197 protein-coding genes, 4 tRNA genes, 2 rRNA genes and 1 other RNA gene (2 of these 204 running past the window's edge) are annotated in these 230,686 nt (G+C 59.3%); 103 read left to right on the top strand and 101 right to left on the bottom strand.

Annotation, left to right across the window (positions count from 1 at the left end; all coding sequences use genetic code 11):
* On the bottom strand, positions 1-1,509 hold the 5' portion of the coding sequence (gene leuS / locus ACWHXD_RS27520) for a leucine--tRNA ligase (RefSeq protein ID WP_138761865.1). The gene continues 1,098 nt to the left of window position 1, outside the view; only the first 1,509 of its 2,607 coding nucleotides appear in the window; its start codon is at positions 1,507-1,509; its stop codon lies off the left edge, out of view.
* A 261-nt stretch (positions 1,510-1,770) separates the two neighbouring features.
* On the opposite strand from leuS, the gene ACWHXD_RS27515 reads away from it, so the two are divergent.
* Positions 1,771-2,076: a hypothetical protein gene (locus tag ACWHXD_RS27515; protein ID WP_138761866.1), complete on the top strand. Its 306-nt coding sequence runs from the start codon at positions 1,771-1,773 to the stop codon at positions 2,074-2,076.
* Between the two features lie 97 nt (positions 2,077-2,173).
* The gene (locus ACWHXD_RS27510; protein ID WP_138761867.1) at positions 2,174-2,935 is read left to right on the top strand and encodes a YdcF family protein; all 762 of its coding nucleotides are present in this window, start codon (positions 2,174-2,176) and stop codon (positions 2,933-2,935) included.
* Positions 2,936-3,574: 639 nt separating this feature from the next.
* On the opposite strand, the gene lnt is transcribed toward ACWHXD_RS27510, so the two are convergent.
* The 5 genes from lnt to miaB all read right to left on the bottom strand — a co-directional run bounded on the left by lnt (position 3,575) and on the right by miaB (position 9,058).
* Positions 3,575-5,098: an apolipoprotein N-acyltransferase gene (lnt, locus tag ACWHXD_RS27505; RefSeq protein WP_057711034.1), complete on the bottom strand. Its 1,524-nt coding sequence runs from the start codon at positions 5,096-5,098 to the stop codon at positions 3,575-3,577.
* A gap of 8 nt (positions 5,099-5,106) precedes the next feature.
* Positions 5,107-5,946 (bottom strand): CorC family transporter, encoded by an 840-nt coding sequence (locus ACWHXD_RS27500; RefSeq protein ID WP_003194444.1) that lies wholly within the window; start codon positions 5,944-5,946, stop codon positions 5,107-5,109.
* Between the two features lie 42 nt (positions 5,947-5,988).
* A complete protein-coding gene (gene ybeY / locus ACWHXD_RS27495) occupies positions 5,989-6,447 on the bottom strand; it encodes an rRNA maturation RNase YbeY (protein ID WP_044268940.1) in 459 nt (152 codons plus the stop codon).
* Positions 6,440-7,444, bottom strand: coding sequence for a PhoH family protein (locus tag ACWHXD_RS27490; RefSeq protein ID WP_003194440.1), 1,005 nt, complete (start codon positions 7,442-7,444; stop codon positions 6,440-6,442). Before ACWHXD_RS27490 ends, ybeY begins: the two co-directional genes overlap by 8 nt.
* A 285-nt stretch (positions 7,445-7,729) precedes the next feature.
* Entirely contained in the window at positions 7,730-9,058 is a 1,329-nt protein-coding gene (gene miaB / locus ACWHXD_RS27485; protein ID WP_003194438.1) for a tRNA (N6-isopentenyl adenosine(37)-C2)-methylthiotransferase MiaB, read from the bottom strand.
* Between the two features lie 130 nt (positions 9,059-9,188).
* On the opposite strand from miaB, the gene ACWHXD_RS27480 reads away from it, so the two are divergent.
* On the top strand, positions 9,189-9,515 hold the full coding sequence (locus ACWHXD_RS27480) for a DUF1820 family protein (protein WP_003215457.1): 327 nt from the start codon (positions 9,189-9,191) through the stop codon (positions 9,513-9,515).
* A gap of 127 nt (positions 9,516-9,642) precedes the next feature.
* Here ACWHXD_RS27480 and ACWHXD_RS27475 read toward each other — a convergent pair whose 3' ends face one another.
* From ACWHXD_RS27475 to ACWHXD_RS27460, 4 genes are all read right to left on the bottom strand, one after another.
* Positions 9,643-10,197: a tetratricopeptide repeat protein gene (locus tag ACWHXD_RS27475; protein ID WP_003194434.1), complete on the bottom strand. Its 555-nt coding sequence runs from the start codon at positions 10,195-10,197 to the stop codon at positions 9,643-9,645.
* 226 nt (positions 10,198-10,423) lie between these two features.
* Entirely contained in the window at positions 10,424-11,707 is a 1,284-nt protein-coding gene (gene hemL / locus ACWHXD_RS27470; protein ID WP_098950283.1) for a glutamate-1-semialdehyde 2,1-aminomutase, read from the bottom strand.
* An 11-nt stretch (positions 11,708-11,718) separates the two neighbouring features.
* Entirely contained in the window at positions 11,719-12,348 is a 630-nt protein-coding gene (gene thiE / locus ACWHXD_RS27465) for a thiamine phosphate synthase (RefSeq protein WP_138761868.1), read from the bottom strand.
* 30 nt (positions 12,349-12,378) lie between these two features.
* Complete coding sequence (locus tag ACWHXD_RS27460; protein WP_032895177.1) at positions 12,379-13,176, bottom strand: hydroxymethylpyrimidine/phosphomethylpyrimidine kinase; 798 nt, start codon at positions 13,174-13,176, stop codon at positions 12,379-12,381.
* 275 nt (positions 13,177-13,451) lie between these two features.
* Between ACWHXD_RS27460 and ACWHXD_RS27455 the strand changes: the two genes are divergently transcribed.
* From ACWHXD_RS27455 to ACWHXD_RS27440, 4 genes are all read left to right on the top strand, one after another.
* Complete coding sequence (locus ACWHXD_RS27455) at positions 13,452-15,851, top strand: hybrid sensor histidine kinase/response regulator (RefSeq protein WP_138761869.1); 2,400 nt, start codon at positions 13,452-13,454, stop codon at positions 15,849-15,851.
* A gap of 195 nt (positions 15,852-16,046) precedes the next feature.
* The gene (locus ACWHXD_RS27450; RefSeq protein ID WP_138761870.1) at positions 16,047-17,699 is read left to right on the top strand and encodes an acyl-CoA dehydrogenase family protein; all 1,653 of its coding nucleotides are present in this window, start codon (positions 16,047-16,049) and stop codon (positions 17,697-17,699) included.
* 184 nt (positions 17,700-17,883) lie between these two features.
* Positions 17,884-19,356 carry an AMP nucleosidase gene (gene amn / locus ACWHXD_RS27445; protein WP_153475217.1) on the top strand — a complete coding sequence of 491 codons (1,473 nt, stop codon included), beginning with the start codon at positions 17,884-17,886 and terminating at the stop codon, positions 19,354-19,356.
* 71 nt (positions 19,357-19,427) lie between these two features.
* Positions 19,428-20,063: a pseudouridine synthase gene (locus tag ACWHXD_RS27440; protein ID WP_032895181.1), complete on the top strand. Its 636-nt coding sequence runs from the start codon at positions 19,428-19,430 to the stop codon at positions 20,061-20,063.
* Here ACWHXD_RS27440 and ACWHXD_RS27435 read toward each other — a convergent pair.
* Both ACWHXD_RS27435 and ACWHXD_RS27430 read right to left on the bottom strand, forming a co-directional pair.
* On the bottom strand, positions 20,058-20,267 hold the full coding sequence (locus ACWHXD_RS27435) for a DUF2788 domain-containing protein (protein WP_016773053.1): 210 nt from the start codon (positions 20,265-20,267) through the stop codon (positions 20,058-20,060). The two genes, ACWHXD_RS27440 and ACWHXD_RS27435, sit on opposite strands and share 6 nt — an antisense overlap.
* 227 nt (positions 20,268-20,494) lie before the next feature.
* Positions 20,495-20,974 (bottom strand): Lrp/AsnC family transcriptional regulator, encoded by a 480-nt coding sequence (locus ACWHXD_RS27430; protein WP_003194418.1) that lies wholly within the window; start codon positions 20,972-20,974, stop codon positions 20,495-20,497.
* A gap of 427 nt (positions 20,975-21,401) precedes the next feature.
* Between ACWHXD_RS27430 and ACWHXD_RS27425 the strand changes: the two genes are divergently transcribed.
* A complete protein-coding gene (locus ACWHXD_RS27425) occupies positions 21,402-22,283 on the top strand; it encodes a DUF6515 family protein (protein ID WP_138761871.1) in 882 nt (293 codons plus the stop codon).
* Here ACWHXD_RS27425 and ACWHXD_RS27420 read toward each other — a convergent pair.
* Together ACWHXD_RS27420 and pmcY are read right to left on the bottom strand one after the other, a co-directional pair.
* A complete protein-coding gene (locus tag ACWHXD_RS27420; RefSeq protein WP_138761872.1) occupies positions 22,280-23,173 on the bottom strand; it encodes a cation diffusion facilitator family transporter in 894 nt (297 codons plus the stop codon). The genes ACWHXD_RS27425 and ACWHXD_RS27420 overlap by 4 nt on opposite strands.
* A gap of 9 nt (positions 23,174-23,182) precedes the next feature.
* Positions 23,183-23,602, bottom strand: coding sequence for a periplasmic Zn2+ metallochaperone PmcY (gene pmcY / locus ACWHXD_RS27415; protein WP_003194410.1), 420 nt, complete (start codon positions 23,600-23,602; stop codon positions 23,183-23,185).
* A gap of 222 nt (positions 23,603-23,824) precedes the next feature.
* On the opposite strand from pmcY, the gene hrpB reads away from it, so the two are divergent.
* Positions 23,825-26,335 (top strand): ATP-dependent helicase HrpB, encoded by a 2,511-nt coding sequence (gene hrpB, locus ACWHXD_RS27410; RefSeq protein ID WP_138761873.1) that lies wholly within the window; start codon positions 23,825-23,827, stop codon positions 26,333-26,335.
* Between the two features lie 84 nt (positions 26,336-26,419).
* Here the strand turns inward: hrpB and ACWHXD_RS27405 are convergent, their stop codons facing one another.
* From ACWHXD_RS27405 to ACWHXD_RS27390, 4 genes are all read right to left on the bottom strand, one after another.
* A complete protein-coding gene (locus tag ACWHXD_RS27405; protein WP_138761874.1) occupies positions 26,420-27,376 on the bottom strand; it encodes a TauD/TfdA family dioxygenase in 957 nt (318 codons plus the stop codon).
* 31 nt (positions 27,377-27,407) lie between these two features.
* A complete protein-coding gene (locus ACWHXD_RS27400; protein WP_005791677.1) occupies positions 27,408-28,145 on the bottom strand; it encodes a TSUP family transporter in 738 nt (245 codons plus the stop codon).
* Between the two features lie 296 nt (positions 28,146-28,441).
* On the bottom strand, positions 28,442-30,898 hold the full coding sequence (locus tag ACWHXD_RS27395) for a membrane-bound PQQ-dependent dehydrogenase, glucose/quinate/shikimate family (RefSeq protein ID WP_032895188.1): 2,457 nt from the start codon (positions 30,896-30,898) through the stop codon (positions 28,442-28,444).
* A gap of 386 nt (positions 30,899-31,284) precedes the next feature.
* A complete protein-coding gene (locus ACWHXD_RS27390) occupies positions 31,285-32,187 on the bottom strand; it encodes a GntR family transcriptional regulator (protein ID WP_032895190.1) in 903 nt (300 codons plus the stop codon).
* Positions 32,188-32,377: 190 nt separating this feature from the next.
* On the opposite strand from ACWHXD_RS27390, the gene ACWHXD_RS27385 reads away from it, so the two are divergent.
* Positions 32,378-33,133 (top strand): hydroxypyruvate isomerase family protein, encoded by a 756-nt coding sequence (locus ACWHXD_RS27385; protein ID WP_032895192.1) that lies wholly within the window; start codon positions 32,378-32,380, stop codon positions 33,131-33,133.
* A 3-nt stretch (positions 33,134-33,136) separates the two neighbouring features.
* On the opposite strand, the gene ACWHXD_RS27380 is transcribed toward ACWHXD_RS27385, so the two are convergent.
* A complete protein-coding gene (locus ACWHXD_RS27380) occupies positions 33,137-34,225 on the bottom strand; it encodes an endonuclease/exonuclease/phosphatase family protein (RefSeq protein ID WP_098950292.1) in 1,089 nt (362 codons plus the stop codon).
* A gap of 41 nt (positions 34,226-34,266) precedes the next feature.
* Positions 34,267-34,926 carry a DUF7847 domain-containing protein gene (locus tag ACWHXD_RS27375; protein WP_003194402.1) on the bottom strand — a complete coding sequence of 220 codons (660 nt, stop codon included), beginning with the start codon at positions 34,924-34,926 and terminating at the stop codon, positions 34,267-34,269.
* A 180-nt stretch (positions 34,927-35,106) separates the two neighbouring features.
* Here ACWHXD_RS27375 and ACWHXD_RS27370 point away from each other — a divergent pair, with 180 nt between their 5' ends.
* The 3 genes from ACWHXD_RS27370 to ACWHXD_RS27360 all read left to right on the top strand — a co-directional run bounded on the left by ACWHXD_RS27370 (position 35,107) and on the right by ACWHXD_RS27360 (position 37,062).
* Positions 35,107-35,829 (top strand): DUF2076 domain-containing protein, encoded by a 723-nt coding sequence (locus ACWHXD_RS27370; RefSeq protein ID WP_138761877.1) that lies wholly within the window; start codon positions 35,107-35,109, stop codon positions 35,827-35,829.
* Between the two features lie 119 nt (positions 35,830-35,948).
* Positions 35,949-36,425 (top strand): LabA-like NYN domain-containing protein, encoded by a 477-nt coding sequence (locus ACWHXD_RS27365; protein WP_003194396.1) that lies wholly within the window; start codon positions 35,949-35,951, stop codon positions 36,423-36,425.
* A 25-nt stretch (positions 36,426-36,450) separates the two neighbouring features.
* Positions 36,451-37,062 carry a 3'-5' exonuclease gene (locus ACWHXD_RS27360; protein WP_138761878.1) on the top strand — a complete coding sequence of 204 codons (612 nt, stop codon included), beginning with the start codon at positions 36,451-36,453 and terminating at the stop codon, positions 37,060-37,062.
* A gap of 307 nt (positions 37,063-37,369) precedes the next feature.
* Here ACWHXD_RS27360 and ACWHXD_RS27355 read toward each other — a convergent pair whose 3' ends face one another.
* Positions 37,370-37,678: a DUF6124 family protein gene (locus ACWHXD_RS27355; RefSeq protein ID WP_032895196.1), complete on the bottom strand. Its 309-nt coding sequence runs from the start codon at positions 37,676-37,678 to the stop codon at positions 37,370-37,372.
* 216 nt (positions 37,679-37,894) lie between these two features.
* On the opposite strand from ACWHXD_RS27355, the gene ACWHXD_RS27350 reads away from it, so the two are divergent.
* Complete coding sequence (locus ACWHXD_RS27350) at positions 37,895-38,158, top strand: acyl carrier protein (protein WP_138761879.1); 264 nt, start codon at positions 37,895-37,897, stop codon at positions 38,156-38,158.
* Between the two features lie 116 nt (positions 38,159-38,274).
* Here the strand turns inward: ACWHXD_RS27350 and ACWHXD_RS27345 are convergent, their stop codons facing one another.
* Positions 38,275-38,736, bottom strand: a complete 462-nt coding sequence (locus tag ACWHXD_RS27345; protein WP_014720049.1) for an Lrp/AsnC family transcriptional regulator — start codon at positions 38,734-38,736, stop codon at positions 38,275-38,277.
* A gap of 160 nt (positions 38,737-38,896) precedes the next feature.
* Between ACWHXD_RS27345 and yedA the strand changes: the two genes are divergently transcribed.
* Together yedA and rhlE1 are read left to right on the top strand one after the other, a co-directional pair.
* Positions 38,897-39,793 (top strand): drug/metabolite exporter YedA, encoded by an 897-nt coding sequence (gene yedA / locus ACWHXD_RS27340; protein ID WP_138761880.1) that lies wholly within the window; start codon positions 38,897-38,899, stop codon positions 39,791-39,793.
* Between the two features lie 48 nt (positions 39,794-39,841).
* Positions 39,842-41,176: an RNA helicase RhlE1 gene (gene rhlE1, locus ACWHXD_RS27335; RefSeq protein WP_056791984.1), complete on the top strand. Its 1,335-nt coding sequence runs from the start codon at positions 39,842-39,844 to the stop codon at positions 41,174-41,176.
* Between the two features lie 121 nt (positions 41,177-41,297).
* On the opposite strand, the gene ACWHXD_RS27330 is transcribed toward rhlE1, so the two are convergent.
* Positions 41,298-42,524 (bottom strand): TIGR03862 family flavoprotein, encoded by a 1,227-nt coding sequence (locus ACWHXD_RS27330; protein WP_138761881.1) that lies wholly within the window; start codon positions 42,522-42,524, stop codon positions 41,298-41,300.
* 171 nt (positions 42,525-42,695) lie between these two features.
* Positions 42,696-43,616 (bottom strand): histone deacetylase family protein, encoded by a 921-nt coding sequence (locus tag ACWHXD_RS27325; RefSeq protein WP_138761882.1) that lies wholly within the window; start codon positions 43,614-43,616, stop codon positions 42,696-42,698.
* Positions 43,617-43,693: 77 nt separating this feature from the next.
* Between ACWHXD_RS27325 and ACWHXD_RS27320 the strand changes: the two genes are divergently transcribed.
* The 3 genes from ACWHXD_RS27320 (at position 43,694) to ACWHXD_RS27310 (ending at position 45,876) form a co-directional block, all read left to right on the top strand.
* A complete protein-coding gene (locus ACWHXD_RS27320; RefSeq protein WP_014720044.1) occupies positions 43,694-44,263 on the top strand; it encodes a GNAT family N-acetyltransferase in 570 nt (189 codons plus the stop codon).
* Between the two features lie 159 nt (positions 44,264-44,422).
* Positions 44,423-45,292: an acyl-CoA thioesterase II gene (gene tesB, locus ACWHXD_RS27315; protein WP_032895201.1), complete on the top strand. Its 870-nt coding sequence runs from the start codon at positions 44,423-44,425 to the stop codon at positions 45,290-45,292.
* A complete protein-coding gene (locus ACWHXD_RS27310) occupies positions 45,289-45,876 on the top strand; it encodes an HAD family hydrolase (RefSeq protein ID WP_138761883.1) in 588 nt (195 codons plus the stop codon). Before tesB ends, ACWHXD_RS27310 begins: the two co-directional genes overlap by 4 nt.
* A gap of 135 nt (positions 45,877-46,011) precedes the next feature.
* Here the strand turns inward: ACWHXD_RS27310 and ACWHXD_RS27305 are convergent, their stop codons facing one another.
* The 3 genes from ACWHXD_RS27305 to ACWHXD_RS27295 are packed head-to-tail and all read right to left on the bottom strand — an operon-like array spanning position 46,012 to position 48,333.
* Positions 46,012-46,986, bottom strand: coding sequence for an alpha/beta hydrolase (locus ACWHXD_RS27305; protein ID WP_138761884.1), 975 nt, complete (start codon positions 46,984-46,986; stop codon positions 46,012-46,014).
* Complete coding sequence (ypfJ, locus tag ACWHXD_RS27300) at positions 46,987-47,874, bottom strand: KPN_02809 family neutral zinc metallopeptidase (protein WP_138761885.1); 888 nt, start codon at positions 47,872-47,874, stop codon at positions 46,987-46,989.
* A gap of 45 nt (positions 47,875-47,919) precedes the next feature.
* A complete protein-coding gene (locus ACWHXD_RS27295; RefSeq protein WP_032895205.1) occupies positions 47,920-48,333 on the bottom strand; it encodes a lipoprotein in 414 nt (137 codons plus the stop codon).
* Between the two features lie 199 nt (positions 48,334-48,532).
* Here ACWHXD_RS27295 and ACWHXD_RS27290 point away from each other — a divergent pair, with 199 nt between their 5' ends.
* Positions 48,533-49,411 (top strand): DMT family transporter, encoded by an 879-nt coding sequence (locus tag ACWHXD_RS27290; protein ID WP_003194370.1) that lies wholly within the window; start codon positions 48,533-48,535, stop codon positions 49,409-49,411.
* On the opposite strand, the gene ACWHXD_RS27285 is transcribed toward ACWHXD_RS27290, so the two are convergent.
* Positions 49,412-50,746: an MFS transporter gene (locus ACWHXD_RS27285; protein ID WP_003194368.1), complete on the bottom strand. Its 1,335-nt coding sequence runs from the start codon at positions 50,744-50,746 to the stop codon at positions 49,412-49,414.
* 226 nt (positions 50,747-50,972) lie between these two features.
* Between ACWHXD_RS27285 and quiC the strand changes: the two genes are divergently transcribed.
* Together quiC and ACWHXD_RS27275 are read left to right on the top strand one after the other, a co-directional pair.
* Positions 50,973-52,874, top strand: a complete 1,902-nt coding sequence (quiC, locus tag ACWHXD_RS27280) for a 3-dehydroshikimate dehydratase QuiC (protein ID WP_138761886.1) — start codon at positions 50,973-50,975, stop codon at positions 52,872-52,874.
* A gap of 77 nt (positions 52,875-52,951) precedes the next feature.
* Positions 52,952-53,617 (top strand): TetR/AcrR family transcriptional regulator, encoded by a 666-nt coding sequence (locus ACWHXD_RS27275; protein WP_014720036.1) that lies wholly within the window; start codon positions 52,952-52,954, stop codon positions 53,615-53,617.
* A gap of 179 nt (positions 53,618-53,796) precedes the next feature.
* Here ACWHXD_RS27275 and ACWHXD_RS27270 read toward each other — a convergent pair whose 3' ends face one another.
* Positions 53,797-54,645, bottom strand: a complete 849-nt coding sequence (locus ACWHXD_RS27270) for a shikimate dehydrogenase (RefSeq protein WP_138761888.1) — start codon at positions 54,643-54,645, stop codon at positions 53,797-53,799.
* Entirely contained in the window at positions 54,645-55,091 is a 447-nt protein-coding gene (gene aroQ, locus ACWHXD_RS27265) for a type II 3-dehydroquinate dehydratase (RefSeq protein ID WP_138761889.1), read from the bottom strand. Before aroQ ends, ACWHXD_RS27270 begins: the two co-directional genes overlap by 1 nt.
* A gap of 206 nt (positions 55,092-55,297) precedes the next feature.
* Here aroQ and ACWHXD_RS27260 point away from each other — a divergent pair, with 206 nt between their 5' ends.
* The 9 genes from ACWHXD_RS27260 to ACWHXD_RS27220 all read left to right on the top strand — a co-directional run bounded on the left by ACWHXD_RS27260 (position 55,298) and on the right by ACWHXD_RS27220 (position 66,025).
* Positions 55,298-55,819: an RNA polymerase sigma factor gene (locus tag ACWHXD_RS27260; RefSeq protein WP_138761890.1), complete on the top strand. Its 522-nt coding sequence runs from the start codon at positions 55,298-55,300 to the stop codon at positions 55,817-55,819.
* A gap of 63 nt (positions 55,820-55,882) precedes the next feature.
* Entirely contained in the window at positions 55,883-56,881 is a 999-nt protein-coding gene (locus ACWHXD_RS27255; protein ID WP_138761891.1) for a FecR family protein, read from the top strand.
* 200 nt (positions 56,882-57,081) lie between these two features.
* Positions 57,082-59,736 (top strand): TonB-dependent receptor, encoded by a 2,655-nt coding sequence (locus ACWHXD_RS27250; protein ID WP_138761892.1) that lies wholly within the window; start codon positions 57,082-57,084, stop codon positions 59,734-59,736.
* Between the two features lie 81 nt (positions 59,737-59,817).
* Positions 59,818-60,438 (top strand): heme acquisition protein HasA, encoded by a 621-nt coding sequence (locus ACWHXD_RS27245; protein WP_032895212.1) that lies wholly within the window; start codon positions 59,818-59,820, stop codon positions 60,436-60,438.
* Positions 60,439-60,608: 170 nt separating this feature from the next.
* The gene (locus ACWHXD_RS27240) at positions 60,609-62,357 is read left to right on the top strand and encodes a type I secretion system permease/ATPase (protein WP_138761893.1); all 1,749 of its coding nucleotides are present in this window, start codon (positions 60,609-60,611) and stop codon (positions 62,355-62,357) included.
* Positions 62,354-63,676, top strand: a complete 1,323-nt coding sequence (locus ACWHXD_RS27235; RefSeq protein ID WP_032895216.1) for an HlyD family type I secretion periplasmic adaptor subunit — start codon at positions 62,354-62,356, stop codon at positions 63,674-63,676. The genes ACWHXD_RS27240 and ACWHXD_RS27235 overlap by 4 nt, the downstream gene beginning before the upstream one ends.
* On the top strand, positions 63,673-65,001 hold the full coding sequence (locus ACWHXD_RS27230; RefSeq protein WP_138761894.1) for a TolC family outer membrane protein: 1,329 nt from the start codon (positions 63,673-63,675) through the stop codon (positions 64,999-65,001). The genes ACWHXD_RS27235 and ACWHXD_RS27230 overlap by 4 nt, the downstream gene beginning before the upstream one ends.
* A 134-nt stretch (positions 65,002-65,135) precedes the next feature.
* Positions 65,136-65,564, top strand: a complete 429-nt coding sequence (locus tag ACWHXD_RS27225) for a DUF4160 domain-containing protein (protein ID WP_032895219.1) — start codon at positions 65,136-65,138, stop codon at positions 65,562-65,564.
* Positions 65,561-66,025: a DUF2442 domain-containing protein gene (locus ACWHXD_RS27220; protein WP_138761895.1), complete on the top strand. Its 465-nt coding sequence runs from the start codon at positions 65,561-65,563 to the stop codon at positions 66,023-66,025. Before ACWHXD_RS27225 ends, ACWHXD_RS27220 begins: the two co-directional genes overlap by 4 nt.
* Positions 66,026-66,139: 114 nt before the next feature.
* Here ACWHXD_RS27220 and trmA read toward each other — a convergent pair whose 3' ends face one another.
* Both trmA and ACWHXD_RS27210 read right to left on the bottom strand, forming a co-directional pair.
* Positions 66,140-67,219, bottom strand: a complete 1,080-nt coding sequence (gene trmA / locus ACWHXD_RS27215; protein WP_138761896.1) for a tRNA (uridine(54)-C5)-methyltransferase TrmA — start codon at positions 67,217-67,219, stop codon at positions 66,140-66,142.
* Positions 67,216-68,511 carry an NCS2 family permease gene (locus ACWHXD_RS27210; RefSeq protein WP_003194342.1) on the bottom strand — a complete coding sequence of 432 codons (1,296 nt, stop codon included), beginning with the start codon at positions 68,509-68,511 and terminating at the stop codon, positions 67,216-67,218. The genes trmA and ACWHXD_RS27210 overlap by 4 nt, the downstream gene beginning before the upstream one ends.
* Positions 68,512-68,699: 188 nt before the next feature.
* Here ACWHXD_RS27210 and ACWHXD_RS27205 point away from each other — a divergent pair, with 188 nt between their 5' ends.
* The 4 genes from ACWHXD_RS27205 to ACWHXD_RS27190 all read left to right on the top strand — a co-directional run bounded on the left by ACWHXD_RS27205 (position 68,700) and on the right by ACWHXD_RS27190 (position 72,933).
* Entirely contained in the window at positions 68,700-69,146 is a 447-nt protein-coding gene (locus ACWHXD_RS27205) for a DUF4879 domain-containing protein (protein WP_138761897.1), read from the top strand.
* A gap of 96 nt (positions 69,147-69,242) precedes the next feature.
* On the top strand, positions 69,243-69,767 hold the full coding sequence (locus ACWHXD_RS27200) for a (2Fe-2S)-binding protein (RefSeq protein WP_138761898.1): 525 nt from the start codon (positions 69,243-69,245) through the stop codon (positions 69,765-69,767).
* The gene (locus ACWHXD_RS27195) at positions 69,764-70,753 is read left to right on the top strand and encodes an FAD binding domain-containing protein (RefSeq protein ID WP_020301733.1); all 990 of its coding nucleotides are present in this window, start codon (positions 69,764-69,766) and stop codon (positions 70,751-70,753) included. The genes ACWHXD_RS27200 and ACWHXD_RS27195 overlap by 4 nt, the downstream gene beginning before the upstream one ends.
* Positions 70,750-72,933: a xanthine dehydrogenase family protein molybdopterin-binding subunit gene (locus ACWHXD_RS27190; protein ID WP_138761899.1), complete on the top strand. Its 2,184-nt coding sequence runs from the start codon at positions 70,750-70,752 to the stop codon at positions 72,931-72,933. Before ACWHXD_RS27195 ends, ACWHXD_RS27190 begins: the two co-directional genes overlap by 4 nt.
* A gap of 127 nt (positions 72,934-73,060) precedes the next feature.
* On the opposite strand, the gene ACWHXD_RS27185 is transcribed toward ACWHXD_RS27190, so the two are convergent.
* Positions 73,061-74,299 (bottom strand): MFS transporter, encoded by a 1,239-nt coding sequence (locus tag ACWHXD_RS27185; RefSeq protein WP_056792022.1) that lies wholly within the window; start codon positions 74,297-74,299, stop codon positions 73,061-73,063.
* Between the two features lie 316 nt (positions 74,300-74,615).
* Between ACWHXD_RS27185 and ACWHXD_RS27180 the strand changes: the two genes are divergently transcribed.
* From ACWHXD_RS27180 to ACWHXD_RS27170, 3 genes are read left to right on the top strand one after another with little or no spacing between them, the layout of a single operon-like run.
* Positions 74,616-76,055 carry a cytochrome ubiquinol oxidase subunit I gene (locus ACWHXD_RS27180; protein ID WP_032895227.1) on the top strand — a complete coding sequence of 480 codons (1,440 nt, stop codon included), beginning with the start codon at positions 74,616-74,618 and terminating at the stop codon, positions 76,053-76,055.
* A 1-nt stretch (position 76,056) separates the two neighbouring features.
* On the top strand, positions 76,057-77,064 hold the full coding sequence (cydB, locus tag ACWHXD_RS27175) for a cytochrome d ubiquinol oxidase subunit II (protein ID WP_014720024.1): 1,008 nt from the start codon (positions 76,057-76,059) through the stop codon (positions 77,062-77,064).
* A gap of 12 nt (positions 77,065-77,076) precedes the next feature.
* Entirely contained in the window at positions 77,077-77,241 is a 165-nt protein-coding gene (locus ACWHXD_RS27170; RefSeq protein ID WP_003194328.1) for a DUF2474 domain-containing protein, read from the top strand.
* A gap of 144 nt (positions 77,242-77,385) precedes the next feature.
* Here the strand turns inward: ACWHXD_RS27170 and ACWHXD_RS27165 are convergent, their stop codons facing one another.
* Positions 77,386-78,510, bottom strand: a complete 1,125-nt coding sequence (locus ACWHXD_RS27165) for a methyltransferase (protein WP_138761900.1) — start codon at positions 78,508-78,510, stop codon at positions 77,386-77,388.
* A gap of 140 nt (positions 78,511-78,650) precedes the next feature.
* Positions 78,651-79,361 (bottom strand): helix-turn-helix transcriptional regulator, encoded by a 711-nt coding sequence (locus ACWHXD_RS27160; RefSeq protein ID WP_032895231.1) that lies wholly within the window; start codon positions 79,359-79,361, stop codon positions 78,651-78,653.
* 446 nt (positions 79,362-79,807) lie between these two features.
* Here ACWHXD_RS27160 and ACWHXD_RS27155 point away from each other — a divergent pair, with 446 nt between their 5' ends.
* Positions 79,808-80,584, top strand: coding sequence for a ferredoxin--NADP reductase (locus ACWHXD_RS27155; RefSeq protein ID WP_138761901.1), 777 nt, complete (start codon positions 79,808-79,810; stop codon positions 80,582-80,584).
* A 41-nt stretch (positions 80,585-80,625) separates the two neighbouring features.
* On the opposite strand, the gene mscL is transcribed toward ACWHXD_RS27155, so the two are convergent.
* Positions 80,626-81,042, bottom strand: a complete 417-nt coding sequence (gene mscL, locus ACWHXD_RS27150; RefSeq protein ID WP_019818024.1) for a large-conductance mechanosensitive channel protein MscL — start codon at positions 81,040-81,042, stop codon at positions 80,626-80,628.
* A gap of 288 nt (positions 81,043-81,330) precedes the next feature.
* Between mscL and katB the strand changes: the two genes are divergently transcribed.
* From katB to radA, 3 genes are read left to right on the top strand one after another with little or no spacing between them, the layout of a single operon-like run.
* Positions 81,331-82,872 carry a catalase KatB gene (gene katB, locus ACWHXD_RS27145; protein ID WP_138761902.1) on the top strand — a complete coding sequence of 514 codons (1,542 nt, stop codon included), beginning with the start codon at positions 81,331-81,333 and terminating at the stop codon, positions 82,870-82,872.
* 57 nt (positions 82,873-82,929) lie between these two features.
* Positions 82,930-83,469 carry an ankyrin repeat domain-containing protein gene (locus ACWHXD_RS27140; RefSeq protein ID WP_138761903.1) on the top strand — a complete coding sequence of 180 codons (540 nt, stop codon included), beginning with the start codon at positions 82,930-82,932 and terminating at the stop codon, positions 83,467-83,469.
* Between the two features lie 35 nt (positions 83,470-83,504).
* A complete protein-coding gene (radA, locus tag ACWHXD_RS27135) occupies positions 83,505-84,872 on the top strand; it encodes a DNA repair protein RadA (protein WP_003194313.1) in 1,368 nt (455 codons plus the stop codon).
* Between the two features lie 125 nt (positions 84,873-84,997).
* Here the strand turns inward: radA and ACWHXD_RS27130 are convergent, their stop codons facing one another.
* Positions 84,998-85,366 carry a PilZ domain-containing protein gene (locus ACWHXD_RS27130; RefSeq protein ID WP_094774581.1) on the bottom strand — a complete coding sequence of 123 codons (369 nt, stop codon included), beginning with the start codon at positions 85,364-85,366 and terminating at the stop codon, positions 84,998-85,000.
* A 174-nt stretch (positions 85,367-85,540) separates the two neighbouring features.
* Between ACWHXD_RS27130 and ACWHXD_RS27125 the strand changes: the two genes are divergently transcribed.
* From ACWHXD_RS27125 to yjiA, 3 genes are all read left to right on the top strand, one after another.
* Positions 85,541-87,607 carry a carbon starvation CstA family protein gene (locus tag ACWHXD_RS27125; RefSeq protein ID WP_003194310.1) on the top strand — a complete coding sequence of 689 codons (2,067 nt, stop codon included), beginning with the start codon at positions 85,541-85,543 and terminating at the stop codon, positions 87,605-87,607.
* Positions 87,608-87,622: 15 nt separating this feature from the next.
* Entirely contained in the window at positions 87,623-87,820 is a 198-nt protein-coding gene (locus ACWHXD_RS27120) for a YbdD/YjiX family protein (RefSeq protein ID WP_003194308.1), read from the top strand.
* 156 nt (positions 87,821-87,976) lie between these two features.
* Positions 87,977-88,936, top strand: a complete 960-nt coding sequence (yjiA, locus tag ACWHXD_RS27115; RefSeq protein ID WP_098952608.1) for a GTPase — start codon at positions 87,977-87,979, stop codon at positions 88,934-88,936.
* A 126-nt stretch (positions 88,937-89,062) separates the two neighbouring features.
* Here yjiA and glyA read toward each other — a convergent pair whose 3' ends face one another.
* Together glyA and ACWHXD_RS27105 are read right to left on the bottom strand one after the other, a co-directional pair.
* A complete protein-coding gene (gene glyA, locus ACWHXD_RS27110; RefSeq protein WP_003194304.1) occupies positions 89,063-90,316 on the bottom strand; it encodes a serine hydroxymethyltransferase in 1,254 nt (417 codons plus the stop codon).
* Between the two features lie 258 nt (positions 90,317-90,574).
* Complete coding sequence (locus ACWHXD_RS27105) at positions 90,575-94,426, bottom strand: sensor domain-containing protein (RefSeq protein ID WP_138761904.1); 3,852 nt, start codon at positions 94,424-94,426, stop codon at positions 90,575-90,577.
* A 285-nt stretch (positions 94,427-94,711) separates the two neighbouring features.
* Between ACWHXD_RS27105 and ettA the strand changes: the two genes are divergently transcribed.
* The gene (gene ettA / locus ACWHXD_RS27100) at positions 94,712-96,376 is read left to right on the top strand and encodes an energy-dependent translational throttle protein EttA (RefSeq protein WP_014720011.1); all 1,665 of its coding nucleotides are present in this window, start codon (positions 94,712-94,714) and stop codon (positions 96,374-96,376) included.
* A gap of 66 nt (positions 96,377-96,442) precedes the next feature.
* Here the strand turns inward: ettA and ACWHXD_RS27095 are convergent, their stop codons facing one another.
* Complete coding sequence (locus tag ACWHXD_RS27095) at positions 96,443-97,372, bottom strand: LysR family transcriptional regulator (protein ID WP_499084875.1); 930 nt, start codon at positions 97,370-97,372, stop codon at positions 96,443-96,445.
* A gap of 95 nt (positions 97,373-97,467) precedes the next feature.
* Between ACWHXD_RS27095 and ACWHXD_RS27090 the strand changes: the two genes are divergently transcribed.
* Both ACWHXD_RS27090 and gdhA read left to right on the top strand, forming a co-directional pair.
* Positions 97,468-98,625, top strand: a complete 1,158-nt coding sequence (locus ACWHXD_RS27090) for an MFS transporter (RefSeq protein ID WP_138761906.1) — start codon at positions 97,468-97,470, stop codon at positions 98,623-98,625.
* A 214-nt stretch (positions 98,626-98,839) separates the two neighbouring features.
* Positions 98,840-100,177 carry an NADP-specific glutamate dehydrogenase gene (gene gdhA, locus ACWHXD_RS27085; protein WP_138761907.1) on the top strand — a complete coding sequence of 446 codons (1,338 nt, stop codon included), beginning with the start codon at positions 98,840-98,842 and terminating at the stop codon, positions 100,175-100,177.
* Here gdhA and ACWHXD_RS27080 read toward each other — a convergent pair.
* The 6 genes from ACWHXD_RS27080 to ACWHXD_RS27055 all read right to left on the bottom strand — a co-directional run bounded on the left by ACWHXD_RS27080 (position 100,174) and on the right by ACWHXD_RS27055 (position 105,525).
* Positions 100,174-100,671 carry a GreA/GreB family elongation factor gene (locus ACWHXD_RS27080; RefSeq protein ID WP_138761908.1) on the bottom strand — a complete coding sequence of 166 codons (498 nt, stop codon included), beginning with the start codon at positions 100,669-100,671 and terminating at the stop codon, positions 100,174-100,176. The two genes, gdhA and ACWHXD_RS27080, sit on opposite strands and share 4 nt — an antisense overlap.
* Positions 100,672-100,766: 95 nt before the next feature.
* Positions 100,767-101,123: a hypothetical protein gene (locus ACWHXD_RS27075; RefSeq protein WP_032895244.1), complete on the bottom strand. Its 357-nt coding sequence runs from the start codon at positions 101,121-101,123 to the stop codon at positions 100,767-100,769.
* Positions 101,124-101,321: 198 nt separating this feature from the next.
* Positions 101,322-102,407, bottom strand: a complete 1,086-nt coding sequence (locus ACWHXD_RS27070) for a type I restriction endonuclease (RefSeq protein WP_138761909.1) — start codon at positions 102,405-102,407, stop codon at positions 101,322-101,324.
* A gap of 210 nt (positions 102,408-102,617) precedes the next feature.
* Positions 102,618-102,917 (bottom strand): chorismate mutase, encoded by a 300-nt coding sequence (locus ACWHXD_RS27065; RefSeq protein ID WP_138761910.1) that lies wholly within the window; start codon positions 102,915-102,917, stop codon positions 102,618-102,620.
* Positions 102,918-103,092: 175 nt separating this feature from the next.
* The gene (locus tag ACWHXD_RS27060; protein WP_138761911.1) at positions 103,093-104,946 is read right to left on the bottom strand and encodes an Lnb N-terminal periplasmic domain-containing protein; all 1,854 of its coding nucleotides are present in this window, start codon (positions 104,944-104,946) and stop codon (positions 103,093-103,095) included.
* A gap of 90 nt (positions 104,947-105,036) precedes the next feature.
* A complete protein-coding gene (locus ACWHXD_RS27055; protein ID WP_010206666.1) occupies positions 105,037-105,525 on the bottom strand; it encodes a DUF3015 domain-containing protein in 489 nt (162 codons plus the stop codon).
* 263 nt (positions 105,526-105,788) lie between these two features.
* On the opposite strand from ACWHXD_RS27055, the gene ACWHXD_RS27050 reads away from it, so the two are divergent.
* Both ACWHXD_RS27050 and ACWHXD_RS27045 read left to right on the top strand, forming a co-directional pair.
* Complete coding sequence (locus ACWHXD_RS27050) at positions 105,789-108,227, top strand: Lon protease family protein (protein WP_014719999.1); 2,439 nt, start codon at positions 105,789-105,791, stop codon at positions 108,225-108,227.
* Between the two features lie 400 nt (positions 108,228-108,627).
* Positions 108,628-108,945, top strand: coding sequence for a PA4575 family protein (locus tag ACWHXD_RS27045; RefSeq protein WP_003194269.1), 318 nt, complete (start codon positions 108,628-108,630; stop codon positions 108,943-108,945).
* A 59-nt stretch (positions 108,946-109,004) separates the two neighbouring features.
* Here ACWHXD_RS27045 and ACWHXD_RS27040 read toward each other — a convergent pair whose 3' ends face one another.
* On the bottom strand, positions 109,005-110,828 hold the full coding sequence (locus ACWHXD_RS27040) for a hypothetical protein (protein WP_138761912.1): 1,824 nt from the start codon (positions 110,826-110,828) through the stop codon (positions 109,005-109,007).
* A gap of 162 nt (positions 110,829-110,990) precedes the next feature.
* On the opposite strand from ACWHXD_RS27040, the gene ACWHXD_RS27035 reads away from it, so the two are divergent.
* Positions 110,991-111,479, top strand: a complete 489-nt coding sequence (locus ACWHXD_RS27035; RefSeq protein ID WP_098950318.1) for a TIGR00645 family protein — start codon at positions 110,991-110,993, stop codon at positions 111,477-111,479.
* Between the two features lie 15 nt (positions 111,480-111,494).
* Here the strand turns inward: ACWHXD_RS27035 and ACWHXD_RS27030 are convergent, their stop codons facing one another.
* The 5 genes from ACWHXD_RS27030 to ACWHXD_RS27010 form a co-directional block, all read right to left on the bottom strand.
* The gene (locus ACWHXD_RS27030) at positions 111,495-112,928 is read right to left on the bottom strand and encodes an ArnT family glycosyltransferase (protein ID WP_138761913.1); all 1,434 of its coding nucleotides are present in this window, start codon (positions 112,926-112,928) and stop codon (positions 111,495-111,497) included.
* 116 nt (positions 112,929-113,044) lie between these two features.
* Positions 113,045-114,070 (bottom strand): hypothetical protein, encoded by a 1,026-nt coding sequence (locus tag ACWHXD_RS27025; RefSeq protein ID WP_032895247.1) that lies wholly within the window; start codon positions 114,068-114,070, stop codon positions 113,045-113,047.
* A 467-nt stretch (positions 114,071-114,537) separates the two neighbouring features.
* Positions 114,538-115,071: a hypothetical protein gene (locus ACWHXD_RS27020; RefSeq protein ID WP_138761914.1), complete on the bottom strand. Its 534-nt coding sequence runs from the start codon at positions 115,069-115,071 to the stop codon at positions 114,538-114,540.
* A 128-nt stretch (positions 115,072-115,199) separates the two neighbouring features.
* Positions 115,200-115,451: a DUF6124 family protein gene (locus tag ACWHXD_RS27015; protein WP_047711817.1), complete on the bottom strand. Its 252-nt coding sequence runs from the start codon at positions 115,449-115,451 to the stop codon at positions 115,200-115,202.
* 658 nt (positions 115,452-116,109) lie between these two features.
* Positions 116,110-116,628 carry a cysteine hydrolase family protein gene (locus ACWHXD_RS27010; RefSeq protein ID WP_138761970.1) on the bottom strand — a complete coding sequence of 173 codons (519 nt, stop codon included), beginning with the start codon at positions 116,626-116,628 and terminating at the stop codon, positions 116,110-116,112.
* A gap of 313 nt (positions 116,629-116,941) precedes the next feature.
* On the opposite strand from ACWHXD_RS27010, the gene ACWHXD_RS27005 reads away from it, so the two are divergent.
* Together ACWHXD_RS27005 and ACWHXD_RS27000 are read left to right on the top strand one after the other, a co-directional pair.
* Positions 116,942-117,865 (top strand): phytanoyl-CoA dioxygenase family protein, encoded by a 924-nt coding sequence (locus ACWHXD_RS27005; RefSeq protein ID WP_138761915.1) that lies wholly within the window; start codon positions 116,942-116,944, stop codon positions 117,863-117,865.
* Positions 117,866-117,923: 58 nt separating this feature from the next.
* Positions 117,924-118,859: a DMT family transporter gene (locus ACWHXD_RS27000; RefSeq protein ID WP_192901632.1), complete on the top strand. Its 936-nt coding sequence runs from the start codon at positions 117,924-117,926 to the stop codon at positions 118,857-118,859.
* A 288-nt stretch (positions 118,860-119,147) separates the two neighbouring features.
* On the opposite strand, the gene ACWHXD_RS26995 is transcribed toward ACWHXD_RS27000, so the two are convergent.
* The 8 genes from ACWHXD_RS26995 to ACWHXD_RS26960 all read right to left on the bottom strand — a co-directional run bounded on the left by ACWHXD_RS26995 (position 119,148) and on the right by ACWHXD_RS26960 (position 128,131).
* The gene (locus ACWHXD_RS26995; RefSeq protein WP_060765964.1) at positions 119,148-119,441 is read right to left on the bottom strand and encodes a methyl-accepting chemotaxis protein; all 294 of its coding nucleotides are present in this window, start codon (positions 119,439-119,441) and stop codon (positions 119,148-119,150) included.
* 153 nt (positions 119,442-119,594) lie between these two features.
* A complete protein-coding gene (nadC, locus tag ACWHXD_RS26990) occupies positions 119,595-120,443 on the bottom strand; it encodes a carboxylating nicotinate-nucleotide diphosphorylase (RefSeq protein WP_060765963.1) in 849 nt (282 codons plus the stop codon).
* Positions 120,444-120,537: 94 nt separating this feature from the next.
* Positions 120,538-121,824, bottom strand: coding sequence for an OprD family porin (locus ACWHXD_RS26985; RefSeq protein ID WP_225570502.1), 1,287 nt, complete (start codon positions 121,822-121,824; stop codon positions 120,538-120,540).
* 285 nt (positions 121,825-122,109) lie between these two features.
* The gene (locus tag ACWHXD_RS26980) at positions 122,110-123,102 is read right to left on the bottom strand and encodes an ABC transporter substrate-binding protein (RefSeq protein WP_060765961.1); all 993 of its coding nucleotides are present in this window, start codon (positions 123,100-123,102) and stop codon (positions 122,110-122,112) included.
* Positions 123,099-124,325, bottom strand: a complete 1,227-nt coding sequence (locus tag ACWHXD_RS26975; RefSeq protein ID WP_060765960.1) for a Gfo/Idh/MocA family protein — start codon at positions 124,323-124,325, stop codon at positions 123,099-123,101. The genes ACWHXD_RS26980 and ACWHXD_RS26975 overlap by 4 nt, the downstream gene beginning before the upstream one ends.
* Positions 124,325-125,644: a Rieske 2Fe-2S domain-containing protein gene (locus ACWHXD_RS26970; RefSeq protein ID WP_060765959.1), complete on the bottom strand. Its 1,320-nt coding sequence runs from the start codon at positions 125,642-125,644 to the stop codon at positions 124,325-124,327. The genes ACWHXD_RS26975 and ACWHXD_RS26970 overlap by 1 nt, the downstream gene beginning before the upstream one ends.
* Positions 125,645-125,690: 46 nt before the next feature.
* The gene (locus tag ACWHXD_RS26965; RefSeq protein WP_060765958.1) at positions 125,691-126,665 is read right to left on the bottom strand and encodes a PDR/VanB family oxidoreductase; all 975 of its coding nucleotides are present in this window, start codon (positions 126,663-126,665) and stop codon (positions 125,691-125,693) included.
* A gap of 110 nt (positions 126,666-126,775) precedes the next feature.
* Positions 126,776-128,131, bottom strand: coding sequence for an MFS transporter (locus ACWHXD_RS26960; protein ID WP_060765957.1), 1,356 nt, complete (start codon positions 128,129-128,131; stop codon positions 126,776-126,778).
* Between the two features lie 210 nt (positions 128,132-128,341).
* Here ACWHXD_RS26960 and ACWHXD_RS26955 point away from each other — a divergent pair, with 210 nt between their 5' ends.
* Positions 128,342-128,929 carry a MarR family winged helix-turn-helix transcriptional regulator gene (locus ACWHXD_RS26955; RefSeq protein WP_225570504.1) on the top strand — a complete coding sequence of 196 codons (588 nt, stop codon included), beginning with the start codon at positions 128,342-128,344 and terminating at the stop codon, positions 128,927-128,929.
* A 189-nt stretch (positions 128,930-129,118) separates the two neighbouring features.
* Here ACWHXD_RS26955 and ACWHXD_RS26950 read toward each other — a convergent pair whose 3' ends face one another.
* Positions 129,119-130,030, bottom strand: coding sequence for a LysR family transcriptional regulator (locus ACWHXD_RS26950; protein ID WP_225570505.1), 912 nt, complete (start codon positions 130,028-130,030; stop codon positions 129,119-129,121).
* 127 nt (positions 130,031-130,157) lie between these two features.
* Between ACWHXD_RS26950 and ACWHXD_RS26945 the strand changes: the two genes are divergently transcribed.
* Both ACWHXD_RS26945 and ACWHXD_RS26940 read left to right on the top strand, forming a co-directional pair.
* Positions 130,158-131,234, top strand: a complete 1,077-nt coding sequence (locus ACWHXD_RS26945) for an AbrB family transcriptional regulator (RefSeq protein WP_225570506.1) — start codon at positions 130,158-130,160, stop codon at positions 131,232-131,234.
* Between the two features lie 120 nt (positions 131,235-131,354).
* Positions 131,355-131,876 (top strand): DMT family transporter, encoded by a 522-nt coding sequence (locus ACWHXD_RS26940; protein WP_134326122.1) that lies wholly within the window; start codon positions 131,355-131,357, stop codon positions 131,874-131,876.
* A gap of 628 nt (positions 131,877-132,504) precedes the next feature.
* Here the strand turns inward: ACWHXD_RS26940 and ACWHXD_RS26935 are convergent.
* On the bottom strand, positions 132,505-133,455 hold the full coding sequence (locus ACWHXD_RS26935; RefSeq protein ID WP_225570507.1) for a LysR family transcriptional regulator: 951 nt from the start codon (positions 133,453-133,455) through the stop codon (positions 132,505-132,507).
* 238 nt (positions 133,456-133,693) lie between these two features.
* Here ACWHXD_RS26935 and ACWHXD_RS26930 point away from each other — a divergent pair, with 238 nt between their 5' ends.
* Positions 133,694-134,119 (top strand): ester cyclase, encoded by a 426-nt coding sequence (locus tag ACWHXD_RS26930; RefSeq protein WP_225570508.1) that lies wholly within the window; start codon positions 133,694-133,696, stop codon positions 134,117-134,119.
* Between the two features lie 61 nt (positions 134,120-134,180).
* Here ACWHXD_RS26930 and ACWHXD_RS26925 read toward each other — a convergent pair whose 3' ends face one another.
* The 18 genes from ACWHXD_RS26925 to ACWHXD_RS26840 form a co-directional block, all read right to left on the bottom strand.
* Entirely contained in the window at positions 134,181-134,444 is a 264-nt protein-coding gene (locus ACWHXD_RS26925) for a hypothetical protein (protein WP_225570509.1), read from the bottom strand.
* A gap of 18 nt (positions 134,445-134,462) precedes the next feature.
* Positions 134,463-134,759, bottom strand: coding sequence for a hypothetical protein (locus ACWHXD_RS26920; RefSeq protein WP_225570510.1), 297 nt, complete (start codon positions 134,757-134,759; stop codon positions 134,463-134,465).
* On the bottom strand, positions 134,756-135,736 hold the full coding sequence (locus ACWHXD_RS26915) for an integrase domain-containing protein (protein WP_225570560.1): 981 nt from the start codon (positions 135,734-135,736) through the stop codon (positions 134,756-134,758). Before ACWHXD_RS26915 ends, ACWHXD_RS26920 begins: the two co-directional genes overlap by 4 nt.
* The gene (locus ACWHXD_RS26910; protein WP_225570511.1) at positions 135,714-136,073 is read right to left on the bottom strand and encodes a hypothetical protein; all 360 of its coding nucleotides are present in this window, start codon (positions 136,071-136,073) and stop codon (positions 135,714-135,716) included. Before ACWHXD_RS26910 ends, ACWHXD_RS26915 begins: the two co-directional genes overlap by 23 nt.
* The gene (locus tag ACWHXD_RS26905) at positions 136,057-137,457 is read right to left on the bottom strand and encodes a YfjI family protein (protein WP_225570512.1); all 1,401 of its coding nucleotides are present in this window, start codon (positions 137,455-137,457) and stop codon (positions 136,057-136,059) included. Before ACWHXD_RS26905 ends, ACWHXD_RS26910 begins: the two co-directional genes overlap by 17 nt.
* Positions 137,458-137,709: 252 nt before the next feature.
* On the bottom strand, positions 137,710-138,450 hold the full coding sequence (istB, locus tag ACWHXD_RS26900; RefSeq protein WP_064491510.1) for an IS21-like element helper ATPase IstB: 741 nt from the start codon (positions 138,448-138,450) through the stop codon (positions 137,710-137,712).
* Positions 138,447-139,967, bottom strand: coding sequence for an IS21 family transposase (gene istA / locus ACWHXD_RS26895; protein ID WP_081273177.1), 1,521 nt, complete (start codon positions 139,965-139,967; stop codon positions 138,447-138,449). Before istA ends, istB begins: the two co-directional genes overlap by 4 nt.
* A 986-nt stretch (positions 139,968-140,953) precedes the next feature.
* Entirely contained in the window at positions 140,954-144,055 is a 3,102-nt protein-coding gene (locus ACWHXD_RS26890; RefSeq protein WP_225570513.1) for a type I restriction endonuclease subunit R, read from the bottom strand.
* Positions 144,052-144,186: a hypothetical protein gene (locus ACWHXD_RS26885; protein ID WP_499084862.1), complete on the bottom strand. Its 135-nt coding sequence runs from the start codon at positions 144,184-144,186 to the stop codon at positions 144,052-144,054. The genes ACWHXD_RS26890 and ACWHXD_RS26885 overlap by 4 nt, the downstream gene beginning before the upstream one ends.
* Positions 144,186-145,361 (bottom strand): AAA family ATPase, encoded by a 1,176-nt coding sequence (locus ACWHXD_RS26880; protein WP_225570514.1) that lies wholly within the window; start codon positions 145,359-145,361, stop codon positions 144,186-144,188. The genes ACWHXD_RS26885 and ACWHXD_RS26880 overlap by 1 nt, the downstream gene beginning before the upstream one ends.
* Position 145,362: 1 nt before the next feature.
* Positions 145,363-146,583: a restriction endonuclease subunit S gene (locus ACWHXD_RS26875; protein WP_225570515.1), complete on the bottom strand. Its 1,221-nt coding sequence runs from the start codon at positions 146,581-146,583 to the stop codon at positions 145,363-145,365.
* Entirely contained in the window at positions 146,580-148,157 is a 1,578-nt protein-coding gene (locus ACWHXD_RS26870) for a type I restriction-modification system subunit M (RefSeq protein WP_225570516.1), read from the bottom strand. Before ACWHXD_RS26870 ends, ACWHXD_RS26875 begins: the two co-directional genes overlap by 4 nt.
* A gap of 306 nt (positions 148,158-148,463) precedes the next feature.
* Entirely contained in the window at positions 148,464-148,670 is a 207-nt protein-coding gene (locus ACWHXD_RS26865; protein WP_225570517.1) for a helix-turn-helix domain-containing protein, read from the bottom strand.
* A gap of 606 nt (positions 148,671-149,276) precedes the next feature.
* Positions 149,277-150,533: an integrase domain-containing protein gene (locus ACWHXD_RS26860; protein ID WP_225570518.1), complete on the bottom strand. Its 1,257-nt coding sequence runs from the start codon at positions 150,531-150,533 to the stop codon at positions 149,277-149,279.
* A gap of 187 nt (positions 150,534-150,720) precedes the next feature.
* Positions 150,721-151,117, bottom strand: a transfer-messenger RNA (tmRNA) gene (gene ssrA / locus ACWHXD_RS26855).
* 94 nt (positions 151,118-151,211) lie between these two features.
* Positions 151,212-151,490 (bottom strand): PA2433 domain-containing protein, encoded by a 279-nt coding sequence (locus ACWHXD_RS26850; RefSeq protein WP_057711113.1) that lies wholly within the window; start codon positions 151,488-151,490, stop codon positions 151,212-151,214.
* A gap of 136 nt (positions 151,491-151,626) precedes the next feature.
* On the bottom strand, positions 151,627-154,437 hold the full coding sequence (locus ACWHXD_RS26845; RefSeq protein ID WP_138761952.1) for an FAD-binding and (Fe-S)-binding domain-containing protein: 2,811 nt from the start codon (positions 154,435-154,437) through the stop codon (positions 151,627-151,629).
* A 70-nt stretch (positions 154,438-154,507) separates the two neighbouring features.
* The gene (locus ACWHXD_RS26840) at positions 154,508-156,202 is read right to left on the bottom strand and encodes a lactate permease LctP family transporter (protein ID WP_078803828.1); all 1,695 of its coding nucleotides are present in this window, start codon (positions 156,200-156,202) and stop codon (positions 154,508-154,510) included.
* Between the two features lie 252 nt (positions 156,203-156,454).
* Between ACWHXD_RS26840 and ACWHXD_RS26835 the strand changes: the two genes are divergently transcribed.
* Complete coding sequence (locus tag ACWHXD_RS26835; protein ID WP_014719963.1) at positions 156,455-157,222, top strand: FCD domain-containing protein; 768 nt, start codon at positions 156,455-156,457, stop codon at positions 157,220-157,222.
* A gap of 27 nt (positions 157,223-157,249) precedes the next feature.
* On the opposite strand, the gene smpB is transcribed toward ACWHXD_RS26835, so the two are convergent.
* Positions 157,250-157,732: an SsrA-binding protein SmpB gene (gene smpB, locus ACWHXD_RS26830; protein WP_003176160.1), complete on the bottom strand. Its 483-nt coding sequence runs from the start codon at positions 157,730-157,732 to the stop codon at positions 157,250-157,252.
* Positions 157,733-157,899: 167 nt separating this feature from the next.
* On the opposite strand from smpB, the gene ACWHXD_RS26825 reads away from it, so the two are divergent.
* Together ACWHXD_RS26825 and ACWHXD_RS26820 are read left to right on the top strand one after the other, a co-directional pair.
* Positions 157,900-158,334 carry a type II toxin-antitoxin system RatA family toxin gene (locus tag ACWHXD_RS26825; protein ID WP_003194226.1) on the top strand — a complete coding sequence of 145 codons (435 nt, stop codon included), beginning with the start codon at positions 157,900-157,902 and terminating at the stop codon, positions 158,332-158,334.
* On the top strand, positions 158,327-158,629 hold the full coding sequence (locus ACWHXD_RS26820; RefSeq protein WP_138761953.1) for an RnfH family protein: 303 nt from the start codon (positions 158,327-158,329) through the stop codon (positions 158,627-158,629). Before ACWHXD_RS26825 ends, ACWHXD_RS26820 begins: the two co-directional genes overlap by 8 nt.
* 426 nt (positions 158,630-159,055) lie before the next feature.
* On the opposite strand, the gene ACWHXD_RS26815 is transcribed toward ACWHXD_RS26820, so the two are convergent.
* Entirely contained in the window at positions 159,056-159,583 is a 528-nt protein-coding gene (locus tag ACWHXD_RS26815) for an outer membrane protein assembly factor BamE (RefSeq protein WP_032895265.1), read from the bottom strand.
* Between the two features lie 98 nt (positions 159,584-159,681).
* Here ACWHXD_RS26815 and fur point away from each other — a divergent pair, with 98 nt between their 5' ends.
* Positions 159,682-160,086: a ferric iron uptake transcriptional regulator gene (gene fur, locus ACWHXD_RS26810; protein ID WP_003194220.1), complete on the top strand. Its 405-nt coding sequence runs from the start codon at positions 159,682-159,684 to the stop codon at positions 160,084-160,086.
* An 85-nt stretch (positions 160,087-160,171) separates the two neighbouring features.
* Here the strand turns inward: fur and recN are convergent, their stop codons facing one another.
* Positions 160,172-161,845, bottom strand: coding sequence for a DNA repair protein RecN (gene recN, locus ACWHXD_RS26805; protein ID WP_138761954.1), 1,674 nt, complete (start codon positions 161,843-161,845; stop codon positions 160,172-160,174).
* Positions 161,846-162,099: 254 nt separating this feature from the next.
* Here recN and grpE point away from each other — a divergent pair, with 254 nt between their 5' ends.
* From grpE to ACWHXD_RS26765, 8 genes are all read left to right on the top strand, one after another.
* Complete coding sequence (gene grpE / locus ACWHXD_RS26800) at positions 162,100-162,660, top strand: nucleotide exchange factor GrpE (RefSeq protein ID WP_003194215.1); 561 nt, start codon at positions 162,100-162,102, stop codon at positions 162,658-162,660.
* Positions 162,661-162,762: 102 nt separating this feature from the next.
* Positions 162,763-164,685 carry a molecular chaperone DnaK gene (dnaK, locus tag ACWHXD_RS26795; RefSeq protein WP_003194213.1) on the top strand — a complete coding sequence of 641 codons (1,923 nt, stop codon included), beginning with the start codon at positions 162,763-162,765 and terminating at the stop codon, positions 164,683-164,685.
* A 317-nt stretch (positions 164,686-165,002) separates the two neighbouring features.
* The gene (dnaJ, locus tag ACWHXD_RS26790) at positions 165,003-166,127 is read left to right on the top strand and encodes a molecular chaperone DnaJ (RefSeq protein ID WP_032895267.1); all 1,125 of its coding nucleotides are present in this window, start codon (positions 165,003-165,005) and stop codon (positions 166,125-166,127) included.
* A 10-nt stretch (positions 166,128-166,137) separates the two neighbouring features.
* Entirely contained in the window at positions 166,138-166,944 is an 807-nt protein-coding gene (gene dapB, locus ACWHXD_RS26785; protein WP_032895268.1) for a 4-hydroxy-tetrahydrodipicolinate reductase, read from the top strand.
* Between the two features lie 259 nt (positions 166,945-167,203).
* On the top strand, positions 167,204-168,340 hold the full coding sequence (gene carA / locus ACWHXD_RS26780) for a glutamine-hydrolyzing carbamoyl-phosphate synthase small subunit (RefSeq protein ID WP_032895270.1): 1,137 nt from the start codon (positions 167,204-167,206) through the stop codon (positions 168,338-168,340).
* A gap of 105 nt (positions 168,341-168,445) precedes the next feature.
* Entirely contained in the window at positions 168,446-171,667 is a 3,222-nt protein-coding gene (gene carB, locus ACWHXD_RS26775; protein WP_003194205.1) for a carbamoyl-phosphate synthase large subunit, read from the top strand.
* Positions 171,664-172,140, top strand: a complete 477-nt coding sequence (gene greA, locus ACWHXD_RS26770; RefSeq protein WP_003194203.1) for a transcription elongation factor GreA — start codon at positions 171,664-171,666, stop codon at positions 172,138-172,140. Before carB ends, greA begins: the two co-directional genes overlap by 4 nt.
* Before the next feature lie 28 nt (positions 172,141-172,168).
* Positions 172,169-172,573, top strand: a complete 405-nt coding sequence (locus ACWHXD_RS26765) for an MFS transporter (protein WP_138761955.1) — start codon at positions 172,169-172,171, stop codon at positions 172,571-172,573.
* 9 nt (positions 172,574-172,582) lie between these two features.
* Here the strand turns inward: ACWHXD_RS26765 and ACWHXD_RS26760 are convergent, their stop codons facing one another.
* Complete coding sequence (locus ACWHXD_RS26760; protein ID WP_003176146.1) at positions 172,583-172,891, bottom strand: YhbY family RNA-binding protein; 309 nt, start codon at positions 172,889-172,891, stop codon at positions 172,583-172,585.
* A gap of 107 nt (positions 172,892-172,998) precedes the next feature.
* Between ACWHXD_RS26760 and rlmE the strand changes: the two genes are divergently transcribed.
* From rlmE to ACWHXD_RS26680, 16 genes are all read left to right on the top strand, one after another.
* The gene (gene rlmE / locus ACWHXD_RS26755; RefSeq protein ID WP_003194199.1) at positions 172,999-173,649 is read left to right on the top strand and encodes a 23S rRNA (uridine(2552)-2'-O)-methyltransferase RlmE; all 651 of its coding nucleotides are present in this window, start codon (positions 172,999-173,001) and stop codon (positions 173,647-173,649) included.
* Between the two features lie 200 nt (positions 173,650-173,849).
* Positions 173,850-175,760, top strand: coding sequence for an ATP-dependent zinc metalloprotease FtsH (gene ftsH, locus ACWHXD_RS26750; RefSeq protein ID WP_032895273.1), 1,911 nt, complete (start codon positions 173,850-173,852; stop codon positions 175,758-175,760).
* Between the two features lie 8 nt (positions 175,761-175,768).
* Complete coding sequence (gene folP, locus ACWHXD_RS26745; RefSeq protein WP_032895274.1) at positions 175,769-176,620, top strand: dihydropteroate synthase; 852 nt, start codon at positions 175,769-175,771, stop codon at positions 176,618-176,620.
* 16 nt (positions 176,621-176,636) lie between these two features.
* Positions 176,637-177,974 carry a phosphoglucosamine mutase gene (gene glmM, locus ACWHXD_RS26740; protein WP_003194195.1) on the top strand — a complete coding sequence of 446 codons (1,338 nt, stop codon included), beginning with the start codon at positions 176,637-176,639 and terminating at the stop codon, positions 177,972-177,974.
* A 66-nt stretch (positions 177,975-178,040) separates the two neighbouring features.
* Positions 178,041-178,796, top strand: coding sequence for a triose-phosphate isomerase (gene tpiA / locus ACWHXD_RS26735; RefSeq protein ID WP_003194193.1), 756 nt, complete (start codon positions 178,041-178,043; stop codon positions 178,794-178,796).
* 4 nt (positions 178,797-178,800) lie between these two features.
* On the top strand, positions 178,801-179,184 hold the full coding sequence (secG, locus tag ACWHXD_RS26730; RefSeq protein WP_003194191.1) for a preprotein translocase subunit SecG: 384 nt from the start codon (positions 178,801-178,803) through the stop codon (positions 179,182-179,184).
* Between the two features lie 22 nt (positions 179,185-179,206).
* A tRNA-Leu gene (locus ACWHXD_RS26725) sits at positions 179,207-179,292 on the top strand.
* Between the two features lie 96 nt (positions 179,293-179,388).
* Positions 179,389-179,465: transfer RNA gene (locus ACWHXD_RS26720), tRNA-Met, on the top strand.
* 140 nt (positions 179,466-179,605) lie between these two features.
* Positions 179,606-180,064, top strand: a complete 459-nt coding sequence (gene rimP, locus ACWHXD_RS26715) for a ribosome maturation factor RimP (protein WP_032897769.1) — start codon at positions 179,606-179,608, stop codon at positions 180,062-180,064.
* 47 nt (positions 180,065-180,111) lie between these two features.
* Entirely contained in the window at positions 180,112-181,593 is a 1,482-nt protein-coding gene (gene nusA / locus ACWHXD_RS26710) for a transcription termination factor NusA (RefSeq protein ID WP_003194187.1), read from the top strand.
* Positions 181,594-181,620: 27 nt separating this feature from the next.
* Positions 181,621-184,137, top strand: a complete 2,517-nt coding sequence (infB, locus tag ACWHXD_RS26705) for a translation initiation factor IF-2 (protein ID WP_003194185.1) — start codon at positions 181,621-181,623, stop codon at positions 184,135-184,137.
* A 159-nt stretch (positions 184,138-184,296) separates the two neighbouring features.
* A complete protein-coding gene (gene rbfA / locus ACWHXD_RS26700; RefSeq protein WP_003176137.1) occupies positions 184,297-184,692 on the top strand; it encodes a 30S ribosome-binding factor RbfA in 396 nt (131 codons plus the stop codon).
* 3 nt (positions 184,693-184,695) lie between these two features.
* Positions 184,696-185,613 (top strand): tRNA pseudouridine(55) synthase TruB, encoded by a 918-nt coding sequence (truB, locus tag ACWHXD_RS26695; RefSeq protein WP_014719950.1) that lies wholly within the window; start codon positions 184,696-184,698, stop codon positions 185,611-185,613.
* Between the two features lie 115 nt (positions 185,614-185,728).
* Positions 185,729-185,998, top strand: a complete 270-nt coding sequence (gene rpsO / locus ACWHXD_RS26690; RefSeq protein ID WP_003177875.1) for a 30S ribosomal protein S15 — start codon at positions 185,729-185,731, stop codon at positions 185,996-185,998.
* Between the two features lie 196 nt (positions 185,999-186,194).
* The gene (gene pnp, locus ACWHXD_RS26685; protein WP_003194180.1) at positions 186,195-188,300 is read left to right on the top strand and encodes a polyribonucleotide nucleotidyltransferase; all 2,106 of its coding nucleotides are present in this window, start codon (positions 186,195-186,197) and stop codon (positions 188,298-188,300) included.
* A 295-nt stretch (positions 188,301-188,595) separates the two neighbouring features.
* A complete protein-coding gene (locus ACWHXD_RS26680) occupies positions 188,596-189,216 on the top strand; it encodes a BON domain-containing protein (protein ID WP_032895276.1) in 621 nt (206 codons plus the stop codon).
* Positions 189,217-190,091: 875 nt separating this feature from the next.
* Here the strand turns inward: ACWHXD_RS26680 and ACWHXD_RS26675 are convergent.
* From ACWHXD_RS26675 to dksA, 13 genes are all read right to left on the bottom strand, one after another.
* A complete protein-coding gene (locus tag ACWHXD_RS26675) occupies positions 190,092-193,013 on the bottom strand; it encodes a DUF748 domain-containing protein (protein ID WP_138761957.1) in 2,922 nt (973 codons plus the stop codon).
* A gap of 88 nt (positions 193,014-193,101) precedes the next feature.
* Positions 193,102-194,118 carry a class I SAM-dependent rRNA methyltransferase gene (locus ACWHXD_RS26670; protein WP_089042459.1) on the bottom strand — a complete coding sequence of 339 codons (1,017 nt, stop codon included), beginning with the start codon at positions 194,116-194,118 and terminating at the stop codon, positions 193,102-193,104.
* Positions 194,119-194,210: 92 nt separating this feature from the next.
* Positions 194,211-196,148, bottom strand: a complete 1,938-nt coding sequence (gene acs, locus ACWHXD_RS26665) for an acetate--CoA ligase (RefSeq protein WP_499084854.1) — start codon at positions 196,146-196,148, stop codon at positions 194,211-194,213.
* A 105-nt stretch (positions 196,149-196,253) separates the two neighbouring features.
* Positions 196,254-197,918, bottom strand: coding sequence for a glucose-6-phosphate isomerase (gene pgi, locus ACWHXD_RS26660; RefSeq protein WP_056785050.1), 1,665 nt, complete (start codon positions 197,916-197,918; stop codon positions 196,254-196,256).
* Between the two features lie 224 nt (positions 197,919-198,142).
* Positions 198,143-198,994: a pantoate--beta-alanine ligase gene (gene panC, locus ACWHXD_RS26655; RefSeq protein WP_032895282.1), complete on the bottom strand. Its 852-nt coding sequence runs from the start codon at positions 198,992-198,994 to the stop codon at positions 198,143-198,145.
* Positions 198,991-199,791, bottom strand: coding sequence for a 3-methyl-2-oxobutanoate hydroxymethyltransferase (panB, locus tag ACWHXD_RS26650; protein ID WP_032895284.1), 801 nt, complete (start codon positions 199,789-199,791; stop codon positions 198,991-198,993). The genes panC and panB overlap by 4 nt, the downstream gene beginning before the upstream one ends.
* Positions 199,792-200,155: 364 nt before the next feature.
* Positions 200,156-200,641: a 2-amino-4-hydroxy-6-hydroxymethyldihydropteridine diphosphokinase gene (folK, locus tag ACWHXD_RS26645; RefSeq protein ID WP_138761959.1), complete on the bottom strand. Its 486-nt coding sequence runs from the start codon at positions 200,639-200,641 to the stop codon at positions 200,156-200,158.
* Positions 200,642-200,643: 2 nt separating this feature from the next.
* Positions 200,644-202,047, bottom strand: a complete 1,404-nt coding sequence (locus tag ACWHXD_RS26640; RefSeq protein ID WP_098950355.1) for a polynucleotide adenylyltransferase PcnB — start codon at positions 202,045-202,047, stop codon at positions 200,644-200,646.
* Between the two features lie 696 nt (positions 202,048-202,743).
* Positions 202,744-204,180: a sigma-54-dependent transcriptional regulator gene (locus ACWHXD_RS26635; protein WP_003194155.1), complete on the bottom strand. Its 1,437-nt coding sequence runs from the start codon at positions 204,178-204,180 to the stop codon at positions 202,744-202,746.
* Between the two features lie 22 nt (positions 204,181-204,202).
* On the bottom strand, positions 204,203-207,157 hold the full coding sequence (locus tag ACWHXD_RS26630) for a sensor histidine kinase (protein ID WP_499084851.1): 2,955 nt from the start codon (positions 207,155-207,157) through the stop codon (positions 204,203-204,205).
* A complete protein-coding gene (locus tag ACWHXD_RS26625) occupies positions 207,141-207,317 on the bottom strand; it encodes a hypothetical protein (protein WP_003176118.1) in 177 nt (58 codons plus the stop codon). Before ACWHXD_RS26625 ends, ACWHXD_RS26630 begins: the two co-directional genes overlap by 17 nt.
* Positions 207,318-207,379: 62 nt before the next feature.
* A complete protein-coding gene (gluQRS, locus tag ACWHXD_RS26620; RefSeq protein ID WP_138761960.1) occupies positions 207,380-208,267 on the bottom strand; it encodes a tRNA glutamyl-Q(34) synthetase GluQRS in 888 nt (295 codons plus the stop codon).
* An 83-nt stretch (positions 208,268-208,350) separates the two neighbouring features.
* Entirely contained in the window at positions 208,351-208,794 is a 444-nt protein-coding gene (gene dksA, locus ACWHXD_RS26615; RefSeq protein WP_003194150.1) for an RNA polymerase-binding protein DksA, read from the bottom strand.
* 320 nt (positions 208,795-209,114) lie between these two features.
* Between dksA and ACWHXD_RS26610 the strand changes: the two genes are divergently transcribed.
* Positions 209,115-210,287, top strand: a complete 1,173-nt coding sequence (locus ACWHXD_RS26610; RefSeq protein ID WP_138761961.1) for a pyridoxal phosphate-dependent aminotransferase — start codon at positions 209,115-209,117, stop codon at positions 210,285-210,287.
* Complete coding sequence (sfsA, locus tag ACWHXD_RS26605; RefSeq protein WP_138761962.1) at positions 210,287-211,000, top strand: DNA/RNA nuclease SfsA; 714 nt, start codon at positions 210,287-210,289, stop codon at positions 210,998-211,000. The genes ACWHXD_RS26610 and sfsA overlap by 1 nt, the downstream gene beginning before the upstream one ends.
* Here sfsA and ACWHXD_RS26600 read toward each other — a convergent pair.
* Entirely contained in the window at positions 210,997-211,314 is a 318-nt protein-coding gene (locus ACWHXD_RS26600; RefSeq protein ID WP_138761963.1) for a Rieske (2Fe-2S) protein, read from the bottom strand. The genes sfsA and ACWHXD_RS26600 overlap by 4 nt on opposite strands.
* 156 nt (positions 211,315-211,470) lie before the next feature.
* Here ACWHXD_RS26600 and ACWHXD_RS26595 point away from each other — a divergent pair, with 156 nt between their 5' ends.
* From ACWHXD_RS26595 to ACWHXD_RS26585, 3 genes are read left to right on the top strand one after another with little or no spacing between them, the layout of a single operon-like run.
* Positions 211,471-212,349 carry a heme/hemin ABC transporter substrate-binding protein gene (locus ACWHXD_RS26595; protein ID WP_138761964.1) on the top strand — a complete coding sequence of 293 codons (879 nt, stop codon included), beginning with the start codon at positions 211,471-211,473 and terminating at the stop codon, positions 212,347-212,349.
* A complete protein-coding gene (locus tag ACWHXD_RS26590) occupies positions 212,346-213,383 on the top strand; it encodes a FecCD family ABC transporter permease (RefSeq protein ID WP_138761965.1) in 1,038 nt (345 codons plus the stop codon). Before ACWHXD_RS26595 ends, ACWHXD_RS26590 begins: the two co-directional genes overlap by 4 nt.
* Positions 213,383-214,150 carry a heme ABC transporter ATP-binding protein gene (locus tag ACWHXD_RS26585; RefSeq protein WP_057711130.1) on the top strand — a complete coding sequence of 256 codons (768 nt, stop codon included), beginning with the start codon at positions 213,383-213,385 and terminating at the stop codon, positions 214,148-214,150. Before ACWHXD_RS26590 ends, ACWHXD_RS26585 begins: the two co-directional genes overlap by 1 nt.
* Positions 214,151-214,394: 244 nt before the next feature.
* Here the strand turns inward: ACWHXD_RS26585 and ACWHXD_RS26580 are convergent, their stop codons facing one another.
* From ACWHXD_RS26580 to ACWHXD_RS26570, 3 genes are all read right to left on the bottom strand, one after another.
* Positions 214,395-214,667, bottom strand: a complete 273-nt coding sequence (locus ACWHXD_RS26580; RefSeq protein WP_044268551.1) for a TfoX/Sxy family protein — start codon at positions 214,665-214,667, stop codon at positions 214,395-214,397.
* Positions 214,668-214,870: 203 nt separating this feature from the next.
* The gene (locus tag ACWHXD_RS26575; RefSeq protein ID WP_138761966.1) at positions 214,871-215,215 is read right to left on the bottom strand and encodes a pentapeptide repeat-containing protein; all 345 of its coding nucleotides are present in this window, start codon (positions 215,213-215,215) and stop codon (positions 214,871-214,873) included.
* Between the two features lie 92 nt (positions 215,216-215,307).
* Positions 215,308-216,864 (bottom strand): bifunctional aminoglycoside phosphotransferase/ATP-binding protein, encoded by a 1,557-nt coding sequence (locus tag ACWHXD_RS26570; protein WP_138761967.1) that lies wholly within the window; start codon positions 216,862-216,864, stop codon positions 215,308-215,310.
* Positions 216,865-216,982: 118 nt separating this feature from the next.
* Between ACWHXD_RS26570 and mrcB the strand changes: the two genes are divergently transcribed.
* The 13 genes from mrcB to ACWHXD_RS26505 all read left to right on the top strand — a co-directional run.
* Positions 216,983-219,307, top strand: coding sequence for a penicillin-binding protein 1B (mrcB, locus tag ACWHXD_RS26565; RefSeq protein WP_032895297.1), 2,325 nt, complete (start codon positions 216,983-216,985; stop codon positions 219,305-219,307).
* 16 nt (positions 219,308-219,323) lie between these two features.
* Positions 219,324-220,058 carry a tetratricopeptide repeat protein gene (locus ACWHXD_RS26560; protein ID WP_069558114.1) on the top strand — a complete coding sequence of 245 codons (735 nt, stop codon included), beginning with the start codon at positions 219,324-219,326 and terminating at the stop codon, positions 220,056-220,058.
* Positions 220,058-220,387, top strand: a complete 330-nt coding sequence (locus tag ACWHXD_RS26555) for a YqcC family protein (RefSeq protein WP_138761968.1) — start codon at positions 220,058-220,060, stop codon at positions 220,385-220,387. The genes ACWHXD_RS26560 and ACWHXD_RS26555 overlap by 1 nt, the downstream gene beginning before the upstream one ends.
* A 432-nt stretch (positions 220,388-220,819) precedes the next feature.
* Positions 220,820-222,544: an acetolactate synthase 3 large subunit gene (locus ACWHXD_RS26550; protein WP_003194133.1), complete on the top strand. Its 1,725-nt coding sequence runs from the start codon at positions 220,820-220,822 to the stop codon at positions 222,542-222,544.
* Positions 222,545-222,546: 2 nt separating this feature from the next.
* Entirely contained in the window at positions 222,547-223,038 is a 492-nt protein-coding gene (gene ilvN, locus ACWHXD_RS26545) for an acetolactate synthase small subunit (RefSeq protein WP_003176102.1), read from the top strand.
* 46 nt (positions 223,039-223,084) lie between these two features.
* Positions 223,085-224,101 carry a ketol-acid reductoisomerase gene (gene ilvC / locus ACWHXD_RS26540; RefSeq protein ID WP_003194132.1) on the top strand — a complete coding sequence of 339 codons (1,017 nt, stop codon included), beginning with the start codon at positions 223,085-223,087 and terminating at the stop codon, positions 224,099-224,101.
* Positions 224,102-224,245: 144 nt separating this feature from the next.
* Positions 224,246-225,103, top strand: a complete 858-nt coding sequence (gene pssA / locus ACWHXD_RS26535; protein WP_032895300.1) for a CDP-diacylglycerol--serine O-phosphatidyltransferase — start codon at positions 224,246-224,248, stop codon at positions 225,101-225,103.
* Positions 225,104-225,166: 63 nt separating this feature from the next.
* A complete protein-coding gene (msrP, locus tag ACWHXD_RS26530) occupies positions 225,167-226,180 on the top strand; it encodes a protein-methionine-sulfoxide reductase catalytic subunit MsrP (protein WP_032895301.1) in 1,014 nt (337 codons plus the stop codon).
* Positions 226,180-226,800, top strand: coding sequence for a protein-methionine-sulfoxide reductase heme-binding subunit MsrQ (msrQ, locus tag ACWHXD_RS26525; RefSeq protein ID WP_056785095.1), 621 nt, complete (start codon positions 226,180-226,182; stop codon positions 226,798-226,800). Before msrP ends, msrQ begins: the two co-directional genes overlap by 1 nt.
* 488 nt (positions 226,801-227,288) lie before the next feature.
* A 16S ribosomal RNA gene (locus ACWHXD_RS26520) occupies positions 227,289-228,825 on the top strand.
* Positions 228,826-228,906: 81 nt separating this feature from the next.
* Positions 228,907-228,983 (top strand) — tRNA-Ile (locus tag ACWHXD_RS26515).
* Positions 228,984-229,013: 30 nt separating this feature from the next.
* Positions 229,014-229,089 (top strand) — tRNA-Ala (locus tag ACWHXD_RS26510).
* Positions 229,090-229,336: 247 nt separating this feature from the next.
* Positions 229,337-230,686: ribosomal RNA gene (locus ACWHXD_RS26505) — 23S ribosomal RNA — on the top strand (it continues 1,542 nt past the right edge of the window).
* The 16S and 23S rRNA genes sit together here with 2 tRNA genes alongside, the layout of an rRNA operon.

Raw genomic sequence — 230,686 nt, 5'->3', positions numbered from 1 at the left:
GGACTCCACGAAGGTGTCCATGGTGTCGGTTTCACGCTTGGCCGGTGCGCCGCATTTAGGGCAACTGCACTCGTAGAACTCAGGCATGCGTGCCAACGGCGAGCCAGCGCCATCCGGCACTACGTCTTCTGGCAGCACGACCGGCAGTTGGTCTTCTGGCACCGGCACGTCACCACAGGTTTGGCAGTGGATGATCGGGATCGGGCAGCCCCAGTAGCGCTGGCGGCTGATGCCCCAGTCGCGCAGGCGGAACTGGGTGCGCGAGGCGCCGAGGTTTTTCTTGATCAGGGCCACTTCCATGGCGTCGAACGCGCCCTGGAAATCCAGGCCGTCGAATTCGCCGGAGTTGATCAGCGTGCCGTGCTCGCCGTAGGCGTCTTGCCACGGAGCGGAGTTGGTGTCACCCGAGCTGGTGCGCACGACCGACTTGATCGGCAGGTTGTACTTGGTGGCGAATTCAAAATCGCGCTCGTCGTGGGCCGGCACCGCCATGACGGCGCCATCGCCGTAGTGCATCAATACGTAGTTGGCGACCCAAACCGGCAGTTTCTCGCCGGTCAGCGGGTGCTCGACGAACAGGCCGGTTGGCAGGCCCTTTTTCTCCTGGGTGGCGACGTCGGCTTCGGCCACGCTGCCGCCTTTGCATTCGGCGATGAACGCCTGCAGCTCAGGGTTGTTCTGTGCGGCCTGGGTGGCCAGCGGGTGTTCGGCGGCCACGGCGACGTAGGTCGCGCCCATCAGGGTATCGGGGCGGGTGGTGAACACCTTGAGTGCGCCCGCTTCGCCGATGGAGTCGACGTTGTACGGGAACTGCACTTCCATGCCCTTGGATTTGCCGATCCAGTTGCGCTGCATGGTCTTGACCTGTTCAGGCCAGCCGGGCAGATCGTCGAGGCTCGACAACAGTTCATCCGCGTAGGCGGTGATCTTGAAGTAGTACATCGGGATTTCGCGCTTTTCGATCAGCGCGCCGGAACGCCAGCCGCGACCGTCGATGACCTGTTCGTTGGCCAGTACGGTCTGGTCGATCGGGTCCCAGTTCACGGTGCCGCTTTTTTTGTAGATCACGCCTTTTTCGAACAGGCGAGTGAACAGCCATTGTTCCCAGCGGTAGTAATCGGGCTTGCAGGTGGTGACCTCGCGGGACCAGTCCACCGCCAGGCCCAGGCTGCGCAGCTGTGTCTTCATGTAGGCGATGTTTTCGTAGGTCCACTTGGCGGGCGCCACGTTGTTTTTCATCGCGGCGTTTTCTGCCGGCATGCCGAAGGCGTCCCAACCCATGGGTTGCAACACGTTCTTGCCGAGCATGCGCTGGTAGCGCGAAATCACGTCGCCGATGGTGTAGTTGCGCACGTGCCCCATGTGTAGCTTGCCGCTGGGGTAAGGGAACATCGATAGGCAGTAGTACGTCTCCTTGCCTGGCTGTTCACTGACTTCAAAGGACTTTTGCTCGTCCCAGAAGGTTTGGGCGGCATTTTCTATTTCACGGGGCTGATATTGTTCGTGCATGGCTACTTTTGAACTGGATAGGGGTGGCCTAATCCTCTTCGGTGCACTGTCCGGGTTGTTCGACACCAAGAAGCGGCGCGTCCGTGCCCAAACCCTGCGGGAAGTGGAGTTACAGGAAGCGCCGTAGCATACATGACCCCACTCTATCGAGGGAAACCCTGATTGCGCGGCAAGGGCCGTCTGTCGCGGCACCGGGCAGGCGCAGCAACGGGGGCTACGCTGTTTAGTGGGGAGCAAGTATTTCTTCAATGAGGTGAGGGGATGGTTGAATCGCAGCGAACTTTAACGAAACCGCAGTTGTATGAGGGATTGATCGACCGTTTGGGTCGGGCATTGGATGCTGCAAGAACCGCAGGCCGATTGCGTGATGAGCGGCCTCTGGAGCTGGAGTTGCGAGGCTTGAGCCAGGCGGAACTTGAATTGATCAAGAACTACCTGGCGTTGAATCACCACCGCGCCTCCCATGGGCAGGCATCCCCGCCGGCTCATTCGGCCAAGGTCATCTGGCTCAAAGACCTGGCGACCGGCCGCAGGCCAGAGAACTTGCGGTCTGTGCGGTGCAAGTGAGCCCCGCGTTATCCGTTAGCGTTATTAAAATGTTGTCGGTAAGGATTGTTGCAAAACCCCGTTGCATCTAGGCTTCGGGCATCTTTGGAGATGCCCGATGCCTTTTCGTTATTTCATTAAACAACTGTTGTTACCGCCCGGTATTTTTCTGCTGTTGTTGGCGTGTGCCTGGTGGTTTCGCCGCAGCCGTCCGCGCCTGGCGGGCTTGTGTTTTGCCCTGGGGCTTGGCGGGATGTGGTTGATCAGCCTGCCCGTGATGGTGCAGTGGGGCGCCCGTGCCCTGGAGACAGAGCCGCCTTTGGCCCGGGAAGACTGGGCCACATTGGCCCAGCGTGCCGACGCGATTGTGGTGCTGGGCTCGGGGCGCGAGCGTGGGGACAGTGCGTGGGGCAGCGACCAGCCCACCGGTATTGGCCTGGAACGTGAGCGTTTTGCCGCGCGACTGGCCAAGGCATCCGGTTTGCCGGTGCTGACCAGCGGCGGCTTGCACTACGGCACGCCGCCCAGTGAGGCCGAGTTGATGGCGGTGTCGATGCAGGATGATTTCGGCGTTAGCGTGCGCTGGAAAGAAGAGCGCAGCCGCACCACCTGGGAAAACGCCCAGATGAGCGCCGAGATTTTGTTGCCGCAAGGCATCAAGCGGGTGGTGGTGGTGACCCAGGCCTGGCATATGCCGCGTTCGGTGTGGAGCTTTGAGAAAGCCGGCTTCACCGTGGTGCCGGGGCCGGTGGGCTTTTTGGGCGTGGACCATGGCCGGCCGCTGGGTGGCTGGATGCCGGACGTCAAGGCGGTGTGGCAAAGCGGGCAGTTGATCAATGAGGCGGTGGGGCAGGTGGGGTATCGGTTGTTCTACCGATAGGTGCAACACAGGAGATCAATTGGGGGAGCTGGCTTGCCTGCGATGGCGGTGGGTCATTGAACACTCAGGGCACTGATATACCGCTATCGCAGCATAGGTATCTACACAACTTCAATACGACACTGACCCTGTGGCGAGGGAGCTTGCTCCCGTGACGGCCTGGCAGCCAGCGCTGTTCTAACTGACGCGCCGCTGTCCAAATGTGGGAGCTGGCTTGCCTGCGAAGACGGCCTGACAGTCAACACAGTTGGACCGTGTACATATCCATTGCTGCGGTAACGGCCACTTAGGGTTCCGCTCTGACAGCGGGTCACTTTTGGAAAAGAGCCCCAAAAGTAACCAAAAGGGCTCTTGCCCCACCACTCGGCACCTCGCTTAGGCTCGGTGTGCCCGTAATCCGCCAGTGATTTGGGGGGCCGCCGCCACGCGCCATCCATGGCGCGGGGCGGCTAAACCGGCATCCCTGCCGGTTTACCCCCCAAATCCCTGTCGAATTACGGCCAGCGTGGTTTAACGGGGCGCCTGAGATCAAAAGCAGATCAAGATCAAGAGCGACTCGCTTCGCATCGTGGTTACCGTTGAGCGTTACAGTGTTGTGTAGGTATCTATTGCCATCGCAGGCAAGCCAGCTCCCACAGGTCAGAGTGTTTTGGACATTCGTGCAGCCAGCAGAGCCCAGCCAAACAATGCCAGGCACACAATGATCAACGGCCACGAGCGCCATTGCAGGTATGGCGTGAGGTTATGCATCGGCACCACCTCCCCATAGAGAATGCCACGCTCGAACTGCGGGATCTGCGCGGTGATCTGCCCAAACGGGTTGATCAGCCCGGTCACGCCGTTGTTGGTGGCGCGGATCATCCAGCGGCCAGCCTCCAATGCACGCATTTGCGCCATTTGCAGGTGCTGCAGCGGGCCGATGGAGCGGCCGAACCAGGTGTCGTTGCTGATGGTCAGCAGCAGGTCGCTCTGGGCCGACAGGCCGGCGGCGAATTCGGGGTATACCACTTCATAGCAAATGAACGGCGCAATCTGATAACCCTTGGCCTGCAGCATGGCCTGGTCAGAAGGGCCGCGGGCGAAGTCCGACATGGGTAGGTCGAAGAAGGCGATCAACCCGCGCAACATGTCCTGCAAAGGCACGTACTCGCCAAACGGCACCAGTTTTTGCTTGAGGTAGGTGCCGTCGCCTTCACCGACCACGGTGATGCCGTTGAAGTAGCGCTTCTGGTGGTGCACTTCCTGGCGAATCGGTACCCCGGTGATCAACGCGGTGTCCCGGTCGGCCGCAAACTTGCCCATCATGCCCAGGTAGCCCTCCACGGACTCCTTGAGCACCGGCACGGCGGTTTCCGGCCAGACCAGCAGGTCGACACGCTTGGAGCTCAGGCTCATGTCGCGGTACAGCGCCAACTGTGCATTGAGCTGGTCCGGGTCCCACTTCATGCTTTGCTCGACGTTGCCTTGGATCGCGGCCACGCTCAGCGGTGCGCCAGACGGCGATGTCCAGGCGTGATGCTTGAGCGCCAGGCCAATGGCCCAGGGCGCAACCAGCAATAACAGGCCTGCGCCGATGAAGGCATTGCGCTTGCTGGCCAGCAGGCGCGGCAGGTTGCACAGCAATGCGGCGGTGAGTGCCAGCGCGAAGGAAATCAGCCACATCCCACCCAATGGCGCGAGGCCGGTCAATGGCCCATCGAGTTGACTGTAACCGGAGTACAACCACGGGAAGCCGGTGAGGAACCAGCCCCGAAAGGCTTCCTGGCCGACCCACAGCGCGGCAAACGTCAATGCGTCCGCCAGTGGTGCTTCGTTACGGCGCAACCAGCGCGCCCATAGCCAGGCGGGCAGGGCGAAGAACCAGGCGATGGCGGCGGTGAACAGCAGCATCAGGAACCCCGCCAGCAGCACTGAAGCGCCGCCGAAGTGGTGGATGCTGTAGTAGATCCAGCTGGTGCCGGCACCAAACAGGCCGAAGCCGAAACACCAGCCACGGCCCAGGGCCTGGCGGGGCGAGAGTTCCCGCAGGCCGATATAGAACAGGCCGACCGCTACCAGCGCCAACGGCCAGATATCGAACGGTGCCAGCGCCAGGGTTGTGATGGCGCCGGCCACCACGGCCAGCAAGTTACCGGGCCAGCCGGGTGAGGTGAGACGGCGCATGTCAGTCCTTAGCGGGCGATGGGTGTCAAACGGATCAGATGGATACGACGGCTATCAGCATTGAGGATGCGGAAGCGATACGCACCGATCTCGGTGGTTTCATTACGCTTGGGCAGATGCCCGAACGCACTCATCACCAGGCCGCCGACGGTGTCGAACTCATCGTCCGAGAACTCACTGTCGAAGAACTCGTTGAAGTTCTCGATCGGCGTCAGCGCCTTGATCAGGAAATCACCGCTGGGCAGCGGCTTGATGTAGCTGTCTTCTTCGACGTCGTGCTCGTCTTCGATGTCGCCGACGATCTGCTCCAGCACGTCCTCGATGGTGACCAGGCCGGCCACGCCGCCGTATTCGTCAATCACAATGGCCATGTGATTGTGGTTGGCGCGAAACTCGCGCAGCAGCACATTCAGGCGCTTGGACTCGGGCACGAAGGTGGCCGGGCGCAGCAGGTCCTTGATGTTGAAGCTGTCGCCGTTCTCCTTGAGGATCAACGGCAGCAGGTCCTTGGCCAGCAGGACACCCATGACGTCGTCATGGCTTTCACCGATCACTGGGTAGCGCGAGTGCGCCGAGTCGATCACGGCCGGGAGGAATTCCCGTGGGGTCTGGGTCGCCTTGATGCTGATCATCTGCGAGCGCGGGACCATGATGTCGCGCACTTGCAGGTCAGCCACCTGAATGGCGCCTTCGACGATGGCCAGCGCTTCGCTGTCCAGCAATTTGTTCTGGTGTGCATCGCGCAGCAGCTCCAAGAGCTCCTGGCGGTTTTTCGGCTCGTGGGCAAAAGCCTGGGTCAGTTTACCCAGCCATGACTTCTGCCCGTTGCTCGATCGGTCTTCGCTCATAGCGATTACTCTAAATCCTTTGATATGACAGTTGAGTGTTGATCAGCTTTCGTCGTCTGCATACGGGTCGCGGTGACCCAGTTCTGCAAGCAACGTTCGTTCCAGCGCTTCCATTTCCCAGGCTTCGTCATCGTCTATATGGTCGTAACCCAAGAGATGCAAGCAGCCGTGGATGACTAGATGGGCCCAATGGGCCTCAAGTTCCTTGCCTTGTTCGGCAGCTTCTCGCTCGACCACCGCGACGCAGATCACCAGGTCGCCCAGCAACGGGATATCCAGCAATTCGTCGGGGACGTCGGCGGGGAAGGACAGCACGTTGGTGGCGTAGTCTTTCTGGCGCCAGGTGTGGTTCAGCTCACGGCCTTCGGCCTCGTCCACCAGACGAATGGTCAGTTCCGAGTCGGCGGTACGCTGGCGCAAAGCCAGTTCACACCATTGGCGAAACTGGGCTTCGCTGGGGGCGGGCGCGTCGGTGGCCAGCTGCAGGTCTAGCTCAAGCATCGTGGCGAGCGTCCTTGGCGGGCGCGTCGTCGCGGTGTTCGAAACGCTCATAGGCTTCGACAATACGCTGCACCAGCGGGTGGCGTACCACGTCCTTGGGCATGAAGTGCGTGAAGCTGATACCCGGCACGTCCTTGAGCACCTCGATCACCTGGCCCAGGCCCGACTTGGTGCCCTTGGGCAGGTCGACCTGGGTGATGTCGCCCGTGATCACGGCGGTTGAGCCGAAACCGATACGGGTGAGGAACATCTTCATCTGCTCGACAGTGGTGTTCTGGCTTTCGTCGAGAATGATGAAACTGTTGTTGAGCGTACGGCCACGCATGTAGGCCAGCGGGGCGATCTCGATCACCTGGCGCTCGATCAGCTTGGCCACGTATTCAAAGCCGAGCATCTCGTACAGCGCGTCGTAGAGCGGGCGCAGGTACGGGTCGATCTTCTGGGCCAGGTCGCCGGGCAGGAAGCCGAGCTTTTCGCCGGCCTCGACCGCGGGGCGCACCAGCAGGATGCGCCGCACTTGCTCGCGCTCCAGGGCATCGACGGCGCAGGCCACCGCGAGGTAGGTCTTGCCGGTACCGGCCGGGCCGATGCCGAAGTTGATGTCGTTGCCGAGGATTTCCTTGACGTACTTCTGCTGATTCAAGCCGCGTGGGCGAATCATGCCTTTTTTGGTACGCAAGGCCACGCTGGCTTCGGCCACCGGGTTGTTGGCCAGGTCTTGCACAGCCGACTCCTGCAAGTACAGGTGCACGGTCTCCGGCGACAGCTCGCTACCCTTGGTTTCACGGTAGAGACGGCGCAGCAGGTTTTCTGCAGACGTGGTGTGTTGGGGTTCACCAATGAGCTCGAACTGATTGCCGCGGTTGCGGATCTCGATGCTCAGGCGTTGTTCGATCAGGCGCAGGTGCTCGTCGAACTGTCCGCACAGGTTGGCGAAACGGCGAGCCTCAAAAGGCTCGAGGATAAAACGATGGGGTTCTGCTATGGGTGCGTTCAAGGTTGCTTTTAGCCGCCCTTTGGCTGATGAGGTGAGAGAGAGAATAACGCCAGGCGTCGGTGTGCGAAAGCACTTAAATAACCTGGCCCCACTCTCGATAACCCTGAAGAAACCCTGTAGGAGCGAGCTTGCTCGCGAAAAACGTCAACGATAATGCGCGTTTGCTGAATGAGCGCGGCGCCGGTGAGTTTTTCGCGAGCAAGCTCGCTCCTACAAAAAAGCCTTAACTGACTGGCATTAAGGCAAGCCAGCTCCCACATTTTGATCTTCATCCGGTCAGCGAGATCAGTTGATCAACGAGCCACGCAACGAGTGTGGCTGCGCCGCATCAATGTGCACATCGGCAAACTGGCCGATCAGCGTGGGATTGTCGCAGCGGAAGTTGACGATCCGGTTGTTCTCGGTACGCCCCTGCAATTCACCCGGGTCTTTCTTCGAATAATCGGTGACCAGGATGCGCTGGATCGAACCGACCATTTGTCGGCTGATTTCAAAGCCCTGTTGATTGAGGCGATGTTGCAGCGCGTTCAAACGCTCTTTTTTCAACGCCTCCGGGGTTTCATCTAGCAGGTCGGCAGCCGGGGTGCCCGGGCGCTGGCTGTAGACGAACGAGTAGGAGAAGTCGAAACCGACGTCTTCGATCAGCTTCATGGTCTGCTGGAAATCTTTCTCGGTTTCACCCGGGAAGCCGACGATAAAGTCCGAGCTGATGCAAATGCCCGGCACAGCGGCGCGCAGTTTGCGCAATTTGGATTTGTATTCCAGTGCGGTGTGGTTGCGCTTCATCGCCGAGAGAATGCGGTCCGAACCCGATTGCACCGGCAAGTGCAGGTGCTTGACCAGCTCTGGCACTTCAGCGTGGGCCTGGATCAGGCTGTCGGAGAACTCCAGCGGATGCGAGGTGGTGTAGCGGATGCGCTCGATGCCGTCGACGGCGGCGACCACGCGGATCAATTCCGCCAGGTCGGCCAGGCGCCCGTCATCGGTCTGGCCACGGTAGCCGTTGACGTTCTGGCCCAGCAGGGTCACTTCGCGCACGCCGTTTTCAGCCAGGTGGATGATTTCTGCCAGCACATCGTCAAACGGCCGGCTGACTTCTTCGCCACGGGTGTAAGGCACCACGCAGAAGGTGCAGTACTTGCTGCAGCCTTCCATCACCGACACATAGGCGCTCGGCCCGTCGATACGCGGTTCGGGCAGATGGTCGAATTTTTCGATTTCGGGGAACGACACGTCCACCTGCGGCAGCTTGGTGACGCGTGCGGCGTCGATCATTTCCGGCAGGCGGTGCAGGGTCTGCGGGCCGAACACCACATCGACATAGGGCGCGCGGTCGCGGATCGCGGCGCCTTCCTGGCTGGCCACGCAACCGCCGACGGCGATCACCATGTCCGGGTTGGCCAGTTTCAATTCACGCCAGCGGCCCAGCTGCGAGTACACACGGTCCTGGGCCCGCTCGCGGATCGAGCAGGTATTGAGCAGGATCACGTCGGCATCTTCGGCGCGGGCAGTGACTTCCAGGGCCTGGTGTTCGCCCAGCAAGTCGACCATGCGCGAGCTGTCGTACTCGTTCATCTGGCAACCGTGGGTTTCGATGTAAAGCTTCTTGGCCATGGGAATCGTCAACTGGTGGTAAAGAACCGCGCATTATAGGGGGCATGCCCATTGGTTCCTAGCGCTGTGCATCGGGTGCCATGCTATAGTTCGCGCCCTCTTTTATATCCCCATGTGTTGTTCGCCCACCATGACCAAACGTGAAGCTCCAATCTATAAGGTGATTTTCCTCAACCAGGGCCAGGTGTTCGAAATGTACGCCAAGCAGATCTATCAAAGTGATCTGTGGGGCTTCCTGGAGGTGGAAGAGTTCGTCTTTGGCGAGCGCACCCAATTGGTGGTCGATCCGGGCGAAGAAAAGCTTAAGGCCCAGTTCGAAGGCGTGGTGCGCAGCTTTGTGCCGATGCATTCGATTGTGCGCATCGATGAGGTCGAGCGCCTGGGTACGCCGAAGATCAGTGAGGCTCGGGGCATGAGCAATGTGATGCCGTTTCCGATGCCGATGCCTGAGAAGTAGGGCTTTAGACCGGGTGGTGCCTATCGCAGGCAAGCCAGCTCCCACAGTTGACTGCATTCCAAGCCTGGAACTCGGTCGAAGGTGGGAGCTGGCTTGCCTGCGATAGCGATGTAAGGTCTACAAAGAATCAGGGAAGGGGTGAAAACGGCGAACGCCCATCAGCACTCTGCAGTTCTTGCAGGTAGTTGCGGAAAATCTGCCCCAGCACCTGGGTTGCCACTTCCAGTTCATCGCGCTGCATGTGCTCGGCGACTTCGTCGGCGGTGTCCAGTGCGTCTTCGGCGCCGTTGACCGCGGCCATTTTCAGCACGATGTACGCTTGGACGTTGTTGGCCGGCACGCCTTCGCCTTTGAAGAACATGTTGCCCAACTGGTATTGCGCCTGGGCGTGGCCCTGCAACGAGGCTTTCTCGAAATAGCTCAACGCTTTGTTGAGATCAACGGCCGGGTTCTTGCTGTCGTGGTAGTACTCGCCCAACTCGTATTGCGCCTGCGCATCCCCGTCCTCGGCCTGTTTCTGGCACGCGCTCAGGGCTTCGGCCTGGCTGTCTGGCTGGGTATTGAGGGTGCAACGACCCATCGCTGGGATTAACAACGAGTTGCCGCCGGCCTGGGCATGTGCCAGTAGCGGTTGAAGGAGCAACAGGCAGCCCAGAACCAGGGTGCGGCCGGTGCGTTTCATGGGAATCGACTTACCTCTGACGGGGCGCGCGGACCCTCGAGGGAGTCCAATAAGCGCGCATTATGAAATAAGCAGGCCTCTGCTTACAAAGTCTTTACTCGTTTTTCTGCTGCTTGGGCAAGTTATCTGCCGGATTGCAGGGCAATTCTCGAAAAAACCAGGAATTGTCTGTAAGCAAAGTAGCAAATCTGACGCTGCCAGGGGCAACGTCAGAGGTTGCCGTCACTTATTTCAGGGCCGCGAAGGCGCGCTCGGCAGCATCCAGGGTCAATTTCAGTTCGGCTTCGCCATGGGCGATCGACGTGAAGCCGGCTTCAAAGGCGCTCGGCGCCAGGTACACACCGCCTTCGAGCATCAGGTGGAAGAAGCGCTTGAACAGCTCGGCATCGCTGCCCATCACGTCATCGAAGGTGACGATATCGTCGGCGCCGCTGAAGTACAGGCCGAACATGCCACCGGCCTGGGTGGTCACGAACGGGATGCCGGCGGCGTCGGCGCGCTGTTGCAGGCCGTCGAGCATGCGCGTGGTGTAGTCGGTCAGCTCGGCGTGGAAGCCCGGGCGGCTGATCAAGCGCAGGGTGGTCAGGCCGGCGGCCATCGCCAGCGGGTTACCCGACAAGGTGCCTGCCTGGTAGACCGGGCCGAGCGGGGCGATGTGTTGCATGATCTCGCGCTTGCCGCCGAAGCAGCCTACCGGCATGCCGCCGCCGATGATCTTGCCGAAGGTGCTCAGGTCCGGCGTGACGCCGTAGTAAGCCTGGGCGCCACCAAGGGCGACCCGGAAACCGGTCATCACTTCGTCAAAAATCAGCACCACGCCATGCTTGTCGCACTGCTCGCGCAGGCCCTCAAGGAAACCCGGGGCCGGGGGTACGCAGTTCATGTTGCCGGCGACTGGCTCAACGATGATGCACGCCACGTCCTGGCCGACTTCGCTGAGCATCTGCTCGACGGCGGCGATGTCGTTGAACGGCAGGGTCAGGGTGTGCTTGGCGAACGCCGCAGGTACGCCAGCGGAATTGGGTACGCCTTGGGTCAGTGCGCCGGAGCCGGCTTTTACCAGCAGGCTGTCGGAGTGGCCGTGGTAGCAGCCTTCGAACTTGATGATGTTGTCGCGGCCGGTAAAACCACGGGCCAGGCGAATCGCGCTCATGGTCGCTTCGGTGCCGGAGCTGACCATGCGCACCATCTCCATCGATGGCACGATCGAGCAGACCAGGTCGGCCATCTCGGTTTCCATTGCGGTCGGGGCGCCGTAGGACAAGCCGTGTTGCAGTTGCTGGCGCACCGCGTCCAGCACGTCCGGATGGCTGTGGCCGAGGATCATCGGGCCCCAGGAGCCGACGTAGTCGACATAGCGCTTGTCGTCTTCATCGGTGACGTAGGCGCCTTCGGCATGCTTGAAGAACAACGGCGTGCCGCCCACGCTCTTGAACGCACGCACGGGGGAGTTCACACCGCCGGGGATGTGTTTCTGGGCGTTGGCAAACAGGGTTTCGGAACGGGACATGATCGGGCTCTCTAAACTGAAGATTTAAGAAGATCGTTGAATGCACGGGCGCGGCGGGTGACTTCCTGGGTGCTGTCGGCACCGAACAGGCCATGGACCACGGCGAGCAGGTCGGCCCCATGGGCCACCAGCGGCTCGGCGTTTTCCAGGGTGACGCCGCCGATCACGCAGATCGGCAGGTGCAGGCGCTTGCGGGCCTGGGCCAGCATGTCAACGGTGGCGGCAGGTGCGCCGGGTTTGGTCGTGGAATTGAAGAAGCGGCCGAAGGCGACATAGCTGGCGCCTTCTTTGGCGGCCTGTTCGGCCAGTTCGATCTGGCTGTGGCAGGTGGCGCCGATGATCGCCTTAGAACCGAGCAGCGCGCGGGCCGGGGTCAGCGGGCCGTCGGTCTGGCCCAGGTGCACGCCGACGCCCAGGCGCGCGGCCAGTTCGGCATCGTCGTTGATGATCAATTGAGTTTTGTAGCGCGAGCACAGTTCATACAGCTTTTCGGCTTCACGCAGGCGCCGTGCCTCGTCGCTGCTCTTGTCGCGGTACTGCAACAGGGTGACGCCGCCATCCAGCGCCGCCTCGACGTAGGCGAGGAATTTGCCGGCCAACAGCTGGCTGTCGGTAATGGCGTAAAGGCCGCGTAGTTTCATCGGGCAAACCCCTTGCTGACGAGCGATAAGTTACGAGCAGAAATCCAGCGGCAATCGGCGCGGCACGAACTGGCCCTGGCCGAGTTGTTCGGCATCGCGCAGGGTACGCCACGTGTAGTTGAGGGCCGTTTGCACGGCGCTGGCCAGGCCTTCGCCCTGGGCAATGCGCCCGGCCAGGGCACTGGCCAAGGTGCAACCCGAGCCGTGATAACTGCCGGGCAAGCGCTGGCAAGTAAAGGTCTGGCGCGTGCCGTCGCGGCTGTACAGACGGTTGTGCACTTCGTGCTCATCGCCATGGCCGCCGGTGATCAGCAGGTGCTTGATATACGGCAGCAGCTTCTCGGCGCAGTCGTCGGCGCTGCCGTCGGGCAGTTCCGCGAGGATCCGCGCTTCGGGCAGGTTGGGGGTGGCGATCAATGATAAGGGCAGCAGCCGCTCGCGCATCGCATAACCGACCTCGTCCTTGCCCAGGCTACCGCCGCCGCCGGCGCGCAGCACCGGGTCGCAGACCACCGGCAAATGCGGGTGCGCCTGCAGCAGTTCGACCACGGTGTCGACCATCGCGGTGGAACCGAGCATGCCCAGCTTGACTGCCGCAACTTCAGAGTCGGCGAGCACGGCATTGGCCTGGGCCAGTACCCACTCACGGTCAAGCACGCGGAAGTCACTGACATTGACGGTGTTTTGCACGGTCAACGCGGTGACGGCCGGGGCCGCGTGGCAGCCCTGGGCGAGCAGGGCTTCGATATCTGCCTGCAGGCCGGCGCCACCACTGGGGTCGTGGCCGGAGAGACAGAGGACAACGGGGCGAGAGCAGTAGATATTCATGGTGCGCGAGCTTACCACCAAACGCTTTTTGCGTGGCTGTATGGCGATGGCAGAAGTTTGCCGCTGGGGTGTCGCTTTGCGTGGCTGAAAGCCGCAATGAAGTGGCCTGAAAGCATTGCCCTAGAGCCGTTCTAAAAAAAGTTCCGACAGTGGCTAATGGCTTTTACTGGCTATGCTAAAGTGCATCCAAACAACTTACTGTATCGCCGGTGTACGTCTTCTCAAAAGGAATGGGGGGCTTTTGACACAACCGGACAAGGCTACGCTGGGGCTCTATGCGCTATTTGCTGATTTTTTTATTGTGCGGGCTGCCAATGCTCGCCAGCGCCGTCGAGTTCAACCAGAACACGCGAAGCCTCCCGTTGGGCCGGGTCATGCAAGTGCTCGAAGACCCAACCGATGCCCTCACCATCGCCGATGTCAGTTCCCCCGCCTATGCCGCCCAATTCAAGACCCATGACAAAGACACCCTCAATGCCGGCTATTCACGCTCGGTGTTCTGGCTGAAGGTCAACCTGCACTACACCGCCACAGACCCCCGCGCACCACGTACCTGGTTTTTGGAGCTGGCCTACCCGCCGCTCAATCGCCTGGACCTTTACCAGAACGACGGCACCGGGAATTACCGCCTCACCGCCCGCACCGGCAGCGCGTTGCCGTTTTCCAGCCGTGAGGTGAGCCAGAGCAACTACCTGTTCAAGCTCAGCTTCTTGCCCGACCAGCAACAAACCGTCTACCTGCGCTTGCAAAGCCAAGGTTCGATCCAGGCACCGCTGACATTATGGGCCGGCACCGCCTACATGGAGGAGCAGCCGCTACGCTTGTACGTGCTCGGGGCCATCTACGGTGTGTTGCTGGGTATGCTGATCTACAACCTGTTCATCTACCTGAGCGTGCGCGACACCAGCTACCTCTATTACATCCTCTATATCGCCTCGTTCGGCTTGTATCAGCTGTCGGTCAATGGTGTGGCGGTGGAGTACTTCTGGCCGAACAACCCGTGGTGGGCGAATGCCGCGGTGCCCTTCTTGATCGGCTCGGCGTCCTTGTTCGGCAGCCTGTTCGCGCGCAGCTTCCTGCACACCGCGCAGCACAGCCGCTGGCTCAACCGTATTCTGCTGGCGCTGGCGGCCTGTGGTGGGGTGGTGATGGCGCTGGCGCTGTTGACCAGTTACGCCGTGGCCCTGCGCCTGGCCACTGCGCTGGCGCTGGTGTTTACCGTGACCATCTTCGTGGCGGCCATCAAGGCCTGGTACTGCGGGCAGCGCATGGCGCGTTATTTCATCATCGCCTGGTCGGCCTTTCTGCTCGGCGGGGTGGTCAATACCCTGATGGTGCTGGGTTACCTGCCTAACGTGTTCCTGACCATGTACGCCAGCCAGCTCGGCTCGGCCATTGAAGTGGCGCTGTTGTCCCTGGCCCTGGCCGACCGCATCAACGGCATGCGCGAACAACAGGCACAGATTCTGCTCGATGCCAGCCAGAAACTCGAAGCGCTCAACCAGCAACTGGCCCGCAGCAACCGCCTCAAAGACGAATTTCTCGCCACCCTGACCCACGAACTGCGCACGCCGATGAACGGTGTGATCGGCTCGTTGGAGCTGATGCAAACCGTGTCATTGGACGATGACATGACGCAATACCAGCAAACCGCCGCTGGTTCGGCGCGGGACATGATGCGCATGGTCAACGGCATCCTCACCCTCACCGAGTTGCAGGCCGGTCGCCTGGTGGCCCAGCCGCAAGTGTTCAGCCTGCGCGGCACGCTCGACACCTTGCGCCAGCAGTTCACCGGCAGTGCCCAGAGCAAGGGCCTGGCGTTTTCCATTGATGTGGCCGATGAGGTGCCGGATCGGCTGATCGGCGATGCCGACAAATTGCTCCAGTGCCTGGATTGCCTGCTCGATAACGCCTTCAAATTCACCCACGTCGGCGCGGTGCGTTTGCGCGTGGTGGGCGTGCCCCAAGGAGATGGCGCCTTGCACCTGAGCTTTATCGTCACCGACACCGGGATCGGTTTTGCCTTTCTCGATGAAGCCACGCTGTATCAGCGCTTCTTCCAGCTCGATGGCTCGATGACGCGTGAATACGGCGGCCTGGGCATTGGCCTGGCGATCTGCCGGCAGTTGATCGAACTGCTGGGCGGGCGTCTGACCCATCATTCTGAGCCCCGTAAAGGCAGTCGCTTCCAGTTGGAAGTGGACGTCAGCGCGGTGCCGCAGCAGGTGACGCCCGCCACGCAAATGCTGCCTGCACAGCGTGCGCCCCAGGAATGCACGGTGCTGCTGGTGGACGATAACAGCGTGGGCCAACTGGCGGTGCGTGGCATGTTGCTCAAGCTGGGTTACCGGGTCAAAACCGTGGACAGCGGCCCGGCGGCCCTCGCTGCATTGCAAGGGCAAAGCTTCGACGCCGTGCTGCTGGACGTGCCAGAGGGTGGCTTTTCGTTGTGCTGCCAGATTCGCGCACTGCCCGGCTGCGGTGAATTGCCGGTGATCGCCCTGGGCTCTACGCCCAATGGCCCGGAGCGTGAGCGTTGCCATGGTATTGGCATGACGGATCGGCTGGCCAAGCCGGTGCGTTTCGATGCTTTGCAGGCGGCGCTTGAGCGCAGCGTGCTGTGCGCGGATGAGGGTGAAAGCGCCGAACATTCGGCGCGTATGCCACTTTTTTAAGCGCGGTGGCAGTGCTTAACTGAAAAAACCGGCCTCAATCGATCTGTGTTTTTGTAGGAGCGAGCTTGCTCGCGAAGAACGTCAACGATAACGCGCCCCGCCTGGGTTAGCGCGTTGCTCTCAGGTTTTTCGCGAGCAAGCTCGCTCCTACAAACAGCTCCATATCGACGTGGCCTTTTTTCCAGGAGGCCCGTCATGAACCTGCATCAGTTTGCCGAAACCCACGACGTCACCAACCAGCCACCGTCCCTGGACGGCACCAACCTGTATCGCATCGACGTGCCTTTGCAGGAATGGTCGCGCCGCTTTGGCGCCGGCTGGGCTGAGTCGCGCATGGATGCCTATGGCGCGCTGGCGGGTGGGCCATTGATGGCGGCGGGGTTCCTGGCCAACCAGAACAAGCCGGTGTTCAGCAGCCACGACCGTTATGGCCATCGCATCGACCTGGTGGAGTTTCACCCGGCTTATCACGAGCTGATGCGCACCGCCGTCGAACATGGCCTGCCGTCGTTGCCGTGGGCCCATCCGCAGGCTGGCGCCCATGTGGCACGTGCGGCGATGACCTACCTGCACAGCCAGGCCGAAGCCGGCAGCGGTTGCCCGTTGACCATGACCTTCGCCTGCGTCCCGGCCCTGCGCCTGCAACCTGCGCTGGCGGACTTCTGGCTGCCGAAAATCCTCAATACCCAGTACGACCCGCGCAATGTCGGCATCGCCCACAAGGCCGGCGCCACTATCGGCATGGCCATGACCGAGAAGCAGGGCGGTACCGACGTGCGCGCCAACACCACCCGCGCTTACCCCGTGGGCGCGGGCGGCCCCGGCCAAGCCTACGAGCTGGTGGGGCATAAGTGGTTTTGCTCGGCGCCGATGTGCGATGGCTTTCTGACCCTGGCCCAGACCGACAAGGGCCTGACCTGTTTCCTGCTGCCCCGGCACCGCCCGGATGACACACGCAACGAGTTCTACATCCAGCGCTTGAAGAACAAACTCGGCAACTGCTCCAACGCCTCCAGCGAAGTGGAATTTCGCGGCGCCCTGGCGTGGATGGTCGGTGAAGAAGGCCGCGGTGTTCCCACCATCATCGAAATGGTCGCCATGACCCGCTTCGATTGCATGGTCGGCTCCAGCGCCTTGATGCGCCAGGCGCTGACCCAGGCCAGCCATCACTGCGCCCATCGCCAGGTGGGTGGCCGCGTGCTCAGCGAGCAGCCGCTGATGCAGAACGTGTTGGCCGACCTGGCCCTGGAAAGCGAAGCGGCCCTGGCCTTGAGCCTGCGCATGGGGCGCGCCCTGGATCATCTGGATGAGGCGCATGAAGCCAAATTCGCCCGGCTGTTCACGGCCGTGGGCAAATATTGGATCTGCAAGCGCGCGCCCGCGATGATCAACGAAGCCGCCGAGTGCATGGGCGGTGCCGGGTATGTGGAGGACAGCATCCTGCCGCGCCTTTACCGCGAGGCACCGGTGAATTCGACGTGGGAAGGTTCCGGCAATGTGCAGTGCCTGGACGTATTGCGTGCACTGTCCAAAGAGCCCGGTGTGCTTGAGGTGCTGTTTGTCGAACTGGGCGATGGCCACGGCCACAAACAGTTGGCGCGGCATATCGAGCAGTTGAAGGCGGCGTTCATGGACACCCAGGACATTCAGTATCGGGCGCGGCAACTGACCGAGGACATTGCCCTGGCGTTGCAGGCCAAGTTGTTGCTGGAGGCGGGTAATGCGGCGGTCAGCGATGGGTTTATCGCCAGCCGGTTGGGTGAGTCGTCGGGGCGGGTATACGGCACCTTGCCGCGTGGCGTCGACGTGGAAGCGATTGTCGCCCGCTCAACCCCACAATCCCTCTGAATAAACACAATCAAATGTGGGAGCGGGCTTGCTCGCGAATGCGGTGTATCAGTTACCTATTGAGTCACTGACCCACCGCATTCGCGAGCAAGCCCGCTCCCACATTATTTACCGCATTCCAATCCTGTGGTTTCGGTGAAGCCTGGATACAGGCAAGATAAAGGCCTGCAAGTCAGAACACAGGATGCTTACCGTGACCGAAGCTTTTGTTGTCGTTAAAACCGCCGAAGAAGCCGTGGACCGGCTGGCGGCGCTGCATGAGCGTGCCACTGGCGCGCTCAACCAGGCGCTCAAGCAATACCTCAAGGACCGCGTCGAGCCCGACGCCGCGCAGCGCGCATTGTTTCGCTACCCGGAACTGCGCCTGACCTACCACTGCCACGGTGAAGTCCCGCAGACCACTCGGGCGTATGCCAAGGTGCAACTGCCGGGTACCTACAGCGTCACCGTGACCCACCCGGCCGCGTTCCGTAAGTACCTGCTGGAGCAACTGGTGCCGCTGATGCACGACTTCACCGTCACGGTGGAAGTGGGCGTCAGCCAGCAGAACATCCCGTACCCCTATGTGGTGGAGCAGGGCGATGAACTGGCCGGCTCCGGCGTTACCGCCGCGACCCTGGCCCGCGTGTTCCCCAGTACCGACCTGTCTGCCGCCACCGATGGCATTGCCGATGGCCTGTACGACTGGGAAAACACCGACCCACTGCCCCTGGCCCTGTTCGATGCCGCCCGCGTGGACTTTTCCCTGCGTCGCCTGGTGCATTACACCGGCAGCGACTGGCGCCATGTGCAGCCGTGGATCCTGCTGACCAACTACCACCGCTACGTGGACCAGTTCATCCTGCATGGCCTGGAGCAACTGCGCAGCGACCCGCGATTTATCCGCATGGTGTTGCCCGGCAACGTGGTGATCGACAAGAGCATGGACCACGGCGAAGCCTCGGCCATTGCCGCCGGCGTGGTGTGGCACCGCTACCAGATGCCGGCGTATCACCTGCAGGCCACTGACGGCCACGGCGTGACCCTGGTGAACATCGGTGTGGGCCCGTCCAACGCCAAGAACATCACCGACCACTTGGCCGTACTGCGCCCGCATTGCTGGCTGATGATCGGCCACTGCGGCGGCTTGCGCCAATCCCAGACCATCGGCGACTACGTACTGGCCCACGCCTACATGCGCCGCGACGGGATTCTGGACCGTGTAGTACCGCCGAACATCCCGATTCCGGCCCTTGCTGAAGTGCAGCTGGCGCTTCAGCAGGCGGCGGCCAAGGTCACTGGCGAAAAAGGCGAAGAGCTGAAAAAACGCCTGCGCACCGGCACCGTGCTGACCTATGACGACCGTAACTGGGAACTGCGCTGGGCCCAGGAGCGCCCGCTGATCAACCTGTCCCGCGCCGTGGCCGTGGACATGGAAAGCGGCACCATCGCCGCCCAGGGTTACCGTTTGCGCGTGCCTTACGGCACCTTGTTGTGTGTATCGGACAAACCCTTGCACAGCGAGATCAAGCTGCCGGGCTCGGCCAACGCGTTCTATGAGCGTGCGGTCAGCCAGCACTTGAAGATCGGCATCGAGGCGGTCGACCTGTTGCGCACCGAACTCAACTCCTTGCACTCGCGCAAACTGCGCAGCTTCGACGAGCCGCCGTTCCGCTAAGCGGTTGGGATGGTCATTTAGCGGTCAGGCCACTAGCATTGTCGGTCCTGACCGTTAGATGTTCCTTTGCCATGTCCCGTCCCAGCCGTCCCGATTCGCGCCGCCCTGGCGTGAAACCTCCGCACTCTGCCGCTCGCCGCGTTGCCAAGGCGCCACCGGCCGAGCCGAAGTTGATCCTGTTCAATAAACCTTTCGACGTGCTGACCCAGTTCAGCGACGAAGGTGGGCGCGCGACCCTCAAGGACTTTATTGATATTCCCGGTATTTACCCGGCAGGGCGCCTGGACCGGGACAGCGAGGGCCTGCTGCTGTTGACCAACGATGGCCAGCTCCAGGCGCGGATTGCCGACCCCAAGCACAAGTTGGCGAAAACCTACTGGGTACAGGTAGAAGGCGAGCCCACCGAAGAACAGCTGCAACGCCTGCGTGACGGCGTGGAGCTCAACGACGGCATGACCTTGCCAGCCGAGGCACGGCAACTGGATGAACCGGCATTATGGCCGCGCAACCCGCCAGTACGTTTTCGTAAAAGCGTGCCCACCCACTGGCTGGAACTGGTGATTCGCGAAGGGCGTAACCGCCAGGTACGGCGCATGACCGCGGCGGTAGGCTTGCCGACACTGCGCCTGGTGCGCGTGCGTATTGGTGAGTGGTCGATCGACGGCCTGGATCAAGGCCAATGGAAAGCGGTGCCGGCGCGCTTATAAGGCGCCGGATTCAATCAGGCCGATCACCACGCTCTTGATGATGAACGCCGCCACGCCCAGCCCCAGCACGAAAAACAGGATGAACGAACCAAAGCGCCCGGCCTTGGATTTCTTCGCCAGGTCCCAGACGATAAAGCCCATGAAAATGATCAGGATGCTGACCAGGCCAGTCATCATCCATTCTTCAAACAGGGCGGGGTCGATGTTGTTCATGGGGCTCTTCCGACAAGACAAGCGAGCAGTATACGGCAGCGTCACACCGGCAACATTGACCTGAGTCCTGCACGGTCAAACTGTGGGGGGGCTGATGCCATTGTAGGAGCGAGCTTGCTCGCGAAAAACTCACAGACGCCGCGTTCACTCAGGAGGCACGCGTTATCGTTAACGTTTTTCGCGAGCAAGCTCGCTCCTACAGTTGAACATTGTTGTTCTCAGGTGCGTAGGTGGGTCAGGGGCAGTTCGGTGCTGTTGAGCACCTGATTGAGCACAAAGCTGGAACGCACGCTGGTCACGCCTTCAATCCGCGTCAGGTGGCCCAGCAGCAGCTTCTGATAATGGTCCATGTCCGGCACCACTACCTTCAGTTGATAGTCCGCATCCATGCCGGTCACCAAACTGCATTCCAGCACTTGCGGCAAGGTGCGGATGGCGGCTTCGAAGTTTTCGAAGCGCTCTGGCGTGTGACGGTCCATGCCAATCAATACATAAGCCGTGAGGCTCAGGCCGAGCATCTTGCGGTCGAGCAGGGCGACCTGGCGGGCGATGTAGCCGTCGTCTTCCAATTGCTTGACCCGGCGCGAGCAGGGCGAAGGCGACAGGCCGATGCGTTCGGCCAGCTCCTGGTTGGAGATCCTCGCGTCGCGCTGCAATTCCGCCAGAATACTCAGGTCGTATCGGTCAAGCTTGCTCATTGGGTTGGCCTTTGTCGTAACTATTGCGGTGAATTATCCATGAAGGGTTAAAAATTGCGCAAGCACTGTTTATTGACGCAATCTTCGCAATCCTCTGCCCGCCCGGCACGCCTATGATTACCAACAGAATCACCGCCTGGACAACAGTCCACAGCAACGCGCCCAATCAGGCCCGTTGCGGCCGCCGCCCCAGCAGGGTTGAGCCGGCCTCCAGGCTGCACACTGTCCACAAGACGGCGTGAGGTGAGCCAACGTCAAAAGCGTTGAGCCAGGACGAAATTCTCAAGGGGTGGCCGACGGGTCACCCCTTTTTCTTTGTGCGCGTTTTACCTTCAGAAAATAGTTCTCGTGACTGATAACCTGTCTCAGAACCGGGCGAGGCTTTTCCAGTCTCATGATCAAGCCCCAATCCGCAGTGAGGAAAAGCATGAAGCGCATCTGGCGTATGGCAGGTGTTGGTTTGCTGGTGGTCAGCGTCGGCTCCCAGGCGATGGCCGACGAACGCGATAACTCACCGGGCCAGGGGCATGGGCCGCAGGGGCAGCATGAACGGGGCCCCGAAGGTGGGCCGCGGCCTGAGCATAACCTGCCGATCCAGGGCCGGCCCGACACCGTGCGCCAGACCCAGGAGCCGCGCCCGGGTTATTACCGTGATATCCCCCGACGCAACGATGACAACAGGCATTGGGAGGCCGGTGGCCCTGGTTCGCGTCCAGGCAATGACCATCCCAACGATAACCGTTGGCCGGGTCGCCCCGACGGTCATGGCAATGGCTGGGGCCCAGGCCCGCAGCATCGCCCCGGTTATGTCATCGACCGTTTCCCAGACCGCAATTACCGCGTGCCGTACCGTGGCCAGGATTACTTCTACTCGGGAGGCTACTGGTACCGGCCCCAAGGCCCTCGCTACGTAGTGGTGACGCCGCCCTACGGCATCCGCGTGCATTACCTGCCGGACTACGCGCGTGAAGTGTGGGTAGGCGGCTCGCTGTTGTTCCTCGCCGCAGGCGCCTATTACGCCTATGAGCAAAGCACCCAGCAATACGTAGTGGTGCAGCCGCCGGCGCAAGTGCCATCACCCCAGCCAGCGCCGCAAGGCAACGGCTATGACGTAGTGGCTTACCCGGCCAACGGCCAGTCGCCCGCCCAGGTCCAGCAGGACGGCTACGACTGTTATCGCTGGGCGGTGCAGCAAAGTGGCTTCGACCCGCGCACCGTGACTTACGCCCCCGATCCGGCAGTGGTGCAAACCTACCGCCAGGCCCAGGGCAACTGCCTGGGCAGTCGCGGGTATCAGGTGCAGTACTAGGCCTTGTTGCCGGTGACCACTTCCCGTGGGTCGGCGTGCACCAGCACTTCGGCTTTCGGGTATTCCCGGTGAATGGCATCAGCGGCCTGGTCGCTGATGCCGTGGGCCACCGACAGGGTCAATTCCCCCGGCAATTCCAGATGCAATTGCACAAACCAGTGATTACCGGAAACCCGCGTGCGCAAGTCGTGGGCACCCAGCACGCCGGGCACGCCACGGGCCAGTTCCAGCATGTGCTGGCTGACGTCTGGCGGTAACTCTTCGTCCATCAGCACGGCAAAGCTTTCCCGGGCGATCTGGATCGCGCTCCACAGAATGTAGGCGGCGATTCCCAGGCCGAACCAGGCGTCGACCTGATGAAAGCCCACCCCAGCCAACACCAGCGCAATCAGGATGCTGCCATTGAGCAGCAAGTCTGAACGGTAGTGCAGCGAGTCAGCACGCACCGCGTTGGAGCCGGTCTCGCGTACCACGCGGTGCTGCAACATCAGCAGGGCCACGGTCAGCGCCAGGGACAAAATAATCACGCCGATACTCAACCACGGTGCCCCGACCGGCCCCGGATGCTTGAGCCGTTCATAGGCCTGCAGCGCAATCAGCACAGCACTGCCGGCAATAAACAAGGCCTGCGCCATCCCCGCCAGCGACTCCGCCTTGCCATGCCCATACCGGTGATCGTCATCGGCCGGGCGCAGGGCGTAATGCACTGCCAGCAAATTCAACAGCGACGTCACGCCGTCGAGCAGTGAGTCGGTCAACCCGGCGAGCATGCTCACCGAGCCGCTGAGCCACCAGGCGATGGCCTTGGTCACAATCAGCACACAGGCCACGCCCACCGAGGCGCGGGTGGCCAGGCGCAAGAGCCTTGCGTGTTCGGGGCTGCTGGTCATGGGCAGTCCTTACGCGGCAGGCTGCAGGCCCAGGGCCGCCAGTTGCTGCACGCTGCCCTTGAACTGGATCAGGCGCGGGTCGTCCAGCGGCAAGGTACGGCCGGTTTCTTTCTGGATGATGCTTTGCAGCTTGGCGTTATCGACCGTGCCGTCGGCGCCGATGGCTTCGTGCAGTTTCTCGGGGGCGACCTGGGCGGTCTTGCCTGGTTCGAAGTAAATGGCGCCTGTGGCGAAGTCGACACCGAAGGCGATCAGGCCGGGGATCACATAAAACAACAGGCCGAGGGCATCGAGTACCGCGATGGTCGGGTCGATCTTGCCGTCGATCTGGCCACGGCGGTCGGGGTAGAAAATCGACCCACAGGCGGTGAGTTGGCTCAGCAGGGTAACGGCGAGGACACCGCCGATGACACGGGAAGCGATACGCATGAAAAAGTCTCCTGAACGCATTTGAAGAATGACTATAAGCGAGTCTACAAGGCGATGATGTCCAAATGTGGGAGCGGGCTTGCTCGCGAAAGCGGTGTATCAGCCATCCGATATGTCGCAGACCCACCGCATTCGCGAGCAAGCCCGCTCCCACATCTGACTCTGTTCCCAATGGGATTATGCAGTTCGCCGTTATACTCGCCGCTCTGCTTTGGAGCCAGTATGAATTCGTTGCCGATCGATGATGTTTTACCCGCCCTGCGTGACGCCTTGGCGCATCGCCATGAAGCCGTGCTGGAAGCGCCCCCCGGCGCCGGTAAAACCACCCGCGTGCCCTTGGCCTTGTTGCATGAGCCGTGGCTTGCCGGGCAAACCATCCTGATGCTCGAACCCCGGCGCCTGGCTGCCCGCGCTGCTGCCGAACGGCTGGCCAGCGAGCTGGGCGAAAAGGTCGGTGAGACCGTGGGCTACCGCATTCGCCTGGACAGCAAAGTCGGCCCTAATACGCGTATCGAGGTGGTCACCGAAGGCATCCTCACTCGCCGCCTGCAGGACGACCCGGCGCTGGACGGCGTGGGCCTGTTGATCTTCGACGAATTCCACGAGCGCAGCCTCGATGCTGACTTGGCGCTAGCCCTGAGCCTCAACGGACGCGAGTTGTTCCGCGACGAGCAGCCGCTGAAAATCCTGCTGATGTCCGCCACCCTCGAAGGCGAACGCCTGGCCGGCCTGCTGGATGACGCGCCGATCCTGCGCAGTGAAGGGCGCATGTTCCCGGTGCAGATGCGCTGGGGGCGACCCTACCAGGCCGGCGAGTTTATCGAGCCGCGTGTGGTGCAGACCATCCTCGAAGCCCTGCATGACGAGACCGGCAGCGTGCTGGTGTTTTTGCCGGGGCAGGCGGAGATTCGCCGGGTCAACCAGCAACTGGCCGACGCTCTGGGTGATCGCCCTGACGTGCTGTTGTGCCCGCTGCATGGCGAGCTGGACCTCAATGCCCAGCGCGCCGCCATCGACCCGGCGCCGGCCGGCAAGCGCAAAGTGGTGCTGGCCACCAACATCGCCGAGACCAGCCTGACCATCAATGGCGTGCGCGTGGTGATCGACGCCGGGCTGGCGCGGGTGCCGCGTTTCGACCCCGGCAGCGGCATGACCCGCCTCGACACCCAGCGCATCTCCCGCGCCAGCGCCACCCAGCGCGCCGGCCGGGCAGGGCGGTTGGAGCCGGGGGTGTGTTACCGGTTGTGGTCCGAAGACCAGCACGACGGTCTGGCCGCTTATGGCAGCGCGGAAATCCTCGCCGCCGACCTGGCAGGGCTGGCCTTGCAACTGGCCCGTTGGGGTGTGACGCCCAACCAATTGGTGTGGCTGGACGTACCACCCACGGCCGCGTATGCCCAGGCTCAGGACCTGTTGCAACGCCTCGGTGCATTGGACGAAGAAAACCTCACCGCCCATGGCCAGAAGATGGCCGAGTTGCCCGCTCACCCGCGTATTGCCCATCTGTTATTGCGTGGCCAGGACCTGGGCCTCGCCGCCACCGCCTGCGACGTGGCAGCCCTGTTGGGCGAACGCGACATCTTGCGCGGCGGCGGTGCCGATTTGCACAGCCGCCTGGCGCTGATGTCCGGAGAAGAGCGTGCGCGCGGCACCCAAGGTGGCGTGCAGCGCGCAAAGCAGTTAGCCCGGCAATACCGGGGCTACCTGCGTGGCAAGGCGACCCAGCCGGTGGACAACCCCGACCACCCGCGCTGGCTCGGCGCCTTGCTGGCACTGGCCTACCCGGACCGCGTGGCCCAGCAACGCCGCCCCGGTGGCGCTGAATACCGCCTGGCCAATGGCCGAGCGGCGCTGTTTGCCGAAGCCGACAGCCTGATGAAACAACCCTGGCTGGTGATCGCCGACCTGGGCAGCCGCCAGGGCCAGCGCGAAGAGCGCATCTACCTGGCGGCCGATTTTGACCCGGCGCTGTTCGACACAGTACTGGCCGAGCAAGTGCGCAACGTCGACCAACTCGACTGGGACGAGCGTGAAGGCGTGTTGCGCGCCGAGCGCCAGCGTAAAGTCGGCGAATTGGTACTCAGCCGTGAACCCTTGACCGGTCTCGACGAATCCGCTCGCAGCCAGGCGCTGGTCAACCTGGTGTGCCGCAAAGGCCTGGAACTGCTGCCCTGGACCCCGGAACTGCGCCAATGGCAAGCCCGTGTGATGCTGCTGCGCCAATTGGATGCCAGCAACACCAGTGAGTGGCCCGACCTCAGCGACAAGGCCCTGCTCGCCACCCTGGAGCATTGGCTGATGCCTTACCTGGGCAAGGTCTCGCGCCTCAGCCATTTTGCCAACCTGGATATCTCCAGCTACCTGCATAACCTGCTGCCCTGGCCCTTGCCCCAACGCCTGGACGAACTGGCGCCCCAGCATGTGAAAGTGCCGTCGGGCTCCTCGGTACGCCTGGACTACAGCGAACAGCCGCCGATTTTGGCGGTGCGCTTGCAGGAATTGTTCGGGCTGGCAGACACCCCGCGCATTGCCGGCGGGCGCCTGGCCGTGAAGCTGCACCTGCTGTCCCCGGCGCGGCGGCCGGTGCAGGTCACGCAGGATCTGGCGAACTTCTGGCGCAGTACCTACGCCGAGGTGAAGAAGGATTTGAAAGGGCGCTACCCCAAGCATTACTGGCCGGATGACCCGTTGGTGGCCGAAGCGACGGCCCGGATCAAGCCCAGAAAACCTTGAGTATAAGTAACTCCCCAGTCTTTTTTGATGACTGGGGGTTATCTGAAAGGGTGTAATCACCGCAAGAAGGTTGCCTTGAAGGACTTAAAGCGCTTCAAGTGCGCTATCGAATTGCTTATGCGCGTTCAGCAACGACTGGCTCGATTGAGCGTGGATGCCGCAGGTGTACTCGATGAACGAATGTTCGGCTGTTTCAGACTGGGCGATATTGTAGTTCTGAAAGGGCAGCATGGCCCTGCGCACCGGTGACTGATCCAGGATGTTCTTGAATGTGGTGCTTGTATCATCGGCGATCCACAGCCTTCTGACTTTTCTCTGCTGGTTGCCATCGATGAATTTATGCCGTGCATGGAGGACCCGCAGGTTATCCATCACCAAAATATCCCCCGGTTCAAGGCCGACAGGGGTGATGTAGTGCTCGTTGGTGGAATAGTGGGTCTGGATGTATTTGAACGCAGCGTTGGCCCACTCGGGGATAAAAGCGGTGCTGTCGTACCGGTAGCGAATTCTTAACTTTTGGTCGTCGATCTTTTCGAAGACGGCGCAATCGATGGACAACAAATCGTCGCGGCAGTAGGTGACACTGCCGCTGGTCATCAATATGTTTAACGTCTCGGTATTATTGGCAAGCAAGTCGTTGTAGATTTTCTGCCCATCCACCAGGAAGTTGTCGCCGCCAAATTCAGGCTTTGAAACGCACTGAAGAATGACAAACTTGGGGGGCGTGATTTTTTTCGCAGTGCCCTCGACGTAGGCGATGCCATTCAAGAATGATCCATCGGTATGCGGGAAAAAATCGCTCGACAGTTCACCATGATAATCATCCTTGAACCGTTGCCAGTCCTTGTTGATCGGTTCGCCACCGCCCACCACACCATGTTCATCGGACTTGGTATGAAACTGAATCAGCCCGAACTTTCCGGCGGCCTCTCTAAAGGCTTCCAGAGAGTGGTCTCGAGGTTTGATGATGCAATAGCCATGCTCTTTCAGAAAGCTCGAGATTTCTTTGGTCTCAAAAAAATCAAACTTACGTGTGCTCATTTCACGCTCCTTGTTTTATTGGAAGAACTTTTTATAGGCCGTTGAAAAAATGATCGAAGATCATCTTCAAACCAAAAAACGTCACCCCTGCCTTTAACAGCATTGCGCCGACACGCTGCGATATACGGTCTCTGAGAAAGCCGCCCAGGTAAGAACCCAATGTGGAGGCGGTAATCATGATGATGATCAGGTTGGCGTAATCCATGAACGCAAAACCTGCAATCACAAAGGCGGCGACCTTGAGCCCGTGCAGTACGCTCATTTGCATGGCGTGGGTGACAATGACTTCGTTTTTATTAATATTCATCTTCATCAGGATGGGCTGCGATATCAAACCGGTTACGGCCACGAACAACGAAAGGAAGGTTTGAAAGAAGCCCACCAGGGCAAAGTTTTTAAATATAAAACCCAGGCGCGCGACGATCTTGGTCCACGTGATGGCCAGAATGAAGAAGCCGAGAATCAGTGATAAGTATTGCTCGGGGAATTTGCCGATGAAGAAGTAGCCGATGAAGGCGCCGACCAGGCAACCTATTACGTATTTTGGCAGGATTTCCACTTTTGCACTTTTGAAGTCAAACGCGAATCGACTGGCGTTGCTGACCATTTGAATCAAACCGTGAACCGGCACGACCGCAGAGATAGGGATAAATTGAGGCATGACCGCCAGCAGTCCAATCCCGCCGCCCACACCAATGGCAGCCGTCATGAATGAAGTGATAAAACTGACGCCCACCAATAGATACAAACCATCAGAAAGTTCGAGCATTATTAATTCCTGTCCCATTTTATAAAGCGTAAAGCGTATATATCGATGCGCTGGCTTCTCACGGGGTGAATAAGCCGGGCGCAATCGCCTGCGAGCGCGCTGAGAGTCAGGCGCTTTTAATCTTGCGTAGAAATGAGTGTTGAGGCGTGATTAACGGGCAGCCGTGATAGTCGTTACTTGTAACCTTCCCGCAATAAGTAATGAGAACTTAGTCACACCAGAAGCTACGCCATGACTTACGGGATAGAACATGTCTATCCATACGGTCATAGCGAGCCTCTCAAACAGCACGCGATTTATTGCGCGGGCAAGGCCCAGGCGATGATGCTGTCGCCCAACTTGGTTGGGATCCGGTCATGACCGCCAACCACCGCCACGACGTACTGTCGACCCTGGCTCATGTAGGTCAAGGGCGACGCCTGATTGCCTGCCGGAAGGCGTTCTTCCCAGAGCAGTTCGCCAGTTTCGCTGTTGTAAGCCCGCATGAACCGGTCGATAGCGGCACCGATGAACGTCACGCCGCCGGCGGTTGTCACGCCCGTTGCATCACTCGGTGTACCGATTTCGAAGCGCATCCGGGAGGCGATCCCCCAAGGTCCACTGTCATAGCCTGTGCCGAACGGGCGGCTCCAGACGACATCGCGAGTGCGCAGGTCGATACCGGCGATAAAGCCCCAGGGTGGCGCAATGCAAGGCTGGTCAAGGGATGACATCCACGGATCTTTAATCGCGCCGTAAGGCAAACCGGCCTGGACGCGAAAACCCTGAGCATTGCCCGGCGACTCCTGGAACGACTTGGCATTGATGGCATCGAGTTCTTCGCGAGGCACCAGCCCCTGCATATAAGGGAGGCGCTGATTATTGATGATCAGCAGCCCTCGCTTGAGGTCTACCATCACTCCGCCCCAGTTCAAGCCGCCATGATGGCCGGGGAAGATCAGACTTTGCTGGCCCACGACCGGCGGAGTGAAGATTCCTTCGTAGCGTGCCTGGCGAAATTCGAGGCGACATTGCATCTGATCGAAAGGCGTCAGGCCCCAGGCGTTGGCTTCGGTCAGTACTTCCGGTGTTTTCGATGGGCGCCCCATGGTGCTCGGCATATCGGGGGACAGTGGTTGGGTGGCTGCGGTGTAGTCGCCCGGGGCGGTGCCCTGTGGAACGGGAGCTTGCACGACATCTACCAGTGGTTCGCCGGTGGCGCGGTCAAGCACGAACAACTGGCCGGATTTGGTCGCCTGAATCACGGCCGGCCGTGGCCCGGTAGCCGTCGGAAAATCAATCAGGCTGGGTTGCGGGCTCAGGTCGTAGTCCCATAGATCATGGTGGACTGTCTGGAAGTGCCAGCGGACCTTACCGGTGGTGGCGTCCAGTGCGACCAAAGAAGAGCTGAACGTGTCTTCTTGTTCTGTGCGGGTGCCGCCATAGAAATCGCCCGCTGCGTTGCCGGTGGTGACATACACCAGGCCCAGTTCATCGTCGGCCGACAGCGGTGCCCACGAGTTGGGGGTGCTGAGGGTGTAGGTCTCGTTGTCACGAGCGGGGGCGTTGGTGTCTGGCCGGCCCAAATCCCAGGCCCACTTCTGTTTGCCGGTCACTGCATCGTAGGCGCGTACCACGCCCGAGGGGGCAGGGCGTACATCCGAGTCGAGCACGCGGCCCCCGGTGATCACCACCCCGCGAATGACCAGAGGGGCAGATGTGATGCCGGTTGAGCCTTTTCTGAAGGTGCCCAGCCCGTCTTTCAAATCCGCAAAACCTGCGTTGCCGAAGTCGGGGCACGCCTGGCCGGTCAGGGCGTCTACCGCGCCCAGGCGAATATCATTGGTGCCCCAAATGATGCGCGAGGCGCACAAGCCACTGGCATTGGGGACTTCGAAATAAGAGACGCCACGGCAATAGGCGCCGCCATTGGCGAAGTAGTCCGGGTCGACTTTGGAGTCGAATCGCCAGTTCTCCTTCCCGGTAGTGGCATCCAGGGAAATGATGATTTGCTTGGGGGTGCAGGTGTAGAGCGAGTTACCCACCTTGATCGGCGTGGCTTCGTTCAAGTACTTGGTTTTCTCACCGGGTTGCTTCACGTCGCCGTGGTGGTATTCCCAGGCTTTGACCAGGCCCGACACATTCGAAGGCGTGATTTGCGACGCGGCTGAATAGTGGTTGCCCAGGTTGGAGCCTGCATAAGCGGTCCAGTTGGTCTCGGTGTGTGACGCGGCAATATTGCCGTCTGGAGAGGCGACGGTGCTGCGGCTGAACGTTGCGGTGGGGCGTGTGGTGGCGAGCGCCGAGTCGGCAAGGTGAACGCTTTTCGGGAAGAACAGCGGCACCAGGATGGTAGCCCCCATCACCAGCGGCAGCACACCCATGATGGTGAAGTAATGACTTTTTCTGGCGTTGGCAAAATCACGCCGTACCACGGGCCAGAACGCCAGGAACGGCACGCTGAGAACCGCCAGCCACGCCAGGCGTGGAATATAGGCCCAGCCATCGTAACCAGACTCCCACACCGCCCAGGCATAGGTGGCCACAGAGGCCGCGCCATAAAGGTAGAGGCCGAGGGGCTTTTTCAGGCCCATGAGGATGGCCGATAACAACAGCGCGGTGCCCATCATCGCGTAATAAGGCGACCCCCCCGCGGCCATCAGCACGCCGCCCTTATAGGCCAGCATCACGCCTAGCAGGGCAACCACTGTGTTGTACCCCCCGAACAGGAGGTTTGAGACTCCCGCTGCGCTACCCAACGTCCTTTCGTTCATGGCAACCATCCCTGTGCGATTTCGATGCGGATCCGTGTCCGAGCGGCGCGCATGATTGCCTATTGTTGTAACGAAATACAATATGTAGTGAAAAAATTAACTGTTTGGTGATTTTTTTGTATTGTGTTTCGATTAGAAACAATTGTGCTAGGCTGATTGGCCCTTTATCGGGCGGGGGATGGCGAAGCTGCGGCACTGACGTAATGCCGTGCAGTTAAGCCTATAGCGCCCTCTGTAGGAGCGAGCTTGCTCGCGAAAAACATCAACGATAACGCGTGTTTTCTGTGTGAACGCGGCGCCTGTGATTTTTTCGCGAACAAGCTCGCTCCTACAAAAAGCCTTAACTGCACGGCATTACGCCACTGACGGGTTGCCAGTGACGTGCTCTAGATTTGGCTGTCTTCTGGCGTTGCGCGTTGATCAGTCTTGAGTCGACCGACTTGATCCAGGTGGCGCCAGAGAAACTGTGCGGCTTCTTCACGCCGATCAGACTCGATGAGGTCGAGCAAATGGATGTGTTCCTGGCATTGCGCCTTAAGACGCGTGCGATCGATGTTGGCCTTGTAGCCCATAAAGCGCCTGAGCTGATTCTGGTGGCGTATGGCGTCGATGAAAAAAACATTGCCGGAACACTGCACGATCATTTCGTGAAACTGGGCGCCCACCTGGAACAGTTGCGCGCGGGACAGGGTCTGGATCTCGCCGTCGATCAGGGCCTGTTGCTGTTGCCTGGCCTGGGCAAACGCGGCGTGATTGACCTGATAACCCGGCTCAAGCAGCGCCGCCGGTTCGATGGCCATCCGGAAACGGTAGCTTTGAATGTGCGCCTGCGTGTTATGCACGAAGTCCTTGAGGCCCCACCCTTGGCCCGGCTTACGCTCCACCATCGCTTCGCTGGCCAGCCGGTTCAGCACCTTGAGCAACTGCCCCCGCGGCACCTCGTAACGCCGCAACAACTGCGCTTCGAAAAAGTGCGCAGGTATTTCACCGCCCAGAATGTCGTCGACCACACGCAGGTAAAAGTCCTCGAAAGGATCGCTGGCGCAAGGCACTGCGGCCTCCTGAATCTGCCCGGCACCTTGTTTGAGGAAGTAGCCACGATTGGGCTCTTGAATGGCAAGGTCCCATTCGGCGAGCAAGGCAAAAACCCGCCGAATCGGCGAGCGCGACACCCCGAGCGCTTGGGCAAAGGTCTGCTCGCGCAAGGGCTCACCGGCTTTCATCGAACGGGCGCGAACCAGGTCGATGACGCGGGGGGCCAACTGCAGGGCGAGGTCTTTCTTGATCACAGGTTCTATTCCGAATGGTTAGCTTCAGTCCGTTCCCGTCGGGGCAGATGCCCCCACCGCACTGGAGTGGGAAAATACCATACGAAGAGCATGAGTATTCGCACTGACCACTTTCGATAGTGTGGCGCTGGAGCCGCGAAGGAGGCTCCAGGCTGATGATTTGTTTATTCCCAGGATGGATAGGTACCCAATGCTCAAATTCAATGCTCACCTCGGTTTTCAATTCAACGAATTGCCTTTTCTGCAACGCATCGAAGCCGCCGCCGCTGCCGGTTTCAGGGCGGTGGAGTTCCCGTCCCCCTATGAATTCGACGCCAGCCTGCTCGCCGACCACCTGGCCCAATACAACCTGCCGTTGATTCAGTTCGCGGCGCCGGCGGGTGTGACCAAAGGCATCGCTGCCTTGCAGGGCAAGGAGCAGGAATTTCGCGATGGGCTGTGCGAGGCTGCCCGCTATGCGAAGGCGCTGAACTGCTCGGATGTGCACATCATGTCGGGCGTGACCACGCCTCAGGATGAGAGCGCGGTTGCCTACACCAATAACCTGGAATACGCGGTCAAGTACCTTGAAGATCAGGGTTTGCGAACGTTGATTGAAGTGATCAGCCCGCAGGCGATGCCAGGCTATTACCTGTCTGACTTCAGCAAGGCCCAGCAGGTGCTGGAAACCTTTACGAGTGTCGGGATGATTCTGGACCTTTACCATGCCCAGCTGTTGACCGGCGATGCAGCCGGGGTGCTGGCGCAGTTTTACGACAGGACCGTCCATGTACAAATCGCCGACAACCCGGGGCGTCATGAGCCGGGCACCGGGACCATGGACTTTGCTGGCTTGTTCGCGGCGCTGGAGCAGCGTGGCTACCGAGGATGGATCGGCTGTGAATACCGCCCATCCGGCACCACGGTTGCCAGCCTTGAGTGGCTTAAGCCGCTCCTGAAACCCTAGGGCTTATTGCGCGGCAGGCAGCAGGAAGCGGGCGATCACCGGCAGGTGGTTGGAAATGCGCAACGTATCTTCCTGGCGCACCTTGGCTTCCAGACGTTTGATCCGCGAGCTGTAGAACAGGTAATCCAGCGTGCGATCCGGGCCATCAAGGCCTGGGTCGTTGGGGAAGTGCGTCAGCCATTTCTCACGGTCGATGCCACTGGATTGGCTGTTGCTGGGGATCATCGGGTACTTGTCCCACAGCAGATGCAACTCACTGTCCGGCGAATACTGGCCACGCTTGCTCGCGTCCAGGCGCAAGAACTGGCCCAGTGGCAGCAGGTTGAAATCCCCGCCAATCAACCAGGGTGTGCCGCGACCTTCGAGTTTATCCAGCAGTTTTACCGTACTCGTGACTTGCTCCCGCACGGCACTGCGCCCAGGCGCACCGCCGTCCAGGCGTGTATTGAGCACGGCCAGTTGGCCGCCATCGCTCAAGGGCAGGTAAGTCAGTAGCAACGCAGGTTTAGGCTGGAACTGGCGGCTGATGAAGTTGGCTTCGGCGGTTGGCAGTTGCAGGCGTTCGGCGTGTTCGATCTGGTAGCGGCTGAGGGTAGCGAGCTTGCGCCCCACGCTACCGAAGATGTGCAGGCTGGGCACAAAGTCGGCTTTCCAGTCGAACGCCTGGGTGCTGCACGGGTACAGATCCACCAGGCGCTCCTGCAACAGCGCAAACTGGTCCTGATAGTGGGAAGGCTTGGCGCCTTCGTCGACTTCCTGCAACAGCAGGATGTCGGGCTGTTCGTCGCGAATCACCCGGGCCACTTCGTCGAGGCTGAACGCCATGTCTTCGACGGTGGGGCGATCATCCGGGCCGCTGCCGTCCGGGGTGTCGTACCAGAACACGTAGTTCTTGCCGGCCAGGTATTGCACATTCCAGGTCATGACCTTGAGCGCCTGCCCCGGCAACAACGTCGGCGCGCGGGGTGCCACGCAGCTGACGGGCAGGGTCTCTTTGTCGGCAGGGCGCCAGGTCAGGCTGTAGATCAGCGCGGCCAGCAGGCCGGCGATGATCAACAGGCTCAACAGGGTGATGCGCAATAAACGGGTCATCGGCTCGGCTTATATGCGTGTCAGAAGAGCCACGGAGCATATCACCGCACGTCGGCGTCGCCACCGATCAGCATGAATAAACGGAACAACACCACGCTGGTGAACAGTTGCAGAAAGCTGTGGGCGCTGTCCATCAGCAGCCCCAGCAACGGCGCCGGCTCAGGGTACGCCGCCACGCTGGCGCCCTTGAGCAGCCACAGCGGCGTCATCACGCACAGCAGGCACACCAGGATGCGCCAGAAATGCCCACGGGTCAGGCGCAGGCTTTCCTTCATCGCCGCCAACGCCGGCATGCCGCGCAATACCAGCAGGTATTCGGCAAACGCCAACACCACCATCAGCCACAGGCCCGGCAGGAAATACAGCGACAGCCCCAGCAGAATCAGCAAGGTGCTCATGGCCGTCAGCAGGGCGAAACGCGGCCACAGGCTCAAGGCCATGGCCCATATGTCCTTGGTGCGCGGCGACTCGCCCCGGGTGCGGGCGTCGAGAAACAGGATCAGGGCGCCGGTGTACAGCGGGTACACCAATAAACCCACGACCACGCTGTAGCCGGGAAACGCATCCGGGCCCAGCGTGTGGTCCAGCACCTGTTGCAGCAAGGCTTCGAGGATCACCAATGGCAGGCACAGCTGGACGATGGCGCCCAGGTTGCGCTGGGTAAAGCGGAAGGAGTCGCGCAAAACGTCTAACGGATTCATCAGGGTCATCACAGGCCTGGAAGCAGAGGGCGACACTTTAACCGATCAGGCTCAAAGGGGCGCAAACGTAAACCTTGAGTAAAGACCATTGAAACAACTCGTAACATCCCCATAACTGAAAAGCCCCGGCCTGATCACAGGCGGGACCGGAATTTTTTATCGGCAATCTACGAGGTCGCCATGAACAGCGAAGAGCAAACCCTGATCGATGGACTGTTTTCACGGTTGCAACAAGCCGAAACGGACTCAGCCCCCCGCGACGCCCAGGCCGAAGCGCGGATCAAGGAGCATATGGCTCGCCAGCCCGCCGTCGGCTACTACATGACCCAGTCGATTCTGGTGCAGGAACATGCGCTGCAAAGCCTCGACGCGCAGAACAAGCAACAGGCCCAGCAGATCCAGCAATTGCAGGACGAGTTGCAACGGGCCAAGGCCACGCAACCTGCGCCGGCCAGCGGTGGTGGGTTCCTGTCGAGCATCTTTGGCGGCGGCTCCCGTGAGCCACAGCCGGCGCCGAGCAACTCCGGTGGGGGTTGGCGTGAGCCGGCGCGGCCATCGTTCAACCAGCCAGCGCCCCAGCAGAACTATCAACCGGCGCAAGCACCGGCAGCCGCGGCCGGCAGTGGCTTCCTCGGTGGTGCCATGAAGACCGCCGCCGGCGTGGCCGGTGGGGTGTTGCTGGCCGAAGGGATCAGCAGCCTGTTCCATCACAACCAGCAACCGCAGGTGGTGGAAGAGATCATCGAACAACCGGCACCGGCCAGTGATTCAGGTAACTGGGGCAACGATGACCAGAAGTTTGCCGGCAATGACAGCTGGGGCAGCAATAACGCCGATAGCTTCGCCGACAGCGATTATTCCGACGATTCCTCTTCCTTTGGCGACGACGATTCCTTCGTCTGACACACCAGGCCCGGGGCGCTGAGGCGCTCCGGTCTGATTTTTTCCCGGAAACGCTCCCTTGGCTGGCATACTGGCGCCCTTTCCGGGCGCTGGCGCCTGGCTGTCCATGAGGAAGTGCGGTGAAAAAAATTGCAGTGTTCGCCGATGTGCAAAACCTCTACTACACCGTGCGCCAGGCCTATGGTTGCCACTTCAACTACGCCGCCCTGTGGGCTGACATCAGCGCGCGCGGGCAGATTGTCGAGGCGTATGCCTATGCCATCGACCGTGGCGACAGCAAGCAGCAGCAGTTCCAGCAGATCCTGCGCAACCTGGGCTTTACGGTAAAACTCAAGCCGTACATCCAGCGCAGCGACGGCTCGGCCAAGGGCGACTGGGACGTGGGCATCACCCTGGACATCATGGACGCCGCCGACCATGTCGACGAGGTCGTGCTGGCCTCCGGTGACGGTGATTTCGACATGCTGCTCGAGCGCATTATCCACAAGCATGGCGTGCGGGCCGTGGCCTACGGCGTGCCGGGGCTGACGGCCAACTCATTGATACGCGCCGCCAGCCACTACGTGCCGATCGAAGGCGCGTTGTTGCTCAAATAGATCGTTGAACGGAGTAGGAACAGGTTTGGAACGCATAGCGGTCATCGACTTTGAAACCACCGGCATCACCCCCAGCAGCCACTGCCGGGCCACGGAGATTGGCGTGGTCATCCTTGAGCGCGGGCAAATCGTGGACCGCTACCAGAGCCTGATGAATGCTGGCGTGCGCGTACCGGCGTTTATCGAACAACTCACCGGCATCAGCAACGCCATGCTGCGCAGCGCGCCCCCGGCTGAGCGGGTGATGAACGAGGTCAGTGAGTTCGTCGGCACCACGCCCTTGATGGCGCACAACGCCGCGTTCGACCAGAAATTCTGGGACTTCGAGCTCGGCCTGATCCGCCGCACCCGCCTGCAGAAATTCGCCTGCTCCCTGCTCCTGGCCCGCCGCCTCATGCCGGCGGCGCCCAACCACAAGCTCGGCACCCTCAACACCTACGCCAAACTGCCCCACACCGGCCAGGCTCACCGGGCGCTGGCGGATGCGGAAATGGCCGCCAACCTCACCGCGCACCTGGCCCAGGAACTGCGCCAGACTCATGGCTTGCGGGAGCTGTCCCATGACCTGTTGTGCACGTTGCAGAAAGTGCCGGCGGCGAAGATCAATGAGCACCTGAAGAAACATCGCGGGTTCTAAGTACACTGAAGATGATATGCATCTGGTGACGCTCCGCGTCACGACTTTAAGTGCGGACGCAGAGCGTCCAGGGCGGCATTCCCACGCAGAGCGTGGGAACGATCAGCAAGTCGCTAAATAAGTTGACTGACACACCGCCTTCGCGAGCAAAACATCGCGGGTTCTGATCCAGCCACCCCTCTCAAGAACACTGAAGTTCCAATGTGGGAGCTGGCTTGCCTGCGATAGCGGTGTATCAGCCAGCCATTTATTGCCTGACCCTCCGCTATCGCGGGCAAGCCCGCTCCCACAGGGGGTTATGCGTCGACTATCGAGGCTGTGCGCACTCCAGCGCCTGGTCCACCACCCCCTTCGCCATCTCCACCAAATGCATCACCGCCCGCTGCGGCGCCTTCATCACCTCACCCGACGCATTCGCTGTCTCCACCGCGCAGTGCAACAACTCCGCCGCATGGGCCAGGGCGTCTTCGAAGCTCAGGTTGTCATTCAGGATAAAGATCGGCGCATCCGGGGCGGATGCCTTGAGGTAGTAGTCGATGGCACGACGGTGGAGCAGGGCGTCTTCGCTGAGGAAGTCGGTTTTGTTTTCAGTTGAAGCAGAGGTTGCTTTGACCATGTTGAATCTCCGGGATCTTTAACGCTCTCCTTCCGTCAATTTCGGCTTGCACTTCCGGTCACCGAAGGGTCGATGACGTGTGGCAGATTAGCGGTCGAGTTCTGATGGAGCAAGGCTTGAAATGCTGCTCGGAAACGTCCTGCAATTGATCGGGATGGGTCTTGCTGGCCAATAGTGGCAGGCTTATCGGACGGGGTTTTGGAGAGAGGGCTAAAAGTGAAGGATCATCTGACCAGAGCCGACATCAGCGAAAAAGTGATCCAACTATTCGTCGATATCATCGGCTTTATCGACCGAAGCGATGTGACGGAGCAAACCGATTTCATCCATGACTTCGACATCATTGATGACGACCTGACCTGCTTTGTCATGCAGATCAAATGGCAGTTCAAGCTGCAAGCGACGCAGGAGGATTGGGATCACATCACGACCATCGAGCAGATAGTCGATCTGATCGAGCGCAGATCGAGCCCTTTGTAGGAGCGAGCTTGCTCGCGAAGAACGCCAACGGTGACGCTGGCGTCCTGAATGCACGCGGCGCCCTCAGGTCTTTCGCGAGCAAGCTCGCTCCTACAGGGGCGGCGGCGGGCGATCGCTCAGCCAGCATTTTTCCCATTGGCCTCCAACTGCCCCAACGGCACCCGCCGCTCTATGGCGCTGGACAAAATAATCGAGGTCTTGCTGAACCCGAACTTCGCCACCCGGTTAATCAGGTTTTCCAGCTCGGGCATCGAGCCCACCGCCGCTTGCATGATCACGCACGGGTCGCCTGTGACGCGGTGGCATTCGGTCAGTTCGGGTATTTCCGCCAGGGCGTCGTACACCTTTTGGCTGCCATGATTGGTCAGCCGCAACTCGATCACGCATTGAATCGGCAAGCCCACCTTGGATAAATCCACCTTGGCCTGGTAGCCGGTGATCACGCCGCTGGCCTCAAGCTTGGCCACGCGTTCGGCCACGGCGGGGGCGGAGAGGTTTACGGTGCGCGCCAGTTGCGCGTAGGAAGCGCGGCCATCTTCAAGCAGGGCGCTGAGGAGCATGCGGTCGTATTTGTCCATGATAAGGCTCCGGTTGCGCATCGCTTTCGAAAGCACGGTTTATAGCCTTGATAACCATGGTTTGAGAAGTGTATTGGCGTTTTAAACAGGTTTTGTAACTTAAGTTTATCCACCTTCGTTTCTAGAATAAGTCTCCCATTTCCTGCCATAGAGCCGCCCAATGCCTGGCCCACGTCGCTTTCCCTTACCGTTGATCGCCGCCTTTTTTGCGTTGTATGTGATCTGGGGTTCCACCTACCTGGTGATCCGCATTGGCGTGGAGTACTGGCCGCCGTTGTTGCTGGCGGGCATTCGGTTTTGCACGGCGGGCGCGTTGATGTACGGCTTTCTCAGGTGGCGCGGGGTGCCGGCGCCGACCTGGCCGCAGTGGAAGGCGGCCGGGATGATCGGCATTTTGCTGCTCACCGTGGGCAATGGTGGCGTGAGTGTGGCCGAACATATGGGCGTGTCGTCCGGCGTGGCCGCGCTGGCGGTGGCGACGGTGCCGCTGTTTACCTTGCTGTGTGGGTTTTTCTGGGGGGCGCGTAATACACGGTTGGAATGGGCCGGGGTGCTGCTGGGGATCATCGGCATTGCCATGCTCAACATGGGCAGTACCTTGCAGTCGAGTCCCCTGGGCGCGATGTTGCTGTTGATGGCGGCGGCGTCCTGGGCCTTCGGCTCGGTGTGGAGCCGCCACTTGCCGCTGCCCCAAGGCGCCATGGCCAGCGCCGCGGAAATGCTCGTGGCCGGCGTCGCGCTGCTGATCGTCAGCGCGTTGTCTGGCGAGCACCTGCAGGCCATGCCGCCGCTGGAAGGCTGGCTGGCCCTGGCGTACCTCACGGTGTTCGGCTCGATCATTGCCTTCAACGCCTATATGTACCTGCTCAAGCACGTACGCCCGGCGGCGGCGACCAGCTACGCCTATGTGAACCCTGCAGTGGCTGTGTTACTGGGGATTGTGTTCGTGGGTGAGAGCATCGGCCTGGAAGAAGCCCTGGCAATGCTGGTGATCATCAGCGCGGTGTTGCTGATCAGCCTGCCCCAATGGCGCAAGCCCAAACCGGAAATAAGGTAAACTGCCGCGCATTACGCCCTTGCGCTGAATTTTTCCTACGGTAACTACATGACTTTCGCCACCCTTGGCCTGATCGAACCCTTGCTGCGCGCCCTTGAGACGCTTGGCTACCAGACCCCGACGCCGGTGCAGGCCCAAGCCATTCCGGCCGTGCTGGCCGGTCGCGACCTGATGGCCGCAGCCCAGACCGGCACCGGCAAGACCGCAGGTTTCGCCTTGCCGCTGCTGCAACTGCTGACCCTGGAAGGGCCGAAAGTCGCCGCCAACTCGGCACGTGCGCTGATCCTGTGCCCGACTCGCGAGCTGGCCGAGCAAGTACACGCCAGCGTTGCCGAGTACGCCCAACACCTGCCGCTGACCACTTACGCGGTGTACGGCGGCGTGAGCATCAACCCGCAGATGATGAAGCTGCGCAAGGGTGTGGATATTCTGGTCGCCACCCCTGGCCGCCTGATCGACCTGTTCCGCCAGAACGCGCTGAAGCTCAACCAGCTGCAAACCCTGGTGCTGGACGAAGCCGACCGTATGCTCGACCTGGGCTTCTCCGAAGAACTGGCGAACATCTACCGCATGTTGCCGAAAAAGCGCCAGACCCTGCTGTTCTCCGCGACCTTCTCCGATGACATTCGCCTGCTCGCCGGGCAGATGCTCAACGACCCGCTGAGCATCGAAGTCAGCCCGCGCAACGTCGCCGCCAACACTGTCAAGCAGTGGGTGGTGCCGGTGGACAAGAAGCGCAAGCCGGAACTGTTTGTGCACCTGATGCGCAAGGGCCGTTGGAAGCAAGTGCTGGTGTTCGCCAAGACCCGCAACGGCGTAGACGCCTTGGTGGACAAGTTGCAGGGCCTGGGGATCAACGCCGACGGCATCCATGGCGACAAACCCCAAGCCACCCGCCAACGCGCACTGGACCGCTTCAAGGCCAGCGACGTGCAGATCCTGGTGGCTACTGATGTAGCGGCCCGTGGCCTGGATATCGAAGACCTGCCGCTGGTGGTCAACTTTGACCTGCCGATCGTGGCCGAAGACTACATCCACCGCATTGGCCGTACCGGGCGTGCGGGCAACACCGGTGAGGCGATTTCCCTGGTGTGTGCCGATGAGGTGAACATGCTCTCGGCCATCGAGATGCTGACCCGCCAGACCCTCACCCGCAAAATGGAACCGGACTTCGAGCCCGAGCACCGCGTGCCAGACACCGATGCCAGCGGGCAGGTGGTGAAGAAGCCGAAAAAGCCGAAGAAGCCTAAGGCCTCTGGCGGTGGCGGCAAGCGCAACCTGGGCAAGTGGGTGGACAGTGGGGAAGTGGCCCCAGCAGAGCCTTCGATCAAGCCGGTGCGCAAGGTGCCGGTGTTTAATACCGGGCCGCGTAAGAAGAAGTGATTTTGCGCTGTGGCTGATGGCCTCATTGCAGGCAAGCCAGATCCCACCTTTTGAATTGTGAACACAGTCAAAGGTGGGAGCTGGCTTGCCTGCGATGGCGGCCTTGAGTCCACCGCAGCGCTCAGCGGTTAAGCCACTCCAACATCCCCAGCCCAGCCGCCCGGCCACTGGCAAAACAGCCGGTCAGCAAATACCCACCGGTCGGCGCCTCCCAATCGAGCATTTCCCCCGCACAGAACACCCCAGGCAATGGCTTGAGCATCAACCGCTCATCCAGCGCTTCAAACGGCACACCACCGGCCGTGCTGATCGCCTCATCCATCGGCCGCGTCCTCACCAGCGTCAGCGGCAACGCTTTGATATCCACCGCCAATTGCGCCGGATCGGTGAAGTGTTCAGCGGGCGTCAGCTCGCGCAACAACGCCGCTTTCACGCCATCCAACCCCAACTGACTGTGCAAATGCTTGCTCATCGAGCGTGAGCCACGGGGCTTGGCCAGTGCGGCCTGCACCTTGTCCAGCGGCTTGCTGGGCAGCAAGTCGATATGCACCGTGGCCGCACCGTCGCGGTTGATCGCTTCGCGAATCGGCGCCGACAAGGCGTAAATCAAACTGCCTTCAATGCCGGTGGCGGTGATCACGCATTCGCCCAGCCGAGGTTTGTCATCCCCAAGGCCAATGGCGACGTTTTTCAACGGTGCGCCGGCGAATTTGCTGACCATCAACTCGCTCCATGCCGACACTTCAAACCCGCAGTTGCTCGGTTGCAGCCGCACATAGGGCAGGCCTTTGCCTTCAAACAGGTTAAGCCACGCACCGTCGGAGCCCAGGCGCGACCAACTGCCGCCGCCCAACGCCAGCAACACAGCATCGCTGTGGACAACTTTTTCGCCGTCCGGGCTGTGGATAAGTAAATCGCCCTTGGCATTCCAACCCGTCCAACGATGCCGGGTGTGGATAACCACACCTTGCTCCCGTAGGCGCTTGAGCCAGGCGCGCAACAGTGGCGCGGCTTTCATATCCGTAGGAAACACACGGCCAGAGGTGCCGACGAAGGTTTGAATGCCCAGGCCATGAATCCATTCGCACAACGCCTCGGCGCCAAAGCTGCGCAGCAGCGGTGCCATGTGCGGGGCGCGTCCGGCATAGCGCGACAGGAACGCCGGGTAGGCTTCGGAGTGGGTGATATTCATGCCGCCCACGCCTGCCAGCAGGAACTTGCGCCCCACCGATGGCATGCCGTCGTACAGGTCCACGCGCACGCCCGCCTGGCTCAAGACTTCGGCGGCCATCAGCCCGGCGGGGCCGCCGCCGATGATGGAGACGTGGTGGGCAGAAGTCTGAGGCATGGGCAGGGCTACGATGGTATGAATAGGCCGAGCATTCTACCCGACCACGACGCCGCTGCCTGATCAAAAAACGTACACTTTCCTACAGGCCATACGGCCAAACGCTTGCAGCCGCTTACGCTCAAGTTATCCACAGGCCGTTCCACAGGCATTGTGGGTAACGCTCACACTTCAATGACAACCTGATGACGTCCATACCCGCTGCGCGCTGTGGTGCAGGATGCCATGGCGGCGGGCGAGGGCGGGGCGGTCCTTGCTGTAGCCGCCACCGATTACGCCCATTACTGGAATGTCGCGGCCCAGGCAGTGGCGCATCACGCTTTCATCACGGGCGGCGACGCCGGCGTCTGTCAGCTTGAGGTAACCGAGGGCGTCGTCCTTGTGCACATCCACGCCGGCGTCGTACAGCACCAGGTCTGGCTGGTAGAGCGGCAGCAGGTAGTTGAGCGCGTCATCCACCACCTTGAGGTAGTCGGCATCGCCCATGCCCATGGGCAGCGGGATGTCCCAGTCGCTCTGGGCCTTGCGGGCCGGGAAGTTCTTTTCGCAGTGCAGCGACACGGTGATGGCCTCCGGCGTGTCGTGCAGGATGCGTGCAGTGCCGTCGCCCTGGTGCACGTCGCAATCGAAGATCAGCACACGATTGACCCGGCCGCTGGCCAACAGGTAATGGCTGATCACCGCCAGGTCATTAAAAATGCAGAAACCGGCCGGATAATCGTAATGGGCATGGTGGGTGCCGCCCGCCAGATGGCAGGCCAGGCCATGTTCCAGGGCCTGTTCAGCCGCCAGGATCGAGCCGCCCACCGCACGCACCGTGCGCCGGGCCAGGGCTTCGCTCCAGGGCAGGCCGAGGCGGCGTTGGTCTTCGCGGGACAGTTCGCCGCCCATGTAGCGTTCGATATACCCAGGTTCATGGGCCAGGGCCAAAATGTCTGCCGGGCATAGCGACGGGCGCAGCAATTGGCTGTCTTGGGTCAGGCCGCTGTCCACCAGGTGGTCACGCAGCAGGCGAAACTTGTCCATGGGGAACCGGTGGTCCGCCGGGAACTCAGGGCTGTAGTCTTCGTGGTAGATCAATGGCAAGGGCATGGGATTTTCTGACGGGAACCTGCGAAGGATCTTAACAGCGCTGTACACTCACGCACATGGCAAGGCAGGGGGGACCCATGGAGCCGATACTGGAATTGGAAAGTGCACGCTTGGTGCTGCGCCAATGGCGCGACAGCGACCTGCCGGACTTTGCGCGCATGTGCGCCGACCCGCAGGTGATGCGTTACTTCCCGGCGCAATTGAGCCACTTGGAAAGCGCGGCGCTGATCGGCCGGATACGCGGGCATTTTGCTGAATATGGCTTTGGTTTCTGGGCTTTGCAGCGCAAGGACACCGGTGAGTTTATCGGCCTGACGGGCCTTGCGAATGTCAGCTTCGAAGCCGGCTTTACCCCGGCGGTGGAGATCGGCTGGCGCCTGGCCCGTGAGCATTGGGGCCTGGGTTATGCCAGTGAGGCCGCCTGGACGGCGTTGCGCTGTGGTTTTGACCGCCTGCAACTGGACGAAATCCTGGCTTTCACCACCGAGAGCAATCTGCCCTCACAAAAAGTCATGCAGGCCATCGGTATGCATTACGATCCGCAGGCAGATTTTGAACACCCGAAAGTCGCAGCCGGTGACCCGCTGCGTCCTCACGTGTTGTACCGCATCACCCGCGCCCAATGGTTGGACACGCTGCACGGATAAGCAGGCGGTCATGCTCAACAGAAACCCGTAGGAGCGAGCTTGCTCGCGAAGAACGCAAGAGCGCTGCGGTAAACCAGAAGCGCTGCGTCATCGTTAACGACCTTCGCGAGCAAGCTCGCTCCTACAGGTAGATACCGTTTTGCTTTGAGGAGAGTTTCAATGAGCCAAGTATTGGAAGATCTGGTGGACTTGCTGACCCTGGAGCCGATCGAGGAAAACCTCTTTCGCGGCCGCAGCCAGGACCTGGGCTTTCGCCAACTGTTCGGCGGCCAAGTGCTCGGCCAATCGCTGTCGGCGGCCAGCCAGACCGTGGACGAAGCGCGGCATGTGCATTCCTTGCACGGTTATTTCCTGCGCCCTGGCGATGCGGCCTTGCCGGTGGTGTATTCGGTGGACCGCGTGCGCGATGGCGGCAGTTTCAGCACGCGTCGTGTCACCGCGATTCAAAAGGGCAATCCGATCTTCACCTGCACGACCTCGTTCCAGTACGACGAAGAAGGCTTCGAGCACCAGACCACCATGCCGGTGGTAGTGGGCCCGGAAAACCTGCCGTCGGAGCTGGAGCTGACCCAGCAACGTGCGCACCTGATCCCCGAGCACATGCGCGACAAGCTGCTGTGCCCCAAGCCCATCGAAGTGCGCCCGGTCACCGAAAAAGACCCGTTCAACCCGCAGCCGTCCGACCCGGTCAAGTACGTGTGGTTTCGTGCCGACGGTGCCTTGGCGGACACGCCAGCGCTGCATAAATACCTCTTGGCCTATGCCTCGGACTTTGGCCTGTTGACCACCTCGCTGCTGCCCCATGGCAAGACCGTGTGGCAGAAAGACATGCAGGTCGCCAGCCTCGATCACGCGCTGTGGTTCCACGCCGACCTGCGTGCCGATGACTGGTTACTGTACGCCATGGACAGCCCGTGGGCCGGCAATTCCCGAGGTTTCTCCCGGGGCAGCGTGTACAACCGCGCCGGGCAACTGGTGGCGTCGGTGACCCAGGAAGGTTTGATCCGCCATCGCAAGGATTGGGCATGAGCCTCTGCGACGTTAAGCACTGGGTGTTTGACATGGACGGCACGCTCACGGTGGCGGTGCATGACTTTGCGGCTATCCGCGTGGCGCTGCAGATCCCGCCTGAAGACGACATTCTCACGCACCTCGCGGCATTGCCGGCAGATGTCGCAGAGGCCAAACATGCCTGGTTGCTGGAGCATGAGCGCGAACTGGCGCTGGGTTCCATTGCGGCCGAAGGTGCCGTTGAGCTGGTACGGGAATTGGCCGGGCGCGGTTATCGCTTGGGGATCCTGACCCGTAATGCGCGGGAATTGGCGCATATCACCCTGGAAGCGATAGGCCTGGCGGACTGCTTTGCCATTGAGGATGTGCTGGGGCGCGATGATGCGCCGCACAAGCCGGACCCGGGTGGGTTACTGAAGCTGGCGGCGGCTTGGGACGTAGCGCCCAGCGAAATGGTGATGGTGGGAGATTATCGCTTTGACCTGGATTGTGGCCGGGCAGCGGGGGCCAAGACGGTGTTGGTGAACCTGCCGGAGAACCCTTGGCCGGAATTGGCGGATTGGCATGCCGAGGATTGTGCGGCGCTGCGCCGAATGATTTGAATCGGTTAGCACAAATCCAATTGTGGGAGCGGGCTTGCTCGCGAATGCAGAGTGTCAGTCGCCAGATAGGTTGACTGGTGCACCGCATTCGCGAGCAAGCCCGCTCCCACATTTTTTATTGGGTTTCGTCAGTGACTACTGCGTGAACAGCACCTTTTCTCCCTCTGGCGAGGTAAACATCTTATCCCCGTCATGCCCCACCCCCGGCACTTCCACCAGCCTGTGACCCAACTGCGGATGCCGCTGTTTGAGGTAGTCAAAGTAGTTGTGCCCACGCATCAGCCGATACGCGCCCTGGGCCTCGGCCTCGCAACTTTTATCCAATGCCGGGTGGTTGGGGTCGGTGTCCTGCTGGCCCAGCAGGTAAGTGATATCCCGTGACACGTAGGCCTGTTCCAGTTGCTGGGCACCTCGGTCACCCACGTAATCCGGCAGGTTTTGCATACCGTACTTCCAGTCGTTGAAGCCCGGGCAACTGGTCGCATCGAACTTCACCGGACGTTGCGGGCTGAAGTACGCATAGGACGACGGGTTAGCCACCACATACCGCAGGCGGATGCCTTCAGTGTTCAGCAGCGGGTGATCGTGGCCGGTGAGGGCGAAGCGCTGCACCACTTGGCCGCCGCCAGAATGCCCGGCGACCACGATTTCTTTCAGTGCCGGGAACAGTTTGCGGTTGCCCAAGTGCTTGATGATCTGGTCCAGAGCGCCATAAGAGCTGATCTGCCCTGGGCCGGTGGACGCTTCGCCGGCCATCCAGTCGTTGCCCTTCCAGCGCAAAACCTGATCGTCCAGGTGGTTACGCTTCACGTCCGTTTGATTGAGAAACTGCGGTGCGATCACCAGCGTACTGCCGCCCACTCCGGCATGCTCGGCGGCGTCGATGCCGCTGTGCAGGTAGGTTTGTGCATTGCGCAGGCGGCCATGCACGATGATCAATGCGCGTGTGACCTTGGGCAGTGGTTGGCGCCAATCCTGGCTCAGGCCCAGGCTGAGGTCGCCGGCCTCCAGATGAAAGCGATCGGGGCTGACCACCTTGACGCCCTGTTCGGCCGCGAAGGTGCAACAGGACACGAGCACACCCAGCAGTAACCCCAATCGTTTGATCATTTAGAGACTCTTGGCCGCGAAGGTATCGCATTGAGTGATCTGGCCCTGGGCGAAGCCGGTCTTGAACCAGCGCACGCGCTGGGCCGAGGTGCCGTGGGTGAAGGAGTCCGGTACCACGCGCCCCTGGCCCTGCTGCTGCAAGCGGTCATCGCCGATGGCATTGGCCGCGTTCAGGGCTTCTTCAATATCGCCGGGTTCCAGCCAGTTCAGGCGTTTTTGCGCATGGTTGGCCCACACACCGGCAAAGCAGTCGGCTTGCAGTTCCTGGCGAACCAGCAGGCCGCCGTCGCCTTCCATCTGCCGACCCTGCTGGCGCGCCGCCTGGATCTTGGACGAGATGCCCAGCAACGTTTGTACGTGATGCCCGATTTCGTGAGCGATCACGTAGGCCTGGGCGAAGTCACCGGCGGCCTGGAAGCGTTGCGACATTTCCCGGAAGAAGTCCAGGTCCAGGTACACCTGCTGGTCAGCCGGGCAGTAGAACGGGCCGCTGGCTGAGGTGGCGCCACCACAGGCAGAGTTGACCCGGCCACGGAACAGGATCAGTTTCGGGTTCTTATAGGCCAGCCCGTTTTGCTGGAACACTTGGCCCCAGGTGTCTTCGGTATCGCCCAGCACAGCGCGCACAAAGTCGGCTTGCTCATCGTTGGCTGGCGGCGCTTGACGCGGCTGGGTGCTGACCGACGGCGCTTGTTCCATCTGGCCGGTCAATTGGCCGAGAATCTGCATCGGGTCCTGGCCGGTCAGCCAGCCAATGCCGACGATCAGCACGATGGCCGTGAGGCTCAGGCCCTTGCCGCCGCCGAAGCGCATACCGCCACTGCCGCCGCCACTGTCATTACGGGCATCCACCACGTTGTCGCTGCGTCGGCCTTTTTTCCATAGCATGGGAGCAATCCTCTGTGTGCTAACCGTGATTGATTATGGTCGGTATTAACGGCAATAGCCTTCGCCAGTGGCAACGATCAGGCAGTCTTTTTTATCTGCCAGCCACTTCAAGCCGGTGGCGGCGCCATCGCCAGCGCGCAACAGCTGCGGGCCGTCGGGGCGGGTGAAGGCGATGCCGTCGTCAGTGGCTTCACCTTTGAAGGTGCCAGCGTCATCGGCGTCGAGGCCGTATTGCATGGTCAGCAGGTAGTGGCCACGGCCAATGCTGTCGTCCTTGGCGATGGTCAGGTGCAAGCCTTCGACACCGATCCACTTGCCGACCCATTTATCGGTGGGCGGGGTCTCTGGCACCAGAGTCGCTTGCACGGAAGCGGGCGCGGGCTTGGGGGCTTCTTTCGGGGCTTTATCGCAAGCAGCGAGCAGGGCGAGGGCAGACAGGGCAAAGAGGATTTTTTTCATAGCGGCAAGGCCTTGGTTAAAAAGTGTGCAACGCCGGGGCGAGCGTGCAGCGTTGGACTCGGATCCATCGATTTAGTGCGCTGTTCGCCCGGTGTTTGGTTATGCTCTTGGGGCAGACTCCGGCCCGGCTGCTAGATTACCGGGTTGAGCGCTACTTGGTTCAGTGCTCAGCGTCCCGCTCGCCACACAAGAGAATTCAATGACAGTCAGTACCCCGCTCTCCGGCGTCAACCATCCGTTCAAAGGCATCCTGCTGATTGTGCTGGCGACGTTCCTGTTCTCCAGCCACGACGCCTTGTCCAAATACCTGGCCGGGTTCTACCCGATCGTGATGGTGGTGTGGGCGCGGTACATGGTGCACACCTTGCTGATGGCCGGGATCTTCCTGCCGCAATCGGGCCTGCGCGTGTTGCGCAGCAAGCGGCCGGGCATGCAGGTGGTGCGGGCGCTATGCCTGTTGGGCACCAGCCTGTTCTTTACCACGGCGCTGCATTACATCCCGTTGGCCGAAGCCACGGCGGTGAACTTCCTGGCGCCCATCCTGGTGACGGCGCTGTCGGTGCCGTTGCTGGGTGAGCACGTGACCCGTGGCCAGTGGCTGGCGGTGATCTGCGGGTTTATCGGCGTGGTGATCATCATCCACCCCGGCGGCGAGCTGTTTACCCCGGCAGTGTTGCTGCCGCTGTGCTCGGCGCTGTTCTTCTGTTTCTACCAGTTGCTCACGCGCATCCTCAGCCAATACGACAGCCCGACCACCAGCAACTTCTTCGCCGGCCTGTGCAACACCTTGGTGATGAGTGCGATGGTGCCGTTCTTCTGGCAAGTGCCGACGCTGTGGCACGCGGTGATGATGCTGGCGCTGGGCACCTGCGGCATGACCGCGCACTTGATGCTCACCCAGGCGTTCCGCTTCGCGGCGCCGGCCTTGCTGGCGCCGTTTGGCTATTGCCAGATCGTGTTCGCGGGGTTGTTGGGCTGGCTGGTGTTCAGCCATACCCCCGATATGACCACGGTGGTGGGTATCGGGGTGATCTGCATGAGCGGGTTGGCCGCTGCCTGGCAGCAGCGGCGGCGTTAGTTAAACGTCTACCGTGGGGATCTTGCGCGGCGCCATGAAGTACATCCACACCAGGGCGATGAAATACATCGCCGGGATCAGGGTGAACAAGATCGTGTAGTTGTTGTTGGTTACCGTGAGGATGTGGCCGACGATCTGGGTCATGAACATGCCGCCGATGGCCGCGCACATGCCGCCGAAGCCGAACACCGTGCTCATCATGTGCTTGGGCGTGTAGTCCATCACCAGGCTCCAGATGTTGGCGGTCCAGGCCTGGTGCGCGCCGATGGCCAGGGAGATGGCAAACACCGCGACCCACAGCTGGCTGGAACCGGCCGCCATGATCACGCCGACGATGCAGCAGGCGAACAGCAGCATCGACAACAGCCGCGCCTTGATCGAGTTCATCCCACGGCCAATCAGGAATGACGAAAGGATCCCGCCCCCCACGCTGCCAAAGTCGGCGGTGAGGTAAATGATGATCAGCGGAATGCCCATCTGCGTCACGTTGATGCCCAGGTTGTATTGCTGGTTCAAGAACGGCGGCAGCCAATACAGGTAGAACCAGAACACCGGCGCGGTCAGCGAGTAGGCGAGGGCGAAGGCCCAGGTGCCGCGCATGCGCAGGATGCGGCTGAACGGCACGCGGGGTTGTTCCGGTTCGACTTCCTGTTGCACGTAGTCCAATTCGGATTGTTTAACGGTGGGGTGGTCTTCCGGGTTGTAGTACTTCAAGCCCCAGAGCACCAGCCAGATACCGCCCAGTGCCGACATGCACAGGAACGCCGCCTGCCAGCCCCACACGTGCAGGATCAACGGCAGCAGCATCGGTGTCATCATCGCGCCGACGTTGGTGCCGGCGTTGAAGATGCCGGTGGCCACTGCACGTTCACCCGCCGGGAACCACAAGCGTGTGGTCTTGACGCAGGCCGGGTAGTTGGCGGCTTCGGTCAGCCCGAGGATAAACCGGCAGACCATAAAGCCGACCGCCGAGGTGGCCAGGCCATGGGCACCGGTGGCCAGGCTCCACAGCAGCACGGCGCAGAAGAACACACGTTTGACGCCAACCCGGTCGATCAAGCGGCCTTGCAGCACAAAGCCGATGGCGTAGCCGACCTGGAACCAGAAGTTGATGTTGGCGTAGTCCATCGCCGTCCAGCTCATTTCCTTGGCGAGGATCGGTTGCATCACGCCCAGGGCGGCGCGGTCGATGTAGTTCAAGGTGGTGGCGAAGAACACCAGGGCCAGCATGCCCCAGCGCGTTTTACCCACGGCCAGGGCACCGCGGATCTTGTCGCCGATACCGGCGTGCGGGTTGCCCGGGCGCGCGGCCAGGGCTGGATTTTGCAGAGGCATGAGGTTTGTACCCGTTTTTTGAAATTCTTATGGTGTGTTCTGGGTCTTTGTTACGTGAACGAATTGCCCGGTCGATGGTGCGCAGTGGTTAAAAAGTCGTCAATTCGCCAAAGGGGCTTAGTGTTCGATAATCGCACCAAAAACTAACCGGTTCGTACATTTTAATTGCTGCCTGTAGGCTGGGGGCGAATAATTTGCCACAAACAACAATTGCCGGGAGTCTTCCATGCAACGTTCTATTGCCACCGTGTCCTTGAGCGGCACCCTGCCGGAAAAACTCGAAGCCATTGCCGCCGCCGGGTTTGATGGGGTGGAGATCTTTGAGAACGACTTGTTGTATTACGACGGCAGCCCGCGGGAAGTCAGGCAGATGTGCGCCGACCTGGGCATCGCCATCACCCTGTTCCAACCGTTTCGCGATTTCGAAGGCTGCCGCCGCGATCGCCTGGCGCGCAACCTGGAACGTGCCGAACGCAAATTCGATTTGATGCAGGAACTGGGCACCGACCTGGTGCTGGTGTGCAGTAACGCCTCGGCCGACAGCGTGGGCGACGAACGTATTCTGCTCGATGACCTGAGCCTGCTGGCCGAACACGCCGGCAAGCGCGGCCTGCGCATCGGCTATGAAGCCCTGGCGTGGGGCAAGCATGTGAACACCTGGCAGCAGGTGTGGAACCTGGTGCGCCAGGTCGACCACCCGAGCCTCGGTGTGTTGCTCGACAGCTTCCACACTTTGTCGCTCAAGGGCGACCCGAGTGCTATCGCCCAGATCCCCGGCGACAAGATTTTCTTCGTGCAGATGGCCGACGCACCGATCCTGGCCATGGATGTGCTGGAGTGGAGCCGGCATTTCCGTTGCTTCCCAGGCCAGGGCGAATTTGACCTGGCGGGCTTTCTCGCGCCGATCATCAAAAGTGGCTACACCGGGCCCTTGTCCCTGGAAATTTTCAACGATGGCTTCCGCGCCGCACCCACCCGTGCGAATGCGGCGGACGGATTGCGCTCGTTGCTGTACCTGGAAGAAAAAACCCGCCAGCGCCTGGCGCAGGAAGCACCCGCTGCGCCGGTGGACATCCTGTTTGAAACCCCGGCGGCCAGCGAGTACGACGGGATCGAATTCCTGGAATTTGCCGTGGATGAAAGCCTCGGCGCCAAGCTGAGCAATTGGCTGGAACGCCTGGGGTTCGCCAAGGCCGGCCAGCATCGCTCGAAGAATGTGAGCCTGCTGCGCCAGGGTGATATCAACCTGATCCTCAACTGCGAACCCTATTCCTTCGCCCATAACTTTTTCGAGGCTCACGGCCCGTCGTTGTGCGCCACGGCGGTGCGGGTCAAGGACAGTGCCAAGGCCCTGGAGCGGGCGGTGGCCTACAAGGGCCAGCCTTATCGCGGCCTGGTCGGCCCCAACGAGCTGGAATTGGCCGCCGTACGTGCGCCGGACGGCAGCCTGATTTACCTGGTCGACCCCAGCGAAGGCGGGCTGTACGACACCGATTTCAACCTGCAGGCGGCCACACCCGCCAGCGGCGGCTTGTTGCGCATCGACCACATGGCCATGGCCTTGCCGGCCGACAGCCTCGACAGTTGGGTGCTGTTCTACAAGAGCCTGCTGGATTTCGAAGCCGATGACGAAGTGGTGCTGCCCGACCCTTACGGCCTGGTGAAAAGCCGTGCGTTGCGCAGCCGCTGCAGCTCGATCCGCCTGCCGCTGAATATCTCCGAAAACCGCAACACCGCGATTTCCCACGCGCTCTCCAGCTATCGCGGTTCGGGTGTGCACCATATTGCCTTTGACTGCGCGGACATTTTTGCTGAGGTGCGCCGGGCCAAGGAAGCCGGTGTACCGCTGCTGGATATCCCGCTCAACTACTACGACGACCTGGCGGCGCGCTTCGATTTCGACGATGAGTTCCTCAGCGAGCTGGCGTACTACAACGTGCTGTACGACCGCGACGCCCAGGGCGGTGAGCTGTTTCATGTGTACACCGAACCGTTCGAAGGGCGGTTTTTCTTCGAGATCATCCAGCGCAAGCATGGCTATGCCGGCTACGGCGCAGCCAACGTGGCGGTGCGTCTGGCGGCGATGGCCAAGTCGCGCAGTGGGGCGGTGCGCCAGGCCCGTTTATAAGGGCAGGGTGGGTGCTTCCTTCGGGGAGCGCCGCGGCCCATAATCAGCGCCTGCACAACAATGGCTGTGAGCGCACCATGACCTCGAGTCCCGATCTCCCCGCGGTAGCTGACGCACCGCGCAAGAGTCGCAAGAACAATCCGGAAAAGACCCGCGAAAATATTCTGCAAGAAGCCATTGTCGAGTTTGTTCAGCAGGGCCTGGCCGGCGCACGCGTGGACGCCATCGCCGAGCGCATCCATACCTCCAAGCGCATGATCTATTACTACTTCGGCAGCAAGGAGCAGCTATACGTCGAGGTGCTGGAGAAGCTCTACGGCGATATCCGCAACACCGAAACGCGCATGAACCTCACCGCCCTGGAACCCCGTGAGGCGATTCGCCGGTTGGTCGAGTTCACCTTCGATCACCACGACCAGAACGTGGATTTCGTGCGCATCGTCAGCATCGAAAATATCCACAACGCCGAGTACGTCAAGCGCACCGAGACCATCAAGGCGATGAACAGCAAAATCCTGGAAGGGCTGGGAGAGACCTTGCGCCGCGGGGCTGAGTTGGGGCTGTTTCGCGAAGGGCTGGAGCCGCTGGATGTGCACTTGCTGATCAACTCGTTCAGCTTTTATCGGGTGTCCAACCGGCACACCTTCAGCGAGATTTTCCAGATCGAACTGTCGGATGAGGCGATCAAGCAGCGCCATCGGGAGATGATTTGCGAGTCGGTGCTGCGCTATCTGCAAGCCTGAGAACACCCGTTTTCAAGATCGAATTCAGCTTGCCCCAATGTTGTAGGAGCGAGCTTGCTCGCGAAAAACGTCAACGATAACGCGTGCTTGCTGAATGAACGCGGCGCCTGTGAGTTTTTCGCGAGCAAGCTCGCTCCTACAGCGTTGGGGCACACCCACATTTTGATGGGGTTGCATCCCTAGGTATTCATGCTCTGGAAATGCGCCAGCATCCTGTCTGCATCCGCCATTTCACCGCAGAACAACTCAAACGCCTTCACCGCCTGAAACACCGCCATATTGCCGCCATCCAACGTACGGCAACCCAAGGCGCGAGCGTCACGTAGCAGTTGGGTTTCCAGCGGGAAGTACACGATCTCCGCTACCCACAATTCGGCCCGCAATAACGCCGCAGGCACCGGCGTGCCGGGCAGCTTGGCCATGCCCATCGGCGTGGTGTTCACCAGGCCATCGGCTTCGGCCATGGCGTTTTCCAGGTGGCTGCCGACTTGAGCGCTACCGGCACCGAACTGCCGGGCAAGGTTATCCACAAGGTCCTGGGCGCGGGTGCGGTCGACATCGAAGATGCTCAACTGCTCCACACCTTCTGCCAACAGTGCATGGGCCACCGCCGCGCCCGCGCCACCAGCGCCCATCTGCACCACGCGTTGGCGCGGTACGTTGTGCAAGTTGCGCCGAAAACCTTCGGCGAACCCCAGGCAGTCGGTGTTATGACCGATGCGTTTGCCGCCCTTGAACACCACGGTGTTGACCGCACCAATACCCTTGGCCTCATCGGAGAGCTCATCGAGCAACGGCAGGATCGCCTGCTTGCACGGGTAAGTAATGTTCAGCCCGGTGAAGTGCATCAGCTCGGCGGCCCGTAGTAATTCCGGCAGGGCGTTGAGGTCCAGGTGCAGCGGCTCCAGGTCGATCAGGCGATACAGGTAGCGCAAGCCCTGGGCGTCGCCTTCCTGCTCATGCAGTGCCGGTGTGCGTGAGGCCTGGATGCCGGCGCCGATCAGGCCAGCGAGTATGCGTGGTTTCATCACGTGCGTCCCTTCAGCGTCAGGCTGAAATGTTCCAGTGCCAGGTGGTAGCCATGGCTGCCAAACCCGGCCAGCACGGCCTGGGCGATCGGTGACACAAACGAGTGATGACGAAAGGCTTCACGGGCATGCACGTTGGATAAATGCACTTCGATCACGGGCACTTCACTGGCCACCAGGGCATCGCGGATCGCGACCGAAGTGTGAGTCCAGGCCGCCGGGTTGATCACAATACCCGCGCAGCGGTTGCGGGCGCCGTGGATCCAGTCGAGCAATTCGCCCTCGTGGTTGGTCTGGCGAAACTCGATGGTCAGCCCGAGTTTGTCGGCGCTGCGCCCACACAGGGCAGCAATGTCGGCCAGGGTTTCATGGCCATAAGTGGCAGGCTCGCGGGTGCCGAGCAGGTTGAGGTTGGGGCCGTTGAGCACCAGCACGATGGGCGGCATAGAGGCTTCTCCACAGTTCTTATTGGTTGTGGAATCAAAATGTACTGGTTGGTTAATTTGGTCAATGGATGGCAGCGGATCTGTTCGGTGATCGAACGTTTAATCAAGGCAAACGCTAGGCTCAATCGGATTAGATATCAATTGAAAATCATTCTCGACAACGCTTAAGATGCCCGCCTGTTTCCTTAACATTCCAGGGAGTCGGTTTGTCGGACGTGGATCTCAAGGGCCTGTTTCTCAAGCACGCCGATACGCTGCGCGGGTATTTGGCCCGCAGGGTACGGGACCCGCAACTGGCCGCAGACCTGGTGCAGGAGAGCTTCCTGCGCCTGGCAGAAAAACCGGCCGGTGAGCGTATCGACAACTCCCAGGGTTATCTCTATCGAACGGCGAGCAATCTGCTGATCGACCATATTCGCCAGGAAGCACGGCGCAAGACCGACACCGTGCCCCACGAGGCGCTGGCCGAGATTGAAGATGACGTGGCCGGGTTGGAGGCTCAGGCAATGGCGCAGCAACAGCGGCAGGCATTGAAGCAGGCGCTTTCGGAATTGCCGACGCGCACCCAGCAGATTTTCCGCTTGAACCGTATCGAAGGCATGACCCACGCTCAGGTCGCCCGGCATCTGGACATTAGCGACAGCAGCGTGCAAAAGCATCTGGCCAAGGCCTTGGCGTACGTGATGCAGCGCTTGCAGGAAGGCGAGGTGACGCCATCCGACGAATGAATTACCGAAATACGCCAGGCCAGACGTCACAGCGTCTATATAACGAGAATTCGAGATTCACACGTGAATAGCCAGGGACCGCAACAGCACAGCATTACCGAGGCGGCCGCCGAGTGGGCGGTGCGTCTGCACGCCGGTGCCTTGAGCGAACAGGAACAAGCCGAACTGCGCCAGTGGATCGCCCGCGACAGCCGCCACGAAGCGGCCCTGCGGTTTGCCGAACAGACCTGGGCGGCGCTGGGCGAGGTGCACAAGGACGAGGCTGTACACCGACAGCGCCCGCCCGCGGCCGCTACACCCTTGCGCCGCGCCAAACGTCGACGGCCGTGGCAACGTGCGGCCGCCGTGGCGCTGATCGTGGTGGCGGCGGGCATCGGCTGGGTACGCGGGCCGGATGCCTTGCTGCGCTTGCAGGCCGACTACGTCACGCACAAAGGCGAAGTGCGCACGGTGCACCTGGCCGATGGCAGCGTGGTGGAGCTGGATTCCGACAGCGCCATTCGCCTTGAGTACGACGGCGTACAGCGCGGCGTCAACCTGCTCCAGGGCTCGGCGATTTTTCAGGTGGCGCCGATGGCCGGCGAAGAACCCCGACCGTTCGTGGTGCACAGTGCCGGCGGCCAGACCCGGGCGCTGGGCACACGGTTTGTGGTCGAACGTGAACGCGAGAGCCAGGCCTGGGTGGGTGTGCTGCAACACAGCGTCGAAGTGTCAGTGCCGGCTTCACCCAGAAACGGCCCTGCCGAGCAGGTCCTGCAACAGGGCCAGGCTGCGCGCTACAGCCCCCAGGACGGGGTGGTCAGCCTGGATCAGTTTGATGTGGATCGCGCCACCAGTTGGCACCGTGGTGTGTTGATCTTCGACCGGCAGCCGCTGGCCAAGGTCATCGAGCAACTCAACCGTTACCGCCCCGGGCGTGTGGTGTTGGCTAACGCGGACCTGGGCGAGCGCGAAGTCAGCGGCGTCTTCCGCCTGGACATGCTCGACAGCGCCCTGGCCACCCTGACCCAAGAGCTTCAAGTGCAACGCGTGGAGCTGGCTGGCCTCAGCCTGATCTACTGACCTTCCCCCGTTAAAAACCGATGCCCCTGTAGGCGCGAGCTCGCTCGCGAAAAAACCCAGGGCACCGCGTTTTCGTTGACGTTCTTCGCGAGCAAGCTCGCTCCTGCAAAAAATATTACTGACTTCCCGCGCCTCGCACGTCTTGCTAGGTGAGAAGTATTCGCATAAACAAAAAATGCTCAGCGTAGGGATCACCACCAATGTCAGCACTCACCAAGGGGCGTATCACCGGCAGCCGCTTAGCCCTGGCCATTCACCTGGGGTTGTTCACCGTGGCCGTCCCGGCTTATGCGCAGCCTCCAGCTGCCACGGCTCAGTCCGCCGTGCTGACGTTCGATATCCCTGCGCAATCCCTCGGCAGTGCGGTGCTGGCGTTCGCTGACCAGGCCGGCCTGCAGGTGCTGTTCGACAGCCAGCGCCTGCACGGGCTGAGCAGCACCGCGCTCAAGGGTCGCTTTGACGTGCAGGAAGGCCTGGGCCGCCTGCTCGGCGCCGCCCCGGTGGAGTACCGCTTTACCGGGGATCGCCAGGTCACCCTCACCCGGGTGGAACAACAAGCCGGTGCCCTGGCCTTGGCCACCACCACGGTCACCGGCCTGCACCCGCAGGATTGGGTGTATTCAACCCCACGCTCGGTGAGTGTGGTGGGGCGCGAACAGCTGGATCGCAACCCGCCGCGTCATGCCGCCGAGATGCTGGAAGAGGCGCCGGGCGTCTACTCAGCTGTCAGCCAGCAAGACCCAGGGTTGTCGGTGAATATCCGCGGTATCCAGGACTATGGCCGGGTCAATATGTCGGTCGATGGCATGCGCCAGAATTACCAGCAAAGTGGTCACCAGCAACGCAATGGCACGCTGTATGTTGACCCGCAGTTGCTGTCCGAGGTGGTGATCGAAAAGGGCGCGACCTCCACCCAGGGCGGTGCGGGGGTGATTGGCGGGGTGGCTAACTTCCGCACGCTTGAAGCCGCTGATTTGCTCAAGGATGGCAAGCAAATCGGCGGGCGCATTCGGCTCACCTCGGGGCTGGGTGGGCGCAGCAACGGCACGCACTTTATCGGCAGTTCGGCGTTTGCCGTGGGCACCGATGTCTGGGACATGCTGGTGGCCGCCAGCGAGCGTCACCTCGGCGATTACAACCCCGGCACCCGGGGCAGCATTGGCGAGTTGCGTAGCGGCGCGGCGTACATGCCGGCCAGTGAGGAGCGGATCAAGAACTCCACCGTTGCCTATTCGGGCTCGGTGATGCGTTCACGCTTGCTCAAGCTGGGGCTTAATCTTCCGGTTGAGCAGCGTCTGCAACTGAGCTACCTGGTCACCGAAGTCGACTACGACGACGTCAATATGATGACCGCCGAAAAGCCCCAGTTATGGGAAAAGCTCGGCAGCAGCAACGTCAAGGCGCAGAACTTCGCGCTCGATTACAGCTATGCGCCAGACAACCCGCTGATCGACTTCAAGGCCAAGCTCTACCATGTCGATACCCGCAACGACCAATCCACCCTGGCCCGGGGTATCAGCAAGGCTTACGACGTCACCTATCAAACCAATACCTACGGCGTACAGGCGCAGAACCTCTCGACCTTTGCCCTGACGGAACTGGCCACCCTCAAGGCCAACTATGGGTTGGAGTTTTTCTACGACAAGGTCCGGCCGGACTCCAACCAGGGGGTAGAGGCGGGTTCGGCGCTGACGGCCTCGGCGGCGGAGAGCATCACGCCCAAAGGTGATCGGGCCATGGGCAGCCTGTTCGGGCGCCTGGATTTCGACTACGACGATTGGCTGAACCTCAACGCCGGCTTGCGTTATGACCGTTATCGGCTGCGCGGCGATACCGGCTTGAACACCCGCACCTTCATCATCGGCACCACTCGCCAGATCAGTGTGCCCACCACTTACGATGTGGATCGCGAGGAGGGCCGTTTTTCGCCGACGTTTGGCTTGTCGGTCAAGCCGGGTGTGGATTGGCTGCAACTCTTCGCCACCTATGGCAAGGGCTGGCGCCCGCCGGCAGTGACCGAAACCATGGTCAGCGGCCGGCCCCACGGCGGCGGTTCGGAGTCGATTTTCCCCAACCCTTACCTGAAGCCGGAGCGGTCTACGGCGTGGGAAGTCGGCTTCAATGTGCTCAAGGAAGACCTGCTGTTTTCCGATGATCGCGTGGGCATGAAGGTGTCCTACTTCAACACCCGGGTCGATGACTTTTCCTATATGGCCCTGGGCGTACAGCCGCCGGGTTATGGCAACGTCAATATCGGCAGTGCGGCCTATGTGAACAACCTGGAGACCACGCGTTTTCGGGGGCTTGAATACCAACTCGATTACGACGCCGGTTTTGCCTACGGCCAGTTCAACTACACGCGCATGCTTGGCAGCAATAAGTTCTGCAGCAAAACCGCGTGGCTGGGCGGCGTGACCAAGACCCAGAAACGCCCGGGTAACCGTGCACCGGTAGACGCGATGGTGCCGGACGACGCGGCCAATGCCGGCGTGGGGTGCAGCGCGATCCTCGGCTCCTCCGAACACATGCCCATGGACCGCGGCACCGCCACGCTGGGCGCGCGGTTCTTTGAGCGCAAGCTGGACGTGGGTGTGCGTGCCCGCTACAGCGCCGGCTACTACGTCAAGGGCGCCGCCGGGGTGACCACCTCGCAAACCGGCGTCTACCCCGCTGACTGGAAGCCCTACACCGTCTTCGACCTGTATGGCAGCTACCGCGCCACCGACCAATTGACCCTGCGCCTGGCCATGGAGAACGTCACCGACCGCGCCTATCTGGTGCCGCTCGGGGATGTGCTGGCCTTCACTCTGGGCCGTGGGCGCACCGTGCAGGGCACCGTTGAATATCAGTTCTGACCGCTTTTGCCCAGTGACGGGCAAAACCACAGCAGGCACCGGCTTGCTGGGGAGTGACCACCCAATGACTTGGAGTTTTGCATGAGCATTTCTATTTCATACAGCACGACCTACGCCGCCAGCACCGTCGCCCAATACCTGAACGACTGGTCGGCTTACTTTGGTGATCTCAACCACCGTGAAGGTTCGGTGAAAGAGGGTGTGAACACCGGTGGTTTCAACCCGGGGCCGTTCGACGGCACCCAATATGGCGTGACAAGCAGCGTCAGCGATGCGGCGGTGGTGGCTGAAGGCAGCCTGCATTACACCCTGTTCAATCCGCCGACCCACACCTTGTGGGGTTCGCTCGACGGCCTGACCCTGGGCGATACCCTCGCCGGCGGCGCGAGCAGCGGTGGCTACACCATCGCCAACCAGGAAGTCAGCTTCACCAACCTGGGCCTGTCGAGCCTGCAGTCCGAAGGCCGCGATGGCCAGGTGCACAAAGTCGTGTACGGCCTGATGAGCGGCGACAGTTCGGCGCTGGCCTCGGCCATCGACACCCTGCTCAAAGGCATCGACCCAAGCCTGTCGGTCAACTCCACCTTCGATCAACTGGCCGCTGCCGGTGTGGCCCATCAGGAGCCGGCTGCGTTTGCGGCTGCCGATGTGGGCCTGGTGGGCATTCAGGACGCGCCGCACGACTTCGCCCTGGCCGCCTGATGCAAAAAAGCCGATGAAAGATCGCTCTTTCATCGGCCTTGCTCAAACACCGTCGCCGCCCGAGTTTTTGCAGGCCAGGGCGGCGGCGGCTGCAAATTCTGTGGGCGCGCCACAGGTGCTGTCAACGCACCGGGCGGGCCCTTGCTTGACTCTTCAATGGGATGCCCTTCATGACTCGGCCCGGTGCCAAGCGCGCGAATGAGATGCTGGCTGCACTCACCGCCTATAAAAGCGCCTTCTTCAACATCGGCCTGTTCTCGGCGGTGATCAACCTGCTGATGCTGGCCCCGGCGCTGTACATGTTGCAGGTGTACGACCGCGTATTGGCCTCGGGCAACCAGATGACCCTGCTGATGCTGACGCTGATGATCCTCGGCCTGTTCGGCTTGATGGGCGCGCTGGAGTGGGTGCGCAGTCAGGTGGTGATTCGCCTCGGTACGCAGATGGACATGCGTTTGAACCAACGTGTATTCGACGCGGCCTATGAAGCACAGCTCCAGGGTGGCACCCAGGCGGCGGGCCAGGCCCTGCACGACCTGACCACCTTGCGCCAGTTCGCCACCGGCCAGGCGTTGTTCGCCTTTTTCGATGCGCCGTGGTTTCCGGTGTACCTGCTGGTGATCTTCCTGTTCCACCCCTGGCTGGGCCTGCTGGCATTGGCTGGCGCGTTGCTGCTGATCGCATTGGCCTGGGCTAATCATTATGTCAGCCAGGCACCGATGGCCCTGGCCAGCCAACTGTCGATCAGCGCCAGCCAGCAGGCCACGGCCAACCTGCGCAACGCCGACACCATTGAAGCCATGGGCATGCTCGCCACCTTGCGCGGGCGTTGGTTCAGCCAGCACCAGGCGTTTCTGGTGCAGCAGAACCTGGCGAGTGAAAAGACTGCGGTGGTCACCGCGTGGTCCAAGGGCGTGCGCCTGACCCTGCAATCATTGGTGCTGGGCTTGGGCGCCTGGTTGGCGGTCAACGGCGACATAACGCCGGGGATGATGATTGCCGGGTCGATCCTGATGGGCCGTGTGCTGAGCCCCATCGACCAGTTGATCGGCGTGTGGAAACAATGGGGTTCGGCGCGCCTGGCCTATGAGCGCTTGTCGCTGATGCTGCAGGACAACCCGGCGCGACCGGCGCGCATGAGCCTGCCCGTGCCCAAGGGCCAGGTGAGCGTGGAGCAGATCAGCGCGTGCGCCCCTGGCAGCCGCCGGCCTGCCCTGGCTAACCTGGGTTTCAGCCTGCCGGCCGGGGATGTACTGGGTGTTATCGGCCCGTCGGGGTGCGGCAAGTCCACCCTGGCCCGAGTGCTGGTGGGGGCCTGGGCACCCTTGGCCGGCAAGGTGCGCCTTGATGGCGCCGACCTGGCCCTGTGGGACAAGCAACAACTCGGCCCGCATATCGGTTACCTGCCCCAGGACATCCAGTTATTCGCCGGCAGCATCGCGCAGAACATCGCGCGTTTTGAAGCGGTGGAGGCCGACACCGTCCTCGCCGCTGCGCAAATGGCCGGCGTGCATGAATTGATTCTGCAACTGCCCCAGGGCTACGACACGCAACTGGGGGAGGGCGGCGCGGGCTTGTCCGGCGGGCAAAAGCAACGGGTGGCCCTGGCCCGTGCGCTGTATGGGTTACCGGCACTGATCGTGCTGGACGAACCGAACGCCAACCTCGACGAAGTGGGCGAGCAGGCGTTGTTGCAGGCCATTGCCCAGCTCAAGCAGCAACGCCGCACCTTGATCCTGATTACCCACAAACCCAACGTGCTGAGCCTCACCGACCAGTTGCTGATCCTCAAGGACGGCCAGATGCAGGCCTTCGGCCCCACGGCGCGAGTGCTGGAGGCGCGGCAAAAAACTGCGGCAAACAAACCGGTCTCGACCATGAGCATGAGCTACCGCCTCGGTGCAGGAAAACCCGCATGAGCCAGAGCAAGCCCATTTTGGTCAGTGACACCTCCAACGTGCTGGCGCTGGATGACAAAAAATACTCGCGCCTGGGTTGGTGGCTGGTGCTCGGCGGCTTTGCCGGGTTCCTCGGCTGGGCGGCATTGGCTCCGCTGGACAAGGGCGTGGCGGTGCCGGGCAAGGTCATGGTGTCGGGGCATCGCAAGACGGTGCAACACCCGGCGGGCGGGATCGTCGAGCGTATCCAGGTGCGTGACGGTGACCGGGTCAGCGCCGGCCAGGTGCTGTTACGTTTGAAGCAAACCCCATTGCGCGGGCAGATGCAGTCACTGCGCAGCCAATACCTGGCGTCGCTGGCCAGCGAAGCGCGCTTGAATGCTGAGAGTGAAGGCCTGGCGACCATCGACTTTGCGCCCCAGTTGCTGGCCGATCCTGAGGCCGCCAGCACCTTGAGCCTGCAACGCCAGTTGTTCCACAGCCGCGCCCAGGCGCTGGCCACCGAGCAGGCAGGCTTGCGTGAAACCATCGCCGGCGTTGAGGCGCAACTGCGGGGGACGCGGGATTCCCAGGCGAGCAAAGTGCAGCAGCGGGCGGCGTTGACTGAGCAACTGCAAGGCCTGCGCGAGTTGGCGCGCGAGGGTTATATCCCGCGCAATCGCCTGCTCGACAGCGAGCGGCTGTACGCACAAATCGACGGAGCCATCGCTGAGGATTTTGGCCGTATCGGCCAGTTGCAGCGCCAGGTACTGGAACTGCGCCTGCGCATCCGCCAGCTCGGCGAGGACTTTCAGAAAGACCTGCGCAGCCAGTTGGCCGAGACCCGCACCCGCAGCGACGATTTGCGCAATCGCCTGGCCTCTGCCGAATTCGAACTGGCCAACAGCCTGGTCCGCGCACCGGCGTCTGGCGTGGTGGTGGGGTTGCAGGTGTACACCGAAGGCGGGGTGATCCAGCCCGGCCAGGCGCTGATGGACATCGTGCCCGAAGGCGAGCCACTGCTGGTGGAAGCACGGGTGCCGGTGCAGATGATCGACAAGGTGCACCCGGGTTTGCCGGTTGAATTGATGTTTTCGGCGTTCAACCAGTCCACCACGCCACGGGTGGCGGGCGAAGTCACCTTGGTCTCGGCCGATCGCCAGGTGGATGAGCGCACCGATGAGCCGTATTACACGCTACGGGCCCAGGTCAGCGCGGCGGGCATGCAGCAACTGGACGGCGTGCAGATCCGCCCGGGCATGCCGGTGGAAACCTTCGTCAAGACCGGTGAGCGTTCGATGCTCAACTACCTGTTCAAACCCTTGCTGGATCGCACCCATATGGCCCTGGTGGAAGAATGAAGGCGTTGTTGTTCACCCTCTGTTTAAGCTGTACACCGGCGGCGCACGCCCTGGGGTTGTTGGATGTGTATGACTTGGCGCTGCGCAACGATCCAACCTTTCAAGCGGCGATTCAGGCGCGGGAGGCCGGGCAAGAAAACCGCGTGATCGGTCGGGCGGCGCTGCTGCCGAACCTGTCATGGAGCTACAACAACTCGCGCAATGAGTCCGAAGTCACCCAGAGCACGGCGCTGGGTAACGTCACCAGCGACCGCAATTACCGCAGCTACGCCGCGGCCCTGACCTTGCAGCAACCGCTGCTCGATTACGAAGCCTATGCGCGTTTTCGCCAAGGCACCGCCCAGGCGTTGATGGCCGATGAGCGTTTTCGCGGCAAGAGCCAGGAGCTGGCCGTGCGGGTGCTGGGCGCCTACAGCCAGGCTTTGCTGGCACAAGAACGCATCGAATTGAGCCGTGCCCAGAAACGAGCGTTTGCCGAGCGCCTGCAGCTCAATGACCGTCTGCTCAAAGGCGGTGAAGGCACGCGTACCGATGTGCTCGAAACCCAGGCGCGACTGAGCCTGGCCCAGGCCGAAGAGATCGAAGCCGTGGATGCCCAGGACAGTGCCTTGCGTGAGTTGGAAGCCATTGTCGGCCAGCCGCTGCAAATCGAAGAACTGGCGCCCCTGGCGCGCCCATTTGAGATCGCGCCGCTTGAGCCCAACCGATTCGAAACCTGGCGTGAACTGGCCATGGCCAACAACCCTGAACTCAAGTCCCAGCACCACGCGCTCGACGTGGCCTCTTATGAAGTGGAACGCAAGCGCGCCGGGCACTTGCCCAAGGTCAGCCTGTACGCGACCAGCCGCAAGACCCATTCCGATTCAGAAAGCAGCTACAACCAGAAGTACGACACCAACAGCGTCGGCATCCAGGTCAGCCTGCCGCTGTTTGCCGGTGGCTCGGTCTCGGCCTCCACCCGTCAGGCGGCCAACCAACTGTCCCAGGCCCAATACGAGCTGGACGCGCAAACCGCTGCCACGTTGGTGGAGTTGCGCAAGCAATTCAACCTCAACACCAGCGGCGCGGCCAAGGTGCGGGCCTATGAAATGGCAGTCAGGTCCGCCACGGCACTGGTCACCGCCACCCAGAAAAGCGTCAGTGGCGGCGAGCGGGTCAACCTCGACGTTCTCGACGCCGAACAACAACTGTTCACCGCCCGGCGTGACCTGGCCAATGCCCGGCATGCCTACCTGCTGGCGCGCATTCAGTTGAAGTATTACGCGGGGTTGCTGAGCGAGCAGGACTTGCGGGCACTGGCCGGGTATTTCCAACCCTCGGCATGAGTGGTTACAACCCGGCATTCGCCGGGTTTTTTGTGGTGACTAATCTGTGAAACAGCTTCGGGAATAGGAGCCGGTTGTCGGGTGGCAGAGGGAAATTGTTACCTGGCGGAAAATAACCTAACGGATGGGTTACGATGAGGGTAGGTGCTTACAAAGGCTATGTCATTTCGGTGTTTTTCAGGGATGAGCATTGCCCGCCCCATGTGCATGTCAGGGGCAAGGGATGGGATGCACGGTTTCGTTTCAGTTTCCTGGATGGGGAAGTTGAGTTGTGGGACGTAGAGCCTGAACGGAGGCGGCCACCCCTAGCACTTCTGAAAGAGATACGCGGGGCGATCATGCAGCGGCACTACTTGGCACGGGCACGCAGGATTTGGTGGGAAAAACTGCAGACGGTTTGCCTGGAGAATCATTCCTGGAATTGGGACGCTGGCGAGTTGGTCGCGGGGTTGGTCATTCGACAAGGTGTCTACGTCATCGCGAGCGCCAGGCACGACGTCGTAGCGCAACGGACAATTTTGAATCTGGTAAGAGCGCCAGATTGCGTGGGGATTAATTTATGAAAATCATAAAAGCCAAAGTCACACCTTATGTACCTCTCACTGAAGCCGACGTTGACAAGGCAATCGCCCGTGGGCGCAAGTTGAAACGTCTGTACGCCAACGCCAGCAACGTGCGTTATGAAAACGACAGCCTCTCCATTGGCTTCAGCGATGGCAGCCGCGTCGTGTTGCCGGTGGCTGGCCTGCCGGAGTTCGAAGGGTTTTCAGCGCAGGATTTCCAGCAGTTGGAAGTGACGTTCGGTGGCAAGGCGATTAGCTGTGAGGCGCAGGACCTGGATGTTTCCATCACAGGGTTGATCGCTACAAGCCAGCCGCTGATGGACCTGGCAACCAGCCTGGTGGCATCGCGCAATGGCCGCAAAAGCAGCGCGGCTAAAACCGCAGCGGCTCGCGCCAATGGCAAGAAGGGTGGCCGGCCACGCAAGGAAGTACCGGATACCCCAGATACAACAGACACTTGAATAAACGGTAGGAGCGAGCTTGCTCGCGAAAAACCCACAGGCACCGCGTTCCTCCAGGAAGCACGCGTTATCGTTGACGTTTTTCGCAAGCAAGCTCGCGCCTACCTTGCAGGTTTATCGGCGGGTCAGCAACACACCCGATTCCATATGGTGCGTCCACGGGAACTGGTCAAACATTGCACACTGGGTGATCCGGTGCGTGTCGTGCAGTTGCGCGATGTTCGCTGCCAGCGTCTCCGGGTTGCAGGAGATGTACAGGATATTGTCGAAGCGCCGGGTCAGCTCGCAGGTGTCCGGGTCCATGCCAGCGCGGGGCGGGTCGACGAAGACGCTACCGAACGCGTAGCTTTTCAGGTCGATGCCGTGCAGGCGGCGGAACGGGCGCACTTCATTCAGGGCTTGGGTGAGTTCTTCGGCGGAGAGGCGCACCAGGGTGACGTTATCCACGCCATTTTCATCCAGGTTGCTCAGGGCCGCATTCACCGAGGTCTTGCTGATCTCGGTGGCCAGGACCTTGCGCACGCGTGTCGCCAGCGGCAGGGTGAAGTTGCCGTTGCCGCAATACAGCTCCAGCAAATCGTCCGGGCGGTCGCCCAGGGCTTCATAGGCCCAGTTGAGCATCTTCTGGTTCACCGTGCCGTTGGGCTGGGTGAACGCGCCTTCGGGTTGGCGGTAGCTGAAGGTGCGGCCACCGACGTCAAGTTTCTCCACCACGTAGTCATGGCCGATCACGTCGCGCTTGCCCTTGGAGCGGCCGATGATGCTTACATTCAGCTCAGCGGCCAGTTTGTTTGCGGCGGTGTGCCAGTGCTCATCCAGCGGGCGGTGATAACACAGGGTGATCATCGCGTCGCCGGCCAGGGTGGTGAGGAACTCCACCTGGAACAGCTTGTGGCTCAGGGCAGCGCTGGCTTGCCAGGCGGCCTTGAGTTGCGGCATCAACTGGTTGATGCGCTGGCTGGCGATGGGGAATTCTTCGATGAGGATCGGCGTGCGCTTGTCCTCCTGGGAGAACATCGCGTAGTGGCGCTCGCCGCCTTCGCGCCACAGGCGGAACTCCGCACGCAGGCGAAAGTGCTGCAGCGGCGAGTCGAAGACCTGCGGCTCGGGCGCGTCGAACGGTGCCAGCAGGTCACGCAGGCGCGTGACCTTGTCTTGCAGTTGAGCGGTGTAGCTTGCGGCGTCAAAAGTCATGCGTTGAACCAGCCCAGCTTGATCACAAACAGGATCGACAGGATCACCAGCGCCGGGTTCAGCTCACGGTAGCGGCCCGAAAGCAGCTTGATGGCGGTCCAGGCGATGAAACCGAAGGCGATGCCGTTGGCAATGGAGTAAGTGAAGGGCATCGCCAGGGCGGTGATCACCACCGGCGCTGCCACCGTAATGTCGTCCCAGTCGATTTCGGCCAGGCCTTGGCTCATCAACACCGCCACAAACAGCAAGGCTGGCGCGGTGGCGTAGGCCGGTACGCTGGCGGCCAGTGGCGAGAAGAACAGCGCCAGCAAAAACAGGATCGCGACCACGATGGCGGTCAAGCCGGTACGGCCACCGGCGCTCACGCCTGCGGCCGATTCGATGTAGCTGGTGGTGGTCGAGGTACCCAGCAGGGAACCGGCCATGGCGGCGGTACTGTCGGCAATCAGCGCACGGCCCATTTTTGGCATATGGCCGTCCTTGCCCATCAGGCCGGCGCGCTTGGCGACGCCGATCAGGGTGCCGGAGTTGTCGAACAGGTCAACGAACAGGAAGGCGAAGATCACGCTGACCAGGCCGATGTCCAGCGCGCCCTTGATATCCAGCTGCAGGAAGGTCGGGGCCAGAGACGGCGGTACTGAAGTTACGCCGATGAACGGCGTGAAGCCCAGGACGATGGAGGCGACGGTCACCGCCAGGATGCCGATCAGCACTGCGCCGCGTACGGCCAGGGCTTCCAGCGCGACGATCAGCACGAAACCCAGGGTGGCCAGGATCGGTGCCGGTTGTTTCAGGTCGCCCAGGCCGACCATGGTGGCTGGGTTGCTCACCACGATACCGGCGTTATGCAGGGCGATCAGCGCCAGGAACAGGCCGATGCCGGCGGCAATCGCCGAGCGCAGGGGCAGGGGGATGGCGTTGATGATCCACTCACGAATGCGGAAGATCGACAGCAGGAAGAACAGCACCGCCGAAATGAACACCGCGCCCAGCGCCACCTGCCAGGTGTGGCCCATGTGCAGAACCACGGTGTAGGTGAAGAAGGCGTTGAGGCCCATGCCCGGTGCCAGGGCAATCGGGTAGTTGGCGATCAGGCCCATCACGGTCGAACCAATGGCCGCCGCCAGGCAGGTGGCGACAAACACCGCGCCCTTGTCCATGCCGGTCTCGCCGAGGATGCTCGGGTTCACGAACAGGATGTAGGCCATGGCCAGGAAGGTGGTGATCCCCGCGAGAATCTCGGTGCGCACATTGGTGTTGTGGGCTTTGAGTTGAAACAGCTTTTCCAGCATGCCGGCTCCCTGTGACGCTAGTGTGCGTCGTGATTTGTTGACCTCTAAGTCAAAGCACAAACTGCGCCAAGCGCTTGTGGATTCAGAGAGGATCGGAAAAAGCGGCGCATCATACCAGCAGCCGAGGCTGTGTGGCGCATGGGCTTGAGGCATACTGCGCCGACGTTCAACAGCCGGTCATCGACAGCATGAAAAAAGCCAACCCGTGGAGTCTAGCTCTGATCGCCAGTATCGGCCTGTGGCTGGGCGCGGCACCGGCATGGGGCGCGACTGCACCGGCCTTGAGCGAGGTGCGGGTGTTCAAGGTGGAATCGGCCAACTGCAGCGAAGCGATCCAGGAACGGGTCAACACCACCCAGATGTGCGAGCACCGCGGGCCCACCAAGGTCTCGGTGATGGAAGTCGGCCTGGGCAACAGCCCCATGGGCCGCTTCAACGGCGCCGAGTTGAATGGGCAACGCACAGCGGTGTGCCAGGTCGGCAACATCAGTGAGGCGTGCAGCGGCGTGGGCACCTTGATGGGCTACATCTATGTGTTCGACCTGAATGTCCAGGCCCAGGGCTGGTTCGAATTCACCAATACCTCGATCAACCCACCGCAAAACACCCTGAAAGCCCAGCTCAATATCCGCTGATCAATCATCTTGAACGCTCAAAAAACCGGGAAGTCGTACCCCTAAGACGGCGATTTTCCTGAACGCCGCGGACGTACACCAACCCGTGAGGTGTTTATGAGCGCGACCCCCAATGGCGCGGCGGCCCAGCCGTTCGTCGCCCACCCGATACGCCTGACACTCAACGGCCAGGCTCGCCAACTGAACGTGTTGCCCTGGACCACCTTGCTGGACTTGCTGCGCGAACAGTTGGACCTGGTAGGCAGCAAAAAAGGCTGCGACCACGGCCAGTGCGGCGCCTGCACCGTGTTGCGTGACGGCAAACGCGTGAATTCCTGCCTGACCCTGGCCGTGATGTGCGACGGCGCCGAATTGACCACCATCGAAGGCCTGGCCGACGGCGACCAGCTGCACCCCATGCAACAGGCCTTTATCCAGCACGACGCGTTCCAGTGCGGCTATTGCACCCCCGGCCAGATCTGTTCTGCCGTGGGCCTGGCCAATGAAGGCCGCGCCCACGACCGTGCGCAGATCCAGGAATTGATGAGCGGCAACCTGTGCCGCTGCGGCGCCTACAACAACATCCGCGATGCTATCGAAGACGCGCTGCCGGCCTGCCGTCGCCAGGGAGGTGAGTCATGAACCCCTTCCACTACAGCAGGCCGACCGATGTGCAGCAGGCCGTGCAGATGAGCAGCGCCGCCTCGCGCTTTATCGCCGGTGGCACCAACCTGCTGGACCTGATGAAAGAAAACATCAGCCATCCCGAGCACCTGATCGACATCACCGGCTTGCCGCTGCATGACATTCAAGAGACCGCCGAGGGTGGCCTGCGTATCGGTGCGCTGGTGAGCAACGCCGACCTGGCCTGGCACCCGCTGATCGAGCAGCGTTACCCGTTGCTGTCCCAGGCCATCCTCGCCGGGGCGTCGCCGCAGTTACGCAACATGGCCAGTACCGGCGGCAACCTGTTGCAGCGTACCCGTTGCTATTACTTCTACGACGCCGCGGTGCCGTGCAACAAGCGCCAGCCCGGCAGTGGCTGCCCGGCGCGCAACGGCTTGAACCGTATCCATGCGATCCTCGGCGCTAGTGAACAGTGCGTGGCCACCCATCCTTCGGACATGTGCGTGGCCCTGGCGGCGCTGGCGGCGCGGGTGCATGTAGAAGGACGCGGCGGCGCGCGGGTGATCGAGTTCGCCGACTTCCATCGCTTGCCAGGCGATGCGCCGCAACGTGACAACCAATTGGCCGACGATGAGCTGATCACCGCGATTGAACTGCCCGCCGATCATCTGGCCCGCCACAGCCACTACCTGAAGATCCGCGACCGTGCCTCCTATGCCTTCGCCCTGGTGTCGGTGGCTGCCGCCTTGGAACTGGACGGCGATGAAATCATCGACGCCCGCCTGGCCTTGGGCGGTGTGGCCCATAAACCCTGGCGTGACCGCGCAGTGGAAGCCTTGCTGATCGGCCGCACGGTCAGCCGCGAAACCTTCAGCGCCGCTGCCGACGCCCTGCTGCAAGACGCCGAACCGTTGGAACACAACGGCTTCAAGGTCAAGCTGGCCCGGCGCGCAATCATTCGTGCCCTGAGCGACGCCGCCGTCGCAGGAGAACAGCCATGAGCGCCATCGGCAAACCCCTGGACCGCGTCGACGGTCTGCTCAAGGTCACCGGCCAAGCGCGCTACGCCGGTGAATTTCCCGAGGACGGCCTGCTGCATGGTAGCGTGGTGTCGAGTTCGATCGCCAAAGGCCGGGTGCTGCGCATCGATGCGTCCAAGGCGTTGGCGCTGCCAGGTGTGGTGGACGTGATCCATCACCTCAATCGACCGAAAATCGCCAGCTATGACGAGGCGTTCGCCGATGCCGATGCGGCCGATGGCTCGCCTTTTCGCCCTTTGTATAACGACCGCGTGCTTTACAGCGGCCAGCCCCTGGCTTTGGTGATTGCCGATAACCTCGAACTGGCGCGGCACGCCGGCTCACTGGTGCAGATCGACTACGCGCCTGAAGCCTTCGAAACCGACCTGCTCACCCAGCAAGCGGCGGCGCACCCGTCGCCCCAGACCCCGCCCAAACCGCGAGGTAACTTCGAGGCTGAATGGGCCGGTGCCGCAATCAGTCTGGACTTGCACTACAGCACGCCCATCGAGCATCACAACCCGATGGAACCTCACGCCAGCACCGTGCTGTATCAGCCCGACGGCACCCTGCATATCCATGACAAGACCCAGGGCCCGCAGAACTGCCAGGCCTACGTGCAAAAAGTCTTCGGCCTGGACAAGCACCAGGTGCGCATCTTTGCTGCCTTTGTCGGGGGCGCCTTCGGTTCGGGCCTGCGCCCGCAATACCAATTGCCGCTCGCAGTGATGGCGGCCATGGCGCTCAAGCGCTCGGTGCGCGTTACCCTGACTCGTCAGCAGATGTTCACCTTCGGCTATCGCCCGCGCACCTTGCAGCGCTTGCAGATGGGCGCCGCCGCCAATGGGCGCTTGCTGGCGCTGGGGCATACCGCGATTGGCCAGACGTCGCGCTTCGAGGATTTCAGCGAGCACGTGGTGGAGTGGAGCGGCATGCTTTATCACTGCGACAACGTGCAACTGACCTACAAACTAGCGCCGTTGGATGTGTTTACCCCGCTGGATATGCGCGCCCCCGGCGCCGCACTAGGTGTGCTTGGCCTGGAGTGCGCCATGGACGAACTGGCCTGCGCCCTGGCCATCGACCCGGTGCAATTGCGCCTGATCAATTACGCCGAACGTAACCAGAACGAAGACAAACCCTGGTCGAGCAAGGCCCTGCGCGAGTGCTACAGCGAAGGCGCCGAACGCTTCGGCTGGAGCCAGCGCAACCCGGAACCGCGCAGCATGCGCGACGGCCGCCAGTTGATCGGCTGGGGCATGGCCGGCGGCGTGTGGGAAGCCATGCAGATGAAGGCCAGCGCCAAGGCCCACATCGATAGCAACGGCAAACTCACTGTCAGTAGTGCCACCACCGACATTGGCACCGGCACTTATACCGTGATGACCCAGATTGCCTCCCAGGCCAGTGGCGTGGCGATGGCCGATATCAGCTTTGTGCTGGGCGATTCGTCGTTGCCCACCGCGCCGTTGCAGGGCGGCTCGTTTACCGTCTCGTCCGTGGGCACTGCCGTGCAGCAAGCGTGTGAAGCGCTGAATGCCAAGTTGCTGGAGATCGCCCGGCAGACTTACCCGGTATTCAAGGAGGCCGAAGCGGTGCGGTTTGAAGACGGCCAGCTACACAGCGGTGACGTGAGCGTGTCGTTGGCGCAATTGGTCAAGGACAGCGGTGAAGAGGCCCTGGAGGTACAGGTCGACAGCCAGCCCGACAAGAAGCGCGAGGGTTATGCCAGCGCTACTCACTCGGCGGTGTTCGTCGAAGTGCGGGTCGACGAAGACCTGGGCACCATCAAGGTCAGCCGCGTGGTCAGCGCCATTGCCGCTGGACGCGTGGTCAACCCCAAGATGGCCCGCAGCCAGATCCTCGGCGGCGTGGTGTGGGGCATTGGCATGGCGCTGCATGAAGAGACCCAGGTCGACCATGAGCTGGGGCGCTACATGAACCACAGCCTGGCCGAGTACCACATCCCGGTGAACGCCGATATTGGCGAGATTGATGTGCTGTTTGTCGAAGAGCACGACGAGATCGTCAATGCACTCGGCTCCAAGGGCGTGGGGGAAATCGGCATTGTCGGGGTGGCGGCGGCGGTGGCGAATGCGGTTTACCATGCCACCGGCAAGCGGGTGCGGGAGTTTCCGATTACCTTGGATAAGGTCCTTTAAAATGTGGGAGCGGGCTTGCTCGCGAATGCGGTGGTTCAGTCAGTGATGTACTGAATGACACACTGCATTCGCGAGCAAGCCCGCTCCCACATTGACTGTATTCCAACATCAGGTATGGCGGTGACGCCTATAACTTGGCTTCTTCCACCGGCACATGCATGCGATCCCGGTTAGCCAGGGTCGGGAACAGCTTGATCCACACCCCGGTCACCACCAGCGTACCAACCCCGCCCATCACCACCGCAGGCACGGTGCCAAACCAGTGGGCGGTTATCCCGGATTCGAACTCGCCCAATTGATTGGACGCACCGATAAACAGGCCATTGACCGCACTCACCCGCCCGCGCATTTCATCTGGCGTTTCCAACTGCACGAACGACGCACGGATCACCATGCTGATCATGTCCGCCGCGCCCAATACCACCAGCACCGCCAGGGAAAACCAGAACGAGGTCGACAGGCCAAAGGCAATGGTTGCCACCCCAAACACGCCGACGGCGGTGAACATTACGCGGCCCACCTGGCGGTCCACCGAAAAGCGCGCCAGCCATAACGACATCAGCAAAGCGCCCACGGCCGGCGCCGACCGCAGCAGGCCCAGGCCCCAGGCGCCGGTCAGCAGGATGTCCTTGGCGAACACCGGCAACAGCGCAGTGGCGCCGCCCAGCAGCACGGCAAACAGGTCCAGGGAGATGGCGCCGAGAATGTCCGGGCGGCTGCGAATAAAACGAATGCCGGCCAGCAGCGAGTCCAGGGTGGCCTTGGCTTTGTTCAGCGGGGTCTGGCGTGCGGGCAGGTTAAGGGTCAGCACGCAGGCGATCAGGTACAGCGCCACAGTGGGGCCGTACACCCACACGCTGCCAAAGGCGTAGAGCAACCCCCCAACGGCCGGTGCGACGATGGTCGCCAGTTGCTGGGCCGATTGCGAAGCCGCCACGGCGCGGGGGAACAGCGCGCTGGGCACGATGCTCGGCAACAGCGCCTGGGTGGTGGGCATTTCAAATGAACGGGCGGCGCCCAACAGGAAGGCGAGGATAAAGATCATCTCGCGGGTTACGTTGCCGGTCAGGCCACCGATGGCCAGGGACAAGGCAATCAGCGCCTGCAAGGTCTGGCAGATGGCTGCGACCCGGCGGCGTTCATAGCGATCCGCCACGTGCCCGGTGTGCAGCATGAACAGCACGCGCGGCACGAATTCCACCAGGCCGACCAGGCCCAGGTCCAGCACATTGCCGGTCAGTTGGTAGAGGTTCCAGCCGATCGCCACGGTGAGCATCTGGAAACCGCTGGCGGTAAAGATCCGCGCCAGCCAGAACGCGATGAAAGGGCGGTGGTGACGTAACAGCAACGCAGGTTCACTGGGCATCGGCAATCAGGTCGGCAACGGGAGAAGGGCGAGATTAGCATCAAGCTGTAACAAATAGTTGCAAGAACTGAGCTGAGGCAAGCTGTCACGCGGCAAAAGACCACACAGTCCTACAGCAAAAATGGGACTACTCTTTCAACGATGCTTGATCCAGATCAAAACCTGCCCCGGGATTGTTCTGGTGGTCGAAAGGCCAGATTCCCCACGCGATGGGTAATAAAAGAAACGAATTGAAATTCGCCACACTCCATATCCGTGGGGGCAGTGGGTGCAGGCTCCCAGCCAGCAGCCGGTATTACCTGACAGAGGAAGACTTATGTTCGGTTTGGAGGCGCTAGATCTCGCCCGAATTCAATTCGCGTTCACCATCTCATTCCACATCCTGTTCCCGGCGATCACCATCGGCCTGGCCAGTTACCTTGCGGTACTGGAGGGCTTGTGGCTCAAGACTCATAACGATACCTACCGTGATCTCTACCATTTCTGGTCGAAGATCTTTGCCGTCAACTTCGGCATGGGCGTGGTATCGGGCCTGGTCATGGCCTACCAGTTCGGCACCAACTGGAGCCGCTTCTCGGACTTCGCCGGCGCCGTCACCGGGCCGTTGCTGACGTACGAAGTGCTCACGGCCTTCTTCCTCGAGGCCGGTTTCCTGGGCGTGATGTTATTTGGCTGGAACAAGGTGGGGCGCAAGCTGCACTTTTTTGCCACGGTGATGGTGGCTGTGGGTACGCTGATCTCCACGTTCTGGATTCTTGCCTCCAACAGCTGGATGCAGACGCCCCAGGGCTTTGAAATCATCGATGGCCGCGTGATCCCGACCGATTGGTTGGCGGTGATCTTCAACCCGTCGTTCCCCTACCGCCTGATGCACATGGCCACGGCTGCTTTTGTTGCCACGGCGTTCTTCGTCGGCTCGTCGGCGGCGTGGCATTTGCTGCGCGGTAAGGACAGCCCGGCGATCCGCAAAATGCTCTCGATGGCGATGTGGATGGCCCTGATCGTTGCGCCCATCCAGGCGGTGATTGGCGACTTCCATGGCCTTAATACCCTCAAGCATCAGCCGGCTAAGATCGCGGCGATTGAAGGCCACTGGGAAAATATCGGCAACGAGCCCACGCCGCTGATCCTGTTCGGCTGGCCGGACATGAAAGCCGAGAAAACCAAATACGCGGTCGAGATCCCGTACCTGGGCAGCCTGATCCTGACTCACTCCCTGGACAAGCAGGTGCCGGCGCTCAAGGAGTTCCCGCCTGAAGACCGTCCCAACTCGACCATTGTGTTCTGGTCGTTCCGGGTCATGGTCGGCCTGGGGTTCCTGATGATCTTCACCGGTCTGTTCAGCCTGTGGCTGCGCCGGGGCGACAAGATGTACACGTCCAAACCGTTCCTGTACCTGGCGCTGTGGATGGGCCCGTCTGGCCTGATTGCGATTCTGGCCGGTTGGTTCACCACCGAAATCGGTCGCCAGCCCTGGGTGGTCTACGGGTTGATGCGCACGGCGGATGCCTCCTCCGGGCATAGCCTGACGCAGATGACCATTACCCTGGTGTTGTTCGTGGTGGTGTACTTCGCGCTGTTCGGCGCGGGCCTGGGCTACATGATGCGCCTGGTGCGCAAAGGCCCCGTGACCCACGACAGTACCGAGCCGGCCCATGGCGGCCCTGGCCAGAAACGCACCCCGGCACGTCCGTTGTCTGCTGCCGACGATGGCAGTGATAACGACCACGACCACATCCAGCACAAGGGGAATTGAGATGGGCATTGATCTTCCGCTGATCTGGGCCGTGATCATCATCTTCGGCATCATGATGTACGTGGTCATGGACGGCTTCGACCTGGGGATCGGCATTCTTTTCCCGTTTATTCCGGGCAAAGTCGACCGTGACGTGATGATGAACACCGTGGCACCCGTATGGGACGGCAACGAAACCTGGCTGGTACTCGGCGGCGCGGCGTTGTTTGGCGCGTTCCCGCTGGCCTATTCGGTGGTGTTGTCGGCGCTGTACCTGCCGCTGATCCTGATGCTGATCGGGCTGATCTTTCGCGGCGTGGCCTTTGAGTTCCGCTTCAAGGCCAAGGACCACAAGCGTCACCTGTGGGACAAGGCGTTTATTGGCGGCTCGCTGGCGGCGACCTTCTTCCAGGGCGTGGCGCTGGGCGCCTTTATCGACGGCATCCCGGTGGTGGACCGCCAGTTCGCCGGCGGCTCACTGGACTGGCTCACGCCGTTCACGATGTTCTGCGGTGTGGCGCTGATCGTGGCGTATGCCTTGCTCGGCTGCACCTGGCTGATCATGAAGACCGAAGGCAAGTTGCAGGAGCAGATGCACAACCTGGCGCGGCCTTTGGCCTTCGTGGTGTTGGCGGTGATTGGTATCGTCAGCATCTGGACGCCGCTGACCCACCCGGAAATCGCCTCGCGCTGGTTTACCCTGCCGAACCTGTTCTGGTTCCTGCCGGTGCCGATCCTGGTGCTGGTCACCATGTACGGGTTGATCCGCGCTGTGGCACGTAACGCGCACTACACGCCGTTCCTGTTGACGCTGGTGCTGATTTTCCTCGGCTACAGCGGCCTGGGGATCAGCCTGTGGCCGAACATCATCCCGCCGTCCGTATCGATCTGGGATGCCGCCGCGCCGCCGCAAAGCCAGGGCTTCATGCTGGTGGGCACGCTGTTCATCATCCCGTTCATCCTGGGCTACACCTTCTGGAGCTACTACGTGTTCCGCGGCAAGGTCACCCACGAAGATGGCTATCACTAGGAGGGTTGAAACATGTCCAAACCTTCGTTGCACGAGATTGAACAGGCCGAGAAGCAGCCATTGTGGCGGCGCCTGGGGTGGCTGGCGATGATCTGGACCGGCAGCGTGCTGGCCCTGTTCGTGGTGGCCAGCCTGATGCGCATGTTCATGAATGCGGCAGGCCTGAGCACCCACTGACCCCAATACCAATAATGTAGGAGCGAGGGGGACGCCTAGTTCTTGCTCGCGAAAAACTCACAGACGCCGCGTTTATTCAGTAAGCACGCGTTCTCGTTGGCGTTTTTCGCGAGCAAGCTCGCTCCTACAAGTAAGCAGGGGTTTTTATTTACGCGCTTTGAGGATGACGAACTTGGGTGTGGCCGCTACTTGCTCGACGCCACGGAACAGCCGCGCCAGCTTGCTGTGGTAGCCCAGGTGACGATTGCCGACGATGTACAAGGCTCCGCCGACCACCAGCGCTTCGCGTGCCTGCTGGAACATGCGCCAGGCCAGGAAGTCACCGACCACTTGTTGTTGGTGGAACGGTGGGTTGCACAGCACCACGTCCAGCGACTGCGGCTCCTGGCCGGCCAGGCCGTCGCCGGCCTGCACGGTGACGTCCCGTTCACCCAAGGCGGCTTGCCAGTTTTCGGCGGCCGATTGCACCGCCATGTACGACTCATCCACCAAGGTGTAATGCGCATCGGGGTTGTGCAGGGCGCTGGCAATCGCCAGTACGCCGTTGCCGCAGCCCAGGTCCGCCACGCGGGCGCTGCCCAGGTTTTTTGGCAGGTGCGGCAGGAAGGCGCGGGTGCCGATGTCCAGGCCTTCGCGGCAAAACACGTTGGCGTGGTTGCGCAACTCGATGACGGGCGCATCCAAGGTATAGCGGGTTGGGTAGGGCGAAACCGCAGCAGGGCGTTGCTCGACGCTGGCGATCAACAGCCGCGCTTTTTTGACCGCCAATGAGGCGTGCATGGGGCCGATGTAACGCTCCAGCAATTCGCCCGCAGCCCGGGGCAAATGCTTGACCATCGCACCTGCGATCACCTCGGCGCCGGGCGCCAGTTGCCCTTGCAGGCGGATCAGTTGTTCTTCCAGCAACGCCAGGGTTTTCGGCACGCGGATCAATACGCGATCGAATGGCCCGGTCGCAAGCTGGCTGGCCGGTATGAAGGGCACGGCATCAAAGGGTTTGCCGTTGCGCACCAGATTTTTTTCCAGGCCCTGGGCCGCGAGGAACGAGTCACCGCTGGAGGTCACCTGCACCTGGCCTTGAAGGCTGGCCGCTAGGGCGCCGAAGCTGTCATTGAGGACCAGCACGCGGGTGGCGGCAGTAGGCTGCTGCGCGGCGAGGTGGCTGAGCAGGTATTCGTCGGCGGCATCGGAGGCTTGCAGCGGATCATTGTGTTGCTCTGGCTGACGAATCAGGTCGAGCTGGGCGAAAGGGCTGTCAAGCAGGGGCATGGCGGGGCAAGGCTCTGGGTAATCGACGGACCGTCTGAGTGAACGGCGGGGCAACCATGGGAAGCGCACCCTCAACACTCAGAATTGGCCGTAAATGTTACGTTTTTTTCAACGCGATGACATGCGGTGTTTTGCGTAGGTTAAAACAGCCCGGCTTTAGCGGCACGCAGCACCGCCTGGATCTTGTTATGCACGCCCAGCTTCTTGAAGGTACTGCTGATATGAAAGCCCACGGTGCGTTCGGACAGGCAAAGAATCGCGGCAATCTCGGAGGCCGTCTTGCCCATCGCAGACCATTTGAGGATTTCCGTTTCCCGGGCGGTCAATTTGCTGGGCGCTTTGATGTCGGGCGCGTCGGCGTACTTCTGCGCGACGACCGCATGCATCGCGTGGCAAAGCCACAACACCTGGCCAGCTTTTTCGTAAAGCTCTTCAGGGCTGACTTCGCCCTTGCTGCGAACCAGGGTCAGCATGCTGAATACACCCTGGAAATCATGCACGGCTTGGGTCCAGCCTAAATGCACCCCGCAGGACTGAGCCAACTCCCACAACTGGGGGGTGTTGGCAAAGGTTTTTTGCTCCCAGAGAATGGGCAGTACCGAATTTTTGCAGTGGGTTACAACGGGGTCTACATCGAAGTAGTGTGCTTGTTTATAAATGTGACTCCATTCGTTTGGATAGTTATTAAATAGAATGGGTTTTGTTTGAGTGTCTTGTGACTGGGAGCTCATCGTAAAAGAGCAATATTCGAAACCCAGCTCATAGGTGTGGTTAATCACCATCTCAAACACACTGGTGATTTCACTCTCGCCTTCCAGCTTGGGCAGCCGGGTGTTATGCCAATTGACCATCGGTGACTCTCCATAGGTTTCTGTGTGACTTGGGTACGTCCTGATCTCCCAATGCAACTCGAAAACAAGTGTAGGGGAAGTCCTACAACTGAGTCTGAAAAATATTTTACTTACAGGGTTTGTTTCGCACGCCGGTTTTGTACAAGGCTTGGAGTTTTGTATAAGGGCACTTGGCAGCGAAAGTTTTTTCAACGTTTTTAATGTCTTAAAAACAGTATCAAAATGATGTCGTTGTAAGTGCCGTTTCATCTAGTGAGGTGTTCGGGGGGCATTAATAGCCAAATAATTAGTTCCACTGAGGCGCCCGTGGCTTGGCCCCTGGCTAGCTCAAAAACGCGCTGGCCAGCTGCGCGGGACTTCAGCGATTGCAAAGCCAGTACCAATCATCGGTGTTTGCGCGGTCTGTTTTGAGGGACACTAACGGCCTGTGCAAAACGGAGCCCCCCATGACGGCCAGTGCTGAGAAATTTACCCGCCAGACCCTGCTCGATGTGCAATCGCTGACCCCCAGCCTGTTCACCCTGCGCACCACCCGCGATGCCGGTTTTCGTTTTACCGCCGGCCAGTTCGTGCGCCTGGGCGTTACCAAGGCGGATGGCAGCACCGTGTGGCGTGCCTATTCCATCGTGTCTTCGCCGTTTGACGAGCATCTGGATTTTTTTTCCATCGTGGTCCCCGGTGGTGAGTTCACCAGTGAACTGAGCCGCCTGAAGGTGGGCGATACCTTGCTGGTAGAGCGCCAGGCCACGGGTTTTCTGACCCTCAACCGCTTTGTCGACGGGCGCGACCTGTGGTTGCTGGGAACCGGTACGGGCATTGCGCCGTTCCTGTCGATCCTGCAGGACTTCGAAGCCTGGGAAAAATTCGAGCGCATCATCCTGGTGTACAGCGCCCGGGAAGCCAAGGAACTGGCCTACCAGTCGCTGATCAACACACTGGGTGAGCGCGAATACCTGGCCGACTACGCCCACAAGCTCACCTACATTCCCATCGTCACCCGCGAGCTGCATCCGGGCGCGTTGAACGGGCGTATTACGGCCCTGATCGAAAATGGCGAATTGGAGCGGACGGCTGGCGTGGAGCTGACGGCGCAGGATTCGCGCGTACTGATTTGCGGCAACCCGCAGATGGTCGATGACACGCGCCAGTTGCTCAAGCAGCGGGACATGCAACTGAGCCTGAGCCGACGGCCTGGCCAGGTGGCGGTAGAAAACTACTGGTAGAAAAAAGGCGCCTTACGAGGCGCCTTTTTTGCATCCGCAGGTTAAAGCGGCTTGTTGTTCTGTGCCTTGAGCAGATCGCGGATCTCGCCCAGCAGCACTTCTTCCTTGCTCGGCGTCGGCGGCAGGCTTGGGGCCACGGCCTCTTCGCGCTTGAGACGGTTGATCGCCTTCACGCCCATGAAGATTGCAAACGCGACGATCACAAAGTCGATGATGCTCTGGATGAACTTGCCGTAGGCCAGCACAACAGCGGGGACATCACCCTGTGCGGCCTTGAGCGTGACGGCCAGATCGGCAAAGTCCACGCCACCGATCAGCAGGCCGATGGGAGGCATTATCACGTCGCCTACAAATGAGGAAACAATCTTGCCGAAGGCAGCACCGATGATGATACCGACGGCCATGTCGACCACATTACCTTTGACCGCGAAGGCCTTGAACTCACTGATCACGCCCATAGGTTATTCCTTGTTACAGTTGAGGAGGGTGGAGGTCAGTGTAATTCAGTCGAACAGCGCTTGCTCGACACAACTGTTAACACTGTCGATTTTTATCGACACATTAAATCGCAAATAGTTTGCAAAGTGCCACCATTCGCGCGCGAATTACCGGCTATTTCAGCGAGTTACCAGATTATTTTCTTAATCGGGCCTGTGGTGTTTTTCTATTTATCTTCTGACTCGCAGGTCACTAGCCTCTGGCAAGCACAACTGAATGTGCATTAAAAAAAACCAGAGGAAACCTCGATGAACACTCCAATCAGCCGCAGGCCCGTGTCGGCGCGCCACGCGCTGGCCCTGGTGACCGCCAGCCTGCTTTCCCTCTCTGTGCAAGCCGCCAACCTGACCCGCGATAACGGGGCCAACGTCGGTGATAACCAGAACTCCCAGACCGCCGGCGCCAATGGCCCGGTGTTGCTGCAGGACGTGCAACTGATCCAGAAGCTGCAGCGCTTCGACCGCGAACGCATTCCAGAGCGCGTGGTGCACGCACGCGGCACGGGCGCCCATGGCACCTTCACCGTGACCGACAACCTCAGCGACCTGACCAAGGCCAAGGTATTCGCCGCCGGTGAAACCACGCCGGTGTTCGTGCGCTTCTCGGCTGTGGTGCATGGCAACCACTCCCCGGAAACCCTGCGCGACCCACGGGGCTTCGCCACCAAGTTCTATACCGCCGAAGGTAACTGGGACCTGGTCGGCAATAACTTCCCCACGTTCTTTATTCGCGATGCGATCAAGTTCCCGGACATGGTCCATGCCTTTAAACCGGACCCGCGCACTAACCTGGACGATGACTCGCGTCGTTTCGACTTCTTCTCCCATGTTCCAGAGTCCACTCGTACACTGACCGAGTTGTACTCGGACTCCGGCACCCCAGCCAGTTACCGCGAAATGGACGGCAATGGTGTACATGCCTACAAGTTGATTAACACTAAAGGTGAAGTGCACTACGTCAAGTTCCATTGGAAGAGCCTGCAGGGCATCAAGAACCTTGATCCCAAGCAAGTTACCGAAGTGCAGGGGCGTGACTACAGCCATATGACCAACGACCTGGTCACGCACATCAACAAAGGCGACTTCCCCAAGTGGGACTTGTATGTGCAGGTGCTCAAGCCTGAAGACCTGGCCAAGTTTGATTTCGACCCACTGGATGCCACCAAGATCTGGCCGAATGTGCCCGAGCGCAAAGTCGGGCAAATGGTGCTGAACCGCAACCCGGCCAATGTGTTCCAGGAAACCGAACAAGTCGCGATGGCCCCGGCCAACCTGGTACCGGGTATCGAGCCGTCGGAAGACCGCTTGCTGCAAGGCCGGGTGTTCTCCTACGCCGATACGCAGATGTACCGCCTGGGCGCGAACGCCCTGCAACTGCCGATCAACGCTCCACGGGTCACCGTCAACAACGGCAACCAGGACGGCGCGATGAACTTCGGCAAGACCACCACCGGCGTGAACTACCAACCAAGCCGCCTGTTGCCACGCGAAGAGCCACAAACCGCGCGCTACAGCCAGGCGCCGCTGGCGGGCAGCACCCAGCAGGCCAAGATCCAGCGTGAGCAGAACTTCAAGCAGGCCGGTGATCTGTACCGTTCCTACACCAAGAAAGAGCGCGAGGACTTGATCAACAACTTCGGCGGCTCATTGGCCACCACCGATGATGAGAGCAAGCACATCATCCTGTCGTTCCTCTACAAAGCGGATCCGGAATACGGCACCGGCGTCGCCAAAGTCGCCAAGGGCGACCTGGCTCGCGTGAAGGCGCTGGCGCAAAAACTGACTGACTGATTCGTTGGTTGCGGTCGGCGCCTTCACGGGCGTCGACCTTTGGCAGGAGAACACCCTATGCGCATCTCTATCGGTTTACTGATGGCCATGCTGGCCTTCGCCGCCCATGCCGAGCCCCCGGACCCGGTGGCGCTCAAGGCGCAGTTGCAGGACTACTATTTCGACGCCGCCCGTCGTGGCGACCTCGACATGCTCAACACCTTCATTGAGTCCGGCTACGGTCTCAATACCCAGGACGACAAGGGCTACACCGCGTTGATCCTGGCTGCCTATCACGGCCAGGGCCCGTACGTGGAGCGTCTGCTCGATGCCGGCGCCGACGCCTGTGTGCAGGACCAACGCGGCAACACAGCGTTGATGGGCGCCATCTTTAAAGGCGAGCTGAAAATCGCCCAGCGCCTGTTGGCCACCGACTGCAACCCTGACCAACGCAACGGCGCAGGGCAGACCGCCGCCATGTACGCCGGGTTATTCAAGCGCGTCGAGTTGCTGGGGGCGCTGCAAGCCAAAGGCGCCGACCTGAACGCCGAGGACCCTGTGGGTAACAGCGCTTCACGTTTGGCTAATGGCGAAATCCGGACCCCAGCGTCGCGCTGAGCTATCATCGCGGTTTTTCGGTTGGAGGTTCTCATATGGCAAAGGCCAAGCGCATGTACGGCTGCACAGAGTGCGGCGCGACCTTTCCCAAATGGGCGGGCCAGTGCTCCGAATGCGGCGCCTGGAACACCCTGACTGAAACCATGATCGAGAGCGGCGGTGCCGCAGCCCCCACCGGCCGTGCCGGCTGGACCGGGCAACAGGCGCAGATCAAGACCCTGGCCGAAGTCAGCGTCGAAGAGATCCCGCGCTTTTCCACCGCCTCCGGCGAACTGGACCGGGTATTGGGCGGTGGCCTGGTGGACGGCTCGGTGGTGCTGATCGGCGGTGACCCTGGCATCGGCAAGTCCACGATCCTGCTGCAAACCCTTTGCAGCATCGCCAGCCGCATGCCTGCGCTGTACGTCACGGGCGAAGAGTCCCAGCAGCAAGTGGCCATGCGCGCCCGGCGCCTGGGCTTGCCTCAGGATCAGTTGCGGGTGATGACCGAAACCTGCATCGAAAGCATCATCGCCACGGCGCGCATCGAAAAGCCCAAAGTCATGGTCATTGACTCGATCCAGACGATTTTCACCGAACAACTGCAATCGGCACCCGGCGGCGTGTCTCAGGTGCGCGAAAGCGCGGCGCTGCTGGTGCGTTACGCCAAGCAGAGCGGCACGGCGATCTTCCTGGTCGGCCACGTCACCAAGGAGGGCGCACTGGCCGGGCCACGGGTGTTGGAACACATGGTCGACACCGTGCTGTATTTCGAAGGGGAATCCGACGGTCGCCTGCGCCTGCTGCGGGCGGTGAAGAACCGCTTTGGCGCCGTCAACGAACTGGGTGTGTTTGCCATGACTGACCGGGGGCTGAAAGAAGTCTCGAACCCCTCCGCGATTTTTCTCACCCGCGCCCAGGAAGAAGTCCCAGGCAGCGTGGTGATGGCCACGTGGGAAGGCACCCGGCCGATGCTGGTGGAAGTCCAGGCGCTGGTGGATGACAGCCATTTGGCCAACCCACGGCGCGTCACCCTGGGCCTGGACCAGAACCGCCTGGCGATGTTGCTGGCGGTGCTGCACCGGCATGGCGGCATTCCGACCCACGACCAGGATGTGTTCCTCAACGTGGTGGGCGGGGTCAAGGTGCTGGAGACCGCGTCCGACCTGGCGTTGATGGCGGCGGTGATGTCCAGCCTGCGTAACCGTCCGTTGCCCCATGACTTGCTGGTGTTTGGCGAGGTGGGTTTGTCGGGCGAAGTACGCCCGGTGCCGAGTGGGCAGGAGCGCTTGAAGGAGGCGGCCAAGCATGGCTTCAAACGGGCGATTGTGCCCAAGGGCAATGCCCCGAAGGAGGCGCCGCCGGGGTTACAGATTATTGCTGTGACACGCTTGGAACAGGCGCTGGATGCCCTGTTCGAATAACCAGCGCCGGACCACCCTTGTGGGAGCGGGCTTGCTCGCGAATGCGGTGTATCAGTCATTAAATAATTGGCTGAAGGACCGCATTCGCGAGCAAGCCCGCTCCCACATTGGATGTACGTTGGCAGCTAGATCTCCAGCAGGGCGCCCAGCTCGCGCTCCAGCTCTTGCTCATCACCCAGGTTCAACTCAACGAACCTACGCAAATGGCTGATCGAATCCAGATCAATGTGTTTGCATACGAAGCCCAATTGCCCAGGATCTTCATGGGTCAGCCGCGCTTGCATCTTTATATGTGTCTTCTGGTCCAGGCGTATGTCGACATCAAAGGGCAGCGCTTTATTCCCCTTCCAGTCGTCCGGTCGTTCCACCAGCAAACCCTTGAGTGATAGATCCAGCAGTTTCACCGGCCATTCGCTGCCGTTTTGCCGAAGTTCGGCCGTGGCATCAAAGGCAATCCGGCGAAAACGGCGACGTTCAGACGCATGCTCGGTCATGGTAAAGCCCTCTGTGAATGGGAGGAGTGTAGCCCCGGGCCATCAAGGGGCGATTATTTCGGCTTTTTTTACCGGTTGAAGGCTCTAGACCAACGTAGGGGGCTGGTCTTTGAGGCCAGTAGCGCTAAACTCGGGCTGGCTGTCCTTTCTGTCCACCCTGGCTGGAATATAAAAATGAAAAATAATAATAGCCTGCTACGCCACTTACCCTGGCTGGTGCTGGCAATTGTAGGAGCGTGCGCCCTGGGCGTAGTGGCCTTGCGCCGCGGCGAGGCGATCAACGCCTTGTGGATTGTGGTCGCTGCAGTAGCCATCTACCTGGTTGCGTACCGTTACTACAGTCTGTTCATCGCCAACAACGTGATGCAACTCGACCCTCGGCGGGCAACCCCTGCGGTGGTCAACAACGATGGTCTGGACTATGTGCCGACCAACAAACACATTCTTTTCGGTCACCACTTTGCGGCGATTGCCGGTGCAGGCCCGTTGGTCGGCCCGGTGCTGGCGGCGCAAATGGGCTATCTGCCCGGCACCCTCTGGCTGATTGCCGGGGTGGTGCTGGCCGGTGCGGTGCAAGACTTCATGGTCCTGTTCCTGTCCACCCGTCGCAACGGCCGTTCCCTGGGGGATATGGTTCGCGAAGAGATGGGCCGCATTCCCGGGACCATCGCGCTGTTCGGCTGCTTCCTGATCATGATCATCATCCTCGCGGTGTTGGCGCTGATCGTGGTCAAGGCCCTGGCCGAGAGCCCATGGGGCATCTTCACGGTGATGGCGACCATCCCGATCGCGATGTTCATGGGCATCTACATGCGCTACATCCGCCCGGGCCGCATCGGTGAAATCTCGATCATCGGCGTGCTGTTGCTGCTGGGTTCGATCTGGCTGGGCGGGCAGATTGCCGCTGACCCGGTGTGGGCCAAGGCGTTCACCTTCACCGGTATCCAGATCACCTGGATGCTGATCGGCTACGGTTTCGTGGCCGCTGTGCTGCCGGTGTGGCTGATCCTGGCGCCCCGCGACTACCTGTCGACGTTCCTGAAAATCGGCACCATCATCGCCCTGGCGATTGGCATCCTGGTCACCATGCCTGACCTGAAAATGCCGGCACTCACCCAGTTCATCGACGGCACCGGCCCGGTGTGGAAGGGCGGCCTGTTCCCGTTCCTGTTCATCACCATTGCCTGTGGCGCGGTCTCGGGCTTCCATGCGCTGATCTCCTCGGGCACCACGCCCAAGCTGTTGGCCAGTGAAAGCCATGCCCGTTACATCGGTTACGGCGGCATGCTGATGGAGTCGTTCGTGGCCATCATGGCGATGGTTGCCGCCTCGGTGATCGAGCCTGGCGTGTACTTCGCCATGAACAGCCCGGCCGCCATTGTCGGCACCGACGTGGTTACCGTGGCGCAGACGGTCAGCAGTTGGGGCTTTGCCATTACGCCTGAGGCGCTCTCTGCCGTGGCCCACGATATCGGCGAAACCACCATCCTGGCGCGTGCCGGCGGTGCGCCGACGTTGGCGGTGGGTATCGCGCAGATCCTGCACAGTGTGCTGCCGGGTGAAAACACCATGGCGTTCTGGTACCACTTTGCGATCCTGTTCGAAGCGCTGTTCATCCTCACGGCGGTCGACGCCGGTACCCGTGCCGGTCGTTTCATGCTGCAAGACCTGCTGGGTTCGTTCGTGCCGGCGCTCAAGCGTACCGAGTCTTGGACTGCCAACCTTATCGCCACGGCCGGTTGCGTGGCCATGTGGGGCTACTTGCTGTACCAAGGCGTGATCGACCCGCTGGGTGGTATCAACACCTTGTGGCCGCTGTTCGGTATCTCCAACCAGATGCTGGCGGGTATCGCGCTGATGCTGGCGACCGTTGTGCTGATCAAGATGAAGCGCCAGCGCTACATCTGGGTGACCATGTTGCCAGCGGTGTGGCTGTTGATCTGCACCACCACTGCGGGCTTCATCAAGCTGTTCGACGCCAACCCGGCGATCGGCTTCCTGTCGCTGGCCAAGAAATACAGCGATGCCCTGGCTAACGGCCAGATCCTGGCCCCGGCCAAGAGCATCGACCAGATGCAGCACGTGATCTGGAACGCCTACACCAACGCAACGCTGACGGCGCTGTTCCTGTTCGTGGTGTTCAGCATCCTGTTCTATGCGCTCAAGGTGGGTGTCGCCGCCTGGGGCAACAAAGAGCGTACGGATAAAGAAGCCCCGTTCCAGGCTGTACCGGACGCGTAAACGAGGATTGCAAACATGTTCAATGACATCAGTCGCCTCGGTAAATACCTCGGTCAGGCCGCCCGCCTGATGGTCGGCATGCCCGACTACGACACTTACGTCGAGCATATGCAAACCAAACACCCGGACAAGCCGGTGATGGACTACAAGGCGTTCTTCCGGGAACGCCAGGAAGCCCGTTACGGCGGCAAGGGTGGGCCCAAGTGCTGTTAAGTTGGTAAAACTGCCTTACCTGTAGGAGCGAGCTTGCTCGCGAAAAACCCAAGGACACCACGTGCATCCAGACAGCACGCGTTATCGTTGACGTTCTTCGCGAGCAAGCTCGCTCCTACAGTTGTTTTTGCGTCCCCATTTTTCAGGAGAATCTCTTTGTCCTCTCCCATCCCCGTTACCATCCTCAGCGGCTTCCTCGGCGCCGGCAAGACCACCTTGCTGCGCCACCTGCTCAAAGCCGAGCACGGCTTGAAAATCGCCGTGATCGAAAACGAATTCAGTGACGCCGGTATCGACACCCAACTGCTGGGCGACGAGCCGGTGCAAGTGATGACCCTGTCCAACGGCTGCGTGTGCTGCACCATCCACACCGACCTGACCAAGGCCCTATACCTGCTGCTTGAACGCCTGGACAGCGGCGAGATCGCCTTCGACCGCCTGGTGATCGAATGCACCGGCCTGGCCGACCCCGCACCGGTGGCCCAGACCTTTTTCATCGACGAAGAACTGCGCGAGCGCTATATCCTCGACGGCATCATCACCCTGGTGGATGCGGCCCACGCCGAGCATCATCTGACCCAGACCATCGCCCAGGCCCAGATCGGCTTTGCCGACCGCTTGTTGGTGAGCAAGCGCGACCTGGTAGACGACGCCACCTTCGACGCCCTCAGCCAGCGCCTCACCCGCATCAACCGCCGTGCGCCGATTCGCGTGGTAGACCACGGCAAGATTGACCTGGCCGAATTGCTGGATGTGCGCGGTTTCAACCTCAACGCCGGCATGAGCCTGCGCCCGGTCAGTGCAGCGCCTTCGGTCGACCGTATTTCCAGCCTGGTGCTGCGCACCGACCAGCCGCTGGATATCGACCGTCTCAGCGAGTTCATGAACGAACTGCTGGAAGATCATGGCAAACAACTGCTGCGTTACAAAGGCGTACTGAATATTGCCGGGGAGGATCGACGCATGGTGTTCCAGGGCGTGTTGAAGCTCTATGGCTTCGACTGGGATACCGAATGGGCCGAGGGCGAGGCGCGCGAAAGTGTGATTGTGTTTATTGCCGATGAGCTGCCGGAAGACAAGATCCGCCAAGGCTTTGAGCGGATCTATCAGGCATAAAAAAGCCCACTTGTAGGAGCGAGCTTGCTCGCGAAGAACTCACAGGCAACGCATGCACCCAAGATGCACGCGTTATCGTTGACGTTTTTCGCGAGCAAGCTCGCTCCTACAGTGGGCTTCTTGGTATTACGCGCCGTATACCGGCAGCTTCTTGCAGATGGCCTTGACCTTCTCACGTACCGCGTCGATCACGGCTTCGTTGTTCAGGTCGGCCAGGATGTCGCAGATCCAGCCGGCCAGTTCCTTGCACTCGGCTTCCTTGAAACCACGGGTGGTCACAGCCGGAGTGCCGAAGCGCAGGCCGGAGGTGACGAACGGCGAACGTGGGTCGTTCGGCACGGAGTTTTTGTTCACGGTGATGAAGGCTTTGCCGAGGGCAGCGTCAGCATCTTTACCGGAAATGTCCTGCTTGATCAGCGACAGCAGGAACAGGTGGTTTTCGGTACCGCCGGACACCACGTCAAAGCCGCGCTCGATGAACACGCTGGCCATGGTCTTGGCGTTCTTGACCACTTGTTGCTGGTAGGTCTTGAACTCAGGCTGCAGTGCTTCCTTGAAGCAGATCGCCTTGGCCGCGATCACGTGCTCCAGCGGGCCGCCTTGGGCGCCCGGGAAAACGGCGGAGTTGAGCTTCTTCTCGATCTCGGCGTTGGCACGTGCCAGGATCAGGCCGCCACGTGGACCGCGCAGGGTCTTGTGGGTCGTGGTGGTGACCACGTCAGCGTAAGGCACTGGGTTGGGGTAAACGCCCGCAGCTACCAGACCGGCCACGTGGGCCATGTCGACAAACAGGTAGGCACCGACCTTGTCGGCGATTTCACGGAAGCGTGGGAAATCCAGGATCTGCGAGTAGGCAGAGAAACCGGCCACGATCATTTTTGGCTTGTGTTCGACGGCCAGACGCTCAACTTCGTCGTAGTCGATCAGGCCGTTGGCATCGATACCGTATTGAACAGCGTTGTACAGCTTGCCGGAGGACGAAACCGTGGCGCCGTGGGTCAGGTGGCCACCGTGGGCCAGGCTCATGCCCAGGATGGTGTCGCCGCCTTGCAGCAGGGCCAGGTACACGGCGCTGTTGGCTTGGGAACCGGCGTGTGGCTGAACGTTGGCGTAATCGGCGCCGAACAGCTCTTTTGCACGGTCGATGGCCAACTGCTCAACCACGTCGACGTACTCGCAACCACCGTAGTAGCGCTTGCCTGGGTAGCCTTCGGCGTACTTGTTGGTCAGAACCGAACCTTGAGCCTCCATCACCGCAGGGCTGGTGTAGTTTTCCGAAGCGATCAGCTCAATGTGCTCTTCCTGGCGCACGGCTTCTTGCTCCATGGCGGCGAAGAGATCGGCGTCGTACTTGGCAATAGTCAAATCACGGCTGAACATGGCGGTCCTCAAGGATCGGGGGCAGAAAAGGAGGGCATTCTAACCCAATGGGTTTTAGATGGCATATGAAAGGACATCATGTCGCGGACAAGTGGGGTTCATCTGGGGGGTGGTGGGTGTGATGGCGTACATCTGTAGGAGCGAGCTTGCTCGCGAAAAACGTCAACGATAACGCGTGCATCCTGAATGAACGCGGCGCCTGTGAGTTTTTCGCGAGCAAGCTCGCTCCTACAAAAAAACCTAAGCCCCCCACAGCTTTCAGTCAAACATGAAGAGGGCATCATTACTGAACTGCACCTCAAACCGATTCGCCGGCATCGGCCGCCCGAACAGGTAGCCCTGCACCTCATCACAGCCATGCTCACGCAGGAAGTCCAACTGCTCATGGGTTTCCACGCCTTCGGCAATCACCGCCAGGTTCAGGCTGTGGGCCATGGCAATAATCGCCCGGGCAATCTGCGCGTCCTGCTCACCCGAGGGCAGGCCGTCGACGAAGGTGCGGTCGATCTTCAGCACGTCGATGGGGAATTGCTTGAGGTAGTTGAGCGACGAATAACCAGTGCCAAAGTCATCCACCGCGATGCTCAGGCCCAGGTTCTTCAGGCTGGCGAGGATCTGCAGGGCTTCGTTGACTTCGCGCATCAGGATGCTTTCGGTCAGCTCCAGCTCCAGGCACGCCGGCGGCAGGCCGGTGTCCTTGAGGATGGTGGCGATGCGCGTGCCCAACTGGCCGTCGGAGAACTGCCGCGCCGAAATATTCACTGAAACTTTAGGCACGCGCACTTTGTTCTGGTGCCAGGCCTTGAGCTGGCGGCAGGCTTCGCTGATCACCCAGTCGCCCACATCCACCACCAGCCCGAGTTCTTCCAATACCGGGATGAAATCCCCAGGGGGCACCAGCCCGCGACGCGGGTGGCGCCAGCGCAGCAGGGCTTCGGCGCCGGTCAGGCGTTTGCCGTCGCCGCTGAATTGCGGCTGGTAATACAGCACGAATTCGTTCTGGTCCAAGGCGTGGCGCAGGTCGCTTTCCAGTTCCAGGCGCTCCAGGGCACTGGCGTTCATGTCGGCCTGGTAGAACTGGAAGTTGTTCTTGCCGCGCTCTTTAGCGTGATACATCGCCGTGTCGGCGTTTTTCATCAGTTGGCTCAGCTCGTTGCCGTCTTGCGGGCTCAGGGCGATGCCGATACTGGCGGTCACGAAGAACTCGCGGCCTTCCAACACAAAGGGTTTGACCAGGCTGGCGAGGATCTGCTCGGCCACATGGATCGCACGGTTCAGCGCCATTTCGCGGCTGACCCGTGGTTGCAAAAGCAGGGTGAATTCGTCGCCGCCCATGCGCGCCACGGTGTCGTCTTCGGCCACACAGCCGAGCAGGCGCGTGGCCATTTCCTTGAGCATGCGGTCGCCGGCCGCGTGGCCGAGGGAGTCGTTGATCGGTTTGAAGCGGTCGAGGTCGAGGAACATCAGCACCACCCACGACTTCTGCCGTTCGGCGGACTGCAACGCGGTGTGCAAGCGGTCCTGGAACAGCGTGCGGTTGGGCAAGTGGGTCAGCGCGTCGTAGTAGGCCAGGCGGTGGATGCGCTGCTCACTGGCCTTGCGCTCGCTGATATCGCTGAAGAAACACACGTAGCTGGCCAGGTCGCCTTCATCGTCGAACACCGCAGTAATGCCGACCCAGGCCGGGTAATGCTCGCCATTGAGACGCTTGAGCCACACCTCGCCTTCCCAGGTGCTGTGCTGGTGCAATTGCTTGAGCACATAACGCAGGTGGGCTTCCTGCTGCTCATCGACGGTGAGCATATTGGGCAACTGGTCGAGCACATCGCTCACCGCATAGCCGCTGACCCGGCTGAACGCCTCGTTGGCCTGCACGATGTAACCGGCCGGGTCGGTGATCAGGATCGCCGAGGTCGAGTGTTCGAATACCGTGGCCGCCATGCGCAGGTCTTTTTCGGCGCGGCGTTGCTGGCTGATATCGCGGCCCACGCCGAGGATGCCTTCAAACGCGCCATGTTCATCCCACACCAGCACCAGGCGCAGCTCTATCGGCACCTTGCGCCCGTCGGCGCGCAGGCAGTCGAACAGAAACAGCTGGGTCTGCACTTCATCGCGCAAGGTGTTCAAGGCCTCAGCGTTGCCGAGGGCGCGGCTGACCTGCTCCATCAGGCTGTAAATGCCGGTCAACTGCTGCGGGTTGGCAACGATTGATTGCCAGCCGTTCTTGAACACCCAGTCCACGTCATAGCCCAGCACGGTGTTGACCGAGGGGCTGATGTAGTTGAGCGCCAGTTGGCTGTCGGTGGAGCAGATCACGTCGCTGATGCTTTCGGCCAGCATCCGGTAGCGCTGTTCACTGTCGCGCAGCGATTCACTGGCCTCGATCTGGTCGGTAATGTCCTTGGCCACGCCGATGATCCGAGTGACCACCGTTGACGTATCGCGGGCCAGGGCCTGTTCGCGGATATCGAAGCGGCGCCACTGGTTATTGCGGTGGCGAAAGCGCAGTTGGCAGTGCAGTTGGGTGGTGTAAGCGGCTTGGCGTTGCTGCTGGCGCAAATCGTGGTAATGCTCGGCGTCTTCGGGGTGCAGCAGGATTTCCCAGAAGTACTCACCCATTTGCTGCAGTTCGGCCTTGTTGTAGCCCAGGGTGTGGCCCAGATGGTGGTTGCTGAAAATCATGCGCTGGCTGATCACGTCCTGCACATACAGGTGATCGGGCACGGTGCGCACCACATCCGACCAGAAGCTTTCACGCTCCACCAGCGACAACTCGATCAGCTTGCGGCTGGTGATGTCACTGATGCTGAGGATCACCGCCTTGACGTCATCCTGCTGCTCCGGCAAACGCATCACCAGCCACAGGTACTGTTCGTTGCCGACCACGTCGTTGAGCTGGATTTCCAGCTCCAGCTGTTTTTGCCGGGTCAGTACGGCTTCCAGCACCTGATAGCCGATGGACGTAGCATTGCTCGGGCAATCATCGATCAGGCGCTCCCAGGCTTGCTCGCAGGACGCGACGTTCAGCAGGCGCACGGCCATCTGGTTGACCTCGGTGACGCGCAACTCCTTGAGCAGTTGCTTGCGCTGCGTGGGGTTGGCCTGCAACCAATCGTGCAACTGCTCGCGGCTTTGCACCTGGGTTTTGTCGCAAAACGCCTTGAGCCCCGACAGGTCCAGCACGCACAAGGCCACGCCGGTGCCTTCGAAGATGTCCTGATAGCGCCGCCGGCCTTCATTCACCTGGCGTTGGCGGCGGCGCATGTTGAGCAGCACGATCACCGGGATCAGCGAAAACGCCAGGCCGAGCAGGCACTTGCCGATAAAGGCCGGCAGCAGCTGTTCCAGCACCGCACCGCGGTCAAACATGCCGCGCAGTTGCCAATCGCTTTTGCTCAACGGCGTGACCAGCACGCTGCGGTTCAATTCTTCCGGCGTCAGGGCGCCGGACCACTGCGCCGGCATCCCGCTGTCACGGCTGACCACACGGTGGTTCAGGTTGTTCTCGATCGCCCACATCGGGCGTTGGCCCTGGACATCCTGGCGCGTGAGGTTGGCCAGATAATTGGGCGCCAGGCGCAAGGCCCAGTACACCTTGGAGCCACCGCTGGGTTGGTGCAGCAACAGATAGATGACCGTGCCGTCGTTGTCGTTGCTCAGGTAGTAGGACTGGGCGTGACTGCGCTTGACCAGGTCTTCGAGCAGGGCACTGTCTCGGCTGCCTTGGGCAGTGTCGCTGATCAGGGCGCCGCTGGGGGCGAGCAGGGCGAAGCTGCGCAAATCCGGCAGGGAGCGCTGCAGGGAGCGCATCAAGGCCTGTTGCTGTTCGGCGGTGCGCGGTGGTTCGAGGATGGGCAGCAGGTTCAGGGCGATCTGCGCGCTCAGGGCCATGTTCTGGCTGATCTGCTCGGCCAGGTCGGCGCTGTAGTCGATGGTGTATTGCTGTTGGTTTTTCTGGTTTTGCTGCAGTTGGTCAAGCAACTGCCAGAACAATAAGGCGAGCAACAGCAGGACAAGCGTCGCCAACGCGCCTTTCAAGGTGCCGTGCAGGGGCGCTCCCGGCGCAATATGAGCGGCGCGCAAGGGCGTGGGCGGCGTGACGTTGGACAAACTGTGATCCTGCGGTTTGGCTGGACTGGCGCGCGACGTGCACTATAAGCCGGACGCCCGAAGGGCGGCTAGCATGCCTTGAGTTGTGGCAAAGTGCCAGTCCTGCCTGGCTGGACTGCCCCAGCGCATTCAGGTAGCTTTGCCGGTTACGCGGGGGCGTTCCAGCCCCAGACATTCAGGCTTTTTTTGCTCGCTGGCATTGATGATAGTCAAAGGCCCGCGCGGCGCATGGCCTGGCACGGGCTTCGTCCGCTTAATTCATCAGTCACTGACGCTAGGTTCACCATGGCTCAATACGTCTTCACCATGCATCGGCTGGGAAAAGTTGTTCCGCCGAAGCGGGAAATCCTGAAAAACATTTCGCTGTCCTTCTTCCCAGGCGCCAAGATCGGCGTGCTCGGCCTCAACGGTTCGGGTAAGTCCACCCTGCTTAAAATCATGGCAGGCGTCGACACCGAGTTCGAAGGCGAAGCGCGCCCGATGCCGGACCTGAACATCGGTTACCTGCCGCAAGAACCGATTCTGGACCCGACCAAGACCGTGCGTGAAGTGGTCGAAGAAGCCGTCAGCGTGATCAAGGACGCCCAGGCGCGCCTCGATGAGGTGTACGCCGCCTACGCCGAACCGGATGCCGACTTCGACAAGCTGGCCGCCGAACAGGCCAAGCTTGAAGCGATCCTGCAGGCGGGCGATGGCCACAACCTGGAGCGCCAACTGGAAGTCGCCGCCGATGCGCTGCGCCTGCCAGCCTGGGACGCCAAGGTTGAGCACCTGTCCGGTGGTGAGAAGCGTCGTGTGGCCCTGTGCCGCCTGCTGCTGTCGGCCCCTGACATGCTGCTGCTCGACGAACCGACCAACCACCTGGACGCCGATTCTGTCGCCTGGCTGGAGCATTTCCTCCACGATTTCCCGGGCACCGTGGTTGCGATCACGCACGACCGTTACTTCCTGGACAACGTCGCCGGCTGGATCCTCGAACTCGACCGCGGCGCCGGTATCCCTTACGAGGGCAACTACTCCGGTTGGCTGGAAGCCAAGTCCGACCGTCTGGCCGCCGAATCCAAGCAGCAATCGGCCCACGAAAAAGCCATGAAGGAAGAACTGGAGTGGGTGCGCAAAGGCGCCAAGGCCCGTCAGTCCAAATCCAAGGCTCGTCTGCAACGCTTTGAAGAAATGCAGTCGCAGGAATTCCAGAAGCGCAGCGAGACCAACGAGATCTACATCCCGGCTGGCCCGCGCCTGGGTGACAAGGTCATCGAGTTCAAGAACGTCACCAAAGGCTATGGCGACCGCGTGCTGATCGACAACCTGTCGTTCGCCATGCCAAAAGGCGCGATCGTCGGCGTTATCGGTGGTAACGGTGCGGGTAAATCCACACTGTTCCGCATGCTGATGGGCAAGGAAACCCCGGACTCGGGCAGCATCGAGATCGGTGACACGGTGCAACTGGCCTGTGTGGACCAGAGTCGCGACGACCTGGACGGCAGCAAGACTGTGTTCCAGCAGATCTCCGACGGTTCTGACCAGATCCGTATCGGCAACTATGAAATCCCGTCGCGCACCTACGTCGGCCGTTTCAACTTCAAGGGCGGCGACCAGCAGAAGTTCGTCAAGGACCTGTCCGGTGGTGAGCGCGGTCGCTTGCACCTGGCCCTGACCCTGAAAGAGGGCGGCAACGTCCTGCTGCTCGACGAACCGTCCAACGACCTCGACGTTGAAACCCTGCGTTCCCTGGAAGAAGCCCTGTTGGACTTCCCGGGCGCCGCCATTGTGATCTCTCACGATCGGTGGTTCCTTGACCGCGTCGCGACCCACATCCTGGCGTACGAAGATGACTCCCAGGCGGTGTTCTTCGAAGGCAACTACACCGAGTACGAAGCCGACCGCAAGAAGCGCTTGGGTGAGGCCGCTGCCCAGCCGCACCGCGTACGCCACAAAAAACTGGCCTGATGCTGCAATAGCCGCCACAGCCTGTTGAAAAAATACCCCTCACGCAGGGGTATTTTTTTGCCCGCGTTATGCCGGAAGCGTCGTGGGCGCCAGCGTTGGGCGGCTGCGCAGCAATTCTTCGACCACCCCCATAAACGCCTCGACCAACAATGAGCGTGACGGTGAGCGCGTGAGTATCAGCAGGTGTACCCAGGCTTCGGGGTCTGCCAAGGGGCGGTAGACCACGCCTTCCCTGGCCAGGGTGCGGGTGCACTGGGGCACGAGCGAGACACCTTGGCCTGCCGCCACCAGGGCGATGATCGAGGTGATCTGGCGCCCCGCAGGGCCCGGGCGCAGCGCCAGGCCGCGGCGTTGATACAGGTGCTCGATGGAGCCGTTGAGGCCCGAACCGTAGTCGCTGGGGAACAGAATCAACGGGTACTCACTGAGCTGGGCGAGGGTGACTTCGTCCTGGTCCGCCAGCAGGTTGTCGCTGCAAAGCGCCGCCACCAGCGGTTCTTGCCCCAAGGACAAAGCCTCGACGCCGGTTTGCCCAGCCTCCGGCAGTAGGCGGCTCATGCCGACGTCGATGCGCCCGTCCAGCACGTGCGTGTGCAGGCTACCGGAAGCGCTCTCCACCAGGGTCAGTTGCACATCGGGAAAACGCTGGGCGAAGGCTTGCAGGGTTTGGCTGAAGAGTTCCGACAACGCGATCGAGCTGGCATAGCCTACGACCAGTTGGCCGGTCGAGCCGGCAGCCAGCTTGGCGGCGATGTCTTGTGCAAGCCTGGCGTGCTCCAGCGCCGCGCGTGCATAGGGCAAAAAGTGCTGGCCTTGGGCGGTCAGTGTGACCGTGCGGCTGGTGCGGTCGAACAGGCGAAAACCAAGCTCGGTTTCCAAAGCCGAGATCTGCCGCGTCAGGGGCGGTTGGGCAAGGTGCAGGCGCTGGGCTGCGCGGCCGAAGTGCAGCTCTTCGGCGACCGTCAGGAAGTAACGTAACTTGCGTAGATCAAGCATTCTGTTTCCTGGGTATTGATCGGTCCGAATTCGGTATTGGTATTCCCTGCGCTGGGTATTCTATAAACATCCTCGACTATAAGACGAGAGATCACATGAACCCGCGCTTGCCTCACGCCCGCTTCGCCGTGTTCCTGTGTGGCTGTGCGGCGTTTCTGAATCTTTATGCGACACAGAGCATCCTGCCTGCGTTTGCCGAAAGCTTCCAGGTGAGCGCCCGGCAGGCAGGGTGGAGCATCACGGTGACCACGCTGGCCGTGGCGCTGACCGCGCCGTTTGTCGGGCGTCTGACCGGACGTTTCGAGCAACGCACGGTGATTGCCGTGGCCGCGTTGCTGCTGGCGCTGCCGACGCTGCTGACGGCCTATGTGGACAGCTTTGCCGAGCTGCTGGTGTGGCGTTTTGTCGAAGGGATGTTGATCCCCGTGGTGTTCGCCACCAGCGTGGCCTATATCGGCGATCGCTGGCGTGCGGCCAGCGTTACCGAGATCACCAGTTTGTACGTCGCGGGTACGGTGCTCGGTGGGTTTGCCGGGCGCTTTGTCTCGGGTGTCATGACCCAATATGTGGGCTGGCGCGAAGCCTTCGAACTGTTGGCGGTGATCAGCCTGCTGGTCGGCCTGCTGATTGTGTGGCTGTTGCCGGCCAACCCGGTGGCGCGGCCCGGCGTTGCGGCCGTGGGCATGCGCGGGGTGCGCCGGCTTCTGCGCAAACCCTTGCTGGCGGCTTATGGCGTCGGTTTTTGTGTGCTGTTCTCACAAGTCGCAACCTTTACCTATGCCGGGCTGTATCTCAGCCAGGCCCCGTTCAACCTGGGCGCTGCGGCCTTGGGCACTTTGTATGCGGTGTTCCTACTGGCGCTGGTGGTCATTCCTGTTGCGGGGCGCTTGAGCAAATCGCGACCACAATCGCAGTTACTGACCGGCGCTGTTGCGCTCGGCATCTGTGGCTCGGCGCTGACATTGTTGCCGTCCCTGTGGCTGATCGTGCTGGGGCTAGCCCTGAGCTCGACCGGCGTATTCCTGGCACAGGCATCCGCCAATGCGTATATCGCCACCACGGCAGGCCCGGACAAGTCCGGCGCCGTGGGGCTGTACCTGACCGGCTATTACCTGGGCGGCAGCGCCGGCGCTGTGGTCCCGGCCATGCTCTGGAATCAGTGGGGCTGGCCGGGCTGCGTGGCGTTGGTCGCAGGTTTTCAGCTGTTGTCGCTGGCGATTGCCCTGCTGGGCTGGAAGCCGGCAACGCCCTAGGCCCTGATCGCCGGACAGCGCGGCAAATCGGCCTCCCTGTTGGTGCAAAACCCTGAGTGAAATCCCCATTTAAGGGCAAAAAAAAGCAGTTATTTATACTTATTGCACCATTTAATTTCACAAAGGCGACATTTTGCCCTGTCGCGGTGCGAAACGAATTGATAAAGTCCGGCTCAATCTCTGTTTAACAACAATCAATTTGCCGAGACTTTTCATGACCGAATCCGTCGACTCCTTCCTTGCCCGCCTCAAGAAACGCGACCCGGACCAGCCGGAATTCCACCAGGCTGTAGAAGAAGTCCTACGCAGCCTGTGGCCCTTTCTTGAAGCCAACCCGCACTATCTGACCTCGGGCATCCTGGAGCGCATCTGCGAGCCGGAGCGCGCGATCACGTTCCGGGTGTCGTGGGTGGATGATCACGGCAAGGTCCAGGTCAATCGCGGTTTCCGTATCCAGATGAACAGCGCCATTGGGCCCTACAAAGGCGGCTTGCGCTTCCATCCTTCGGTCAACCTGGGTGTGCTGAAATTCCTCGCCTTCGAACAGACCTTCAAGAACTCCCTGACGTCTCTGCCCATGGGCGGCGGCAAAGGCGGCTCGGACTTCGACCCCAAGGGCAAAAGCGACGCCGAAGTGATGCGCTTCTGCCAGGCGTTCATGAGCGAGCTGTACCGCCACATCGGTGCGGACGTGGACGTACCGGCCGGCGACATCGGCGTGGGCGCGCGGGAAATCGGCTTTCTGTTCGGCCAGTACAAACGCTTGAGCAATCAATTCACCTCGGTGCTGACCGGCAAGGGCATGACTTACGGCGGCAGCTTGATCCGCCCGGAAGCCACCGGTTTTGGCTGTGTGTATTTCGCCGAGGAAATGCTCAAGCGCCAAGGCCTGCGCGTCGAAGGCAAGCGGGTGGCGGTGTCCGGCTCTGGCAACGTGGCGCAGTACGCGGCGCGCAAGGTCATGGACCTGGGCGGCAAGGTCATTTCCCTGTCGGACTCCGAAGGCACCCTGTACGCCGAAAGCGGTTTGACCGAAGAACAATGGTCCGCCCTGTTGGAGCTGAAAAACGTACAGCGCGGGCGTATCAGTGAACTGGCCACACGTTTCGGCCTGGAGTTCCGCAAAGGCCAGACGCCTTGGGAACTGGCCTGCGATATCGCGCTGCCCTGCGCCACCCAGAACGAACTCGACGCCGACGCTGCGCGCACCTTGCTGCGCAACGGCTGCCTCTGCGTGGCCGAAGGCGCGAACATGCCGACCACGTTGGAGGCTGTGGATATCTTTATCGACGCGGGCATCCTGTTTGCGCCGGGCAAGGCGTCCAATGCCGGTGGTGTGGCGGTGAGCGGCCTGGAAATGTCGCAGAACGCCATGCGCCTGCTGTGGACCGCAGGCGAAGTGGACAGCAAGCTGCACAACATCATGCAGTCGATCCACCATGCCTGCGTGCATTACGGTGAAGAAAACGGCCGTATCAACTACGTGAAGGGCGCCAACATCGCAGGCTTTGTGAAAGTGGCTGACGCGATGTTGGCCCAAGGTATCGTTTAAATGTCGGGTTCGACGCGTAACACTTCGATCAACTGATCGCCGACGGGGCGCTGCCACAGCACCTCGTCGCCCACTTGGGCGCCCAGCAAGGCACGGCCCAGGGGCGAGCCCCAGTTGATCAAGCCTGCGTTGGCATCGGCCTGGTCTTCGCCGACTAACTGGATGCGCTGCTGTTCGTCCTGCTCGTTGGCGAACGTGACCCAACTGCCGATCTGTACCTTGTCGGTGGACGTGGCCGGCACGACTACCTGGGCGCTTTGCACCCGCTGGTTGAAGTAGCGTAAATCCCGCTCAAGGTCGGCCTGGCGCTGTTTATCAGCTTGCTCGCCCTTGGCGGCTTCGTCGCTGTGCTCTCCTTGTAACTGCGCCACCTTGGCTTGCAACTGCGCCAACCCATGCGCAGTCAGGCGGTTGGGCTGCTCGCTGACCTGGCGCTCCACCGGCTGATCGGCGTGGGCCGCCGCGTTGTCTTCATTTACAAAAGCTCGGCTCATGGCGTTCTCCTTCCTATGGAAGTTGGGCCACGTTCGCGGGCTGATCGTTCCCACGCTGCGCGTGGGAATGCATCCTGTGACGCTCCGCGTCACGATCAGCGCGAGCGATAGGCTTTGGCGGCGTCACGATCTTTTTCCTGCTGCCAATCGTGTTCGCGGTCGTCCCTGCGGTTTTCCTCGTAATCGCGCAGTTCCTGGCTCTCGCGCATGGCCTTGCACTGACGAAACCCATCTTCCCAACCTTCGGCGTATGGCCGGTCTTTCAGATAGCGCGGCACATTCTTGCGAAACTCCCCGGTAATCACCCCAGCGGCCTGGCGACCGCTGCTGCAACCGTCGTCAAAACCGTCGGCGAAGGCCGGTGGATAACCTTTGGCCAGCAATTCCTGATGGGTTGACTGGCAACCCGACAACCCCACCACCGCGCACAGCATGACCGCATACCGCCACATGGCGTACTCCCTGGCCGTTTTACGGCTGATAAGGAGAGTCTAGAAGGGGATTTGTTGGGGCGGTGTGAAGAAAAGGTGAGAAGGGTGTTTGGTTCACTCGCCGTTCGAAGTCGACGCTGTACCTATGGAGATGGAGCAATCTGTCTCGCCATAGGTACAGGGTGTGGGGTTGCGCTAATACCAGCCTGCTTTCAGGTGTCAGTCGTAATAACCCACTGTCTTTTTCAGTTGATCGGCGTATTCGTAAATCTCATCGATGGACGAAATCGCATGCCGCGTTTCATTTTTTTCCTCGTCGAATATCCCGAGGTATTTCTGGCTGCGATTGAAGTGAAGACGGCAAATCGGCTTACGGTTGTTATCGTCTAGCAGAACTCCAAAATAGCTCTGCGTATCCCTTTGTACGATTCGTTTTGCATCGACCACTGAGCGTACAACGGCCCGGACAATGTGATAACCCTCCAGCTCTTCCAGCGTCGTCAGGATTTTATCTTCTGTTTCATCTCGGTCTTGTGCGTCTGGCTTCGCGCTGTTTGTAACGGGTATTGATGCTAGCGAGGGTTGAATAACGCCGCTCATTGCGGACTTCAGACGATCGTTGATTTGATCATTCAGAAACTGGGCTAATGCTTTACGGGTCAGTTCGTAAAATTGCTCGCGAACCTTTTGTGTGATTACGCCCTCGTAGACACGTGAGGCGAAAAACTTCACAAAATCATCTTCTGGTTTGCTGACTTGGGTACCGATGAGCTTTTTCAATTGGCTGACGTATTTTAATTCCCCAGCAGCATTGATGATTGAGTCGACATCGAACGCTGATTTGGTGAGCTTGATCAGTTCAGGTACTGAGTATTCATCGATATCCAGTAAGTCCAGTTCCAAAAACGGTTTTTCGTCCATTTTATTGGGGGCGTCCAAGTCGGTAAAGAACCTGTAGACCTGACCGTTGGTGAGGATAGATATTCTTGCGCTTGTGACGTGAAAATATCGAAAGAGCTGCGAGGCGTGATTAATACTCAGGGACTCGCCGATCTTTTTGCATTCGATGAGTATTTGCACCTCACCGTCCTTCATGATCGCATAATCGATCTTCTCGCCTTTCTTCGTTCCAACATCACAAACAAATTCAGGCATTACTTCCAGTGGATCGAACACGTCGTAGCCCAGCACCGTGTTGATAAAAGGCATTACGAAGGCATTTTTTGTAGCCTCTTCTGTTTGAATGGCCGGGCCTTGCAATCGAACCTTTGCTGCCAGACTGGTGAGCTTTTCAAAAAAATCCATAGTGAGCCTCTTACCTTTCGGATCCGTGTTTAGGTTGATGGCAGTTTGATATCCAACCAAGACTAGACGCAAACCTTCATAAAGCTAGGTCATTAGGAATAAGTTTTCACAGGTAAAAGGCTCAAAAAACGGCTAAAGTTTTCTACTTGTTTTTCAAAGAGTTAATGAGGGGCTTAGAACTTCCATGCAGGCAAAGAAATTTGATTGATTTCAGCCTGCTGTTCCGAGCGCGGCATGCTCAGCCAATTCCTGTTGAATAAATGCAGCAATCATCGCGCGATAGACCTGCTCAGTGACCTCAGGGTTGGCGCCCACTACCTCGGATAATGCCCGCACCTTGGCGATTACTTGTTCAACCCGTTGTGGGGCCTTCACGTCATCGGTGTCTTTTTTGAAGCGTGCAGCTTGGGAAACGAAGTGGCCGCGTTTGGCCAGCAATGTGACGATATGTTGGTCGAGGCGGTCGATGTTTTCACGCACTTCTTCAAGGGTGGTGCAGGCAACAGTCATGTCGATGGAACTCCTGATTTTGGCGAGGTGCGATGCGGTAGGGCTGACTATACACGGGCCAAATGTGGGAGCGGGCTTGCTCGCGAATGCGCAGTGTCAGTCATTGATTATTTGCCTGACGCACCGCATTCGCGAGCAAGCCCGCTCCCACATTTTGAACGTTGTAAGGCTTGAGTCAGTAGTGGTACCACTTCAGCTCAAGCATCACTTCATTGACCGGCGTGGACAGGTGGCTGAACTCACGCTGGGCACTCAGGCGCAGGCCCAGGTTGCGTGACAGTTCCCATTGCTGGTTGAGGCTGATGCTGCGCCGCACTTCGCCGTTGGTGAAGAAGTCGCCCTTGGCTTCCAGGCTCAGGTTGCCCAACGGGTTTTTCCACAGCACGCCGGTGTTGAACCCGGCCGCAGGGGAGATGGCTTCGCTGAAATCGTTGTTGTGCTCCACGCGCACGGTGCCGAGGGCGAAGCCGAGCATGTCGTCGGAGAGTTGCCAGGTGCCACCGGCGCCGCCGTTGACGTGGGCCACCAGGGTTTCGTCGTCGTGTTTGCCCGGCACGCGTTCCAGGCCGCCGGTGACTTGCCACGACCAGGGTTGCAGCAGCGCATTGCGCGGCGTCAGCGAGCGGATGGTGGCCAGGTCCAGTTGCTGGAGCTGCCAGTGATTGCCCTCGTATTGGCGCAATTTCATTTGCAAAATTTCGATCTGCGCGCCCAGGGGGAAGCCTTCGGCGTTGTCGTTGAGGTCGTGATACGCCATGCGCAGGCCGTATTCGCCGAAGGCTTTGTCGCCGCGGGTGCCGATGCCGGCTTGCCAGGTGCGCGACTCGTGGCCGTTTTCCGGCAGGCCAGGCGGGGTGATCTTCAGGTCTGGCGCCGGGTTCTGGTTGATTGCGCGCAGCAGTTCGAAGCTGCGTTGGGAGCGTGTCGCATCGCGTTCCAAACCGTTGGCGCGGTAGCGGCCCAGGCGGTAAGCGGCGTCCACGATCAGTGCCTGGCGCTCGCGGGGCAGGGCTTTGAATGCAGGTTCCTGCAATTGCTTTTGGTCATCGCTGATGTTCAGCACCCACTGTTGCTCATCGCTATCGAGTGGCTTGGCGCGTTCCAGCAGTTCACGTTCACGGGATGGGCGATAGTCGATCTTCTCTACCAGCCCTGCGTCTTTTACCGCTTTGACCGTGTCGGTAGGGATCGCGGTGAGCGGGAACTGTTCGGTCAGGCGCAGGCCGGGGCGGGCGACTTGCAGCAGCTCGAGCAGGCGGTAGGAGCAGTTTTCGTCGAAGAAGAAGTAGTCGAATTGGATCTGCTTGAGCTCCCACACGTGCTCGACCATGCGCTTGGTTTCGACCTCGGTGAGGTTCAGGCGGTATTCCCACAAATCGCGGTTTTCGAGGCTACGGTATTCGGAGAGCTTTTCCTGGTAAGGCACCAGGGCGAACAGGCCCGGATAACCGCCCATCAAGCCCTTCCAGGCGTAGAGGATGCTGTTGTCGGAGCCTTCGATATAGGCACCGAAGTTGATCGCATAGCTGAGCAGCGCGGTGTTGTTGCTTTGCACGTCGGCCTGGTCGATGCGCAGCAGGGTGTGGCCGAACATCGACGACGGGCTGTTGAGGTAGGCCGCCGGGAAGATCATCACCGCACTATGGGGCGCGACGTCCTTGAACCACTGGGTGAACTCTTTGCATTCCAGGGCGGGCAGGTCGTTGAGTTGCAACTGCGCCTTGAGCCAGCGGGTACGTGCGGGGTAAACACATTGGGCGTGCTTTTCACCCAGGCTGGCCGGTGCGTACAGCGCATCAACGGTGGCCTTGAGTTCGGCGTCCGGATGGTGTGCGCCATCGGGAGCTATGAAGAATTTCTTGTCGCTGACATAGCTGCGCCAGCCACTGACTTTGCCGGCTTCGTAGTGCCCCAGCGACAGCCAGAACGGATCATTGGCCAGTTGCTGCAAACGTTGATCATCAAGGTGCGGGGCCGCGTACAGCGGGGCGCAGGCGAAGAGTGCCAACCAGGCAAAGCGTTTGAGCATAGGGGCAACTTAAGTCAAAAAAGTGAGACCCAAAGGGGAGGCGGGTCCAAAAATAGTACCCGCGCCTCGAAAGGCGCGGGCAGGTCGAGCTTAAGCCTGGGTTGCGTATTTCGCCAGACGGGCATCGCTTTTCAGTACAGCAATGGTGTTGTTGTGCACGTCGTCAGCGGTCACGTCAGCCTTGCTGAAGATCTGCTGGAAGTGTTCATGGGTCACAGCCGCGAAGTGCTCGCGATCTTCAGGGGCAACACCCAGTACCACCGCGTAGGTGGTCAGCGCTTCGCCGTTGCCTTTGGCCATGTCTTCGGACAGCTCGTTCATCATGCCATTCATGGCAATCCAGGACTTGCCGCCGTAGGACAGGGCGCTGTTGGTGCTGCAACCGTTGGTGCCCGAGGTCATGCCGAAGGTGGCGTTACCCGAAGTACCGTTGGTGGTGGAGGCGAGGAAGTGGGCCGGAGTACCGCGCTGGCCTTCAAACAACATGTTGCCCCAACCGCAGTTCGGGCCACCTGGTGCTTCTGCCATTGCATTGAGGGAGACGACGGTGAAGAGAGTACCAAGAAGGATCCGTTTCATAGCTTTGTTCTCTTTGTGTGCAAACCAATGGACAAGGGTTCAGGTGCTCAACGCACCCTAGGGGCCAGTTATTAGTCCAACCCGCGCAGTTTGGAGTTTAGGCACGTTCCCAGGGTTCCGTGTTTTTTTATAAACATTCAGTGGCGGGCGATTTTTTTGTAGGACGCGTGCCGTGTCTATGCTTTCCCGAAAGCGCGCCTTGCCAGAGCGCTCAACCGGGAGCCAGAATGCCCCATCTGCCCCGCCTGATGTAAGGAAGCCCGATGCCTGATCCTGTTGCTGCCAGCTTGCGTCTAGCGCCCGAAGCGCTGACTCGCCCTTTCTCCGCTGAACAGTTCAGCTTCTCGACCACCAATGATTTGGAGCCCTTTCGCGGTGTGCTTGGCCAGGAACGTGCGGTTGAAGCCTTGCAGTTCGGCGTGGCCATGCCACGCCCCGGTTACAACGTGTTTGTCATGGGCGAGCCGGGCACCGGCCGCTTTTCGTTCGTCAAACGCTACCTGAAAGCCGAAGGCAAGCGCCTGCAAACCCCGGCGGACTGGGTTTATGTGAATAATTTTGATGAGCCGCGCGAGCCCCGCGCCCTGGAATTGCCAGGTGGCGCCGCCGCGGCGTTTATCGCCGATATCAACGGCCTTGTGGATAACCTGGTCGCCACCTTCCCGGCGGTGTTCGAACACCCGACGTATCAACAGCGTAAAAGCGCCATCGACCGGGCGTTCAACCAGCGTTACGACAAGGCGCTGGACGTGATCGAGCGCCTGGCCCTGGAAAAAGACGTGGCGCTGTACCGCGACAGCTCCAACATCGCCTTCACGCCGATGCTCGACGGCAAGGCGCTGGACGAAGCCGAGTTTTCGCAACTGCCGGAAGCCGATCGTGAGCGCTTCCACACCGATATCTCCGAGCTGGAAGAACGCCTCAACGAAGAGCTGGCCAGCCTGCCGCAATGGAAGCGTGAATCCAACAATCAGTTGCGCCAGTTCAACGAAGAAACCATCACTCTGGCCCTGCAGCCTTTGCTGGCGCCATTGTCGGAAAAATACGCAGAAAATGCCGGCGTCTGTGGCTACCTGCAGGCCATGCAGGTGTACCTGCTAAAAACCGTGGTCGAGCAATTGGTGGACGACGCCAAGACCGACGCCCAGGCGCGCAAGCTGCTCGAAGAGCAATACTGCCCGAGCCTGGTGGTAGGCCACTCGGTCAACGGTGGCGCGCCGGTGGTGTTTGAACCGCACCCGACCTACGACAACCTGTTCGGCCGTATCGAATACAGCACCGACCAGGGCGCGCTCTACACCACCTATCGCCAGCTGCGTCCCGGCGCCTTGCACCGCGCCAACGGCGGTTTCCTGATTCTGGAAGCCGAAAAAATGCTCAGCGAGCCGTTTGTGTGGGATGCGCTCAAGCGCTCCCTGCAATCGCGCAAGCTGAAGATGGAATCGCCCCTGGGCGAACTCGGCCGCCTGGCCACGGTGACCCTCAACCCGCAGATGATTCCCTTGCAGGTCAAGGTGATCATCATCGGTTCGCGCCAGTTGTATTACGCCTTGCAGGACGCCGACCCAGACTTCCAAGAGATGTTCCGCGTACTGGTGGACTTCGATGAAGACATCCCGATGGTCGACGAGAGCCTGGAGCAGTTCGCCCAGTTGCTCAAAACCCGTACTTCGGAAGAAGGCATGGCGCCGCTCACCTCGGACGCGGTGGCGCGCCTGGCGACCTACAGCGCACGCCTGGCCGAACATCAGGGCCGCTTGTCGGCGCGTATTGGTGATTTGTTCCAGCTGGTGAGCGAGGCGGACTTTATTCGCCACCTGGCCGGCGATGAGATGACCGATGCCGGGCATATCGAGCGCGCCCTCAAGGCCAAGGCCACGCGCACCGGCCGCGTGTCGGCGCGGATTCTCGACGACATGCTCGCCGGCGTCATCCTCATCGACACTGCCGGCGCCGCTGTGGGCAAGTGCAACGGCTTGACGGTGCTGGAGGTCGGCGACTCGGCATTCGGCGTACCGGCGCGGATTTCCGCCACGGTGTACCCGGGCGGCAGCGGTATCGTCGACATCGAGCGCGAAGTTAATCTCGGCCAGCCGATTCACTCCAAGGGCGTGATGATCCTCACCGGTTACCTGGGCAGCCGCTATGCCCAGGAATTTCCGTTGGCGATTTCCGCGAGTATCGCCCTGGAGCAGTCCTACGGGTATGTGGACGGCGACAGTGCGTCCCTGGGCGAGGCATGCACCTTGATCTCGGCCTTGTCGAAGACGCCGCTCAAGCAATGCTTTGCGATTACCGGCTCGATCAACCAGTTTGGTGAAGTGCAGGCGGTGGGCGGGGTCAACGAGAAGATCGAAGGCTTCTTCCGCCTTTGCGAAGCCCGCGGGCTGACCGGTGAGCAGGGGGCGATCATCCCTCAAGCCAACGTGGCCACGTTGATGCTCGACGAGAAGGTGTTGCAGGCCGTGCGTGCCGGGCAATTCCATATCTATGCGGTGCGCCAGGCGGATGAGGCGTTGAGCCTGCTGGTGGGCGAGGATGCCGGTGAGCCGGACGCCGAGGGGCAGTTCCCGGAAGGCACCGTGAATGCGCGGGTGGTGGAGCGCTTGCGGGCGATTGCCGAGATGATCAGCGAGGAAGATCTGAAGGAGGCGGAGAAAGAGCTGGCGCAGCAGGCGTTGGCAGAAGCCAAGCCAACCTGATTGCTGTTGGGAGCTGGCTTGCCTTAAGGCAAGTCAGTTAAGCGGTCATCGCCTTTTGTAGGAGCGAGCTTGCTCGCGAAAAACGTCAACGATAACGCGTGCTTGCTGAATGAACGCGGCGCCTGTGAGTTTTTCGCGAGCAAGCTCGCTCCTACAAAAAAGCCTTGACTGACTGGCACTAAGGCAAGCCAGCTCCCACAGTGATCTATGGTGTATTTGGGACGTTTAGCGTGCCACAAAATTGACTCTCGCCTGGGACCAACGCCCGTTGGTCTCTACAACCTTGGTTTGTCGCGTTTTTATTCTATTCTCAGAGTCAGGGATATCCACAGGAGTCGCAGGATAGAAACAGCCTCGCCGCGCGCTGGGGCTGAACACCGATCTACCGAGGGTCGCCGCCATGTCGCGCAACCTTTGCCTTACCCGCCAGTGCCTGGGCCTGGTCACCCGTATCGAATGCTCCATTCGCCCTCTTGCCGGGGATAACGGGATGTGGACGCTGCTATTTGCCGCCGGCATGTCGGGCGAACAGCCATCCACCGTCAAATCCCAGGGCCCGTTCCATGGGCCTTTCGTGGCAGAACGCATGCTGGGCACCATCGTCGATAGCCTGACCTTGCACGGCTACGAGCAAATGGACGAGCCGCAGATCTGGTGCCTGCACCTGCAGGCCCATCTGCGCCAACTCAATGGCGGCCAGGAGCGGCTGGCCCTCTGAGGATCGTTCCCACGCTCCGCGTGGTAACGCCGCCCCGGACGCTCCGCGTCCACCCAGGGCTATTTGCTCTCAGGCCTGTCCAGCTTCACCTCAAAACCGTATTGCACGGTGCTGAGGTCGGTGCGCTGGTAACTTTCCAGCGTGGTCGGCTGGCCGTAGAAATAATGCACGTCAAACATCGCCGTGCCGTATTCCTCGGCGCGGTGGCTGACACCGAGGATCTCCTTGAGGTAATTGCCGCTGGCATCCTTGGCATAGAAGCGCCAGCTGTCGGCGGGGAAGTCCTTCTGGTCGACGATCAGCGCGTTGTCCTTGAGCGACAGGCCCTTGGGCAGCTTGGCGGCGTCGATTGTGGCTTTCTCGATGGTGGCCAAAAACAACGGTACCGAGCCCACCACATACGCCGGGGTTTCTGGGAACAGGTTGAGGTCGTAGGTGAGCGTGCCGCTGGCGGCGTTCAGCTCGAACGCTTCGGTCGGCAACTCGATGGGCTCGCCGCGTTCGCCCTTGTCATCGGCGGTGAAGAAGGTGATAGGCGCGTCACTGTTATTGCGCTCGGCACCGACCAGGTCGTCGTTAAAGGTGAACGGGTGGTCGAACACGATTTTTGCGGCACTGGCGTCTTCGGTCGATTGGCTGAGGGTGACGCTGTTTTTCAGTTGATCCTCGGTCATCGACGCATCTTTGAGCCAACTGGCGGCGCCGTCGTCATACACCGTGACCGGCATTGGTAGGGCCTGCACGGTCTTTTGCAGACTGTTCCTGTCAAAGCGCATCACCGGCAGGTCCAGGTCTTTACGGGTGAGCGTGGCCTTGGAGAAATCCAGCACATTGACCTGTAGGTTATCGATCAGCCCGTTGAAATACACCTTGGCGTAATGGCCGGTCTGCTGGCGTTCGAAGGCTTTTTGCGCGTCGGTGAGCTGTTTATCGAAGGCGTCGGACCACGCGGTCTGTTTTTGCATCTCGGCCAGTTGTTTCTCATAGAACGCCACTTGCGCGGCACTTTCGTTGATCGAACCTGAGCGGGTCAGAAACTGCCCGGTGCTGTCCCGAGCCTGCACCAGCAGCGGGTTGGGTGACGCATCGCCGACTTCGGCGGCCAGGGGCTGGCTGTTGGTCAGTTCGATCTCGGCGTAGTTCTTTTCCAGCGTCAGCAGGTTGAGGGTGATGTTGCCGTCGGTGCGTTTATGGCCCACGTCTTGTTTGGTCAGGTCGAACGTCAGCACCTTGCCCGGGGTGATCACCTCCACCGCGCCCTTGAGGCTGATGGGTTGTGGCTGGCTCTTGTTTTCCGTCTCGATGCCTTCGATAAACGGGTAGGTCACCGTCAGGTCGTCGGGGTTGGTCAGGTTGGAGCTGCTGGGGCTCAGTTGGATGCCGGGGTCGGTTTCTGACCATTCCGGCTGGAAGGGAATGACTTTATTGTTGCTCAGGGTCACCGACTGCCATTCCAGGCCATGGGGGAAGGGGAACTGGTCCGGGGCGTTGAAGTTGAACGGGAAGACCGGCTGCAAATCCGTGAGGTAGTCGGAATGCGAGGCTTTGCGCAGTACGAACAGGCCATTGATGTAGGTGTCCACCAGCGCTTGGGGCGTAGGGTAATGCTTGAGCAGGGCCAGGCTGTCTTCGCCGTATTCGGGTTCGATGGGCTTGCTGGCGAGCTTGACGCGCGCACGTTCCAGCAACAGCAGCGAGCCGCCCAGGTCCGCAATGGCATCGCGCAGCTTGGGGTCCTGAATGCTGTCCAGAGACTGTTCGAACTTTGTGGTTTTCTCTTCGAGGGTCGCCTGCTTCTGCTCTTCTTTGGGGGAGCAGCCGCTGGCCATCAGCAACGCCGCGCACAGGCCGAGAGCGGCCAAAGGGGATCGCACATCCATCATCTGAGTTTTCCTGTCCGACATCATCGAGCCGAGTGAATGGTCTCGACACTAGCAGAAAAATTCTCTTACAGATGCCACTTGGGTCAGTTTTCTCGCGGTGACAGGGGCTAGGTGGCGGCTGGTATACTCGGCGCCATTTTTAGCCAAGCTGTGTGAGATTCAATGGAACGCTTTATCGAAAATACGATGTACGCCTCGCGTTGGCTGCTGGCACCGATCTACCTGGGCCTGTCCCTGGGCTTGCTGATCCTGGCGCTGAAATTCTTCCAGGAAATCATTCACGTGATTCCCAACATCTTCACCATGTTGGAAGCCGAAGTGATCCTGCTGCTGCTGTCGTTGATCGACATGGCCCTGGTCGGCGGCTTGCTGGTGATGGTGATGATTTCCGGCTACGAGAACTTCGTCTCGCAGCTGGATATCGACGAGAACAAGGAAAAGCTCAACTGGCTGGGCACCATGGACTCTTCGTCGCTGAAGATGAAAGTGGCGGCGTCCATCGTGGCGATTTCCTCCATCCACCTGCTGCGCATCTTCATGGACGCCAAGAACGTCGATCCAGAGCACCTGATGTGGTACGTGATCATCCACATGACGTTCGTGGTCTCGGCGTTTGCCATGGGCTACTTGGACAAGCTCACCAAGCATTGAGGCCACGCGCTGGCCTTACTGCTCCACGAAGTAATAAGGCTGGCGGTTGACTGCCATTTGCTTGATCACCGTAACCGGCGCTTTCAGCCGGTCGGTGTGGTCCGTCAACGCAACGTTGCCGGGCTTGGCGCTGAGGAAGGTACGCAGTTCGGCTTCGGTGTTCAGGATCGGCAAGTAGGCCTGCAGGTAGAACACGCTGGCGCCGTCGATGCGCTCGTTGGGTTGATACATCGCCACCGTCCTGCCTTCGTCTTGCAGGGTCTGGATCTGACTCATCACCGGTACGAATGAATGGCGCACATCGGCTTTGGGTGCAAACCAGAACGCTGCGCTCAGGTAGCAGGCGATGGCCAGGGCGAAAACCCCACCGATGATCTGCCGGTGATAACGGTACAGCCCCGGTTTATGGTCTTTGACCCACTCCAGCAACACCCGCGCATATTCGGCGGCCAGCACCGCCGCGGCTGGCGTCAGCGCCATCAAGTACACCGTGCGTTTGCTGGAAGCCAGGGTCAGCAGGGTGAACTGCGCCACCAGCCACACACTGAAAAACAACCGGTAGCGGTTGCGCACCAGGCTTTTGCGGAAATGCCACAGGCCCAGGTACACCAGGATGTTCCAGGGCAGGAAGGCCTCAGGCAGTTTGGCGAGGTAATAGTAGAAAGGCTCGTAATGCCCGGCTTCGACAAACGAACCGCTGAAGCGCCCGACGCTATTGGTCCATAACACCTCACCCACCGCCTGCATCCCGCCGCGCTGAAACAAAAACCCCAGCCAGATCAGCAACGGCACCAAGGCCAACAACGTGAACAGCGCCGGCTTGAGCCAATCGCCCAGCCGCAGGCGCTTATCCATCAGGCTGGTGCAAAGCAGGTACACAAAAATCACAATGCCCGGCATCGCCAGGCCCAACACCCCCTTGCTCAACGTGGCGATGACCATCCCGGCGGTAAACAACGCCCAGGCCCAGGTGCTCGAACCTTCGCGCTCGGGCCGTACCGCCTGGTAAAACCCCAGCAGGGCGGCGGTGACACCGAGGCTGAGCAACGAATCCTCACCCACACCCCGCACATTGCCCCAATAACTGGCCATGGTCGCCAGGATCAACGCGGCACTGAACGCCAGCGTCTGTGGCCGCCCGAACCGACGCAGCATCCCGTACAACAGCATCACACTGAACAGCCCGGCAAACGCCGACGCCAAGCGCACCGCCCCGGTGCTGGCGCCAAACAGGCGAATCGCCCCGGCGTCCAGCCACAGGCTCAGGGGCGGTTTTTCCAGGAAGGGTTCACGAAACAGGCGCGGCACCACCCAGTCATTATCCAGGTGCATCGCCATGGCGATCCCGGACACCCGGGCTTCGGTAGAGCCTTGCAGCTCGTGGTTGCCAAGGGCGAAGAAGAACAACAGAGCAGCAAGCAAGAGCAGCAGGGGAGCGGGGCGCGTCATGGAGTCTGGCTACCGAGGCATGAGACCGATCGGGCGACCGGTCATGGGTAGTCAGGGAGTATACGAGCGCGATTCTTAACCTTTGGTGAACGGCCGTGGGGTTTTTCTCCGGCGGATCAAGGCAGCTTCAAACTGGGCACTGCCGCTTTGCCTTGTGCGGTCAGCACCGGCTCCAACTGCTCCCAGGTGAAGGCCAAGTCGTTGTCGCAACCGTCACCATTGGCCGGCGTCGAGAGTTGCAGGCCCTGGGTGTTGAAGCTGAGGTGAAAGATGGAGTAATCGGTGATCGCCGGGCAGCCCTCGTCGGTGGTGGTTTGCTTGGCCAGCCAAGTGCTGAAGGCGGCCGGCAGCTTCAAGTGGCCGGAATAGGCGTCAGACCATTGCTGATGGCCGCCGAGCCAGGTCCATGGGTCCACACTGTCACCGGTTTGCAGGTTCCAGGAGTGCAGGCCCCAACTGATGCCCATGGCGCCTTGGCCTGCGGCCCAGCGGTAGAACCGCACGGTGAGAAATTGCGATGACCAATAGGCGGGCTCAACCTCGATTTCACTGGTATAGACCGAGCCGTTTCGACCCAGGTATTCACGCCGTTCATAAAAATAGTCGGTTAGATCTTCGTCATTGACGGCCAGGGCTGCGAGCTGCTGGTTGATCTTCTGCACCGCCGGGCCGTCACCCTCCAGCTTGAGCGTGACGCGGGGGCCTTGGGTCTTGAGCTGGTAGGTGTGGTTGTGGAAAGTTTTCTTCTCAGTCTTGATCGGCAGCGGCGCGGCTTCCACGGGCGCGTTATAGGCATCGCTGCCGCAGCCGTCCGTGCCAATGCGGCGCAGGGCCAGTGGCAGCGGCGCACCGCCATCGGTTTTGCTCCAGGCACCAAAAAGGGTATCGGCCTGAGGTTTTTGCAGGGCCCAGAAACCGGTGTTGCCTTCCTCCACCCAAGGGGCGTTGTCGTTGGCCTGGGTCAGTTGAATCGGGGTACGGATGCGCTGGTAGTAATAACTGCCATGCTCGCCGTCGGCGCCGTTGAAACACACGTTGATAGCGGACTTGCCCAAAGTACCTTGCCAAACCCCGGCCAGCTCGGCAGCGGTGGCGAATGAAGGGATGAAGGCGAGAGCGATGACGGCGAAGGGCTTGAGCACGGGTATCTGACTTCCGGTTGTCTGATAAAGGCCGTCAGGGTAATGGGAAGTGTGAGGGGATGCCAGAGGGCGAGATGTGCTGAGGCGTCTCGCCCTTTTTATAGGGTGGCGACCTTGCGCGGGTTAGCAGACCAGGAATCAAGGAACCCGGCGCACCCGAAAGTGCCCCACGCACAGCCGCCATGATACGAACCAGCAGATGCTGAAAGCATCGCTCGAACGGATGGTGGCTTTGCAGGCCTTGATATTAACCGAGCTGCTAAACCCGGTCGCTGATTTTGCAGCGACAGGGGGAGGCTAGGCTTGTTGGGCTGAGTGCGCTAGTTCACCGACAGCTCGGCATCTTGCGGGAAAATTCCGAAGCATGGCCCTGTTGATCTCCCCCGTCGTCAGGCTCTGTTAAAAGCTCCAGTCCTCAGCCTGAACCAACTGGCAGGACGGCCCGCACCGCCCCGGTGCTGGTGCCTTTAGTGAACGGATGGGTAAATATTGAGCGCAGGTGTTGCGTTCGTCACCACAATCCCCAAAGGCCCGCTGCGCTTTTCCACCGTCGCCCAGCCCTGATCACCGCTACCGCCCACATGACAGATCTTGATCTGCTTGTTCACTTCCGTATCGAACACCAGGATGCCCGAGCAACTACGGCTGCCGCCTGTTGTGTATTCGTACTGGGTTGTGTAGGTGCCGAGCGTCGCACTTGTAAGAAGGATGACCACTGCTAGCAGGGAGATCATGGCCATGGCACTTGCGATGAACGTACCGAGAAAAAACCTCAATCGGTCCAGGGGCTTTTTACGCAGCCATTCGGTTTTCCTGACGCGCCACACATAGAGCATCAGCACAATTGCCAGCACCGGCGACGCGATCAGGCAGATCTTCTCGGCCAACGGCTTGAAGTGCACAGACGGCCAGATAACGAATACCCAGGCCAGCACCAGCGCCATGGACACCAGCATGCCAATGGCGACCGGTATTACGAAGGCGTAGGAGTTTTTGTTCAATGGGAGTTCGTCCTTGTCATCAATGCTTTGAGGGCCGCGGCGGGGGATATGATGGCAGTGATGCGCTTGGATGTCTGAGACGTATGACAGAAAAAGGCCGAGCCGCTGAACGCGCCTCGGCCTTTTGGTTACTGGAAGGTTTGCCTGTCTTGGGTGAGCACCAGCACGCGCTCAACCAACAGCTCACCCAGCACGGTGAGTTGCTGAGCGGCCAACAGCTTGTGGCGGTTGGCGCCTTCGAGTTCGAAGGCCAGGTCGGTGGTCATGGCGTTGAGAGAGGCGAGGGTTTCGCTGGCTTGGATCAGGAGGGTTTCGCAGGAAATGTCTGGAGAGATTGTGAAGAGGTTGGCGGTGGGAGGATTGGGGGTGATTTTTTTCACGATGAAGCTCCTACACTGTTCAAGGAGCTGCCCCCCCTGCTGTCAAACAGAATAGGTGGCAGCTGTACGCGGGTTGACAGACCGGAAGTGTAGGAACCCGGCGCACCCGAAGATGCCCCACGCACAGCCGCCATGAACAGAGCGGAATGCGTAAGCATGCCGTCTTATCACGGGGTGTGAAAGGTTACACTTTTCGGCCTGTCAAAGCCGGACGCTGATCATCAGCGACGCAGAGAAGTTAGCGTTGTGAAGTTGATTGCGCTAGTTCACCAACAGCGCGGCAGCTTGCGGGAAAATTCCGAGGCTCGGCTCTGCGGGGTTCAAGCCAGGATTCATGATTATTACTGGTGTGTTTTTGCCAGGCGAAAAAAAGCTCAGGACTGCTGGGCAGGTTCTAACAATTGCCTGCGCGCTGTACTGAGCTGGTAGAGGGTTTTGTTCAGTCGCTGCCTGAGCGTCAAGGACGAGATGGGGCTATCGTCGAATCTGGCGCTGCCATTGCTGCAACAGTCGCAGGTTATTCGCGACAGGTGAGTTTGACCAGTTCACCAACAGCGCGGCATGTTGCGGGAAAATTCCGAAGCGCTGCCCTGGCGACTTTCTTCCTTCCGGAATTCAGGTCGCCAGCGCCAGCATTCTTTCCAGCCGGAAACCTCTCCTAAAAGCTCCAGTCCTCAGCCCGAACCAACTGGCAGAACGGCCCATTAAGCGTGGCATTGTGATGGTCCACGATGGCCTCGGCTTTCATCAAGGGCGTGTCAGAACAGGTATGGCCGTCGGCGATAAGTACCGCATCGAAGCCAAGGTCACGCGCAGCACGGCAGGTGCTGTCGACGCAGTATTGCGTTTTCATCCCAGTGACCACCACACCGGTCGCGCCGCTGGAGCGCAGATTGTCAGCCAGATCAGTCATTGCAAAAGCGTTAGGCCGGCGCTTTTCGAACACCACTTCCCCACCCAGCAACTTCAGTTCCTCGGCAACCAGCGTAAGCGGGCTGCCCGATTCGATTGGCGAGACAGCGGGGCCGATGTGACGTGCGAGAAAAATCGGTGCGCCTGCGCTGCGGGCCTTGTCCATCAGGGTGTTGAGCGTTTCCAACAGCTCGTTGCAGCGCCAGGGCTTTTCCGGGCCGTGAACAAGCCCGACTTGGATATCGAGTATCAACAGGGCGTACATGGGTGCATCTCCTTGCGTTTGAACCAGCGACACAAGGGCATAAAAAAAGGCCCTGTCCATCGCTGGCGGGCCTTTGAAGTTCGTTGGTTATTGGCTCACGACACCTCGCACGCTCCGCTTGATGCGGTCGTGGTGATGGTTGTCGAGGTGAGGCAATAGGTACTCATGAGCTGACACTATCAATATCGCCGACGGCTGGCAACGCAACCTCCAATGTCGCCTCAGTGCGCAAAACAGTCGTGTGAGTTCAAGTTACCAGCGCCCACCTATTGCATGCTTGAGTTCAAACGCTGGCATAAAGGAGGCCACGCTGATGCAATCCCAGGAAAAGGACCTGTCTCTTGTTAACCACCTCTCGCTCAGCAGCGACGAAATCGAAGCATTTCGTCACCAAGGGTTTATCAAACTCAAAGGCTTCTTATCTGAGCACGCCATTCAATCCTTGAAGCAGGCGGCCCGTTCGAAAGTGATCTCTGCACGGGAGTCGAAGTCTGCCTATGGGGATTCCTTCAGCCGGTTGACCTACGATCTGGGGACAACCGATGCGGTGAAGAACATCTATTCCTCGATCGCTTTCAGGACGGCCTTGGTGACGTTAATCGGGCATCCGCTGATCATGACCGAGTCCCAGAGTTTTGAGCTTACCCCGCATAAAGAGGGTTTTGCCTGGCACTACGATTCCCTGAGTTTCAGGTACATTCGCCCTCAGGACGCAGCCTTCAGCGTTTGGATTCCGTTGGATCCTATCGACAATTCAGGCCAAGGCGGGGGCATGGCTTATTTAGCCGAAGACATCTACTCCGCGAAGGCGAATTTCCAGATGGCCAGCCTGCTTTCCAAACGAATGGCTGCCGGCGTTGCCGTGGAGGATTTTTCCGCGCATTTGAGAGCTGTGTTCCAAACGCCCAGCCTGCTCACAGACCTGTTTGAAGCGTATAAGACCCAAGACGATTTTGAATTGGGCGATGTACTGCTGTTTACCAAGTCGATGTGGCACCGCTCTGAACCGCTCTTGCCAGGGCCGCTCGCGACTCGACTGGCGGTGACCATGCGTTTTCTCGATTGGCGTTCACGATTGGACAAAACGATGTTCGAAGGCGAGTCTGAAAGCGGTGGCGGCGTAGGGATGGGGGTCAATTGGGGCAGGCCGACCCAAACCGCCTATGGCTCGCAATTTATCGACATCAATGACGGCGAGGAAATTCGCACTTCCACCTATTGTGGGCCTGTCATCTGATGCCCCCGCAAAGGTCGCCTGCTGAGGAGCGCTAATGTCCAGATCCTACGCACTGGGGGTGGCAGCTGCGGTATTTGCCACCTTTAGCTGGGCGCTTAATTTTCTATCGCCCTACATGATGGGCGCGTTCGGTCCGATTGACTTCATCACCCTGCGGTTCATCGTATCCGGCTGCATCGGCTTGGTGATGCTGCGTATCTATTGGCCTGGCGACCCCGTTTTAACCAGGCGCTCAATCCTCAACGCCGGGCTGCTGGGCGTGCTTGGCTATGCGGTGTACATCGGTTGCATCATGGGCAGCGTGCTCAATGGCGGCGCTATCATCGCACCGGCATTCCTGAGCGCTACACCGGTCATCATTGCGGTCGCGGGCAATATGATCGAGCGCACCACCACCTGGAGCAGCCTCGCTGTCCCCATCATCCTGGCGGTTTGCGGGTTGGTCGCGGCAAACTATGGCACCTTGGTCGGCGTTTTAGACAATGACCTGACCTCCTACCTGGCCGCGGTCAGCTACGCCGTGGGTGCGGTGCTGACCTGGCTGATGTTCAGCATACTCAACCAGAAGATGCTGGCGAAAATCCCCAAGGTACACGCAGGCCTATGGACCGGCCTGATGATGGTTGGCGCCGGTCTGAGCGTGGTCGTGTTCGTGCCGTTCGGGCTCGTATTGGACCTGTACACCTACCCGCATTTGGACCTGCACTTGGGCAACACCCTGCCGGTGCTGGCTGCCGCAGCGGCGCTGGCCTGTTTTGCCTCCGTTGGCGGCGCATGGGCCTGGAATTTTGCCAGCCAAAGGCTACCGATGGCCCTGTCCGGGCAGCTTATTTCAGTAGAAACCATATTCGCAGTCGCCTTTGGGCTGATCGCCGAGCAGCGCTTGCCTACCGGTCTTGAGGTTCTGGGGATTGTTGGGCTGTTGGCCGGTGCTTCGATTGCGGTGAGGGTGATGGCTCAGGGGGATCGCGAGGGGGTGAAGGTGCAGGTTTGACTGATTGAGCTGGCGGGTGGGGTATGGCAATAGTGGATTTCCAGGCACAAAAAAAGACGTCCGTGGACGTCTTTAGATGATGAAGTGGTGGGCCGGGGTAATTTGAATCCGTTCAGTAAGATATTGATTTATAACATTAATATCTGTTTTTATTTTTGATTGGAATACCAATTGGAATGCCTTGAAGAAGCGCGGTTCACCGCTGCTCAAGAACCTTGATCAAGGTTGACTGACTTCCTCAGGGCGTGAAGCAGCGATCGAATATCCAAATATTAAGGGGTGATTCAGCTATCTCTGGAATCCGTCCAGTAGCGCTTGCTGCTGCTTTTTACTCTGCCCCAAAGCAGTGATTTCCAAGGCTGAGGTTTGCAAGCTACCAGCGAAGCTCTCTGTTAGATGGCGGATGCTCGCTACGCTGCCGTTAACCTCAGGTGTGACCGTACTTTGCTCCTCGGTAGCGCTTGCGATCTGGGCGTTCATATTCGAGATACAAATCACCCCGTCGCCAACCAGTCTTAGGGCATTCACCAGCTCCTCGAACAGTTCCCCAAGCTGCTCGGAGAGCTTTCGCGACAGCATCATAGTCCGCGCAGCGGTAGCAGTACCGCCGCAGTCCTCCGGCGCTGTTCGACCAGGCCAAGGGCAACTACCTGCAAACCCCCGTGATGCCCCCACAAATAATGCTATTTCTGGCTATTTAACGCAGGCAGGGCTCGGCAGAATACTGCCTGATGTTTAAAGGCTCAAGCGCATAGATAAGTCTATGGCTTTTATATTTTTAGTTATCGCGCCCATTGATATGTAGTCGACCCCAGTATCTGCGATAGCTACCAATGTACTTTCATTGATTCCGCCGCTGGCCTCAAGCCGGGCCTGTCCGTTGTTGAGTCGAACGCCTTCACGCATGTCATCCAGACTCAGTTCGTCGAACATGATTAAATCCGCTCCACCTCTCAGTGCTTCTTGCAGTTCGCCCAGGTTTTCGACTTCGATCTCTACCGGTCTACCTGGTGCAATGCGTTGTGCAGTATTGATAGCTTCGAGAATACCACCGCAAGCTGCAATATGATTTTCTTTGATGAGGAAGGCGTCGTAGAGACCAATGCGATGATTATGGCAACCACCGCAAGTGACGGCGTATTTTTGTGCGAGCCGAAGGCCAGGGATAGTCTTTCGAGTGTCGAGCAACTTTACGTGAGTATGCGAAACTTTATCAGCTAGCCGCCGGCATTGTGTCGCGACGCCCGATAAAAACTGTAAGTAGTTCAGCGCGGTTCGCTCACCGGTCAATAAAGAGCGGGCAGGGCCCTCTAAATGTAATACGGTTTGATTGGGTTCCGCGCGATCTCCATCCTTAACGTTCCACTTCAGGATGACAAGCGGATCCAGTTGGCGAAAGACGGCCTCCACCCACGACACACCACTGATGATGCAAGGTTCTCTAGTAATGATTTTTGCACTGGCCAAGCGAGCGGACGGTACAAGTTTCGCGGAGATGTCACCACTTCCGACATCCTCCAATAACGCCCTGTGTACGTTTTCATCGATCTCGGAACCCAAGCCCGTCAGTTCTATATTTTGCATTCCAGCCCACCTGAATCAATAAATAACGAAATATCAGCTCGCCATGCCCAAGCGCAGAATCCAGACGAGCATTGCACCTGAGCATGGCTATCAATCAAAAGTTATAGACATATCCAATGATGAGTCGGTTCTCATCGGCCCCATCTGTATAAGTGGAGCGATTGATTGCATTCCTCCATCGGAATGAAACATTTTTAAACGCACCACTTTGGACTACGTAAGTGATATCAGAACTTCTTTCCCATTCCTCACCGTCGGAACCTTCCGCCCTGAGCGCCTTTGCCTTCACTGTTTTAATATTCGCGGGATCGACGTTTTCTCCTTTCGCATAACGCAGATTCCATGTCAGGCCAGGCAAGCCGAGGGTGGCAAAGTCATACGAATATCCGGCATACCAGACGTCTTCATTTGCAAGAGCGAAGTTGCTCACCAGCATTTCACCAAACAGATAGGTGTCCGTACCGTTTACATACGGGTATGCAGTCGCGCCGGATGCCGCTTGATAACCCACACTCAAGGTGTGTCCCATGGCCGAATAGCCCGCATTGCTACTGATCGTCCGATTATCCACTTTTCCCAGTAGTTTTTTGCCACTTTCTTGACCTTCAAAGTATCTGACTTCAGCAAACACGCGACCTATGGACAAGGGCTTGTTGAACTTTAAGCCGACGTAATCCCGCCGAAACAAGTTCTCCAGATCGCTGTACTGATACGCCACATTGAGGGAAGGAAGAAGTTGATAGTCAAATCCCGCATATGTGTAGTGGTCACTGGTGATGGCAGAAGAGTAGCCGCCTTGTTGAGAACTGGCAGACAGATCTTCAGAGTCGGTTGAGTCACGCTGCTTGACGGAGTCGACTTGACCAAGAGTCGCAGTCAACGACGTGATATCCTTTGATGATAGTTGCACGCCGTTAAACACTTGTGGCAAAAGTCGTGTATTGTTTGAGGCCAGTAAGGGAAGAACTGGATTCAAACCGCCAACTCTTAACTCACTCTGAGCGATTCTGGCCTTCGCCGTCAGTTCAAGCTTCGAGTAATCATCATAGGCACGCCGATCGCTACCGCGAGATAGAAGTCCTGTGCCCGATCGGTCGGGGCTGGAGTCAAGTTTGAGCCCCAACATGCCAAGCGCGTCCAATCCAAAACCAACAGGTCCGTCGGTAAAACCGGACTGGAGATTAACGATGAAGCCCTGAGCCCACTCCTCTCGCTTGGAATCAGTGGCCGTCGAGTCTCTGAAGTCGCGATTGAAGTAGAAATTTTTTAGTTCAAGATTGCCTTTGCTATCTTTCAAGATGTCCGCCGCCGCAAAAGATGGGGCGAAGGGTAATGTGATAAGCAGAGCAGGCATCAGCGTCTTACATGTTTGTTTATTCATTGTCACCCTTCCTTATTTTTATTATTCACAGGTGTTCGCCAGGCCTATTGACCTTTGGCAGCTAGCCAGCCCTCTTGGGAATTCCGCATGCACGTATGTTTTTACCTGGCCTTATATATACGTGCGTTTTCGAGCATGGCGATCGCCAACATACGCAGCGTGCAAAAAAGTTGTGGCCGCCATCTAACCGCACGATAGGAGCAGCCACAAAATTTATTACCATGCTAAGTACACGAAATGCCCTATAACGTTTGTTCGAGGGGTAAACCTTCGCCAGGACTTTCGTTAAATCTTGAAACTCTCCAACGAAGCTGGATGGAACAGCTCTTCAGGCTGAAGCAAGCGTGACGACAGGCCTTCGGCGTGGTGGCGTTCCAGGAAGCGACTGAGTACGTGGCGGTTAGCTTCGAAACCATAGGACCAGAAGTCTTCACCGAGCAACTGGCGCGCCGCTCTTAACTGATCCTCGATAAACGGTAACGTTACCTTGGTGGCGGAGGTGTCGCTCAATTTGTGCAGCGCTACGGACTTGGACTTCTCGAATGCTTTGGCAACGGCCCCGGGTAACCAAGGGTGCTGCTCGGCCAACGTGCGCCGGATCCCCAGCACGTGCATGATCGGGAATAGCTGAGTGCGGCGATACCAGTCCGAGGCCGCTCCCTGAGGATCACGATAGAGATAGCTGACCTTAGGATGGCCCTGGGTGAAACAGGAAGGTGCACGTGGACCGATCACGGCATCCAGCTCACCAGAGGCGAGCATGCCAGAAAGCGTTTCAGTCTCCGGTGCGTTCTCGACGATTACATCCGCCGGCAGCTTCAGAACAATTTTCTCCAGACGCCCGGTCTCTTCATACCCGCCACGGACCCAGGTGACGTCAGACGCTTTCAAACCATGGTCTTCTTCCAGGAACAGTCGAACCCATACGTTCGCTGTCAACTGGTACTCCGGCACACCGATACGTTTGCCCTTGAGGTCTGCCGCGGACTCGATTCCGCGATCATTGCGGATATAGATCGAGGTGTGTCGAAACGCGCGGGACGGGAAGACGGGGACAGCAATATAGGGACTGGTGCCAGCCGCGGTTTTAACGCTGTAGCTGCTCAACGATAACTCGCAGATGTCGTAGTCAGCATGGCGAAATGCGCGAAAGAAGATCTCTTCGGGATCTTGCAGCATAAAGATCGGGTCGACCCCATCGATCTGTACTTCGCCGTCCACCAATGGTCGGATACGATCGTAGTTGCCCACAGCAATAGATAAGTTCAACTTGTTCATGATGGGTTCTCGCAGGATTGAGTATCTTCAACATTCACACCCAGTGTGATGTCGCGTTGTTCTTCGCTGGATCGCAACATGGCGAGACAGATCTCCAACGTGTCACGAGCCCACTCGCCGTCATGCAACGGAGTGACCCCGTAGAACTGCGCTAGATACAGTTCGTCTATGACTTCGGAACGCGGCACCGTTGGCCGCTCAAGCATCATTCGATCACGACTATGCGGCCGGTAAATCATGACGGCATCCGCCATTGGCCTAAGGTCGCCACCTTCGCACGACACAATAATCGGGCCGAAATGCTGGAAGGCCGTCGCGTCGTCGGTAGGGGAGGGGCTGACGTAGCGTGTGCCGCCATAAGTGCCCTCAGCCTTGAGCCGCGCCTCCTCATCCGCCGTTTGCACCTGCTGCAATAACCGACGTGCGCCGCCGTAAGCTTCGGGGTTTTTGGGCTTGCCCATTTCTCCAACCCAGTCCATCCACTCGTCGGAGTCGAAGTGTCCGTAGCCGTTGTAGGTAATGGAGGCGAATGCCCCATTCTCGAACCATAAAGTGGCTGTGTAGGCGCCTTCAGTAGGCCGGGCGGGGTCCCAGTTACCCACTGCCGCGCGGACACGGGTCGCGCGACTGCCAGCCAGCAAACGGACCACGTCTACTTGGTGGGCGGCCTGGCTGAATACTGCTCCGCCGCCTTCAGCGGTCGAGAGTTCTTCCGGGCGGCGAGGACGCTGCAGGTAGTCGGTGTAGTTCAACGCTTGAATCATCTTGACCGCGCCGAACTCGCCACTACCAATCAGCTCCCGGGTACGCAGGTACGGGGTATCGAAGCTGTGGCAATGCCCAACGATCAACTTCACACCCGCCTCGGCGCAATCGGCGATCATCCGGTCGCACTCGTCCAACGACAACGCCATGGGTTTTTCGACCAGCACGTGCTTGCGGTTAGCCGCAGCTATACGGGTGTGTTCGGCGTGAAACTGATGTGGGCTGGCGATGTATAAGGCGTCGACATTGCTGTCGGCTGCCAGGTCTTCGATGGTCTCGTATGCAGGCGCATCGAAATCCCGTTCGAATTGCCTGCGAGCTTGTTCACGAGGGTCACAGGCGCCCACCAACTGGACGCGGCGATCGGCCAGGAAGGTAGGCAGCATGAGGGTGAATGCCCGGCCCAGACCGACCACCCCCAGACGTAGCCGAGCCGTGGATTCAGCATGGCTGGCCATCACGTATGAACCTCGTAATCAGGCTCTGCGACTATGTTGGCATCATCCAGGGCCCATACGTAACGAGCTTGATAATCACGCCAGTCGATATCCTTGGACACGATCGCCTGGAACGAGCAGATTCTGGAAGGGATCGCTTTCTCACCTGTGCCAATAGCGGATTCACCCGCCTGAAAGGCTGCCAAGGCATCCAGCATGACCCGGCGGAACTCCACCACCGCCAAGTCACTGGCGCCCAAGCGCTCATCGGAGCGATCGGCGATGGGCCCCATGGTCACCCACATGGCGATATCCTGATTGGGGAAACCCTTGATGCCCGTAAAGTTGCCGTTTTTCATGGCTTCACGGTCCTGGAAAAAACGGTTCCCGTCGTTGCGTAGCGGTCGGTAACTGTCGTCCAGATCGATGCCGACTTGCTGGCCGAGAAACTTTCGCCAGGTCTCTGTTTCCGGAGTGTTATCGGGATTTCCCCAGGCCATGAAATAGAAGGCAGTGTGGGTGTCGTCGATGGGTACGTTGATATTCGCGACGTTGTACAAATTATTCGGTGGGATCAGTGCGGTGGCCGGGGCTACGAACACCGTAGAGCGTACATACTCGCTGGTGGCGGCATTCTGGATAGGACGGCGCAGAGCGGCATAGCGGAAGCCATAGCTGGTACGCTCGACTTGCATGCGCGGCGCTTTGTCCGTGGACGGTCTTAGCCAGTTTTTCGAGGTTGCTTCTGCCCCCCCGACCCGGGCTGGAACGAAGTCGGATGAGTGCAGGCTTGAGCTGTGTGCCGAGTCGATGGCGCCTTCCAGGATCTGCGCCCAGTTGCAGGGAATGATTGCCTTGGCGATGCTCACTCGAACATGCTCATGGGGTGCCCAGGCCGGCGGCACAAATTCGGGAATTGCGTCCTGTGGCCCCATGTAGGCCCAGACGAAACCGCCCCACTCGCGGGTTTTGTAGGCCGTGTGCTTGACCTTCTGACACATGTTGCTGGCGGCAGGCTCGGAAACCATTTCCACCACATTACCGTCCACGTCCATCTTCCAGCCGTGATACAGGCAGCGTAATCCCGAGTTTTCATTGCGGCCGTAGATCAGTGACACGCGGCGATGCGGGCAATACTCGTCCATAACTCCCACGCGACCATCGGTGTCGCGAAACACGACCAGGTCCTCGCCGAACAGACGGGCCCTGACAGGCGTGCCGTCGGGCTCGCTGACTTCTTCGAGCAAACACACTGGCGTCCAGTGACGGCGCATCATCTGGCCCATCGGTGCGTCGCCTTCGACGCGGCAGAGCAACAGGTTCTCTTCTGGGGTCAACATGTAATATCTCCAGCGTTCAACTAATCGTTTGTAAAAAAGGTCTCGCCTAGAGGTCGAGTACCAGCACGTCATTTCTGGCTCGGGAAACGCAAATCATGATCTGATCGTGCTGTTCGTCCTCACGCAGCACCATGTCGCGATGCTCGACGTCACCTTCGATCAGACGGGTACGGCAAGAGCCGCAGGTGCCGCTCTCACAAGAACTTGGCGCCCGGATACCGTTGTCACGCAGAACCTCCAGAATCGAGCGGTCGACGGGAATTTCGAGGTCGATTCCGCTCCGGCCAAGGGTCACCGAAAAAGGCCGGTTTTCGGCGAAGCGACTCTGGTCGACGCCGAAGCTTTCAAAATGTATGGAGCCGGGTGGCCAGTGCCCCGTCATGTCCAGCACGCTGTCCATCAATGGCCGGGGGCCACAGCAGTACACATGTGTACCGCTGCTCGGTTTGTCGAAAACAGGCCAGAAATCGTAAGCGTCTGCCCGATTGCCGAAGTCGTGGTGAATGACTACCGTGTTGGCAAATTCGGCCCCCAGCAGCTCATCCCTGAAGGCGGTGAGTTCCGGATTACGGGTGCAGTAGTAAAGTTTGAAGGGGAGGTCGGTGCTGGCCTTCAGGTGACGCATCATCGACAGGATCGGGGTAATACCGATGCCTCCGGCGACGAAGATGAACTGTCGGGCATTCTCGATCAGTTCGAACTCATTTTGCGGAGTTGCCACCGGTAGCAAGTCGCCTGCCTCGATATCATCGGCCATGCTCACCGAACCGCCTCGTCCGTTGGCGTCACGCTTGACAGCAATGACATAACGCTCACGCTCTTGCGGGTCGTTGCTCAATGAGTAATTGCGGATACTTCCGTTGGGCACCCTTACCCTGAGGTGCGCTCCGGCCGTAAAGGCGGGCAGAAGCATCCCCTGCGGGTGGGCCAATTCGAAGCGGAAAATGCCTTGGGCAATTTCGGTTTTGGCGATCACCTTGAGGCCAGTGAACCCATCATCGAGCTGTTCGGAACTACTCATCGCTGTTTCCTCATTACATCCGGTCGCGGGCTGAACACGCCCGCGCACCGAGAGTTGCATAGATATCTAACATTTTTTGGGCGTGATTCGGCCAATCAGACTGCTCGATCCTATTCGTCGGTAAGTGGCTTTTCGCTCAAGGCGTTAGCTGGCACCGCAATCAGAACCGCCATACCACCCGCCAGGACCAGGGCCCCGATTATCGTCAGTCCGATTGCGAGGCTGCCGGTGACTGTGTTGATCCAGCCCAGTCCGATGGGCGCACAGAACGCTCCGATCTGACCAAGAGAACTGATCGCCGAAATCCCCCCTGCGGCGGACTCATCATTAAGATAAGCAGGAGGAATCGACCAGATGATCGCTGCGGCACCGAAGTACGACACTGCAATCATTGCCAGGCAAGTAATTGAAATAATGGCCGAGTCCACAACGTGAGGCAGCAGGCAGGCGCCCAAGGCACCGAAGGCGATACTGAAAAAGAAGTGCTTGCGACGCTCCAGACGAATGTCGGAGCTGCGCGCAATGAGAATCATGGCGATCGCCCCCACGATGTATGGCACGGTGGAAAGCAATCCGACATGCAATACATCCTGGATGCCGGTGTTGCGGATGATGGTAGGCGTCCAGTAATTGAGGATCGTGCCACAGAGCGGCACGGTGGCCCAACCAGCAGCAAGGACGTATACGCGCGGATCCTTGAGCGCAGCCAGCACAGCATGACGCTTATCGGTAACGGGCTTCTTGCCTGCGCGGTCAGCGGCCAGCGCGTCGAGAATAATGGATTTTTCCTCGTCGTCGAGCCACTTGGCCTGCTCGGGTTTGTCCACCAGATAGAAATAGGCCATCACACCCATTACGGCAGCGGGAAGACCTTCCAGGATGAACATCCACTGCCAGTTTTTCATTCCCATGACGTCGACGAAATGCGTGAGTATCCAACCGGACAGGGGACCGCCGATGATTCCCGCCGCGGCGATGGCCAACAAGAAGCGCGAGGTGATGCGAGCACGCCTGGCACCTGGATACCAATAGGTCAGATAAAGAATGATTCCAGGCCAGAAGCCAGCTTCGGCAGCGCCCAACAGGGCGCGGGCAATGTAGAACTCAGTGGGCGTTGTCATGAACGCCATGGACGCTGAGATCAAGCCCCACAGCACCATGATCCGGGTGATCGTCAACCGGGCACCAATCTTTTGCAGGTAAAGCGTACTGGGTATTTCCAATGCGATGTAGCCGATGAAAAACAAGCTTACGCCGAGTCCGTAGGCAGCATCGCTCATGCCTAAATCGTGCTTCAGGTAAACCTGCGCGAAGCTGATGTTCACGCGATCCAGATAATTGAGAACCCAGGCCACGAAGATGAAGGTCATCAAACGTAGTGTGACTTTTCTATAGACCTTCTCGATGCGCTCATGGCTGCGCTGGAGAAGATGGGGCACGGCATCTGTAGCTGCTGTTGTTGTCATTGTGCACGCCTCGGACTTTGTGTAGCACGACCAAAGCCATGGGGGGGCTTGGTGTGCTTTTTTATTAGGTCTCTAAGAGAATATGGCGAATTTTCTTCTCTCGCAATCAAAAAAAGAACGATCTCTAAGTATTTTTTGATCTAGCGCATGTGTTGAGGCAACGCGTTATGCTTAGTATCGCTTACGCAGGTGATGAGATCGGACCTTGATATGACTGCACGAAAGCCTTTAGGCCACAAACAACCTGAAACCCAGGAAATACTCAGGCATTGGCACGATGTTGTACCTGATGACCGTCTGGCCCACCTGGTCAAGGATGCAACTCGCGCGCTGGTCAGAGCACTGCAGATGCGGTTGACCGAACACGACGTATCCTTTGGTCATTGGGCGTTCTTGCGGATCCTCTGGGAGACAGACGGATTGACCCAAAAACAACTCAGCACTCAGGCTGGACTGATGGAACCTACGACTTTCGCTGCGGTGAAGGCGATGGAAAAACTGGGCTACGTCGTCCGGCAGCAGATGCCGGATAACAAGAAAAATGTTCACGTCTTCCTCACCGATGAAGGACGGCGACTGAAGGATGTGTTGATTCCTCTGGCGCTGGAAGTCAACGAGGTGAGTGTGGCCGGGCTCGAGGAGCAAGACGTCGAAACAGCACGACACGTTCTATTGACGGTGATAGAGAATCTCGCAAACGCAGAAGCGAATTCCATCAATCCTTCCCATCGGGTGCCGTCAACGCGGGAGGTTGGGCGCATGATCAACGAGCGCAGCGAGACTGTTTGTCCGGATTAGTGTCGTGTCGCAAACCGTTGAAACGGCCTCAGTGCTCCAATCCGTCGGAATTGAATTGTTTTTTCACGCTCAGCCCTGGCGCATCTTCAGATTGCCTCGCCTCCTGGCATTACGCTTTTAGTACACCTGTGAACAGCGTCAGGCAGGCAGTACCTCACCTCCTGTTGAGTGCAGCAACCGGGGCTGCCTCTACACAACCTGCCTCCCATCGAAAAACTGTGCGCCTTCAACTTTGAGAATACCCAGCAGCATCTGCGCCGCCGGCGACAGGTAGGCGTTCCTGCGAGTGAACACGACGATGGTGCGTTTCATCGTGGTTTCCTTGAGCATGACCTCGCGAAGGTTCCTCCTGCCATTGACGTCTTCAAGTGTTTCCCGGGGTAGAAAGCAAAGCAGGTTTGTTGCACCGACCAAGCGTGGCAGCAGAGAAATCGAGGTGGTCTCGATCTGCACCTGAGGCAAGGGCAAGTTCCGCTCCTGGAACGCATTATCGATCCAGCGACGGGCTGAAACGGTGGTCGCCGGCAGCGCCCAGCGGTACTGACACAGGTCACGCAACTGATATCGGGCATTGAACAGCGGATGATTATGGCTAGCGACCACCACCGCTTCAGCGTCGAACAAAGCATGAGACTCCAGTATCGGACCCGTTTCATACTTCGAGCAAATCACCATGTCCAGCCGCCCAGAACAAAGGGACTCATGCAGGAAATCGTCCTGACCGATCACCAGGTTCAGCGTGATTGCCGGCGCATGGGAAAGCAATGTCGCAGTCAGGTGTGGCAGCAGGTGGTCCGCCATGGAAGCGCTGCAGCCCAAGCGAATGTTACCCATCATACCGCTGGCAAAATCGCGCACCTCACGTCGGGTCTCAGCGATGTTCTGCTGCAGCTGTTTGCCGCGCACCTTCAGTAGCTCCCCAACCGGGGTGAGTTTGATGCGTCGGCCGTCACGTTCGAACAGTCGCGTACCGAGCGACTCCTCAAGCCGCTGAATGCTTTTGGTCAGCGCCGGTTGGCTGCGGTTTAGCTTTTGCGCCGCCTGGCCCAGGTGGCCCAACTCGGCGATGGTTTCAAAATAGGTGAGGTCGCGCAGGTCCATATCCATCAACCAAAGTTATTAATTCATCAATATTAGAAAATATACTTGATCGAATAAGCTATCAATAATTGTCGCGCGTTGGCTGCACGCCAGTGCAATCGGGGCGACCAGCATTGGAGCGAAATACTTGTCCACTTCACCACGGCTTTTTCTGCATCCTTACTCCGCTCCGGTCCAATGGATAGCGCTATCACTGCTGGCCGGTGCCAGCGGTCAGTGGTTGAGGTTTCTGGAGGTGCCCGCCGGGCAGTTTCTGGGGCCAATGCTGGTGGCCATTGTGTTCGGTGTTTGCGGTGCGAGCATTCGCTTGCACCGCTATGCCTTCAAGCTGGGGCAGGGCTGCGTAGGAATGCTTGCAGCTCATTCGATGACCCTGGCGGTGCTGGTCTCGCTGGTCCAGTCCTGGCCGTTAATGCTGCTTTCAACCCTGCTGACGGTCAGCTTCAGTGCGCTGGTCGGGCTTGTGCTAGCGAGGGTCGGCGGCATCCCTGCCAGCACCGCCGCCTGGGGCACGGCACCGGGGGCCGCCTCGGCGATGGTCTCGATGTCCGATGAATTCGGCGCCGATTCACGGGTGGTCGCAACCATGCAGTATGCGCGGGTGGTGTGCGTGGTGATGATCGGTGCGCTGATTAGCCGCTGGCTGGGGGCATCTACCGGGGGGAGCGAAGTGCATGCCGCGAGCGCCGCATTGCAAAGCTTCAACCTGCTGAACCTGGGGCTCACATTCGCCACCCTTGTGGCCGGGATCGCACTGGGTAATCGGCTACCGGCCGGTACACTGCTGATGCCATTACTGTTGGGTGGCGCCTTGCAAGTGAGCGGCTTGTTGCACATCACCCTGCCAAGCTGGCTGCTCGCAACCGCTTATGGCGCGATCGGTTGCTACGTTGGCCTGCGCTTCGACCGCCCGACCATTAACTACGTCTGGCGACGTTTTCCGGCGATGATATTGGGAGCTGTGCTGATGATCACGCTGTGTGCGTTGTCGGCCTGGTTGCTGGCGGCGCTGCTCGACAAGGATTTCCTCTCAGTTTACCTGGCCACTAGCCCAGGCGGGCTGGACACCATGGCGATCATTGCGGTGGACACCCACTCCGACGTCGGGTTGGTGCTGGCGATGCAGACCTTGCGGTTGTTCGCGGTAATCATTACGGGGGCGTTTTTGGCGCGGTTGGTCATTCGGTTGGCGGGCCGTTCATAAGCAATCCTGACGGAGCAACATTCCTGGGGGCTTACAGCGCTCACCCTCAATTCAATAGCCTGGTTGCCCTCAGTTCCTGCAACCAGTCATTCCAGACCTGAACCTGAATAGACACAGATAATGTTGAGCAAATCGCTCTTTCTTACCGTACTACCCATGGTCATGGCGTTCGTCGCCGGTGCTGTCCTGCCGTTTCAGGCAACCACCAACGCGGCAGTTGGACGCGCCTTGGGGCATCCGCTCTGGGCGGCCCTCATCTCCCTTGTCATCAGCGCAATCGTGGTGATCGCTGCGCTGCTCATCCTCAAGGTGCAGGCTCCGGATATCGGCCGCGCCTTGCGAGGCGCCTGGTGGGTATGGATCGGGGGGATCCTGGGGGCGATCTATGTCGGCAGCGCGGTCGTTGTAACGCCAAAGCTGGGCGCCAGCGGCTTTATCATTCTGGTCGTCGTCGGACAGATCTTCATTGGACTTTTGATCGACCACTTCGGCTTGATGGGGCTTACCTCGAAACCCATCACATTCTTGAAGCTGATAGGCGCCGCGATGATTCTCGGGGGCGTCTTCCTTGTTCAAGGCTTGAGCGCGAATGCCGCCTCCCAGCCCAAGGAGTCCATTGTACAGCGGTCCATCCCGCAGTAAGGCAGCTACATCTCGATCTATGGCTAGTGGTGCTTCATCCGACTTGGCTGCACGCCGGCGGCGCTTTCGAAAGCGGACAGGATCGACAGCTTCATCGGCTAGCACACTAGTCGGGAGGTGAGCATGGAGATCAAAACTCAGGCGTTGGTAGACGTCCCCTAATTGTTTGCCGTAGTTTCATTATCTGCGGCCGTTGATCACCTTGCTCTGTGTTGATCAGCGCCTTTGCCAGCACCAATGCTGTCGTTCTGTACGGCCCTCCAGGGACCAGGTTCTACTCGCGTAAAGCACAAAGCCAATATTGCTTGTGCAAGACACATAGATCTGAATAACTGCTTTTGGCCGATTCTGTTGAATAAGTCGTTTTTCTCAAATTGCCAAAAGACTGATTGGTGAATGCGCCTTTTTTGCACGTTGCTACGTGAAATCCGAGTCCGGAAGCCTCTGCCAAAAGTAAAGATTTCAATCTCGGACGCGTACTTTTCTGCTGCGCAAACCATAGCCGACTTTTTCAACAGATTCGACCCAAAGCAGACCTTCAGGGCACGCAACTATTGGCCGAATTCTGCCTGTCCTCAAGGTTGTCCATCCATACGATGGGCTATTGCAACGATTAGAACTCCTTCTCTCACAGAAGGTATTCCCCCATTTTTGGCGTGCTGTGCATAACCTCTCTTAGTGCGTCCAATAAAGCGGAAGCGGCAGGTGACAATGTAGCGTCTGCTAGTCGGGAAACACCGATTTGCTCCAGAATTAGAGGTTCGAAAGCCGGGAGGCGAATTAGCTCCTTACTGTGTGCGGGGTCAGAAATAACTGATTGAGGTAATATTCCAAGAAGATCGGTCTGTTTTAATAACCAAAGTATATTGAAGAATGATGCTGTTTCTATAGTTGCATGTGGTGGATTGATGCCATTTCGATGAAAAATATTATCGAACTGCTTCCGTAAAGTAGTTTCTATTGGAGGCAGAATCCATGCTTCGCGCGCGAGTTCTTCCAGTTTAACCCCTGGTTGCTGAGCAAGAGGGTGGTCACGGCGCGCAACGATCACGGCGTTTTCGCTAAAAAGCGCCTCCTGAGCGACAACGACACTTGAACTGACATCGGAAAGTCTCCCAATCAAGAAGTCCAATTCGCCCGAGATGAGCCGAGGTATCAGTTCGCCGCTTACACCATCGACTATTTTGATGCGGATGCTTGGTCGGCTTGCCCACAGTCGCGCGATGGCTGCAGGTACAAGATAACTTGACCCAGTTAACACGCTTCCTATGGCAACACGCCCGGCATGCCCTTTTCCAAGAGCGTCGATTGCTTGGGATACATGATCCAGCTGGGCAAGAATCATCCGGCTGCGCTGCACAAAGTCCCGACCAAGCTCTGTAGGCGTAACCCCCCTACGATTCCGAGTGTAGAGCTGAGCCCCTACAGCCTCCTCCAGATCCTGTAATAGCTTGCTCGCCGTGGGCTGTGAGAGGTTCAGCGAGCGTGCGGCGTGCAAGACACTGCCATATTCAAACAATGCAATCGCCAAGCGGAAATGCCTGACTGTCGCCCATTTTTCCAACCGTTCCAGACTCATGTGGTATTCCATTAGCTGATAGCACATCTAATATATTCTAGATTTACGAATACCATAACCCCTCCTAGAATGTGCCTGACGCGCTGGGCCGTTCCAATGAAACACTTGCGAAGTGTGCAAAAGGTCTTGTTCGTATTGATGTAACGTCTCTGGGATACGGCTCCTTTGAGTGGGGCGGCCTTTTATAATAGCTGTTGGATTTATTGCTTGTTATCAATGTGAGAGGGGTAAGTGTCGTATGAACGTCAAAAATCTAGATACGGTGAAGAACTACTTTAAATACTGTGTGGATGGTAAGGATGTTGAGCGAGTTTCCGAGTATTTCGATGTCGACGTGGTCGTGCATCGACCGGACTGCGATGCTCCGATAGGTGGTTTGGAAAACTTCAAACGAGCCTTGAGCGCAAATGTTCTCGAGCGATATAAGACAATTAAAACTACGTTCAGCAAGGAAGTTGTTACAGATGACGTTGTTGTAGTCGCGTTGACACACTGTGCAACCGGTTCGAATACATGGCACGGCTTTGACGTAGAAGGCAAGAGCTTAACGTGGACGGCCCTGACGTACTTCCGGTTTAACAAAGAGGGTAAAGTGGTCGAGGAGATCGTTGAACGGAACGAACTGTTCATGGCAAAGCAACTCGGAATTATCAGTTACGAGTAACACTTAGTTAAATCCCAAGGGAGCTAAGTCCACCGTGGTGAAAGTATGTTCTCCACGGTGGTCAGAGGCCGCTATTGGCCCAGAGTGTGTAAAAACGCTTCGCCAAAATTGAAGTGCGCGCATCTACGTTAAATCTGAAATTTATCGGCACGTCAGCAGATGTGGATTTCGCGTAGAAGCGCGATTTCCAGTCCAGTTTTGAGTGCCTGTCGCGCTGAAAAACGTTTTTACACAGCCTCGGCCGTTTTTTGCCATTTCCGTGGTGTTCTTCGAGCAGGTTCATCAGCTCGAGGATGTCCGCGCTGAGATAGATGAAGGTGGACAAGTGGGACTGGAAGGCTGCCTACCTACGACTACTCGAGCGACCGATCAGCATTTCTTGGTCATTCCCTAATCGTTTCCAGACCAATAGAGCGGTGAGCCGATAGTAATACCGGGTGGCATCGGAGTGGTCTTTCAGGTGCTGAGTGAAAAACCAGCGCATATGCTTGAGCTGCCAGGTCCAGGGACTATCTCGCTGCCATCGCTGTTGAATGGCCGCTTGCATGATTCGGGCTTGCCGTAGGTGTCGTTGCTGAGTGGCCTTCGCGCCGGTCAGTACGCCGCTCAGGAACAGCGTCATATTGTAGGGCTTAGTCACGCTCTTCCTCCAATGTAAGCCGAAACTACATCGATCCGGTTATGCCCGAGCTCAAGGCTGATCTGTTGCCGCGCCTGCTGATCAAGGTTGCGGTCAATGCAATAGCAGTGGCCACCATTGATCGGTGCTGTGTGCCCCGTGAGCTGCTCGTAACGCTCGCAGGCATAGGCCGCTCGCAGTTCATGAAAACCCTTCAGCCCGTGTTCATGCAGCGTTTCGCGCGCGGGGAGCACGGTCTGTTGCAGGAATGCGGCGTAGCTTTCGTCGCGGGCCAGCAAGTTGCGGCTGCCGGTTGGCGATGCCTTACGAGCCAACAGCAGCGCCGCTTTCACCGCTTCATTGGCCATGATCCATCGCGGCGCTGAAGCCCCTGAACGACCGCCTTTGGTGCCGTCCTGAATGTTGATGCGGCCTAAGTGTTCGGCTTCGCGGTGCAAGCGTGGCAGGTCAGCCAGGATCGCCTCTCGCAGGCGCATACCGGTTGCTCGGGCCAACAGGACAATCGCGGCCACCCGGGCGTGTTGCTGTTCGCCAAGTGCCTCGAGTACTCGCCGCACCTGTTGGTGGTCTTGGCCATCCGGTGCGCGGGTGCGTACGCTCGAGCGCTGCTGGCCTAACGCCTGGCTCGGGCTGGCGATCCTCACGTCCTGATCACCGCGCAGCGCGGCGAGGGTGCGGTTAACGCTGCTCAGGCGGTTCTGCGCGGTAGCGATGCCGAGTTCACCTTGCTGGATCTGCTGGCGCAGATACGCGGCGTAATCTTGCAGCGTCCGGCGATCGATCTGGCGCGCATCGTTGTAACCGGGGCCGTCCTCTGACCGACACCAACGCACGAATGCTTGCCAGCGATCGCTATGCGCTTTGACCGTGGCGAAGTGGCCGCCGGCAAACAGATCCTTGAGCGCTTGTGGGCCGGCGTAGCTCAGCTGACGGCCATAGCCAAAGTTACGGCCATCACGCCGACCGACTAGAGCCATCATCATCACCGTTTTCATTTGTTTGCAGAAAGCGCAGCAGGGCTTTCCAGTGGGGGCTGAGCCGGTCCACCTGCTGCCAGTGTGTCGGGCGGATCAGGAGGGCGTTCTCCTGGTGTTGCAGCAGTGCCCCTTCCTCACGCAGTTGCTCGATCAGCAGGGCGAGGTGGGCAGGGTCAATTGGTGGTGTGGCGACAGCGGCGACAGTGGCGACAACCCGCGTCGTTTCTGGCCTGGCGCGTGGCGACAGGGTGGCGACAGAAGCGGCGACACGCCGCGATTCAGGTTGCGATTGATGTTGCGCCCGGTAGCAGCGCACCGCGTCATTGAGGCGGAACATGGCGGACCTCGAAAGTTTTTCCGTCGCGGCTGCTCAGCCAGCGAGAAGTGATCAGCACGACCAATAAAGAGGCGGTATGGTCAGCGCTCTTGCGGGCAAAACGAGGACCGTTGCGATTGACGTCGCGGACGGTGAACTGGGTCCAGCCTTTCTGCACCAGCCAGCGCAGCAGCCGATCTGCTTCCTCGCGTAGGCTATTGACCGGCTCTTGTTCGGTCAGGCGTTGAATCTCGGCCAGGTAGTAATCCATCAGCGTGGAGGCACGCTGGATGTGTGCTTCGTCCAGCGCACTGGCCTCTTCAACCATGGCCAGCACGCCCGCGATACGCAGTACATTCGCCGCGGCTTTGCCCGCGACAGGCTGGACGCCGGCCAGCTCGCCGAACTCGCCAGACTGGCACTCGATGGTGTCGTGAATATCGATCCAGGCACGACGGGCACGGGGAGTCAGTTCCAGCGTGACGGGATTTAGTGATCCATCCTTGTGAAGCGACCAGGGCTTTTGCAGCAGGGCGGTGATCCGTTGTTGGTAGCGCTGGACCTTGGCATCTCGGGTTAGGTCGATCGCCTTGTAGAGTCGCTGGCCGGCCAGGCGCTCGGGCCAACAGATCAGGCAGCGGCCGAGGATGCCTTGGCCATTGATCAGCGGGTCTTTGAACAGCTGGTTGGCCAAGTAGGGCTGCAGCATCAGATGCAGGCTGAGGCGGCGGTCATAGGCACGCAGGCTTTCTCCGGCCATGGAGCGCGCCCGGTCGATCGGGCTGCCATCCCACAATGTCGATAAGGTGGTGATCGCCTTGAGCAGATTCTCTTTGCTCATGGTGCTGCTGCCCAAGAACTGGCCACCTTCATCATTGAACAAGCCCATGCTGGGCAAGCCCTGGCACAGGCTTTTGACCAGGGCCTCAATGGTGGGTTCGGCAATGATCAGTCTCGGCGGTACCGGCTCGGATAGCTCACGGCCGTCCGCCTCCGCGTGTTTCTTTGAGGCTTTGGGTTTGGCCATGATGCTGGTGGCGGCGCGATAGGCTTTGAGCTTTTCCGCGTACAGGGTCCACTGCTGTCGTTCCCAGTCGCGTGCCGCCTTCAGTGCCAGGTGATCCACCGCGCTTTTGCGATCCCCTGAGGACGCCACCGTCAGCAGGTAGAGGGACAGCGGATAGGTTCGGCCGTCGAGTTGGGCATTGGCGTGGCCCTGGCTCACCAAGGCAGTGGTAGCCAGCACCGACTGTGCAGCCATGGCGCAGGGCACGCCGATCACCTCGGCCAATCGCTCGACCGCAGGGCCCAACAGATCCCCGAGTGCTTCGACCGGGTAGGGCAGTGGCGCCTGCTGGTACTCCAGCAATGGTTGTGGGGGCTCGAACGCTTCGCACAGTTGCATCGAAATTCTCCTGAGATTATCGACTTCGTCCTCACTCATCCCGCCACGGTTGTTGAGTGTTATCAGGGATCAAGGCCCCTGCGACCTGTGAGGTTTGTCCACTCACGCAGGACTGACGGCTCCTTACGGCCGGGAGCTTGGGCATCTCATGATCTGGCCTCCTGAACACTTCCGTAGAAGTGGGCGGGTGGTGTCAATGGCCATTAATTTTGACCCACTTTTGGCCAATAGAATTGACCCACTTGCTCACCGCTAACCGCCGGTTTTCTGCTTCAAACGATAGCTCTCACCTCCCAGCATAAAGATGTGTGAATGGTGGATCACGCGGTCGATGATGGGCACGGCCACGTTGTCGTCATGGAAGAACTCGCCCCAGCTGGTGAAGTCCTTGTTGGTGGTCAGGATGACCGAGCGGTACTCGTACAGGTTGTTGATTAACTGGAACAGGTTGTACCGGGCTTGGCGCGTCATCGGCAGGTAGCCCAGCTCATCGATGATCAGCACGTCGTATTTGCTCAGCTGATTAAGGCGCTTCTTCAGCTCGCCCTTCATTTCCGCCAGCTCCAGATCCTCGACCAACGCCAGAGCCGTGCGGAACAGCACCTTGTAGCCCGCCTGAACCGCCTTGTGGCCAATCCCAATGGCCAAGTGGGTCTTGCCCACACCCGGTGGTCCGATGAACACCAGGTTGTCGCGGTTGTCGATAAAGCTGAAGTCCAGCAAGGTGCTGACCTGGCGCTTGGTGATGGTGGTCTGGTGCCGGTAATCGAAGGCCTCCAGATGCTTCTCCGAGGGGAACTGCGCCTGCTTGAGGTTGCGGCTTACGCGGCTACTGGAGCGGGCGTTAAGCTCATGCTCGACCAGTGACTGGGCGAAGCTCAGGTAGGACAGTTCATTGGCTTCGGCTCTGGCCAGCAGGGTGGCCAGCTCACCCGCGGTCGCGCTGAGGCGCAGGCTTCGGTACTGCGCGATAGTGCTGTCGAGCAGGCTCATTGGGTCACCCCGTGGCCAGTCGACTGGCCAATGCGGGCATAAGCGTTCAGGTCGGCGTGACTAACCTGGCTACCGGCCTCTGGCGCATAGTCATGGTCGCCGATGATCCGGCCCCGCGCCTTGGCTTGCTGCCATGCTTCGAGGTAGCGCTTGAGCCCGGTGGCGGTCAGTTCACTGCGCTCGCACAACTCGCCGAGCAACGCCGTATCAACCGGCGCATGGGCCATGAGCAGGTCGCGTGCAGCAACCAGCTGATCCTTGTAGATACGCGGCGAAGTACGCTTGAGCAGTTGGCACAGGGTTGCCCCAAGGGCATCGGGCAGGATCGAGTCGATGCCGCGCTCCAGGTCGGTAATGCGCTGGGCATGGTCTCGGTAATGGTTGTTGTTCTTGATCATCCGGCCCTTGGCCTTGCACAGGTCATGGGTGGCTATGAGTTCACCGCTCTCCAGGTCATGGATCAGCAACTGGTTGTCCTGTGCGCTGACACCGACACGGGCTTGCTGCCAGGCCATGGGTACCGAGTACTTGTTGGCCTGCCATGAGATCAAGCCGGTCTTGTCGACCTTGCGGGTCTCCCTTGTCGGCGCCACGTGCAGCAGGTTCTGCGGGACGAGATAGGGCTTGAGCTGACTACGCTCCAGTGCCTCGAAATGCGCTCTTGGATGCTGCCCCGTCGTGCCGTGCACGCGTGCGTTGGCGACAGTCTCGAGCCAATCATTCAGGTGCTGTCGGACGGCGGCCTCGTCCTGGAAGTGCTCGCCGTAGAAGCAGTCACGCTTGACGTACTTGACCCCGGCCTCCACCTTGCCCTTGCTCTCCGGGTCATAGCCCTCGCAGGCATGGATGCGGTACCCGACGGTAGTCGCATACTGGTGGAAGCGCTGGTTCAGCGTCAGCTCACGGTACTGCTCGTTGATCACCACCATCTTGGTCTGATCGTAGATGCACTCCTCGGTGACGCCGCCGAAGTAGCGGAAGGCCTCGTCGTGCATCTGGATAAACCGTTCGGTATCCAGCGGCCGGAAGTTCAGACCGACATACATCAGCCGTGAACAGGACAGCACAAACACCACAAAATGAACGACACGCTCCAGGCCGCCAATCATGACGCCTCGCAGCTCACCGGGGTCGACCTGACACTGCACGCCAGGCACTGACTCAACGACCGGCTCGTAATAGCGCAACTGGCCACTGGCAACCTGCTGCTTGAGCGCTTGCACATAGCGGCGAATGCTCCGGTCTGACACCGCCAGCTCGGTGGTGCGCTCCCTCAGGCGACGGGCCAGCTTGACTGCGCTCAGGGCTGGAAACTGACCCAACTGATTAATCAGATAATCGCGGTGCTCGTCGAGCACCTTGGTGCGTGAAGGGTCAGCAATGGTAGCGCTGATCTGCATCTCATCCAGGTGGAGATACTTGCGTACGGTGTTCCGGGAAATCCCCAGCTCACGACTGATGGCACGGACCGACAGGCCTCGGCCCTGGTCATACAACCCCTTGATCTTGTGAATCACAACCCACTCCTTCAATGATCTGTCCCCGGCCTGTGCATAAGGCGGGTGACGCTACATGGTCGGTGGCCAATGCCACTATGGGTGGGTCAAAATTGTTGGCCAGAGGTGGGTCAGTTTAATTGGCCATTAACAGGTGGAGGCTGCACTGGCTGACGAAGCCGGTGCCGCGAGATCCTGAGTCAGGTGAAGGCAGCGAAGCGATGACTAGGGCATGCCTGACTGTCAGTCAGGTGCAGTCCATTCCGTGGGCTGCGGCACCATCATCGGCATCGCTGTGGCGAGTGAGCATTCGGTGTTTGTCACGCCGATTGTCACGAGGGGGAAAGCCGCAAAGGCCCGTGCGAGCAGGGCTGCAGCAGTGTGATATGCGCCCGTCTCTTTAGGGGGCAAAGAGACGGGCAAAAGGTTGGCGCAAGAAATAGCCAAGCGGATAAGTTGCTGCAGAGCAGCCAGGAGGGGGCATGAGTTGCCGCAGTGGGCATTCTGGAAGAAGTGGCATCCATCACATCGCTGTGACCGTGCGAGCCGCCGGACGCTAATCGCACTTGGGGAGAACCACCACGATGTGGCGTAGCCTCAAAGGTTCTGGCTACCTGGGTGCTGTCGAGGACAGCGCTGGTACAGTTCTGGTTTAGCGCTCGTTCTGCTCGCGGTCAACAGTATTTTGGGGGCGGCTGTTGCGCCAACCGGTAGCACTGGAAGACCTTGGAAGCCGGTGGCCTTCCATGGCTGGGTGGTCGTTCGTCGGTTTTTAATGTGAGCCTGCGTAATTGCATGGACTTGACCATTTGCATTGTCACTGACCAGTCGAATTGCATTCGACCTGACCAGCACACGCCGTAGTGACGACCGGCGGGAACGGCCAAAAGCAGACGAATCTGAGGCCATATCGACTGACATCCGCTCGAGTCGAGCGTCAGGTGAATACACGGGGCCGCGCTTGGCCACACGAATATCTTGAAGGATTCCGGGCGAATGGTGGGTAATTAAACCGACCCACCCACGCCCTTAAACTTCTCAACAAAAACAGAGATTTTCTGGAAGACGTTCTGCTTTTTAGACAGGTATTGCGGATTCAGCGGACTCATCTTAGGCAGCACAGCATTGAGCTCGGTGCCATTGTCACTGGCAAACTCCCGTTTCAGTGAGGTAGTGATATAGCGTCTGGCCGCGTCGGCGTTGAGGTTCTCGCTGTCTATCAGCTCGGCAGCCTCACGTTGCTGTTCCACTTGAGCAAAGCTGAAGAAGATGTCGATCACGCTTGCCTTATCGCCAATCTGATCCAAATTGGTCTGATTGACGAAATCCACCAGCAAGCCTTCTTTGGCGCGATTACCCAAGCTGGCACGAATCACCCGGCGCACCTCATCCACTAGATCCGACTTGCTCTTGGTCTTCTTGTTGTGCTCGAAGATCAGCTCCAAAATGTAATCCAGATTAATTTCCTGCGATTTGAGCAGATCCACTTCAAAGACCACGTCATCCCAATCAATGGTGGATTTTTCCTTTTCAGCGCCCGCTCTTTCCCGGCGCAACCAGTCGCGCACATCGTTATAGGTCGAACGATAATCCTGGATTTTCCGCTCCGCCGGCATCTTGATCGCTTGCAGCGCGACAAGGTCTTCATCCTTTAAATAATGCTGAGCCTTGAACGCTTCGACTGCTGCCGAATCGTTCATATCCAAGGTTTGCAATGCCTTCAGACTGGCGAATTCATCGTAGTTTTGCAGCACGTTCTCAACGCGCAAATACTCGCCAAACAGCTTGGCAAAGGCCTTTTTGTCACACTCTTTTTCAATCGCCGCAGGGTCGGGGAAACGTTGTTCCAACTCTGTAACAACCGCCACAAAACCACGCCGTGCCTCACCTGTCAGAACATCGGTAAAGCCCTCCATGTACTCCTTGTAGCTCTTCTCCAGCACCACGTTTCGGGTATTGCTGTTGCCGAACAAGGTGATGGCGTCGATGGTCGCCTGTTCCAGATCGCGGAAGGTCACGATGTTACCGAAGGTCTTGGTCGCATCGAAAATCCGGTTGGTACGCGAATAGGCCTGTATCAGGCCGTGATAGCGCAGGTTCTTGTCGACGAACAGCGTGTTGAGAGTCGGGGCATCGAAACCGGTGAGGAACATGCCCACCACGATTAACAGATCAACTTCCCTGGCTTTGACTTGTTTGGCCAGATCGCGGTAGTAGTTCTGAAAGCCGTTGCTGTCCACGCTGAAGTTAGTTTTGAACAGCGCGTTGTAGTCCGCAATGGCCGCGTTCAAGAACTCTTTGGCGGTGCTACTCATGGCAGAAACATCGAAACTTTCGTCCTCGATCTCGCCGACCACAGCCTGCTCCTCGTTGGCAGCGAACGAGAAGATAGTGGCCACTCGCAAAGGCTTTTCCCTGCCCTTCTGCAGCTCCCTGAAAGATTCATAGTAGAGCTTGGCGGCTTCCACGCTGCTGACCGCGAACATAGCGTTGAAGCCCTTATTGCCCGCTTGCAGGCGGTGGGTTTTCTGCTGGAAACTGTTCAGGATGTACTGTGTGATCTCGCGGATACGCTCGGGGTGCAAAAAGGCCTGCCTGTTCTCCGCCGCGCTGAATTTTGTCTCATCCTGTTCGGTTTCAATGGCCTTGAACTGTGGCCGCACATCGTTGTAATCGACCTTGAACTTGAGCACCTTTTCATCGCGAATCGCATCGGTGATCACGTACGAGTGCAAGTCACGGCCAAACACGCTTGCCGTATCTTCCGCACCTAGCGCGTTATGGCCTGCAATGATCGGCGTTCCGGTAAAGCCGAACTGATAGAGCTTCTTGAACTTCCTCTTCAGGTTCTTCTGCGCCTCACCAAACTGGCTGCGGTGGCACTCGTCGAAAATGAAGACCACCTGCTTGCCGTAAATGGGCAGGTCGGGTTCGCTCTTCATCAGGTTGTTGAGCTTCTGGATGGTGGTGACGACAATCTTGTTGTCGTCCTTGTCCAGGTTACGCTTCAGGCCCGCCGTGCTTTCCGAACCGTTCACGCTTTCCGGGGAAAAGCGCTGGTACTCCTTCATGGTCTGGTAATCCAGATCCTTGCGGTCCACCACGAAGAACACCTTTTCGATGAACTCCAACTCGGTGGCCAGGCGAGCAGCCTTGAAGCTGGTCAGCGTCTTGCCGGAGCCGGTGGTGTGCCAGATGAAGCCCCCGCCTTCGCGCGTGCTCCACTTCTTGGCCTGAAACGCGCAGTTGATCTTCCACAAAATGCGCTCCGTGGCGGCGATCTGGTATGGGCGCATCACCAGCAGCGTGTTGCTGGTGTCGAAGACCGAATAGCGCAGCAGCACTTTCAGCAGGGTGTCTTTCTGGAAAAAAGTGGCGGTGAAGTCTTTCAGATCCTTGATCAGGCTGTTATCCGCCTTCGCCCAATTCATGGTGAAGTCGAAGCTGTTCTTGTTACGTTGTGTGGTATTGGCAAAGTAACGGCTGTCGGTGCCGTTGGAGATCACGAATAGTTGCAGGTATTTGAACAAGGAATTAACGCTGTTGAAGCTTTCCTTGCTGTAGCGGTGCACCTGATTGAAGGCCTCACGAATCGCTACGCCGCGCTTCTTCAATTCCACCTGCACCATCGGCAAGCCATTGACCAGAATCGTCACGTCGTAGCGATTGGCGAGGCTGCCGGTTTGCTCGAACTGCTTGATCACCTGCACGCTGTTGCGTAGGACGTTTTTATTGTCCAGCAGGTAGATATTTTGGATACGGCCATCGTCAAAGACGAAGTCATGAATGTAGTCGTCGTGAATCTTCCGGGTTTTCTCGACGATGCCATCGCTGGGCTTGTCCAGCCAGGTTTCGACGAAGCGCTGCCACTCTCTGTCGGAAAACTGCGCGTTGTTGAGCGTTTGTAGTTGCACGCGCACGTTGGCCAGAAGGGCTTGGGGCGTCTTCAGGGTGGTCAGGTATTCATAGCCCTGTTTCGTCAGGTCCTCAATGAACTCACGCTCCAAATCGCCTTCGCTCTGATAGCTCTCGGCAATCGACCATTCCTTTTTGTATTGCTCCAGAACGATGAAGTTGTTCAATTCGGCAATGGCTTTGTAGTCGCTCATTCTTGCGTGTCCCTTTTTGCAGCAGCTTTCACTTCGTGGTCTAAATCGGAATCGATGAGCTGTTGCGAGTTGAGTTTTTCACACTCGGAAGCGGATTCTGTTCCAGATGCCAGCCGGGAAAATATGCTCATTAACCGTTTTCTTTATTCTGCTGCAAGTAGCCGTAGGTGTTCAGCCTAGCAAGCAGTAGGCTAACCATCTCTTTTTCGGGCGATGTCGGCTCTGCGATCTCTTCGTTGGACAAGGTGTTGTGAGGGTAGAAATTCATCACTCGGGCAGCATAAGCCTTTTTATCCTCCGGCAACAGCTCAGACCATCTTTGATAGCCCAGAAAGTTGGCGGTTTTTTCATACAAATTACGGAGTAGCGCAAAATGGTAGCGCTCCACGCTATTTGTAGCGACCGCTTGCTCGATAAGCGTTTTAATGTGCAGGTGATAAGAAAAGCTTTTATTTGAATCGCCCTTCTTCTCTTCATGCACAAATGTGCCATCATCCAAAACGCTGAGAATGTAACCGCTCTTGGCACCAACCTCATTGTAAAGCACGTTGTAAAAAAGCGCGTTGTGAGTAGACACGATGAATTTGACGCTCGACTCACTAGAGTTGATCAGTTGCCCCAAGTTTACCGCCAGTTGAATCAGGTGGTTCTCATCCAGAGAGCTGACCGGATCATCAATGAACACATATTCCAGCTGATTGAATTCATCGGTCTCGCGATCAGCCGGTTCAGCAACATTGAGCACGTCAATCACCTGCTCAAGCAGTGTGTAGAAAATACTCCAGATAAAGTTACTTTCTTCACCCTTGGAAATTTTTAAGTTTCCCGAATTCGTCGTATCGCCACGCTCCATCGAGAACGTGACTTCCGAGAACGCTCTGACGGTAAACTCGTTGCCGTCCTTGTCTTGCTCTTTTCGCTCTGCATTGAACCGTGGCGTGAGCTTGTCATTGGTATAGCGCTGAAAGGTCGTAATGATGTTCTGATCTTTCCCCTGATCCATCAACACCCAATCCGTAAAGGTGTTGGGCTGGATTTTCAGCTTGGGTTCAGCATCATCGGCCAGGTCGTTGTCCCAATAGAACAAATCTTCGGTAAAAGCGCTGTAATAGAGAATTTTGTTGCGTGACAATCCAGGTTGATCCAACGTATCAACGTCTTCATTGGCATCCGCTTTTGGTGCAATTAACTTCTTGAACTCCCGCGACAGACGCGTCTTGCCAGTACCGTTGAAGGCATAAATTAGCTGTACCTTCTTCTTGATGTCTTTCAGTTCTTTGGCAATTTCGGTTAGCGACTTACCCATGTTATACCGCTACCTCTTCTGGTCTTGGGAAACTTAACAACAAGTCACGGTAATGTTCGTATTGCTTTTGGCGTAACATAATTTCGCCCGGCAAGCCTTCGCTGATAGAGTTGGTCATGACGTCGAATTTTTCGAGGGTGGCGACAATACGCTCTTGTTCGGCGAGCGATTTTTCAGCGTCATCTGGGTAAGGTACAGGAATGGCAATTTTTGAAAAACCAGTAATCAACAAAGTATTGATTTTTGTTCTAGCTACATACTTTGCTTTCTTGGCAATAAACGACGCTGTTTGCATGCAATAGGAAACAAACTTTGGATTCATTGAGTGCCGGAACGCGTAGCAATGATCGTGAATGGCTACTCTTTCATCTCCGAGCCAAGCCACGGCTTTGCCCACGTCTTCTACGGTCTCGCCAACGTCGGTTATTATGACGTCTTTTGGCTGTGCATAGCGCAGTGACCCAGCCATATCGCTTCTGACTTGAGAAAAAGCTTGATCCGTAAAAACACCGTAGCGCGTGTATATCTCGCCGTAATGAATAACACTGATACCGTCTTCCGCATAATCAGCCTTGGTGAAACGCTTGCCACGAATAAATTCGCCAATCTCTCCTAGCGCCTTCCACTCCACGTTGCCTTCTTTGAAACTTAACAACTGGTCACGATAATGGTTGTATTGTTTTTTGCGGGCGGAGAGCTCGGCGGTAAGCTCGGCGGTAAGCTCGATAAAGGAGTCCAGTATGCGGACGATTTCGGCTTGTATTTCAAGCGATTTTTTTGGGTTTTCTGGGCAGGGGATGGGGATTTTTAAACTCTCAATTTTCCCGACAGTCAATCCAGGCTGAGCAGATTGTGATGCATACTGATTTAGATTCATGAGCGTCAGTAAGTGAAATGCCCAATCGATATTAATGCAATCACTTGGCGTAACAACGACCGCGTGTTCTGTCGCATAAAACTTTCCGTTTGTTCGCTGCACATTTCCACATAATGCACCCTGCCGGCCAATGAGCAAATACCTCCCGTCATGGCTGTTTTTCGCAACAAAGCCACGAACCCCATTTCCTCCAAAACATGGATAAGGATGTTCGCTGCTGGCTTCCTCCATGATGTTGCTTGCCGAAATATGTTGGCCAGAGCGCATGTGTACAACTTCGCCCAGCACCTTCCACTCGACATCAACGCCATCCAGCAGCCTCTCCAAGAAATTCACGCTACTCATGCCTCCTGTCCCTCGCCCTCGATCTCCGCAACAATCGCGTCAATTTCTTTGCGTAGCTGGTCGATCCTGGCAACCCTGGTTTTTAGGTCGGCATTGAGTTGAGCAATATCCACCACGTCGCGGTTGTCCTTGGCTTCCACATAGCTACTGACGGACAAGTTGTAGCCGTTGGCGGCCACCTGTTCAAAAGGGATGGATTGAGCAAAGTGCTCCACGTTCGCCTTGCTGTCGAACACTTGCATGATTTGCTGGATATGGCCAGGGTTGTTCTCGTCATCGTTATCTGTGAGGACGTTGATGCTGCTTTCTTTCTTGAACAGTCCGCTGGCCTCGATGAATTGGGTGGTTGTGTCGGTCTTATGCTTGGAAAGCACCAGAATGTTCACAGCGATTGTCGTGCCGTAAAACAGGTTGGGCGCGAGCGAAATCACGCTTTCCACGTAGTTGTTGTCTACCAGGTATTGGCGGATCTTCTGCTCGGCCCCGCCCCGGTAGAAGATGCCGGGGAAGCAGACGATGGCGGCTCGGCCTTTGGCCGAGAGATAACTGAGTGCATGCAGCACGAAGGCGAAGTCGGCCTTGGATTTGGGCGCCAGCACACCGGCCGGGGCAAAGCGGTCGTCGTTGATCAGAGTGGGGTTGTCCATGCCCTTCCACTTCACCGAGTACGGCGGGTTGGAGACGATGGCATCGAAGGGTTTGTCATCGCCAAAGTGTGGATCGATGAGAGTGTCGCCTAGCTGTATGTTGAATTTGTCGTAGTTGACGTTGTGCAGGAACATGTTCATCCGCGCCAGGTTATAGGTGGTGTGGTTGAGTTCCTGACCGAAAAAACCTTCTTCGATTATATGTGCGTCGAAGTGCTTCTTGGCTTGCAGCAACAGCGAGCCCGAGCCGCAGGCCGGGTCGTAGATTTTGTTGACTGTGGTTTGTTTGTGCATGGCGAGTCGGGCGATCAGCTTCGAGACATGCTGCGGGGTGAAGAACTCACCGCCGGATTTGCCAGCGTTGGCGGCGTAGTTGGAGATGAGGAATTCGTAAGCGTCGCCAAACAGGTCGATATGGCTGTCGTCAAAGGTGCCAAAGTCCAGCCCTGCTACGCCTTTGAGCACCTTCGCCAGTCGTTCGTTTTTGTCTTTGACCGTGTTGCCCAGGCGATTGCTGGTGGTGTCGAAGTCGGCAAACAGGCCTTTGATATCGCGCTCGGAGGGGTAGCCGTTGGCGGACGCCTCAATATCTTGAAAGATGTTAGCCAGATCGGTGTTCAGGCTTGCGTTGCTGTGGGCACTGGCCGCCACCATGGCGAATAGCTGACTGGGGTAGATGAAGTAGCCTTTGGTCTTGATGGCGTCGTCTTTGATGTCTGAGGTAATCACGCTATCGGGCAGCTCGGCATAGCGGACGCTCTCGTCACCGCCTTCGATATAGGTGGCGAAGTTTTCGCTGATGAAGCGGTAAAACAGAGTGCCGAGCACGTATTGCTTGAAGTCCCAACCGTCGACTGCGCCACGCACATCGTTGGCGATTTGCCAGATCTGGCGTTGCAGGGCGGCACGTTGTTGGGTGCTGGTCATGGTGTTTTCCTGTTAAATTCATTTTACTTGGCCACTCCATCGCGCGATGAAGAGGCTTTGGGAGGTATCGAATGTGCTTGACCAGCTTGCGCTACCGCCTGCCAGAGAGCTCTCCGGGATCTTATGATCCGCCGGAGGCGCTTTTTGGCCATCCTCGATGGCCGTCAGAAGGTGGTCATCTGCTGCATTGGCAAAAGCAATGGACTCCTTGGCGCTTTCTTTGGAGCCTGCCTTCCTGCTGGTAGTGGTTGTAAGATTTTCCTGTCGAGGCACCCTCTCCAGACTAACGATGCTTCCGCGCTGTATTCATTTTGGTTCGCTCCTGCGCTCTGCATCGTCATCGGCACCACCTACGCGCACCCATTCATCAATCTCCGAGAGCTGAAATTTCCACAGGCGCCCGATCTTGTGCGCGGGAAGTCCCTTGTGCTCCCGCCAGCGGTAAACGGTGTCCTTCACTACGCCTAGATGCCGGGCAACATCGATTGCAGTAACCCAAGGTTCGGTAGTCATGGCATTGATGCTCAAAGGCTTCTAAAGTCGCTTTAAATCGTTATAAGTCTGCCAGATAGACGAATCAGCGACCATCTTTAAATGCCCATGATTGCTTGGTCGAATTTGATATCTACGGTTTGTCCCGGAGCGGGAGGAGAGGCGGCTGGAAACTGCTGTTTGCTTGGTGCCGCCCAAGCTTCCGTAAAATGAGATTGCCCAGTGCCTGATGGAGGAGATCTGTTGAGGTCGGCTTTGGGTCGGTTACAGTCCTTCAGTGCTTGGCTGACACACTCGCGCTAAGTGGCACCCGCTGACCCCCATCAACTGCAAACGGCAGGTCAGCGCGAATGTAAATGACTGGTCAGTGGCAATGCAATTAGGTGGTCAAGTGAGATGCAATTACGCAGAGCCCACGCGAGTGGGAATGCGGAGCCTTCCCGCTCGCGTGGGCTTGGCCGAGAAAGCCCCAAGAGAGAGGCTTGCAGCGGCGACGGTCGCCACTTCTGTCGCCATGCTGCAGACCAGGTATTACGCGGGTTGTCGCCGGTGTCGCCGCTGTCGCCAAATCAACCATCACTCCATCTGGGGAGTCATTCTCGGTTACCGGCAGCGTCCGGTGAGCGCTCACCGTATCGGCACGACGTTGTGGTCCCTGGTTTGATTGATCGCAGATGCCGATAGGTTGCCAGTGGCCGCTTTCTGGATGTGCTCACTCCACCAAGCCATCATCGGACGCCGGCGCTCGATGTAGTCAGCTCGGTTGTAGGCACTTCGGACTTCGTCCTTGTCGACATGCGCCAGCGCGACTTCGATCAGCTCCGGATCCCAGCCATGCTCGTTCAGGATGGTGCTGGCCATGGAGCGCATGCCGTGGCTGACCAAGCGGTCCTGGAAGCCCATGCGTTTCAACGCCATGTTGGCGGTCTGGCTGTTGGCGTGGGTGCGCGGATTTCTATCTGCCGGGAACACGTATTCCCTGTGGCTGCTGTGGGACTTGAGCGTCTCTAGTAACGCGAGTGCCTGTTCGGTCAGCGGGATGGTGTGCGGACGACGCTTTTTCATGCGCTCCGGCGGGATGGTCCAGATGCGTTTGTCGAAGTCGATGTCTGCCCATCGGGTGGTGGCCGCTTCGGCAGGACGGGTCATGGTGTGCAGTTGCCATTCGATCAGACAGCGGGTGATCCGCTTGATGCTGGCGTTCGCGATTTCGATCATGAGCTCGGAAAGCTCATCGGGTCGTAGCGCGGCCATGTTCTGTTTCTTGGGTTTCTTGAACACTGCGCGAATGCCGCTGAGAGGGTTCGCAAAGATCAGTCCTGAATTGACCCCGTAGGTCATGATCTCGTTGAGCCGTTGGCTCAATCGCTTCACTGTCTCGAGGCTGCCTTTGGCCTCGATTGGGCGAAGCAATTCGATGACCATCGGTGCGGTAATTTTCGAGAGCGGCGTTGTTTTCAGGTCTGGAAATACGTGCAGCGTGAGCGATCGCCAAATGTCCTCGGCGTACGCTGGCGTGACGGAGTCCTTCTTCAGCTCGAACCAGGCGGTGGCCACGTTCTCGAACGTGTGTTCCGTCTCCGCTCGTTTGGCTTCGTCCTGTGCATTGCGTTGCACCTTGGGGTCAATGCCTTGTGCCAGCAGCTCCCGCGCTTCAACCACTTTTTTCCTGGCGTTCGCTAGTGAGAGCTCCGGGTACGTGCCCAGCCCCATATTGATACGGTTTTTGGTTACCGGCTCGCGGTAATTGAAGTTCCACAGCATCGAGCCATTGCTCCTGACTCGGAGCTGAAGGCCGTCACCATCGCTGAGGACGTAATCCTTGTCTTTTGCCTTGACTGCCTTGAGCTGGCGGTCGGAGAGGCGAAGGGCTGGAGCAGGCATGAGAGCTACCTCTGACACCGTTTTGGTATTCCAAAAAATAGCACCGGATGGCTTGGAATACCATTTGGAATACCCAAACGGCTGGAACTCAGAAAACCTCTACGGAGCCCAGAAGCTCTTAAACCCTTGATTTTGCTGGATTTCAGGCACAAAAAAAGACGTCCGTGGACGTCTTTAGATGTTGTATTGGTGGAGCCGGGGGGATTTGAACCCCCGTCCGCCAGTACTCCGCTGTCGGTACTACATGCGTAGCCGTTTCTATTAAGTTAACCCTCAGCGACCCGAAGGGCAGGGTGCTTTGGGCGAGTTGTGTAAGTTTTAGCCGCTTCGTCCACAACGTACTGCACGGCGATTCTGTTCTATATGACAATCACTTTGGGTTTACAGACATCCCCTGGTGATTGCTGGACCCGAAGGTACCAGAAGCTCAGGGCTAAGGCTGCTTACGCAGCGAGAGCGAATTCCTGGCCGTAGTTTTCGTCATTGGCAACTATAAGAAGTTGCAACAGTGGATTTACGAGTTCTGTTACCAACTCGGCATGCACCTAAAGTTTCGCGACCGGCGTCGAATCCTAAACGGCCCCGTGCTTGTAACTCGTTGTTTCTTAGTGAGTGACAAGCCTGTGCAGTGTACGCCAAAAGCTCAGCGAAGGCCAACCCGGAGGTTGGCCCTCTCGCTTACTGGCCGCCTTTGTCGCTGTTCTGCAGGTCTTGCAGGGCCTTGGAGGTGATTTCGATGCACTTCTTCTCGTCACCTGCGGCGTGGGCTGCCTTGGCCTGGGAGACGGCGGTGTCTATTTCGCCACTTTTACCGCTGGTGTCGGTGGCGAGCAGGGCTTTGCCGTTGTTGATTTTGTCCAGGTTGATCTGGCACAGGTCTTTGTCACTGGCTGCGAAAGCGGGGGAGGCGAGCATCGCAGCGGTCATGAACAAGCCAGCAAGAGCGGAACGCTTCATAGGGTGTCTCCTTGCGCAAAAGGGCTCGACGCTGCTGGCGGGCAACCGCTGCCAGCGACATCACTGATTGGCCTCGTTGGTCGAGGCCTATGCAGATGACTGCGCCGGTGCGCGAGGGTTCGGTTTTTTTGCCAGGTCAGTGGGCGCGGGCGCGGGTGACACGGTCTACCAGGTAGACCAGGCCGTGGTAGTCGATGCCGCCATGCTGGCTCAGGCCGATCTCGCAGGTGCGGCTGGTGGAGATGCCTTCGCTGCAATATTGCACGGCGTCTTTGAGTGAGCGCAGGGAGTGGGCGTTGAGTTCCGGTGTGGTGAAGCCTTTGTCGCCGGCAAAGCCGCAGCAATGAATGCCTTCGGGGATCACCACGGTTTTTGCGCAGCGTCGCGCCAGTTCGATCAGTGCCTGGCTTTCGCCCAGGTGTTGGGTGCTGCAGGTGACGTGCACGGCGATGGGCGCTTCCTGGGGGGTGAAGTCGAGGCGGTCCATCAGGTGGGTGCGGATAAAGCGCACGGGGTCGTAGAGGTCCAGGCGCGTTTCTCCCAACTCTTGCACCAGGCGCAGGGTGCAGGGGCTGGTGTCGCAGTAGATGGGGTCGAGGCCGCCGCGGCTGGCGTGGAGCAGGGCGCCGATCAGTTCCTGGCGCTTGTGTTCGGCCTGCTCGGCGTAGCCTTTGGAGGCGAAGGGTTGGCCGCAGCAGAGGCTGTCCTGGTTATCGGGGAATACTACCTGGTAGCCGGCTTTTTCCAGCAGTTGGCGGGTTTTGTCGTACAGCGACATTTGCTCTTTATCACCGGTTGCCGGGCCCATGGCGCGGGAGACGCAGGCGGCCAGGTACACCACGCGCGAGCGCGCGTCCGTCACTGCCGGGCTGAAGCGGATGGCTTTTTCGGGCTGAGGCATGGCGTTGGTCCACTGCGGAATTTGCCCTTTGGACAGCTTGGTCAGCGTGCTCGAGAGCCTGGCCAGGCGTGGAGCACCCAGCAGCATGCGTGCGCCATTGGCGATGTGCAGGGTAAAGCGCGCACCTTGCAGCGCGGTGGCGAAATGGCTGGCGAGCCAGTCGGCGGTTTTCGTACGGTCGGCTTCGCGGCTGCGCAGTTTTTTCACCAGGTCGCCGGTATTGATGCCTACAGGGCAACGTTGCGCGCATAAGCCAGTAGCGGCGCAGGTGTCGATGCCCTGGTAGTGGTAGGCCGCTTCCAGTTCGGTGGTGTCCACGCCTGCGCGTTTTTTGGCTTGGATGTCACGCCAGATCACGATGCGCTGACGCGGGCTCAGGGTCAGGCCTTTTGACGGGCACACGGGCTCGCAGAACCCACACTCGATGCACTTATCCACCAGCTCATCGGCGGCGGGCAGCGGCTTGAGGTGTTTGAGGTGAATCTGCGGGTCTTCGCTGAGCACCACGTCCGGGTTGAGGATGCCGTTGGGGTCGAGCAGGCGCTTGAGCTGCCACATCAGTTGATAAGCGTCGCTACCCCATTCCAGTTCGACGAACGGTGCCATGTTGCGGCCGGTGCCGTGTTCGGCCTTCAGCGAGCCACCGAACTCCACGGCCACCAGTTGCGCAACGTCGTCCATGAACGCTTGATAGCGTGCGACTTCTTCGCTGCTGTTGAAGCCTTGGGTGAACACAAAGTGCAGATTGCCTTCCAGGGCGTGTCCGAAAAGGATGGCTTCGTCGTAGTGATGTTTGTCGAACAGGGCGATCAAGCGGTTCACGCCAATCGCCAGTTGTTCAACCGGGAAGGTCACGTCTTCGATGATCACGGTGGTGCCGGTTTTGCGCACGGCACCTACGGCCGGGAAGGTGTCTTTGCGGATGGCCCAAAGGCGGGCGTTTTCCAGTGGGTCTTCGGTGAAGTCGACTTGTTTCTCCACGGGAAACGCCGCCAGGGACGCCATGATCAGCGTCAGTTGTTCGTGCAGCAGCGATGGCGAAGCGGCGCGGGATTCGATCAGCAGTGCGCAGGCGTTTTCCGATAAGTGTTGTACGAAAGCAGGCATGCCCGGTTTGTCCTGCACCGAGCGCATGCTGCGCCGGTCCAGCAGTTCAACGGCCGAGACTGGCTGAGTTTTCAGCACGGTGACGGCGTTGCAGCAGGTTTCGACATCCGGGAAGACGATCAGCGCCGAGGCTTTGTTGGGGTGATCGATCACGGTGTCGTAGGTGACCGCACTGATAAAGCCCAGGGTGCCCTCGGAGCCGACCAGCAGGTGGCTGAGGATATCCAGCGGGTCATCGAAATCCACCAGGGCGTTGAGCGACAGGCCGGTGGTATTTTTCAGACGGTATTTGTGGCGGATCTTTGCCGCCAGCTCAGTATTTGCCCGTGTTTCGCGACCCAACAGGGCCAGGCGTTCAAGCAGTGCGCTATGTGACTGGCGGAAGGCTTGCACGCTGTCGGTATCTTCGGTGTCCAGGCGGCTGCCATCGGCCAGCACCAGGCGGATGCCCGCCAGGGTGTGGTAGGTGTTTTGCGCCGTGCCGCAGCACATGCCACTGGCATTGTTGGCGACGATACCGCCGATCTTGCAAGCATTGATGGACGCTGGGTCCGGCCCGATCTTGCGCCCGAACGGTGCGAGCCAGGCGTTGGCCTGGGCGCCGATCACGCCGGGTTGCAGGCGGATCTGTGTGCCTTGCCCGCGAATTTCGCGGTGGTTCCAGTTATCACCCAGTACGATCAGCACCGAGTCGCTGATGGCCTGGCCCGAGAGGCTGGTGCCTGCGGCACGAAAGGTCACCGGCACGCGGTCGCGCTGGGCCAGTTGCAGCAGGGTTACCACTTCGTCTTCTGACTCCACGCGGATCACCAACTGTGGGATCAGTCTGTAGAAGCTGGCGTCGGTGCCGAAGGCGAGGGTGGAAAGTGGATCGTCGAAGCGACGATCTTGCGGGATCAGTTGTGCGACGTCGCTCAGGAAAGCAGCAGGCAGGCTCATCGGTCCTCCAGAAATAGCAGACGCCGGAAGGGTGCCCCGGCGTCGATTCTTACCCTATTACGTGCACGTCTCAGTGCACCAGCATACCGGTGAACCAGTACGCCTGCGCCAAGGTGATCAGCCCGACGATGGTGGCAAAAAACAGGCTGTGCTTGAGGGTAAAGCGGAACAGGTCGGATTCCTTGCCCACCAGGCCGGTGGCGGCGCAGGCCACGGCGATCGATTGTGGCGAGATCATTTTGCCGGTCACGCCACCGCTGGTGTTCGCGGCTACCAGCAGGGTGTCATTGACGCCGATCTGGTGCGCAGTGGTGGCTTGCAGTGAGCTGAACAGGGCGTTGGATGAGGTATCGGAGCCTGTCAGGAAAACCCCCAGCCAGCCAAGGAATGGCGAGAAGAACGGGAAGGCCGCACCGGTGCCGGCCAGAACCAGCGCCATGGTCGAGGACATGCCGGAGTAGTTGGTGACGAAGGCGAATGCCAGCACCATGCCGATGGACAGGATCGGCCAGCGCAGCTCAAAGAAGGTCTCTTTTAAAGTGGTAAGACCAGTTTTAATGTCGATTTTCAACACCAGCATGGAGACCAGTGCCGAGAAGAAGATCGCCGTGCCGGTGGCAGAAATCGGGTCCAGCTTGAAGACGGCCGGGATGGCGGTAGGGTTGGTCACGATGGGCGCGACTTTCACCACCAGTTGATCCAGGTGCGGGATCGCAAAATTGAACACCCAGCCGTACATCGAGCCGCCCGCAGCGAACAGGGCCTTGAAGGGTTTGAGGGTCCAGATGGTCACCAGTACGGTGAGGATCAGGAACGGCGACCACGCCTTGAAAATTTGCCCCAGGCTGTAGGGCGAAACCACGGTGTTGCGCGGCAAGCCGAAGCCGCCGGCGCTGGAAGTGACCGCTACGCTGGAGGTGGCGCCGGCAATTTGTGCGCCTGCGGTGCGCTTGGGTTGCCAGACTTTCAGGAACAGCGTCAGGGCAATCAGGCTGGCGAGTGCCGAGGTGATGTCCGGCAGCTCCGGGCCAATGAAGTTGGAGGTGAAATATTGGGTGACGGCAAAGCTCAAGCCGGCCACCAAGGCTGCCGGCCAGGTTTCGCGAACGCCGCGCAGGCCGTCCATCATGAACACCAGCCAGAACGGTACGAATAGCGACAGCAGCGGCAGTTGGCGGCCGGTCATGGCGCCAATCTTGAACGCATCAATGCCGGTGACCTGGCCGGCGACGATGATCGGAATGCCCAAGGCGCCGAAAGCTACGGGCGCGGTATTGGCAATCAGGCACAGGCCGGCGGCGTACAGCGGGTTGAAACCCAGGCCCACCAGCAGCGCGGCGGTGATCGCCACGGGCGCGCCAAAACCGGCCGCACCTTCCAGGAAGGCGCCAAAGCAAAAACCGATCAACAACACCTGCAAGCGCTGGTCATCGGTGATCGACAAGACGGAGCTGCGAATGATCTCGAACTGGCCGCTCTTGACCGTCAATTTGTACAGGAATACCGCCGCGACGATGATCCAGGCGATGGGCCACAGGCCGTAGGCAAAACCATAACCGGCCGCAGCCAGGGCCATGTCTACCGGCATCTGGAAGGCGAAGATGGCGACCAGGATCGACAGGGCCAGGGTGATGCTGCCGGCCACATGGCCTTTGAGGCGGAACACGGCCAGCGCCAGGAAGAAAAATACGATGGGAATGACGGCCGCCAGTGCGGACAGGCCGAGGCTGCCGAGTGGGCTGTAAAGCTGTTGCCAGGTTTGCATATGGGGTGGCCCCTGATTGTTGTTGTTTGGTGAGCTTGGTTAATTGGTAATACCAATTTACAATCGCTGTGGGCTAGATTAAGAGGCTGGGCAGGGGTGTGTCAATTTGCCGCCTGCGAAACTTTGGTCGTAGGTCGGGAGGCGGGGTGTTCTGATCAGCGAAATTGAAGGCGTTCTGATAGGTGCTGCCGGCACGTCGATAGGCCAGAATAGGGGCCCCGGCGAGTGGTCGGGATGGTGGAGAGTTGAGTTATGGGGTTTGATCAGGTGCGTCAGCGCCGTTTGTCTGACGATATTGTCGAGCAGCTTGAGGGCATGATTCTCGAGGGCACGCTGAAGTCGGGCGAGCGTTTGCCGGCCGAGCGCGCGTTGGCTGAACGCTTTGGTGTGTCGCGCCCATCGTTGCGTGAGGCGATTCAGAAACTGGCGGCCAAGGGGTTGCTGGTCAGTCGCCAGGGCGGTGGCAACTATGTGGTGGACTCCCTGGGTTCGACCTTCAGCGATCCGCTGCTGCATTTGTTGGAAAGCAATCCCGAAGCGCAACGCGACCTGCTGGAGTTTCGCCAGACCCTGGAGGCTTCGTGTGCCTATTACGCGGCGTTACGCGCCACGGAGGTTGACCGTGAACGGCTGACCGCAGCGTTCGAGGCGTTGCAGGATTGCTATGCGCGCGCCGACGAGGTGAGCCGAGTGGAGGAGGGCGCTGCGGATGCGAGGTTTCACTTGGCGATTGCCGAAGCCAGTCATAACGCCGTGTTGCTGCACACCATTCGTGGGCTGTTCGACCTGCTCAAGCGTAACGTAGTGACGAATATTGGTGGCATGTATCAGCAGCGTACCGAGACCCGCGACATGCTGATCAATCAGCATCGGGACTTGTACCTGGCCATCATCGAGGGGCGGGCCGAGCAGGCGCGCGAAGTCTCGACACGGCATTTGCTGTATGTGCAGGAGGTGTTGGAGGAGGTGCGTCAGGAGGTTCAGCGTGTGGCTCGTGCGGAGCGGCGCAAAGGGATGTAGCCCGCATGGGCTACACCGTCACAAGGATTACTCTTCCTTGCCTTTGTTGCGCACGGCGCGATGCAGCTCGCGATTGGAATCGCGCTCGCGTTCGGTGTCGCGCTTGTCGTATTCCTTCTTGCCCTTGCCCAATGCGATCTCGCATTTGACCAGGTGCTTGCTCCAGTACCAGGACAAGCAGATGCATGCGTAGCCTTTTTGCTGCACGGCTGCGGCGAGCTTTTCCAGTTCGCGAGCATTGAGCAACAACTTGCGCGTACGCACCGGGTCGGCAATCACGTGGGTGCTCGCGGTGGTCAGCGGGGTGATATGACTGCCAAGCAGCCACGCCTCGCCATCCTTGAGCAGCACATAACTGTCGACCAGCTGCAGTTTGCTGGCACGCAGACTTTTTACTTCCCAGCCGGCCAGGACCAGACCAGCCTCGAACCGATGTTCGATGAAGTAATCGTGTCGCGCTTTTTTATTTTGCGCGATGGTCCCTGTGGGGTGTTTCTTTTGTTTAGCCATAGGGGCGGCATTATAGGGAGTTGCGAGCGTGTCGGCTACGGTCAACCTGTGTGCTTGAGCGAGTTGGACGAATCCCGGACAATGCGGGCAGTTCTTTGGTTTTTTTCTCTCGCGGATTGGGCTGTTCTTTCGCGATGTTTGCCTTAAGCAGTGGAAGTAACGCTCACATGACGACGCATATTCAACGTTCGGCCCTGTTGCCCTACCCGGCGCAGGCGCTCTATGACCTGGTCAACGACGTGGCGCGTTACCCAGAGTTTCTGCCTTGGTGCTCGACGGCCGAGGTTCTGGAGAGCAGTGACGAGCACATGGTTGCCAGTGTGGGGGTGGCCAAGGGCGGCCTCAGCCAGCATTTTGTGACGCGCAATGTGCTGGTGCCGGGGCAATCCATCGAAATGAACCTGCAGGAAGGGCCGTTCACCCAGCTACATGGTGTGTGGGTGTTCAAGGCGCTGACGGACAAGGCCTGCAAGATCAGCCTAGATCTTTCGTTTGATTATGCCGGGCCGATTGTTCGTGCGACCTTGGGGCCTTTGTTCAATCAGGCAGCCAATACCCTGGTGGACGCGTTCTGTCAGCGCGCCAAGCAACTGCATGGTTGAGATTGAGGTGGTGTTTGCCGCTGAGGACCGCCAGGTGTTGCTGGGGGTAAAGGTGGCTGAGGGCACCACGTTGCGCGAGGCGGTTCGGGCGTCGGGAATGGCGGCGCATTTTCCTGATGTTGATCTGGCTGCTTGCCCGGTGGGTATATTTGGCAAGGTCGTCGTGGATGCACAGGTGCGTAGCGTGCAAGCGGGTGACCGTATTGAGATCTATCGGCCTTTGCTGGCCGACCCTAAAGAAGTGCGCAGGTTGCGCGCGGCCAAGGCGGCATTGGCCAGGCAAGCGAATTCTTGAGCTTGCCAAAGGGTAGCGTAGCCATCTACACCACTGCCATACGAAGCTGAACCGGTAACTGCCTGCCAACCGACACCTATCTCCCTGGAGCCGCGCGATCCAACTGTGGGAGCTGGCTTGCCTGCGAAAGCGGTGGTTCAGCTGAATATTCAGTGACTGACACACCGCCTTCGCGGGCAAGCCCGCTCCCACAGGGGATTGGTGCCTGGCGCTGATTTTGTGGGCAATACATGGCTAATGTGGGAGCTGGCTTGCCTGCGATGGCGGTGGTTCAGTTAAAGATTAATTGACTGACACACCGCCTTCGCGAGCAAGCCCGCTCCCACAGGGGGGGCTGAGCCAGGCGCTGATGCTGTGGGCAATATAGCTATGCAAATGGCAGACAACAAAAAGCCCGGCATGCCGGGCTTTTTATCGAGCGCAAAATTATTGCGGGCTGGTGTCCAGAGGCTCAGGCGTCGGCACGGGCACGGTTTCCACGTTGTCGATGTCTTTCTGGATGCTGTCCAGCAACGAACCTGGCTTGGCCGGTACCTCGGATTTTGGTTTTTCAGCTTGCTGCGCAGGTGCGGTCACGTTGGTGCCGCTGTCCTTGCCCAGCAAGGCTTCATCGCGGCTTACGCCGGGCATGAAGTCACCGGACAGGCTCACGAGCTGGTCATTGCCATTGAAGATGACACTGACGCGCTCCTGCTGGCGTTCACCGCCACCCGGCTGCAGGCTGTAGAGATAATCCCAGCGATCGGCATGGAAAGTGTCGGTCAGCAGGGGATTACCCATGATAAACCGTACTTGCCGTCGGGTCATTCCCGGGCGTAACTGGTCTATCATGTCCTGCGTGACGACATTGCCCTGCTGGATGTCGATTTTGTAAACCCCGGGGAATGAACAACCGGCGAGTGCGAGCAGTCCCACAAAGGTGAAACTGGTTAGCAAGAGCTTGGTGTTTTGCATCGGTGGGCGACTTCCACTATCTTGGCTGGGACAACGTAAACGCCGATCATACCCGTATTAAGAGAAGCTGCGAAGCAGCATCCGCGAGAAAGCTAACCATGGTTGAAAATAGCGAACTACGCAAAGCCGGTCTCAAAGTGACTCTGCCACGAGTCAAGATTCTACAAATGCTCGATTCTGCTGAGCAGCGCCACATGAGTGCCGAAGACGTTTACAAGGCGCTGATGGAGTCTAACGAGGACGTCGGCCTGGCCACGGTCTACCGTGTACTGACCCAGTTTGAAGCCGCAGGGCTGGTGGTTCGTCATAATTTCGACGGCGGTCATGCGGTGTTTGAATTGGCTGACGGTGGTCACCATGACCACATGGTTGACCTGGATACCAATGAGGTTATCGAGTTCACCAGCCCTGAAATCGAAGCGCTGCAGCACAAGATTGCTGAGGAGCATGGATTCGATTTGGTCGACCACAATCTCGTGTTGTACATCCGTAAGAAAAAGTAAAAATCGACGCAGTTTTGCTTTGCGAAACGATTGAAGGCGACCCTCGGGTCGCCTTCGTGCTTTCTATAGAGGGGAAAATGTCGCTTCAAGCCTTCGCGGCCACCACCATTTTTTTTGCGTGAGCCAAGGACTCCTTGGTCAAGTCGATACCGCCGAGCATCCGCGCCACTTCTTCCACCCGTTCCGATTTGTTCAGCTTGGAGACGGCTGTGTGTGTCGCGTCACTGCCGCGCACCTTATGCACAAACAGGTGCTGATGCCCTTGAGCTGCCACTTGCGGCAAGTGGGTCACCGTGAGCACTTGGCCACGATCCCCCAGGCGACGCAGCAATTGGCCAACGATTTCTGCGGTCGGCCCGCCAATGCCCACATCCACTTCATCGAATACCAGGGTGGGTACCCGTGAGGTCTGTGCGGTAATCACCTGGATCGCCAGGCTGATCCGCGAGAGTTCGCCGCCGGAGGCCACTTTGGCCAGGGCCTTGAGCGGTTGGCCGGGGTTGGCACTCACCAGCAGCTCGACGTGCTCCAGCCCATGGGGCTGCAATTCTTGACTGGCGTTGGGGTGCAACTCGATGGTGAAGCGCCCGCCTGGCATACCCAGGCGTTGGATTTCCATCTCAACGGCGCTTGCCAGGCTAGTAGCTGCCTGCTGGCGCAGAGCGCTCAACTCCCGGGCTTTTTCCTGATAATGACGGGCAAACGAAGCGAGCTCCTCGCCCAGTCGTTCGATGGATTCGTCGTTCGCGTTGAGTGTTTCGATTTCATCCAGCAGTTTCTGCTGCATGGTTGCGACTTCCGTCGGCTGGATTCGATGCTTGCGAGCCAGGGTATAAATAGTGTCCAGGCGCTCTTCTATTTCTTGCAGGCGTGCGGGGTCGGCGTCGAAGTGGTCCAGGAAGCGATTGAGTTCGCCCACGGCCTCTTCAACCTGGATTTGCGCGCTGGTCAACAGGGTGGTCGCTTCGCTCAGTGAGCCAGAAGCATTGTTCACGCTGGACAGGCGGTTGAGGCTGGCGGTCAGTGCGTTGAGCACATTGCCCGAGTCGCTCTCGCTGCATTGCTCGACCACTTGGCGGCAGATGCCCAGCAGGGTTTCGGCGTTGGTCAGGTTCTTGTGTTCCTGCTCAAGCTGTTCCAGCTCGGTCTCACCCAGGCCCAGGCTTTCGAGCTCTTCCAATTGATAGCTGAGCAACTGGTGGCGGGCGCGTTGTTCGTCGCCGGAGTTGGAGAGGCGTTCCAGTTCCTGGCGTGTCTGGCGCCAGCGTTGGGCGGCCAGTTGAACTTGTCGGGAAAGGTCGGTGGCGCCGGCGTACTCATCGAGCAGGCGGCGGTGGGTATCGGTTTTCAACAGGGATTGATGTTCGTGCTGACTGTGGATATCGATCAGCAATTCGCCCAGGGCTTTCAAGTCGCCCAATGGGCACGGTGTGCCGTTTATATAGCCGCGCGAGCGCCCCTCGGCGGTGATCACCCGGCGCAGAATGCAGGGGCCTTCATTATTAAGGTCGCGCTCGGCCAGCCATGCCTCCGCTTCAGGGATGTCCGCCAGGTCGAAGGTGGCCAGAATGTCGGCCTTGTCGGAGCCAGGGCGTACCACGCCGCTGTCTGCGCGATCGCCGAGGGTCAGGCCGAGGGCGTCGAGCATGATCGACTTGCCGGCGCCGGTTTCGCCTGTGATTACGCTCATCCCGCGATCCAGTTCAAGATCCAGATGTTCAACGATGGCGTAGTTATGTACAGACAGGTGCACGAGCATGACGGCCGCTCCCAGGCTTTAGGTCTGGTTATTTATACAGTGTTTTGTTCGGGGCTGACAATCCTGACGCTTAGCTCGATTTGCTTGAGTCGCGATTTTTTTTAGCGCGATGTGGAATGAGCGTGAAGGAAATGATCCAGGTCAATCGAAAGACTTTTGGTAACGCCTGTGCCCTTGAACCTGAAAATTGTGGCCCCATATACCGGAGCAGAAGCGCGAGTTGAGTTCGCGCATGATTTTGAAAGGAGAAATCTATGGCTGACGAACAGACGCAGGATACGCAAACTCCAGACGCCAATTCGGCTGCCGGTGATGAACTGGCGACTCGTGTGCAAGTGCTCGAAGAGCAATTGGCCGCTGCGCAGGATCAATCGTTGCGTGTTGCCGCCGATCTGCAGAACGTCCGCCGCCGTGCCGAGCAGGATGTAGAGAAGGCTCACAAGTTCGCGCTGGAAAAATTCGCTGGTGACCTGCTGCCGATCATCGACAGCCTGGAGCGTGGTCTTGAATTGTCTAACCCGGACGACGAAAACATCCGCCCAATGCGCGAAGGCATCGAGCTGACCCTGAAAATGTTCCAGGACACCCTGAAGCGTTATCAGTTGGAAGCGATCGATCCGCAAGCCGGCGAGCCGTTCAATGCTGAGCATCACCAAGCCATGGCCATGCAGGAAAGCCATGACCTGGAGCCTAATAGCGTGATCAAGGTGTTCCAGAAGGGTTACCAGCTCAACGGTCGCCTGATGCGCCCGGCAATGGTGGTGGTGAGCAAGGCTCCTGCACCCGTTGCACCTTCTATTGATGAGCAGGCTTGAAATACGCCGCAAGGCCCCCATTTATAAGTCAAGCGTTTAAGTGCTACCGCAGTTAGCCACAACTGCTGCGGCAACCAAATTCAAGTTTCGGGAGAGTAAATCATGGGCAAAATTATCGGTATCGACCTGGGGACCACCAACTCCTGCGTCTCCGTGCTGGAAAACGGCGTTGCAAAAGTTATTGAGAACGCCGAAGGCGCACGTACCACTCCGTCGATCATCGCTTACGCCAACGACGGTGAAATCCTCGTCGGCCAATCGGCCAAGCGTCAGGCAGTGACCAACCCGCACAACACCCTGTACGCGGTAAAGCGTCTGATCGGTCGTAAGTTCGACGAAGAAGTCGTACAGAAAGACATCAAGATGGTGCCTTACAAAATCGCCAAGGCCGACAACGGTGACGCCTGGGTTGAAGTGAACGGCCAGAAAATGTCGCCGCCACAAATCTCGGCTGAAATCTTGAAAAAGATGAAGAAGACCGCCGAAGACTACCTCGGTGAAGCAGTGACTGAAGCGGTGATCACCGTTCCTGCCTACTTCAACGACAGCCAGCGTCAGGCCACCAAAGACGCCGGCCGCATCGCGGGCCTGGATGTAAAACGTATCATCAACGAACCAACCGCAGCTGCGCTGGCTTACGGTATGGACAAGGCCAAGGGCGATCACACCGTGATCGTTTACGACCTGGGTGGCGGTACGTTCGACGTCTCCGTGATCGAGATCGCAGAAGTTGATGGCGAGCACCAGTTTGAAGTGTTGGCCACCAACGGTGACACCTTCCTGGGTGGTGAAGACTTTGACATTCGTCTGATCGACTACCTCGTTGACGAATTCAAGAAAGAAAGCGGCATGAACCTCAAAGGTGACCCGCTGGCCATGCAGCGCCTGAAAGAAGCCGCTGAAAAAGCCAAGATCGAGCTGTCTTCCGCTCAGTCGACCGACGTGAACCTGCCGTACATCACTGCGGACGCTACCGGTCCTAAGCACTTGAACGTGAAAATCTCGCGTTCCAAGCTCGAAGCGCTGGTTGAAGACCTGGTTCAACGCACCATCGAACCTTGCCGCATCGCGCTGAAAGACTCCGGTATCGACGTTGGCTCTATCAACGACGTGATCCTGGTGGGCGGTCAGACCCGTATGCCACTGGTTCAGAAGCTGGTTACCGAGTTCTTCGGCAAAGAAGCTCGTAAAGACGTGAACCCGGACGAAGCCGTTGCCATGGGTGCTGCCATCCAGGGTGCCGTACTGGCCGGTGACGTGAAAGACGTGTTGCTGCTGGACGTAAGCCCGCTGACCCTGGGTATCGAAACCATGGGTGGCGTGATGACTGCGCTGATCGAGAAAAACACCACGATTCCTACCAAGAAATCCCAGGTGTTCTCGACTGCCGATGACAACCAGGGCGCCGTGACTATCCACGTGCTGCAGGGCGAGCGTAAGCAAGCTGCGCAGAACAAGTCCCTTGGCAAGTTCGACCTGGCTGAGATTCCACCAGCACCACGTGGCGTGCCACAAATCGAAGTGACCTTCGACATCGACGCCAACGGCATCCTGCACGTCGGCGCGAAAGACAAGGCCACTGGCAAAGAGCAGAAGATCACCATCAAGGCCAACTCCGGCCTGTCTGATGAAGAAATTCAACAGATGATCCGTGATGCTGAAACCAATGCTGAAGCGGACAAGAAGTTCGAAGAGTTGGCAGGCGCCCGTAACCAGGGTGACGCGCTGGTTCACTCGACGCGCAAAATGATCGCTGATGCTGGCGACAAAGTGACCGACGAAGAGAAAACCGCAATCGAAGCGGCAGTGGTTGCCCTGGAAGCCGCCATCAAAGGCGACGACAAGGCTGCCATCGAAGCCAAGGTTGAGGAACTGTCGAAAGTCTCCGCGCCAGTTGCTCAGAAAATGTACGCCGAACAAGGCCAGCCGGCTGACGGCGCTGCGCAACAAGCAGAGCCTGAAGCCAAGCACGACGATGTTGTCGATGCCGAGTTCGAAGAAGTCAAAGACGACCAGAAGAAGTAACTTGGTCGCCCGGTTGACCGCACACAAGCGGTGACTGGTAGGATGTCGCCGCGCGGGAGCTTGCTCCCGCGTTGGCGTGTCTGGGGTATGCGAATTTTTACAGCATGCGACAACGCTCGGATGCTGGCGGTGTGAACGGGAATGCTCCTGCTTTCCGAATGACAGTCACCGCGTTTTTGGCCGGGTCCCTGGCTGAAAGCAGTAATGACCAGGATCGTTGAATTGACGTGAGTTGGGTCCGGGCCTGTATTGGGGCTCAACGAGTTTGGCAGGGTTCAGGAGGGCCAGGTCGAACGTCCTTAAGAGTGCAAAGACTTATGGCAAAGCGTGACTATTACGAAGTATTGGGTGTGGAGCGTGGCGCCAGCGAGGCGGAGCTGAAAAAGGCCTACCGTCGGCTGGCGATGAAGCACCACCCGGACCGTAATCCGGATAACAAAGAATCCGAAGAGATGTTCAAAGAGGCCAACGAGGCCTACGAATGCCTGTGTGATCCCAATAAGCGTGCAGCCTACGACCAGTATGGCCATGCCGGCGTCGACCCGAGCATGGGTGGTGGCGGTGGCGGTTTTGGTGGCCAGAACTTCTCCGATATTTTCGGCGACGTATTCAGCGACTTCTTCGGCGGTGGCCGTGGCGGTCAGCGTGGCGGCCCTCAGCGTGGCAGCGACCTGCGTTACACCCTGGAGCTGAACCTGGAAGAGGCCGTGCGCGGCACCAGTGTCAATATCCGTGTGCCGACGCTGGTTAACTGCAAGCCGTGCGATGGCTCCGGTGCGAAGAAAGGCTCCTCGCCGATCACGTGCCCCACCTGTGGCGGTATCGGGCAGGTGCGCATGCAGCAGGGCTTTTTCTCGGTGCAGCAAACCTGCCCGCGTTGCCATGGACAGGGCAAGATCATTTCCGATCCGTGCGATTCCTGCCACGGCGAAGGCCGCGTCGAAGAGTACAAGACGCTGTCGGTGAAAGTGCCGGCGGGTGTGGATACCGGTGATCGTATTCGCCTGTCGGGCGAAGGCGAGGCGGGTGCCCAGGGCGGCCCTACGGGCGACCTGTACGTGGTGATCAATGTGCGCGAGCACTCGATCTTCCAGCGTGACGGCAAACATTTGTTCTGCGAAGTGCCGATCAGCTTTGTTGATGCAGCACTGGGTGGCGAGCTGGAGATTCCGACGCTGGATGGGCGGGTCAAGCTCAAGATTCCCGAGGGGACTCAAACCGGCAAGCAGTTCCGCATTCGTGGCAAGGGCGTTGCGCCCGTGCGCGGTGGCGGTGCTGGCGACCTGATGTGCCGTGTGGCGGTTGAAACCCCGGTGAACCTGAATCGTCGTCAGCGTGAACTGCTGGAAGAGTTCCGCAGCTCGCTGGAAGGCGACGACTCCCACTCGCCGAAGACCACGGGCTTCTTCGACGGTGTAAAACGCTTCTTCGGCGACCTGTAAGGATCTGAATATGCGACGTATAGCCGTAATGGGCGCTGCCGGGCGCATGGGCAAGACGCTGGTCGAGGCGGTGCAGCAACGCTCGCCGGCCTCCGGGCTGACGGCGGCGATTGTTCGCCCAGGCAGTACGTTGATCGGCGCGGACGCGGGTGAGTTGGCCTCATTGGGCCGCATCGGTGTTTCGCTGTCTGGCAACCTCGAGCAGGTGGCTGACGAGTTCGACGTGCTGATCGACTTCACCCTGCCGGAAGTGATGCTGAAAAATCTGGCCTTCTGCCGCAAGGCAGGCAAGGCCATGGTGATCGGCACGACCGGTTTGAGTGCCGAGCAGAAGCAGTTGCTGGTGGAGGCGGGCAAGGATATTCCGATCGTCTTCGCGGCCAATTTCAGCGTGGGTGTGAACCTGTCGCTGAAGTTGCTGGACCTGGCGGCGCGCGTGCTGGGTGATGAGGCGGATATCGAGATTATCGAGACCCACCATCGCCATAAAATCGACGCGCCTTCAGGCACGGCATTGCGCATGGGTGAAGCCATTGCGGATGCGCTGGGTCGCGATCTGTCGAAAGTGGCGGTGTACGGGCGTGAGGGCCATACCGGTGCGCGCGCGCGTGACACCATTGGTTTTGCGACCGTGCGCGGTGGTGATGTGGTCGGTGATCACACGGTGCTGTTCGCTACCGAAGGTGAGCGCCTGGAAATTACCCACAAAGCCTCCAGCCGCATGACCTTCGCCAAGGGCGCGGTGCGTGCCGCGCTCTGGTTGGAAGGGCGTGAGCCAAGCCTGTACGACATGCGTGACGTGCTGGACCTGCACTAACCAGTAGCTAAAACGGGGGCTCAGGATTATCCTGTGGCCCTGTTTTTACCCGCTAGGCGACGTCCTGTCGCATTCCCCTGCCTTTAAGGCTCATTAGCGGTGGACCAAAAAAGCCTTTTTCTGTAAGCTACAGCTTTAGTGTGTCCACTAAAAGCGCGCAGAATAATTCAGTGAAGAAGCGGGGTGACGTGTCCATACGTCACTCCGCTTTTTTACAACCTGCGATCGCCCTTTCAGGCTTTATTTACGGGAGGTCTTCTTGACTAAGCCAGCCATACTCGCCCTTGCTGATGGCAGCATTTTTCGCGGCGAAGCCATTGGAGCCGACGGTCAAACCGTTGGAGAGGTGGTGTTTAACACCGCCATGACCGGCTATCAGGAAATCCTTACCGATCCTTCCTACGCCCAACAGATCGTTACCCTGACCTATCCGCACATCGGCAACACCGGTACTACCCCGGAAGATGTCGAGTCTGATCGTGTCTGGTCGGCGGGCCTGGTGATTCGTGACCTGCCACTGGTTGCGAGCAACTGGCGTAACACGATGTCGCTGTCCGATTACCTGAAAGCCAACAACGTTGTGGCGATCGCCGGTATCGATACGCGCCGCCTCACGCGCATCCTGCGTGAAAAAGGCTCGCAGAACGGCTGCATCATGGTCGGTGACAATATCTCTGAAGAAGCGGCGGTTGCCGCAGCGCAAGGCTTCCCTGGCCTGAAAGGCATGGACCTGGCGAAAGTCGTCAGCGTCAAAGAGAAATACGAGTGGCGTTCCACTGTGTGGGATCTGAAGACCGACAGCCACGCGACTATCGAGGCTGCCGATCTGCCTTACCACGTGGTCGCCTATGACTACGGCGTCAAGTACAACATCCTGCGCATGCTCGTCGAGCGCGGTTGCCGTGTGACCGTGGTGCCCGCGCAAACCCCTGCCAGCGATGTGCTCGCGATGCAGCCGGACGGTGTATTCCTGTCCAACGGCCCGGGTGACCCTGAGCCATGCGACTATGCTATCCAGGCCATCAAGGACGTGCTGGAGACCGACATTCCGGTGTTCGGTATCTGCCTTGGTCACCAGCTGCTGGCTTTGGCCTCCGGCGCCAAGACCCTGAAAATGGGCCACGGCCACCACGGTGCCAACCACCCGGTACAAGACCTGGACACTGGCGTTGTGATGATCACCAGCCAGAACCACGGTTTTGCGGTGGATGAAGCCTCCCTGCCGAGCAACGTGCGCGCCATTCACAAGTCGCTGTTCGACGGTTCCCTGCAAGGCATCGAGCGCACCGACAAGAGCGCGTTCAGCTTCCAGGGCCACCCTGAAGCCAGCCCGGGCCCGAACGACGTAGCGCCGCTGTTCGACCGTTTCATCAATGAGATGGCCAAGCGACGCTGACTGAGTGGCCTGCGGGCGGCCCCGGATTGCGGTGGCCCCTGCAGGCTCTTCAAAGATTGTTCAAGACGGCTTGCCGACTGACCTGCGGATTTGAGTGACAAACCCATGCCAAAACGTACAGACATAAAAAGCATCCTGATTCTCGGCGCTGGCCCGATCGTGATCGGCCAGGCCTGCGAATTCGACTACTCCGGCGCCCAGGCCTGTAAAGCCCTGCGCGAGGAGGGCTACCGCGTCATCCTGGTGAACTCCAACCCAGCCACCATCATGACTGACCCGGCCATGGCCGACGCCACCTACATCGAGCCGATCAAGTGGCAGACCGTTGCCAAGATCATCGAGAAAGAGCGTCCGGACGCGCTGCTGCCAACCATGGGCGGCCAGACCGCTCTGAACTGCGCCCTGGACCTGGAGCGCGAAGGCGTCCTGGAAAAGTTCGGCGTAGAGATGATCGGTGCCAATGCCGACACCATCGACAAGGCTGAAGACCGTTCGCGTTTCGACAAGGCCATGAAGTCCATCGGCCTGGCGTGCCCGCGTTCCGGTATCGCCCACAGCATGGAAGAAGCCAACGCGGTCCTCGAGACCCTGGGCTTCCCGTGCATCATCCGTCCGTCCTTCACCATGGGCGGCACCGGCGGCGGTATCGCTTACAACCGCGAAGAGTTCGAAGAAATCTGTGCTCGCGGCCTGGACCTGTCGCCGACCAAAGAGCTGCTGATCGACGAATCCCTGATTGGCTGGAAAGAATATGAGATGGAGGTTGTCCGCGATAAGAAGGACAACTGCATCATCGTCTGCTCTATCGAAAACTTCGACCCGATGGGCGTGCACACCGGTGACTCGATCACCGTGGCGCCAGCACAGACCCTGACCGACAAGGAATACCAGATCCTGCGTAACGCCTCCCTGGCGGTATTGCGCGAGATCGGCGTTGAAACCGGCGGTTCCAACGTTCAGTTCGGCATCTGCCCAGACACCGGCCGCATGGTCGTGATCGAGATGAACCCACGTGTATCGCGTTCTTCGGCGTTGGCCTCGAAAGCGACCGGCTTCCCGATTGCGCGTATCGCTGCCAAGCTGGCTATCGGCTACACCCTGGACGAGCTGCAAAACGAAATCACCGGCGGCGCGATGCCGGCGTCTTTCGAGCCGTCTATCGACTACGTCGTGACCAAGCTGCCGCGCTTTGCCTTCGAGAAATTCGCCAAGGCGGATGCACGCCTGACCACCCAGATGAAGTCGGTCGGTGAAGTCATGGCAATCGGCCGCACGTTCCAGGAATCCCTGCAGAAAGCCCTGCGCGGTCTGGAAGTGGGTGTTTGCGGCCTGGACGAGAAGCTCGACCTGAGCAACCCGGAAAGCATGAGCATCCTCAAGCGCGAGCTGACCGTGCCGGGCGCCGAGCGTATCTGGTACGTGGCGGACGCCTTCCGTGCCGGCCTGAGCGTCGAAGATATCTTCGGCATGAACATGATCGACCCGTGGTTCCTGGTGCAGATCGAAGATCTGATCAAGGAAGAAGAGAAGGTCAAGACGCTGGGTCTGTCGTCTATCGACCGCGACTTGATGTTCCGCCTCAAGCGCAAAGGCTTCTCCGACCAGCGTCTGGCCAAGCTGCTGGGTGTGACCGAGAAGAACCTGCGTACTCATCGCCACAAGCTGGATATCTTCCCGGTCTACAAGCGCGTTGACACCTGCGCCGCGGAATTCGCCACCGACACGGCCTACATGTACTCCACCTATGAGGAAGAGTGCGAAGCCGCGCCGACGGGCCGCGACAAGATCATCATCCTGGGTGGCGGTCCGAACCGTATCGGCCAGGGTATCGAGTTCGACTATTGCTGCGTACACGCCGCCCTCGCCCTGCGCGAAGACGGGTACGAGACCATCATGGTCAACTGCAACCCGGAAACGGTTTCCACTGACTACGACACTTCCGACCGCCTGTACTTCGAGCCGGTAACCCTGGAAGACGTCTTGGAAATCTGCCGCGTCGAGAAGCCTAAAGGCGTGATCGTCCAGTACGGCGGCCAGACCCCGCTGAAACTGGCGCGTGCCCTCGAAGCCGCCGGCGTGCCGATCATCGGTACCAGCCCTGATGCGATTGACCGTGCCGAAGACCGTGAGCGCTTCCAGCAGATGGTTGAGCGCCTGAACCTGCGCCAGCCGCCGAACGCCACAGTGCGCAGCGAAGACGAAGCCATCCGTGCGGCCAGCAAGATCGGCTACCCGCTGGTGGTGCGTCCGTCCTACGTACTGGGCGGCCGGGCGATGGAAATCGTCTACGAAGAAGAAGAGCTCAAGCGTTACCTGCGTGATGCGGTGAAAGTCTCCAACGACAGCCCGGTGCTGCTGGACCACTTCCTCAACTGCGCCATCGAAATGGACGTGGATGCGGTCTGCGACGGCACCGATGTAGTGATCGGCGCCATCATGCAGCACATCGAACAAGCTGGTGTTCACTCCGGTGACTCGGCCTGCTCGCTGCCGCCGTACTCGCTGCCGGCGCACATCCAGGACGAGATGCGCGAACAGGTCAAGAAGATGGCCCTGGAGCTGGGCGTTGTCGGCCTGATGAACGTACAGTTGGCACTGCAAGGCGAAGACATCTACGTCATTGAAGTCAACCCGCGTGCTTCGCGTACCGTACCGTTCGTGTCCAAGTGCATCGGTGTGTCCCTGGCCATGATCGCTGCGCGTGTGATGGCCGGTAAGACCCTGAAGGAAATCGGCTTTACCAAGGAAATCATTCCGAACTTCTACAGTGTGAAAGAGGCGGTGTTCCCATTCGCCAAATTCCCTGGCGTGGACCCGATCCTGGGCCCGGAGATGAAGTCCACCGGTGAAGTGATGGGCGTGGGCGATACCTTCGGTGAAGCATTCGCCAAGGCCCAGATGGGCGCCAGCGAAGTGCTGCCGACCGGCGGTACTGCGTTTATCAGCGTGCGTGATGACGACAAGCCACTGGTTGCAGGGGTTGCCCGCGATCTGATCAACTTGGGCTTTGAAGTCGTGGCTACCGCCGGGACCGCCAAGCTGATCGAAGCTGCCGGCCTGAAAGTACGCCGCGTGAACAAGGTGACGGAAGGCCGTCCGCATGTGGTCGACATGATCAAGAATGACGAAGTCACCCTGATCATCAACACCACCGAAGGTCGTCAGTCGATCGCGGACTCCTATTCCATTCGTCGTAATGCCTTGCAGCACAAGATTTACTGCACCACTACCATTGCTGCTGGCGAAGCTATCTGTGAAGCGCTCAAGTTCGGTCCGGAAAAGACCGTGCGTCGCTTGCAGGATCTACACGCAGGATTGAAGGCATGATCAAATACCCAATGACCGTCCAGGGCGCTAAGGCCCTGGAAGAGGAACACGCCCATCTGACCAAGGTCGTACGTCCAAAGCTGAGCCAGGACATCGGTACGGCCCGCGAGCTGGGTGACTTGAAGGAAAACGCCGAATACCACGCTGCTCGCGAGCAGCAGGGTATGGTTGAGGCGCGGATTCGTGACATCGAGGGCCGGATTCAGAATCAGGTCATCATTGATGTCACCTCCATCCCTCATACCGGTAAAGTGATTTTCGGCACCACTGTTGAGATCGCCAACGTCGAGACTGATGAGCGCGTTGTCTATCACATCGTGGGTGAGGATGAAGCTGACTTCAAACTCGGCAAGATCTCTGTTGGTTCGCCGCTGGCCCGCGCCTTGATTGCCAAGGAAGAGGGTGATGTGGTGGCCGTCAAGACGCCGGGTGGCGTGATCGAGTACGAGATTGTCGAAGTTCGTCACATCTGAAAGACGGCGCCCGCTGCGTGCGGGCGCCATGCTTTGGCAGCTCTCTCAGATGCTTTGGGTGGGCGGCCTATGGCTGTTACATATTGGTGTATTGCCGGCGTTGGGCCTGATCGGCCTGGCGCCGCTGCTGATCGATGAGATCGACGGATTGCTGAGTGCGCTGCTGGTGGGTTTTGCGGCGGCGTGCGTGATGCTTCAGGTGTTGGTGCTGGTCAAGGCTGAAGGCCTGAAGAGTTTGTGGCGGGATATTCGCGGGCAACTGCTGTTGATGGCGCTGTATGCATGCGCAATGTTTTGCGTGGTGCATGTGTGGCTGCCGCAAGCGTTGCGCTGGCAGTTATTCAGCTATCTTGTGCTAGGGTTCTCTGGCCTGGTGCTGGTTATGCAGCCTGCGCCGGGATGGAGTGGCGGGGCGCGCGAAGCACGCCCTTGACCCTTTTCATCATTTGAAGCGATGAACGTTCGACAGTTGCTTGTTGACGCTGAAGTTCTTGCGATACAGCAGCGCCATCTTGCCGATGACCTGAACCAGGTCCGCTTTGCCCACCTTGCACAATTCTGCAACGGCGGCCAGGCGCGCTTCGCGATCAAGGATGTTGACCTTGATCTTGATCAGTTCGTGATCGTTCAGTGCGCGCTCGAATTCGGCTAGCACACCCTCAGTCAAACCGTTGTCTGCCACAATCAGAACTGGTTTCAGATGGTGGCCAATGGATTTGTACTGTTTCTTCTGCTCTTGAGTGAGCGGCATAATCTGACCCCTGCGTCTGATCTTGTAAAAAGCGGCGGCCAGTTTACCCGAGCGAGTCCGGGACCGCCCAGTTAATCACGACCCGTTTTATTTTTTCGAGGTGGCCCGTGGCCCGTTCCAAAACCAGCCTTAAGTGGCTACAAGAACATTTCAATGATCCTTACGTCAAAAAGGCGCAAAAGGACGGCTATCGTTCCCGGGCCAGCTACAAGCTGCTGGAGATCCAGGACAAGGACAAATTGATCCGTCCAGGCATGAGCGTTATCGATCTCGGCGCGGCCCCCGGTGGCTGGTCCCAGGTGACCAGTCGTCTGATTGGTGGGCAAGGTCGATTGATCGCTTCGGACATCCTTGAGATGGACAGCATCCCGGACGTGACCTTTGTTCACGGCGATTTTACCGAGGACAAGGTATTGGCCGAGATCCTGGAGGCTGTGGGAAATTCGCAGGTAGACCTTGTGATTTCCGACATGGCCCCCAATATGAGTGGATTACCGGCTGTTGATATGCCGCGTGCCATGTTCCTGTGTGAGCTGGCGCTGGATTTGGCAGGTCGGGTGTTACGTCCGGGTGGTGATTTCCTGGTGAAGGTGTTCCAGGGCGAAGGTTTCGACGAGTACCACAAGAACATTCGCAAGTTGTTCGACAAGGTGCAGACCCGCAAACCGGACTCTTCCCGTGACCGGTCCAGGGAGCAGTATCTGCTGTGCCGTGGGTACCGTGGCGTCGAAGGCGCGGCGAGTGAAGAGCGTTTTTGAGAAATTCGAGGGGGGCGATAGGTTTTTTTATATCGCTTTCGTCATGAAGCTTTACGAATATTGCGTAGTCAAAGTTTCACAAAGGGTTACAGACGGCGCCTGCCAGAGTTGTAGGTAATGTAGTAAGTTAGGCCGGTGAATATCATGCGAAGCGCGCGCCAGTAGCGGAGCTTGCTTCAGAGGGTAGTTAATTGAACGATATGGCAAAGAATCTGATCCTGTGGTTGATCATCGCGGCTGTCCTGGTGACGGTGATGAACAACTTCTCCAGCCCTAACGAGCCGCAGACCCTCAACTATTCCGACTTCATCCAGCAAGTTAAGGATGGCAAGGTCGAGCGCGTAGCGGTTGATGGCTACGTGATTACCGGTAAGCGCAACGATGGCGACAGCTTCAAGACCATTCGTCCTGCCATTCAGGACAACGGTCTCATCGGTGACCTGGTGGATAACAAGGTCGTTGTGGAAGGCAAGCAGCCTGAACAGCAAAGCATCTGGACCCAACTCCTGGTAGCCAGCTTCCCGATCCTGGTGATTATCGCCGTGTTCATGTTCTTCATGCGCCAGATGCAAGGCGGTGCGGGAGGCAAGGGCGGGCCGATGAGCTTTGGTAAAAGCAAGGCGCGCCTGCTCTCTGAAGACCAGGTAAAAACCACTTTGGCTGACGTTGCAGGTTGCGACGAAGCCAAGGAAGAAGTCGGCGAGTTGGTCGAGTTCCTGCGTGACCCGGGCAAGTTCCAGCGCCTGGGTGGCCGTATTCCTCGCGGTGTGCTGATGGTGGGCCCACCGGGTACCGGTAAAACCTTGCTGGCCAAGGCGATTGCCGGCGAAGCCAAGGTGCCTTTCTTCACAATTTCCGGTTCTGACTTCGTCGAAATGTTTGTCGGCGTCGGCGCCAGCCGTGTTCGCGATATGTTCGAGCAGGCCAAGAAGCACGCGCCATGCATCATCTTCATCGACGAAATCGATGCCGTTGGTCGCCATCGTGGCGCTGGCATGGGTGGCGGTCACGATGAGCGTGAGCAGACCCTCAACCAGTTGCTGGTAGAGATGGATGGTTTCGAGATGAATGACGGCATTATCGTCATCGCCGCAACCAACCGTCCGGACGTGCTGGACCCTGCGTTGCTGCGTCCGGGCCGTTTCGACCGCCAGGTTGTGGTCGGCCTGCCGGACATCCGTGGCCGTGAGCAGATCCTGAAAGTACACATGCGCAAGGTGCCGATGGGTGACGACGTAGCTCCGGCTGTGATCGCCCGTGGTACTCCTGGCTTCTCCGGTGCTGACCTGGCAAACCTGGTCAACGAGGCTTCGCTGTTCGCTGCCCGTACTGGCAAGCGCATCGTTGAGATGAAAGAGTTCGAATTGGCGAAAGACAAGATCATGATGGGCGCCGAGCGCAAATCCATGGTCATGTCCGAGAAAGAGAAGCAGAACACCGCTTATCACGAGGCTGGTCACGCCATTGTAGGTCGCGTTGTGCCAGAGCATGACCCCGTCTACAAAGTGTCGATCATTCCCCGTGGTCGGGCACTGGGCGTGACCATGTTCCTGCCGGAAGAGGATCGCTACAGCCTCTCCAAGCGTGCGCTGATCAGCCAGATCTGCTCGCTGTATGGTGGCCGTATTGCTGAAGAAATGACCCTTGGCTTCGACGGTGTGACCACTGGCGCCTCCAACGACATCATGCGTGCCAGCCAGATCGCACGAAACATGGTGACCAAGTGGGGCTTGTCGGAAAAACTCGGCCCATTGATGTACGCCGAAGAAGAAGGCGAAGTGTTCCTGGGTCGTGGCGGCGGTGGGCAAAGCGCCAGCTTCTCGGGTGAGACAGCCAAACTGATCGACTCCGAGGTTCGCAGCATCATTGACCAGTGCTACGGCACGGCCAAGCAGATCCTGACTGACAACCGTGACAAGCTGGACGCCATGGCTGATGCGTTGATGAAGTACGAAACCATCGACGCCGACCAGATCGACGACATCATGGCGGGCCGTGCGCCGCGTGAACCGCGTGACTGGGAAGGTGGTTCGGGTACTTCGGGCACTCCGCCTGTGGTGCAAAATGAGCGCCCTGAAACGCCTATCGGCGGCCCGGCAGCTGATCACTAAGGTTTGAAATGACTTCTGCTTTGTCCTCTACCCGGTTGCCTTGCGGCAACCGGGTTCTTGATTTGGCCCGGACGCATGTCATGGGCATCCTCAATGTAACCCCTGACTCCTTTTCCGATGGTGGCCGCTTCAGCCAGCTGGACGCCGCGTTGCGCCACGCCGAGGCGATGGTGGCTGCCGGTGCGACGTTGATTGATGTGGGAGGGGAATCGACCCGCCCTGGCGCCCGCGTTGTTTCTCCATTGGAGGAGCTGGAGCGTGTGGCGCCGGTGGTTGAGCGCATTGCCCGTGAGCTGGATGTCATCATCTCGGTAGACACCTCCACCCCGGCAGTGATGCGCGAAACCGCGCGTCTCGGGGCTGGTTTGATCAACGATGTGCGTTCTTTGCAGCGCGACGGCGCCCTTGATGCGGCCGCTGCAACCGGCTTGCCTGTCTGCCTGATGCATATGCTGGGTGAGCCCGGCAACATGCAGGACAATCCGCATTACGACGACCTGGTTGGCGAGGTGAGTGGGTTTCTTGCTGAGAGGGTTGCCCAGTGTGTAGCTGTGGGTATTGCGCCCGAACAGATCATCCTTGATCCGGGGTTTGGCTTTGCCAAGACCTTGCAGCACAATCTAAGCCTGTTCAAACACATGGAAGCCTTGCACGCCCTTGGTCGCCCGCTGTTGGTCGGCGTTTCGCGCAAGAGCATGATAGGGCTCGCCTTGAATCGCCCGGTCGGCGAACGGCTGTATGGCGGCCTGGCGCTTGCGGCGCTTGCCGTGACCAAGGGCGCACGTATTTTGCGTGTGCATGATGTCGCCGAAACGGTCGATGTGGTGCGCATGCTCGCTGCTGTAGAATCAGCCGAATAAGAATGATGGAGCACTTATGACTAAGAAATATTTTGGCACCGACGGCATTCGTGGTCGGGTCGGCGAATTCCCGATCACCCCTGATTTCATGCTCAAGCTGGGTTGGGCGGCAGGCATGGCGTTCCGTAGCATGGGCGCGTGTCGCATCCTGGTGGGCAAGGACACCCGTATTTCGGGCTACATGTTTGAATCCGCGCTGGAGGCCGGCCTGTCCGCCGCCGGCGCCGACGTGATGCTGCTGGGCCCTATGCCCACGCCGGCAATCGCTTACCTGACGCGTACCTTCCACGCTGAAGCCGGTATTGTGATCAGCGCCTCCCACAATCCTCATGATGACAATGGCATCAAGTTTTTCTCGGGGCAGGGCACCAAGCTGCCTGACGAGATCGAGCTGATGATCGAAGAGTTGCTGGATGCGCCGATGACGGTGGTTGAGTCCAGCAAGCTGGGCAAGGTGTCGCGCATTAACGACGCGTCAGGTCGCTATATCGAATTTTGTAAAAGCAGTGTTCCGAGCAGCACCAATTTTGCGGGCTTGAAGATTGTTGTCGATTGCGCCCATGGGGCGACCTACAAGGTGGCGCCGAGCGTCTTCAAGGAACTGGGTGCACAGGTCACCGTGCTGTCGGCTCAGCCTAACGGCTTGAACATCAACGACAACTGCGGTTCCACCCACATGGAGCAGCTGCAAGCTGCAGTGCTGGCTGAGCATGCGGACCTGGGCATCGCTTTTGACGGCGATGGCGACCGTGTCCTGATGGTGGATCACACCGGCACGATCGTGGATGGTGATGATCTGTTGTTCATCATTGCCCGTGACCTGCATGAGCGTAACAAGCTGCAAGGTGGCGTGGTCGGCACCCTGATGAGTAATCTCGGGCTGGAATTGGCGTTGGCAGAACTGGGGATTCCCTTTATTCGCGCCAATGTCGGTGACCGCTACGTGATCGCCGAGCTGCTGGAGCGTAACTGGTTGGTTGGCGGTGAGAATTCCGGTCATGTGGTCTGCTTCCAGCACACCACCACGGGTGACGCGATCATCGCCGCGCTACAGGTGCTGTTGGCCCTGCGTCGCCGCGAGGAGAGCCTGGCCCAGGCGCGTCAAGCCCTGCGCAAGTGCCCGCAAGTGCTGCTCAATGTGCGTTTTGCCGGTGGCGAAAACCCCATCGAGCACCCTGCTGTCAAAGAGGCTTGCGAACGCGTGACCCAGGCAATGGCGGGGCGCGGGCGTGTGTTGCTGCGCAAGTCCGGCACAGAGCCGTTGGTGCGCGTGATGGTCGAAGGCGAGGACGAAACACAGGTTCGCGGCCATGCCGAAGACCTGGCAAAACTGGTAACTGAAGTTTGCGCCTGAATTCGGCTTGCCAGTGGTGATGTGGTTGGGTAACATCTGCGCCCACTTTGACCGACGGGGTACAGCATGCGTCGCACTATGGTAGCTGGTAACTGGAAGATGCACGGTACCCGCGCCAGTGTCGCTGAGCTGATCAACGGCCTTCGTCACTTGGCCTTGCCTAGCGGTGTTGACGTCGCGGTGTTCCCGCCTTGCTTGCATATCAACCAAGTGGTTGATGGCTTGAAAGGTAAGTCGATTCAGGTCGGCGCGCAGAACTCTGCGGTAGAGCCGATGCAAGGTGCGTTGACCGGCGAGATTTCGCCGAGTCAGCTGGTTGATGCGGGTTGTTCCTATGTGCTTGTCGGGCACTCCGAGCGTCGCCAGATGATGGGCGAGCGGGATGGGACGCTCAACCGCAAGTTCGCCGCAGCACAGGCTTGTGGCTTGATTCCGGTGTTGTGCATTGGGGAGACCCTTGAGCAGCGCGAATCGGGCAAGACTCTTGAAGTTGTCTCGCGTCAGCTGGGCAGCATCATCGAGGAGCTGGGTGTAGGTGCATTTGCAAAAGCAGTTATTGCTTACGAGCCGGTCTGGGCCATTGGCACCGGGCTGACTGCTACACCGCAACAGGCGCAGGATGTGCACGCAGCCATCCGCGCGCAGTTGGCGGCAGAGAATTCTGAAGTCGCACAAGGTGTGCGGCTTCTATACGGCGGCAGCGTGAAGGCGGCCAATGCGGTCGAACTGTTCGGCATGCCGGATATCGATGGGGGGCTCATTGGTGGAGCTTCCCTGAATGCAGATGAGTTCGGTGCGATCTGTCGCGCCGCGGGAAACTGAAAAAATGCTGGAAACAGTCGTAGTCGTTTTTCATCTGTTGGCTGCCCTGAGCGTAGTTGCTCTGGTTTTGTTGCAACAGGGTAAAGGTGCGGATGCTGGTGCGTCTTTCGGTGCAGGTGCTTCAAATACTGTGTTCGGAAGCCAAGGTTCCTCTACCTTTCTTAGTAAGTTTACTGCTATACTTGCCGCAGGTTTCTTCATAACCAGCTTAGGGTTAGGTTACTTTGCTAAAGAGAAAGCTCATGTGCTGACTCAAGTAGGTTTGCCAAACCCAGCAGTGTTGGAAGTTCCAAAAGCAAAACCGGCTTCTGATGATGTCCCGGTGCTTCAAGAGCAAAAGTCGGCTACTCCAGCGACTGACGTACCTCCAGCTCAAGAGCAGAAGTAAGAAGGGTTGTAAACGCTGTATTGCCGAGGTGGTGGAATTGGTAGACACGCAACCTTGAGGTGGTTGTGCCCATAGGGTGTAGGGGTTCGAGTCCCCTTCTCGGTACCAATTATCAGGAGAGCCCGCTGTTGCGGGCTTTCTTGTAGGTGGAAGGTTACATTGACCCTGTAAGGGATCGGTCGTATACTTCCGCCCCAGCTTTGTCGCGGGGTGGAGCAGTCTGGTAGCTCGTCGGGCTCATAACCCGAAGGTCGTCGGTTCAAATCCGGCCCCCGCAACCAGTTTTAGCGGAGCCCCTTTTAAGGGGCTTTTTGTTAGCTGGACACTTTCAACGCCGCTGTTCGACGGCGTTTCAAGGATGGGCGTTTCGCCCATTTTTTTATTTTGCACAGCATGCACATACATGCACGAGGGGGTTCAGGTGTCGAGCAAGCTAGAAGAGTTGCAGGCCTTGTTGGCCCCGGTGGTCGTGGCCCTAGGCTATGAATGCTGGGGTATTGAGTTTTCGGCTCAAGGTCGCCACTCAATGTTGCGCGTTTATATCGATAAAGAGGGCGGCGTGCTGGTGGACGATTGTGCCATCGTCAGCCGTCAGATCAGCGGTGTGCTGGATGTTGAAGATCCAATCTCCGTTGAATACACCCTTGAGGTTTCCTCGCCAGGCATGGAACGCCCACTGTTCACTCTCGAGCAGTTTGCTAAATATGCCGGTGAACAAGTGAAGATCAAGCTGCGCTCCCCCTTTGAAGGGCGACGCAACTTTCAGGGCCTTCTGCGCAGTGTAGAAGATCAGGATGTCGTGGTGCAGGTAGAAGACCATGAGTTCCTGTTGCCGATCGATATGATCGACAAGGCCAACATTATTCCCAGTTTTGACTGAGACGCGGATCCCGCGGATCCAATGGCTTGCGAAAGGCGAGGCGTACGATGAGCAAAGAAGTACTGCTGGTTGTTGAGTCGGTATCCAATGAAAAGGGTGTACCGGCAAGCGTGATTTTTGAAGCGTTGGAGCTGGCCCTGGCCACTGCTACCAAGAAACGGTTTGAAGACGAAGTAGATCTGCGTGTGGAAATCAACCGCCACACCGGTGCCTATGAGACTTTCCGTCGCTGGACGGTGGTCGAAGAGGACGATCTTGATGATCCGGCCATCGAAACCTGGCCAAGCAAGGTTGCGCAAACGCATCCGGGCGCTCAGGTTGGCGATGTTGTCGAAGAAAAGATCGAGTCGATCGAATTCGGCCGTATTGCTGCACAGACCGCCAAGCAGGTCATCGTGCAGAAGGTTCGCGAAGCCGAGCGCGCTCAAGTCGTTGACGCCTATCGCGAACGCCTGGGTGAAATCATCTCCGGCACCGTGAAAAAAGTTACCCGCGACAACGTGATCGTCGACCTGGGCAACAACGCCGAAGCGTTGCTGGCCCGCGAAGACATCATCTCTCGCGAAACCTTCCGTGTCGGCGTGCGCTTGCGTGCGCTGCTCAAGGAAATCCGCACCGAGAACCGCGGCCCACAGTTGATCCTGTCGCGTACCGCGCCGGAAATGCTGATCGAGCTGTTCCGTATCGAAGTGCCGGAAATCGCCGAAGGCCTGATCGAAGTGATGGCTGCGTCCCGTGACCCGGGTTCGCGTGCCAAGATCGCGGTCCGCTCCAAGGACAAACGCATCGACCCGCAAGGCGCTTGCATCGGTATGCGCGGTTCGCGCGTCCAGGCAGTGTCGGGCGAATTGGGCGGTGAGCGTGTGGACATCGTCCTGTGGGACGATAACCCGGCGCAGTTCGTGATCAACGCCATGTCGCCAGCTGAAGTGGCGGCAATTATCGTTGACGAAGATGCCCATGCAATGGACATCGCCGTTGGCGCAGACAATCTGGCTCAGGCCATTGGTCGTGGTGGTCAGAACGTGCGTCTGGCCAGCCAACTGACCGGCTGGACCCTGAACGTGATGACCGAATCGGACATCCAGGCTAAGCAGCAAGCTGAAACCGGTGACATCCTGCGCAACTTCATCGAAGAGTTGGAAGTCGATGAAGAACTGGCACAGGTGCTGGTAGATGAAGGCTTCACCAGCCTGGAAGAGATTGCCTACGTACCGTTGGAAGAAATGCTCAACATCGACGGCTTTGACGAGGATATCGTCAACGAGCTCCGCGCTCGGGCCAAGGATCGTTTGTTGACTAAAGCCATCGCTACTGAGGAAAAGCTGGCAGACGCCCATCCGGCCGAAGACCTGCTCTCGCTTGAGGGTATGGACAAGGATTTGGCGATGGAACTGGCGGTGCGCGGCGTAATTACCCGCGAAGACCTGGCCGAGCAGTCTATTGACGATCTGCTCGACATCGACGGCATTGACGAAGATCGTGCCGGCAAGTTGATCATGGCCGCCCGAGCCCATTGGTTCGAGTAATTAGGCGCGGCCTGAGGAGAGAAGTGCATGACGCAAGTCACGGTGAAACAACTGGCCGATGAGGTCAAAACACCGGTAGAGCGCCTGTTGCAGCAGATGCGTGAGGCAGGTCTGCCGCACACCGCCGCCGATGAAGGTGTGAGCGATAGTGAGAAGCAGTCTTTGCTGACTCACTTGAAGAGCAGCCACAAGGCGAAAGTGGAAGAACCGCGCAAGATTACATTGCAGCGCAAAACCACCAGCACCCTGCGGGTTGCAGGTAGCAAGAGCATCAGCGTTGAAGTACGCAAGAAAAAAGTCTTCGTACAGCGCAGCCCGGAAGAAATCGAAGCCGAGCGCAAACGCGAGCTGGAAGAACGTCGCGCAGTAGAAAACGCTGCACGTCAGAAGGCTGAAGAAGAAGCCAAGCGTCGCGCCGAAGAAGAAGCGCGTCGCCAGCCTGCTGCTGCGCAACCTGCTGCCACTGACGCGGTCGCCGCCCCTGTTGAAGCTGTGCGTGAGGCTGCCCCGGCTGCCGCTGCACCTGCTCCTGCAGCAGACGCCCGCAAGCGCGACGAACCTCGTCGTCCGGACAAACCACGTGCTGACGACAACAATCGTCGCGGTGGTGGTGGCGATGGCGAGCGTAAAAACGCTCCGCACCGCGCCTCGGTCAAAGAGAAAGCGCCTGCGCCACGCGTTGCCCCACGTACCACCGACGAAGAAAGCGATGGCTTCCGTCGTGGTGGTCGCGGTAAAGCCAAGCTGAAGAAGCGCAACGCCCACGGTTTCCAGAGCCCAACCGGCCCTGTCGTGCGTGAAGTGAAGATCGGCGAGACCATCACTGTGGGCGATCTGGCCCAGCAGATGTCGGTCAAGGCTGCTGAAATCATCAAGTTCATGTTCAAGCTGGGCACTCCAGCCACCATCAACCAGGTACTGGACCAGGAAACTGCCCAGTTGGTTGCTGAAGAGCTGGGCCACAAAGTGACCCTGGTCAGCGACACCGCCCTGGAAGATTCCCTGGCCGAGTCCCTGAAGTTTGAAGGTGAAGCGGTATCCCGTGCGCCAGTTGTGACCGTAATGGGCCACGTTGACCACGGTAAGACTTCCCTGCTCGACTACATCCGTCGTGCCAAGGTTGCCGCAGGCGAAGCCGGTGGTATTACCCAGCACATCGGTGCATACCACGTTGAAACCGAGCGCGGCATGGTCACCTTCCTCGACACCCCAGGTCACGCCGCGTTTACCGCAATGCGTGCCCGTGGTGCCAAGGCGACCGACATCGTGATCCTGGTGGTTGCAGCGGACGACGGCGTAATGCCGCAGACCATTGAAGCTGTCCAGCACGCCAAGGCTGCCGGTGTTCCTCTGGTCGTTGCCGTGAACAAAATCGACAAGCCGGGCGCTGATCTCGATCGCATCCGTAGCGAACTGTCGGTTCACGGCGTGACGTCCGAGGAATGGGGTGGCGAGACGCCATTCGTATCGGTCTCGGCGAAAATGGGTACCGGCGTTGACGAACTGCTCGAAGCAGTCCTGTTGCAAGCCGAAGTCCTGGAACTGACCGCTACTCCATCGGCTCCTGGCCGTGGCGTCGTGGTTGAGTCCCGTCTCGACAAGGGCCGTGGCCCGGTTGCTACCGTGCTGGTTCAAGACGGTACCCTGCGCCAAGGCGACATGGTGCTGGTCGGTTCGAACTACGGCCGTGTACGTGCCATGCTCGACGAGAACGGCAAGCCAATCAAGGAAGCCGGTCCTGCCATCCCAGTCGAGATTCTCGGCCTGGACGGTACGCCGGACGCTGGCGACGAGATGAGCGTAGTGGCTGACGAGAAGAAAGCCCGTGAAGTGGCTCTGTTCCGTCAAGGCAAGTTCCGCGAGGTCAAGCTGGCCCGTGCTCACGCCGGCAAGCTGGAAAACATCTTCGAGAACATGGGCCAGGAAGAGAAGAAGACGCTTAACATCGTCCTCAAGTCTGACGTTCGTGGTTCCCTCGAAGCGTTGAACGGCGCCTTGAACGGCCTGGGTAACGACGAAGTGCAAGTGCGCGTTGTCGGTGGCGGTGTCGGTGGTATCACCGAATCCGACGCCAACCTGGCACTGGCCTCCAACGCTGTACTGTTCGGCTTCAACGTGCGTGCCGATGCTGGCGCTCGCAAGATCGTCGAGCAGGAAGGCCTGGACATGCGTTACTACAACGTCATCTACGACATCATCGAAGACGTCAAGAAAGCCCTTACCGGCATGCTTGGCAGCGACGTCCGGGAGAACATCCTGGGTATCGCCGAGGTGCGTGACGTGTTCCGCTCGCCGAAATTCGGTGCGATCGCCGGCTGTATGGTGGTTGAAGGCACTGTGTACCGTAACCGTCCAATCCGTGTACTGCGTGAAGACATCGTTATCTTCGAAGGCGAGCTGGAATCCCTGCGCCGCTTCAAGGATGACGCTGCCGAAGTACGTGCCGGCATGGAATGCGGTATCGGCGTCAAGAGCTACAACGACGTCAAGGTTGGCGACAAGATCGAAGTCTTCGAGAAGGTTCAGGTTGCTCGCAGCCTCTAACTCGCGCACTTCAGGAGCCGCGCAGCGTGTGGGCATGCAGATGCCCCGCGCAGCGTCAGGACTCTAAACGCAACGCCCGGTCTGGCTTTTGTCAGGCCGGGCGTTTGCCGCTTTCAGACCCCACGGGTTTCACCGTGTGGCAGTAACAGGTAACAAGACATGGCAAAAGAATACAGCCGTACCCAGCGTATCGGCGATCAGATGCAGCGTGAGCTGGCCCAGCTGATCCGCCGCGAAGTCAAAGACCCACGCGTTGGCCTGGTCACCATTACCGCTGTTGAAGTGAGCCGTGACGTGGGTCACGCCAAGATCTTCATCACCGTGATGGGGCAGGACAACAGCGAAGAAATCGCGCAAAGCATCAAGGTGCTCAACTCCGCCGCAGGTTTCCTGCGTATGCAGTTGGCCCGTGAAATGAAGCTGCGCAGCGTTCCGCAGTTGCACTTCCACTACGACGAAAGCGTCGTGCGTGGCGCGCACCTGTCGGCCCTGATCGAACGCGCCGTGGCTGAAGACAGCCAGCATCCGTCCACACCTGAAGACGCCAAGGAGTAAGCGGTGGCTCAGGTCAAACGTATCCGTCGCAACGTCAGTGGCATCATTCTGCTCGACAAACCCATTGGCTTTACCTCCAATGCCGCGTTGCAGAAGGTTCGCTGGCTGCTCAATGCCGAGAAGGCCGGACATACCGGCAGCCTTGATCCATTGGCCACCGGTGTATTGCCGTTGTGCTTTGGCGAGGCCACCAAGTTTTCGCAATACCTGCTTGATTCCGACAAGGGTTACGAAACCCTGATGCAACTGGGCAAGACCACCACCACGGCAGATGCCGAAGGTGATGTTTTGCAGGTTCGTGACGTGACCGTTGGTCGTGCGGATATCGAAGCTGCCTTACCCGCTTTTCGTGGGCAAATCAGTCAGATACCGCCGATGTACTCGGCACTCAAGCGTGATGGCCAGCCACTTTACAAGCTGGCACGTGCGGGCGAAGTAGTGGAGCGCGAACCGCGTTCTGTTACTATTGCGCGCTTGGAATTGCTCGCTTGTGAAGGCGACACTGCCCGTTTGGCCGTGGACTGCAGCAAAGGCACCTATATCCGTACCCTGGTGGAAGATATTGGTGAAAAGCTCGGTTGCGGCGCGTACGTTGCAGAACTGCGACGCACCCAGGCCGGGCCTTTCAGCCTGGCCCAGACGGTCACGCTGGAAGAGTTGGAAGCGGTACATGCCGAAGGCGGCAATGAAGCGGTTGATCGCTTCCTGATGCCATCGGACAGCGGTTTGCTCGATTGGCCGCTGCTGCACTTCTCGGAGCACAGCGCGTTCTACTGGCTCAACGGCCAGCCGGTACGCGCCCCGGATGCCCCGAAGTTCGGCATGGTGCGAGTACAGGATCATAACGGTCGCTTTATCGGTATCGGTGAAGTGAGCGAAGACGGGCGCATCGCGCCGCGTCGGCTGATTCGGTCAGAATGACCGAACGAGTGTGGCTGTTAACAGGCATGGTCAACACTCATTTTTAGATACAGGGATTTGTCCCTGGCCTGTTGAAACTGCCCTTTGGGTGGTTTCCTGAAAAAAGGATTGCCTCATGGCTCTCGACGTTCAAGAAAAAGCACAAATCGTAGCTGACTATCAGCAAGCTGTTGGTGACACTGGTTCGCCAGAAGTGCAAGTTGCACTGCTGACCCACAACATCAACAAACTGCAAGGTCACTTCAAGGCCAACGGTAAAGACCACCACTCCCGTCGTGGTCTGATCCGCATGGTAAACCAGCGCCGTAAGCTGCTGGACTACCTGAAAGGCAAGGATCTGGGTCGTTATCAGACTCTGATCGGTCGCCTGGGTCTGCGTCGCTAAGTAAGCGATTGCGCTAGAGGTTGGTTGTCTGCCGCGTGTCATCGGGATTCCCGTTGGCCCGTGGTAGGCTCCCAGCCTCAAGTTTTATCTGGATACACGTTTTACCCTGGACGAGCGTCGGGCCGATTCCCGGCATTGCCCAAGAATTTCGCAAGAAGACAAGTTCCCCCAAGAGCCACAAAGAAGGTAGGACACCGTGAACCCGGTTATCAAAAAATTCCAGTTCGGTCAGTCGACCGTTACCCTCGAGACAGGCCGTATCGCCCGTCAAGCCTCCGGCGCAGTGCTGGTTACCGTTGACGACGACGTGACCGTATTGGTGACCGTTGTTGGCGCCAAGACCGCTGACCCGAGCAAGGGCTTCTTCCCTCTGTCCGTTCACTACCAGGAAAAGACTTACGCTGCCGGTAAGATCCCTGGCGGTTTCTTCAAGCGCGAAGGCCGTCCTTCCGAGAAAGAAACCCTGACTTCCCGACTGATCGACCGTCCGATCCGTCCGCTGTTCCCAGAAGGCTTCATGAACGAAGTGCAGGTTGTCTGCACCGTCGTTTCCACCAGCAAGAAGACCGATCCGGACATCGCTGCGATGATCGGTACCTCGGCTGCCCTGGCCATCTCCGGCATTCCTTTCGATGGCCCGATCGGCGCTGCCCGCGTTGCGTTCCACGAAAGCACCGGCTACCTGCTGAACCCGACTTACGAGCAACAGAAAGCCTCGAGCCTGGACATGGTCGTTGCCGGTACGTCCGAAGCCGTATTGATGGTTGAATCGGAAGCCAAAGAGCTGACCGAAGACCAGATGCTGGGTGCCGTACTGTTTGCTCACGACGAGTTCCAGGTTGTGATCAACGCGGTTAAAGAATTGGCTGCCGAAGCTGCCAAGCCAACCTGGACCTGGGCTGCTGCCCCGGAAGCCACCGAGCTGCTGGGCGCTATCCGCTCCGAGTTCGGCGCTGCCATCTCCGACGCCTACACCATCACCGTCAAGGCCGACCGTTACGCTCGCCTGGGCGAGTTGAAAGACCAGGTCGTGGCCAAGCTGTCTGGCGAAGAAGGCCAGCCTTCTTCCAGCGAAGTCAAAGCGGCTTTCGGTGAGATCGAATACCGCACCGTTCGCGAAAACATCGTTAACGGCAAGCCACGTATCGACGGTCGCGACACCCGCACCGTACGCCCGCTGAACATCGAAGTCGGCGTACTGCCCAAGACCCACGGTTCGGCGCTGTTCACCCGTGGCGAAACCCAGGCCCTGGTCGTTGCGACCCTGGGTACTGCCCGTGACGCACAACTGCTGGACACCCTGGAAGGCGAGAAAAAAGACCCCTTCATGCTGCACTACAACTTCCCTCCGTTCTCGGTGGGCGAGTGTGGTCGTATGGGCGGTGCAGGTCGTCGCGAAATCGGTCACGGCCGTCTGGCCCGCCGTTCGGTTCAGGCCATGCTGCCTGCCGCTGACGTGTTCCCGTACACCATCCGTGTTGTATCGGAAATCACCGAGTCCAACGGTTCCAGCTCCATGGCTTCGGTCTGCGGTGCTTCCCTGGCGCTGATGGACGCTGGTGTGCCAATGAAGGCGCCGGTTGCCGGTATCGCCATGGGCCTGGTTAAAGAAGGCGAGAAGTTCGCCATCCTGACCGACATCCTGGGTGACGAAGACCACCTGGGCGACATGGACTTCAAAGTAGCCGGTACCGCTAAAGGTGTGACCGCGCTGCAGATGGACATCAAGATCAAAGGCATCACCGAAGAGATCATGGAGATCGCTCTGGGCCAAGCCCTGGAAGCGCGCCTGAACATCCTCGGCCAGATGAACCAGATCATTGGTCAGTCCCGCACCGAACTGTCGGAAAATGCTCCGACCATGATCGCGATGAAAATCGACACCGACAAAATCCGTGATGTTATCGGTAAAGGCGGCGCGACGATCCGTGCGATCTGTGAAGAAACCAAGGCTTCGATCGACATCGAAGACGACGGCTCGATCAAGATCTTCGGCGAAACCAAGGAAGCGGCTGAAGCAGCACGCCAGCGGGTCCTGGGTATCACCGCTGAAGCCGAGATCGGCAAAATCTACGTCGGCAAGGTTGAGCGCATCGTCGACTTCGGCGCGTTCGTCAACATCCTCCCGGGCAAAGACGGTCTGGTTCACATCTCCATGCTGAGCGATGCTCGCGTTGAGAAAGTGACCGACATTCTGAAAGAAGGCCAGGAAGTGGAAGTGCTGGTACTGGACGTGGACAACCGCGGCCGTATCAAGCTGTCCATCAAGGACGTTGCAGCAGCCAAGGCTTCGGGCGTTTAAACACCCGCAGGCTTTACGCTGAAAAAAAGGACTCTTCGGAGTCCTTTTTTTATGGGCGCAAGAAAATGAAGCAGAATCAGCTGTTTAGCGCTGCCCAAAAGCCGCAACTTGCATGCAGGCACGATGAGCTTCATGCAAGTTGCACGATTTCGAAAATTCATGCTTTTCATAAGTCATTGTTTAATAAGGGATTTAATCTGCTCGGTAACTTGGCACACTGCCTGCAATATCCCTGGTAGCGCTGCAGCATGAAGGTTTACGCCTGCAGACTTTTAATAAAACAGGAGTTACTCGTATGAAGAAGTTCGCTCTCGCTACTGCTACCGCTCTGACCCTGGCCATGGGTGCTAACGTAGCCTTTGCTCAGACTTCCCAAGCCCCTATGACTTTGGCGGCCGGTGAAGCGACCAAGGCTAAGGAAAGCGTTTCGGATACTTGGATCACCACTAAAGTCAAAGCTGACCTGCTGACCGAAAAAGGCATTCCAGGTTCGGACATCAAGGTTGAGACCAACAAAGGTGTGGTTTCCCTGTCCTCCGACGTCGCTATCTCGGATTCGCAGAAAGCTACTGCTGTAAACATCACCAAGAAAATCAAAGGTGTGACTGCAGTTTCCGCTGACGGCCTGCTGGCTGGCGGTGCTACCAAGGCTGACGGCATCGACAAAACCAAAGGCGCTGCCCACGACGCTAAAGAGACCACCAGCGATACCTGGATCACTACCAAAGTGAAGGCTGACCTGGTAACTGAAAAAGGTATTCCTGGCACCGACATCAAGGTTGAAACCAACAAGGGTGTTGTATCCCTGTCGTCGCCTACCGCTGTGACTGCTGCGCAGAAAGCAACCGCTGTAGAGATCACCAAGAAAATCAAAGGCGTTAAAGCTGTATCGGCCGATGGCCTGAAAGCAGAGTAATGCTGAACGTTTCGTTTGGACTGAATAGCGGCGGCTTAGGGTGAGTTAGATATCCACCTGACGCACCTCTGGAGTTCATGCGACCGACCACACGGATGTGGTCATTACAGGCCCCGGCACTTGTGCCGGGGCCTGTTCTATTTCCGGCTGAAACAGAATGATCAGGCCCAAAAAATGTGGGAGCTGCCTGCGATACGCATAGGTGTCTACACAACTTCGCAGCGACGCTGAACCTGTGGCGAGGGAGCTTGCTCCCGTGACGGCCTACCAATCGACGCAGATGTGCCTGACACACCACGATCCAAATGTGGGAGCTGGCTTGCCTGCGATAGCGGCCTGACAGCCGACGCCCAGCTACCTGACACTCCAACGATCCTACTGTGGGAGCGGGCTTGCTCGCGAAGGCGGCCTGGCATTCAACCACAGTTGGATTGTGTACATATCCATTGCTGCGGTAACGGCTGCTTAGGGTTCCGCTCTGACAGCGGCTCACTTTTGAAAAGCGCAAAAGTAAGCAAAACGCTCTTGCCCCACCACTCGGCACCTCGCTTAGGCTCGGTGTGCCCGTAATCCGCCAGTGATTTGGGGGGCCGCCGCCACGCGCCATCCATGGCGCGGGGCGGCTAAACCGGCATCCCTGCCGGTTTACCCCCCAAATCCCTGTCGAATTCCGGCCAGCGTGGTTTGACGGGGCGCCTAAATCAAAAGCAGATCAAGAGCGGCTCGCTTCGCATCGTGGTTACCGTTGGCTGCTGCAACCTACAAAATTGTGTAGATACCTATGCTGCGATGCGGGCACCTCGGTCATTCAGTTGCACCGAGGTGATGCTATCGCACAAGCCAGCTCCCACATTAGGATGGGCGGTGCTTAGAAGTTACTCAGCATCCAGGTGCATAGGAGTGATCACTCGGCCATCTTTCTCGGCCTGCCCCAGCTGCGCATCGATGAAGTACACGCGGTCATCTTCCAACTGGCCCTTGTCTACCAGGTAATCCTTGATGGTGCTGGCTCGGTCTTGCCCCAACTGGCGCAGTAGCACATCACTACCACTCCAGAACTTGATCACACCGTCCTTGAGCTTCGCCGAGCGCTCATCGCTGCCCAGGTCCTTCCATTCGGCCGGTGGTTGCTGTTTGAGACGGGTGCGGTAGATGCCTTCCAGCAAGGGTGCTTTTTCCTTCTCCGGCACTTCAAGCAACGAGGCCTGGGCCGGGACTTTGTCGCCACGGCGCTGGAGGATCTTGTAGTAGTTGTATTGGTATTCACGTTCCAGTCGCTGTGCGGCCAGGAATGGCCCGTCGCTGCTGGCAGCGGCCGTGCCTTCAATTTCCAGGCGCAGGGCAGGGCGTTCTTTCAGCGCCTTGGCCAGGGTGTTCAGGGCGCCTTCGGCGTCTTTGTTCAGCTCACTGGAGCCTGCGGCGAACGACACATTGCCCAGGTCTTCAGAGCCACCCCCGGTGACCAGCCCGCCAATGAACTTGAAGGGCGCTGTTGCCGCGCGCACCACGAGGTTACGCAGGGTCTGCCATACAATCGGCATCACGCTGAATTGTGGGTTGTTCAGGTCGCCGCTTACCGGCAGTTCGATGGAGATCTTGCCGTCGGAGTCCTTGAGCAGGGCGACAGCCAGGCGAATCGGTAAGTCGACGGCATCGGAACTGTCGACCTTCTCACCCAGTTGCAGTTGCTCGACCACCACTTTGTTTTCAGCCTTCAACTGGCCTTTGGTGATCACGTAGTGCAAATCGAGATTCAAGCGGCCCTTGCGGATGCGGAAGCCTGCGAACTTGCCCGAGTAAGGTGTCAGGTTGGTCAGCTCGACACGCTTGAAGCTGGTGGCGATGTCCAACGCGGCCATCGGGTCAAACGGGTTCACGCTGCCTTTGATCGTCACTGGCGCGTAACGGTCCACCTTGCCCTTGATGTCGACGCTGGCCGGCTTGGCTTGGCGGCTGTCGATGGTGCCAATCTGGCCGTTGAGCTGTTGAATTGCGGTGGCAAAGTTGGGCGTGAGGCTGAAGTCGGCAAAGTTGGCCGAACCGTCGTTGATCGCGATCTGGCCGATATGAATGCCCAAGGGCTTCTCGTTGCTGGCTGCAGGTTTGGCGGCCGATTTGCCGCCGCTGTCGGCGGGCTGCGGGATCAGCAGGTCGTCGATGTTGGTGGTGCGATCTTCGTTGATCATGAAGCGCGCATACGGCTGCAACAGGTTGACCTTGTCGATCGACAGGCTTTGGCCGTGCTGGTAGTTCACGCCCTCCAGCACCAGGCGTTGCCATTTGAGGAAGTCGCGGGTCTTGAGGGTGTCCAGGGTATGCAACTGGTCAACCTGGGCGCGGCCGGTGACTTGAAGGGCCAGTGGCTCGGTGCTTTTGAGGTTCACGTCCAGGTTGCTGCCCAGCATGCCGCTGCGCAATTCCAGGCGAATAAACGGGCTGATATAGGCCTGGGCGACCCGCAGGTCGATGTCCTGGGTGTTCACTTTCAGCTTGGCGCTGACGGGGTTGAGGTTAACCTCGCCGGTTGCCTGGATCTTGCCTTGTTTGCCCAGGCCGGTGTCGATCTTCAAGGCAAAGGGGCTCTGGTTGAGGCTGTCGAAGTTCTGTACGTCGACATTCAACGGGCCCAGTTCCAGCGCGACAGCGGGTTTAGCCTGGCGGTCGGCCAGGTGCACCTGGTAGTTACGCAGTTGCACATCCTTGAGCAGCACTTGCCACGGCTTGCTCGGGGCCGCCGGTTGCGCCGAAGGCGCGTCGGCAGCGGCTGGCTCCGATGCCTTGGCAGGCTTGCTCGGTTGGCTGGCGAATAGTTTTTGCCAGTCCAATTGGCCATCGGCCTCACGGGCGGCCCAGGTTTCCAGCTTGTTGCTGCGGATCTTGCCGACAACCACCTGCTGCTTGGCCAGGTCTACCGTGGTTTCGCTGACGTCCAGGCGTTCCAGGCGTGCCAGTGGCCGACCATCGGGGGCCTTGATCGCAAAGGGGGCGATGCTGGCGGCGGTGTTGGTCAGGTTCAGCTCGGTCTCTTTGGCCAGGCTGAATTTGTAGTCAGTGCTGAAGTTGAGCACCCCGTCTTCCAGCACCAGTGGCAGGGCGTCACGCACATACGGCCACCAGGCTTTCATCTTGCCGTCGGTAACCTTCAAGGTGCCTTCGGAGGTGATCGGTACCAGGCTGAAGTTGCCTTTCCAGTCGATCTGACCCCCTTCGGGGCCCGCGGCGACCAGGGTCATGTCGGCATTGTCGTCGGGCAACGTGCTGAGGTTTTTCAGCTCGAAGTCGAGTTCGTCGTAGAGGAATTCGATGGGTTCGCTGGGGCGCAAGTCCTGGAAATGCACGTTACCACCGGCCAGCTTGATGCTGTCGATACGCAGTGGGAACGGCTTGGCATCAGGATCGGCCGGGGTTGGCTCGCTCGGCGGCAGTTTGAACAGCTGCGCCAGGTTCAGTTGGCCGGACTTGTCGAACAGCAGTTCGGTCTTGGGCTTGTCCAGTTGCACATCGGCCAGGTGCAGGGCGCGGGTCCAGAGGCTGTCGATCTGCAGGTTGGCGTAGAGGCGTTCGAAACCCACTTGCTCTTTGCCCGGCTCACCAATCTTCAGGCCCCACAGCGTCAGTTCCAGGCTGAAGGGGTTGAGTTCGATACGCTCGATTCGCGCCGGCACTGTGGCGTAGTTGGCCAACTGTTGGTTGGCAATGCGAAGGGCGATGCCGGGTAATATCAGAAAGCCCAGCAAGCTGTACAAAGCAAGGGCGGTCAACAAGGCGCCTACGGCGCGGATCAATCCTTTGGGCATGGGTGAACGCCATCTATGTCGAACGAGAGTGCCTTGGAGTATGGCACGGGAATTCGGTTCCGAAGAACCGTGGGCGCTGGGAAACTTCCTACAAGTGCAGGATCAGGGTCTTCAGCGGAGGCTGTTGGTCCCTGGAAGGAAAGTCGGCCCCGGGTGTTATCACTTGCCACTCGCGTACCGGGCGCCCGGCTTTTTCTGCGCAGCGCAGCACCTGCTCACGCCAGTCCTCCATGCTGACCTTTGCCAGGTTGTTGCAGCAAATCAGCACGCCATTGTCGGCGGTGGCCAGCAGTGCGGGTTTGAGCAGGCTTTGATAGTCGCGCAACAAATCGACGGTGCCGAAAGCGCTCTTGGCCCAGGCGGGAGGATCGAGCAGTACCAGGTCGTACTGGCGTTGCTCCAGGCGTGGATAGCTCGGCAGTTTCTGCCCGCGCCGCTGGGTGATGGGCAGGCCCGCCAGTTGACGAATCGCCGGGAAGTAATCGGACTGCACAAACTCCATGCTCGGCAACTGCGGGTTGAGCTGGCCGTTTTCACGCCCCACCGCCAGGTTGCCCTCGGCAAAATCCAGGTTGCACACCTCGCGTGCGCCGCCTGCTGCAGCGCTCAAACCGACGCCGCAGGTATAGGCGAACAGGTTCAGCACGCTTTTGCCGGCGCTGTGGTCCTTGACCCAGCCCCGCGTGTTTCGCAGGTCGAGGAACAGCAATGGGTCTTGCCCGGCGTGGCGCCCACGCACACGGTAATTGAGGCCCCACTCGTGGCCTACCAGGTCTTCCAAAGCGCCAGGCTCGGCGCGGTACACCGTGTCTTCGCGGTCGATACGCGAGTTGCCGCGGGCACGGTCGTTGTACACCAGCAACAATTCCAGGCCCATGTATTGGTTGATCAATTGGTGCAGGTCCAGCAGGTCTGCCGTTTCCAGGGACTGGTGGAAGCTTTGTACCAGCAATTGTGGGCCGTAGCGGTCGATGGTCAAGCCACCAGCGCCTTCCTGGCTGCCGTGGAACAGCCGATAGCAGTCCGTGCCCTGGGCGTGCAGCGTGTTGATCAGGTCTTGGCGGTGATCGAGGGCGGCGCGCAGCGCCTGATTCAAGGGAGTCATGGAGCGCGCCTTGCTTGCAGATGAATAAGAAAAAGGGGGCGCGAAGTTTAACAGCTAACCCCGGCCTGCACAGGCCGGGGATTATCCTGGCGCTACCGGTTGAGGCGTTTGTCGATCAAACCGTCCACCACGCTGGGGTCGGCCAGGGTCGAGGTGTCGCCCAGGCTGTCCAGTTCGTTGCAGGCGATCTTGCGCAAGATACGCCGCATGATCTTGCCGGAGCGGGTTTTCGGCAGGGCAGGCGCCCATTGGATCAACTCCGGTTTGGCGAAGCTACCAATCTCCTTGCTGACCAACTCCAGCAGGTGCTTTTTCAACGCGTCGCTGGGTTCGACGCCATTCATGGGGGTGACAAAGGCGTAGATGCCCTGGCCCTTTACGTCGTGGGGGTAGCCCACCACAGCGGCTTCGGCGACCTGATCATGCAGCACCAGGGCACTTTCCACCTCGGCGGTGCCAATGCGATGGCCCGAGACGTTGATCACATCGTCGATGCGCCCGGTGATCCAGTAGTCACCGTCTTCATCGCGCCGTGCGCCATCCCCGGTGAAGTAGTAGCCGGGGTAGGGCTTGAAGTAGGTGTCGATCATGCGCTGCGGGTCGCCGTAGACGCTGCGAATCTGCCCCGGCCAGCTGGCCTTGATCGCCAGGACGCCACTGCCGGCGCCAACGATTTCTTTGCCCTGTTCATCGAGCAACACCGGTTGTACGCCGAACATGGGCTGTGTCGCGCAGCCCGGTTTGATGCGCTGGGCGCTGACCAGCGGGCTGAGCATGATGCCGCCGGTTTCGGTCTGCCACCAGGTATCGACAATCGGGCAGCGCTGTTCGCCGACGGCGTTGAAATACCAGTCCCAGGCTTCCGGGTTGATCGGCTCACCCACGCTGCCCAGCAGGCGCAGGCTGGCGCGGGACGTGCTTTGCAACGGGCCGTGGCCTTCACGCATCAGGGCGCGCAGGGCGGTGGGCGCGGTGTAGAAAATATTCACCTGGTGTTTATCGATGACCTGCCAGAAGCGCGAACTGTCCGGATAACTCGGCACGCCTTCGAACATCAGGGAGGTGGCGCCATTGGCCAGCGGGCCATAGACGATATAGCTGTGACCGGTGACCCAGCCCACGTCGGCGGTGCACCAGAACACTTCGCCCTCTTGGTAGTCGAGCACGTACTTGAAGGTCATCGCCGCTTGCAGCAGGGAGCCAGCGGTGGTGTGCAGCACGCCTTTGGGTTTGCCGGTGCTGCCGGAGGTATAGAGGATGAACAGTGGGTCTTCGGCGTCCATCGGCTCGGGTGGGCAGTTGTCGCTGGCGGCGTCCAGGGCGGCTTGGTACTTGAGGTCGCGGCCTTCGTGCCAAGTCACGCTCGCTCCGGTGCGCTCCACCACCAGTACCGTGCTGACATTCGGGCAACTGGCCAGGGCTTTGTCGACGTTCTGCTTCAGGGCCACGGGCTTGCCACCGCGTACGCCCTCGTCGGCGGTGATCACGGTGCGGCAATCAGCGTCGAGAATGCGGTCGCGCAGGGCGTCGGGGGAGAAACCACCAAACACCACCGAGTGCACCGCGCCGATTCGCGTGCAGGCCAGCATGGCGTAGGCCGCCTCGGGAATCATCGGCATGTAGATGCATACGCGATCACCTTTGCTCACGCCACGGCTTTTCAAGACGTTGGCCAGGCGGCTGACGTTTTGGTGCAGTTGGCGGTAAGTGATGGTGTTGGATTGTTGCGGATCATCGCCTTCCCAGATGAAGGCCGGCTGATCGGCGCGTTGCGCCAGGTGGCGGTCGATGCAGTTGTAGCTGACGTTCAACTGACCACCGGCAAACCATTGGGCGGCACCGGTGTGGATGTCTGACTGCTGGACGCTGTGCCAGGGTTTTATCCAGTCGAGAAAGCCCTTGGCCTGTTCGGCCCAGAAGGTGTCTGGCTGATCGATGGATTGGCGATAGAGGCGCTGGTAGTCCTCTTGACTGAGCTGCGCAGCCCGGCGGACGGCATCGGCGGTGGGAAAGGTGCTGATATCGAACATGAGCACTCCTTATTCTTGTTTTTGCGACAAGTCATAAAGATGCACCCTGAGGCGGGAGGGTTCAAGGCCAACGTCCAAACGGACGTTGGCCTTGAATGCACGGCTTCAGCCGCGGTGACGACCGCGGAAGTAGTTGATCAGGCCCTGGGTCGAAGCATCTTCGGCCAAGGTCTCTTCGGCGCCGGTCAGGCGGTTGTACACGCCTTTGCCCAGCTCTTTGCCCAGTTCAACGCCCCATTGGTCGAAGGCATTGATGCCCCACACCACGCTCTGCACGAACACCTTGTGTTCATACATCGCCACCAGCGCGCCCAGGCGGCGCGGGCTGATGCGCTCGACCACCAGGGTGTTGCTCGGACGGTTGCCCGGGATCACCTTGTGCGGTGCCAGCTTCTGTACGTCGGCTTCCGGCAGGCCCTTCTCACGCAGCTCGGCTTCGGCCTCGCTGCGGGTCTTGCCGAGCATCAGCGCCTGGCTCTGGGACAGACAGTTGGCGTACAGCCACTGATGGTGGTCGGACACCGGGTTGAAACTGACAATCGGCACGATGAAGTCGGCCGGGATCAATTGAGTCCCTTGGTGCAGCAACTGGTGGTAAGCGTGCTGGCCGTTGCAGCCTACGCCGCCCCAGATCACCGGGCCGGTATCGGTGGACACGGGCGTGCCGTCCTGGCGCACGCTCTTGCCATTGGATTCCATGTCCAGCTGCTGCAAATGCTTGGTGATGTTACGCAGGTAGTGGTCGTACGGCAGGATCGCATGGCTCTGCGCACCCCAGAAGTTGCCGTACCACACGCCCAGCAAGCCCAGCAGCACGGGCATATTGGCTTCGAACGGTGCGTTCAGGAAGTGCTGGTCCATGGTGTAGGCACCCGACAGCAGTTCCTTGAAGTTGGACATGCCGATAGCCAGGGCGATTGGCAAGCCGATGGCCGACCACAGCGAGTAACGCCCACCGACCCAGTCCCACATTGGGAAAATGTTCTCTTCGCGGATACCGAACGCCACGGCCGCGGCATTGTTGCTCGAGACGGCGATGAAGTGGCGATACAGCTCGGCTTCCGAGCCCCCCTGGGCCAGGTACCAGGCGCGGGCGGCCTGGGCGTTTTTCAGGGTTTCCAGGGTGTTGAAGGATTTGGACGAGACGATAAACAGCGTGGTCTCGGCGCGCAGCTTCATGGTCAGCTCGTGGAACTCGCTGCCGTCGATGTTCGCCAGGTAATGGCAACGCACGCCTTTATGGGCGTAGGACAGCAAGGCCTCGGAGACCAGCTCCGGGCCGAGGAACGAACCACCGATGCCGATGTTCACCACGTCGGTGATCGGTTTCTCGGTGTAGCCACGCCACAGGCCGTCGTGGATACGGCCGACCAGGTCAGTGATCTGGTTCAGCACCTTGTGCACGTCCGGCATGATGTTCACGCCGTTGACCGACAGCTTGTCGCCCACCGGGCGGCGCAGGGCGGTGTGCAGGGCAGGGCGGCCCTCGGAGGAGTTGACCGGTTCGCCAGCGTACTGCGCGTCGATCGCCGCCTTGAGATTGACTTCCTTGGCCAGGCCCACCAGCAGGTCGCGGGTTTCGCTGGTGATCAGGTTTTTCGAGTAATCGAGGAAAAGTCCGCAGCTGCTCAAGGTGAACTGGGAAAAACGCTGAGGATCGGCATTGAACGCCTCGCGCATGCTGAAATCCTGCATGGCTTGGCGATGTTGAACAAGCGCTTGCCAGGCGGGCAGCGCGGTAACGTCATGAGGGGTGCGGTAGTACGCCATCGCTGCGGGTTTCCTTTTTATTACGGGGACTGCCTTTAGGACACTTCAAAGCCCGGAACATCCAGTCTTATCGCAAGGATTGGGTTCCAGACAGCGCTAACCATAGCGCAGGGCAGTTACATTAAACCTAGCGTGTGGATATGTCTTGGCTTTGTCTGCGCTGTGGCCGGTACTTTTTTATACCGGCACAGCCGTCGGGGCAACAGGTTGAGGGTAAAGCGGGGTCAGGCGAGGTTCAGGTGCAGGTTATCGATCAGGCGTGTAGCCCCCAGATAAGCGGCGACCAGGATCACCACATCACGATCTTCAGCCGTGGCCGGGCGCAGATGCACGCCTTGGCGCACTTCCAGGTAGTCCATGCGCAGCCCTGCGGCTTCAATCTGCTGGATGTGCTCGGCGCGAAGCCTGGCGAAATCATGATCACCGCCCTTGATGGCCGTGGCGATCTGGCTGAGCGCGCGGTACAGCACTGGCGCGACCGCCCGTTGCTCCTCGGAGAGGTAACCGTTGCGTGATGACAGCGCGAGGCCGTCCTCGGCGCGCACGGTGGGCTCGCCGATGATCTGGATCGGCATGTTCAGGTCGCGGACCATGGCGCGGATCACCGCCAACTGCTGGTAGTCCTTCTGGCCAAATACGGCCATGTCCGGCTGGACCATGTTGAACAGCTTGCTGACCACCGTGGCCACGCCTTCGAAGTGCCCTGGGCGGCTGGCACCACACAAACCTTCAGACAGTTGTGGCACGCTGACACGGGTCTGGCCGTTCATGCCATCGGGGTACATTTCCTCGACCGTGGGCGCGAACAGCAGATTGCAACCGGCCTGCAGGAGTTTTTCCTGGTCGGCGGCCAACGTGCGCGGGTATTTGTCCAGGTCTTCGCCAGCGCCGAATTGCAGCGGGTTGACGAAAATGCTCGCCACCACAAAATCCGCTTGCTGCGCGGCCTTGGTCACCAAGGTGGCGTGGCCGCTGTGCAGGTTGCCCATGGTGGGTACAAAACCGATGCGCTTGCCGGCGCTGCGGGCGTGGGTTACGGCAGCCCGCAGTTCGCGGACGGTTTTAACGGTGTTCATGCCGAGAATCCGTGTTCAACGCTTGGGAACGTCACGTTTTTGACTTCACTGACGTAGGCGCTCAGGGCGGCGTGGATGCTGTCCTGGCCGGCCATGAAGTTCTTCACGAACTTAGGCACATGGCCGGTGATCGACAGGCCGAGCATGTCGTGCAGGACCAGCACCTGGCCATCGGTGGCGGAGCCGGCGCCGATGCCGATCACGGGCACTTTGACGGCCTGGGTGATTTCGGCAGCCAGTTCGCTCGGCACGCACTCCAGCAGAATCATCGCCGCACCGGCCTGTTCCAGGGCGATGGCATCGGCGCGCATCTGGCGGGCCTGGGCTTCGTTGCGGCCCTGGACCTTGTAGCCACCGAGGATATTCACCGACTGCGGCGTCAGGCCCATGTGTGCGCACACTGGCACGCCGCGCTCGGCCAGCAGCCTGATCGACTCGGCCAGCCATACGGCACCTTCGACTTTGATCATGTGCGCGCCGGCCTGCATCAGCTTGCCGGCGTTCAGGAAGGTTTGCTCAAGGGTGGCGTAACCCATGAACGGCAGGTCGGCGATGATAAAGGCGCCCTTGTTGCCACGCTTGACGCTGGCGGTGTGGTAGGCCAGTTCATCGGTGGTCACGGGCAGTGTGCTGTCATTCCCTTGGAGAACCATGCCCAGGGAGTCGCCCACCAGCAGCACTTCGACGCCAGCCTTGCAGCTGGCGTGGGCGAAAGTGGCGTCATAGCAGGTCAGCATGGTGATTTTTTCACCTTTGAGCTTGAGGCTCTGCAAGGTGGTCAGGGTAATGTCTGGCATGAAAAGGGTCCTCGTTCAGGCGCTTGGAAACAGCGAGTAACGCGCGTGAGTCTTCGTTTATACAGGCGCACTGTCTTGAAAGCAGTGCTTATAAGGCCTGGATTGCGCCCTGTCGCGCCGGGTTGGCGGCAGCGGGACGCCTATAGTCGTGAGGAGGACACGGGAAGTCAATTGGATGTGTTACCGCATTGTTACGATGGCGGTGTTACCGCTGTTACTGAAGCGATTGCGCAACGGGTGCGCGGTATTCCGGCCAAAGAAGATCAAAGGTGGGAGCTGGCTTGCCTGCGATGGCATCCATTCGGTGTGGCTGATACACCGAGTCGCTTGCATCGCAGGCAAGCCAGCTCCCACATTGACCGAGTCATTCTTGCGGGAGGCGTTCCAGGCCGACGAATGGGCAGGCTGTGAGCAGGTCGCTCAAGCGTTGGCCGTCAGGCAGCTGCAGGTCTGCCGGCGCTAGTTCGGCCAACGGATACAGCACAAACGCGCGCAGATGCATCTGGTAGTGCGGCACCTTCAGGCGCCGCTCGTCGATCAGGCGATCACCGAACAGCAGGATATCCAGGTCCAAAGTGCGCGGGCCCCAGCGTTCCAGGCGTTCGCGGCCCTGATCGTTCTCGATGGCTTGCAGCGCATCGAGCAGGTCCAACGGCGCCAGGTGGCTGTCCAGCGCCGCAACGGCGTTGGTGTAACGCGGTTGGCCTGGCAGCAATGAATCGCTTTGGTAGAAGGCGGACACACCGGCGAGCTGGGTGCCAGGCAATTGCGCCAGCGCCTCGATCGCGCTGCGCAATTGTTGCTCCGGGGCAGCCAGGTTGCTGCCCATGCCGATGTAGATACGTTCCACGTTTATTCGCCCGCAGCGCCCGAGGCATCGACACTGCTGCGTTTACGCTTGGTACCGCTGCGGCGACGCTTTTTCGGGCCTTCGCCAGCGCCATCACCTTTGCTGCCTAGCTCACGAATCATCTCGCGGCGCTGGCTGTCATTGGCGTCCTGATAGTCGGTCCACCATTCGCCCAGGCCATCGGTCTGCTCGCCCGCGCTTTCACGTAGCAGCAGGAAGTCGTAGCCGGCACGGAAACGCGGGTTGTCCAGCAACAGGTCGGCGCGCTTGCCGCTGCGGCGTGGCAGGCGCTCCTGCATGTCCCAGATCTCACGGATCGGCATGGTGAAACGTTTGGGGATGGCGATGCGTTGGCACTGTTCGGCGATCAGCTCGTGAGCCGCTTCCTGCATGGCCGGGATCGGCGGCATGCCACGGTCCTGCAAGCGCAGTACGCGTTTGGGCAGGGCCGGCCACAACAAGGCGGCAAACAGGAACGCCGGGGTCACCGGCTTGTTCTGCTTGATGCGCAGGTCGGTGTTGATCAGGGCTTCGCTGATCAAAGTGTGGGTGTACGTCGGGTTGTACTCCAAGGCCTCGGCGCTGGCCGGGAACAATGGGTCGAACAACTGCAGGTCCACCAGCATTTCAAAGGTGTCGGCGGCGTAGCCCGAAAGGAACAGCTTGAGCACTTCTTCGAACAGGCGCGCCGAGGGGATTTCCCGCAGCATCGGCGCCAGTTCGCGAATCGGCGCGGCGGTGTGCTTTTCGATGCCGAAGTTGAGCTTGGCGGCGAATCGCACGGCGCGCAGCATGCGCACCGGGTCTTCCTGGTAGCGCTGCGTCGGGTCGCCGATCAGGCGGATCAGGTTGTTGCGGATGTCGTGTACGCCGTTGGCGTAATCGAGGATGCGCTCGCTGACCGGGTCGTAATACAAGGCATTGATGGTGAAGTCGCGACGTTGCGCGTCCTCTTCCAGGGTGCCATAGACGTTATCGCGCAGGATGCGCCCGCTCTCGTTGCGGGAGGACTGGTTGGTGTCTTCCTCTTCATCGTTTTGCGGGTGCCCGGCGCGGAAGGTCGCGACCTCAATGATTTCGCGACCAAAGTGGATATGCACCAGCTTGAAGCGCCGGCCGATGATTCGTGCATTACGAAACTCGGCGCGCACTTGTTCAGGCGTGGCGCTGGTGGCGACGTCGAAATCCTTGGGCGTGATGTTGAGCAACATGTCGCGTACGCAGCCACCCACCAGGTAGGCCTGGTAGCCGGCGTTCTGCAAACGTTCGACGATGTTCACTGCATAACGGCTGAATTGAGCGCGCTGCAGCGAATGCTGGCTGCTATTGAGCACTTCAGGCGTGCTGCGTTTGTGTTGCGTTCGACGCAAGGGAGAACGGAATGACTGGAACAACTTCTTCAGCATGGGATGCACTGTTTGAAGGAATGTTCGGCCATAACGAAGAATGACCGCATGATGGGCGGGGATTCTAGCATTTAGTCGGGGGATGGTGTAGGAACAAGCTAAAGGCATTGCGCCATAAGCGTTTGACGGTCAAATCCCGGAAACTACAAGGGGAGCCGAAGCTCCCCCAGAAGTAGTTGCGTGCTCTATTTTTATTATTGATGTCGGGCTTCTTGTTTTTGTTGATCGCCCTCGCCATGAAGCTTCACCTTCATGACACTCCCAATCGGGAGTCAAGAGCAAACGGATTGCTTTGGTCGCTGTGTTGCTGATCTACGATCCAACCAGTTCAGGCTCTGCCTTAGGGCAGTTTTTGTTGTTCTCGGCCTGGTTGCGGGGCAAGCCCCAAATGCAACGCCTCTCCAAAAGAATCAGTTAGCTGCGCCTCCGCCGTGTTGTTTTTGTTATGCGTGAGTCGATTCGTCTTATTTTTATTGTCTTGTACAAAGCTTGTTATTGTTTTTGTACTAAGCATATAGCAGGGTGCGTGCCAACTTTTGCGCCGACCAGCAAAACCGGGGGTTTGGGCTGGTTTCGACGGTTGGAGGGCCAAAAAAAGCCGGGGCTTCGTTACCGTAAGCCCCGGCTTTTGTTACGTGAAAAGTCAGCGGTAACAGTTTTTTCACATCAACAGGTGTTACCTGTGGGGCTGCGCCCTCAGCTTTCGCTGGCCACCCCGGTCTTGCGCCGTGGAATGCCCAGGCGCTGGCGCCGTTCCCACAGGCATTTGCGACTCACGCCCAGCTTGCGTGCCAGCTCGGTCTCGGTCATATGGTCCTGATGCTCGAGCACGAAGTGCTGGAAGTAGTCTTCCAGTGACAAATCTTCCGTCGGTTCATGGCTGGTATTGCTGGCCCCACCCTGCTGCGGGGCCAGGCCGATGAAGTCGTCGTCATCCAGGTCACTGAGCTCAATGTCGATGCCCAGCAACTCGGCGGAAATCTCCGGGCTCTCCGACAGAATCACCGCGCGCTCGACGGCGTTCTCCAGCTCACGCACGTTCCCTGGCCAGGAGTAGTGACGGATCGCCTGCTCGGCGTCGGCGGCAAACTTCAGGTCGGTGCGGTCAATACGTGCGCCCTGACGCAACAGGAACGCGTTGGCGATCTCGTTGACGTCGGCGCCACGCTCGCGCAGGGCTGGCAATTTAAGTGCGATGACATGCAGGCGGTAATACAAGTCTTCACGGAACTGGCCAATCTTGGCCAGGCTCTTGAGGTCTCGGTGTGTCGCCGCGATCAATCGAACATCGACCTTCTGCGATTGCACCGAACCGACGCGGCGAATTTCGCCTTCCTGCAGTACGCGCAGCAAACGCGCCTGGGCTTCCAGGGGCAGCTCGCCAATTTCATCGAGGAACAAGGTACCACCGTCCGCGGCTTCCACCAGGCCCGCACGCCCGGCGCTGGCGCCGGTGAACGCACCTTTCTCGTGGCCGAACAACTCGGACTCGATCAGGGATTCGGGGATCGCCGCGCAGTTCACCGAGATCATCGGCGCCTTGGCACGCTTGGACAGGTTGTGCAGGGCGCGGGCCACCAGTTCTTTACCGGTGCCCGATTCGCCCTGGATCAATACATTAGAGTCGGTCGGTGCCACTTTGCGGATCTTGCTGTACAAGTCCTGCATCGGTGGGCAGGAGCCGATAATGCCGATCTCGCCGTTGCTGTTGTCGACACCCGGTTTTTCGCCGGCGCTGGCCTTGCCGGTGGGGCGCTGCTCGGCAGGCGCGCTGCTGGCCGACACACGGTCACGCAGGATGCGCGCCACGGCCTGGAGCATCTCATCGTGATCGAAAGGCTTGGCGATGTAGTCCACCGCGCCCATCTTCATCGAGTCCACCGCCGAGCGCAGGCTGGCGTAGCTGGTCATGATCAGCACCGGGGTGCCCTGGCCCAGCTTGATCAGCTCGGTGCCCGGGGCGCCGGGCAGGCGCAGGTCGCTGACAATCAGGTCGAACGTGGGAATGCTGAATCGCTCTTGGGCTTCCTGCACCGAGCCGGCTTCGCTGACCTGGTACTGATTACGTTCAAGCAGGCGTCGCAAGGCAGAGCGGATAATGGTTTCGTCTTCGACGATCAAAATGTGCGGCATTGATTCAATTCTCTCGACGGTCTCAGTTCACAGCGGACGTCGCTTCGACATGACGCGGCAAGGTCACCCGGATACGGGTGCCGCGTTGGCTTTGTGTGTCAGCCGGGCTGTCGATGGTGATTTGTCCATAATGCTCTTCAACGATGGAATAGACCAGTGCAAGGCCCAGACCGGTACCTTCACCGGGGTCCTTGGTGGTGAAGAAGGGTTCGAACAATCGGTCCATGATGTTCTGTGGAATGCCGCTGCCTTCGTCTTCCACGATCAGGTCGACCGTGTGTTCGAAAGCCTCGCTCTTGACACGTACAGCACTGCCGGCCGGCGACGCGTCGCGGGCGTTGGACAGCAGGTTGATCAGCACCTGGGCCAGGCGTTGTGAGTCGCCATCAACCCAATGGTCCGGATCGCACAGGTTAAAGAACTGTACTTCGAAATTGCGCCGGTTCAAGGCCAACAGCCCAATGGCATCCTGCGCCACTTCGGCCAGGCATACCGCTTCGTCCTGATTCTGATGGGCGCCGGAGTGGGCAAAGCTCATCAGCGACTGGACGATGCGTGACACCCGCTTGGTCTGTTCGAGGATCTGCCCGCTGATTTCGGTGATTTCCCCGTCTTCTTCGCGTTCTTCGCGCAGGTTTTGCGCCAGGCAGGCGATACCGGTGATCGGGTTGCCGATTTCATGGGCCACGCCGGCCGCCAGGCGCCCGATGCTGGCCAGGCGTTCGGAGTGCACCAGCTTGTCTTCGAGCATCTGTGTATCGGTCAGGTCTTCCACCAGCAGCACCAGGCCGCTGTTGCCTGGCGCCAAGGGTTCGTCGATGGCAGCTTTGTGCAAGTTGAGCCAGCGGGTTTGGCCGTCGAGGGCCAAGTGTTGCTTGTGCAAGTGCTCGTCCGGCAGGTTAATAAAACCTTGCAGCAGCTCTCTCCATGGATCGCCCAGGGTATTGAGGCGCGAACCCACCACCCGCTGGGCGGCGATGCCGGTGAGTTCTTCCATGGCCTTGTTCCACATCAGGATTTCCTGGTCCTTGGCCAGGGAGCAGACGCCCATCGGCAGTTCCTGCAAGGTTTGGCGGTGGTAGCGGCGCAGGGCGTCGAGTTCGGCGGCCAGGCCTGTGAGGCGTGAGTGGTAATCCTCCAGCCGGCTTTCGATGAAGTGGATATCTTCGGTAACGTAGTTTTCGCCACCGGCCTTGTAGGGCAGGAAGGTTTCGACCATGTCCTGGGACACGCTGGGGCCCATCAAACCGGACAGGTTGGCCTCGATACGGTCACGCAGACGGCGCAGGGCATAGGGCCGGCGCTCGTCAAACGGCAGATAGAGGTCGCGCAGTGCCTGTTCGACTTCCTTTTGTGCGGCCTTGGCGCCCAGGGGCTTGGCCAGTTGCGTGGCGAACTCCTGGGGCGAGGCTGCGTGCAGTTCGCGGCGTTGCGGGCGGCGCACGTTATCCACCGCGCAGGCTTCGGCGGCGCTGGTTTCTTCGGCGCTGGCGTTGGTGAACAGCGAGATCAGGGTAAACATCAGTACGTTGGCGGCCAGCGAGGCGATGGCCGCCATGTGCCAACTGGTGTCGTCCAGCACGTAAATCATGTTCAGCAACGGGATATAGAAGCCCTGCAGGTTGCCGACCAGCGGTAGCAGCATGGTCACGGTCCACACCAGGATCCCGGCCAGCAGCCCGGCAATAAAGCCACGGCGATTGGCGGTCGGCCAGTACAGCACCGACAACACGCCCGGCAGGAACTGCAAGGTGGCGACAAACGCGACGATGCCGAGGTTGGCCAGGTCTTGCCCGGCGCCCAGCAGCAGATAAAACGCGTAGCCGGCCATGATGATCGCGACGATCAGCGCGCGTCGGGTCCATTTCAACCAGCGGTAGATATTGCCTTCAGCCGGCGGCTGGTACAGCGGCAGTACCAAGTGGTTGAGCGCCATGCCCGAGAGTGCCAGGGTGGTGACGATGATCAACCCGCTGGCGGCCGACAACCCGCCTACATAGGCCAGCAGTGCCAGGGCCGGGCTGTTGGCAGCAATACCGATGCCCAGGGTGAAATACTCAGGGTTGGTGGTGGCCCCCAGTTTCAGGCCGGCCCACAGGATCAGCGGCACCGCCAGGCTCATCAGCAGCAGGAACAGCGGCAAGCCCCAGCTGGCGCTGACCAGCGAGCGCGGGTTGAGGTTCTCGGTGAAGGTCATGTGGTACATGTGCGGCATCACGATCGCCGAGGCGAAGAACACCAGCAGCAGCGTACGCCATGGGCCTTCCTGCAAGGGGGTATGCAAGGCGGCGAGGGCGGTCTGGTTTTGCAGCAGCCACAGCTCCAGCTGTTGCGGCCCGTCGAATACGCCGTAGAGCGCATAAAGGCCAACGCCGCCGATGGCGATCAGTTTGATGACCGACTCGAAGGCAATCGCAAACACCAGGCCTTGGTGTTTCTCGCGGGTGGCGATATGGCGAGACCCAAAGAAGATGGTGAACAAGGTGATCAGCGCGCAGAACGCCAGGGCAACCCGATGTTGCACGGGCTCGCGGGTCAGGATGCTGATGGAGTCGGCCACCGCCTGGATCTGCAGGGCCAGCAACGGCAGCGCGCCGATCAACATGAAGATGGTGGTCAGCGCGCCGGCCCAGGTGCTGCGAAAGCGAAAGGCAAACAGGTCGGCCAGGGAAGACAGCTGGTACGTCCGGGTGATTTTCAGGATCGGGTACAGCAGCACCGGCGCCAGCAGGAACGCGCCCGACACCCCAAGATAACTGGAGAGAAAGCCGTAGCCGTACTGATAGGCCAACCCCACCGTGCCGTAGAACGCCCAGGCACTGGCGTATACGCCCAGGGACAAGGTGTAGGTCAACGGATGGCGAATGATCGCCCGCGGAATCATTCCGCGCTCACTGATCCAGGCCACGCCAAATAACGCAGCCAGGTAGGCGGCGCTGATCAGCAGCATCTGGGTGAGACTAAAGCTCATCGGCATCTTTTTGGCTCTGCAGGATGAAGGTCACGACGATCAGGATCAGCCATAGCAGATAAGGGCGATACCAGGCGCCCGTGGCGTCGATCCACCAATCCATGATGGCGGGGGAGAACAGGTAGATCCCGACGACCAGCAGCAGGACCAAACGATAGATGTACATGTTGGCCTCTGATTAAAAATCTGCCGCGATGTTAACGGATGGCTGGCAACCTGCAAGCGCCTTCAACTCAATTGCGCTTCGGCCAGGGTCAGTGTGCGCGGGATGCGCGTGGCGTCCCAGTGCGCAATGCCCCAATCCAGCAGTTCTCGGGGGCTGGCGTACCGCAGCTGTGCGTCAGGTTGTTGGCCAAGGGCGCGCAGTGCTCTGAGCAGCAAAGGCGTGGCCTGGTCGGCGGTCAACGGTGGGGAGCGGTAGGACTTGCCCAGTTTGTTGCCGTCTGGCTGCACGATCAGCGGTACATGCAAGTAGCGTGGCTGGCGCAGGCCGAGCAGCTCTTGCAGGTACAGCTGGCGCGGTGTGGAGTCGAGCAGGTCGGCGCCGCGTACGATATCGGTTACACCTTGCCAGGCGTCATCGAGCACCACCGCCAGTTGGTAGGCGTAGAGGCCGTCGCGGCGACGGATGATGAAGTCGCCGGCATCACGGCCCAGATGCTGGCGGAACTCGCCCTGCACACGGTCGGTAAAGTGGTATTCCAACTCGGGCACGCGCAGGCGAATGGCGGCATCCTGCTGTTCGTGGCCGGCATTGCGGCACAAGCCTGGGTAAATCCCGTTGTAGGGCTCCAACTGCTTGCGCGAGCAGGTGCAGGCGTAGGCCAGACCGTGGTTGAACATATCGTTCAGCACTTTGGCGTAGGCATCATGCCGCTCGCTCTGGCGAACCAGTTCGCCATCCCATTCAAAGCCGTAGCTTTCCAGCGCATGCAGAATCGCCGCCTGGGCGCCGGGCTCTTCACGGGGAGGGTCGAGGTCTTCCATGCGCATCAACCAACGGCCCTGGTGGGCGCGTGCGTCGAGGTAGGAGGCGAGGGCGGCAACCAGGGAACCGAAGTGCAAATGGCCGCTGGGCGTGGGGGCGAAGCGCCCGATATAAGTAGAGGCTGTCATGGCCCGGATACTACTGCATAACCGGTAAACGCCAGAAACAAAAATGGAGCGTTCGCACGCTCCATTCGTTCAACTCGGCAAAGTTACTTGCCGACCTGTTTTTCCTTGATTTCAGCCAAGGTCTTGCAGTCTACGCACAGGTCCGCGGTTGGGCGGGCCTCCAGGCGACGAATACCGATTTCGACGCCGCAGGATTCGCACCAGCCGTATTCTTCGTCTTTGATCAGTTGCAGGGTCTTGTCGATCTTCTTGATCAACTTGCGCTCGCGGTCGCGGGCGCGCAGTTCGAGGGCGAACTCTTCTTCCTGGCTGGCACGATCGGCCGGGTCAGGGAAGTTGGCCGCTTCATCCTTCATATGGTCAACCGTACGGTCGACTTCCTGCATCAAGTCCTGTTTCCACTTGTTGAGGATCTTGGTGAAGTGCTCGCGCATGGGCTCGCCCATGTACTCCTCGCCCTTTTTTTCGACATAGGGTTCGAAGCCGCCGAGGCCTTGAGTCTGCTGTTGCTTTGCTTGGGTGGACATGAATAGACCGCCTCTCACTCTTCTAATCCATTGCGCAGGATTGCAACGTCACCGACACCTGCCGGCCCTGCGGCTGCAAGCGGGCGAACTTACCAGATAGATTCAGGGTGCGCTACTCCCGGTTGTCGAGGTCCAGGGCAAAGGGGTTGCAAACCGCAGCAGCCCGCCATGACTGGGTATGTATCGCCTCGAATGTTGATTTTAGCTGTTTTACGAGCGTGCGCAGGGTGCACTTGCAGCCCCAATCAGGCAATAGAGCATGTTTTACCGTGAGGGTTCGGTAGAATCCAGATTTTGTCCTCACCGTCTAAGGAAGGCTAATGGCTCAGCCCTACAGTGCGCGCAGTCGCGCCATCGAACCTTTTCATGTCATGGCGTTACTGGCGCGTGCCAATGAGCTGCAGGCCGACGGTCACGACGTGATCCACCTGGAAATCGGCGAGCCGGACTTCACCACCGCCGAGCCGATCATCCAGGCCGGCCAAGCCGCGTTGGCAAACGGTAAAACCCGCTACACCGCCGCCCGCGGCTTGCCCGAATTGCGTGAAGCCATCAGCGGTTTCTACCAGCAACGCTACGGTTTGAGCATCGATCCGCAGCGTATTCTGATCACTCCTGGTGGCTCCGGTGCGTTACTGCTGGCCAGCAGTTTGCTGGTGGATCCGGGCAAGCACTGGCTGTTGGCTGACCCAGGCTACCCCTGCAACCGACACTTCCTGCGCCTTGTAGAGGGCGCTGCGCAGTTGGTGCCGGTCGGCCCGGACGTACGCTACCAGTTGACCGCCGATCTGGTGGCCAGGCATTGGGACCAGGACAGTGTCGGCGCACTGGTGGCATCGCCCGCCAACCCCACCGGCACGATCCTTACCCGGGACGAGTTGGCTGGGCTGTCGGGCGCCATCAAGGCGCGCAACGGGCACTTGGTGGTCGACGAGATTTATCACGGCCTCACCTACGGCACGGACGCGGCCAGTGTGTTGGAGGTCGACGATGACGCTTTTGTCCTGAATAGTTTTTCGAAGTATTTCGGCATGACCGGCTGGCGCCTCGGTTGGCTGGTGGCGCCGCCTGAAGCGGTGGGTGAGCTGGAGAAATTGGCGCAGAACCTCTACATCAGTGCGCCAAGCATGGCCCAGCACGCCGCGTTGGCCTGTTTCACCCCGCAAACCCTGGAGATCCTGGAGCAGCGCCGTGCCGAGTTTGGCCGCCGTCGTGACTTCCTGCTGCCGGCCCTGCGTGAGCTTGGGTTCGGTATCGCGGTGGAACCCGAAGGCGCCTTCTATCTGTATGCCGATATCAGCGCGTTCGGCGGCGATGCCTTCGCGTTTTGCCGGCATTTCCTCGAAACCGAGCATGTGGCCTTTACGCCCGGGTTGGATTTCGGTCGCTACCAGGCGGGCCATCACGTGCGGTTTGCCTACACGCAAAACCTCGATCGGCTGCAAGAAGCGGTGGAGCGGATCGCCCGTGGTTTGCGGAGCTGGCAAGGCTGATGCGTTTTAATCCTCCTCTTGAAGAAGGGCGGCTGATCCGCCGCTACAAGCGCTTTCTCACCGATATCGAAACCGTTACCGGCGAGTTGCTCACCATTCACTGCCCGAACACCGGCTCGATGCTCAACTGCATGGTCGGAGGTGGCCAGGTCTGGTTCAGCCGTTCTACGGACCCCAAGCGCAAGTTGCCGGGCACCTGGGAGATTGCCGAAACGCCTCAGGGCCGGCTGGCGTGTGTCAACACCGCGCGTGCCAATCAGTTGGTGGAAGAAGCCTTGCTGGCCGGTGTGATCACTGAGCTCAATGGCTTTACTGCGTTGAAGCGTGAGGTGCCTTATGGCCAGGAGAAAAGCCGCATCGACTTTCGCCTGGATTACCCCCAGGGCGCTGCGTTTGTCGAGGTCAAAAGCGTCACCTTGGGCTTTGATGGCAGCTCGGTGGCGGCTTTCCCCGATGCGGTGACCCAGCGCGGTGCCAAGCACTTGCGTGAGCTGGCGCACCTGGCGCGCGACGGTATACGGGCCGTGCAGTTGTATTGCGTGAACCTGTCGGGGATCGACGCGGTGCGCCCGGCGGTGGAAATCGACGCCGGTTATGCGGCAGCGCTACGTGAGGCCAAGGCTGCAGGGGTAGAGGTGTTGGCCTATGGCGTCCGGGTCACGCCGCAGGAGATTTACGTCGAACGTCGGCTGAAGGTGCTGCTGGGCGACTAGAGATCGACCCACAATCCCTGTTCGTCTTCGCGGCCGGGCAGGGTGGTGAGGCTTTGGCCTGCGCAAGGTCCGGCGATGCACTCGCCGCTTTCAATCAGGAACAGCGCGCCATGGGTGGCGCATTGGATCAGGCTGGCGCTGTCGTCGAGGAAGCGATCTGGCTGCCATTCCAGCGGGATGCCGCGATGGGGGCAGCGGTTGAGATAGAAGTACGCAATGCCGTCCCGGCGCACCGCCAACAGCCTGTGGCCATCGATATCAAAACCGCGGCTGCTGTTGGGGGCGAGGTCGCTTGAGGCGCAGAGAAACTTCATTTCAATCCTTAAGTGCCTTGACGTGCAAATGCAAACAATTATCAAATGCCTGCTTCGCCCGTCAGCTGACTGGGTGCTCAATACGATGCCTGGCAGCGGTTATCTGTCACATCAATGAGTGCTTGAGTGGCCCTGCCCTAGGAAGGAAACCCTGTTATGCGCCTGAGTACCAGCGCTATTGCGCTTGTTGCCTCACTGCTGGTCAACCCTGGGGCGCACGCCTCTGAACTGCCGCAACGCTGGGTCAGTGCCGGCGGGGCGCTGTCGGAATGGGTGACGGCCCTGGGCGGAGAGTCGAAGTTGGTGGGGGTGGACACCACCAGTCAGCATCCGGCGTCGCTCAAGGCCTTGCCGAGCATCGGTTATCAACGGCAGTTGTCGGCCGAAGGCATTCTCAGCCTGCGCCCGCAAATCCTCGTGGGCACGGAGGAAATGGGGCCGCCGCCGGTGCTGGCACAGATTCGCAACGCCGGGGTGCAGGTGGATATGTTCTCGGCCCAGCCGGATTTGCCCACGCTCAAAAGCAACCTTGAACACCTGGGGAAACTGCTCGGCAGTGAGGCTAAGGCTGATGCCTTGTTTGCCGGGTATGAACAGGCGCTGGCACAGCAGAAAAACTGGGTGGCCAAGGCCCAGGCTACGCAAAAGGCTCCACGCGTGCTGTTGCTGCTCGGTCATGCCGGTGGCAAGCCGCTGATCGCGGGCAAGGACACGGCCGCTGATTGGATGTTGCAGCAGGCTGGGGGGCGTAATCTCGCCACGCATGTGGGCTATAAACCGTTTTCGGTGGAATCGCTGGCGGGTTTGAGCCCTGAGGTGCTGGTGTTTGCCGATCGCGCCCTGAGCGGGGACGCGGCGCGTGCCGCCTTGTTCAAGGAAAATCCGATCCTTGCCTCTACGCCGGCAGCCAAGAGCGGCCGCGTCTTTGAGCTGGATCCGACCTTGCTGGTAGGCGGTCTGGGGCCTAGATTGCCGCAAAGCCTGGAGAAACTGTCTGCCGGTTTTTATCCGTCCCAGCCTAAGCCTGCTCAATGACCACTCTGGTTAAGCCAAAAACGCTGTTTATCGGGCTGTCGCTGCTGTGTGTATTGGCGATCTGGCTTTCATTGGCACTGGGGCCGGTCAGCCTGCCGTTAGTGGACACGCTCAGGGCTGCGCTAAAACTGATGGGCGTTCCGATAGAGGCCCAGGGGTTGGAGCAGGCCGAGTTGATCCTGGGGGAGATTCGCCTGCCGCGGACACTTTTGGGGCTGGCGGTCGGCGGTGTGCTGGCATTGTCGGGTGTGGCGATGCAGGGGTTGTTCCGCAACCCGCTGGCCGATCCTGGCTTGGTCGGCGTGTCCAGCGGTGCCGCGCTGGGAGCGGCGGTGGCGATTGTCGGTGGCTCGTTCTTTGGCGGGCTGCCGGATGCCTTCGGGCCATACCTGTTGTCGCTGTGTGCATTCCTTGGTGGCTTGGGCGTCACGGCGCTGGTCTATCGGCTGGGGCGTCGCAATGGCCAGACCAATGTCGCGACGATGTTGCTTGCCGGTATCGCGCTGACGGCCCTGGCCGGTTCTGCGGTGGGGCTCTTTACCTATTTGGCTGACGACGCCACCTTGCGCACGCTGACGTTCTGGAACCTGGGCAGCCTCAATGGCGCAAACTACTCGCGGTTGTGGCCCTTGCTGCTGGTGAGTGCGGGCGTGGCGCTGTGGTTGCCGCGCCGGGCCAAGGCGCTGAACGCGCTGCTGTTGGGTGAGTCTGAGGCCAATCATCTGGGTATTGATGTTGAAAGGCTCAAGCGTGAGCTGGTGTTCTGTACGGCTTTAGGCGTTGGCGCTGCAGTGGCGGCGGCGGGCATGATTGGTTTTGTCGGGTTGGTGGTACCCCATCTGGTGCGGTTGCTGGCGGGGCCAGATCATCGGGTGTTGTTACCGGCCTCAGTATTGGCGGGGGCGAGCCTGCTGTTGTTTGCGGACCTGGTGGCGCGGCTGGCGTTGGCGCCGGCGGAACTGCCGATCGGTATTGTCACCGCGTTTATCGGTGCGCCGTTTTTCCTCTATTTATTGTTACGAGGGCGCGCCTGATGTTGCGGGTAGAAGCGTTGCAGATCCGGCGTGGTGGGAAAACCGTGCTGGCCGATATCACCTTGGACCTTTTGCCGGGCGAAGTGCTGGGCGTTCTGGGCCCCAATGGCGCCGGCAAAAGTACCTTGCTTGGGGCGCTGTGCGGGGAGTTGCAGCCGGATCAGGGCAAGGTCTGGCTGGATCAGCAGGCGCTCAAGCACATGACCGGCGCGCAGCGTGCCCAGCGCCTGGCGGTACTGCCACAATCTTCCACCCTGGATTTTGCTTTTCGTGTCGAAGAGGTGGTGGGCATGGGCCGCTTGCCTCATCAGACCGGGCGAGTGCGCGACGACGAAATCATCAGCGCGGCCCTGCACGCGGCGGATGTCGGCCACCTGAGTGGCCGCAGTTACCTGGCGTTGTCCGGCGGCGAGCGGCAACGTGTGCACCTGGCGCGGGTATTGGCGCAGTTATGGCCGGGTGAGGCGGGGCAGACGTTGTTGCTGGACGAGCCCACGTCGATGCTCGACCCTCTGCACCAACACACCACCTTGCAGGCTATTCGACACTTTGCCGACAGAGGCGCTGCGGTGCTGGTTATCCTGCATGACTTGAACTTGGCGGCGCGTTACTGCGACCGGATCCTGTTGCTGGAAAACGGCCGCCCCCACGCGTTGGATACGCCCTCGAAAGTCTTGCAACCTGAGCCGCTCAAGGCTGTATTCGGCCTGGATGTGTTGGTACAGCCGCATCCGGAGCGTGGGCATCCGCTGATCATTGCGCGCTGAGGCCGGTTAATTCGCGGGCAAAAAAAGACCCGGCAAGAGCCGGGTCAAATAACCGTGATTAGCCTGATGAGGAGATAATCTGAGAGTCCGAACCAATGGTCTTTCAGTTATCGGCTGATCTCGCGACCAGTTGTGATAATCATAACGATTCTCATTTGAGAGTCAACATTTGTTTTTCTGCCTCATCCAGTTTTTCTCAAACGCTCGTTTGTAATGCCCGTAAACACGGGGTTTGAGTGCCGCTCTAGTTCTTCTGATGCACTGAAATCGCTTCCAGCTGACGGTTCAAGGCCTCCTTGCGCTCCGCGGGTATGTCGTTCCAGTGCACATCCATCAATGCCCCTTCAATCGCATACAGCAGAACCTTCGAGGCTCGAAACCCGCGCGTGCGCACGGCTCGGTAGGCATCGACCGCCCCCAGCCGACGCAGGTCGGACGCGCTGTGGATGCCCACCGCATGCAGCCACTGCGCTGACGTCTTGCCAAGGTTTTTCAGGTGTTGCAGCTCATCGTTCATCAAGCCTCCTTGCGTTGGCTGAATGGTGCGGTGGGTGTCGTGACCAGGCAGCCTGAAAATGAGTGTAGCGCTCAGTAGGAAAAGCGTGGTTCTTTGGTCAGGAAGGGCTGAAAAGCTTATAAGAATGGCGCGACGGCGCTCGCTCGCAGGCAGGCGCAAAGCGCTTGCCAGGCGGGGATGTGGTCAGCACGCGGTGTGTGGGGTTACTTGGTGCGGTAGCGCAGGCGAGTACCGAAATTGACCGACATGAGTATTTCGTCAGCCGTGAGTTCTGGCGGGAAATAAGCACCCGAAATCTGCGCATGGGCCAGGCTGGCGCCTTCCAGTGAGCAGCCACGCAAGTCCAGGCCGCGCAGGTCGGCAGAGCGAAAATAGGCGTCGGTGAAGTCAATACCGGTGGCGTTCAGGTCGCGCAGGTCCAGCCCGCGAAAGTCACCACCGCGCATATCGATGGTGCCGCCTTCAGGACGTTCCTGGTTGAAACCGCGAATGTCGTCCTTGTGCAGGAGGGCGTAGAGCGGGGTATCAAGAAGCTTGGGCTGACTCATGATCGCGACTCTGGCTGGCGTTATGGAGCCAGTATAGTGCCACTATCGCGAGGTCGCGCGCCGAAGACGGCGGCGCGACCAAGAAATATTTCTTACAGGCCCGGCAGGCGCTGGCGGATATGCCCGACCAAGGCGTCGAGCGTCCCGCTTTCATTGGTCTCCACACGCTTGCTCAACAACAACTCCTCGGCGGTCAGCGGGTCACGACTGGCTTGTTGCTCTTCGATAACAGCCAGCGTGGCGTCGGAAGGATCGTTTTTATCCGCCTGGCGTTGTGCCAACCAACTGGTGATAACGGCTTGCGGGGCGTTGCAGTCCAGGATCAGGAACGGCGCCCCAGTGGCTTCGGCAACCTGGGCAGCGGCGTCACGTTGTGCGCGTTTCAGGAACGTGGCATCCAGCACCACCGGGTAGCCGGCGCGCAGCACAGTCTCGGCAATCTCATTCAGGCGTGCGTAGGTGGCAGCGCTGGCATCCTGATTGTAGATGCCGGCCTGCAGGGTGTTCTCTACCTGCTGTTCGCCAAACAGGCGCTTGCGCTCTACATCCGAACGCAGGCGTACCGCGCCCAGGGCTTCGACCAGGCGCATGGCCACGTGGCTCTTGCCCACGGCTGACACACCGTGGGTAATTGCCAGGAAGCGCGAGGGAATGGTGCTGTAGCTTTCCGCCAGGTTGGCGTAGTTGCGGTATTGGCGCAGGGTGGTAGCGCGTTGTACCGGGTTGGCTTCGCTCGGCATGCTGAACAGCGCAACCTTGGCGCGCACCAGCGCACGGTAGGCTTTATAGAAGTTCAGCAGTTCCAGGCCCTGGTAGTCACCGGTCAGTTCCAGATACTGGCTGATAAAACGCCGTGCCAGGCATTTGAGGCCGCGATCTTCCAGGTCCATGGCCAAAAAGGCGGTGTCGGCGTACACGTCGGTAAAGCGGAAAGGCTCGTTGAACTCGATGCAGTCGAAGATCACCACGCGGCCATCGATCAGGGTGGCGTTGCCCAGGTGGATATCGCCGTGGCATTCACGGGTATAGCCCTCTAGCTTGCGCTGGGAAAGCAGAGGCTTGAGGCGTTCGAAGCTGCTTTCGGCCCAGGCTTGCAGAGCCTCCAGTTGCGTCAGGTCGGCCTTGTCGCTGAGGAACGGGCGGATCTGGTCAAAGTTCTGGCGTACCGGCGCCATTACTTCCTGCGGCGTGCCGGCCGGATGATCTTGCGGAACTTGAGGGGCGCTGAGGTGGAACTGGGCAATCTGCTTGGCCATCTCATCGATGTGCGCGCTGGTCAGTTCGCCGTTGGCTTGCAGGGTGCTGAGCATCTGGCTTTGCGGGAACTGGCGCATTTTCAGCGCGTACTCGATGGCCGGGCCGTCGCCACCCAGTTGCGGCGCCTCGGCAGTGCCGGTAATCGGCAACACTTCAAGATACAAATCTTCGGTCAGGCGTTGGTTGAGGCGCAGTTCCTCGCGGCAGAAATGCCCGCGGTCGTCCAGGTTGGTGAAGTCCAAGAAGCCGAAGTTCATCGGTTTCTTCAGCTTATATGCATAGGGGCCCGTCAGTATCACCCAGGAAATATGGGTCTCGATGACTTGAAACGCGTCAACCGGATGAGGGTACAAGGCCGGGTTTTGCAGGGCAGCGATCAGGGTCTGGCTCACGGGCGATCCTTCAAAGTCTGGGGAAAATCATGGGGGGCATTATGGCTGCTGATGCCAGTCGTGCAAACCGCTGTCCGGCTCATGTTGATCATCAATAAAGTGCGTATAATCCGCCGCCATGACTCGAACCCGATCTCCCCGTTCCCGTAAAAAACCTCCTTCCCGCGGCCCGCGCCCTTGGCTGGGCTGGGTGATCAAGCTTGGCCTGGTGGGCCTTGTGGCAGTCGCCGGCCTTGCGGTGTACCTCGATGCCGTGGTGCAGGAAAAATTCTCCGGCAAGCGCTGGACCATTCCGGCCAAGGTGTATGCACGCCCGCTGGAACTGTTCTCTGGCCAGAAGCTCAGCAAGGAAGACTTCCTCACCGAACTCGACGCGCTGGGCTACCGCCGCGAACCTGTGAGCAATGGCCCCGGCGCTGCGGCGGTCAGCGGTAATACCGTCGACCTGAACACCCGTGGCTTCCAGTTCTACGAAGGCCTGGAAAAAGCCCAGCCGGTGCGCGTGCGTTTCTCTGGCGACTATGTGGCTGAGCTGTCGTCGCTTAATGGCTCCAAGCTGCCGGTGGTGCGTCTTGAACCGTTGCTGATCGGCGGTATTTACCCGAAAAACCTTGAAGATCGCATCCTGATCAAGCTCGATCAGGTGCCGCCGTACCTGCTGGAAACCCTGGTCGCTGTCGAAGACCGCGATTTCTATAGCCACTGGGGTGTCTCGCCGAAGTCGATCGCCCGCGCTATCTGGGTCAACACCTCCGGCGGCAAGATGACCCAGGGCGGCAGTACGTTGACGCAGCAGTTGGTCAAGAACTTCTACCTGACCAACGAACGCAGCCTCACCCGTAAACTCACCGAAGCCATGATGGCGATGTTGCTGGAGCTGCATTACAGCAAGCAGGAAATCCTCGAGGCCTACCTCAACGAGGTATTCGTCGGGCAGGATGGCCAGCGCGCCGTGCACGGTTTCGGCCTGGCCAGCCAGTTCTTCTTCGGGCAGCCGTTGTCCGAGTTGAAGTTGCATCAGGTCGCGTTGCTGGTGGGGATGGTGAAGGGGCCGTCCTATTACAACCCGCGCCGCAACCCGGAGCGTGCGCTTGAACGTCGCAACCTGGTGCTCGATGTGCTGGAACAGCAGGGCGTCGCCACCGCTGAACAGGTGGCCGCTGCGAAGAAAATGCCACTGGGTGTGACCACTCGCGGCAAGCTGGCGGATAGCTCATTCCCTGGCTTTATCGACTTGGTCAAGCGCCAACTGCGCGAAGACTACCGCGACGAAGACTTGACCGAAGAGGGCCTGCGGATCTTCACCAGCTTCGACCCCATCCTGCAGATGAAGGCCGAAGCGTCGGTCAACGACACCTTCAAGCGCCTGACCGGCCGTAAAGGTTCGGATGAAGTCGAAGCCGCCATGGTCGTGACCAATCCGGAAACCGGCGAAGTCCAGGCCATGATCGGCAGCCGCCAGGCCAGTTTCGCCGGTTTCAACCGCGCACTGGATGCCGTGCGGCCGATTGGCTCGCTGGTCAAGCCCGCGGTTTACCTCACTGCACTGGAAAAACCCAGCAAGTACACGCTAACCAGTTGGCTGTCCGATGACCCGCTGTCGGTCAAAGGTGCGGATGGCCAGGTGTGGACCCCCAAGAACTTCGACCGCCGCTCCCATGGCACGGTGTTCCTGTATCAAGGGTTGGCGCATTCCTACAACATCTCGACCTCGCGCCTGGGGCTTGAGGTCGGTGTGCCAAATGTCCTGAAAACCATAGCGCGACTGGGGGTGGAGCGTGAGTTCCCTGCATTCCCATCCATGCTTTTGGGCGCTGCGGCCATGACGCCGATGGAAGTGACCACCATGTACCAGACCCTGGCCAATGGTGGCTTCAATACGCCGATGCGCGGTATTCGCAGTGTGCTGACTGCCGATGGCGAGCCGCTCAAGCGCTACCCGTTCCAGATTCAGCAGCGCTTCGACGCGGGTTCCATTTACCTGATCCAGAACGCCATGCAGCGCGTGATGCGTGAGGGTACAGGGCGTTCGGTCTACAGCGTGCTGCCGTCGAACCTGACCCTGGCGGGCAAGACCGGTACCAGTAACGACTCCCGCGACAGCTGGTTCGCAGGGTTCGGCCAGGATGTACTGGCCGTGGTGTGGCTGGGGCGCGACGATAACGGCAAGACGCCGTTCACCGGTGCGACCGGCGCGCTGCAGGTATGGACCAGTTTCATGCGCAAGGCTGATCCGTTGCCGCTCAACATGCCGCAGCCGGACAATATCGTGCAGGCCTGGATTGATCCGCACACCGGCCAAGGCTCCGATGCCAACTGTCCGGGCGCGGTGCAGATGCCGTATATTCGCGGCAGCGAACCACCACCCGGCCCTGCGTGCGGTGGCAGTGCCCCTGCTGACGCGGATTCGGTGATGGATTGGGTCAAGGGCTGGATGAATTAAGCAAAGAGGGTTTCAAGTGAACAAGTTGTGGATTCCAGCAATTACGGCTCTGGCTTTGCTCGGCGGTTGCTCCAGCGTGCAGCGCGGCTCTATCCCTGTGGTTGACTCAAGCACGTCCGTCTCCAATAACGACCGCATTTCGGCCAATGGCGGCTTCCGTCAGACCGTGGTCAAACGGCCTGCCCAAGCTGCAACCCAGGCAATTCCCCAGGATTCCGGCGTCGTGGTGATGGTGCCCGGCAGTGGGGCTGCAACCTCGGCGCCTATCAGTGCCGAGCCATGGACCCCTGGCCCGAGCACTTCCGGGCCGGTGAACTCCACGCCGATTCAAACCGCGCCGGTCAACCAAGGCACCTACAACATGCCTTCGACGCCGAGCGGTATTCCGTCATCGTCCAATACGGGCGGGTTGTCGGCAGACGAACAACTCGATGGCCCGGTGCTGGCGTTGCTCACCACCGCTCAGCAGCAGCAGGCGGGTGGCGATTTGAATGGCGCCTCGTCGAGCCTTGAACGTGCCCAGCGCGTGGCGCCGCGTGAGCCGCAAGTGCTCTATCGCCTGGCCCAGGTGCGCATGGCCCAGGGCGATGCGCCCCAGGCGGAGCAGTTCGCTCGTCGCGGCCTGAGCCTGGCCAATGGCCGTCCAGACCTGCAAGCCAGCCTGTGGGCGTTGATCGGTGATGCACGTGCCGCCCAAGGGGATGCAGCCGGTGCAGCCCAGGCGCGGCAAAAAGCCAAGGTCAGCCTCTGATGGATGCGCGTTTCCCCGCGATTGCCGAGCAGTTATTGCTGATCGAGCGCGAACTGCGCGTGCAGGGCTGGTGGGACGAAGTCTCCCCTGGCGCTGAAGCCCTCAGCAGTGTCGAGCCCTTTTCCGTCGACACCCTGGACTTCCACCAGTGGCTGCAATGGATCTTCCTCGCCCGTATGAAGCAGATCCTGGAGCAGGACCTGCCCTTGCCGAATGCGTCGGGGATCCTGGAAATGGCCGAGATGGTCTACGCCGACCGATCGCGGGAGAGCCTCGGCTTGCGTAATGCGCTGAAAAAGTTCGATCAATTGATCGTCGACGCTCGTTAATTGCCTGACTGCCGGTTTTTCCGGCAGTCTTGCGCACATTTCTACCGCTTGACGACATTCAGGCGAGTTTTATCCCTCCTCAAAGCCCTTTCTTCTACGTTCTCATGCGCTTAGTTGGAAAAAAGCGCAATTATTGCTTGACTTGAAGGGCGTGAAACAGAAGAATCCAAAGTCCGCTGTATCGGGACTGCCAGAAGCAGACCCGCTCAGCAGATCATGAGGCGCACATCCGCGCCGACCTGTAACACCCGCAACGCGTTACCTCGCGCTGGGTGGGAAAAGCCCGCAACACTTGGGACGATCCCAATACTTGCTCAGTCAGTGCTGACGTAGTCGGCGACCACCGTCGCTCATGCTCTGTTGAGAAGTAAACCTATTAAGACCCGTCGGTTTTTTAACGGACGGTATTCTGGCGTTTTAGAGGTGAACAACGTGGAGCTTTTATCTGGCGGTGAGATGCTCGTCCGCTTTTTGCGTGACGAAGGCGTCGACTATATCTACGGGTACCCAGGTGGTGCTCTGCTGCATGTCTACGACGCACTGTTCAAGGAACCGGCTGTTACCCACATCCTGGTTCGCCACGAACAGGCCGCGACCCATATGGCTGACGGTTACGCCCGTGCCACCGGTAAAGCCGGCGTGGTACTGGTAACGTCTGGCCCAGGCGCAACCAATGCCATTACCGGCATCGCGACTGCCTATATGGACTCCATTCCGATGGTAATCATCTCTGGCCAGGTGCCTAGCACCATGGTCGGTACCGATGCATTCCAGGAAACCGACATGATCGGTATTTCCCGGCCGATCGTGAAACACAGCTTCATGATCAAGCATCCTTCGGAAATCCCGGATGTCATGAAAAAGGCGTTCTACCTCGCTCAGTCCGGTCGCCCGGGCCCGGTGGTGGTCGATATCCCGAAAGACATGACCAACCCGGCCGAGAAGTTCGAATACGTCTTCCCGAAAAAAGCCAAGCTGCGTTCCTACAGCCCGGCCGTGCGTGGGCACTCGGGGCAAATCCGCAAGGCAGCAGAAATGCTCCTGGCGGCCAAGCGCCCGGTGCTGTACTCCGGCGGTGGCGTGATTCTGGGCGGCGGTTCCGCTCCGTTGACCGAACTGGCCAAGTTGCTCAACCTGCCGGTGACCAACACCCTGATGGGCCTCGGCGCATTCCCGGGTTCGGACCGTCAGTTCGTCGGCATGCTCGGTATGCACGGCAGCTACACCGCCAACCTCACCATGCACCACGCCGATGTGATCCTGGCCGTGGGCGCACGGTTCGATGACCGGGTGATCAACGGTGCGAGCAAGTTCTGCCCGAATGCCAAGATCATCCACATCGACATCGACCCGGCGTCCATCTCCAAGACCATCAAGGCCGATGTGCCAATCGTGGGTCCTGTAGAGAGCGTACTGACCGAAATGGTCGCTGCACTCAAGGACATCGGCGAAACGCCGAACAAGGAATCCGTTGCCAGCTGGTGGAAGCAGATCGACGAATGGCGCGGTGATCGCGGCCTGTTCCCTTATGACAAGGGCGACGGCAGCATCATCAAGCCGCAAACCGTGATCGAAACCCTGTGCGAAGTGACCAAGGGCGACGCCTTTGTGACCTCCGACGTAGGCCAGCACCAGATGTTCGCGGCGCAGTACTACAAGTTCGACAAGCCTAACCGCTGGATCAACTCCGGTGGCCTGGGCACGATGGGCTTTGGTTTCCCTGCGGCCATGGGTGTGAAGCTGAGCTTCCCGGATGCCGACGTTGCCTGTGTGACGGGCGAAGGCAGCATCCAGATGAACATCCAGGAACTGTCGACGTGCCTGCAGTACGGCCTTCCGGTGAAGATCGTCTGCTTGAACAACGGCGTACTGGGCATGGTTCGTCAGTGGCAGGACATGAGCTACGGCAGCCGTCACTCCCATTCCTACATGGAATCGTTGCCAGACTTCGTCAAATTGGTTGAAGCCTATGGCCACGTCGGCATTCGTATCAACGATCTGAAAGATCTGAAGCCGAAAATGGAAGAGGCGTTCGCCATGAAGGACCGCCTGGTGTTCATCGATATTCAGGTGGATACCAGCGAGCACGTCTACCCGATGCAGATCAAAGACGGCTCTATGCGCGACATGTGGCTGAACAAGACGGAGCGTACTTAATCATGCGGCATATTATCTCCCTGCTTCTGGAGAACGAACCCGGCGCTCTGTCTCGTGTTGTCGGCCTGTTTTCGCAACGCAACTACAACATCGAAAGCCTGACCGTGGCCCCAACCGAAGACCCGACCCTGTCGCGCCTGACGTTGACCACCGTGGGCCACGATGAGGTGATCGAGCAGATCACCAAGAACCTCAACAAGCTGATCGAAGTGGTCAAGCTGGTCGACTTGTCGGAAAGCGCTCACATCGAGCGCGAACTGATGCTGGTCAAGGTCAAGGCCACGGGTGCCCAACGTGCCGAGATCAAACGCACTACCGATATTTATCGCGGGCAGATCGTCGATGTGAGCGCCAGCGTTTATACCGTTCAACTGACCGGTACCAGCGACAAACTGGACAGCTTCATCCAGTCGATCGGGACGGCCTCGATTCTGGAAACCGTACGCAGTGGTGTCACCGGGATTGCCCGTGGCGACAAAGTACTCAGCATCTAACCCAATTAGCGAATGGCCTTACGGCCTGGATATATAGAGGAACCTCATGAAAGTTTATTACGATAAAGATTGTGACCTGTCGATCATCCAGGGCAAGAAAGTCGCCATCATCGGCTACGGTTCCCAGGGCCACGCCCAAGCGTGCAACCTGAAAGATTCCGGCGTTGACGTGACTGTTGGCCTGCGTAAAGGCTCGGCCACTGTTGCCAAGGCTGAAGCTCATGGCCTGAAAGTGACTGACGTTGCTTCTGCTGTTGCGGCTGCCGACCTGGTCATGATCCTGACCCCGGACGAGTTCCAGTCCTCGCTGTACAAGAACGAAATCGAGCCGAATATCAAGAAGGGCGCCACCCTGGCCTTCTCCCACGGCTTCGCGATTCACTACAACCAGGTTGTGCCACGCGCTGACCTCGACGTGATCATGATCGCGCCGAAAGCACCGGGCCACACCGTGCGTTCCGAGTTCGTCAAAGGCGGCGGTATCCCTGACCTGATCGCGATCTACCAGGACGCGTCGGGCAATGCCAAGAACGTTGCACTGTCCTACGCTGCTGGCGTAGGTGGCGGTCGTACCGGCATCATCGAAACCACTTTCAAGGACGAGACCGAAACCGACCTATTCGGCGAACAAGCCGTTCTGTGCGGTGGTACCGTTGAGCTGGTAAAAGCTGGTTTCGAAACCCTGGTTGAAGCTGGCTACGCGCCGGAAATGGCCTACTTCGAATGCCTGCACGAACTGAAGCTGATCGTTGACCTCATGTACGAAGGCGGCATCGCCAACATGAACTACTCGATCTCCAACAACGCCGAATACGGCGAGTACGTGACCGGCCCTGAAGTAATCAACGCCGAGTCCCGCCAGGCCATGCGCAACGCCCTGAAACGTATTCAGGACGGCGAATACGCCAAAATGTTCATCAGCGAAGGCGCTACCGGCTACCCTTCGATGACCGCCAAGCGCCGTAACAACGCCGCTCACGGTATCGAAGTCATCGGCGAGCAACTGCGCTCCATGATGCCGTGGATCGGTGCCAACAAGATCGTCGACAAAGCCAAGAACTAAGTCGAACGCATCAAGGGAAAACGCGGCTTAGGCCGCGTTTTTTCGTTTGGAGGGCCGGTTCTGGTATAAAGCTGCATCGTTTGCAGGCGAACACTCGCTGCAAGTATCTGTCGAATTTTTTCACACCGTTGCAAGGTAAAGTCCATGAGCGAACGTCCCGAAGAGCCAAACCAGGCTTCCGACGCCGAAAGCATGCTGCCGATCGATGAACATGTCGAAGAAGGGCATGACGCCGAAGGCCGCAAGGTCCGGCATCGTGGCATCTATCTGCTGCCTAACCTGTTCACCACGGCGAATCTGTTTGCCGGCTTCTACTCCATCATCAACTCCATGAGTGCCCAGAGTGCGCTGGCGGCGGGTGATGCGGCGAGTGCCAGCAAATACTTCGGTTTTGCCGCGATCGCAATCTTCGTGGCCATGGTGCTCGACGGCCTGGACGGGCGTGTGGCGCGTATGACCAATACCCAAAGTGCCTTCGGCGCCGAGTACGACTCGCTGTCGGACATGGTTGCCTTTGGTGTCGCTCCCGCACTGCTGGCGTTTGCCTGGGCGTTGGGTGACATGGGCAAGGTCGGCTGGATGGTTGCCTTCATCTATGTCGCGGGCGCCGCTTTGCGCCTGGCACGCTTCAACACCCAGGTGGGGACTGCCGACAAACGCTACTTCATCGGCCTTGCCAGCCCGGCAGCGGCGGGTGTTGTCGCGGGGATTGTCTGGGCGTTCAGCGACTACGGGATTCAGGGGTCGAAGATGTCGTTCCTGGTTGCCCTGATGGTGGCGGCCGCCGGCATGCTGATGGTCAGCAACATCAAGTACAACAGCTTCAAGGAGTTCGACCTCAAGGGGCGCGTGCCTTTCGTGGCCATCCTTGTTGTAGTGCTGGTGTTCGCGGTCGTGTTCAGTGATCCACCGCGTATCCTACTGCTGGCGTTCCTGGCCTACGCCGCTTCGGGTCCGATTCAGTACTTGTTGCGTCTGCGTCGGGACAAAACATTGCCTTAATGTAATTTCCCCCATACTCCGCAGTCTATTGGTGCATCAGTTCTCCAACGCTGCGGAGTTACCATGTTAATCAAATTACCCAAAGCGTCCGATTGTCACGAATCGGATGTCACGCCTGAATCCTTCTACCTCTCTCGCCGTAGCCTGCTCGGCGGCGCGCTTGCCGGTATTGCCGCCAGCAGCTTGCCGCGTTGGGCCAGTGCGGGTGATGCTTCGCGGTATGCCGACGTCGAGCCCGGCAGCGCGCCCAACTGGTTTACGGAAAAACTACCGGGTACGAAATGGCAGGCGGTGACGGTCAAAGATGAGGCCATTACGCCGTTCAAGGACGCCACCCACTACAACAACTTCTATGAGTTCGGGACAGGCAAGGGCGACCCGGCGACGAATGCGGGCTCGCTCAAGACGCAGCCCTGGAGCGTGGTGATAGATGGTGAAGTCGCAAAGCCTGGGCGCTATGCCCTGGAGGACTTCATGAAACCCTATGAGCTGGAAGAGCGCATCTACCGTCTGCGCTGTGTCGAGGCATGGTCCATGGTGATTCCGTGGATAGGCTTTCCCATCTCGGCGTTGCTCAAGCAGGTCGAGCCTACCTCTAAAGCCAAGTACATCCGTTTTGAAACCCTTCAGGATCCCAAGAGCATGCCTGGGCAACGCTCAAGTTTCGGCTTGATCGACTGGCCTTATGTAGAAGGGCTGCGCCTGGATGAGGCGATGAATCCGCTGGCGATCCTTGCTGTGGGTATGTATGGGCGGGAGTTGCCTAACCAGAACGGCGCGCCGTTGCGCCTGGTGGTGCCGTGGAAGTATGGCTTCAAGAGTGTGAAGTCCATCGTGCGGATCAGTCTGGTCAGTGAGCAGCCGAAAACCACCTGGCAGAGTATTGCGGCTGATGAGTATGGTTTTTATGCGAATGTGAACCCTACGGTCGATCACCCGCGCTGGACCCAGGCGCGTGAGCGCCGTCTGCCGAGCGGCCTGTTTAGTCCGAATGTGCGCGAGACGCAGATGTTCAATGGCTATTCAGATGAGGTCGCTTCTTTATATACCGGTCTCGATCTGCGGAAGAACTACTGATGCGCTATCCCATCTGGCGCATCGGCGTGTTTGTAGCCGCCGCAGTGTGGCCATTGCTCTGGTTGTATGAGGCGTGGAGTTCTGCGCTAGGGCCTGACCCTGGCAAGGTGCTGGTTGATCGCCTGGGTTTGGGCACGTTGATTCTATTGCTGATCACACTTGCCATGACGCCGCTGCAGAAGTTGAGCGGTTGGGCGGGGTGGATAGCGGTGCGTCGACAGTTGGGGCTGTGGTGCTTTGCTTATGTCGTGCTGCACCTGGCGGCCTATTGCGTGTTTGTCCTGGGGCTGGATTGGTCGCAGCTCGGCGTAGAGTTGAGCAAGCGGCCCTACATCATTGTGGGTGCGCTGGGGTTTGTTGCTCTCCTGATGCTGGCCGTCACATCGAACCGCTACAGCCAGCGCCGGTTGGGGAGCCGCTGGAAGAAGCTGCACCGCTTGGTCTATGTGATTCTTGGGCTCGGTTTGCTGCACATGTTATGGATAGTGCGAGCGGATCTGAAGGAGTGGGCTATCTACGCTTCTATAGGTGCGCTGCTTCTATTGCTGCGGGTGCCCCCAGTAATGCGCCGGATCCCTCGCCTTATTGCTAAAAAACCGCCTTCTGCAACAAAAGCGTAATTAAGCCTTGACGGCAGATTCTGGAAGCCTATAATTCGCCCCACTTCCGGCGCAGTCGAAACGGAAAACTCCTTGGTAAACAAAGAGTTATGCAGTTCTCGACAGCAAGTTGCTTCAGTTCATCGAAGCCAAAAGGAAGTTGAAAAAGAGGTGTTGACAGCAGCGTGTAACGCTGTAGAATTCGCCTCCCGCTTACGAGAGATCGCAAGCGCAAGTGGTTGAAGTTGTTGAAGAAATCTTCGAAAACTTCTGAAAATAACCACTTGACAGCAAATGAGGCTGCTGTAGAATGCGCGCCTCGGTTGAGACGAAAGATCTTAACCAACCGCTCTTTAACAACTGAATCAAGCAATTCGTGTGGGTGCTTGTGGAGTCAGACTGATAGTCAACAAGATTATCAGCATCACAAGTTACTCCGCGAGAAATCAAAGATGTAACCAACGATTGCTGAGCCAAGTTTAGGGTTTCTTAAAAACCCAAAGATGTTTGAACTGAAGAGTTTGATCATGGCTCAGATTGAACGCTGGCGGCAGGCCTAACACATGCAAGTCGAGCGGTAGAGAGAAGCTTGCTTCTCTTGAGAGCGGCGGACGGGTGAGTAATGCCTAGGAATCTGCCTGGTAGTGGGGGATAACGTTCGGAAACGGACGCTAATACCGCATACGTCCTACGGGAGAAAGCAGGGGACCTTCGGGCCTTGCGCTATCAGATGAGCCTAGGTCGGATTAGCTAGTTGGTGAGGTAATGGCTCACCAAGGCGACGATCCGTAACTGGTCTGAGAGGATGATCAGTCACACTGGAACTGAGACACGGTCCAGACTCCTACGGGAGGCAGCAGTGGGGAATATTGGACAATGGGCGAAAGCCTGATCCAGCCATGCCGCGTGTGTGAAGAAGGTCTTCGGATTGTAAAGCACTTTAAGTTGGGAGGAAGGGTTGTAGATTAATACTCTGCAATTTTGACGTTACCGACAGAATAAGCACCGGCTAACTCTGTGCCAGCAGCCGCGGTAATACAGAGGGTGCAAGCGTTAATCGGAATTACTGGGCGTAAAGCGCGCGTAGGTGGTTTGTTAAGTTGGATGTGAAATCCCCGGGCTCAACCTGGGAACTGCATTCAAAACTGACTGACTAGAGTATGGTAGAGGGTGGTGGAATTTCCTGTGTAGCGGTGAAATGCGTAGATATAGGAAGGAACACCAGTGGCGAAGGCGACCACCTGGACTAATACTGACACTGAGGTGCGAAAGCGTGGGGAGCAAACAGGATTAGATACCCTGGTAGTCCACGCCGTAAACGATGTCAACTAGCCGTTGGAAGCCTTGAGCTTTTAGTGGCGCAGCTAACGCATTAAGTTGACCGCCTGGGGAGTACGGCCGCAAGGTTAAAACTCAAATGAATTGACGGGGGCCCGCACAAGCGGTGGAGCATGTGGTTTAATTCGAAGCAACGCGAAGAACCTTACCAGGCCTTGACATCCAATGAACTTTCTAGAGATAGATTGGTGCCTTCGGGAACATTGAGACAGGTGCTGCATGGCTGTCGTCAGCTCGTGTCGTGAGATGTTGGGTTAAGTCCCGTAACGAGCGCAACCCTTGTCCTTAGTTACCAGCACGTTATGGTGGGCACTCTAAGGAGACTGCCGGTGACAAACCGGAGGAAGGTGGGGATGACGTCAAGTCATCATGGCCCTTACGGCCTGGGCTACACACGTGCTACAATGGTCGGTACAGAGGGTTGCCAAGCCGCGAGGTGGAGCTAATCCCATAAAACCGATCGTAGTCCGGATCGCAGTCTGCAACTCGACTGCGTGAAGTCGGAATCGCTAGTAATCGCGAATCAGAATGTCGCGGTGAATACGTTCCCGGGCCTTGTACACACCGCCCGTCACACCATGGGAGTGGGTTGCACCAGAAGTAGCTAGTCTAACCTTCGGGAGGACGGTTACCACGGTGTGATTCATGACTGGGGTGAAGTCGTAACAAGGTAGCCGTAGGGGAACCTGCGGCTGGATCACCTCCTTAATCGACGACATCAGCTGCTCCATAAGTTCCCACACGAATTGCTTGATTCATTGAAGAAGACGAAAGAAGCAGCCCGAAATTGGGTCTGTAGCTCAGTTGGTTAGAGCGCACCCCTGATAAGGGTGAGGTCGGCAGTTCGAATCTGCCCAGACCCACCAATTTTGTGTGGGAAACGCCTGTAGAAATACGGGGCCATAGCTCAGCTGGGAGAGCGCCTGCCTTGCACGCAGGAGGTCAACGGTTCGATCCCGTTTGGCTCCACCACTACTGCTTCTGTTTGTATAAAGCTTAGAAATGAGCATTCCATCGTTGTGATGGTGAATGTTGATTTCTAGTCTTTGACTAGTTCGTTCTTTAAAAATTTGGGTATGTGATAGAAAGATAGACTGAACGTTACTTTCACTGGTAACGGATCAGGCTAAGGTAAAATTTGTGAGTTCTCTTAACTGAGAAATTCGAATTTTCGGCGAATGTCGTCTTCACAGTATAACCAGATTGCTTGGGGTTATATGGTCAAGTGAAGAAGCGCATACGGTGGATGCCTTGGCAGTCAGAGGCGATGAAAGACGTGGTAGCCTGCGAAAAGCTTCGGGGAGTCGGCAAACAGACTTTGATCCGGAGATGTCTGAATGGGGGAACCCAGCCATCATAAGATGGTTATCTTGTACTGAATACATAGGTGCAAGAGGCGAACCAGGGGAACTGAAACATCTAAGTACCCTGAGGAAAAGAAATCAACCGAGATTCCCTTAGTAGTGGCGAGCGAACGGGGACTAGCCCTTAAGTGGCTTTGAGATTAGCGGAACGCTCTGGAAAGTGCGGCCATAGTGGGTGATAGCCCTGTACGCGAAAATCTCTTAGTCATGAAATCGAGTAGGACGGAGCACGAGAAACTTTGTCTGAATATGGGGGGACCATCCTCCAAGGCTAAATACTACTGACTGACCGATAGTGAACTAGTACCGTGAGGGAAAGGCGAAAAGAACCCCGGAGAGGGGAGTGAAATAGATCCTGAAACCGTATGCGTACAAGCAGTGGGAGCCCACTTTGTTGGGTGACTGCGTACCTTTTGTATAATGGGTCAGCGACTTATTTTCAGTGGCGAGCTTAACCGAATAGGGGAGGCGTAGCGAAAGCGAGTCTTAATAGGGCGTCTAGTCGCTGGGAATAGACCCGAAACCGGGCGATCTATCCATGGGCAGGTTGAAGGTTGGGTAACACTAACTGGAGGACCGAACCGACTACCGTTGAAAAGTTAGCGGATGACCTGTGGATCGGAGTGAAAGGCTAATCAAGCTCGGAGATAGCTGGTTCTCCTCGAAAGCTATTTAGGTAGCGCCTCATGTATCACTGTAGGGGGTAGAGCACTGTTTCGGCTAGGGGGTCATCCCGACTTACCAAACCGATGCAAACTCCGAATACCTACAAGTGCCGAGCATGGGAGACACACGGCGGGTGCTAACGTCCGTCGTGAAAAGGGAAACAACCCAGACCGTCAGCTAAGGTCCCAAAGTTATGGTTAAGTGGGAAACGATGTGGGAAGGCTTAGACAGCTAGGAGGTTGGCTTAGAAGCAGCCACCCTTTAAAGAAAGCGTAATAGCTCACTAGTCGAGTCGGCCTGCGCGGAAGATGTAACGGGGCTCAAACCATACACCGAAGCTACGGGTATCACGTAAGTGATGCGGTAGAGGAGCGTTCTGTAAGCCTGTGAAGGTGAGTTGAGAAGCTTGCTGGAGGTATCAGAAGTGCGAATGCTGACATGAGTAACGATAATGGGTGTGAAAAACACCCACGCCGAAAGACCAAGGTTTCCTGCGCAACGTTAATCGACGCAGGGTTAGTCGGTCCCTAAGGCGAGGC

Source organism: Pseudomonas fjordensis, from assembly GCF_976987115.1.
The sequence above is the reverse complement of the archived record's forward strand: the minus strand, read 5'-3'. Positions and strand labels throughout refer to the sequence as shown.

Excerpts from the sequence above, each read along its gene's own strand:
- ACWHXD_RS27345 (WP_014720049.1), bottom strand. The coding sequence starts at position 38,736 with ATGGACAAATACGACCGCATGCTCCTCAGCGCCCTGCTTGAAGATGGC.
- katB (WP_138761902.1), top strand. The coding sequence starts at position 81,331 with ATGAACACTCCAATCAGCCGCAGGCCCGTGTCGGCGCGCCACGCGCTG.
- ACWHXD_RS27480 (WP_003215457.1), top strand. The coding sequence starts at position 9,189 with ATGACCAAACGTGAAGCTCCAATCTATAAGGTGATTTTCCTCAACCAG.
- mscL (WP_019818024.1), bottom strand. The coding sequence starts at position 81,042 with ATGGGCGTGATCAGTGAGTTCAAGGCCTTCGCGGTCAAAGGTAATGTG.
- istB (WP_064491510.1), bottom strand. The coding sequence starts at position 138,450 with ATGAGCCTGCTCGACAGCACTATCGCGCAGTACCGAAGCCTGCGCCTC.
- ACWHXD_RS27420 (WP_138761872.1), bottom strand. The coding sequence starts at position 23,173 with ATGACCAGCAGCCCCGAACACGCAAGGCTCTTGCGCCTGGCCACCCGC.
- ACWHXD_RS27070 (WP_138761909.1), bottom strand. The coding sequence starts at position 102,407 with ATGGATTTTTTTGAAAAGCTCACCAGTCTGGCAGCAAAGGTTCGATTG.
- rhlE1 (WP_056791984.1), top strand. The coding sequence starts at position 39,842 with ATGACTTTCGCCACCCTTGGCCTGATCGAACCCTTGCTGCGCGCCCTT.
- ACWHXD_RS26850 (WP_057711113.1), bottom strand. The coding sequence starts at position 151,490 with ATGAAGCGTTCCGCTCTTGCTGGCTTGTTCATGACCGCTGCGATGCTC.
- smpB (WP_003176160.1), bottom strand. The coding sequence starts at position 157,732 with ATGGCTAAACAAAAGAAACACCCCACAGGGACCATCGCGCAAAATAAA.
- quiC (WP_138761886.1), top strand. The coding sequence starts at position 50,973 with ATGCAACGTTCTATTGCCACCGTGTCCTTGAGCGGCACCCTGCCGGAA.
- ACWHXD_RS26935 (WP_225570507.1), bottom strand. The coding sequence starts at position 133,455 with ATGAGTCTGGAACGGTTGGAAAAATGGGCGACAGTCAGGCATTTCCGC.
- ACWHXD_RS26590 (WP_138761965.1), top strand. The coding sequence starts at position 212,346 with ATGACCACTCTGGTTAAGCCAAAAACGCTGTTTATCGGGCTGTCGCTG.
- ACWHXD_RS26815 (WP_032895265.1), bottom strand. The coding sequence starts at position 159,583 with ATGCAAAACACCAAGCTCTTGCTAACCAGTTTCACCTTTGTGGGACTG.
- ACWHXD_RS27400 (WP_005791677.1), bottom strand. The coding sequence starts at position 28,145 with ATGCTCGAACTTTCTGATGGTTTGTATCTATTGGTGGGCGTCAGTTTT.
- ACWHXD_RS27065 (WP_138761910.1), bottom strand. The coding sequence starts at position 102,917 with ATGACTGTTGCCTGCACCACCCTTGAAGAAGTGCGTGAAAACATCGAC.
- ACWHXD_RS27430 (WP_003194418.1), bottom strand. The coding sequence starts at position 20,974 with ATGAGCAAGCTTGACCGATACGACCTGAGTATTCTGGCGGAATTGCAG.
- ACWHXD_RS27095 (WP_499084875.1), bottom strand. The coding sequence starts at position 97,372 with ATGCTTGATCTACGCAAGTTACGTTACTTCCTGACGGTCGCCGAAGAG.
- ACWHXD_RS26915 (WP_225570560.1), bottom strand. The coding sequence starts at position 135,736 with ATGGCTCTAGTCGGTCGGCGTGATGGCCGTAACTTTGGCTATGGCCGT.
- ACWHXD_RS27155 (WP_138761901.1), top strand. The coding sequence starts at position 79,808 with ATGACGGCCAGTGCTGAGAAATTTACCCGCCAGACCCTGCTCGATGTG.
- ACWHXD_RS27425 (WP_138761871.1), top strand. The coding sequence starts at position 21,402 with ATGAAGCGCATCTGGCGTATGGCAGGTGTTGGTTTGCTGGTGGTCAGC.
- ACWHXD_RS26910 (WP_225570511.1), bottom strand. The coding sequence starts at position 136,073 with ATGTTCCGCCTCAATGACGCGGTGCGCTGCTACCGGGCGCAACATCAA.
- glyA (WP_003194304.1), bottom strand. The coding sequence starts at position 90,316 with ATGTTCAGCCGTGATTTGACTATTGCCAAGTACGACGCCGATCTCTTC.
- sfsA (WP_138761962.1), top strand. The coding sequence starts at position 210,287 with ATGCGTTTTAATCCTCCTCTTGAAGAAGGGCGGCTGATCCGCCGCTAC.
- ACWHXD_RS26860 (WP_225570518.1), bottom strand. The coding sequence starts at position 150,533 with ATGCCTGCTCCAGCCCTTCGCCTCTCCGACCGCCAGCTCAAGGCAGTC.
- ACWHXD_RS27355 (WP_032895196.1), bottom strand. The coding sequence starts at position 37,678 with ATGGTCAAAGCAACCTCTGCTTCAACTGAAAACAAAACCGACTTCCTC.
- dnaJ (WP_032895267.1), top strand. The coding sequence starts at position 165,003 with ATGGCAAAGCGTGACTATTACGAAGTATTGGGTGTGGAGCGTGGCGCC.
- ACWHXD_RS26965 (WP_060765958.1), bottom strand. The coding sequence starts at position 126,665 with ATGAGTAGTTCCGAACAGCTCGATGATGGGTTCACTGGCCTCAAGGTG.
- ACWHXD_RS26575 (WP_138761966.1), bottom strand. The coding sequence starts at position 215,215 with ATGAGTCAGCCCAAGCTTCTTGATACCCCGCTCTACGCCCTCCTGCAC.
- ACWHXD_RS27305 (WP_138761884.1), bottom strand. The coding sequence starts at position 46,986 with ATGATCAAACGATTGGGGTTACTGCTGGGTGTGCTCGTGTCCTGTTGC.
- ACWHXD_RS27190 (WP_138761899.1), top strand. The coding sequence starts at position 70,750 with ATGAGCGCCATCGGCAAACCCCTGGACCGCGTCGACGGTCTGCTCAAG.
- tesB (WP_032895201.1), top strand. The coding sequence starts at position 44,423 with ATGAGCCAAGTATTGGAAGATCTGGTGGACTTGCTGACCCTGGAGCCG.
- ACWHXD_RS27270 (WP_138761888.1), bottom strand. The coding sequence starts at position 54,645 with ATGAAACCACGCATACTCGCTGGCCTGATCGGCGCCGGCATCCAGGCC.
- ACWHXD_RS26840 (WP_078803828.1), bottom strand. The coding sequence starts at position 156,202 with ATGCAAACCTGGCAACAGCTTTACAGCCCACTCGGCAGCCTCGGCCTG.
- ACWHXD_RS27160 (WP_032895231.1), bottom strand. The coding sequence starts at position 79,361 with ATGGTCAATTGGCATAACACCCGGCTGCCCAAGCTGGAAGGCGAGAGT.
- cydB (WP_014720024.1), top strand. The coding sequence starts at position 76,057 with ATGGGCATTGATCTTCCGCTGATCTGGGCCGTGATCATCATCTTCGGC.
- ACWHXD_RS27005 (WP_138761915.1), top strand. The coding sequence starts at position 116,942 with ATGCAATCCCAGGAAAAGGACCTGTCTCTTGTTAACCACCTCTCGCTC.
- ACWHXD_RS26885 (WP_499084862.1), bottom strand. The coding sequence starts at position 144,186 with ATGAGCATATTTTCCCGGCTGGCATCTGGAACAGAATCCGCTTCCGAG.
- ACWHXD_RS27205 (WP_138761897.1), top strand. The coding sequence starts at position 68,700 with ATGAAAAAAGCCAACCCGTGGAGTCTAGCTCTGATCGCCAGTATCGGC.
- ACWHXD_RS26680 (WP_032895276.1), top strand. The coding sequence starts at position 188,596 with ATGAAGAAGTTCGCTCTCGCTACTGCTACCGCTCTGACCCTGGCCATG.
- rbfA (WP_003176137.1), top strand. The coding sequence starts at position 184,297 with ATGGCAAAAGAATACAGCCGTACCCAGCGTATCGGCGATCAGATGCAG.
- rpsO (WP_003177875.1), top strand. The coding sequence starts at position 185,729 with ATGGCTCTCGACGTTCAAGAAAAAGCACAAATCGTAGCTGACTATCAG.
- ACWHXD_RS27030 (WP_138761913.1), bottom strand. The coding sequence starts at position 112,928 with ATGACGCGCCCCGCTCCCCTGCTGCTCTTGCTTGCTGCTCTGTTGTTC.
- ettA (WP_014720011.1), top strand. The coding sequence starts at position 94,712 with ATGGCTCAATACGTCTTCACCATGCATCGGCTGGGAAAAGTTGTTCCG.
- ACWHXD_RS26835 (WP_014719963.1), top strand. The coding sequence starts at position 156,455 with ATGGGGTTTGATCAGGTGCGTCAGCGCCGTTTGTCTGACGATATTGTC.
- ACWHXD_RS26820 (WP_138761953.1), top strand. The coding sequence starts at position 158,327 with ATGGTTGAGATTGAGGTGGTGTTTGCCGCTGAGGACCGCCAGGTGTTG.
- ACWHXD_RS27225 (WP_032895219.1), top strand. The coding sequence starts at position 65,136 with ATGAGGGTAGGTGCTTACAAAGGCTATGTCATTTCGGTGTTTTTCAGG.
- ACWHXD_RS27370 (WP_138761877.1), top strand. The coding sequence starts at position 35,107 with ATGAACAGCGAAGAGCAAACCCTGATCGATGGACTGTTTTCACGGTTG.
- nusA (WP_003194187.1), top strand. The coding sequence starts at position 180,112 with ATGAGCAAAGAAGTACTGCTGGTTGTTGAGTCGGTATCCAATGAAAAG.
- ACWHXD_RS27460 (WP_032895177.1), bottom strand. The coding sequence starts at position 13,176 with ATGAATATCTACTGCTCTCGCCCCGTTGTCCTCTGTCTCTCCGGCCAC.
- ACWHXD_RS27055 (WP_010206666.1), bottom strand. The coding sequence starts at position 105,525 with ATGAAACGGATCCTTCTTGGTACTCTCTTCACCGTCGTCTCCCTCAAT.
- ACWHXD_RS27170 (WP_003194328.1), top strand. The coding sequence starts at position 77,077 with ATGTCCAAACCTTCGTTGCACGAGATTGAACAGGCCGAGAAGCAGCCA.
- ACWHXD_RS27220 (WP_138761895.1), top strand. The coding sequence starts at position 65,561 with ATGAAAATCATAAAAGCCAAAGTCACACCTTATGTACCTCTCACTGAA.
- ACWHXD_RS27180 (WP_032895227.1), top strand. The coding sequence starts at position 74,616 with ATGTTCGGTTTGGAGGCGCTAGATCTCGCCCGAATTCAATTCGCGTTC.
- greA (WP_003194203.1), top strand. The coding sequence starts at position 171,664 with ATGATCAAATACCCAATGACCGTCCAGGGCGCTAAGGCCCTGGAAGAG.
- ACWHXD_RS26940 (WP_134326122.1), top strand. The coding sequence starts at position 131,355 with ATGTTGAGCAAATCGCTCTTTCTTACCGTACTACCCATGGTCATGGCG.
- ACWHXD_RS27450 (WP_138761870.1), top strand. The coding sequence starts at position 16,047 with ATGAACCTGCATCAGTTTGCCGAAACCCACGACGTCACCAACCAGCCA.
- ACWHXD_RS26960 (WP_060765957.1), bottom strand. The coding sequence starts at position 128,131 with ATGACAACAACAGCAGCTACAGATGCCGTGCCCCATCTTCTCCAGCGC.
- nadC (WP_060765963.1), bottom strand. The coding sequence starts at position 120,443 with ATGCAAAATATAGAACTGACGGGCTTGGGTTCCGAGATCGATGAAAAC.
- pssA (WP_032895300.1), top strand. The coding sequence starts at position 224,246 with ATGAGCGAACGTCCCGAAGAGCCAAACCAGGCTTCCGACGCCGAAAGC.
- radA (WP_003194313.1), top strand. The coding sequence starts at position 83,505 with ATGGCAAAGGCCAAGCGCATGTACGGCTGCACAGAGTGCGGCGCGACC.
- ACWHXD_RS26905 (WP_225570512.1), bottom strand. The coding sequence starts at position 137,457 with ATGCAACTGTGCGAAGCGTTCGAGCCCCCACAACCATTGCTGGAGTAC.
- ACWHXD_RS27510 (WP_138761867.1), top strand. The coding sequence starts at position 2,174 with ATGCCTTTTCGTTATTTCATTAAACAACTGTTGTTACCGCCCGGTATT.
- ACWHXD_RS27040 (WP_138761912.1), bottom strand. The coding sequence starts at position 110,828 with ATGATGGATGTGCGATCCCCTTTGGCCGCTCTCGGCCTGTGCGCGGCG.
- ACWHXD_RS27325 (WP_138761882.1), bottom strand. The coding sequence starts at position 43,616 with ATGCCCTTGCCATTGATCTACCACGAAGACTACAGCCCTGAGTTCCCG.
- ACWHXD_RS27250 (WP_138761892.1), top strand. The coding sequence starts at position 57,082 with ATGTCAGCACTCACCAAGGGGCGTATCACCGGCAGCCGCTTAGCCCTG.
- ACWHXD_RS26635 (WP_003194155.1), bottom strand. The coding sequence starts at position 204,180 with ATGCCGCACATTTTGATCGTCGAAGACGAAACCATTATCCGCTCTGCC.
- ilvN (WP_003176102.1), top strand. The coding sequence starts at position 222,547 with ATGCGGCATATTATCTCCCTGCTTCTGGAGAACGAACCCGGCGCTCTG.
- ybeY (WP_044268940.1), bottom strand. The coding sequence starts at position 6,447 with ATGCTTGAGCTAGACCTGCAGCTGGCCACCGACGCGCCCGCCCCCAGC.
- msrP (WP_032895301.1), top strand. The coding sequence starts at position 225,167 with ATGTTAATCAAATTACCCAAAGCGTCCGATTGTCACGAATCGGATGTC.
- ACWHXD_RS26640 (WP_098950355.1), bottom strand. The coding sequence starts at position 202,047 with ATGCTGAAGAAGTTGTTCCAGTCATTCCGTTCTCCCTTGCGTCGAACG.
- ACWHXD_RS27385 (WP_032895192.1), top strand. The coding sequence starts at position 32,378 with ATGCTCAAATTCAATGCTCACCTCGGTTTTCAATTCAACGAATTGCCT.
- ACWHXD_RS26995 (WP_060765964.1), bottom strand. The coding sequence starts at position 119,441 with ATGATGCTGTCGCGAAAGCTCTCCGAGCAGCTTGGGGAACTGTTCGAG.
- carB (WP_003194205.1), top strand. The coding sequence starts at position 168,446 with ATGCCAAAACGTACAGACATAAAAAGCATCCTGATTCTCGGCGCTGGC.
- ACWHXD_RS26595 (WP_138761964.1), top strand. The coding sequence starts at position 211,471 with ATGCGCCTGAGTACCAGCGCTATTGCGCTTGTTGCCTCACTGCTGGTC.
- grpE (WP_003194215.1), top strand. The coding sequence starts at position 162,100 with ATGGCTGACGAACAGACGCAGGATACGCAAACTCCAGACGCCAATTCG.
- ACWHXD_RS26930 (WP_225570508.1), top strand. The coding sequence starts at position 133,694 with ATGAACGTCAAAAATCTAGATACGGTGAAGAACTACTTTAAATACTGT.
- ACWHXD_RS26625 (WP_003176118.1), bottom strand. The coding sequence starts at position 207,317 with ATGTACATCTATCGTTTGGTCCTGCTGCTGGTCGTCGGGATCTACCTG.
- ACWHXD_RS27140 (WP_138761903.1), top strand. The coding sequence starts at position 82,930 with ATGCGCATCTCTATCGGTTTACTGATGGCCATGCTGGCCTTCGCCGCC.
- ACWHXD_RS27125 (WP_003194310.1), top strand. The coding sequence starts at position 85,541 with ATGAAAAATAATAATAGCCTGCTACGCCACTTACCCTGGCTGGTGCTG.
- ACWHXD_RS27380 (WP_098950292.1), bottom strand. The coding sequence starts at position 34,225 with ATGACCCGTTTATTGCGCATCACCCTGTTGAGCCTGTTGATCATCGCC.
- ACWHXD_RS26950 (WP_225570505.1), bottom strand. The coding sequence starts at position 130,030 with ATGGACCTGCGCGACCTCACCTATTTTGAAACCATCGCCGAGTTGGGC.
- ACWHXD_RS27165 (WP_138761900.1), bottom strand. The coding sequence starts at position 78,510 with ATGCCCCTGCTTGACAGCCCTTTCGCCCAGCTCGACCTGATTCGTCAG.
- ACWHXD_RS27320 (WP_014720044.1), top strand. The coding sequence starts at position 43,694 with ATGGAGCCGATACTGGAATTGGAAAGTGCACGCTTGGTGCTGCGCCAA.
- trmA (WP_138761896.1), bottom strand. The coding sequence starts at position 67,219 with ATGACTTTTGACGCCGCAAGCTACACCGCTCAACTGCAAGACAAGGTC.
- ACWHXD_RS27375 (WP_003194402.1), bottom strand. The coding sequence starts at position 34,926 with ATGAATCCGTTAGACGTTTTGCGCGACTCCTTCCGCTTTACCCAGCGC.
- recN (WP_138761954.1), bottom strand. The coding sequence starts at position 161,845 with ATGCTCGTGCACCTGTCTGTACATAACTACGCCATCGTTGAACATCTG.
- glmM (WP_003194195.1), top strand. The coding sequence starts at position 176,637 with ATGACTAAGAAATATTTTGGCACCGACGGCATTCGTGGTCGGGTCGGC.
- ACWHXD_RS27120 (WP_003194308.1), top strand. The coding sequence starts at position 87,623 with ATGTTCAATGACATCAGTCGCCTCGGTAAATACCTCGGTCAGGCCGCC.
- amn (WP_153475217.1), top strand. The coding sequence starts at position 17,884 with ATGCTTACCGTGACCGAAGCTTTTGTTGTCGTTAAAACCGCCGAAGAA.
- ACWHXD_RS26870 (WP_225570516.1), bottom strand. The coding sequence starts at position 148,157 with ATGACCAGCACCCAACAACGTGCCGCCCTGCAACGCCAGATCTGGCAA.
- acs (WP_499084854.1), bottom strand. The coding sequence starts at position 196,148 with ATGTTCGATATCAGCACCTTTCCCACCGCCGATGCCGTCCGCCGGGCT.
- ACWHXD_RS27050 (WP_014719999.1), top strand. The coding sequence starts at position 105,789 with ATGCCTGATCCTGTTGCTGCCAGCTTGCGTCTAGCGCCCGAAGCGCTG.
- ACWHXD_RS26985 (WP_225570502.1), bottom strand. The coding sequence starts at position 121,824 with ATGAATAAACAAACATGTAAGACGCTGATGCCTGCTCTGCTTATCACA.
- ACWHXD_RS27195 (WP_020301733.1), top strand. The coding sequence starts at position 69,764 with ATGAACCCCTTCCACTACAGCAGGCCGACCGATGTGCAGCAGGCCGTG.
- pgi (WP_056785050.1), bottom strand. The coding sequence starts at position 197,918 with ATGGCGTACTACCGCACCCCTCATGACGTTACCGCGCTGCCCGCCTGG.
- gluQRS (WP_138761960.1), bottom strand. The coding sequence starts at position 208,267 with ATGACAGCCTCTACTTATATCGGGCGCTTCGCCCCCACGCCCAGCGGC.
- ACWHXD_RS27235 (WP_032895216.1), top strand. The coding sequence starts at position 62,354 with ATGAGCCAGAGCAAGCCCATTTTGGTCAGTGACACCTCCAACGTGCTG.
- ACWHXD_RS27500 (WP_003194444.1), bottom strand. The coding sequence starts at position 5,946 with ATGAGCGAAGACCGATCGAGCAACGGGCAGAAGTCATGGCTGGGTAAA.
- ACWHXD_RS26610 (WP_138761961.1), top strand. The coding sequence starts at position 209,115 with ATGGCTCAGCCCTACAGTGCGCGCAGTCGCGCCATCGAACCTTTTCAT.
- ACWHXD_RS26630 (WP_499084851.1), bottom strand. The coding sequence starts at position 207,157 with ATGCCGATGAGCTTTAGTCTCACCCAGATGCTGCTGATCAGCGCCGCC.
- pmcY (WP_003194410.1), bottom strand. The coding sequence starts at position 23,602 with ATGCGTATCGCTTCCCGTGTCATCGGCGGTGTCCTCGCCGTTACCCTG.
- ACWHXD_RS27200 (WP_138761898.1), top strand. The coding sequence starts at position 69,243 with ATGAGCGCGACCCCCAATGGCGCGGCGGCCCAGCCGTTCGTCGCCCAC.
- ACWHXD_RS27515 (WP_138761866.1), top strand. The coding sequence starts at position 1,771 with ATGGTTGAATCGCAGCGAACTTTAACGAAACCGCAGTTGTATGAGGGA.
- ACWHXD_RS27230 (WP_138761894.1), top strand. The coding sequence starts at position 63,673 with ATGAAGGCGTTGTTGTTCACCCTCTGTTTAAGCTGTACACCGGCGGCG.
- ACWHXD_RS27295 (WP_032895205.1), bottom strand. The coding sequence starts at position 48,333 with ATGAAAAAAATCCTCTTTGCCCTGTCTGCCCTCGCCCTGCTCGCTGCT.
- ypfJ (WP_138761885.1), bottom strand. The coding sequence starts at position 47,874 with ATGCTATGGAAAAAAGGCCGACGCAGCGACAACGTGGTGGATGCCCGT.
- aroQ (WP_138761889.1), bottom strand. The coding sequence starts at position 55,091 with ATGCCGCCCATCGTGCTGGTGCTCAACGGCCCCAACCTCAACCTGCTC.
- lnt (WP_057711034.1), bottom strand. The coding sequence starts at position 5,098 with ATGCGCCGTCTCACCTCACCCGGCTGGCCCGGTAACTTGCTGGCCGTG.
- ACWHXD_RS27275 (WP_014720036.1), top strand. The coding sequence starts at position 52,952 with ATGACCTCGAGTCCCGATCTCCCCGCGGTAGCTGACGCACCGCGCAAG.
- yedA (WP_138761880.1), top strand. The coding sequence starts at position 38,897 with ATGCCTGGCCCACGTCGCTTTCCCTTACCGTTGATCGCCGCCTTTTTT.
- fur (WP_003194220.1), top strand. The coding sequence starts at position 159,682 with ATGGTTGAAAATAGCGAACTACGCAAAGCCGGTCTCAAAGTGACTCTG.
- msrQ (WP_056785095.1), top strand. The coding sequence starts at position 226,180 with ATGCGCTATCCCATCTGGCGCATCGGCGTGTTTGTAGCCGCCGCAGTG.
- ACWHXD_RS26585 (WP_057711130.1), top strand. The coding sequence starts at position 213,383 with ATGTTGCGGGTAGAAGCGTTGCAGATCCGGCGTGGTGGGAAAACCGTG.
- ACWHXD_RS26580 (WP_044268551.1), bottom strand. The coding sequence starts at position 214,667 with ATGAACGATGAGCTGCAACACCTGAAAAACCTTGGCAAGACGTCAGCG.
- ACWHXD_RS27475 (WP_003194434.1), bottom strand. The coding sequence starts at position 10,197 with ATGAAACGCACCGGCCGCACCCTGGTTCTGGGCTGCCTGTTGCTCCTT.
- ACWHXD_RS27440 (WP_032895181.1), top strand. The coding sequence starts at position 19,428 with ATGTCCCGTCCCAGCCGTCCCGATTCGCGCCGCCCTGGCGTGAAACCT.
- ACWHXD_RS26880 (WP_225570514.1), bottom strand. The coding sequence starts at position 145,361 with ATGGGTAAGTCGCTAACCGAAATTGCCAAAGAACTGAAAGACATCAAG.
- ACWHXD_RS27075 (WP_032895244.1), bottom strand. The coding sequence starts at position 101,123 with ATGTGGCGGTATGCGGTCATGCTGTGCGCGGTGGTGGGGTTGTCGGGT.
- secG (WP_003194191.1), top strand. The coding sequence starts at position 178,801 with ATGCTGGAAACAGTCGTAGTCGTTTTTCATCTGTTGGCTGCCCTGAGC.
- ACWHXD_RS26955 (WP_225570504.1), top strand. The coding sequence starts at position 128,342 with ATGACTGCACGAAAGCCTTTAGGCCACAAACAACCTGAAACCCAGGAA.
- panB (WP_032895284.1), bottom strand. The coding sequence starts at position 199,791 with ATGCCAGACATTACCCTGACCACCTTGCAGAGCCTCAAGCTCAAAGGT.
- dapB (WP_032895268.1), top strand. The coding sequence starts at position 166,138 with ATGCGACGTATAGCCGTAATGGGCGCTGCCGGGCGCATGGGCAAGACG.
- ACWHXD_RS26890 (WP_225570513.1), bottom strand. The coding sequence starts at position 144,055 with ATGAGCGACTACAAAGCCATTGCCGAATTGAACAACTTCATCGTTCTG.
- ACWHXD_RS27045 (WP_003194269.1), top strand. The coding sequence starts at position 108,628 with ATGTCGCGCAACCTTTGCCTTACCCGCCAGTGCCTGGGCCTGGTCACC.
- folP (WP_032895274.1), top strand. The coding sequence starts at position 175,769 with ATGACTTCTGCTTTGTCCTCTACCCGGTTGCCTTGCGGCAACCGGGTT.
- ACWHXD_RS26975 (WP_060765960.1), bottom strand. The coding sequence starts at position 124,325 with ATGGCCAGCCATGCTGAATCCACGGCTCGGCTACGTCTGGGGGTGGTC.
- ACWHXD_RS27130 (WP_094774581.1), bottom strand. The coding sequence starts at position 85,366 with ATGACCGAGCATGCGTCTGAACGTCGCCGTTTTCGCCGGATTGCCTTT.
- miaB (WP_003194438.1), bottom strand. The coding sequence starts at position 9,058 with ATGGCCAAGAAGCTTTACATCGAAACCCACGGTTGCCAGATGAACGAG.
- ACWHXD_RS27330 (WP_138761881.1), bottom strand. The coding sequence starts at position 42,524 with ATGCCTCAGACTTCTGCCCACCACGTCTCCATCATCGGCGGCGGCCCC.
- ACWHXD_RS26675 (WP_138761957.1), bottom strand. The coding sequence starts at position 193,013 with ATGCCCAAAGGATTGATCCGCGCCGTAGGCGCCTTGTTGACCGCCCTT.
- gdhA (WP_138761907.1), top strand. The coding sequence starts at position 98,840 with ATGACCGAATCCGTCGACTCCTTCCTTGCCCGCCTCAAGAAACGCGAC.
- ACWHXD_RS26970 (WP_060765959.1), bottom strand. The coding sequence starts at position 125,644 with ATGTTGACCCCAGAAGAGAACCTGTTGCTCTGCCGCGTCGAAGGCGAC.
- infB (WP_003194185.1), top strand. The coding sequence starts at position 181,621 with ATGACGCAAGTCACGGTGAAACAACTGGCCGATGAGGTCAAAACACCG.
- ACWHXD_RS26760 (WP_003176146.1), bottom strand. The coding sequence starts at position 172,891 with ATGCCGCTCACTCAAGAGCAGAAGAAACAGTACAAATCCATTGGCCAC.
- panC (WP_032895282.1), bottom strand. The coding sequence starts at position 198,994 with ATGAACACCGTTAAAACCGTCCGCGAACTGCGGGCTGCCGTAACCCAC.
- ACWHXD_RS27395 (WP_032895188.1), bottom strand. The coding sequence starts at position 30,898 with ATGAACGAAAGGACGTTGGGTAGCGCAGCGGGAGTCTCAAACCTCCTG.
- ACWHXD_RS26670 (WP_089042459.1), bottom strand. The coding sequence starts at position 194,118 with ATGACTCCCTTGAATCAGGCGCTGCGCGCCGCCCTCGATCACCGCCAA.
- ACWHXD_RS27035 (WP_098950318.1), top strand. The coding sequence starts at position 110,991 with ATGGAACGCTTTATCGAAAATACGATGTACGCCTCGCGTTGGCTGCTG.
- dnaK (WP_003194213.1), top strand. The coding sequence starts at position 162,763 with ATGGGCAAAATTATCGGTATCGACCTGGGGACCACCAACTCCTGCGTC.
- ACWHXD_RS27240 (WP_138761893.1), top strand. The coding sequence starts at position 60,609 with ATGACTCGGCCCGGTGCCAAGCGCGCGAATGAGATGCTGGCTGCACTC.
- ACWHXD_RS26875 (WP_225570515.1), bottom strand. The coding sequence starts at position 146,583 with ATGAGTAGCGTGAATTTCTTGGAGAGGCTGCTGGATGGCGTTGATGTC.
- ACWHXD_RS27290 (WP_003194370.1), top strand. The coding sequence starts at position 48,533 with ATGACAGTCAGTACCCCGCTCTCCGGCGTCAACCATCCGTTCAAAGGC.
- ACWHXD_RS27285 (WP_003194368.1), bottom strand. The coding sequence starts at position 50,746 with ATGCCTCTGCAAAATCCAGCCCTGGCCGCGCGCCCGGGCAACCCGCAC.
- ACWHXD_RS27060 (WP_138761911.1), bottom strand. The coding sequence starts at position 104,946 with ATGCTCAAACGCTTTGCCTGGTTGGCACTCTTCGCCTGCGCCCCGCTG.
- ACWHXD_RS27245 (WP_032895212.1), top strand. The coding sequence starts at position 59,818 with ATGAGCATTTCTATTTCATACAGCACGACCTACGCCGCCAGCACCGTC.
- ACWHXD_RS26765 (WP_138761955.1), top strand. The coding sequence starts at position 172,169 with ATGCTTTGGCAGCTCTCTCAGATGCTTTGGGTGGGCGGCCTATGGCTG.
- ACWHXD_RS26845 (WP_138761952.1), bottom strand. The coding sequence starts at position 154,437 with ATGAGCCTGCCTGCTGCTTTCCTGAGCGACGTCGCACAACTGATCCCG.
- thiE (WP_138761868.1), bottom strand. The coding sequence starts at position 12,348 with ATGAAACTACGCGGCCTTTACGCCATTACCGACAGCCAGCTGTTGGCC.
- ACWHXD_RS27080 (WP_138761908.1), bottom strand. The coding sequence starts at position 100,671 with ATGAGCCGAGCTTTTGTAAATGAAGACAACGCGGCGGCCCACGCCGAT.
- ACWHXD_RS27310 (WP_138761883.1), top strand. The coding sequence starts at position 45,289 with ATGAGCCTCTGCGACGTTAAGCACTGGGTGTTTGACATGGACGGCACG.
- ACWHXD_RS26600 (WP_138761963.1), bottom strand. The coding sequence starts at position 211,314 with ATGAAGTTTCTCTGCGCCTCAAGCGACCTCGCCCCCAACAGCAGCCGC.
- hemL (WP_098950283.1), bottom strand. The coding sequence starts at position 11,707 with ATGTCCCGTTCCGAAACCCTGTTTGCCAACGCCCAGAAACACATCCCC.
- ilvC (WP_003194132.1), top strand. The coding sequence starts at position 223,085 with ATGAAAGTTTATTACGATAAAGATTGTGACCTGTCGATCATCCAGGGC.
- ACWHXD_RS26555 (WP_138761968.1), top strand. The coding sequence starts at position 220,058 with ATGGATGCGCGTTTCCCCGCGATTGCCGAGCAGTTATTGCTGATCGAG.
- ACWHXD_RS26825 (WP_003194226.1), top strand. The coding sequence starts at position 157,900 with ATGACGACGCATATTCAACGTTCGGCCCTGTTGCCCTACCCGGCGCAG.
- ACWHXD_RS27185 (WP_056792022.1), bottom strand. The coding sequence starts at position 74,299 with ATGCCCAGTGAACCTGCGTTGCTGTTACGTCACCACCGCCCTTTCATC.
- ACWHXD_RS26980 (WP_060765961.1), bottom strand. The coding sequence starts at position 123,102 with ATGAACAAGTTGAACTTATCTATTGCTGTGGGCAACTACGATCGTATC.
- ACWHXD_RS27455 (WP_138761869.1), top strand. The coding sequence starts at position 13,452 with ATGCGCTATTTGCTGATTTTTTTATTGTGCGGGCTGCCAATGCTCGCC.
- mrcB (WP_032895297.1), top strand. The coding sequence starts at position 216,983 with ATGACTCGAACCCGATCTCCCCGTTCCCGTAAAAAACCTCCTTCCCGC.
- hrpB (WP_138761873.1), top strand. The coding sequence starts at position 23,825 with ATGAATTCGTTGCCGATCGATGATGTTTTACCCGCCCTGCGTGACGCC.
- ACWHXD_RS26865 (WP_225570517.1), bottom strand. The coding sequence starts at position 148,670 with ATGACTACCGAACCTTGGGTTACTGCAATCGATGTTGCCCGGCATCTA.
- dksA (WP_003194150.1), bottom strand. The coding sequence starts at position 208,794 with ATGTCCACCCAAGCAAAGCAACAGCAGACTCAAGGCCTCGGCGGCTTC.
- ACWHXD_RS27405 (WP_138761874.1), bottom strand. The coding sequence starts at position 27,376 with ATGAGCACACGTAAGTTTGATTTTTTTGAGACCAAAGAAATCTCGAGC.
- ACWHXD_RS27210 (WP_003194342.1), bottom strand. The coding sequence starts at position 68,511 with ATGCTGGAAAAGCTGTTTCAACTCAAAGCCCACAACACCAATGTGCGC.
- ACWHXD_RS27010 (WP_138761970.1), bottom strand. The coding sequence starts at position 116,628 with ATGTACGCCCTGTTGATACTCGATATCCAAGTCGGGCTTGTTCACGGC.
- ACWHXD_RS27090 (WP_138761906.1), top strand. The coding sequence starts at position 97,468 with ATGAACCCGCGCTTGCCTCACGCCCGCTTCGCCGTGTTCCTGTGTGGC.
- ftsH (WP_032895273.1), top strand. The coding sequence starts at position 173,850 with ATGGCAAAGAATCTGATCCTGTGGTTGATCATCGCGGCTGTCCTGGTG.
- tpiA (WP_003194193.1), top strand. The coding sequence starts at position 178,041 with ATGCGTCGCACTATGGTAGCTGGTAACTGGAAGATGCACGGTACCCGC.